Genomic DNA, 229,535 nt, shown 5'->3' on the forward strand with positions numbered 1-229,535 from the left:
CGTACCGCGCCCAATGGTGCCGCCCGGGGCGTAAAAATCACAGCTGCTCTGCGGCGGCTGATGACCGGGTTTCGTAGAAATAATCGTGAATCGCATGGCGTATTCCTGCTGGTATGATTAGCGCTCAAACGCTGCCGCTCTCGGGGCGAGAACGGCGGCGTTTGGGGGTTAACACATTCTATTCAGTCTGCGTAAGCTTAAACTGGCCTGAAGGACCTTCTTGTAAGGTGAAACGGGCAGCATAGCGAAAAGAATCGTTTTTCCCTGACACCTTCAGGGCTACATCATATTCTCCGGCTTGCCACGCTATTCCCTTCCACTGGTGACACTGTTGGGTCGTTAACGTCACCTCAGGGCTAAACGTTGACGGCGGCGATATCGCTTTCCATTCATTTCCTGCACGTTTCATTATGGTGGGCGAATGGCTGGTGACAGGCGCGTCTAACCCGGAGTTAGCGGGAATAGCAAAGCAGGGTTCGTTGTTCTTTAGCGTAACCGTAAGCGACTGATATTGTGCTGGATGCGACACACAGGCGCTGGCCATTAACGTGACTGCAAACACACCGAATAACTTTTGCATAACCATGCCCGCCAATCCTTAGGGCTCTTTAGGTTGATAAAGACCGGGGAAAACTCCCCGGCCACATACTCTATTACGCTTCTTTGTTCTCTTTGATGTTCCAGCCAGCGCTGCTTTCAGCACCTTTACCACCGGCAGTGGTCTGCTCCCAGTACTGCTGTTTCACTTTCGCAGCCTGGAATGCGTAGGTCACACCAACGGTATCGCCGTTGTCTGCACCGGTGTACTGAACGGAAGTCACCAGAACGTCTTCCAGGGTGATGCGAGTGTATTCAACCTGCTGGCCACCCGCTTTGCAGACGGACAGTTCAACTTTGGTCAGGTGCTTACCGCTTGCGCAGTGTTTCAGGACTGCTGTAGTGGATTTGTCGATCAGCGCGTTAACGTGCAGGTCGTTAAAGTTTACTTTACCGGCACCGCCGCCACCGCCAACGCTCATATTACCCGGCTGGGAAGCGCCCCAGGAGAAGGAGGTAATATCAGTCCAGCCGGTGTGGTTAGAATCTTTAGATTCGCCCGTAACACCCTCGACCTTCAGAAACATATCAATAGCCATAATATCTACTCTTCGTGGATGAACAATATTGCTTTCGAAAAAGCACTTATATGGCAAACAGGAAAGCATGGGGCTGAATAAAACCGTCCATATTTTACCTCTGCCTCACGTCAAATGACCCGTGTCATTTGACAGTCTTACATTCCCCCTGAATGAACAGAAAGAATGTGAAGTCTTTTACTACTGCGGGTTATCCTGGATCCAGCTACGGTCAGGATCGCCAACTATTACCTGAGAAACCATTTTATTCAGTTCGTCGCTATGATAAAGACGGAGACAATTTAAAGTTACGCCTTTGATTTTTTGTGAACGTTCAGAGTGAAAGCTGTTCTTTTCGTCTTTATATTTATTTATAACAGCCTCAATTTTCTCCATGCCATTTTCAACATCGAAGGGCATCCACTCCAGGAGTGCGCTTGCACTGAGCCCTGCATCAGCAGAAAACTGACCACCTTCATCTGCCACCTCAGCAAGACAGCGTGCCAAAACGTAATCTTTCATCACCTGCCTGTAAGTTTGTTGATGAAAGAATTGAAGGTCCGTGTTAGCAGAATAAGATGAGCAACTAGTCAGAAAAAGAAACAGGCAAAGTGTTTTTTTAAACATGGCGATATCTTTATTTGCGCTATGACGCTATCTCAGTTCCCAGAACCAAATCTCTTTACAGTCTGTATAACAATCGGAATTGCACTGCATCATGTTATCTCCTACCGGCTCCAATAGGTCGATGTGTCCACCGTTGTAATTAGTTATACGGTTGAAGAAAATCACACCTTTACGGTTACGGAGTTTTTGACCTGCCTCACGAATATCAGTATAGATTTCTGCCTTGCCAAACACACTCGCTTTATAGAGCTGGTCAGCTAAAAGCTTCGCACCAGGTTCAATTTTTTTACCCTTATATGGCCCACTCTTTATAGCCAAACGTCCTTCAAATTTAACATCACACTTTAAGAGAGCAAGACTCATTCGCACTGCGCAAGTATTCATATATCCTGGATTGGACTTAATGAGCACGCTTGCGTCGTAACCTATTTCATTAAAGAGATCATCCCGAGGGACATAACCCGGACGGGCTTCGTTAGAGGAGTAATGTTGTGCTTTTAACTGTGCATACAACGGTTTCATGGTTGAACTCCTTTTTTGCACGGTAAATCCTGCGCGAGAGCCTCGGTGATTAATGATGATGCAGCTTCTTTCTTACGGTTTTCAGGCAATTTTCTGAAATAGCTGTAAATGCTCTCTCGTAATGAACCGGGCAACGCGACCGTATATCCACACCAGGATTTGCCCTCCGTCGCATCCATTACCCCAAGCAGGTACATATTCGCTTTAAGCTGCTCCTGCTCGTTATCTTTTGCGAGCCATGCTAAAAGAAACTTTTCCCCGCTCATTCGTACATCATTACGGGACAGCGTATTAGGGTCGCGTAGAAGATTTGATGAGTCATTCTGGCCATTAGCAGCCCATAGTGGCGTCGCTCCCAACAGACCGGTAAACAGCAAAACATGTAGGGTAAGTAACTTCATTGTTTCTCCTGCTCCAGATTAGATTTCTCTTTCAGCATAACTAAACGTGGTCAGTGAAGGATTAACAACGCTTTTTGATTTTCTCACCGGTAGCGTATATGCACATCGCGAGAGCAATACATCCGACAAGCAAAAGTACGTGCAATATCGCTCTCAAAACACCCTGTTGCCAGTCAAATATCAACAGGTAGTAACCGCATGCGGTAAAAAACATCATTGCCGAAATCAAAAGCAATAAATAAGCGATGAAATAGATAATGAATTTTTTCACCAAGAATTTTCCTTCAAATTCATTATCTTTTTCATATTCAACGTCATAGTGCCGGCCCTTACGGGCCGGCAATTATCATTACGCGTCTTTCGTCTTCAGCGACGGCAGTTTAGAAACCAGACGCAGGGAAACGGTCAGACCCTCCAGCTGGTAGTGTGGACGCAGGAAGAACTTCGCGGCGTAGTAGCCCGGGTTGTCTTCGATTTCCTGCACCTGCACTTCCGCAGCCGCCAGCGGCTTACGGGACTTGGTTTCCTGGGAGGAGTTAGCCGGGTCACCGTCCACGTAGTTCATTACCCAGTCGTTCAGCCAGCGCTCCATCTCTTCGCGCTCGCGGAAGGAGCCGATTTTGTCGCGCACGATGCACTTCAGGTAGTGGGCAAAACGGCAGCAGGCGAACAGGTACGGTAGACGAGAGGCCAGACGCGCGTTGGCGGTGGCATCCGGGTCGTGGTATTCGGCCGGTTTTTGCAGCGACTGCGCGCCAATAAAGGCGGCAAAGTCGGAGTTTTTGCGGTGAACCAGCGGCATGAAGCCGTTTTTCGCCAGCTCGGCTTCACGACGATCGCTGATGGCGATCTCGGTCGGGCACTTCATGTCCACGCCGCCGTCATCGCTCGGGAAGGTGTGGCACGGCAGGTTCTCCACCGCCCCGCCGGACTCCACGCCGCGAATCGAGGTACACCAGCCGTACTCTTTGAAGGAGCGGTTAATGTTGGCCGCCATCGCATAGGCGGCGTTCGCCCAGGAGTAGCTGTTGTGGTTCGCGCCGTCGGTCTGCTCTTCAAAGTCAAAGCTGTCCACCGGGTTGGTGCGAATGCCGTACGGCAGACGCGACAGGAAGCGCGGCATCACCAGTCCCAGATAGCGGGCATCTTCGGATTCACGCAGTGAACGCCAGGCCGCGTATTCGGTGTTCTGGAAGATCTTGGTCAGGTCACGCGGGTTAGCCAGCTCCTGCCAGGATTCCATCTGCATCACGCCCGGTGCGGTACCGGTGATAAACGGACAGTGCGCCGCAGAGCCGATGCGCGCCATTTCACCCAGCAGCTCAACGTCCTGCGGGCTGTGGTCGAAGTAGTAGTCGCCCACGATGCAGCCAAACGGCTCGCCGCCGAACTGACCGTACTCCTGCTCGTAGATCTTCTTGAAGATCGGGCTCTGGTCCCAGCCCACGCCCTTGTAGCGCTTCAGGGTGCGTCCCAGCTCCTGCTTGGAGATGCTCATAAAGCGGATCTTCAGCATCTCGTCAGTTTCAGTGTTGTTCACCAGGTAGCTCAGGCCGCGCCAGGCGCTCTCCAGCTTCTGAAACTCGTCGTGGTGAATGATCTGGTTCACCTGCTGAGACAGCTGCTCATCGATACCGGCAATCAGGTTTTGAATGGTGCGGTAGGTGTCGTTAGAGAAGGTGACGGTATTTTCCAGCGCCTGCTGCGCCAGGGTTTTGACCGCGCTTTCTACGGCGGAGCGAGCCTGATCGGTTTTCGGGCGGAACTCTTTGTTCAGCAGCGCGCTGAACTCATCCTGGCTGAACGCCTGACCCGCCTGCTGCTCATGTTGTTGAGTCTGGTTGCTCATCGATTATTCCTCGCTACCTTTCGCGCTTTCGTCATTTTTCGGCAACTGGCTCAGAGATTTGAGCAGCGTCGGATCCTGCAGAATTTTTGCGATCAGCTCTTCTGCACCGTTTTTGCCGTCCATGTAGGTCAGCAGGTTAGAGAGCTGGGTACGCGCTTCCAGCAGCTTGTTCAGCGGCTCAACCTTGCGGGCCACCGCATCCGGCAGGAAGTCGTCCATGCTGTCGAAGGTCAGATCAACATTCAGTTTGCCTTCGCCCGTCAGGGTGTTATCCACGTTAAACGCCACGCGCGGCTTAAGCGCCTTCATGCGTTCATCAAAGTTATCGATGTCGATTTCAAGGAATTTACGCTCATCGACGGCAGGCAGGTTTTCTACCGGTTTACCGACCAGATCGGCCATGACGCCCATCACAAACGGCAGCTGAATTTTACGTTCTGCACCGTAGATCTCTACGTCGTACTCGATCTGGACGCGGGGAGCACGGTTACGTGCGATGAATTTCTGTCCACTGTTACTCATTGCCATGATGTTCTCCATCAAAGATGCGCGGTGAAGGTGAAACGACAGGCTCCATGCCTGTCGTCATAATGCCAGGACGCGTTATTCGCGGCGTCCAAAGATGTTTTCCAGTTGGTTAACGCCGTCTGGCGCCAGGTCGCGAATAATGTCCATAAAGTTAAGTTCAGACAGCCGCTGCACCCGCTCAATCATCAGCGGTGCGGGATGGCTCGGTTCGTACTGCGCAAAATACTGTTTCGCTTTTTCCAGCATCAGCTGGGCGTCGGCGCGGCTGGTGACCTGCACGCTGCGCCAGTCGGTGACCTGCTGAACGGGCTGCGTTACCGCCGATTGCTGCTCAACCTGGGGTTCAGCCTGCGCGTCACGGTTCGGCAGCAGCTTGCTGATGTCGGTCACCTGGCAGGCGCTGGCGACCAGCCCAACAGTTTTCAGCAGCTGTTCCATCTCCGGTACGCCGCTTTCACCGAGATACCCGGTGAGCAGATCGCGAATGGCCAGCAGCCGTTCGTTAATCACAATGACCGCTGCGGTGCCGGGCTGGTCGCCGCGCGCCAGCTCGTCAATCAGCCTTGGGCGGCCGCCGGGATAGTCAGGGCATTCCGTTTTACTGCCGTCGAGCAGCGCCTGCGCGTCCCGAAGCGAAATTTCATCCCCGTTAGAGCGGAGCAGCGAGGCGTTGCGTACCGCGACGGTGAGGTCAGATTTATCGCTCAGCCCTGCGAGGGCATTGATGCGGTAGAACGGATCGGTTTCGCCATACTCTTCCAGCAGCGGGTAGAGTTGCTCCCAGTAACGGGTCAGCGCTTCCTGCACCAGTAACAGCCCGTCAGCATAGCCCGCGAGTCCACGGCGACGTGTCCAGGCATGGGTTAATGCCAGCAGGACGCGAAGATCTTTGGTGCGGGTCAGCAGGCTGGTAGCGAATTTTTCTACCGTGTTCCAGTCAGCGGGCTCTGCCGGAATAATGGTGTCGCCAAACTGCTGTTCCGCTTTCCCCTGACTTGCCTGATTCATGATCTGGAAATCAGCGTCATACTCCAGGTTTTCGCCACAGGGTTTGTCGGGGCTTATCGGCGCGAGAAATTCTTCGATATTCATGAGATCCCTGCTTATTCAAACATAGGCGGATAAAGACCGTGACGCCCCGGTCGGGCGCCGCCTGCCGGATCGAACAGCAGCGTAAAGAGCTGCCCGGTAAAGTTGCCGCTGTGGACGTGCGTGTAGAGCGGGTAGCCGTCGCAGCGGTTCGTCCACCAGAAGCTGGTCTGACGCAGCGGGTCAAAACACTCTGCCGCCTGCGGCCAGCCCAGCGTGCTTTGGCCGTCATCGTCATAGCCAATCACGTCCAGAATGTCGGATCGCTTTTGTGGCTCAACGGGCTGCGGCGCCGGGATACTCATCAACATCTCGTCAAGCTGTGAGGCGGAAAAACCGTTGCGCACCGCGTGCAGGCCCAGACGACCCAGCTGTTGGTACCAGCTTTCGGCCTGACCGAGCAGGCGCGATGACCATTCGGCGGGACTAAAGCTCAGCTGAATGCAGACCGGGTAGTGGCGACCCACGCTGTCACGTCCCGGCAGCAGGCAGCCCATCTGGATCATCTGGCTGCCCAGCATGGGCGGAACGACAAAATTCCACACCGGGGCTTTCGTAAACTGGCGCTCACCGCTGCGCTGCTCTTCCTGTTGCCAGGCCAGCAGGCCGACCTGAAACCAGTGTGACCACTGGCGCTGAAGGGTGTCAGGAAAGCGACGCTGCAAAAAGTCACCGGCGCTGGGTAATTTGCCATACCAGCTGTAACGGTTCATCGCAGGGGTATTCGTCATACGGCTGTCCTTGCGGTTATGGGCATGAGAAACGGGGAAGCTGGAACGGGTTGCGAATGCTATTTGGCGCAAACTCCAGCGTGACCTGATGACCGTCGACGTTGAAGGTGGCCTGACGGCTCAGGCTACCCGCACCAGGACTGGTCCGGGCTTTATCGAAAAAGCGGTTCAGCGCCCAGGATCCGTTAGTCACCAGAGATGCCGTACTGCCGTTTGCCAGACCGAGCTGCATACGCACCTGGTTGGTGCCGCCCGGTCCCGGCCAGTTCATGATCTGCACCGCCTGAGGGCCGTGGCTGTAGCGCAACAGCTGGCCGTCAACGTCCAGCGTCAGGTTCAGAATGGTGTTATCCATCCGCACGGTGCGCACCGTGACCTTATAGGACGGCGTTGTCGCCCCGTTGGCAAAGAAGGCATCGCGGATTGACTGTGCCTGCTGGAACGGGCGCAGCAGCCCTTCGCTGCCCGGCAGGGTTTTACCGTCGATCCCCGGCATAAAGCGCCAGTTCGCCTGGGTGGTGTCGACTTTGTTGGTCAGGTTATCGCGGAAAAAGGTGTCCATCAGCCCGGTGCCCGGTGCAAACATGCGGGCGAGATCGTCAGGCGTCACTTCCGTGCTGGCGCTGCGAACCAGCGGGTAGCGACCGGCAATCGCCTGACGGCAGAAACCGCCCACTTCCACGTTAATGCGTTTACGCACGTTTTCCAGATCGCGTCGCTGGGTATCGCTGCTGGCACCCACGGCCATATTGCTGAACATGGTTTGCAGCCCGCCCGGCAGACGTCCCGCGCTGGCCTGCAGACGGCTAATTGCGTCGCCGCCCGGCGCAGGCATTCCGCTGTTGGCCGCGTCCTGAACGGCGGTCAGGTAGCGATACAGTTCGTCCACCTGCTTGAGAAAATCGTCAAACACAATGGTCTTTCCGCCTTTCTCCAGCGGCTGCGCCAGCTCAATCATCGGCGCATAGTGGTCAGTCACCAGCTGCTCCGGTGCCTGTACCGCTACCGCACCCTGCGTTGGCGCCGCATCGCTGTTACTGAACAGCGCCTGCAGCGTGCGGGTAGCACGGTTGCTCTGCGCTTCCGCTTTCCCGGCATCTTCTGGCGCAGGCGCATTGCGCGATAGCGTCAGCACCTGGCTCAGGTTCAGCACCAGACGGCGCAGCGGTGAGTTTGCCCCGGAGAGCAGGCGCGCGGTATTGATACGCTGGGAGAGATCGGCACTGCTGTTGAGCTGAATGTCGGCGAGAAAGCGATCCCAGTTGCCGATAAAGTCACGCATGTAAAGCTGGCGCACCGCGTTATCGATCTGCTGTTTATCTTCCTGGGCCGTGGTGGCACCTAATACCCAGGCGTCATCTTCATGCAGGGCGGTCGTCACGCTGTCGATCTGGCCGTTAAAGCTTTTCCAGTAGCCGTCCGGGGTATACAGACCCGGCACGCCTTCGCTGACCGGCTTGCCGCTTTTGCGGGAAAAGACCAGTTCGCTCTGCGGGCCGCCGAGATCGGAAAGCGAGACCGGCTTGAGGTTTTCGTCATGCTCCAGCAGACGCTTCAGACGACCGTATACGCGTGTCGAGAGCGGCTGCTGGTTGATGAGCGCCCTTTCCCGCGCGACCAGGGATTCATCCAGCGCATAGGGTGAAGCCTGAATTTTCGGTTCCAGCAGCTGGGTCAGATGCCATTCAAGCTGCTGAAGCTGCGCCTGAGTGACGTCCTGCGGCAGGTTGCGCTGCAGGTTGAGCATCACCCAGGAGTGCAGGAATTTGCCGTCATAGTGCTTCGGCTGATAGAGCATCTGGTAGGCTTTCAGCGCCTCATAGCTGTATTCCACGTCGCTGCCGTTGTCGTTACGCAGCCAGGTGGTGATATGCATCGTCACGGCAGGAAGCAACATCTGATCCAGCGCTTTCTGATACAGAGACTGCGACGCATCGCTGACGTCATCCCCACGGTAAAGCCCCATGCGGCGGGAGACCGGCGGGTCGTTAACGTCAAAGGCGTCGCTCTTCGGCAGGTCCACCAGCCCGTTAAGCAGCGGCAGAAGCGCAAAGAGATCGCGCTGAGGTTGATTTTGCAGCGCCTTACTCTGCTGTTCCAGCACCGGCACTTTGGCGTCAACCTCTTCCAGATACGCCTTGTTTTTGGCGTAACTGGTCAGCCACAGCCCGCCCAGAATCACCAGCAGGGCCAGCAGCGCCGCGTAACCAGACCAGATCACCGCCCGGTTGCGCAGCTCCCACCAGCGGTTTTCTCCGGCAATGCCCGCTTCCTGGAAAATGACGTTTTGCAGCAGATTCTTGATAAAGAAACTCTGGCCTTTCGCGCCCGGGATGGGGGCTTCTTTGCTGACGGAATCCCAGTTATCGCTTTCGGACCCTTCCGGCAGAGAGAGCGCACGGTTAAGCTCGCCCATCACGCGGTCAAACGGCATGCCTTCCTGGGTGCCGCTGGCAAAGTAGATGCCGCGCGGCGAGAATTCGGTTTCAAAGTTTGAACGGGCAAAGACCGTGCTCAGGTAATCCGCCAGCAGCGGGCGCAGCGCGGCGAACTCCTGCGGGAAGAGATAGGCTTCCGCACGGGTTTTACCGTCATGCTCCTTGAGCATGGTCTCCGGCAGACCGGCATCCAGGCGCTGCTGGAGCAGAGAAAACTCCTGCTGGAAGTTGCCCATCAGGTCGTAATCCGCGTGTTTGGTCTGCTCCCACGGCAGCGTAAAGCCCCAGATCTGGTCGCGCTGCGCTTTGTCGTAATCGGCAAACCAGGCGCGGAAGCCCTTGAGCAGGTCAGCCTTGGTCACCATCACGTACACCGGGAAGCGGATGCCCAGCTGTTCATGCAGCTCGGAAAGACGCTGGCGCAGGTTCACCGCCTGCTGGCGGGACGCCTCGGCGGACTGCGTGAGCAGGTCGGAAATGCTGATGGTGATGATCACACCGTTGATCGGCTGGCGACGCCGATATTTACGCAGAAGGTTGATGAACTCCAGCCATTCCCCGGCGTCCTGAACCTGTTCGCTCTCCTGCGTGGTGTAACGTCCGGCAGTATCCAGCAGGACAGCCTCGTTGGTGAACCACCAGTCGCAGTTGCGCGTTCCGCCGATGCCCCGCAGCGCGGTTTTACCGAAGCGATCCGCCAGCGGGAACTGCAGCCCGGAGTTGGCCAGCGCGGTGGTTTTCCCGGAGCCCGGCGCGCCGATGATGACGTACCACGGCAGCTGATAGAGATACTGCGTGCTGAAACGCTGCGTCCACTGCGCGCTGTGGCCCGCCTTACTGAAGTGGGCTTTTTTCAGCATCTGCGCGGCTTCGTCGAAACGACCTGCAAGGATCTGCTCCTCGTTATTCAGGCGTTTCTGCGGATCGGCCGCGTCCGCTTTAGTGGTGTTCTCGTTGAGCTTGTCCATCAGCTTGCGGTTCAGCCAGGCGTTATACAGCCGAGGCAGAATGTGGCTCTGGGCCCAGATCAGGTACACCACCGCGATACTGATAACGCGGTTCTGTTCAGATTCAAGCGGGCGGGTATCCACGATGGACAACAGCGGACCAATCATCCAGATCACCGCCGCGAGCGCCGTTACGCCGAGGAAGCTCCACAGAATGCGATTGGTCAGTATGGAAAGAAGAGTAGTCAGCATCCTTAGTTTCCTTGCGGCAATCCGTTCAGCTCAGCCTGCGTATTTTCAGGCGACACCAGCAGAGTAATTTCCACACGGCGGTTACGGGCGCGGTTTTCAGGCGTCGTGTTTGGTGCCACCGGGTTAATTTCGCCCCGCCCTTCCGCCTTCACGCGTTCAGGCTGCGAGAGGCTTCCCTGCAGCTGTTTTTGCACCGACCGGGCGCGTTCGAGAGAGAGTTCATAGTTGGAGGCAAAGCGCGCGCTGCGGATCGGCACGTTGTCGCTGTAGCCCACCACCAGAATTTTGCCGCTGACGTTATTCATCGCTTGCGCAATGCGGTTGATGACCGGCTCATAGCGGTCACGCACCACCGTCGAGGCCGAGGCGAACAGGCCGTCTCCTTTCAGGATCACCACGCTGCGATCCGCTTCATCCTTCACCGCCACCAGACCAGCATCGATTTCAGGCTTCAGGAAGCCGCGCAGGTTTAGTACCGCAGGCAGCTGGCGAGCGGGCTGCTGAATGGAGGTTTCCGGCAGCTGAGACTGATAAATCTTCGCCAGCACCGGGCTGGTGTTATCGCCCAGACGCCAGTTAAGCACGATATAAAACAGACAGGCGATAAACCCGACCAGCGCCACGCAGGCCCAGAGGGGGACCATCGGACGCCACAGCTTGCGCAGTACAGGACGATCTTCAGGGTGCACCGAGAGCGGCGGCGCGTAGCTGCCGCGCACGCTGCGGATCATCTGCCACAGTCGCTGTTTGATGGTTTCCAGCTGGGTGCGGCCATTATCCAGCACCCGATAGCGGCCCTCGAAACCGAGCAACAGGCAGTAGTTGATCATCTCCAGCAGCAGGATATGTTCACGCGGGTTCTGAGAAAGGCGCGCCAGCAGCTGGAAAAATTTTTCTCCGCCCCAGGTTTCGTTATGAAACGTGACCAGAAGGCCACTGCTGGACCAGACGCCGCTGCTGCCCCAGGGGGTGAGCGCGGCGGCTTCATCCAGCGCCGTACATAGACAGTAGCGGGCGCCGACAATCACTTCATACGGCAACCCTGCCTGCTGGCATCGCACTTCGAAACGGCGAATTTCGTCGATCAGACGCTGGCGCAACGCCACCTGATCGTCATGAGAAACCGAATGACGGATTTGTGGAATGGCGTTGAGCAGCGGGTTGGCAGCCGCCACCAGCTGATTATTGCCACTGGCTCCGGTAAACACAGCATCACTGCCGGTATCCTGTCGTTCCTGCATATTTAGTGCTCGCTTTATTATTCTGTCGGGCTACGGATGGCCCAAAACTCCATATCGAGACCCGGAAACTCCCCTGCGAGATGCAGAGCGAACGCACCGGACTTATCCATCTCGTGCCAAAGCTCACTGCCCTTCTCCAGCTCGAAATAGCTGTAGCCCGCGTGCCACGGTATTTGCGGCGGGGCGACCGGCATGGCGCGCAGCATAATGCCCGGCAGCTGTAGCTGAACCAGATCGCGGATTTTCGAGACCGGTGCCACCTTCATCTGGGCCGGGAAATGGGTTTGCAGGTGTTCGCCCGGCACGTTGGCTTTCACCGCCAGCACGAAGCCGAACTCGCGCACCATGCTGGTCTCCGGCACGGTAGCGATGTTAAGACCATGGGAACGCTCGTTGAGCGGCAGCTGGATGGCGTGATCTTCCATCACCAGCGACAGACCCTGACGCAGCATCAACATCAGCTTGCTGAAGCAGACCGCCAGATCGTCATGGTCATACACCGGGAGCACGCTCTCCGCTGTGCGTTGAGAGGTCCAGGTGGCAAGTTCCGTCGCAAACGGCAGCCAGCTGCGCCACAGCGTTTCCGGGTGGATCAGCGGCAGGGTTTTTAAATGGGATATCTCACCGAGATGACGGTTAACCAGCGAAAGCAGCGTGAACTCAATCAGTTCGGAGGTATTAAAGCGGCCGGGCTGGCGCAGACGTCCACCAATCTGCTGGCTGCGCTGGACCAGTAGCCCATGCAGATCGTTAATCATGCTGTAGATCTGCGGGCTGTTGTTGGCATTCAGCATCGGCGGAATGTAGCTGTTATCCAGCCGCACGTGGTTGTCGTTGCGTTTTTCGCTCACAAAGGCCACGCCGATAGCGGTCCACTCTGCCGTGAGATCTTTTTCCAGCATCAGGGTTAAACGCAGGCGGCCAAACTGTACCGTGGCATCGCCCACTGACATGGCATTATCGTCTTCGACGTCCTGTTCAAAAGCGAGGTAACGCGCCAGCGAGGCCTGCTCTTCACTGAAAATCACCTCTTCGCGTTCGCCGCGGCGAACCGGCAGCGCAAGCACCACCTTCTCATTGGTGAGATTGTCAGGGATCTTCAGCGGTACCGGGCCGTTGCGGCCGTTGCGCACCTGGAAAAACGTGCCGTCAGGCAGTAACCCGCTGCAGTAGCTCAGTGCAATGCAGCCCTGGCGGAGCATCGCGTCGTCCAGCTCAACGTCGAGAAAGCCCCACAGATACGATCGCTGCAGCGCACCCCATTCACGAATGTGGTTCAGCAGGTAACTTTCTGTCCGCTGAAAATGGTGTGGACGCAGGAACATGCCTTCGGTCCAGACGACCTTTTCTGCTTTCGTCATGATGATGTGTTTCCTGTTATGAAGCGCGTTACTGGCTGATGACCCGGATACCGTTCACGTCCAGGAAGACGTTGGCGATGAGTTCATCTGCGGACCCTTTCCAGAACTGGTAGAAATGGTTTTCGCCGGGAACAGGCAATGGGATTGAGACGCGCCATTTTTTCCCGTCCAGCGTCTGATATTCCGCCATCACGCCGATATAGCGTGCCTCGGGCGAGCTTTGTCCACTCAGGGTTTTCGAAAGCTGGCCCGGCATCAGGAAGAACACATCGCTGTTAAGCAGATTCGCGCCAAGCGTGGCTGACGCGTTGTTCTGCAGGGAATAGAAGTCGCTGGACATGAAATCCGCATCGGATTTCAGCAGCAGCACTCTGACCTTTAATGGCGCAGAATCATTGATTTGGGGGTGAGCCTGAAACTGCAGATTGTAGCGGGAGGGGTCGCTGTGTGAAGACGACGTACAACCACTCAACAGGGTGAAAATCACCGCAAAAAATGCTAACCCGAGCTGATGAAACGTTTTTGTATTCATAAAAAATACGCTCTTGAAACCCGTTTAGTTCAGGATCCAGGTGCCGTTTGCGCTGTCTTTGCAGGCTTTGCTGTTGCCATCGACGTCAACACAGGTTGCTTTCTTACGCGCTTTTGGACGGATCGCCTGTTTACGCACGGTGGCTTCGTACTGGTCGGCCTTGATGACGGCGCGCATTGGGACGTAACCAATCAGCTGTTCGTTCCCTTCGTCGGCAAGCGCCATCCAGAAGTGTTCAACCTGACCCAGCACCACGTAGGTTTTGCCGGTCTCGAGCGTGCGGATCACTTTTCCGCCGTAGTCCGGACGGCTCATCAGGGATGCGGGGTACATGGCGCGATAAGGCTCATTCACCTGGGTGAACTCTACCGGAGGCAGCACAACATGACGGTGAGTTAAGGTGACGCCGTTAACCTGACTGGTCACGATAGTATCGTCAGTGATCACAGGTTTCTGCGGCGCTTTACAGCCCGCCACCGCCATTACAAACAGAAGTGAAAACAGTACGCGCATTTTCATATGCTTTTCCGTAGCGATATTTCGATGATGGAGATAAGGAGATGAAGTTTGACTTAAGTGCTATTGTTAAAACAGTCAGGATATTTTCGGGGCGTTACTATTTTAAAGGCATAGCTACCGCACGAGCCCTTCAGAATAAGGCCCAGCGTCTTCCTGACATATTTTGACAAACGGTAAACAAGTTTACATGAGCTTCGCATCAATTCAATATTTACCGTTACGTAACTGTTGGTAAATGAAGCAGACGATAGATTATAGGATTAATCTTAATAAAAAATTATACATGGCCTACCCCCTTTAATTTATTCATCTCAAACCCATACAACCATTTGTTTTACATAACAAAAACACAAAAGAGAACCACTTTCATTAACGCAATGTCGCTATTATCGCCACTACCATAATTAGTAGAATTCGCGTATTGGTGATGTCAAAAGAACATATCGCCGATGAATTATTTGTTGCATTAACAGGGTATCTTTAATATTTCACGTACTTTACGCTCAGAATGGGCCTATTTCACTGATGCCGCCCGGCGTTAATTTCACGGCTCAAAATAACTTTATATTTCCCGCTATGATAATTTCCCTTTAAGGCATAAATTATATCCAATAATCATTAAGCCAGAGTTAACCTTCCTGCCATTATCGCCACCGAAAAATGCACGCGATTACCCGCCAGCTGTGAACATTGTCTATTTCTCCCGCTCAGGCGCTTCATTCGAAGTTTTACTGTTGCTACATCCTTGCCTGTTCACCACCATCTATCTCACCTACCGAGTGATAGATAAGATTTATTATTAAAATGATAAAAATTCGTTATAATTTCTTTAAATCTTTAAACATCACACCATATAAACCACTGTAATAAAAAGAATTCATAAGCAGCAATTTTCTCTACCGCATGCGCACAGCCAAACGGTCGTCATTGCTTACGCTTATTGTCCTCTGCAGTGCTTTTATGGGTCAGATGTTGTGTGACCGAACAAATCAGGAGTGGGTATGAACACGAAAAGACGCGCAGTTCCCGGTATCAGGCACTATGACGGCCCCGCCGGAGGCTGGGGCGCGTTAAAAGCGACGGCCATCGCGGTACGTACCCAAATGGATACCCTGGACGCTCCCGCGACGCTGCTGCGCACCAACCAGCCGGACGGTTTTGACTGCCCGGGCTGCGCGTGGCCTGATAAGGAACATAAATCGACGTTCCAGTTCTGCGAGAACGGCGCGAAGGCGGTGACCTGGGAAGCCACCAGCAAACGCGTTACCCCCGCGTTTCTGGCGGAAAACAGCGTCGCTTCGCTGCTGGCAAAATCGGACTTTGAGCTGGAAGGCTACGGTCGCCTGACGCATCCCCTGCGCTATGACCGGGCAAGCGATACCTTCCGCCCTGTCGACTGGGACGAGGCGTTTCAGCGTATCGGCGAAGTCTTGCGCGGGCTCGAACCGGACCAGGTCGAGTTCTATACCTCCGGGCGCGCCTCTAACGAAGCGGCATACCTGTTCCAGCTCTTTGCCCGCGAATACGGCACCAATAACTTTCCTGACTGCTCGAATATGTGCCACGAGGCCACCAGCGTCGGCTTGCCGCGATCTATCGGGATCGGGAAAGGCACCGTCTCACTGGACGACTTCGATAAGACCGAACTGGTGATCTCCATCGGCCATAACCCTGGCACCAACCATCCGCGAATGATGGGCACCCTTCATGAGCTGGCACGTCGCAACGTGCCGATTATCGTCTTTAACCCGCTGCGCGAGCGCGCCCTCGAACGTTTTGCGGACCCGCAGAGCGTGATTGAAATGGCGACCTACAGCTCCACGGATATCGCCTCGACCTATTTCCAGGTGAAAGCCGGGGGCGATGCCGCCGCGCTGAAAGGGATTGCTAAACACCTTCTGGAGATGGAGGCCGAACGCGGTGACGTGCTGGATCGCGCCTTTATTGCCGAACACACGCAGGGCATTGAGGACTTCAGCGCCGATATCGCGCAAACCCGCTGGGACGACATTGAGCGCGAGTCGGGCCTGAGCCAGGCGGCGCTTAAGAAGGTGGCCGAGGCCTATGCGAAATCAAATGCCACCATCATTACCTACGGGATGGGTATTACCCAGCACAATAAAGGCACGGCGAACGTCCGCCTGATTGCCGACGTGCTGCTGCTGCGCGGGAACATCGGCAAGCCCGGCGCGGGTATCTGCCCTCTGCGCGGCCACTCAAACGTGCAGGGTAACCGGACCGTCGGGATTAGCGAGAAACCCACACCGGCCTTCCTGAACCGTCTCAAGGACGTATTCGGCTTTGAGCCGCCGTCTCACCACGGACACGATGCGGTGCAGGCCACGCAGGCGATGATTGACGGTCGTGCGAAGGCGCTTATCTGCCTCGGCGGCAATTTTGCGGTTGCGATGCCCGATCATGAACGGGGCTTTCCGGCGATGGGTAACCTGGAGTTGAGCGTGCACGTTGGCACCAAGCTGAACCGTACCCATCTGCTGGTGGGCAAAGAGACCTTTATTTTCCCGTGTCTCGGCCGCACCGAGCTGGATATTCAGGCCACCGGCCGTCAGTCCATTACCGTTGAAGATTCCATGTCGATGGTGCACGCCTCGTCCGGCAAGCTGAAACCCGCCTCGCCGTTGCTGCGTTCGGAACCCGCTATCGTGGCGGGCCTGGCGAAAGCCACCCTGCCGGAATCCCGCGTGGACTGGCTGACGCTGGTTGAGGATTATGACCGTATCCGCGATCTGATTGAGCAGACCATTCCTGGGTTCGAGGACTATAACGCGCGGATCCGCGTTCCCGGGGGCTTCCGCATGCCGCTGCCGCCAACGCAGCGTATCTGGCCGACCGCGACGGGCAAAGCAATGTTCTCGGTATTCGAGGGGGGTCATGAGAACGCCAGCGGTGAAGGCGAGCATGTGCTGCGTCTGATTACGCTGCGCAGCCACGATCAGTACAACACGACCATTTATGCCCTGGACGACCGCTACCGTGGGGTCTTTGGCCGCCGCGACGTGCTGTTTATGAACGAAGACGATATGGCACACTCAGGGCTGGAGCATGGCGACCGCGTGGATATCGAAACCGCCCTGCCCGGCAGCGTTCAGCGCCTGGAGGACATTACCGTGGTGGCGTACAGCATCGCCCCGGGATCCGTCGGGGCCTATTACCCGGAGGCCAACGTGCTGGTGCCACTCGATTATCTCGACAAGGACAGCGGGACGCCGTCTTATAAATCCGTTCCGGTTCGCATCACCCTGCGCTCAAAAGAGATCCGCATGCTGTAAGGCTGCTCGCGCAGAGAAAACGATGGATATTAAACAGTTAAAATACTTAATCGCACTCGACGAGACCCGGCACTTTGGTAAAGCGGCCTCGCAGTGCAACGTTACCCAGCCGACCCTCTCCATGCGCATCCGCAGCCTGGAAGAGGAGCTGGGGCTGGTGCTGATTGTGCGCGGGCAGCGCTTTGAAGGGTTTACGCCAGAGGGTGAACGCATCCTCGCGTGGGCCCGCGCGCTGCTGGCCGCGCACGACGGGCTGCAGGCGGAAGCCGCGCTGTGCAAAGGCCAGGTGGTGGGTGAATTACGGCTTGGGATGGTACCGCTGGCGAGCGTGGATCCGATGATCTTTATTCGCCTGCTGACGCAAAAATACCCGGAGCTGACCTACAGCCTCTATTCCATGTCCTCAGCGCAGATTGCCGACGGGGTCAGCCGCAATCAGCTTGAGCTGGGAATTTGCTATCTCAACAGCATCGACACCAGCCTGTTTGACATTATCCAACTGCCAAAAACGAAGATGGGCCTGCTGCACGACATTCGCCATTTCCAGCCCGGCCAGGCAACGCTGACCTGGCACGACCTGACGGAATTTCCGCTGGGGTTCCTGACCAAAGGGATGCACTACCGGGCGCATATGGAGGCCAGCTTTAACGCTGCAGGCCTCGATCCGACGGCCGTTTTCGAGAGCGACTCGACGTTCCAGATCATTCAGGCGGTTCAGAGCGGCGTGTGCTGCGCCGTGATGCCGCTGAACAACGGGCTGGAGGCACTGAACAACAATTTCAGGATTGTCCCCATCGCCGAAGCGAACATTGAAGCGCCTGTCGGCCTGATTATGCGCAGGCAGAAACCCGTCTCCTCGCTGGCGCTACGCTGTTTTACCGATGCGAAGGAGATTTATCACGCGGACAATGAGGCGTAGGCCTCGCGCGTCACCACGCTAAAACCGCCGATCAGCACCGCGTCGCAACTCTCCCGATGTTCCGGTGAACTCACCAGCGCGTGGAGCGCATCGCGAATGGCATTAAGGGTTTCAGGCGAGGTGTTTTGCGAGGCGATCAGCGGCAGTCCAGGCGTCAGAGGGGTACGGTCAATGACCGCCAGCCCCGCGAGCCGTTCCGGCTCATGGCGCTGCAGCAGAGCCCAGGTTACGCAGTCGATGGCCGCAATATCCCCCACCCCGTCTTTTACATCAATCAGCGACTGGCGATGGCTGCCGCTGAAAATCACCCGTGAAAAATAGTCATTGACCGTATCAGGTGCCACTCGTCTTCGCAGCGTGTTGTAGCCGGACTGGGAATCCGGCGCATTACACACCACCCGCCGCCCACGGAAATCGTCAACGCGCAGGTGTTTATCTTCTTCCCGCACCACCAGCAGGCTGCGGTAAGCGATCCCTTCGCAGCCCGGCGCCGCATAATGAAAACAGCCGACGACCTGCACGTCCGGCAACTGTGTGACCAGCGGATAACCGCAGGTCTGGCTAAGGATGAGTCCAGGCTGCTGCCAGTGCGTCAGTAAGTTCTCTTCCGGGATGCCCGGCACAAGATCGCCCACCGGCACACCGCGTGCCAGCAGCAAAGCGTGCACAGCTCGCCACAGCGCGTCGGTATCAGCCCGATTGACGGCATACATCGGAAACGCCAGCAGGTTACTCATGCTCTTCTCGCTTTATCCCCGGATGAACCGTGACATCCACGGCCTTATCCCAAAACTGTCGCAGCCACTGGCCGTATCCCTTGACCACAAAACCGTGATTCCGCTGCTGATACACCGCGCGGTTTTGCTGGTAGAGCGCCTTCAGACCATACCAGGGCACGCCTGGCAGATCGTGATGCACTGAATGGTAGTTGAGATTCAGGAACAACACCTGCCAGAAGATCCCGGCTTCGTTAATGACCGATCGCGCGAGAGGATCGTCTGCAGCGCGGTGCTCGAGGAAAGAGCGCACTTTGGTGAGCGCCAGCGCGGGATAGCTCACCGCCAGCACAAACCAGACCGGTGAAAAACCAACATGGCGCATCCAGACAAACAGCCCTGCCAACAGCACGCCATGCACCAGCCACATCAACATCGCCCGCAGGTGCAGCTGGCGAAACACCGCCACGGCACTTCCCAGCGTCTGAACGATATCCAGCAACGGAGCCAGTAACAGCCGCCCCAGAAAAGTATTACGCACATGAATAATGCGCTTCTGCCAGGGCGTAAAACGCGCCCAGGTCTGTTCGGTAAAATAGTAGGATTCCGGATCGTCCACCGGTACCGTTAGATGATCGTTGCGGTGATGGGCCAGATGCGAGTCGCGGTACAGGCCATAGGGATACCAGACCGCCAGCGGCAGCGTACCGAAAAGCTGATTTAACCGGGGAAAGCGTGTCGGATGACCGTGGATCAGCTCATGCTGAAGCGACATATACCACGCGGTAAACCAGATCAGCAGCACCGTGGCAGGCAGTAAACCGAGCGTCTGCCAGTACGCCAGGGTGGTAAACCAGCCGGTATAGATAGCGATAATTAACAGCCAGGTGGGAAGCTCGCTTCGCCACAGAAACCGCGTGGCAAGCCAGTGAATATGTTCTCGCTGTTGCAGGTGTAAATAGTGACTCATTCCTTCCGATGCCGTTCCGCCTGTCATTCTGTGTCCTGACGATCCGGGAAAACGGCTGAAATAACAAAGAACTTAAATCGCTTTGCTTTGCCAGAAATGGCGTTTATGCGCTCTCTGCCTGTTGACTTATTTTGTAATAAAGCTACTTTTCAGGACATGAAAAAAATCCTGATTATTGTTCCCGACGGCGGCATGCTGTTTGAAGCCGCCGGTATCGCCGACATTCTGATGCAGGCCAACCGACTGCACCCGGAAGGTCTGTCTCACCCGTGTTACCGCATCATCATCGCCACCACGCAGCCCCATCAGGTAATCCACGGTCAATCCGGATTAAACCTGCTGGCAGATTATCGTCTGCCTGAACTGGATCCGCGTGAACCACTCGATACCATCATCATTACCGGCCGCGGCATGAATGACCTGGAGAGCACCGCCGTGGTGGACTGGCTGCATCTCGCTGCGCCCCATGCGCGTCGTATTGCCTCCATCTGCGGCGGCGCGATGCTGCTTGCGCAGAGCGGTTTGCTTGACGGACGGCGGGCAACCACACACTGGCGTCTGCTGGAGACGATGCAGGCCGCTTATCCGGCCATCAGGGTGGAAGGCGGCCCGATCTACGTTCAGGATGGGCCCATCTGGACCTCCGGTGGGGTCAGTTCCGGTTTCGACCTGACGCTGGCGCTGGTTGAAGACGATTACGGTTTCTCTCTCGCCCGCGACGTGGCGCAGGATATGGTGATGTACCTACGCCGTCCGGGCGGGCAGCTGCAGTTTAGCCGTTATAATTTGCAGCAGTCCGGCACCCAGGGGCCGATTAGCGAACTGCAAAGCTGGATCCTGCAAAACCTGACGGCCGATCTCTGCGTTGAGAGCCTGGCGGAAAGAGCGGCGATGAGTCCCCGTAATTTCACCCGCGTATTCACGCGGGATGCAGGGATCTCTCCGGCCCGCTACGTGACGGAAGCGCGTCTTGCCGCCGCCCGACAGCTGCTTGAGCAAACCAGCGATCCGCTGGAGCTGATTGCTGAGCAAAGCGGGTTTGGCACCAGCATCAACCTGCGTCGTGTTTTCGAGAAACAGCTTCATCTCACCCCAACGGAATATCGCCAGCGTTTCCACTGCCGCAAGATGGCGTAATGTGATCCTTTTTTGTCATTTACGCCATTCAGCCTGACGCCTACAGTGACTCCAGACAACAGAGATAAGGAGTGCATCATGGTTAAGGTCGGTATTAACGGTTTCGGCCGTATCGGACGTAATTTCCTGCGCGCGGCGCTGGGTAACCCGGATCTTCAGATTGTGGCCATTAACGATCTGACGGACAGCCAGACCCTCGCCCATTTGCTCAAATATGATTCCCTGCTCGGCACGCTGCAGGCACCCGTTGAGGCGGCTGACGGCGCGTTACAGGTGGACGGGCAGCGGCTCACCGTCTTCAGCGAACGCGATCCGGCAAACATCCCGTGGCGCGACGTCGGGGTGGACGTGGTGATTGAAGCCACCGGTTTCTTCACCGAACGCGAAAAGGCGGCGGTACATATCACCCACGGCGGCGCTAAGCGCGTCATCATCTCTGCACCGGGCAAAAACGATGACCTGACGGTGGTGATGGGTGTAAACCACGAGCTGTACGATCCGGCCCTGCACGCCGTCGTGAGTAACGGGAGTTGTACCACTAACGGACTGGCTCCGGCAGCACAGGTGCTGCATCAGCAGTTTGGTATTGAGCACGGCCTGATGAACACCACGCATGCTTATACCAACAGCCAGGCGCTGCACGACCAGCCGGAGAAAGATCTGCGCGGTGCACGTGCGGCGGCCCTGTCGATTGTGCCTTACTCCAGCGGCGCGGCGAAGGCGTTGGGGAAAGTGATCCCTTCTCTGGACGGTAAGCTGACCGGGTATTCTCTGCGTGTGCCGGTTCCGGTGGTGTCAATTGTGGATTTGACGGTAACGCTGAGCCGTAACGTGACCGCCGACGAGGTGAATGACGCGTTCCGTCAGGCCGCGGCTAGCGGACCCCTGAAAGGGATCCTGGGCTACAGCGATGAACCGCTGGTCTCCAGCGATTACCAGGGCGACCCGCGCTCCTCGATTATCGACGGGCTGTCGACGCTGGTGATTGGCGGCAACATGGTCAAAATTCTGGCGTGGTATGATAACGAGTGGGGATTCTCAAACCGCCTGGTGGATCTGGCGGTACTGATGGATAAGAAAGGGCTGTAAGCCTTACCTTGATGCCGGGTGGCGCTTGCGCTTACCCGGCAAATAATTTAATCCACTTTTACTTTCACGCCCATAAACACAATCACCATTGCCGTCACCAGCAGGAAACCGCTGCCCGCAAATACGCCGCTGGCACCGTTGAGGTCGAATACCGCCCCGCCACCCGCCGCGCCTGCGCTTATTGCCAGCTGAATAGAGGCTACCAGCAAACCGCCTGCACTTTCGGCTTCATCAGGGACGGTGGTTGCCAGCCAGGTTGACCAGCCCACCGGTACCAGGCCAAAGGCAAAGCCCCAAAGCGCAACCAGTAACCCATCCAGCATCGCCAGATGACCAAACGCGACCATCATCAGCGCCAGTACGCCCATGGCGAACGGCACCAGCGCCAGCGTCAGGCGCAGATTTCGTGCCAGCAGATGTCCGGCAATGGAGGTGCCGATAAAGTTGGCGATACCAAAGCCAAGCAGGATCAGCGAAATCGTCTCTACGCTTGCCTGACCGACGGTCTCCAGGAACGGGCGCAGATAGGTAAAGAAAGCAAAATGGCCGCTGAAAATCAGAATGGTTGCCAGCATCCCGCCGATCATCCCCGGACGACGCAGCACCCGGAACAGGGTTCCCAGGCTGCCGCTGCTCTCCGGCTTCATCGACGGCAGGACCCAGACCTGCCACAGCAGAGCCGCCACGCTCGGCACTATGCAGAGAACAAAGACGTTACGCCAGCCTATCAGGCTGCCCAGATAACTTCCCAGCGGCGCCGCGACAACTGTTGCAATGGACACGCTGGAGAAAATCACCGCCAGCGCTTTCGGCACCTTATCGGCAGGTACCAGCCGCATCGCCGTAGCGGTCGACATCGCCCAGAATCCCCCGATAGCAACGCCCAGCAGCAAGCGCCCCATCAGCAAAACGTGCAGGGTTGGCGCAAAGGCCACCAGCAGGCTGGAGATAATTTGCAGCACCGAAAAGAACATCAACACCCAGCGACGGTCGATACTTTTGGTGGCTGGCGTAATCAGCAAACCGGTGACCAGCGCCACCAGCGCCGTTGCCGTGACGGCCTGCCCGGCCATCCCCTCCGTTACGCCGAGACTGGCAGCCATTGGCGTGAGCAAACTGGCGGGCAGAAACTCCGCCGTGATCAAACCAAATACGCCCAGCCCCAGCGAATAGACCGCTCGCCAGGCGGGTTTTGCAGGCGCTATCGCCTCGCTCGCCGCGACACATGAACTCATCTGTTGATCTCCCGTTATCAAAATGTGACTAATGTCGCAAAAGCATAGAGTGTTCCCCATGGACGATCTATGACATATAATCTCCACTTATTGATTATTCGTCCGGAGTTGTGCGATGACCGTTCATTCACCCGATTTGATCAGCGAGCTTTTACGCGGCATGCGCCTTTCTGGGGTGAAATACCGGCGAATTGAAGCCAGCGCGCCATTTGGTGTGGCGTTCCATCAGGCGCCCGGTAAGGCGCAGTTCCATTTCGTCAGCCACGGCAGCGCGCTGCTGCGTATGGAGAGTGGCGCAACCTTTGAATTAAGCGGTGGCGATGCGCTCTTTATCCCGAACGGCAACGCCCATGCCTTGCTCTCTGACGCGCAGGCTCCCCTTACCCCGGTGAATGCCTTTCCCAGCGAGCCTATCTGCAGCTCGGTCTGCGCGATTGCCTGTGAGCCCTGCCCGGACGGCGAGAACACGATTATCTTTAGCGGATGCATGGATTTTGAGCTGGGCGGGATGCAGCCGCTGATCAAGGCCATGCCGGAAGTGATGATGGTGAGCAGGCTGATGTCCACCTGGCCGGAGATCCACCCGTTGCTGGCTGCCATGGAGCGAGAATCCATGACCCGTCAGGTGGGGTTTGCCGGGATCCTGGCACGTCTGGCTGACGTCGTCGCGGCGCTGATTGTGCGGGGCTGGGTCGAAGCCGGATGCGGTAAAGCCACGGGGTGGGTGCAGGTGCTGCGCGATCCCCGCCTCAGCAGAGCGATATACGCCATGCATCAGCAGCCCGGCCTGAACTGGAGCGTGGCGGATCTGGCCAAAGAAGCGGGCACCTCCCGCTCCGTGTTTGCCGAACGGTTTCTGGCCGCGACGGGGACCACCCCGGCAAAGTATCTCAGCGAGCTGAGAATGCGGCTGGCTATTCAGTACATCCGTCATGAAAACCAGCCCATCGAAACGGTCGCGCTGCGTCTGGGTTACGGGTCTCTGGCAGCATTTAGCCGGGCATTTAAGCGCATTATTGGACATGCGCCGGGCACGCTGCGGGAAGCCAGCCAGACCCCGGAAGAGGTCTGACTGACCGACCGGCTAGCATCAGAAATAGTATTTAAAGCGCACGCGGCCACCGTAGCGGTCGTCGTTTTTATTGTCACCCTCTTTTGGTGATGCGTTGACCCAGGATGCATACGCGCCCAGATAGATGTTGAAGTTTTTCATCTTCATGACGTTCGGGATCAGGTACGACGTATGGATCGTATGAATGTCGTACTCGCCCGGGTCGGTGATCCAGCAGTCGTTTTCACACTCGGCGTCAAACGTTGAGGTATTAAACTCGTCGATTTCGTTATGGGCGTAGATATAGCCCAGTTCGAAATTATGCCATAAGGCATTAATGCCTGAGGTAAAATCGGTTTCGCCCGTCGCGTCCAGGTAAGCCGTATTGAGGTTCATGACCACGCCATTTTCCGGATCGGTTTTGAGCCCGTCCCAGGTCAGAGTAAATCCGTAGCCGGTTCGGTCTGACTGATCGACCCAGCGGCCTGCGTCGTCACGATAGCCGTAAGCGTTGTTCACCAGGTTGCTCTCCATGGCCACCGCAGTTGAAAACGGTCCATTTTGCCATGAGATGACCGGACGCACGTAGGCCACATTTTTATCGTTCTCAAGCTCTGCGCCGTGATAGCGTTGGTCGACGTACAAATCGCTGCCGTCTTTGAACAGGGTATTCAGCTCAAAATACCAGTTATCCAGCGTCTTGCTCATCAGGAAGTTGCCCCCGCTGTCGGTTCGCCCGCGCCCTTCTTTTAGCATATAGATATAGCCGTAGCCGTCGCTGTAGAGATCGTCCGCGGTATTTCCTGAGTATTCCACAAAAGTATCCTGATTGAGCGGGAACATATCGTAGGCCTCGAAGCGCCCGACCTTAATTTCCCAGTCGTTCTCAGCGCCAAAGAAGAATACGGCATCATCGAGATACATTTTTCCGACAAGATCGCCGAGAGGCTGAACGGAGAAACCAGCAAAATTGCCGTTATCCATTTTACGATAACCGTCAAAGCCTAATAAAATACGTCCATTAATATCCCAACGTTCCTTATCTCCCGGAGCCCAGTCGCTATTAGCACTTTGCTTAATAGACGTCAGGCTGCCTGTTTTACTGGCGGCATCCATATTAAATTCAACGTCGCCATAAAATTTAATATCACCATATCCCGAAAGCGTCAGTTTTGGCGGTGCCGTCCCGCTCACCGGTTCTTCCGATTGTACAACCACAGCGGATGCAGCCTGCGCCGCGGTCGCCTGCTGCTGTTTAAGCTCCTGAATTTGCGCTTCTAGTTGCGCCAGTTTTTCTTCTACGCTTGTCGAGGGTTGTGCAGCGAAAAGTGCGCCAGAATAGAACGCACTCATCAGAATTACCGTTTTCTTTAATTTCATAGAATCCATCCTGATTATAGAAGTGAATACCTAAATAGTGAACCTCGCCATTTCGACCAAATACCATCGGAGGTACCATTATGTTTTTTGATAAGCTAATTATGAATTTTAACTTGTGTGATCGGCATAGAAGAAACATCTCACGATTAATAAAAGAAAGACAACCCACTTCACACTCTTATTTTATTAACCACACCTATATTTTAATGTGGAATATATATGATTATTTAAAGGTATAATTTTTTTAATTCCATTCACATAACAAATTCATTCCTATCGGACGGGCCGGACGAAGCGGTAAATCGTCTGGTTATGTGAAAAATGGGATATTCAACACGCGAAGCGGGCAATATTCGTCTAAGGTTTTCAGGTGATTGACAACAGCGGTCACGCTGTTTAGTGAAGACAGGAGACGAACTCATGATAAGACCTCGTACACTACGCCCTGCGTTCTTGCAGCTTGCGCTGGGAGGCGCGCTGCTCGGCGTAACAGCATTCGCTTATGCTGACCAGCCCCCTACAACCCAGACAACCTCACCCGATATTTTGCTGGGTCCTCTGTTTAATGATGTGCAAAGTGCCAAACTGTTTCCCGATCAAAAAACGTTTGCTGATGCCGTACCCAAAAGCGACCCGCTGATGATCCTGGCGGATTATCGGATGCAGCACGCCCAGTCCAGCTTTGACTTACGCCACTTTGTCGAGATGAACTTCACGCTCCCCGCGGAAGGTGAAAAATATGTTCCGCCTGCTGGACAAAGTTTGCGTGAGCATATTGACGATCTCTGGCCTGTACTGACCCGCACCACCGATAAAGCCAGCAACAAGTGGGATTCGCTCCTGCCGCTACCGAAACCTTACGTGGTGCCCGGCGGGCGTTTCCGCGAGGTGTATTACTGGGACAGCTATTTCACCATGCTCGGCCTGGCCGAAAGCGGCCACTGGGACAAAATCAGCGATATGGTGGACAACTTCGCCTATGAAATTGACACCTTCGGCCACATTCCTAACGGCAACCGCAGCTATTACCTGAGCCGTTCGCAGCCGCCGTTCTTCTCCCTGATGGTCGAACTGCTGGCGACGCATGATAAAGATGCGTTGAAAAAGTACCGTCCACAGATGGAAAAAGAGTATGCCTACTGGATGGAGGGCGTCGATGGCCTGCAGCCGGGCCAGGCTAACAAACGCGTGGTGAAGCTGGATGACGGGACAATCCTCAACCGCTACTGGGATGACCGCGATACCCCGCGTCCTGAATCCTGGCTCGATGATGTAAACACCGCTAAAAACAACCCTAACCGCCCGGCGACGGAAATTTACCGCGATCTGCGCTCGGCAGCCGCGTCAGGCTGGGACTTTAGCTCCCGCTGGATGGACGATCCGCAAAAGCTTGGCACCATCCGCACCACCAGCATTGTGCCGGTGGACCTGAACGCCCTGATGTTCAAGATGGAGAAGCTACTGGCACGGGCAAGCCAGGAGGATGGCGATACCGCCGGTGCGAGCAAATATGACGCGCTGGCCACTTCGCGCCAGAAGGCCATCGAGAGCCATCTGTGGAATGAAAAAGAGGGCTGGTACGCGGATTACGATCTCAAGAGTAAAAAGGTGCGTAATCAGCTCACCGCCGCAGCCCTGTTCCCGCTTTACGTGAAGGCGGCGGCACAGGACCGCGCGGATAAAGTGGCTGCAGCGACCTCTTCACGCCTGCTGAAGCCGGGCGGCATTACGACCACCACCATCAACAGCGGCCAGCAGTGGGATGCGCCAAACGGCTGGGCACCGCTGCAGTGGGTTGCAACGGAAGGATTGCAGAACTATGGACAGGACAAAGTGGCGATGGACGTGACCTGGCGCTTCCTGAAAAACGTTCAGCACACCTACGACCGCGAGAAGAAGCTGGTGGAGAAGTATGACGTCTCGTCTACCGGCACAGGCGGAGGCGGCGGTGAATATCCGTTGCAGGATGGATTTGGCTGGAGCAACGGCGTGACGCTCAAGATGCTGGACCTGGTTTGTCCGAAAGAGAAACCGTGCGACAGCGTGCCGGAGAATCAGCCTGCGGCGAATGATGACGCCGCGCCTGCGAAAAGCGCGGCGCAGTAAGGGTATTGCCGGGTGGCGGCTACGCCTTACCCGGCCTACACGTGCTCCCCCTCTCCCTCAAGGGAGAGGGGTAAAGCTCATCAGAAGCTGTAACTCGCCCCTAACTGGAACGTCCGGTCACGCCCAATCCAGCAGTTGGTTGCGTCGTAACAGGTCAGCGTCTCTTTATTGGTGATGTTCTGCGCGCTGGCTTTCACCGTCAGCCCTTCCAGAGACGGCAGGACTTCGCCCATGCGGTAAGAGGCCGCCAGATCGTACTGCGTGGTGCCCCCAAGTTTGCCCGCATCGTTACTCGGTGAAATTTCCATCGGCCCGGTATAGCGCGCGCCAGCCCCCAGCATTAACCCTTTCAGCGGCGTACTGTCGAAGGTGTAATCGCCCCACAGGTTAAAGGCATTCTCCGGCACCTGTGTTGGACGCTTGCCCTGGTATTTATCATCTTCCGTATTGATCGCGTGGGTGTAAGCGTAGTTCGCAATCAGCGTCAGGTTATCCGTCGGACGGCTGACCGCCGACAGCTCAGCCCCTTTGGATTCCACTTCCCCGGTCTGACGGTAGTTGAGGAAGCCGGGATCGGAGGTGACGACATTTTTCTGGCGAATGTTAAACACCGATGCGGTAAAGGTGGTGGCGTAGTCCGCCAGCAGGTATTTCACCCCGCCCTCAACCTGCTTGCTGGTGGTTGGCTTGACGTCTTTGGCGACGAGCGTCCCCTGTGGGGATACCGGTGCAAAGCCTTCGGAATAGCTGATGAACGGCGAAATCCCGTTGTCGAAGGCGTAAAGCGCCCCCAGACGTTTGGTGACCCGATCCTGAGAGACATACGCTTTGTCGCCGTTTTGCAGGTAATTCGTGGTCACGGAGCGGTAATCGTCATAGCGCAGGCTACCCAGCAGGTTTAATCCGCCGAACTCCACCTGATCCTGCAGGTAATAACCGTTCTGCTGATAGCTCAGACGGTTTTTCTGGGCGGTATACAGCCCCAGCGCGCCTTCATCGATCTGCGCGTGGTCAGGATTGCGCATATCAATACCAGGTGTTGAGGAGGCGTATCGGTAGTGGAAGTGCGAGTTCAGCTTCTGATAGTCAAACCCGGCCAGCAGATGATGTTTCCAATCCCCCAGCGCAACCGTTTTGGTGACCTGGTTGTCGATGTTGAAGCTCTGAAGGTCTTCATCCGTGGTGTAAGCAAAGCGATTGAGTTGATAGACCTCGCTCCCAGGCCCGGTTGAATAGACACTGCGCTGATGGGTGTCCACGTCGAAATAGCGCGCTTTCTGATTAAAGCCCCAGCCGCTATCAAACTCATGTTCAAAGCTGTAGCCCAGCATCCACTGGCGCTGTTTGAATCCGCTCCACTCGTCTCCGGCATAGTCCCGGCGATCGGCATAGCTCGAGCGCAGATAGGCGAGCGGCAGCGGGTCGGACGGCGACAGGCTCGGGGTATTTTGCGCCAGCGCATCAATGGTGAGACGCGTTTTGCTGTCCGGCTGCCAGGTCACTGACGGTGCCACGAGGTAGTTTTCGTAGCGCGTGGTGTGCGGCTGGTCGTCATTTTCCGTCGCTTTCCCCAGCAGACGGTAATTCCAGTCGCTGTCAGCGATTTGCCCGGTTGAATCGAGGTAGCCCTCTTTCAGGTTACGGGTGCCGGTGTTAAAACCCACCTCGGTACGGGACGCTTGTTGCGGCTTCTTACTTTGAATATTCACCAGCCCACCCGGCGAGCCGCCACCGTACAGCACTGAAGAGGGACCTTTCAGAATATCAACGCTCTCAATCAGCAGCGGATCGATGCGCGCTTTGGTGTTACCGGTGACGTTATACGGCAGTTGCAGACCATTATAGAATTCCTGGTCAACGGTAAACCCGCGGATTTTGTATTCGCTCATGTACGAGGTACTGCCCCTCACCTCGGTCGAGACGCCCGGGGCATAGCGCAGGATTTCATTCACGGAGTTCGCGTGACGCTTTTCTATCTCCTGCTCAGAAAGGGTATTGATCACCTGCGGCGTTTTACTTTCAGCCACCGCCGATTTGGTCGCACTGTTCGTCCATGAAGGAAGCGCGCTGCCCTGCTCTGCGCCCGTGACTACAATAGTCGATTCTTCGGCAAAAGCCTGTGCCTGCAATGCCAGCGCCACGGCTCCTGCCAACGCACATAACGCAAAACGTGAGGTATTCATAATTGTCGTCTTTGTTATAGATAGTACTGGGAACGACAATTATTATCATTTCGATTAGCAAATCAATACGCGGATAAAAAAAACGGCCCTCAGGTGAGAGCCGCTTGTGAAGATGTTATGCCCGTCGGAGTAACCGGAATATGCCCAGTACAACGATCGCGCCGACCACCGCGACCAGGAAACTGTGGAGATCGAAACCGCTGATGCTGCCGCCAAAGCCAAACATCGTTGCCAGCCAGCCGCCGACAACCGCCCCGACCACACCGAGTACACAGGTCAGAATAAAGCCGCCACCATCATTTCCCGGCATGATCAATTTGGCGATAGCGCCGGCAATAAGACCAAAGATAATCCAGGCGATGATACCCATAGCGATGCCCTCTTGCAGGTTTAACGCATGCACGGAAAACCTTCCGCGCTGGTGACTTAAGTATAGGTCATCGCCCGAAAATCATTTTCATCTCACCGACTTAAATTACGGCGGTCAGTAAAAAAAATCACCGGTTTGTATTAAGTTTCATTTCAGATTGCCGATAACGCAGAGACAGTCTGTCAAATATCAAGGAGCAATCTGGCGTGAGTAATTACAGTGAGCAGTTCCTGAAACAAAATCCGCTGGCTGTATTAGGGGTATTACGCGACCTGCAAAAAGGTGAAGTGCCGCTACGCATGCGTTGGTCAAACAATCAGTTTATCAGCAAGATCCTGGACGTGTCGTCCGACCGTCTGATCGTCGACCTGGGCAGCCAGGAGCATGAGAACCGCGCCGCACAGCGGGCGGAAAAAATCGCGGTGATGGCTGAAACCCAAGGCGCAAAGGTGGAGTTTATTCTGCCGCGACTTGAATTAAGCGAATATATGGGGCTGCCTGCTTTTACCGCGCCGCTGCCTGATAACCTCTGGTTTGTCCAGCGTCGGGAATATTTCCGCATTAGCGCCCCGCTCCATCCCGCTTATTTTTGTCGGGCAAAAATGCCGGATAAAAAAGAGATCCGCTTCCGCCTTTTTGACCTGTCGTTGGGCGGCATGGGCGCGCTGATGGATACCCCAAAACCTGACGGGCTGGTTGAAGGCATGCGATTCACGCAGATTGAGCTGGATATGGGCGGCTGGGGACGGTTTTATTTCGATGCGCAGCTGATTGCCATCAGCGAGCGTAAGGTGGTGGACAGCAAGAACGAGACCATTTCCACGCCCCGTCTGAGCTTTCGCTTTCTCAACGTGGGGCCGGGTGCAGAGCGCGAGCTTCAGCGCATCATATTCTCTCTGGAGCGAGAGGCGCGGGAACGGGCGAATAAAGTCTTGTGAGGGGCGTCGGGCAGCGAGGCCGCCCGACAACGGCGTTACATGGCGTCCATCGCTTTCTGTACTTTCCAGATATACCGAGGTGCCTGCGGTGACGGGTGGTTCTTCACAACATGTTCAAAGAACTCGTCTTTGTCCATGTCGTTTATCTCTTCAATCGCCTCTTTACGGTCGGACGAGAAGGTTCTGAGCAGCGCACCGGCACCGTTCACGTAAGAGACCACCAGCGCGTACTGCATCACTTCAGGATCTTCAATCCCCTTCAGCACGCCGTGTTCCAGAATGCTCAGGTAAGCTGTTCCCATCGAGATGTTGCGTTCCGGATTTTTCAGCTCGCTGGTCGACGGCTGACCGCGCCAGCCCATATAGCGGTAGACCTCTTTGCCTGCCGTTGATGCTTTAAGCTGCATCAGCCCCACCGCGTTGGATTTACTGACGAGCGTTGGGTTGCCGCCGGATTCCACGGCAATGATCGCCGTGACCAGTCGCGGGCTCACGCCCCAGGCCTTCCCGGCTTGTTCGCTGATAGGCATCCACTGCATGGCCCGTTTCACCGGCACTTCCGGGTTCCAGGGCGGATTTTGATAATCATGTTTTGAACTACAGCCAGCAAGCAACACAATCAAAAAAGCAAACCATCTCAATTTCACGTCATCTATCCTTATAGCCGGTCATCGCAGTGCGCCGCCTCTTGAAGCAGGCGGCGTATAAGCGGCATGATATAGACAATTAGTTTCTCATTCAGCAAGGAATTGCCATGTCTCAGTTTCATCTCATCGCGCCGTCGGGTTACTGCATCAACCAGGACGCGGCACAGCGGGGCGTTCAGCGCTTACTGGAATCCGGCCATCGGGTAGAAAATCAGACTATTATCCCCCGCCGGCTGCAGCGTTTTGCCGGAACAGAAGCGCAGAGACTGAATGATATCAACAACCTGGTGAACCTGAAGGGCGCTAACCAGATTGTGCTTGCGGTGCGCGGCGGGTATGGCGCGAGCCGATTGCTGGAGAGTATCGACTGGCAAGGTCTGGCAAAACGCCAGCAGCAGGATCCTCTGCTGATTTGTGGACACAGCGATTTCACGGCGATCCAGCTCGGCCTGCTGGCACTGCACAACGTCATTACCTTCAGCGGCCCGATGCTGGCCGGTAACTTCGGCGCGCCGGAGCTGGATGCGTTCACCCAGGAACATTTCTGGCGCGCGCTGCAAAATTCGACCTACAGCGTTGAGTGGCAGGGAAATGGGCCGCACTGGGAATGTGAAGGCCAGCTCTGGGGTGGAAACCTGGCGATGCTGGTGTCGCTGATTGGCACGCCGTGGTTGCCCCAGATTGAGGATGGCATCCTGGTGCTGGAAGATATCAACGAGCATCCGTTCCGCGTCGAGCGCATGCTGCTCCAGCTTTACCATGCGGGCATCCTCGCGCGACAGTCCGCCATTGTGCTCGGTAGCTTTAGCGGATCGGCACCGAATGACTATGATGCAGGCTACTCCCTTGAGACGATGGTTGATTTCATCCGTTCGCGGCTGGACATTCCGGTGATTACGGGGCTCGATTTTGGCCATGAGCAGCAGACCGTTACCCTGCCGCTGGGCGCTCAGGCAACGCTGACGCATAATAATTCAGGCAGTCGGCTCACTCTCAGCGGCCATCCGGTCTTAAAGGCATAAAAAAGCGCTTAAACCGCCTCAATAAAACGCTGTTCCTGTCGTTAATATGTTAGGGTTTTAATAACAGCGTTAACATTGAGGTGGGAGTACGACAACATTGGATGCCGCAGCAATAATCAGCCTTTTCATTCTGGGTTCTGTGCTTGTAACCAGCAGTATTTTATTGAGTTCATTTTCATCACGTCTCGGCATACCTATTCTTGTTATTTTCCTTGCCATCGGCATGTTGGCTGGCATTGATGGCATCGGCGGTATCCCATTCGATAACTACCCTTTCGCTTACATGGTGAGTAACCTGGCGCTGGCGGTGATCCTGCTGGACGGCGGGATGCGCACCCAGGCGAGCTCTTTCCGCGTCGCCTTAGGGCCTGCGCTGTCGCTCGCGACGGTCGGCGTGTTGATTACCTCCGGCCTCACCGGGATGATGGCCGCGTGGCTTTTCCATCTCAATCTCATGGAAGGTTTGCTGATCGGCGCGATTGTCGGTTCAACCGACGCCGCAGCGGTATTTTCCCTGCTTGGCGGTAAAGGGCTAAACGAGCGCGTCGGCTCAACGCTTGAGATTGAGTCCGGCAGTAACGATCCGATGGCGGTGTTTCTCACCATCACGCTGATTGAGATGATTCAGCAGCACGAAACCGGATTAAGCTGGATGTTCGCCTGGCATATCCTGCAGCAGTTTGGGCTGGGGATTGTTATCGGCCTGGCGGGGGGATACCTGTTACAGCAGATGATCAACCGCATCTCGCTGCCCGCGGGGCTTTACCCCCTGCTGGCGCTGAGCGGCGGGATTCTGATTTTTGCCGTCACCACCGCGCTGGACGGCAGCGGCATTCTCGCCGTCTACCTCTGCGGTTTCCTGATGGGCAACCGGCCGATTCGTAACCGCCATGCCATTTTGCAGAACTTCGACGGCCTGGCGTGGCTGGCGCAGATCGGCATGTTCCTGGTGCTGGGCCTTCTGGTCACGCCATCCGACCTGCTGCCGATCGCCGTTCCGGCGCTGCTGCTTTCTGCGTGGATGATCTTCTTCGCCCGTCCGCTCTCGGTGTTTGCGGGTCTGCTGCCGTTTCGCGGCTTCAACCTGCGCGAACGGGTGTTCATCAGCTGGGTGGGCCTGCGCGGCGCGGTGCCGATTATCCTTGCGGTGTTCCCGATGATGGCCGGTCTGGACAACGCGCGGCTGTTCTTTAACGTGGCGTTCTTCGTGGTGCTGATCTCGCTGCTGTTCCAGGGAACGTCGCTCGGGTGGGCGGCGAAAAAGGCCAAAGTGGTGGTGCCGCCCGTTGGCTGGCCGGTCTCCCGCGTGGGGCTGGATATTCACCCGGAAAACCCGTGGGAGCAGTTTGTTTACCAGCTCAGCGCCGACAAATGGTGCGTGGGAGCCTCACTGCGCGATCTGCATATGCCCGCCGAAACGCGCATTGCCGCCTTGTTCCGCGATAATGCCCTTCTGCACCCTACCGGCAGCACCCGCCTGCGCGAAGGCGATATTCTGTGCGTCATCGGCCGCGAGCGCGACCTGCCCGCGCTGGGCAAACTGTTCAGCCAGTCGCCTCCTGTCGCGCTTGACCAGCGGTTCTTCGGCGATTTTATTCTCGAAGCCAGCGCTAAGTTTGCCGATGTGGCGCTGATTTATGGGCTGGATGAGGGGCTTGAGTACCGCGACAAGCAGCAAACGCTCGGGGAAATCATTCAGCAGCTGCTGGGCGCTGCACCCGTCGTCGGTGACCAGGTGGAGTTTGCCGGGATGATCTGGACGGTTGCGGAGAAAGAAGATAACGCGGTGAGAAAAGTCGGGGTCAGGCCGATGGAAGAGGACGTGGAGTAGTTTTTTGCCGGGTGGCGCTTACGCTTACCCGGCCTACGTTCGAGGGTTTTGTAGGTCGGGTAAGGCGAAGCCGCCACCCGACACAACCATTCGTTACACCGTCACAACCGGCACTCTCGGTGCCAGCGCGCACATCAATTCATAGCCGACCGTGCCCGCAGCGGAAGCCACATCGTCGATTTTAACCTCATTACCCCACAGCTCGACCGGCGATCCGATGCCCGCCTGCGGACAGGGGGTTAAATCTATCGCCATCATATCCATTGAGATAGTCCCTACCGTGCCCGTGCGAACCCCATCGACCCACACGGGCGTGCCGGTTGGCGCCAGACGCGGATAGCCGTCCGCATAACCGCCCGCGACAATCCCGATGCGCTGCTCGCCCGCCGCACGGTAGCGGCTGCCATAGCCTACCGTGTCACCCGTCTTCAGCGTCTGCACGCCAATGATTTCACTGCGCAGGGTCATGACCGGCTTCAGGCCGCTGTTGGCGATATCCTGCCACTGCCCTGAGGGAGACGCGCCGTACAGTACGATACCCGGACGCACCCAGTTATAGTGGGCTTCAGGGTGCCAAAGCGTCGCCGCCGAGTTCGACAGCGAACGTGGGCAATCCAGCCCTTCTGCCGCCTGCTCAATGCGGACCATGGCATCGGCAATGCCGTCCGGCTTTTCAGCATCCGCAAAATGCGCCATCAACGTCATTTCACCGACATTTTTCAGGGCACGCAGCTGCTGCCAGACCGTATGGACCCGCTCAGGCTGGAAGCCCAGGCGGTTCATGCCGCTGTTCACCTTGAGATAGATATCCAGCGGCGCGTGGAGCTTCGCATCCTGAATCGCCTTAATCTGCCAGTTGCTGTGAACGCTGGTGGTCAGACGGTATTTGTCCAGCAGCGGCAGATCGTCGGCGTGGAAAAAGCCTTCCAGCAGCAGGATGGGCCCTTTCCAGCCGCGCTCGCGCAGCAGAATCGCCTCTTCCAGATTGAGTAACGCAAAACCGTCAGTTGCGCTAAGGGCGCTCCAGATGCGGTCAATGCCGTGGCCGTAGGCATTTGCCTTGACTACCGACCAGACGCGTGTACCCGGCGCAGCACGGCGAACAATTTGCAGGTTATCCTTCAGGGCCTGCAAATCCAGCTGAGCCAGAATGGGACGGGACATGACGACTCCTTAGTTATGTGCGCCGTGCAGGTGCTGCGGACGCGATGGGGTAAACCCTGATTGATAACGTGCGGCACTTAAATCGTCAAACGGAATTGCTGGCGTGCGGCCAGATATCAGGTCGCTCAGCAGCTGACCCGAGCCGCAGGCCATCGTCCAGCCGAGCGTGCCGTGCCCGGTATTGGTCCACAGGTTTTTATACGGCGTGCGGCCGACAATCGGCGTGCCGTCCGGCGTCATGGGGCGCAGACCGGTCCAGAAGGTCGCCTGTTCGACAAAGCCTCCGCGCGGGAAGAGATCGCCCACCACCATTTCCAGCGTTTCACGACGCGGCTGCAGCAGTTCGGTGTTGAAGCCCACGATCTCCGCCATGCCGCCTACGCGAATGCGGTTGTCGAAGCGGGTGATGGCGATTTTGTAGGTTTCGTCCAGAATGGTCGACACGGGCGCGCCGCTCTCTTCTTTCACCGGAATGGTCAGCGAGTAGCCTTTCAGCGGGTAGACCGGAATATCGAGGATACCTTTCAGCATGGCGGTGGAGTACGAACCAAACGCCATCACGTAGGCATCGGCTTTGATCACCTCTTCGCCACACTTCACGCCGTAAATTTTTTCCCCTTCCGACAGCAGCTTGTCGACAGAGGTGTTAAAGCGGAATTTCACCCCTGCCTGCTCGCACATTTGCGCCAGACGTTGGGTAAAGAGCTGGCAGTCGCCGGTTTCGTCATTCGGCAGGCGCAGGCCGCCCGTCAGTTTATGCGCCACTTCCGCCAGCGCAGGCTCCACCTGCCCCAGCTGGCTGGCTTCCAGCAGCTGATAGGGTACGCCCGCATCTTCCAGCACGGCGATATCGCGGGTGGCGTTTTCATACTGTTGCTCAGTGCGGAACAGCTGCAGCGTACCGCCCTGACGGCCTTCGTACTCAATGCCCGTCGAGGCGCGTAAGGCTTTCAGGCAATCACGGCTGTACTCCGCCAGACGCACCATGCGTCCTTTATTTTCCATGTAGTGGCGGGTGTCACAGTTGCGCAGCATCTGCCACATCCACTTCAGCTGGAACTGCGTGCCGTCGAGACTGATCGCCAGCGGCGCGTGACGCTGAAACATCCACTTAATCGCCTTTAACGGCACGCCGGGTGCTGCCCACGGCGCCGCATAACCCGGAGAGATTTGTCCGGCGTTCGCCGCACTGGTTTCAAGCGCCGGGCCAGATTCACGATCGATAACGGTAACCTCATGCCCCGCCTGACTTAAATACCAGGCGCTGGTTACGCCAACGACACCACTTCCCAGTATGACAACACGCATAGCCACTCCATTATGTGCAAAAGAACAATCTTCTAATTACAGATTGATAACCTAGTTGAAAATATTATTCAACATACGACTTTTTTATGGTGACTTACCTCACACATCCCTCTGTATCAGGGGATAGGGCTAATTTGGGATCTCCTGCTGCGCGTTATTTTTAGCCAGCATAAAACTCTGCGAGACCCGCTTTTTTTGCCGTATCAAAAACGCGAAATCGCAAAGAAAAAATTTCTGCTTCAGCACGCTTTTTAACACGTTGATCTATGCTTGAAAGGAGGCTCTCCAGACAGAGAGAGCTCCCAACAACGAGGGCGCGCTAATGGCTACTATTGATTCCATATCCAAGGACAACACACGTCTGAGCGATGGACCCGACTGGACCTTCGAGCTGCTTGATGTCTATCTGGCCGAGATTGACCGGGTAGCAAAACTCTATCGCCTGGATACCTATCCCCATCAAATTGAAGTCATTACGTCCGAACAGATGATGGATGCCTACTCCAGCGTCGGGATGCCGATCAACTATCCGCACTGGTCGTTTGGTAAGAAATTTATTGAAACGGAGCGGCTGTATAAACACGGTCAACAGGGGCTGGCGTATGAGATCGTCATTAACTCCAATCCGTGTATTGCCTATCTGATGGAAGAGAACACCATTACCATGCAGGCGCTGGTGATGGCGCACGCCTGCTACGGGCACAACTCTTTCTTCAAGAACAACTATCTTTTCCGCAGCTGGACGGATGCCAGCTCGATTGTCGATTACCTGATTTTCGCCCGTAAATACATTACCGAATGCGAAGAGCGCTACGGCGTGGATGAAGTGGAAAAACTGCTCGATTCCTGCCACGCGCTGATGAACTACGGCGTTGACCGCTACAAGCGTCCGCAAAAAATCTCCTTACAGGAGGAGAAGGCCCGGCAGAAAAGCCGCGAGGAGTATCTGCAAAGCCAGGTGAATATGCTGTGGCGTACCCTGCCGAAGCGTGAGGAGGAGAAAACGGTCGCCGAAGCGCGTCGTTATCCGTCTGAGCCGCAGGAAAACCTGCTCTACTTTATGGAGAAAAACGCCCCGCTGCTGGAGCCGTGGCAGCGCGAGATCCTGCGCATTGTGCGTAAGGTGAGCCAGTATTTCTACCCGCAGAAACAGACGCAGGTGATGAACGAAGGTTGGGCGACCTTCTGGCACTACACCATCCTTAACCACCTGTATGACGAAGGGAAAGTCTCCGAACGCTTTATGATGGAGTTTCTGCACAGCCACACCAACGTGGTGTTCCAGCCTGCTTATAACAGCCCATGGTACAGCGGCATCAACCCGTACGCCCTTGGCTTTGCGATGTTCCAGGACATCAAGCGCATCTGCCAGTCGCCGACGGAGGAAGACAAATACTGGTTCCCGGACATCGCCGGTTCTGACTGGCTGGAAACGCTGCATTTCGCGATGCGTGACTTTAAGGATGAGAGCTTTATCAGCCAGTTTATGTCGCCGAAGATCATGCGAGATTTCCGTTTCTTCACCGTGCTGGATGATGACCGTAACAACTACCTGGAAATTTCGGCGATACATAACGAAGAGGGATACCGCGAGATCCGCTCCCGCCTCTCTTCCCAGTACAACCTGAGCAACCTTGAGCCGAATATTCAGGTATGGAATGTGGATTTACGCGGTGACCGCTCCCTGACGCTGCGCTATATCCCGCACAACCGCGCGCCGCTGGATAAAGGGCGTAAAGAGGTGCTGAAGCACGTGCATCGGCTGTGGGGCTTTGACGTGTTGCTTGAACAGCAGAATGAAGACGGCAGCGTGGAGCTGCTGGAGCGGTGCCCGACGCGGTTGAATACGCTGTAGTTTGCCGGGTGGCGGCTACGCCTTACCCGGCCTACGGGTTTTGTAGGCCCGGTAAGCGAAGCGCCACCGGGCGAAAAAAAACCTCTCGTACGAGAGGTTTTTTCTTTTAGCGGGTCTGAATCGCTAAATCGCCTGGGAGCGTTTTCTGCATGCGGTGCCAGATTTCACCGGAATCATGCCCATAGCGACGTACCGTCTCATAAACCTGATCGTGCAGCCCTTCGGTACAGAGCTTGCTCAGCTTATGGTAGAAACCCAGCGCCAGGCTACGGGCTTCAGGGTTAGCAAAGTAGTGGCGACCGATACGGGTATAGAGCCCTTTCATCCCGTTCAGGATCAGGCCGTAAATCGGGTTACCGGAGGCAAAGGCCAGGCCGCGGAAGACGTTATAGTCAAGCGTGGCGAAAGCGTCAGCGTGGTCTTCGACCTCGTTCGCGCTGGCCAGCACCGCGAGCGCATCTTCAGGATGCTGACGGAACGCGGTACGGATAAAGATAGTCGCGATGTTGGTACGCACGGAGAGCAGATTGTCGATCAGCTGCGGCACGCTTTCGTGGTCGAGACGCGCCAGCGTTTCAAGAATGTTCAGCCCGGACGTTTCCCAGAAGTTGTTTACTTTCGTTGGCTTGCCGTGCTGAATCGTCAACCAGCCATCACGTGCCAGACGCTGCAGAACTTCACGCAACGTAGTACGGGTGACGCCAATCAGTTCAGAGAGTTCGCGTTCAGCAGGTAGAATTGATCCCGCAGGGAAACGATTATTCCAGATGCTTTCAATGATGTACTCTTCCGCGAAACCCGCCGGGCTCTGCGCCTTAATGACCATAGTGAGATTTCCATTACACAGCTTTAGCAAATTGGACTCATCATACCAGAGGCTCGCAGAGGCAGATAGCGCAGCAAAGAGAGAAAAGAGGGATCGCCGTTTCATTTTTGTGAAATTTACAATTTGACCTAATGCCCCTCTACGTCACCATTTTTGCGTATACTGATGTTTTGCCTTATTTGACGGGGAAGGACGTCTGTCGTGGAAATTTCATTTGGCCGCGCGCTGTGGCGCAACTTTTTAGGCCAGTCACCTGACTGGTACAAACTCATACTTCTGGTATTCCTGGTCGTTAACCCCATCCTGTTTTATGTCAATCCGTTTGTTGCCGGATGGCTGCTGGTGGCGGAATTTATCTTCACCCTGGCGATGGCGCTGAAATGCTATCCACTCCTTCCCGGCGGCCTGCTGGCATTTGAAGCGGTGGTGATTGGCATGACCAGCGCGGAGCATGTTAAACAGGAGCTGGCATCCAATCTTGAGGTGCTTCTGCTGCTGATGTTTATGGTGGCTGGCATCTACTTTATGAAGCAGCTACTGCTGTTTATCTTTACCCGGCTGCTGCTGAGCATTCCCTCAAAAACGATCCTGTCGGTGGCGTTTTGTCTCGCGGCAGCGTTTCTGTCGGCCTTCCTTGATGCCCTGACGGTGGTGGCCGTCGTGATTAGCGTGGCCGTCGGCTTTTACGGCATTTATCATCGCGTCGCGTCTTCTCGACCCGGTGAGGATTTGCAGGACGATAGCCATGTCGACGCGCATAACCGTGAGGTGCTGGAGCAGTTCCGCGCATTCCTGCGTAGCCTGATGATGCATGCGGGTGTGGGGACAGCGCTGGGCGGCGTGATGACGATGGTGGGGGAACCGCAAAACCTGATCATCGCCAAAGCGGCGGACTGGCATTTCGGCGAATTCTTCCTGCGCATGGCGCCAGTGAGCGTTCCGGTGCTCATCTGCGGCGTCGTCACCTGTATTCTTGTCGAGAAATTCAGCGTCTTTGGTTACGGCGCGAAGCTGCCTGAAACGGTACGACAGGAGCTGCATACATTTGACGAGCAAAGTCGCCGTCAGCGCACACGCCAGGATACGCTACGCCTGACCGCACAAGGCATCATTGGCGTCTGGCTTATCGCCGCGCTGGCTTTTCATCTTGCTGAGGTGGGGTTAATTGGCCTGTCGGTTATTATACTCGCCACCACCTTTAGCGGCGTGACCGACGAGCACGCTATCGGCAAAGCCTTTACCGAAGCCCTGCCGTTTACCGCGCTGCTGGCGGTATTCTTTGCGGTAGTGGCGGTGATTATCGATCAGCACCTGTTTGCGCCGATTATTGCCTTTGTATTACAGGCCGCGCCCGACGCCCAGCTTTCGCTGTTTTACCTGTTTAACGGTTTGCTCTCCTCCATTTCCGACAACGTTTTTGTCGGCACGGTGTATATCAACGAAGCGAAAGCAGCCATGGAGCAAGGCGTTATCAGCGCTCAACAATTTGAGCTGCTGGCGGTGGCGATCAACACCGGCACTAACCTCCCTTCCGTGGCGACACCTAACGGCCAGGCCGCATTCCTGTTCCTGCTGACCTCAGCGCTTGCGCCACTCATACGACTTTCTTATGGAAGAATGGTTTGGATGGCCCTGCCCTATACGCTGGTACTGACGATTGTGGGTTTGCTTTGCGTCAAAATTACCCTCATTCCTTATACGCACTGGCTGATACAAGCGGGTATACTTGCCGCGCATTAAGATGTGTAAATCGGGCAGTTCGCTGCCCGTTTGCCTTTTCGCATGATAAACATCCAATTACGTTTTATTTCGTCAGGTACAGGTGGCGCGGAAAACGAATTCGTTTACACTGCGCTTTCTAAGCATGTTCCAGGGAAATGATTATGTTGAGATTTTTAAACCAGTGCTCTCGCGGTCGCGGAGCGTGGTTGTTAATGGCCCTGACCGCCTTTGCGCTGGAAATGGTCGCGTTGTGGTTCCAGCATGTGATGGGGTTGAAGCCCTGCGTGCTGTGTATCTACGAACGTTGCGCATTGTTCGGCATTATGGGCGCGGGTCTGGTGGGCGCGATTGCCCCGAAATCACCGTTACGCTATGCCGGTATCGCTATCTGGCTGTACAGTGCCTGGAAGGGAATTGAACTCTCCTGGGAGCACACCATGATGCAGCTGCATCCGTCACCGTTTATGACCTGTGATTTTGCCGCCCGCTTCCCGAGCTGGCTGCCGCTGGATAAGTGGCTGCCGCAGGTGTTTGTGGCGTCCGGCGACTGTTCTGTGCGCCAGTGGGAATTCCTGACGCTGGAGATGCCGCAGTGGCTGGTGGGTATTTTTGTGGCCTACTTCGTTGTGGCCCTGCTGGTGCTGATTGCCCAGCCGTTTAAGCCGAAGAAACGCGATCTGTTCGGGCGCTAAGTTGCCCGGCGGCGCTTCGCTTGCGCGGGCCTACGGTTTTGTAGATCGGGTAAGCGCAGCGCCACCCGACACAACAGCGCATAATAAAAAACCCGCCTCGGCGGGTTTTTTATTATCACCGATTAGGGTGATTCATGATGTGGTCTTCCCAGTCCCGCACTTCAGACTCTTTCACCGCAATATGGCGCACGGAAATGCGTTCGCCGTGCATAGCCGCTTTAGAGCCGGTCAGCAGCGGATGCCATTTCGGCAGATCTTTTCCTTCCGCCAGCAGGCGATACGCGCAGGTGTGCGGTAACCACTCAAAGGTCGGCAAATTTTCACGGGTTAATTTGATGCAGTCCGGCTCGTACTCGAAGCGGCGTTCGTAGTTGCGGCACTGGCAGGTTTTGATGTTCAGTTGCTTGCAGGCGACGTTGGTGAAATAGATCTCGTCGGAGTCCTCATCCATCAGCTTGTGCAGGCAGCACTGTCCGCAGCCGTCGCACAACGACTCCCACTCCGCGTCGGTCATGTCGTCGAGCGTTTTACTTTGCCAGAAAGGGATGTCGTTCATCAGGATGTCCACACGTCAAAAGAAAGCGCACCTTATAACGAGTCTGGCACGTTGATGCAAGTTTTGCCGCCCATTTCGGGCGGCAAGGTGTTTTTACAGCACGCGTGTTTTCAGCGACAGGCCGTTGAAACTGACCTCAAGCTCATCGCCACCGTTGAGCGGGCCGACGCCCTCTGGCGTACCGGTCAGGATCACATCACCCGGTTTCAGGGTGAAGAAGCGGCTCATGTAGGCAATCAGCGGGACGATCTTGTGAATCATGTCGGCCGTGGTGCCCTGCTGGCGAACCTCGCCGTTCACCTTCAGGCTGAGCGGGGTGTCCTGCGGGTCATCAGTAAACTCGCTCACCGGAACAAAACCCGAAATGGGGCAGGAGTTATCAAAGCCTTTGGCTTTTTCCCACGGTTGCCCCGCTTTCTTCATCTTGCCCTGCACATCACGCAGGGTGAGATCCAGGGCGACACCGTAACCGGCAATCGCTTTTTGGACATGCTCTTCAGAAGCCTGGCGCAGCGTGGCGCCAATCAGCACGGCCAGCTCCACTTCGTGGTGGACAGAACCCAACCCTTGCGGTAACGCCAGCGGCTGGCGAATATCGCAGAGTGCGGTTTCGGGCTTAATAAACAGGACCGGCTCGTCTGGCGTCGCGCTGCCCATTTCCTGAATGTGTTTTGCGTAGTTGCTGCCCACGCAGACGACTTTGCTGACGGGATAATCCAGTAATGCACCTTGCCAGTTATGATGTTGATACATGGTCGACCCCTAAACGGTTGATGTGTTGTTCCCGGAAGCGTCCGGGTTTATTTCTTTCCGTTCACCTCAAGATGCTGTTTTAATAAATTCTCGGGTGGTGGCGGAAGCTGTAAATAATAGCCTTGCTCGGTTAATGCCAATTTCACTTTTTCCAGATCGGCATTCACCAGCGTCTTACGCCCGTCAAGCGGCAGCAGCATCGCCAGCTGAGGGCGGCCAAAGTTTTTCATTAATTCTTCAGGCACGCGCGAAAAATCGTCTTTCTTTTCGACATAAAGATAGGTCTGGTCACGGCTTGTACTTCTATAGATCACACAAAACATGTTTTTACTCTGAATTAATGGGTGGTTGCTTGCCTCAATATACTCCTGACTATAACATGCCTGATACTCTTCGGAATATCGCAGCGAGTTGTTGCGGTTAATAGCAAATTGAGTAAGGCCAGGATGTCAAACACGCCCATCGAGCTTAAAGGCAGTAGCTTCACCTTATCAGTGGTTCATTTGCATGATGCAAAACCCGAGGTTATTCGTCAGGCGTTAGAAGATAAAATCGCGCAGGCACCCGCCTTTCTGAAACATGCCCCCGTTGTCGTCAATGTGAGCGGTCTGGATGCCCCGGTTAACTGGAAACTTCTCCAGCAGGCGGTTTCATCCACCGGGCTGCGTATTGTCGGCATTAGCGGCTGTAAAGATGCTGAACTGAAAGCCGAGATTGACCGGGCAGGGCTACCGCTTCTGACCGAAGGCAAAGAAAAAGCCCCTCGTTCGGCCCCAGCGGCAGTGCAGACGCCCCCTCCCCCGGTTCAAAACGTTACACCTGTCACAAAAACGCGATTGATTGATGTGCCGGTTCGTTCCGGTCAGCGAATTTATGCGCCAAACTGTGATCTAATTGTTACAAGCCACGTCAGTGCTGGCGCTGAACTGATTGCGGATGGCAATATTCACGTCTACGGTATGATGCGTGGGCGTGCGCTCGCGGGCGCAAGTGGCGATCGGGAAGCACAAATATTTTGTAGTCACCTGACGGCGGAACTGGTGTCCATCGCAGGTGAATATTGGCTGAGCGACAAGATCCCAGCCGAATTTTATGGCAAAGCGGCTCGTCTGCTGCTGGCAGACGACGCGTTGACCGTTCAACCGTTGAATTGATCCCTTTTTAACAAGGAATTTCTATGGCACGCATTATTGTTGTTACTTCGGGTAAAGGAGGCGTTGGCAAGACCACCTCCAGCGCGGCCATCGCTACTGGTTTGGCCCAGAAGGGAAAGAAAACCGTCGTTATCGATTTCGATATCGGCCTGCGTAACCTGGACCTGATCATGGGTTGTGAGCGTCGCGTCGTGTATGACTTCGTCAACGTCATCCAGGGCGATGCCACGCTTAACCAGGCGCTGATTAAAGACAAGCGCACCGAGAACCTCTACATCCTCCCTGCTTCCCAGACGCGTGACAAAGACGCGCTGACCCGCGAAGGCGTGGAAAAGGTGCTCGACGATCTGAAAAAGATGGAGTTCGACTTCGTCGTCTGTGACTCCCCTGCCGGTATCGAAACCGGTGCGCTGATGGCGCTCTACTTCGCGGATGAAGCCATCATCACCACGAACCCTGAAGTCTCGTCCGTGCGTGACTCAGACCGAATTCTCGGTATCCTCGCCTCTAAATCCCGCCGTGCGGAAAATGGTCAGGAACCGATCAAAGAGCACCTGCTGCTGACCCGTTACAACCCGGGCCGCGTGAATAAAGGTGACATGCTGAGCATGGAAGACGTGCTTGAGATCCTGCGCATCAAGCTGGTTGGCGTTATCCCGGAAGATCAGTCCGTGTTACGCGCTTCTAACCAGGGTGAGCCAGTGATTCTGGATACGATGGCAGATGCAGGTAAAGCTTACGCCGATACCGTTGACCGTCTGCTGGGAGAAGAACGTCCTTTCCGCTTCATTGAAGAAGAGAAGAAAGGTTTCCTCAAACGCCTGTTCGGAGGATAAGTTATGGCATTACTGGACTTTTTTCTCTCGCGGAAAAAAAGCACCGCCAACATCGCAAAAGAACGTCTGCAAATTATCGTTGCGGAGCGTCGTCGTAGCGACGCCGAGCCTCACTACCTGCCGCAGCTGCGCAAGGACATCCTGGAAGTGATCTGTAAGTACGTGCAGATTGACCCGGAGATGGTCACCGTACAGCTGGAGCAAAAAGACGGGGATATTTCGATTCTGGAGCTAAACGTTACGTTGCCAGAAGCGGAAGAGTCGCGTCCGTAGGTTTGTGATTTCGTAGCCCCGGTAAGCGCAGCGCCACCGGGGGAATATGCCGGGTATATCGCCCGGCATATTTTTATCGCGGATAACCTTCCAGCAGCGTATTCAGGCGATCGGCCATCAATTCTCCGCGCCATCCCGCCACCATCTCCGGCAGCCCATTCTGCGGCTTCAGCTTCCAGTGCCAGTTCAGCAACTGATTAATCTGACGACGTGATGCCAGGAGCTCCGCGCTCAGCTTGCTTTCCGTTGCGACGTCCTGCACCAGCGCCTTGATATCTTTAAACGCTTTACGATAGCCCGGCATATCCATCAGATTCAGCAGCGGTTCCGGCAGGTCTTCATCCGCCGTTTGCTGTGCCTGCGCCACCAGCGCGAGCAGGGTTTTACCGTGGAAACGAATTTCGCTCCCGGAGAGACCAATGCTGTCCAGCTCGCCCATGCTGCCCGGCATGTAGCGCGCGACCGCCCAGAGATGCTCTTCGCGCACCACAAAGTTCACGGCCAGGTCGCGCTCGCGCGCTTTGCGCAAACGCCAGTCCGCTAACAGCTGCAGGCACGCCAGCTGACGCGTGCGAAGCTGCCAGGCGTTCGTGATGTCGCGCCAGGCCTCTTTCGGGTCAACCACTTCCTGACGACGCTGCTGGGTCATTCGGCACTCATCCAGCGCAGCAGACAGCCAGCCGGAGGCTTCTGCCTCCTTCATCAGCTGTCCGGCAATCGGCAGCAGGTAGAAGACGTCTGCCGCCGCATATTCCAGCTGACGCTCGGTCAGCGGACGCGCCAGCCAGTCGGTACGGGATTCGCTTTTGTCCAGCGTCAGGCCGGTGTATTCCTCAACCATGGCAGCAAAGCCCCATGAGAGCGGACGCCCGCTGAACGCCGCGAGGATCTGCGTATCAATGAGCGGCTGCGGCATGATGCCAAAGGTATTCATAAACACTTCCAGATCTTCACTGCCCGCATGCAGGAATTTGGTCACGGCCGTATCCAGCAGCAACTCGCGCATTGGTGCCCAGTCGGTAATACCGAGCGGGTCAATCAGCGAGACATGTTTGCCGTCGTACATCTGAATCAGGCCCAGCTGCGGATAATAGGTTCTCGTACGGACAAACTCGGTATCCAGGGCGATGGCGGGATAGTCGCGCGTCACTTCGCACAGCGAAGCCAGCTCGTCGTTGGTCGTGATCATCTGGTAATTCAAATCATTTTCTCTTTTGTTTGCACCCATAAAAAACGCCGGCTTAACCGGCGTCTGGGCGATTAACGTGAAGCTCAGGCCTTATTGTCTACTTTGGCACGGGCTTCGTCACGTAATTCTCGTCGTAATATCTTCCCGACGTTGGATTTTGGCAGTTCATCGCGGAATTCCACCAGCTTCGGCACCTTGTAGCCCGTCAACTGACGACGGCAGAAGGTTATCAGCTCTTCCTCATTCAGCGAAGGATCTTTCTTGACCACAAATATCTTCACCGCTTCACCGCTGCTGCCGGAAGGGACGCCCACAGCCGCCACTTCGAGCACGCCGCTGTGCTGCATGACCACATCTTCGATTTCGTTCGGGTAGACGTTAAAGCCGGAGACCAGGATCATGTCTTTCTTACGATCGACAATGCGCAGGAAACCTTCGTCGTCCATCACGGCAATATCGCCGGTATGCAGCCAGCCGTCTTTGATGATCTCGTCCGTAGCATCCGGACGTTGCCAGTAGCCCAGCATCACCTGCGGCCCTCTTACGCACAGCTCGCCTGGCTCACCATGAGGCACTTCGTTATCCTCATCATCCACCAGCTTCGCTTCGGTTGACGGAACAGGCAGGCCAATGCTGCCGCTGTGGTAGTCAATGTCGTGCGGGTTCACGCTCACCAGCGGCGCGCACTCCGTCAGACCATAGCCTTCCAGCAGATACTGACCGGTCAGCTTCACCCAGCGCTCGGCGACCGCCTGCTGAACGGGCATCCCGCCGCCTGCGGAGAGGTGCAGCGTGGAGAAATCCAGCTGCTGGAACTCTTTATTATTGAGCAGCGCATTAAACAGGGTATTCACCCCCGTCATGGCGGTGAACGGATATTTCGCCAGCTCTTTCACCAGGCCCGGGATATCGCGCGGATTGGTGATGAGGATGTTCTGACCACCCAGCTCAATAAACAGCAGGCAGTTCATGGTCAGCGCAAAGATGTGATACAGCGGAAGCGCGGTGATTACCACCTCTTTGCCCGGATGCAGCAGAGGCCCGTAAGTAGCGTTCACCTGTTCAAGGTTCGCCAGCATATTCCGGTGCGTCAACATCGCGCCTTTCGCCACGCCGGTGGTGCCACCGGTATACTGCAGGAAGGCGAGATCTTCTGATACCACTTCTGGCTTGACGTATTGCATACGGTAGCCCGCGTGCAGCGCACGGCGGAAGGAAATGGCGTCCGGCAGGTGATATTTGGGTACCAGCCGCTTCACATATTTAACGACAAAGTTAACCAGCGTGCCTTTGGCCGTGGAAAGCTGATCGCCCATGCGCGTCAAAATGACGTGTTTTACCTGGGTTCTGTCGACCACTTTTTCCAGCGTGTGGGCAAAATTCGAGACAATGACAATTGCGACCGCGCCGCTGTCGTTCAACTGATGCTCAAGTTCACGCGGGGTATACAGCGGGTTCACGTTGACGACAATCATCCCGGCTCGCAGGATGCCGAACAGCGCTACCGGGTATTGCAGCAGGTTTGGCATCATCAGCGCGACGCGGTCCCCTTTTTGCAGTCCCAGCCCTTCCTGTAAATACGCCGCAAACGCCCGGCTACGCTCTTCCAGCTTACGGAAGGTCATCACTTCGCCCATGTTCACAAACGCAGGCTGGTCAGCGTAACGCCGCACCGAGTGTTCAAATAATTCAACCAGGGATTGATAACGGTCAGGATTGATCTCCGCAGGCACATCTGCGGGATACCGGTTAAGCCAAACCTTTTTCAATGCATCACCTCTGAAATGAGTATTCGTCGTCATCACAGCCCCGATAATAAACAGTTTGTTAACATTATATTAACTCAGCGTACCAGTTTATTAATTGTTCAGATTGCAGGTTGCGAAGCGCGTCACTCTTTTTTTTCATTTTATCCGTAAAAAAACAGAGACAGCGGCTGAGCCGCTGTCTCTTTCCTAATAATAACAGTTAGTTACTCAGTTACGATCGTTTGAACCTGCGCCGGGCCCGGGTTATACCAGCCCCAGCCGGGGTAACCATAACGGTAAGGATGAGGACCCCACATCCACGGATCGATCGGCTGTGGCGGCATGACGACCTGCTGGGCAATACGCCAGCGTTTGTAGCCCGTCACCTGCATAGTCATAAATTTATACGGCGTGCTGCCGATTTTGCCCTGCACCGAACCGGTAATCGGCCCAACAACGGTCACCAGTTGCCCACGGAAATCGACCGGGTCAAGGAAACCGCTGACGTCTGCATAAATGCGCCCGCGCGAGGCCTCCCCCAGAACGGGGCGGGCACCGCTGTCCAGCGGCACCGTCGCAATTTCCAGACGGGTTTTACCCTGCTGGTTAAAGACCTCGATCACCTTGCCGCCGAAGCGCGATTCCTGCCCAACATACAGCTCAGGTGCATTCATGACGCGCACCAGATCCTGCTGTGGCGTTGGGCTACTGCCCTTAATCGCATCAGGAATGGTTACGCAACCGCTCAGTGCTGTGGCAACAACGCCTGCCATTAAAAGGCGAACAACTTTAGTTTGAACCGCCATGATGCGACTCCTTTTTCTCAGTTCCTGTTACTGAGATTCACTCGCGGCCTGGAAGTTTCTTCCACGCAACGGTGTTTCGTAAATAAACCGGCTCAGCCTGTTCAACAGCAACGGTTTTTCCTTTCGCGAACAGCTGACAGGCAATGGGAAGCATATCTTCGGCGGCAGGCAGAAGCATATTGCCGTCAACCAGCGTTACGCCGGTGTCGTTCCCCATTTCCGGCCATGCCGGCCAGCCCGTCCCTACCGTCGCCCACTCGCCTGAGAGCTGTTTCAGGCGTTCGGTGACGGCTTCAGGCGTCAACACGGCTTCCGTCTCTTCACCGTGCCAGACGCCGTTTTCATCACGGGTATATTCAGCCCAGTAAACTTCGCCCATGCGGGCATCAATGGCCGCAAGCACGCGGGTTGCGCCAGTCATACGCCAGGCCCCCTGCGCCATGGTGGCGAGGGTAGAGACGCCGATCATCGGCAGTTCAGCGCCCAGCGCCAGCCCCTGCGCAATGCCAATCCCGATACGCACGCCCGTAAAGCTGCCAGGGCCACGGCCAAAGGCCAGCGCGTCGAGGTCGGTTAAGGAGGTGTTACCCTGGGTTAACATGGCTTTTACCAGGGGCAGAATACGTTGGGTGTGTTCCCGTGGGCACTCTTCGAAATGAGCAGAAACAGCACCGTCGTTCAACAGAGCGACAGAGCAAGCCTCTGTCGCGGTATCAATAGCCAGAATTCGCATCAGTCGTCGCGCTCTCGCAAGGGTCAGTCACAAAATGGCGCGCATCTTAGCACATTCCGGGGCGAATTACTCCGCCGTTGGGTTTGCCAGGAAGCGCACCGCGCGTTTTATGTCCCGCGTCCGCGGGGCGGGCGGCAGGCTGGCGAGGAAGGTGGCACCGTAAGGGCGCATCACCAGTCGGTTATCACAGATAACCAGCACGCCGCGATCGGTGACGTCGCGGATCAAACGCCCTACCCCTTGCTTGAGGGTAATCACCGCGTCCGGCAGCTGGACCTCGTCAAACGGATCGCCTCCGCGCAGACGGCAATCTTCCATCCGCGCCTTCAGCAGCGGATCGTCCGGGGACGTAAACGGCAGTTTGTCGATGATGACCAGCGAGAGGGTATCGCCGCGCACGTCGACCCCTTCCCAGAAGCTGCTGGTCGCCACCAGCAGGGCATTACCGGCGGAAACAAACTGCTGTAACAGCTGGCCTTTGCTGGTTTCGCCCTGCAGCAGAACCGGCAGCGTCATGGTAGCGCGGAACTGCTCGGCGAGGTCGCGCATCATGGCGTGAGAGGTGCAGAGCATAAAGCAGCGGCCGTTGTTGGCCTCAATCATCGGTTTTAACATCGCCGCCAGATGGCGCGCCGCGCCCGGCTGGTTCGGCAGCGGCAGATTACGGGGAACGCAGAGCAGCGCCTGTTTTTCGTAATCGAACGGGCTGGGCAGGAGCAGCGATTCCGCCTCCTCAATGCCAAGACGTTCCGTGAAGTGATGCAGATCGTCATTCACCGACAGGGTTGCCGAGGTGAAGATCCAGCTTCCCGGTTTTTGCGCCATCACCTCTTTAAATTTATCCGCCACCGTCAGCGGCGTGAGCGCCAGCGTGAAATGCCGCGAGGTGCACTCATACCAGTAGCTGAAGCCCGGCTGGTTAATCTCTTTCAGCCGTTTGAGCCGCCCGCGATACAGCGTGGCGCGTTCAAACGCTGCATCTAACAGCGCGGAGCGTCCAAGCGAGAGTTTCGCCACGTCGTAGCAGAGTTCCAGGGCATCATCGAGCAGCAGCAGCGCGCGCTGGATATTTTTGTCCGCCAGCAGCTCTCGCAGGTTACCGCGATAGCCCGGCTCGCCGAGCTGTAAGCGGAAATCCTGCGCGCTCTGCGCAAGGCGGTCGGCGCATTTCTGCAGCTGCTGGGTATCTTTTAATTCGGTGCGATAGGCGATGGTGAAATCTTTCGCCAGGTCCTGAAGCTGGCGGCTCGAGAGCGACTGGCCGAAATACTGGCTGGCGATATCCGGGAGCTGGTGCGCTTCATCGAAGATCATCACGTCAGCCTCAGGGATCAGCTCGCCGAAACCGCTGTCTTTGACCACCATATCCGCGAGAAACAGGTGATGGTTTACCACCACGACGTCGGCGTCCATGGCAGTTTTGCGGGCTTTAACCACAAAGCAGTCTTTATACAGCGGGCAATCGCTGCCGAGGCAGTTATCGTTGGTGCTGGTCACCAGCGGCCAGGCTGGAGAGTCTTCCGGCACGCTCGCGCAGGTGCTGATGTCCCCCTCTTCGGTCTGGTTCGCCCATGACCGAAGGATAATGACGTCGCTCAGCGTCTGTACCGGCAGATCGCCACCCGCCAGCGCCTGCTGCTCGAGTCGCTCAAGGCAAAGGTAGTTAGAACGCCCTTTCAGCAGAGCCAGACGCCCTTTGTATTTCAGCGCTTTCGCCACCGTGGGCAAATCGCGGCTGTAGAGCTGATCCTGCAGCGCCTTCGATCCGGTGGAAATAATCACCTTCTTCTTCGCGCGCAGCGCCGGAGCAAGGTAAGCATAGGTTTTACCCGTGCCGGTTCCGGCTTCGACCACCAGCGGCTGAGCCTTATCGATAGCGTGCGCAACGGCGTGCGCCATCTGACGCTGAGGTTCACGGGGTTTGAAGCCGGGGATAGCCTGCGCTAATTGACCTTCAGGGGAAAAATCGTCTGCCACGGTGCTCTCTCACTGTATTTTTGCACAGGGATTATGTCAGCCCATCCTTTCATGTGCCACCCCAAATAGTGACGACAGATGCACAATATGGCAGTCTTGCCGCCTGAATACGCAAAATAACGAGGAAACGTTTATGACGATTGTGCGCATTGATGCCGAAGCCCGCTGGTCTGATGTGGTGATCCATAACCAGACGCTCTACTACACCGGCGTACCGGCTAACCTGGACGCGGATGCGTTCGAGCAGACGGCGAACACCCTGGCGCAGATTGACGCGGTGCTGGAAAAACAGGGCAGCGACAAATCGCGCATTCTGGATGCGACGATTTTCCTGGCAAACAAGGACGATTTCGCGGCGATGAACAAAGCCTGGGATGCGTGGGTGGTGGCGGGTCACGCGCCTGTACGCTGCACCGTACAGGCCACGCTGATGAAACCGGAGTACAAGGTCGAGATTAAAATTATCGCGGCAGTTTAAGCCCGATTATTCTTCATCTTCATCCTCAAAACGCGCCACGATCCGCTCGCCGGTATGGGTGGCGCGCAGTTCTTCCGCCACCTGAGCAATCGCCTGTCCGCTGCTCATCCCCTGGGACATCAGTTCCTGGATACGTTCAACCGCTTTCTGCTGCTGTTCATGGCTCAGAGAAGGTAAACCTGCAAACATCGTCAACTCCTGCTAAATTATTCGCGCTAATTATTTCACGCTGCCCGGTAGTATGCCATACATGAACATGCGCTTCCCCACTGTTATTACCCTGCCCTGGCGTGCTGACGCCGCTGAGTTCTGGTTTGCTCGCCTGAGCCACCTTCCGTTTGCGATGCTGCTGCACTCCGGCCATGCGGATCACCCCTACAGCCGGTTTGATATTGTCGTGGCCGACCCGGTCAAGACGCTGACAACCGATGACCTGCCGTTAACGGACGATCCGCTGGTGCAGCTTCAGCAAGCCATTAACGCGCTGGGCTTATCTGCCACACCGAACCCGGACCTGCCTTTTCAGGGGGGCGCGCTGGGCCTGTTTGGTTACGATCTGGGTCGCCGTTTCGAAACGCTGCCTGATCTTGCTCAGGATGATATTCCGCTGCCCGATATGGCGGTGGGGCTTTACGACTGGGCATTAATTGTTGATCACCAGAAAAAAACGGTTTCCCTGCTAAGCCATCGTGACGTGCAGGCGCGTCTGGTGTGGCTTGAGGCGCAACAGCCTGCACCTGCAGAGCCGTTCACGCTGACCTCCGACTGGCGTTCAAATATGAGCGCAGCGGAGTATGCCGAAAAATTCGCGCACGTTCAGGCGTATCTGCACAGCGGTGACTGCTACCAGGTCAACCTCGCCCAACGTTTCCAGGCGGCATACCGGGGAGATGAGTGGCAGGCGTTTAGCCGTCTTAATGCCAGCAATAAGGCGCCTTTCAGCGCGTTTGTGCGTCTGGAACAGGGAGCGGTCCTCAGCCTGTCGCCCGAGCGTTTTATTCATCTGGCCGAGGGCATGATTCAAACCCGTCCGATTAAAGGCACTTTGCCGCGTCTTGCCGATCCCGAGGCCGACCGCAAGCAGGCGGAAAAACTCGCCGCCTCCCCGAAAGACCGCGCGGAAAACCTGATGATCGTCGACCTGATGCGTAACGATATCGGCCGGGTCGCGGTGCCGGGCAGCGTCCGCGTGCCCGAACTGTTCGTCGTCGAGCCTTTCCCGGCGGTGCATCATCTTGTCAGCACCGTCACCGCACAGCTGCCCGCCTCGCGCACAGCCTGCGATCTGCTCCGCGCCGCGTTTCCGGGAGGCTCCATCACCGGCGCCCCCAAAGTGCGGGCGATGGAAATTATCGATGAACTGGAGCCGCACCGCCGCAACGCCTGGTGCGGCAGCATCGGCTATGTGAGCCTTTGCGGGACCATGGATACCAGTATCACTATCCGCACGCTAACCGCCTGCGACGGGAATCTGTACTGTTCCGCAGGGGGCGGCATTGTGGCCGACAGCCAGGTCGATGCGGAATATCAGGAAACTTTTGATAAAGTTAACCGTATCCTTCAACAGCTGGAGACCTGACGGGTGGAAAAAGAGAACCTGACGCTGGATGATTTTTTATCGCGCTTTCAGCTTTTGCGACCTGCGGTGAACCGTGAAGCGCTGAATCAACGTCAGGCGGCGGTGCTGATCCCGGTGGTGCGGCGCGAACAGCCGGGCCTGCTGCTCACCCAGCGATCGCCGCATATGCGTAAACATGCCGGTCAGGTCGCCTTTCCGGGCGGCGCAGTGGATAGCACCGATGCGTCGCTGATTGCCGCCGCGCTACGGGAAGCACAGGAAGAGGTCGCGATTCCACCGGAAGCCGTCGAGATCGTTGGCGTATTACCCCCTGTCGACAGCGTCACCGGTTTCCAGGTGACCCCGGTGGTCGGCATTATTCCCCCCGATCTTCAGTATCACGCCAGCGTCGATGAAGTCTCTGCGGTGTTTGAAATGCCGCTGGAAGAAGCCCTCCGACTGAGCCGTTATCACCCGCTGGATATTCAGCGTCGTGGACATGACCATCGGGTGTGGTTGTCCTGGTATCAGCATTATTTTGTCTGGGGCATGACGGCGGGCATCATTCGTGAGCTGGCGTTGCAGATCGGCCTGAAACCTTGACTATACTTTACATTTCACCCTTTTCTGGCAGGTTTGCGATCGCTGTCGCGCTATTAGCAAAACCATCGTTAACCATTAGTTTAATTCATGTGAATAGTTAAGCCGAGGTTGGTGTTCCCTCTTACACTATGCGCAGTTATAACATCGTTACTGGAACCCCGGTAACCCTGTCAGGAGTGTAAAAGTGATTAGTATATTCGACATGTTCAAAGTGGGGATTGGTCCGTCTTCTTCCCACACTGTAGGGCCGATGAAGGCCGGTAAACAGTTCGTCGATGATCTGGTCGAAAAAGGATTACTGGAAAGCGTTACCCGTGTTGCCGTAGACGTCTACGGTTCGCTGTCATTAACGGGTAAAGGCCACCACACCGATATCGCCATTATTATGGGTCTGGCAGGTAATATGCCGGACACCGTTGATATTGATGCCATTCCGGCATTTATCCGCGACGTGGAAGCGCGCGGTCGCCTGCTGCTGGCAAACGGCCAGCACGAAGTGGATTTCCCACAGGATGACGGCATGCGTTTTCGCAGCGACAACCTGCCGCTGCATGAAAACGGCATGACCATCCATGCGTGGAACGGCGAAAAAGAGATCTACAGCAAAACCTACTACTCCATCGGCGGCGGTTTTATCGTTGATGAAGAACATTTTGGCAAAGACAGCGTAGGCGACGTTAACGTGCCCTACCCGTTCAAATCTGCTACCGAGATGTTGGGCTACTGCAAAGAGACCGGCCTGTCGCTTTCCGGCATGGTGATGCAGAACGAACTGGCGCTGCACAGCAAGAAAGAGATTGAAGACTATTTTGCAAACGTCTGGCAAACCATGCGTGCCTGTATCGATCGCGGGATGAATACCGAAGGCGTATTGCCGGGTCCACTTCGCGTGCCGCGCCGTGCCTCCGCGCTGCGCCGTATGCTGGTGACGACAGACAAGTTCTCTAACGATCCGATGAACGTGGTCGACTGGGTGAACATGTTTGCCCTGGCCGTGAACGAAGAGAACGCCGCCGGTGGCCGCGTCGTGACGGCGCCAACCAACGGTGCATGCGGCATTGTGCCAGCGGTACTGGCCTACTATGACCACTTTATCGAACCGGTGACGGCGGATATCTACATCCGTTACTTCCTGGCGGCGGGTGCGATCGGTGCGCTGTACAAGATGAACGCCTCAATTTCTGGTGCGGAAGTAGGCTGTCAGGGTGAAGTGGGCGTAGCCTGCTCCATGGCGGCGGCTGGCCTCGCGGAACTGCTGGGTGCAAGCCCTGAGCAGGTGTGCGTGGCGGCTGAAATCGGCATGGAGCATAACCTGGGGCTGACCTGTGACCCGGTGGCAGGCCAGGTGCAGGTGCCTTGCATCGAGCGTAACGCCATTGCCTCGGTTAAAGCGATCAACGCCTCCCGTATGGCGATGCGTCGTACCAGTGAACCTCGCGTTTCACTGGATAAAGTGATCGAAACCATGTACGAAACCGGCAAGGATATGAACGCCAAATACCGTGAAACCTCACGAGGCGGTCTGGCCATTAAGGTGCAGTGCGACTAATACTTCCCTTCGCCCATCTGCAACGGATGGGCGAATTTTAACGTCACGCCTCGTCTCATTATGTAATCCCCACTACACTTTCTCTGTTGCGTCCGGCTTTTGGGGCTGGTGGCTTACAGAGCGACCGTTCATGCAAAAAGCACAAGCGATCATTAAAGATTATCGCCGAAAACGCGTTATCGTCTGTGTCACGGTTGCGCTCCTTACGCTCATCCTGACGTTGGGCATTCGGTTTATTTCGCAGCGTAACGTCAATCAGGAGCGCATCCAGAATTTTGCTGACCATACGGTACACTCCCTCGAAAAAGTGCTGCTTTCACTGGAAAACCGACGCGATGTGCTACAGGCCCAGGTTGGACAGCCCTGCAGCCAGGCCCAACTGGTATTACGCAAACAGGCGGCCATTCTGCAGACCGTCCGCTCAATTGCCCTGATTAAAGATGGACTTCTCTACTGCTCGAGCATTTTCGGTTCACGCAGCGTGCCTGCAAGCACGTTCCTGCCGATTTTTCCCGCGCAAGAACCCCGGCTGGTATTGTCGACCGACCAGTGGTTGCTGAAGGGCAGCCCGATCCTCATTCAGTGGTATCCGGCTTCAGGTGACGGCGAGGACGGGGTGATGGAGGTTGTCAATATCGACCTTCTCACCAGAATGATCCTTGAACCGCAGCGACCACTGATTACCGATGTGGGTTTATCCGTCGGTAATCATTACCTGCGCTACGGTCAGCAGGTTACGGATACCCTGACGTTTGATGATGGCGATGTGCTTCTGTCGCTGGCATCAACGCGCTACCCCTTCAGCATCACCGTGAGCGGGCCGGGTCCAGGCTCAATAGCACTCAAAAATCTGCCGACACAGTTACCGCTGGCACTGATGTTGAGCATGCTGCTGGGCTACATTGCCTGGCTGGCCACCGCGCGTCGAATGAGCTTTACATGGGAAATAAACATGGGGCTTGCGGCGCGGGAATTTGAGCTGTTTTGCCAACCTCTGGTCAATGCCCGCACCCAGGATTGCGTCGGCGTTGAGATCCTGCTGCGCTGGAATAACCCTCGTCAGGGGTGGATCTCGCCGGACGTATTTATTCCTCTGGCAGAAGAACACAACCTGATTATTCCGCTCACCCGCTATGTCATCACCGAAACGGTACGTCAGATAGGCTACTTCCCGGCCACGTCCGATTTTCATATCGGTATTAACGTGGCCGCCAGCCACTTCCGCCACGCCGCCCTGCTGCAGGATCTGAATCAATCGTGGTTCAGTGCAAACCCGGCCCAGCAGCTGGTGGTTGAGCTTACGGAGCGCGATGCCCTGAGGGACGTGGATTACCGCATAGTGCGCGAGCTGCATCGAAAAGGCGTTAAGCTCGCCATTGATGATTTTGGCACCGGCAACAGTTCACTCTCCTGGCTCGAAAAGCTCCATCCTGACGTGCTGAAAATTGATAAATCCTTCACCACCGCCATCGGGACCGATGCCGTAAACTCAACGGTGACGGATATCATTATTGCGCTGGGCCAGCGGCTGAATATTGAACTGGTGGCGGAAGGAGTAGAAACCGAGGAACAGTCACGGTATTTACGTCGCCACGGGGTGCATATTTTGCAGGGATATTTCTTTGCGCGGCCAATGCCGCTGCGGGAGTTTCCGAAATGGCTGGCGGGAAGTTCTCCCCCGCCAGCACATCACAATGGACACATCGTGCCCTTAATGCCGTTACGCTGAAAAAGTTTACTCTTCTTCGTCGTGTGCAGATTGCTCTTTAACAATACGCACCATATCAACGCGATAGTCGTTGGCTTCGACAATGGTGATATGCAACGGCGGCAGTTCAATCACATCGCCGATACGCGGGATCTGACCGTTAACCGAAATCACAAGCCCTGCCACGGTGGCAATGTCTTCTTCATCGTTAATGACATTTTCCAGCCCCAGCGTGTGCGAGAGCGCGTGCAGGTCAGTAGTACCTTTGACCAACCAACCTTCGCCGTCCGCAACGATTTCCGGCGTTTCGTCCGCATCCGGGAATTCCCCCGCAATCGCTTCCAGTACGTCCAGCGGCGTGACAAGACCCTGAACCACGCCAAATTCGTTGGTGACGATAACGAAGCTACCGCGTGCGCGACGCAGCACGCCCAGCAGGTTGATGGGATCCAGCGTTTCCGGAACGACAATCGCAGGCGACGAGGCCGCAATCGCTTCCACGTTGACGCCCTCTTCCAGCGCCACCAGCATCTCTTTGGCACGGACCACGCCGATGATTTCATCCAGTTCGCCACGGCACACCGGGAACAGGCTGTGCGGTGAAGAGAGGAGCTGCTGGCGAATCTCGTCCACGCTCAAGTTGGCATCCACCCAACTGATTTCACCGCGCGGGGTCATTATCCCACGCAAGGAACGGGAGGCCAGGGAGAGCACGCCGTTGATCATGTAGCGCTCTTCTTCAACAAATGCCCCTTCAGGGACCGGAACCGGGTTACGGCTCTCGCTATCAGACTGCACGTTCACCTGGCGACGACCGCCCATCAGGCGCAGAATCGCATCAGCGGTACGGGCGCGCAGCGGCTGGTTTGACTGCTGCTTAATGAAGTTACGGCGCGCAATCTGGTTAAACAGCTCAATGATGATTGAGAAACCAATCGCGGCGTACAGGTAGCCTTTCGGAATATGGAAGCCAAAGCCTTCTGCCACCAGGCTGAGACCAATCATCAGCAGGAAGCTCAGACACAGCACGACCACCGTTGGGTGCTGGTTCACGAAACGCGTCAGCGGTTTCGACGCCAGCAGCATCACCGCCATCGCAATGACGACAGCCGCCATCATCACCGGCAGGTGGTTCACCATACCGACCGCGGTAATAACCGCATCCAGCGAGAAGACCGCGTCAAGCACGACAATTTGCAGAACCACGACCCAGAAGCTGGCATAGCCCTTACCATGACCATCATCATGCTGCCGGTTTTCAAGCCGTTCGTGTAGCTCCGTCGTCGCTTTGAAGAGCAGGAATATCCCCCCGATCAGCATGATCAAGTCACGGCCGGAGAAGGTGTAATCCATCACGGAGAACAGTGGCTTGGTCAGCGTGACCATCCACGAAATGACGGACAGCAAGCCCAGTCGCATGATCAAGGCCAGCGACAGACCAATCAGACGTGCTTTATCACGCTGTTTTGGCGGCAGTTTGTCAGCAAGGATGGCGATGAAGACCAGGTTATCAATACCGAGAACGATCTCAAGTACGACCAGCGTGAGCAATCCTACCCAGATTGATGGGTCCATTAAGAATTCCATGGCAAGCTCCTGCTAAAGGAATGACAAAACGGTGCCCCACTCAATGTGGGCAAAACAGAGGCAAACAGAGACGAGATCTGGCGAGGATCGCCGGCGAAAAAGGCGCGGAATGGCCTGGTAGATGACTGACGTCGGTGACGGTCCATATAGCGGGCTGTAGCCCTGTACTCCTGAACAATTAAACGGAGGCTAAACATATCAGAGATAACAGGTTTTACGCAAAGATTTACGTTCTTTTGCAAAAACGCAATAAGACTAAATTTGTGTTGAGAATTTTCTCGATCGGGAAAGCTAAATTACGGATCTTCATCACATAAATTATTTTTTCACTGTCTAAAATAATTCGCGGAAGTCTTAGTTAATTTAACTCTAACCCTTATCTGAATCGATTCGGTTCGCCAATACGATTCTCAGTACGTCTGCCCGACAGGCGTATTAATGATAATAAAAGGAGGTAGCAAGTGACCATTGCTATTGTCATAGGCACACATGGTTGGGCTGCTGAGCAGCTACTCAAGACGGCAGAGATGCTGTTGGGCGAGCAGGAAAACGTCGGCTGGATCGATTTCGTTCCCGGTGAAAACGCCGAGACGCTGATAGAGAAGTACAACGCTCAACTCGCGAAGCTGGATACCAGCAAAGGCGTGCTGTTTCTCGTCGATACGTGGGGCGGCAGCCCGTTTAATGCTGCCAGCCGCATTGTCGTCGATAAAGAGCACTATGAAGTTGTCGCCGGGGTGAATATCCCGATGCTGGTGGAAACCTTCATGGCGCGCGACGACAACCCGAGCTTCGATGAGCTTGTGGCCCTGGCGGTGGAAACCGGGCGTGAAGGCGTTAAGGCGCTGAAAGCGCAACCGGTTGAAAAAACCGCCCCGGTTGCGGCGGCACCGAAAGCTGCAGCCCCAGCGAAACCGATGGGCCCGAACGATTATATGGTCATCGGGCTTGCGCGTATTGATGACCGCTTAATCCACGGCCAGGTGGCGACACGCTGGACCAAAGAGACCAACGTTCGCCGCATCATCGTCGTCAGTGACGAAGTGGCTGCGGATACCGTACGTAAAACCCTTCTGACTCAGGTTGCCCCTCCAGGCGTTACCGCGCACGTGGTGGATGTGGCCAAGATGATCCGCGTCTACAACAACCCGAAATATGCGGGCGAGCGCGTGATGCTTCTGTTCACTAACCCAACAGACGTCGAGCGCATTGTTGAAGGCGGCGTGAAAATCACCTCCGTTAACATTGGTGGTATGGCTTTCCGTCAGGGCAAAACGCAGGTCAACAACGCGATTTCGGTTGATGAAAAAGATATTGAGGCATTCAACAAGCTGAATGCACGCGGTATTGAGCTGGAAGCCCGTAAGGTTTCCACGGATCAGAAACTGAAAATGATGGATTTGATCGGCAAAGTTGGGAAATAAGCCCGCGCCGGTTTTTCACATAAAGCTTATGCAATAGGAGAAGTACAATGGAGATTACCACTCTTCAGATTGTGCTGGTGTTCGTCGTCGCATGTATTGCGGGTATGGAATCCGTACTTGATGAATTTCAGTTCCACCGTCCGCTGGTGGCCTGTACGTTGATCGGTGCCGTTCTCGGTGATATGAAAACCGGTATCATCATCGGTGGTACCCTGGAAATGATCGCCCTCGGCTGGATGAACATCGGTGCAGCGGTTGCGCCCGATGCCGCGCTGGCGTCGATTATCTCAACCGTTCTGGTTATTGCCGGTCATCAAAGCATTGGTGCCGGTATCGCCCTGGCGATCCCACTGGCTGCAGCAGGCCAGGTTCTGACCATCATCGTGCGTACCATCACCGTTGCCTTCCAGCACGCGGCGGATAAGGCGGCCGAAAACGGCAACCTGACGGCGCTATCCTGGATCCACGTGTCGTCCCTGTTCCTGCAAGCGATGCGTATTGCGATCCCGGCGGTTATCGTGGCGATCTCTGTCGGTACGAGTGAAGTCCAGAGCATGCTGAACGCCATTCCAGAAGTGGTCACCGGCGGTCTGAACATCGCAGGCGGCATGATCGTGGTTGTCGGTTACGCGATGGTCATCAACATGATGCGCGCAGGCTACCTGATGCCGTTCTTCTACCTCGGCTTCGTGACCGCCGCCTTCACCAACTTCAACCTGGTCGCTCTGGGTGTGATTGGTGCAGTGATGGCGATTCTCTACATCCAGCTCAGCCCGAAATATAACCGCGTCGCGGGTGCCCCAGCGCAGGCTGCTGGTAACAACGATCTCGATAACGAACTGGACTAGCAGGTGAGCGAAATGGTTGATATGACAAAAACTACCACTGAGAAAAAACTCACTCCGGGTGATATTCGTGGCGTGTTCATTCGTTCTAACCTGTTCCAGGGTTCATGGAACTTCGAACGTATGCAGGCGCTGGGCTTCTGCTTCTCCATGGTACCGGCAATCAAACGCCTGTATCCGGAAAACAACGAAGCACGTCGTCAGGCGATTAAGCGTCACCTGGAATTCTTCAACACCCATCCTTACGTTGCGGCCCCCGTACTGGGCGTAACGCTGGCGATGGAAGAGCAGCGTGCGAACGGCGCAGAGATTGACGATGGTGCCATCAACGGTATCAAAGTCGGCCTGATGGGCCCGCTGGCCGGTGTCGGTGACCCGATCTTCTGGGGCACCGTTCGTCCGGTCTTCGCGGCACTGGGTGCCGGTATCGCGATGAGCGGCAGCCTGCTTGGCCCACTGCTGTTCTTCATCCTCTTCAACGCAGTACGCCTGCTGACCCGTTACTACGGTGTGGCTTACGGCTACCGTAAAGGCGTGGATATCGTTAAGGACATGGGCGGCGGCTTCCTGCAGAAACTGACCGAGGGGGCGTCAATCCTCGGCCTGTTTGTGATGGGGGCACTGGTTAACAAGTGGACGCACGTAAACATCCCGCTGGTGGTATCGACCATCACCGGCCAGGATGGTCAGACGCGTGTGACTACCGTGCAGACGATTCTGGACCAGCTGATGCCGGGCCTGGTGCCGCTGCTGCTGACCTTCGCCTGTATGTGGCTGCTGCGTAAGAAAGTGAACCCGCTGTGGATCATCGTTGGCTTCTTCGTCATCGGTATCGCGGGCTACGCTGTCGGTCTGCTGGGCCTATAAGTTTCAATGCTATACGCCGGGGGCTTGCCCCCGGTCTTTTTATCTGGAGGATGAATGACTGTCACGGACATCGTACTGGTTTTGTTTATTGTTGCCCTTATGGCTTACGCGATCTATGACGAGTTCATCATGCCCCGCCGCCACGGCGAGACGCTGCTTTCTCTTCCCCTTCTGCGACGCGGGCGCGTTGATGGATTCATCTTCGCGGGCCTGATCGTCATTCTGATCTACAACAACGTGACCAGCAACGGTGCACTATTAACCACATGGTTATTATGTGCGCTGGCATTAATGGCGATTTACCTGTTCTGGATCCGCTCGCCAAAAATCATTTTTAAAAAACACGGATTCTTCTTCGCCAATGTCTGGATAGAATATAACCGCATTAAAGAGATGAATTTATCCGAAGACGGTGTGTTGGTGATGCAATTAGAACAGCGTCGTCTGCTGATTCGGGTCAAGAATATTGATGACCTTGAAAAGATCTCCAGATTACTCCTTAAAACTCAATAGGTTATTATTATAGCATCGGCTATAAAGTCCGATATTCGCGTGCAGACAATATAGCCGTTGCTATATCCCCCATCATCTTAACTTATATTTATTAACGATATTTTCACGCATAAATCTAAATGAAAATCGTTATCAGAAAAGCAGCTAAATTAAGCCTGCTTCATTGTTGTTTTATATTCTCAAAATATGTTAAGGTTGCGCCCGTCGTTGGGGAGTAGCCGATTTCCTGTTCCCAGGAAATGTACGTGTCAACATACTCGTTGAAAAACGTGGCGCGTACGGATCGCTTTCAGCACATTTCAGGTGTGTTGCGATCAGGCGAGACCATAGATACATCAACTGCTGTTTACTGGGGGCAGTGATGTGTCATATGGATATCCCCGGTCTGGACGCTGTTATGAACATCTCCGCTACGATCCTCCTTGCTTTTGGCATGTCCATGGACGCATTTGCTGCTTCCATCGGAAAAGGCGCCACGCTCCACAAACCTAAATTCTCAGAAGCCCTGCGTACCGGCCTGATTTTTGGTGCTATCGAAACGCTAACGCCGCTTATTGGCTGGGGTCTGGGGATGCTCGCCAGCCAGTTCGTGCTGGAGTGGAACCACTGGATTGCATTCGTCCTGCTGGTGTTCCTGGGGGGGAGAATGGTCATCGAAGGTTTTCGCGGTAACAGCGATGAGGATGATGAGCCACAACATCGCCACGGCTTCTGGCTGCTGGTCACCACGGCGATTGCCACCAGCCTCGATGCTATGGCGGTCGGTGTCGGTCTGGCATTCCTGCAGGTCAATATTATTGCAACTGCACTGGCCATCGGCTGCGCTACGTTGATTATGTCAACGCTGGGGATGATGGTGGGTCGGTTTATCGGCCCGCTGCTGGGCAAGCGAGCCGAAATTTTGGGCGGTATCGTGTTAATCGGTATTGGCGCTCAAATCCTCTGGGCGCATTTCGCCGGTTAAACCTCGCGCTGCCAGACGTGGATACTGAAATCAGTCTGGCAGCGAAAAACGGTCTGCTTTGATAACGTTTCCCACACCTCTGGTTTTGCCCGCCACGCGAACGGCGTCATCTGCAGCAACGCTACTGCCTCCTCCCCTTTGAGCTCCATTTCATACGCCACAGTGTGTTCCTGTTGCAGCATAAAACCCGGCAGCTGTTCAGAGTGAGGCGCGTGCAAACGCACTTCGTCGTAAATCAGCCCTTTCAATTCCATCAGATGCCGTGGTCCTGGCGTGACGGTGATCACCCAGCCACCCGGTTTCACCACGCGCGCCAGCTCTTCCGCTTTGCAGGGCGCATAAATGCGGATAATGGCGTCCATGCTGGCGTCGTCAAACGGCAGCCTGTGGCTGGATGCCACACAAAACGTTACGGCTGAATAGCGTTTTGCCGCCGCGCGAATCGCCACTTTTGCCACGTCCAGACCAAAAGTCTCTGCGCCCTTCTCGCGGGCAATCTCTGCAAACGTTGCCGTGTAGTAGCCTTCGCCACAGCCGATATCCAGCACAGCGGTAGCATTATCAGGCAGGCGATGCGCCAGCACCTGCGCAACGGTGTCCCGAAGCGGCTGGTAATGTCCTGCATCCAGAAACGCACGGCGCGCCTGCATCATCTCTGCACTATCACCCGGGTCGCGGGAGCGCTTGTGCTGCACAGGGAGAAGATTCACGTACCCTTCCCTGGCCATATCAAACTGATGTCCCTGCGGACAGGTAAAGCTTTTCTCTGAGCGCAGCAGATGCGCATGGCAAAGGGGACAACTGAAGGACATGACAACTCCGGGGGCATAAACTAAAGGGCGAAGTGTACCGCTATTCGCCCGTCTTATAAACGCCAGGGTTAACGCATGACGATAAGGTGGTCAGAATCCGCCGGTAGGCCATCCGGTCTCACATTCTCCAGACGCAGCACGTTGCCCATAATTTCGCTGAACACCGGCGCGGAGACGGCACCACCGTAGTAGGCGCCGTTTTGAGGATCGTTGATGACCACCACCAGCGCAAAGCGCGGATCGCTGGCAGGCGCAACGCCAGCGGTATAGGCGACATATTTATCGACATATTTCCCGCTGTCATCAATCTTCTTCGCCGTCCCGGTTTTCACCGCCACGCGATAATCACGTACTGCGGCCTTAACACCGCCGCCACCCGGCAGCGCAACGCTTTCCATCATATGTTCGACTTCATGCGCAATCGCCTCTGACATCACCCGGTGGCCCATAACGGGAGGATCAATGCGGGTAATAGAGAGTGGACGCTCAAGACCAAAGCTACCGATAGTGGCGTAAACATGCGCCAGTTGAAGCGGCGTCACCATCAGGCCATAGCCGAATGCAAACGTCGCCCTGTCGAGCTGGCTCCAGAATTTACGCTGTGGTAATAGCCCCGCACTTTCCCCCGTTAAGCCAAGGCCAGTGTTTGTGCCGAAACCAAAGTTTCTGTAGGTATCAATAAGATGCTGGACCGGCATCGCAAGAGAGAGGCGTGACACGCCCGTATCGCTCGATTTTTGCAGAATGCCGGTCATCGTCAGTTCCGGGTAGTAACCCACATCGCGGATACGGTGCCCGTCAAGCATGTACGGGTGGGTGTCAATCACGCTGTCCGGCTGTACCAGCCCCTGCTGCAGCGCCGTCATCAGCACCAGCGGTTTGACGGTCGAACCCGGTTCGAAGGTATCGCTTATCGCACGATTACGGAAATCGTTTAACGTCGCCCCTTCGCGATTATTGGGGTTAAAATCCGGATAGCTTGCCATCGCAAGAATTTCGCCCGTCTGGATATTGATTAATACCGACGCCCCCGACTCGGCTTTATTCCACGCCACCGCATTATCGAGCGCATCTTCAGTGATAGTTTGCAGACGCTCATCAATACTCAGTTGAATGTTATGGGCAGGCACGGGTGCCACTTCCGTCAGATTTTCAACAACGTGCCCATAGCGGTCTTCCCTCACCTGTCGGACGCCAGGCTTGCCCATCAACTGGGTATTGAAACTTTTCTCGACACCTTCAATTCCTTGTCCATCGATATTGGTAAAGCCAATAAGATTGGCCGCCACATGTCCCGCAGGGTAAAAGCGGCGGGATTCATCGCGTAAATTAATGCCCGGCAGGTTGAGTTTGTCTATCCACTGCGCCTGCGAAGGATCGACCTGACGGGCCAGGTAAATAAACCGTCCCTGCGGACTGCTGTTTATTCGCGACGACAGCGTGCTCAAAGAGAGATGCAGCGCATTGGCCAGCGCCTGCCAGCGGTCGTCAAACCCTACACCACCTTTTGCCAGTACCGTTTTAGGATCGGCCCATACCGCACGGACAGGCACACTCACCGCCAACGGCCTTCCCTCGCGGTCCACGATCATTCCGCGCGGAGCATCAATGGCGACCTCACGCAGCGAGCGCATGTCCTCCTGCTTAACCAGGTTGTCAGGTTTAACGATTTGCAGCCAAGCCACCCGCCCCAGCAAAAAAGCCAGACTGCAAAAAATAGCAAAACAAAGCAGAGCAAAACGCGCCGGAGTAAAGTTTCCGGTGGTCATTATGGTTTTCTTTTTCACCTGAGCCTCAGGGCTGTTGATCAACGCCCTGATTTAACGGGAAAAACCGATCTGAAGGAGAGGAAACTATGCTAATAACCTCGTAGCTTTGCAACAAGTTACTAACAAGAAGAGGAATGGTAATATTTTGAAAGATAATGGAATAAAAAAGCCCCGCGATACGCGAGGCTTTATATCTGAGATTGAAGCGCCAGGCACTTCAGTCAGCAGTGGTTCGATCAGATAGCAGTTACGTTAACTGCAGCTGGGCCTTTCTGGCCATCCTGAATTTCGAACTCAACGTTCTGGCCTTCAGCCAGAGTTTTGAAGCCATTACCCTGGATTGCAGAGAAGTGTACGAACACATCTTTGCTGCCGTCAGCAGGAGTAATGAAACCAAAACCTTTAGACTCGTTGAACCACTTAACTTGACCTTTAATCTTTGCCATTTGCAAAATTCCTTAGAGTGTTTTCTTAGCCCGCAGGCTTGACTGAGATAAAACTGAGACATTACTGCATGAGGCACTAATATAAGGTTCGGCAGAGAAGCGGTATTCAACGACAACGTGTTTACTCAGGACTTCTTTACTGAAAATGCCACACATAAACAGAACTGTACCTCGTTTGACCCAAAACGTGTTATCACACACAACGATTAATATGGCAAGCCATTTTTAAACGTGTCTCGATCCGCCGCACAAATTCAAACACTGCCCTGGTATGATCTGCACACTTATGCGCAACGATCATGGACAACGTGTGTTCTTTACACCGCCACTGCGCTATTACCGCAAGCGCTGTTATCTAAGACTTTTTTACCATAGACCATACTGTTCTTGCCGTCCAGATTCAGGGGTAACTTTCTTTAGAACCTTGATTGCGTTAGAACATTTTGTGAAAACTTATGCTCAAAACATTCCAACGCATTGGGAATAGGACAATGCACATTTGGTGTTAATAAACATACTGACACTGCATTAAAAATCACCAGTGAATAAAGACTATGATGCACCAAAATAATGAAATTTTTATGACTCTGCCTCAAAACAAGGCAAGCAAAACGTTTCGATAAAAATAAAACAATCCTGAAGGACTATAAATACAAAATATATGCAACTATTGCGCGCATTGTTTAAAAGGATAAATATTCGCCAATTTTCAGTATCCTGAAGGAATTATTAACCGGTGCTACATTATTCAGTGCCTGAGTTAACGCAAGGACGGGTTCATCAAGGGATTCATCTGCCAGTTCAAACACGCCCCAATGGATGGGAAAGGCCAGGGGTTGGCCGAGCTGCTGCCATAGCGCCACGGCAGATTGCGGGTCCATGTGATGGACCGCCATGAACCATTCTGGTGCATAGGCGCCAATCGGCAACGCGGCGGCGTCAATTTTGCCCAGACGTTCGGGTATCGTTAACAGATCCGGCGAATAGCCCGTATCACCGCTGAACCAAAAGCGGTGCTTTCGTCCCTCAAAGACCCAACCACACCATAATGAACGATTCCGGTTCCAGGGGGTACGCATACTCCAGTGCTGCGCCGGAACGGCTGTCAGGGTGATTCCCTGCCAGGTTATGCTCTGCCACCAGTCGAGTTGTACGATGTGCCTGGCTCCGCGACGGCGAAACCAGTCTGCCAGACCTAAGGGAACAAACAGCATTACGTCTGGAAAACGTTTCAGGATACGGCGAATGGTTGCATCGTCGAGATGATCGTAGTGATTATGCGAAATAACCACTGCATCAAGCTGCACAAGTTGTTCAACAGACAGTGCAGGAGGTGTTTTGCGCACCGGTCCTGCAAAAGGAAGCGGAGAAGCGCGTCGCGAAAAGACCGGGTCGGTCAGAATGGTGTTGCCATCTATCTGCACCAGCAGACTCGCGTGTCCAAGCCACCAGACCCCGTCGCCTTGTGGCTGTTTCAGCTCAACAGGCTGCCACCACTGGCGTATGAAAACGTCATATCCCAGCGCAGGCGGTTTAGGTAAACCTGCCGCTTTCCGCGCCTTACGCCAGCGCTCAACATCGCCGGGCTGATGTCCTACAGGTGCAGTATTGCGAAAGCCATTCGGCGTGTGATGGATCCGGGAGGGGTCATACCAGGGATTTTTCCAGACCACGGCCACCTCCCGCGAGCAACAGGTTATCGTTCGGCCACCAGACGGATAAAGTCGTCTTCGTCTTCTTTGTCTGCGACGACCGCTTCTTTAGGGGCTTCTTTCTCTTCTGGTTCGTTTGCTTCGCACAGACGGCGCAGCAGCGCGTTTTGGCGCTTTTGCTGATCGAGCAGCGCTTCAAGCAATTCGATTTGCTCGTTCGTGCGCGAGCTGGCACGGTTGACGAAAAACCAAATGACCAGTCCAGCGACCAGAATAACCAACGAGACCATCAGGGATGCCAGATTTAGCAGCCCTGAATTCATTAACTCACCCATTTCACCACCTCAATAAAAACGCCCATTTTACCACTGGCGCGAAGGAAGGAAATGACCTTAGGAAAAAATGCGTCTTACCACGGAATAAACTTGTTGATTGCGCAAACGCCGCTAAAAAACTGTACATCCTGATCGCACATCACGTTGATAGTCTGTGTCCACAGCACCACACATGCCACCAACACGATAACCAGAATTACCCAGCGTATTTTTTTCACTCCACTCTCCGTTTTATGACCCGAGGCAGCCAGGTTATCACGGCTATCTTAAACAGCGTCTAACTGTACCCTCATCAAACTCTTTTCGGAATCGTGCACTTGTTTCACTGAGTAAACAGGTTAGGCTAAATGCATGACAACAACGATAAAGAGGCAATGATGCATTTAATCATTCGAACTATTATTGCACTGGCCGTTCTCTGGATTGGTCTTCTGTTAACCGGATATGGCGTGCTTGTGGGGAGCACCGAAAACGCCGCAGGTTTAGGTATCAAGTGTAAATATCTGACAGCCCAGGGCATGAGTACTGCGCAGTACATCCACTCGGACAGTGGGATCATCGGTTTGACCAACTGCCCCGTCCTGCGTAAATCGTCCGTTGTAATTGATAACGGCTAAATATCGCTGAACCGCATCCATGAAAAACGCCGCAAATGCGGCGTTTTTTTTATCCCTGCCGGGGTTAAAACGGATAATCGTTATAGCCCATCTGCTCAGAAATTTTACGCGCGGCAGTATGAAGAATAGCCACGTACTCATGCAGGCGTTCTTCGGAGAAGCGCAGCGTCGGGAACGAGATACTCAGGCCAGCAATAACAACACCGAAGCGGTCGAACACAGGAACGCCAATGCAGCGCAGCCCTTCTTCCTGTTCTTCGTTATCTTCACCGTAACCCTGCTCACGCACTTTATCCAACACCGCTAATAGCTCATCGGTGGTGGTAATGGTACGCTCCGTGCTGCGTTTGTATTCCACGCCAGAGAGGATCTGTTCCACCTCTTCACGGTCGCGCCATGCCAGCAGTACTTTACCAATAGCGGTACTGTAGAGCGGGTTCCGGCGACCAATGCGCGAATACATGCGCAGGTTATACATGGAATCAATTTTGTGGATGTAAACAATGCTGTCCTCATCCAGTGCGCCAAGGTGGACCGTTTCTTTTGTCAGACGAGAAAGTTCACGCATCTGAATATCCGCACTGCGGATCAGATCAACGTTTTGCAGGGCACGGGCACCCAGTTCGAACAGCTTCAGCGTCAGCGAGTATTTTTCAGATTCGCCTTCCTGCGCAACATAGCCCAGTGACTTCATGGTTTGCAAAAAGCGATAAACGGTGCTTTTCGACATCATCACACGCTGCGACAACTCTGTAATACCAATTTCACGCTCTTCTCCGAGCGCCTGTAAGATGCCAAACACCTTCAGCACGGAAGAAACAGAATCTGGCTGCTTATCCAAATCTGCAATTGCCATTTATCACCTCATAGAGAGTGTTTTATAAAAATCAGAACCGGTTTTTATTATAAATTCCCGTCATGCTAGCTGCAATCAATCCTCGTTTACTTCGTTACAAATCTGCGACATAAAACGGAATTAACAGTGCTAAAATAGTTACCCTGAGAATAATTTCCTACCGAGCTATTCACTCAAAATGCAAAAAATCCTTTCCGATGGTCTGCCTTTGCCCCAGCGTTACGGCGCTATTGCGACGATTATCATCGGCATTTCCATGGCCGTTCTCGACGGTGCCATTGCTAACGTTGCCCTGCCAACGATTGCCAGCGATCTGCAGGCTTCCCCCGCCAGTTCTATCTGGATCGTCAACGCTTATCAGATAGCCATTGTGGTTTCGCTGCTCTCATTCTCTTTTCTGGGCGACATGTTCGGCTATCGCCGGGTTTATCAGTGCGGGCTGGTGGTTTTTACCCTGACGTCACTTTTCTGCGCCCTTTCAGATACGCTGCATACCCTGACGATAGCCCGTATTGCCCAGGGTTTTGGCGGCGCGGCGCTGATGAGCGTCAACACCGCGCTGATCCGCTTAATCTACCCTCAGCGCCATTTAGGACGCGGTATGGGGATCAACTCATTTATTGTCGCGGTCTCTTCTGCCGCCGGACCGACTATTGCGGCGGCCATTCTTTCAGTCGCCTCCTGGCAATGGCTTTTCGCCATCAACGTGCCGCTCGGCATCATCGCGATCGTCTTTGCCCTGCGCTATCTCCCTGGTAATGGCCCGAAAAGCACCATGCCCCGCTTTGATCTGCCCAGTGCGGTAATGAATGCCCTGACCTTTGGCCTGCTGATTACTGCTCTGAGCGGGTTTGCTCAGGGTCAGTCGTTAGCGCTTACCGGCGCTGAACTTGCCGCTCTGCTGGTTGTAGGCTTTTTCTTTGTGCGTCGCCAGCTTGCACTGCCGGTACCCTTGTTGCCGGTAGACCTGCTGCGTATTCCCCTTTTTTCACTGTCTATTTGCACCTCGATCTGCTCGTTCTGTGCCCAGATGCTGGCGCTGGTTTCCCTGCCCTTCTTCCTGCAGAGTGTGGTCGGTCGTTCTGAGGTTGAAACCGGGCTGCTGTTAACGCCATGGCCGCTGGCGACGATGGTGATGGCGCCGCTGGCCGGGTATTTGATCGAACGCGTGCATGCCGGACTGCTGGGTGCAATCGGGCTGGCGGTGATGGCAACCGGCTTGTTTGCCCTGGCGCTGCTTCCCCCATCGCCTACGGATCTGGATATCATCTGGCGCATGATCCTGTGCGGTGCGGGTTTTGGTCTGTTCCAGTCGCCGAACAACCACACCATTATCACTTCCGCACCGCGTCATCGCAGCGGGGGAGCCAGCGGCATGCTCGGCACGGCACGTCTGCTGGGTCAAAGTACCGGTGCAGCACTGGTTGCGCTGATGTTTAACCTTGCCGGGCAGAACGGTAACCACGTTGCGCTCCTGACCGCAGGGTTCCTTGCAACCCTCGCGGCCATAATCAGCGGACTTCGGGTCACCCAGCCCGGCGTGAAGGCATAAAAAAAGCCGGGCGGAGTACTCTCCAGCCCGGCTTTTTTCGGTGTCTTCGCGTTACTTCAAGTATTCGCCACTGCGCAGCGCTTCAATACGTTTATCGAGCGGCGGGTGAGACATAAACAGCTCACTGAGTGATTTCGATTTACCGTTAATGCAGAAGGCCATCATGCTGTTCGCTTCCTGCGGCTCGTAGCTGGTCTTCAGACGCTGCAGCGCAGCAATCATCTTCTCACGCCCTACCAGTTTTGCAGAGCCTGCATCCGCGTGGAATTCACGGTGACGTGAGAACCACATGGTAATGATGCTTGCCAGAATACCGAACACCAGCTCAAGTACCATCGAAACAGCGAAATAGATCAGCGGGTTTCCGTTGCTCTCTTCACCTTCGTCGCGGTTGCCCCCCATAAAGCCTGCCGCGATTTGCGCCAGGATACGAGAGATGAAGATCACGAAGGTGTTCACCACGCCCTGAATCAGGGTCATGGTCACCATATCACCGTTCGCGATATGGCTGATTTCGTGAGCGATAACCGCTTCGGCTTCGTCACGGCTCATGTTCTGCAGCAGACCGGTGCTGACGGCAACCAGAGACGCATCACGACGTGCCCCCGTTGCGAAGGCGTTAATGTCCGGTGCATGGTAAATTGCAACCTGAGGCATCGCGATGCCTGCCTGCTTTGACTGCTGAGCCACCGTGTTCATCAGCCACTGTTCCATATCGTTACGTGGCTGCTCGATAACTTCACCACCGACTGATTTCAGCGCCATCCACTTCGACATCAGCAGTGAGATGAATGAGCCACCAAAACCAAACAGCAGCGCCATAATCAACAGACCCTGAACGCTGCTCGACTGAATTCCTGTCAGGCTTAGCACCAGCCCGAATACCACCATAACCGCCAGGTTGGTGAGCAGGAAGAGCGCGATTCGCATCATAATTTTCTTTTAACCTCTGTTTAACAAAACGCACTATGCGATTACCCACATCGTATGGGTATTGTGGCTATTTTCAAGGATTCGAGGGGTGTAAGTCACCAGAAAGACACAACTTTACACAATTGAAGAGCAGCTTGACGAGAGGAAGCAGAACTAAAAAAAACAGGCACAATGTCTTGTGCCTGTTGAGGGATTATTTTGCAGGTGCCGGTTGCACTGCGGGTTTCTCTTTTTGCAGATTCGCCAGGTCGAGGGCGATATGCACCGTCTCGTCCAGATACGGATCCGGCTCCTGGTAATCTTTTGGCAGATCGTCCAGTTTTTTGAGCAGAGGCTTACCTTCACGTTTGAAGCGATCGTTGATACGCGCCAGACGCGTTGCGTCATCCTCATTGTTCTCTTTTTCACGCTGAGCGTAATTGAGAGAAACAATGTTCCGTTTCGCCTTCAGGGCATTGAAACGCGCAATGTCCTTCAGGATATACTGGAATTCAGGATCTTTCACGATGCGTTCGTTATGGTCTTTCAACAACGCAGGACCAAACTGAGTCATGTCGCCAGATTTCACGAACGTCGCAGCATTGATGCTGTCCCACGGCAACGCGTTATCTTCAAACTTCTCGCCCGTCTCGGTCTCTTCGGTGCCCGTTGGCATCATGATATCCGGCGTCACGCCTTTACGCTGCGTACTGCCACCGTTCACGCGGTAAAACTTTTGAATGGTGTACTGAACGGAGCCCAGCGCAGGCCATTCCGGGCGCAGCATCTGATCGTAAATACGGTTCAGAGAGCGGTACTGCTGAACGGTGCCTTTACCAAAGGTCGGCTCACCGACGATAAGCGCACGGCCATAGTCCTGCATTGCCGCGGCAAAGATCTCAGAAGCAGACGCACTGAAGCGATCGACTAACACCACCAGCGGGCCTTTGTAATAGACCACACCATCGGTATCGGCATCTTCACGCACTTTACCGTTGTTATCACGAACCTGAACAACCGGGCCAGACGGAATAAACAGACCCGACAGGGAAACCGCTTCGGTCAGCGCCCCACCGCCGTTGCTGCGCAGATCGATGATCACGCTGCTAACGTTCTGTTTTTCCAGCTTCTGCAGCTGCACTTTCACGTCGTCGGTCAGACCAACGTAGAAGCCAGGGATATCCAGAACACCGACTTTCTCTTTACCGACAGTTTTCACCGACATTTTGACGGCACGGTCTTCAAGACGAATGCGTTCGCGTGTCAGGGTGACGATACGGGTTTTTGTCCCTTTCCCTGCAGGCAGAATTTCCAGGCGAACTTTGCTACCTTTCGGCCCTTTGATCAGCGCAACCACATCGTCCAGACGCCAGCCGATCACATCGACCATGTTCTGTCCGGTTTGACCAACACCGACAATGCGATCGCCTACGCTAATCGCTTTGCTTTTGGAGGCCGGGCCACCAGCCACCATGGAGTTGATCAGGGTATAGTCATCGTCCATCTGCAGCACCGCGCCGATACCTTCCAGAGACAGGCTCATTTCGGTATTAAACTGCTCAGTGTTACGTGGGGAAAGATAGTTGGTATGTGGATCGATTTCGTGGGCGAACGCCGTCATTGCCAGGGAGAAAACATCTTCACTGTTGGTCTGCGCCAGGCGACGGATGGCAAATTTGTAGCGACGGTTTAAGGTCTCACGAATTTCTTTCTCGTCTTTGCCGGTGAGCTTGAGGCTCAGTTCGTCATATTTAACTTTTCCGTCCCACAGCGCATTCAGCTCGGCTTCGTCTTTAGGCCATGGCGCTTTGCTGCGATCCAGATTAAAGGTGTCGTTGCCGGTAAAGTCCATTGGACGTTCCAGCACTTTCAGCGCGTATTGATAACGTTCAAAACGACGCTTTTGCGATAAATTATACAGATCGTAGAACAGATCCAGCTTACCGGAGCGCAGTTCGTCACCCACGTCGGATTTACGTTTAGCGAACTGTTCGACGTCGCTGGCCAGCAATACGTTATGGCTGTAATCCAGCAAGTTCAGATAACGGTCGAAGATTTTGGCCGAAAAGGCCTGATCGAGATCGAACTGACGATAGTGCGAACGAGTAAAGCGCGACGTCACGCGCTCACTCACCGTCGCGTGCTGTGTCTCTTCCTTCAATACCGGAATTTGATCAGCACGCGTAATATCGTCCACAGCGAAGGCGTGACCTGTTATAGCAAACAGGCCCGCCAGCGCGGTGAGCTTAAAAAAAGTGTTCATGCCAGGCTTGGCCTCCGTTTCAGAACAACAAGTGTTCTGCGCGTACTATCATTGACATACCAGAAGTCAGCTGCACACGAACGCCGTCTTTGGTGATTTCCAGTACGGTGGCGTCCATCGCATTGTTACCCGCTTTGACCTTCAGAGCCTGACCGACGCTCAGTGCGTTAATGTCAGAAACTGGGGTATGGCGCTGCTCTTCACGAGGCGCGCGTGGGGTTTTAGCTGCTGGCTTGTCTGCACGCGGTTTGCGATCGTTATTCTCATTACGACGCGGTGCTGGACGCGGTTTACGCTCGCGACGAGGCGCATCTTCCTGACCATTTGCCGCAGCGGCTTCGCGTTTTTTCGCTTGCTGTTCGGCACGCTGTGCCTGAACGCGTGCTTTGGCTTCTTCCAGCTGCTTGCGCGCATGTTCAACGTGCTGCTCATCCAGTTCGCCGCAAGGGTTGCCGTCGAGATCAACACGGGTTGCACCCGGTTTGATACCGTACAGGTAACGCCAGCTAGACGTATAAAGACGTAAGGCAGAGCGAAGCTGCGTTTTGCTGAGATTCATCTCACCTTCAACGCGCGCGACCAGATCCTGAAAGATACCGACTTTCAGAGGACGAGCCTCACCTTCAGCGCTGAAGCACTGAGGAAAACGCTCGGCCAGAAATGCGATAACTTCTTTACTGCTATTCAACTTAGGTTGATTTTCCATGAAATTTCCTGATTACAACGGACGTTGCCAACTCGCGCAGGCATGAACAGGCGACATTATAATGACGCTATCAGTAATTGCTACGTTATCCGTTGATTATCCTGCGACGCTCGCAAAGAATTTTTGATAATCGGTTGCTGCCAGAACGTTTTCGAGATTCGCCGCCAGCTCGCGCAGGCCCTGCTCGTCTTCAGACGTAAAGCGACTGAAAGCCGTACTGTCGATGTCCAGAACGCCAATAATCTGATTTTTTACCACCAGCGGCAGTACGATTTCAGAATTACTTGCCGCATCACAGGCAATGTGGCCGTCGAAAGCGTGAACATCCTCCACGCGCTGAACCTGGTTGGTGGCCACCGCGGTACCGCATACGCCGCGTCCGACCGGAATACGCACACAGGCCAGTTTTCCCTGGAAAGGCCCCAGCACCAGTGTTTCACCTTCCAGAAGGTAAAAACCGGCCCAGTTAACCTCGGTCAACCGTTCAAACAATAATGCACTTGTATTTGCCAGAGTGGCTAAGAAGCTGGTTTCACCTGCCATCAATGCCTTAAAATCGCGGTTGAGATCCGCGTAGAATTCTGTTTTGCTCATTCTTCAATCACTTAGTTGTCTTACAAAATTACCGCATAGCCTATTAAAATAAGCATTAAATGCGCTCATGCTCAAGATGAATCAATTCATGAGTTAATATAACTTTCAACAATACACTTTTGTGCGCAGCTGATGGCCTTAAAAACAACCAAAATTACGCCGACAAAGAAGATCACTATCCATACGGTAAGTGAGGCCCTGCCTCGTGCACATTATCAGCGTTGCCCGCAGTGCGATACGCTTTTTATGTTGCCGAAGATGAAATCGCACCAAAGTGCGTTTTGTCCCTGCTGTGACGCCAAAATCCGCGACGGGCGGGACTGGTCGTTGACCCGTCTGGCAGCCATGGCCGTGACGATGCTCTTGCTTATGCCCTTTGCCTGGAGCGAGCCGCTGCTGAAACTTTATCTGCTCGGCGTGCGTATTGATGCCAACGTGCTGCAAGGGATCTGGCAGATGACGCGCCAGGGCGATCCCCTGACCGCCGCAATGGTGCTGTTTTGTACCGTCGGTGCGCCACTGGTTCTGGTCGCCGCCATCGCCTATCTGTGGCTTGGTAACATTCTTGGGATGAATCTGCGCCCCGTGTTGCTGATGCTCGATAAGCTGAAAGAGTGGGTCATGCTGGACATCTACCTGGTCGGGGTCGGTGTGGCGTCAATTAAAGTGCAGGACTACGCATTTTTGCAGCCCGGCGTTGGACTGTTCGCCTTCATCTGCCTGGTATTGCTCAGTATTCTGACGCTGATCCATCTGAACGTAGAGCAGCTTTGGGAGCGTTTTTATCCCCAGCGCCCGGCCTCGCGTCCGGATGAAAACCTGCGCGTCTGTTTAGGTTGCCACTATACCGGCTTGCCGGATACACGGGGACGCTGCCCGCGATGCCATATTCCGCTAAGGCTGAGGCGCAACAACAGCCTGCAAAAATGCTGGGCCGCGTTGATTGCTTCCATGGTATTCCTAATCCCGGCTAACATGCTGCCGATTTCAATCATTTACGTGAATGGCGCGCGCCAGGAAGACACCATCCTTTCAGGGATTATCTCCCTCGCCCACAGCAACGTGGGCGTGGCGGCCATTGTGTTTATCGCCAGTATCCTGGTGCCGTTCACCAAAGTGGTGGTGATGTTTACGTTACTTATCAGCATCCATTTTAAATGCGAACAGGGCCTGCGCACACGCATCCTGCTTCTGCGGTTTGTTACCTGGATTGGTCGCTGGTCGATGTTGGATCTGTTCGTGATTTCGTTGATGATGTCGCTCATCAATCGCGATCAGCTGCTTGCTTTTACAATGGGACCCGCAGCTTTTTATTTCGGCTCTGCGGTGATATTGACTATTCTTGCTGTGGAATGGCTGGATAGCCGCTTACTTTGGGATGCACATGAGTCAGGAAACGCCCGCTTCGCCGACTGAAGCGAGAATTAAAACAAAACGCCGCATTTCGCCATTCTGGTTGCTGCCCGTCATCGCCCTGATGATCGCGGGCTGGCTTATCTGGACGAGCTATGAAGATCGCGGAAGTACTGTCACCATTGACTTCCAGACCGCCGACGGTATCGTCGCCGGGCGCACCCCTGTTCGCTTCCAGGGGGTGGAAGTCGGTACAGTCCAGGACATCACGCTGGGAAAAGGGCTGAACAAAATTCAGGTGCGAGTCAGTATCAAATCTGACATGCAGGATGCTCTGCGCAGCGAAACGCAGTTCTGGCTGGTGACGCCGAAAGCCTCTCTCGCCGGTGTGTCGGGGCTGGATGCCCTGGTTGGCGGTAACTATATCGGCATGATGCCGGGTAAAGGCGAGCCGCAGGATCACTTTGTGGCGCTCGATACGCAGCCGAAGTACCGACTCAATAACGGCGACCTGATGATCCACCTGCAGGCACCTGACCTGGGTTCACTGAACAGCGGTTCGCTGGTTTACTTCCGCAAAATTCCGGTGGGTCGCGTTTACGATTACGCCATCAACCCGAACAAACAGGGTGTGACCATTGACGTGCTGATCGATCGCCGCTTCACTAACCTGGTGAAAAAAGGCAGCCGCTTCTGGAATGTGTCCGGCGTGGATGCGGACGTCAGCCTGAGCGGTGCAAAAGTGAAGCTGGAAAGCCTGGCGGCGCTGGTGAACGGCGCTATCGCCTTCGATTCCCCGGAAGGGTCCAGCCCTGCCAAAGCCGATGACACCTTTGGACTGTACGCCGATCTGGCCCACAGCCAGCGCGGTGTGATCGTGAAACTTGCCCTGCCCGACGCCAAAGGGCTGAAAGCCGGTTCGACTCCGCTGATGTATCAAGGGCTTGAGGTCGGACAGCTGACGAAAATGACGCTCAATCCCGGCGGTTCGGTAACCGGTGAGATGACCGTTGATCCGAGCGTGGTCGATCTCCTGCGAGAGAAAACGCGTATTGAGATGCGCAGTCCAAAACTGTCGCTGAGTGATGCCAGCATCAGCAGCCTGCTCACGGGCGCTACCTTTGAACTTATCCCCGGAGAGGGGCAGCCCAGCAACAGTTTTGTTATTGCCCCGGCGGACAAAGCGCTGCTGCAAAAACCCGGCGTTGTGACCGTCACGCTTAACGCCCCGGAAAGTTACGGCATTGAAGCCGGTCAGCCGCTGATCTTACATGGCGTGCAGGTGGGCCAGGTGCTGGAGCGCACCCTGTCGGAAAAAGGGGTCACCTTCTCGGCCGCTATCGATCCGCAGTACAGCGATTTGGTGCATGGTGACAGTAAGTTTGTAGTGAACAGCCGCGTCGATGTGAAAGTCGGTCTGGACGGCGTTGAGTTTCTCGGCGCCAGCGCCAGCGAATGGGTCAACGGTGGGATCCGCATTCTGCCGGGCAATAAAGGCCCCGTGCGGGAGAGTTATCCCCTGTATGCCAATCTGGACAAGGCGATAGAAAACAGCCTGAGCGATCTGCCAACCACCACGCTGACGCTGAGCGCCGAGACGCTGCCAGACGTGCAGGCCGGTTCGGTTGTGCTTTATCGCAAGTTTGAGGTCGGGGAAGTGATCACCGTACGTCCGCGCGCGGACGCCTTTGATATCGAACTGCATATCAAGCCGGAATACCGCAAGCTTCTCACCGCAAATAGCGTGTTCTGGGCGGAAGGCGGTGCGAAGGTCCAGCTTAACGGCAGCGGATTAACCGTGCAGGCCTCTCCTCTTTCCCGCGCACTGCGCGGTGCGATTAGCTTCGATAATCTGCCCGGTGCGGGCGGCGATATGCGCAAGGGGGATAAGCGTATCCTCTTCCCGTCTGAGACCGCGGCGCGTGCCGTAGGCGGACAGATTACCCTCCATGCCTTCGATGCGGGGAAACTGGCTGAGGGAATGCCTATTCGCTATCTGGGCATTGATATCGGGCAGATCCAGAAGCTAACGCTGATCACATCGCGCAATGAAGTGCAGGCCACCGCCGTGCTCTATCCGGAGTATGTGCAGACCTTCGCCCGCGCGGGCTCACGTTTCTCCGTTGTCACGCCGCAGATTTCTGCCGCAGGCGTTGAGCATCTCGACACGATTTTGCAGCCCTACATCAACGTTGAAGCCGGTCGAGGGAAAGCCCGTCGTGACTTTGAACTGCAGGAAGCAACGATTACCGACTCGCGCTACCTTGATGGCCTGAGCATTGTGGTCGAAGTCCCGGAAGCCGGTGGACTGTCCATCGGTACACCGGTGCTGTTCCGCGGTATTGAAGTCGGTACCGTGACGGGCCTGACGCTGGGTACCCTTTCGGACCGCGTGATGGTCGCGCTGCGCATTAGCGATCGTTACCAGCACCTGGTACGCAACAACTCCGTATTCTGGCTGGCCTCCGGATATTCACTGGACTTTGGCCTGACGGGTGGCGTGGTGAAAACCGGTACCTTTAACCAGTTCATACGCGGCGGTATCGCCTTCGCAACGCCACCGGGTACACCGCTGGCACCGAAAGCCCAGCCGGGTAAACACTTCCTGCTCCTTGAAAGTGAACCTAAAGAGTGGCGCGAATGGGGAACCGCCCTGCCGCGTTAATCTGAAAGGCTCCGGTGTCAACGCGCCGGAGCCTTTATGTTACACTGCGCGCCTGAATGTTTCCCTGTGGTGTGCCCGTGGCTCAAAACTCCGTATTTCTTCCTGAACAATTCCTGGCGCAGATGCGCGAGGCGCTTCCTTCTCATCTTTCCTTCGATGATTTTATCGCCGCGTGCCAGCGCCCGTTGCGTCGTAGCATCCGCATCAATACGCTCAAAATCAGCGTGGCCGATTTTCTGACGCTGGTGTCGCCGTATGGCTGGCAACTTACGCCGGTGCCATGGTGTGAAGAGGGTTTCTGGATCGAGCGCGACGACGAGGACGCTTTACCGCTGGGCAGCACCGCTGAACATCTGAGCGGACTGTTTTATATTCAGGAAGCGAGTTCGATGCTGCCGGTTGCCGCCCTGTTCGCTGAGGGTAACGCGCCCGAACGCGTGATGGATGTCGCCGCCGCACCCGGCTCAAAAACCACGCAGATTGCCGCACGCATGGGCAACCGCGGGGCGATTCTCGCCAACGAGTTTTCCGCCAGCCGCGTGAAGGTGCTCCACGCCAATATCAGCCGCTGCGGTATCCATAACGTGGCCCTGACGCATTTTGACGGCCGCGTATTCGGTGCCGCCTTGCCGGAGGCATTCGATGCCATTCTGTTGGATGCTCCCTGCTCCGGCGAGGGCGTGGTGCGCAAAGATCCTGATGCACTCAAAAACTGGTCGGTGGAAAGCAACCTGGATATCGCTGCCACGCAGCGCGAGCTGATTGAGAGTGCGTTTCACGCGTTGCGTCCCGGCGGCACGCTGGTCTACTCAACGTGCACCTTAAACCGCGATGAGAACGAAGAGGTTTGTCTGTGGTTGAAAGCGCAATACCCGGATGCGCTCGAGTTCTTGCCCCTTAATGACTTATTCCCCACGGCACATGAGGCGGCCACGCCCGACGGTTTTCTCCACGTGTTCCCACAAATTTACGACTGTGAAGGGTTCTTTGTCGCACGTCTGCGTAAAACGCAGGCGGTGGCTCCCCTGCCAATACCAAAATTCAAAGTCGGCAATTTCCCGTTTGCGCCGCTTAAAGGTCGCGATGCCGCGCAGCTTGAAGCCGCCGCCAACAGGGTTGGGCTGGTCTGGGACGAGAGTTTGCACCTCTGGATACGTGATAAAGAGATATGGCTGTTCCCGGCACACATTGAGCCGCTTATCGGCAAAGTCCGCTTTTCCCGTATCGGTATCCGCCTGGCGGAAGTACACAACAAGGGGTACCGCTGGCAGCACGAGGCGGTTATTGCGCTGGCGGGTAGCGACAACACCTTTGAGTTGACGCATCAGGAAGCCGAAGAGTGGTATCGCGGCCGTGATGTTTATCCTGAAAGCCCCCCGTCCCAGGATGAGGTCATTGTCACCTATCAGGGGTTCCCGCTGGGGCAGGCGAAAAAGATCGGGTCACGGCTGAAAAATAATTATCCGCGCGAGCTGGTTCGCGATGGTCGCTTGTTTACGGGTAACACTCGCACCGACTAAAAAAGCGCATTTTTTTACTGGCGATTTTGCTCTCCTTGTCTAGGCTAAAAAATGGATGCCCGTACTGGTCATACCAGATTTTTGCAACGAACCCGGAGAGCACTATGACGAAAACCAGCGTGCGTATTGGCGCTTTTGAAATCGACGACGCAGAATTGCGCGGCGAAGCACAAGGCGATCGAACGTTAAGTATTCCCTGCAAATCCGACCCGGATTTGTGCATGCAGCTGGATGCCTGGGATGCCGACACCAGCGTCCCGGCGATCCTTGATGGAGAACACTCAGTCCTTTACCGCGAGCATTACGACCGTAACACCGATGCCTGGGTCTTGCGTCTTGCCTGACCTAAAGTGAACCCGCCCGAAGGCGGGTTATTTATTACTGCAGCTGAACCAGCGTAAGGAAGCCATCGAACACCGCACCGGTGTCGATATAGTGCAGATTGTTAAAGTCATAGCGTTTATCCAGCGGCGTATGACCGAACCAGAAATGATCCGCCCCCTGGATCCCCTGCCCTTTACCCACCATAAACCCCATTAAACGGTCACGATCCCACAGCACCCGCTGCGCGCTGACCGGTTTATTCCAGACATACTCCGCTGCCGGATAATCCGCATGAGCAATAACATTCAGACCGTTTGCGCAGGTTATTTCAATAATATGCGGTAAGTCCCGACACGCGTTGAGTAGCCTCAGAGCGCTCCGTTTGTCTTCGAGCGCTGAAAACCATATGCCGCCATTTGACATCCAAAGCGCAAAATCATTATTTTCTATTGCATCCAGCGCCATTTGTTCATGATTGCCTCGCACCGCCCGAAACCATTTTTCGTCCATAAGCTGTAAACATTTCACGCAATCGGGGCCGCGATCGATAATATCGCCAACGGAAATCAAAAGATCCTCGTAAGGATTGAAATGTCGACGCTTCAGTGCGTCCATAAGACATTGATAGCAGCCATGTATATCGCTGACGACCCAGACGTGACGCCAGCGGTCACCTTCTATTTTCTGATACATAATGCCTCCTTTAAAGAGTATAGCTGCAGCAGAAAATATCCTGTCCCGACATCGTTTTTTACCAACCCAAACAAACCTTCAACCAAACGGAAATAAAGATCGTCGGGCTATTAATCCCTTATTCCCGCCCCTCTAAAATAGAGCGAAATAGAATGAGAGGTCTTAACGTGTCTAACATACACCTGCAAAACGATGTGCTGTATCCCTGTCGCACAAATATCATCTCCGAGTTGGTGAAAGGAAAACGCGTTCCGGGCCCAATCTGGCAGAAACGCGACTACCGGCTGAAATTTCTTCTGCGCTCACTGTTATTCCGCGCTTCCACCCATCGCATGCTGGACGCGCTATCAGGACGCGATGATTTTGACAGGCTGCTGACATCGCAAATCACGTTACCGAGTAAAACCCACCGCCAGTACCTGATGCGCGGCCTGCGTCCTGGCGATCGCGCCGACGCTGTTGTCAGTCACTATCACTGGATCGATAGCCTGAAGAACAGCGATCTTGGCCACGCCCTGACGAGCCCGCACGAGCAGTGCATTGTGCAATTTCAGGCAAAAAACGACGTGACCTATACCGTCAATGCTTCCTCCGCCGGCAAAGCCGAGCGTGAAGGCGAGAGTACGCTGTGGCTCCATGACAGCGATAACACCTTGCTCGCCAGCCTGACGTTTTGCGTCGCGCGCAGCCACGGTCGGCCAGTGCTGGTCATTGGCGGACTTCAGGGACCGCGCCGCAACGTATCGCGGGAGGCAATCAAGCAGGCCACCCGAGCCTGCCACGGCCTGTTCCCTAAGCGCGTCCTGATGGAAGTGATTTTCCAGCTGGCCGCACAGGCGAATATTCACGCCATTTTCGCCGTCAGCGATGAGGGACACGTGTTCCGCGCGTTGCGCTATCGCCTGAGCAAAGGTCGACATTTCCACGCCAGCTATGACGAATTCTGGGAAACGCTTAGCGGCCGCAAGCTCTCGCCTTTCTGCTGGCAGCTCCCCCTGCAGGTGGAACGAAAATCGCTGGAAGAGATTGCCAGTAAAAAGCGGGCTGAATATCGTCGCCGCTTCGAGCTGCTGGATGATATCGCGGGATCGATGAGTTCTCGCTTCCAGACTACTGAGGGCTTTCGCCAACTACGCACAAGAATTTAACAAAACAGTCAAAAAGGGCTGGACTTTGGCCTGCCGTGTTGTGGTATGTTTGAACCAGGCGCACAGGAAATGTGCTCGCTGCAGAGGTCGATAATCGGATTTTATCGTTTACTTTCATGCAGATAAAAAGAGACCGAATACGATTCCTGTATTCGGTCCAGGGAAATGGCTCTTGGGAGAGAGCCGTGCGCTAAAAGTTGGCATTAATGCAGGCTAAGTCGCCTTGCCTTTTAAGAATAGATGACGACGCCAGGTTTTCCAGTCCACAGCTAAAGTGGCCTGAAAAAAAGCGTCGGAGCATCATTAAACGTAAAAAACCGCAGTGCTTTCGCTAGCATCTGCGGTTTTTTATTGGAAACATTGGCGTTAGCAAAGTTTATCCGCGCGCTCGATAAACGGTGCCAGGCTCATCTTCTGGCCAGGTTTAGCGGGATCGTCAATCTGGATAATGCTAATCGGTTGTCCGTTACTCTTACCGCTGGCAACCTGCTGCTCTGCGGTATCGTTTAGCGGGTATTGCACCAGCGTGCTTGGGTTGATCGCGTACAGGGCGTGGCCAGGACGGCAGGTCAGCATCACCTCTTCACGATTGAAGGCCCATTTTTCCTTGCCCACCTCGAAACGGCTGACGGTGATCACCTGCGGCGCTGCCAGCGCACTGCCGGTGCAGGCCAGCAGTAAAAGAGAAAGTAGTGTCTTTTTCATATGTCTTTAAACCTTGTCAAAAGGGTTCCCAGGTCGCAAACAGACTGATCGTGGCCAGTACCAACGCGCCCAGCACCACTTCTGCCTGTGTCATCCTGATAAAAAGGGTTTGCTCCCACCCGGCATCCGGACGAAAGCGTGGCACCAGAAAATACCGATTCGCCAGCGCAATTACCACCATCAACGCCACCAGCGCACATTTGAACAACAACATTTTTACGTAGCCCGTCTGCCAGGGCACATTGATGCCGGTAATAAACAGCGCGTTAATGATACCCGTGAATATCACGCCAGCCACGGCATAGTGCCCCACGCGGGAAAAACGCATCATGGTATAGACCGCCGCCGTCTGCCAGCGTCCGCTCGAGAGACGCATACAAAACAGCAGCGGCAGCAGTCCGCCAAGCCAGGTTGCCGCGCAGAGGAGATGGATCGCATGATTAAGGCGGTGCAGTGCTCCAGGCGCTCCGTCATCCATTGCCGCATGCCCGACGCCCGCCAGCAGGACAAACTGCCCCATCGCAAGCAGCAACAGACGCGAACCTTTTTGGGGTGCCAGCCACGCCGCACCGGCGGTGATGATGGCCAGAATGATTTGCCACAGCCAGACGCCGCCAAACTGCGTCCCCAGCACGCTCCGCCAGATATCCGTACTCAGCACATCGGGCCATCCGTTGCCCATCATTCCGCCCTGCACCGCAAACATCAGGAGTGCGGTCGCCAGGCTGATTAACGCGGCCATTTTCTGCTGCGCCTGAAAGCGTCGCAGCATCAGGCGTTGCAGTGACGACGGCGCAAACCAGACGCTGTAGAGCGCATTGCCAAAAATCAGCATCAACGCGCCGAAATGGATGAAGCGTAACGCCACATAGACCAGCGCCAGCATATTACTTCACGCTAAAGTGATAGCTGCCTTTGGTTTTGTGGCCATCAACTGAGACCACATGCCAGTCCACCTGATAGGTGCCCGCCGCCAGCGGTTGTTCCAGTGGCACAACCAGCCGGGCGTTGTCTTTTTCATCCCGCTTAGCGGTACCGGTTTTCATCACCTGCTGTTGCGCGTCGGTCACCACAACGCCGCTAAATGCCGGTTCAATACCTTCGGAGAAGTTCAGCGTAAGGGTCTGCGGGGCCGCTACCTGAGTATTGGCCGCCGGGGATTGCTGTTTAAGATGCGCGTGTGCCAGAACGGCGGGCGTCGCTGCCGACGCGATCAATAAAGTGAGCGCGCGCACCGCGCGGGAAGAGGAGAAATCCATCACAATCATTCCTTTTTGTTATGCCTGTAAGGTAAAGAATAACGCTGTATAATAAACGAGTCGAGGATCATCCTCCCTTCGCTTGTCATCGTCATCCAATCGCGGTAACGTTGCCGCCGCATAAAAAGGAGAAGGTAATGAACATTAATCTGGCTGCCCTTCCTCAGGACGAGATGGACAAAGTCAATGTCGATCTCGCTGCCGCTGGCGTGGCATTTAAAGAACGCTACAACATGCCCATCGTGGCTGAAGTTGTCGAGCGTGAACAACCCGCGCACCTGCGCGACTGGTTTCGAGAACGCCTGATTGCGCATCGCCTGGCCTCGGTTAATCTCTCGCGACTGCCGTACGAACCTAAAGTTAAATAAGCTTAACGACGCATTACACTTCCTTACGCGGATTATGGCAGGATAAGAAAACCCTTATAAAATTAGGTGTATTCTTAAATCCCGGCGACTCAGTGTATAAGGAAGTCACGATGTCTCGATGGAATATTGCAGCAGCTCAATATGCCGCACAGCACCCCAGTGTGGATAGCCATGTAAAACACCACCTCCGTTTCATTGACGAAGCGGCGCGACAGCAGTGTCAGTTACTGGTGTTTCCTGAACTCTCATTAACAGGCCCCGGCGAGGCTGACCTGCCCGCGCCGCCCGACGATCTGCAGCTTGCCCCACTCCTTCACGCCGCGCAGTCACACAATATAACGGTTATTGCAGGGCTGACGCTCGTTCATCAGGGCCAGCGTCAGAAAGGGCTCGCCCTCTTTACGCCCCATCTCGATACTGTCCTCCGTTATCCTCAGGGAAGCGGGGCAAGTCTGATCCCGGGGGATAAACAGCTCACCATTATCGATACCCAGTCAGACACCCCTAACCTCGATCCGCAAGCCACGTTATTTACCAGCTGCCAGGCGGTGGGCGATAACCGCTGGCGGCAGTCCATCAGCACATTGCAGCGCTTCGCGCATAAGTATGCTATTGCGGTATTGATGGCCAACGCCCGCAGCGGCAGTGCATTATGGGATGAAAAAGGTCAGTTGATCGTTCGCGCCGACAAAGGCGAACTGCTCTTAACCGGATCTCTTGGCAGACAGGGTTGGCAAGGCGATATCATTCCTTTAGGCTAAGCGTTTTAGGGTCAGGAGCGATCAATGCTGCGCGTCATCGATACCGAAACCTGCGATCTGCAGGGCGGAATAGTAGAAGTGGCTTCAGTCGATGTGGTTGACGGAAAGATAGTCAACCCGATGAGCCACCTGGTGCGTCCCGACCGTCCGATAAGTCCGCAGGCGATGGCAATCCATCGCATTACGGAGTCGATGGTGGCGGACAAGCCATGGATTGAAGAGATCATACCGCATTATTACGGCAGCCCATGGTATGTCGCACATAACGCCAGCTTTGATCGTCGCGTTCTTCCGGAAATGCCGGGCGAATGGATTTGCACCATGAAGCTGGCTCGTCGACTGTGGCCGGGGATTAAATACAGCAATATGGCGCTGTATAAATCCCGCAAGCTCAGCGTCAGGACGCCCGAGGGGCTGCACCATCACCGCGCCCTCTATGACTGCTATATCACCGCCGCGTTGCTGATTGATATTATGAATATCTCTGGCTGGACGCCGGATGATATGGCAACCATCACCGGACGCCCTGCGTTACTGACCACCTTTACCTTTGGGAAATATCGCGGCAAACCGGTGTCGGAAGTGGCGGATAAAGATCCGGGTTATCTGCGCTGGCTGTATAACAACCTCGACAGAATGAGCCCGGAGCTTCGCCTGACGCTGAAGCACTATCTGGGCGACGCCTAACGTTCTGCGCGGCCTGGCAGCGTATCCTGCGCCAGGCCAATCAGGAACGCGTACTCCAGCGCGACGCCTTCATAGGATTTAAATCGCCCTGATTTACCCCCGTGCCCGGAGTCCATGTCGGTACAGAGCAGCAGCAGATTATCGTCGGTTTTCAGTTCCCGCAGTTTCGCCACCCATTTCGCGGGTTCCCAGTATTGCACCTGTGAATCATGCAGGCCGGTGGTGACCAGCAGATGCGGATACGCTTTCGCCTCCACGTTATCGTAGGGGCTGTACTCTTTCATGTAGCGATAATAGATTTCGTCCTGAGGATTCCCCCACTCTTCAAATTCTCCCGTGGTTAACGGGATGGACTCATCCAGCATGGTGGTCACCACATCGACAAACGGAACTTGCGCGATGATGCCCTTAAAGCGCTCAGGGCGCTGATTAATCACGGCCCCCATCAGCATGCCGCCCGCGCTTCCCCCCATCCCAAAGCAGAGCGTCGGGTCGCCATAGCCTTGTTCGATGAGGGCATCACAGACGTCGAGATAGTCGTTGAAGGTGTTTTTCTTCTTCAGGAATTTCCCCTCTTCATACCAGTGCTGGCCCAGTTCACCGCCACCGCGCACGTGGGCAATAGCATAGACAAAGCCGCGGTCGAGAAGGCTCAAACGGCTACCGCTGAAATCCGCATCCATACTGGAGCCGTAGGAGCCGTAGCCGTAAACCAGAAGAGGGTTTTTGCCCTTGTTAAAATGCGCCTTGTGATACACCAGGGAGACCGGCACCTCAACGCCATCGCGGGCGGTCACCCACAGGTGTTCGCTGCGGTAGTTATCCGACTCAAATCCTTTTACCTCAGCCTGTTTAATCACCTGGCGCTGCCCGGTGTCCATATCCAGTTCAAACAGGGTGTCCGGCGTCGTCATTGAAGAGTAGCCATAACGCAGGCGCGACGATTCTGGTTCAGGGTTGAAGCCAATCCACGTGACATAGGCCGGATCGTCGAAGGCAATTCCCACGACTTCCCGCGTTTTCCTGTTGATTTGGCGGATACTGGTCAACCCTCGCTGACGCTCTTCCACCACCAGCCAGTCGGTAAACAGCGTAAAGCCTTCCAGCATCACCTGCTCCCGCGCGGGGATCAGCACCTCCCACTTGCGCTCATCACGCACTTTGGTTTTGTAGAGGCCGAAGTTTTTACCCTCGCGATTCGATCGCAGGTAAAAACTGTGCTGAAAATGATCAAGACTATATTCATGATCTTTTCGGCGCGGCAGGAAGCAGAGCGGCTGCGCATCAGGCAGTTCGGCATCCAGCAGCAGGACTTCCGAGGTGGTGGCGCTGGCCAGGTAAATAATCACATAGTGACGCGATGAGGTTTTGTGCAGGCTGACGTAAAACGTCTCGTCTTTCTCTTCGTACACCAGTTCATCATCGGCAGAATCCGTCCCTACGGTGTGCCGCCAGACCTGATAAGGCAGCAGCGTGGACGCATGTTTTTTGACGTAGTAGACCGTTTCAGAATCATTCGCCCAGACAAAATCCGGGGAGATATTCTCCAGCATTTCCGGATACCAGTTCCCCGACTCGAGATTGCGGAAGCGCAGTCCGTACTGTCGGCGAGAAAGATAGTCTTCTGCGAGCGCCATAATGGCGTTATCTGGCGACACCGACATACCGCCCAGCGTATAGAATTCACTGTGAGCGGCACGTTGGTTGGCGTCCAGCAGGATTTCCCATTCGTCCCATTCGGCACATAGCACCGACTGGCGCTGATAGATGGGGTATTCATTGCCGGGCTCATAGATATGACGGTAGCGATAACCGTTTTTGGTCCAGGGGGCAGACACATCGCGCTGGGGGATACGCTGCACCATTTCATTCAGCAGCTGATCCTGCAGCGCCTGCTGGCTGGACATGACCTTGCGGCCATAGTCGTTTTCCTGGTGCAGATAGTCGAGCACGTCTGGCTGGGAACGCGAGTCATCCCGCAGCCAGTAATAGTGGTCTATGCGCGTATCACCATGCGTGGTGATCGCATAAGGAGTACGTCGGGCTTTCGGTGGCATGTCATGATTCTTTTGAGTTTTACACCCTATAAGGTTGGCAAAACACGCGCATGATGCAAGCGAAACATGACCACATCAGATGATTACCCGGCCTGTAACGTCTGTTTTTGCTGCTGAATATCCTGCTCAATGCCCTCACGAACATCCTGAGGGATCTTCAGCGCATCGCCGAGCGCATTCAGGTAGCTGCGCTCCATAAAGTGATCGACATCGATAGCCGCGCAGCTCAGAAAATAGAGTTCCAGCGCCTCTTCTTCGTTCTTCACGCTTTGCGCCAGACGCTGGGGATCGAGAGGCTGTTCGATGGCCTGTGCAACCAGCGCTCTCCCCTGCTCTTCCACACCGGCCTCACGCATCTGCTGCTCTATCGCCGCACGCTCTTTGCTATCAATATGCCCGTCGCTTTTGGCCGCAAATACCAGCGCCAGGATAAGCCGCTCCGTTCGGATGTCCAGCGGGGAGACGTGCTCGCCGTAGTGCGGTTCACCCTGATGCGCGGTGCGCACTTTGTCCTTGTATTTGTTCCACAGGACGGTACCCGCGATGGCTCCTCCCCCCGCCAGGAGCGCACCAGTGCCATATTTTGCCAGCAGCTTACGCGATGACTTATTGGCGACCAACAGCCCCGCCAGTCCTCCCAGCGCGCCCGGTACCAGGAGCTTGCTGAGCCCTTGCTCACCCGACGACACGCCTTTCTGACCCAACATGGATTGCAATTGATTTAACCAGCCTGACATGATTTCCCTCACTTAACCGTGCATATTGCTCTCAGCCTAAGCGAGTGGGTGTCAGGAAATGTCTGCCTGCGCTAAAGAAGCGCAAATTGTTGTGCGATGAAAGACCCCGCGCGCAAGACAGACGCAAACGTTTTCGTTTATACTGCCCGCAACTTTTTCAGGGGGATTTTTATGACTCGTTTAGGAACCGCGCTGCGACCTGCGGCGACACGTGTGATGCTTTTGGGCTCGGGTGAACTGGGTAAAGAGGTCGCTATTGAATGCCAGCGTTTGGGCATTGAAGTCATTGCCGTAGACCGTTATGCCGACGCCCCCGCGATGCACGTTGCCCATCGTTCTTATGTCATTAACATGCTGGATGGCGATGCCCTTCGCGAGCTGATTACGCGCGAGAAACCCGATTTTGTCGTGCCGGAAATTGAAGCCATTGCCACCGACACGCTCATTGTTCTTGAGCAGGAAGGCCAGCGCGTGGTGCCCTGCGCCAACGCCGCGAAGCTCACCATGAACCGCGAGGGCATTCGCCGCCTGGCCGCAGAAGAGCTGGAGTTGCCCACGTCGAGCTACCGTTTTGCTGGCGATAAAGCCGCATTCCTGCAGGCCGTAGAGGAGATTGGCTACCCGTGCATCATTAAGCCGGTGATGAGCTCCTCCGGTAAAGGACAGAGCTTTATTCGGGACAGCAGCACGCTGGATAACGCGTGGGATTACGCCCAGCAGGGCGGTCGTGCCGGAGCCGGTCGCGTGATCGTTGAGGGCGTCGTGAAGTTTGATTTCGAAATCACTCTGCTCACCGTTAGCGCCGTTGATGGCGTCCATTTCTGCGACCCGATTGGCCACCGTCAGGAAGACGGCGATTACCGTGAATCCTGGCAGCCGCAGCAGATGAGCGCTCTGGCGCTGGAGCGCGCGCAGGAGATCGCCCGCAGGGCCGTCCTGGCGCTCGGCGGCTATGGTCTCTTCGGCGTAGAGCTGTTTGTTTGCGGCGACGAGGTGATTTTCAGCGAAGTCTCCCCTCGCCCGCATGATACCGGCATGGTGACGCTTATTTCGCAGGATCTCTCCGAGTTCGCCCTGCACGTGCGCGCTTTCCTCGGCCTGCCTGTTGGCGGCATTCGCCAGTACGGTCCTGCGGCATCGGCAGTGATCCTGCCCGAGTTGACCAGCCGGAACGTGACGTTTGATAACGTCGACGGAGCGGTAGGTGCAGGATTGCAGATCCGTTTGTTCGGTAAGCCGGAAATCGACGGAACCCGTCGTTTGGGCGTAGCGTTAGCCACCGGGGATAACGTGGACGACGCCGTGGCGAGAGCGAAAGCGGCCGCTGCGAACGTCAAGGTAGAGGGATAAAAAAACGGGCCGAAAGGCCCGTTTTTCATGCTGCGATTAACTTACTGTTTCGCACCTTCAACCGCTTCGCGAGCCAGTTTGGTGATGCGATCCCAGTCACCGGCTTCCAGCGCATCCGCTGGCACCAGCCATGAACCGCCGATACACAGTACGCTTTTCAGCGCCAGGTAGTCACGGTAGTTGGCAGGAGAGATACCGCCGGTCGGGCAGAAACGCACCTGAGAGAATGGACCCGCAATCGCCTGCAGCGCTTTGGTGCCGCCGTTGGCTTCAGCCGGGAAGAATTTAAACTCTTTCAGACCGTAATCCATGCCCAGCATCAGTTCAGACACGGTGCTGATACCAGGGATCAGAGGAATAGAACCTTGGGTTGCCGCTTTCAGCAGAGGCTCAGTCAGTCCCGGGCTGATCGCGAACTGAGCACCGGCTTCGGTCACTTCAGCCAGCTGCTGCGCATTCAGAACGGTACCCGCACCGATGATGGCATCCGGCACTTCTTTGGCGATAGCGCGGATAGCGTCCATCGCACACGCGGTGCGCAGGGTCACTTCCAGGACGCGAACGCCGCCCGCAACCAGCGCTTTCGCCATTGGGACAGCGTGCTCCAGTTTGTTCACCACGATGACCGGCACGACAGGGCCAGTGGTCAGGATTGCTTCTGCACTTGTTTTCCAGTTTTTCATCAGAGTTTTCTCTCGCCAGATCGTTAAAAACACGTCGTCTTAAAACGTAATACAGGTTGCGCCCTGCTCTGCGCCGGACAGCTTCTCGCGCAGCGCGCCAAACATTTCGCGTCCGGTACCCACGCGCGATGCGCTCAGGTCAGGAATATGAGGCTGACGTGCAGCCAGCTCTGCATCATCGACCAGCAGGGTTAACTCACCTGTCTGGCCGTTCACGCGGATCATGTCACCGTCACGCACTTTCGCCAGCAAACCACCGTCGTAGGCTTCCGGGGTCACATGGATGGCAGAAGGCACTTTACCCGATGCGCCAGAGAGGCGTCCATCGGTCACCAGCGCGATTTTGAAACGGCGGTCCAATAATACACCAAGTGGTGGCATAAGTTTATGTAATTCTGGCATCCCGTTGGCTTTTGGCCCCTGATGACGCACTACCACCACGCAGTCTTTATCAAGCAGGCCCGCGTCAAAGGCAGGCAGCACGTCGTGCTGGCTTTCGAACACCACCGCAGGCGCTTCGATAATCTGGTTCTCTTCCGGGACTGCGGAGGTCTTCATGACTGCACGACCGAGGTTACCGCTCAGCACTTTGGTGCCACCGTGACGCGAGAACGGCTGTTCGAAGGTCGCGATTACCTGAGGATCGAGAGAGTCACTCGCTCCTTCGCGCCAGTCCAGCTCGCCGTTGTTCAGCCACGGCTCGAGGGTATAACGCTGCAGGCCAAAGCCCGCCACCGTGTTCACGTCTTCATGCAGCAGACCGCCTCTCAGCAGCTCGCGCATCAGGACAGGAACGCCGCCTGCCGCCTGGAAGTGGTTGATGTCTGCCGGACCATTCGGGTACAGGCGCGCCATCAGCGGCACCACGGAGGAGATGTCGGAGAAGTCATCCCAGTTGATCAGGATGCCCGCCGCGCGCGCCATCGCGACCAGGTGCATGGTGTGGTTGGTTGAACCACCGGTTGCCAGCAGCGCAACAATCCCGTTGACGATGACTTTCTCATCAACCATTTTGCCCATCGGCATCCAGTCGTTGCCGTTCCCAGTCAGACGCGTCACCTGACGCGCCGCGGCTTCAGTCAGCGCCTTGCGCAGCGGCGCATCCGGCTGGATAAAGGACGAGCCAGGAAGCTGCATCCCCATGAACTCCACCACCATCTGGTTGGTGTTGGCCGTACCGTAGAAGGTACAGGTGCCCGGCGCATGGTAGGAGGCGGCTTCCGCTTCCAGCAGCGCCTGACGATCGGCTTTGCCTTCCGCGTAGAGCTGGCGGATACGCACTTTTTCTTTATTTGGCAGACCGCTCGCCATCGGGCCGGACGGCACGAAAATCGCGGGCAGATGACCAAACGACAGCGCTGCCATCACCAGGCCAGGGACGATTTTGTCGCATACGCCGAGATAGAGCGCGCCATCGAACATATTGTGAGACAGGCCCACCGCCGCAGACATCGCAATCACTTCGCGGCTCAGCAGCGACAGCTCCATCCCGTCCTGTCCCTGCGTCACGCCGTCGCACATAGCGGGCACACCGCCTGCCACCTGACCCACGGCATTTACGCTGTGCAGCGCGTTACGAATGATAGTGGGATAGACCTCATACGGCTGGTGTGCGGAGAGCATATCGTTGTAGGAGGTGATAATGGCGATATTGTTACGCAGCATGCTTTTCAGCGAATCTTTATCACCCGGCTGGCAGGCGGCGAAACCGTGCGCGAGATTACCGCAGGCCAACTGCGAACGGTGGACGGTCTCACTCTTTGCTTGTTCAATACGGGCGAGGTAGGCGGAACGGGTCTCTTTCGAGCGTTCAATGATGCGTTGTGTTACGCGTAACAATGTCGGATTCATAAAAGCTCCTCTAATTTATTTGTCTGGGCTCGGGAGTTTACAAAGTCGCTGGCAGTTGTTAACAACGCTGAAACGCTTGCTGTCCGGAGCTCAAGGGCAAAATCGCTTCCGGCAGTGTAATAAAAAAAGCTCCGCGGGTGAATCCACGCGGAGCTTAAAAGTTTAAAAAATGTGCCACTAGCTGTGTTAGATCATGTTACCGGTAAAATAACACCTTTGGGCTAGAGGTGACTGTTACTCAAACTCGTTCCAGGAGCGACCGTCACGGGTGATCATCGCAACCGAGGCGACCGGTCCCCATGTTCCTGCCTGATACGGTTTTGGCGCATCCTGATCGGCTGCCCAGGCTTCGGTGATGGAGTCGACCCATTTCCACGCCTCTTCCACTTCGTCGCGACGCACGAACAGCGCCTGGATACCGCGCATAGTTTCCAGCAGCAGACGCTCGTAAGCATCAGCCAGGTGCGTCTGGTTGAAGGTTTCGGAGTAGCTCAGATCCAGCTTGGTGGTCTGCAGGTTATGTTTGTGATCCAGACCCGGCACTTTGTTCAGGATCTGGATATCCACACCCTCGTCCGGCTGCAGACGGATGGTCAGTTTGTTCTGCGGCAGCTCCTGCCAGGACTCTTTGAACAGGTTCAGCTCTGGGTTTTTGAAGTAAACCACCACTTCGGAACATTTAGCAGGCAGACGTTTCCCGGTACGCAGGTAGAACGGAACCCCCGCCCAGCGCCAGTCGTCGATATCCACGCGGATCGCCACGAAGGTCTCGGTGTTGCTGGACTTGTTCGCGCCCTCTTCTTCCAGATAGCCAGGCACTTTTTTACCCTGAGCAAACCCGGCGGTGTACTGGCCGCGGACGGTCTTCTCACGCACGTTAGAGCGGTCGATGCGGCGCAGTGATTTCAGCACTTTCACTTTAGCGTCACGAATGCTGTCGGCCGTCAGGTCAGACGGTGGAGACATGGCAATCATGCACAGAATTTGCAGCAGGTGGTTCTGGATCATGTCGCGCATCTGACCGGCCTGGTCAAAGTAACCCCAGCGACCTTCAATCCCCACCTCTTCCGCCACGGTGATCTCCACGTGGTCGATGGTGCGGTTGTCCCAGTTATTCACAAACAGGGAGTTCGCAAAACGCAGCGCCAGCAGGTTGAGTACCGTCTCTTTTCCGAGATAGTGGTCGATACGGTAGACCTGGCACTCTTCAAAGAACTCGCCCACCTGGTCGTTGATTTCCCGCGACGTTGCCAGCGAGGTACCCAGCGGTTTTTCCATCACGACGCGTGCCGGTTTAGCGTTCAGCTTCGCTTCGCCCAGACCTTTGCAGATCGCGCCGAAGGTGCTTGGCGGCATCGCAAAATAGTTAATGGTGACGCGATTTTTTTGATCCAGCATCTCGCCCAGACGGGTAAAAGCGCTTACGTCGTTTACGTCCAGATTGCAGAAATCAAGGCGTCCGCTCAGCGTATCCCACAAACTTTCATCAATTTTCTCTTTCATGAACGTTTCGAGCGCTTCGCGCACCACTTTTGTATAAGCGTCCTTGTCCCAGTCGGCGCGCCCAACACCCAGGATACGGGTATCCGGATGAATTTGACCCGCTTTCTCCAGTTGATACAGGGAAGGCAGCAATTTTCGGCGTGCTAAATCGCCTTTCGCGCCGAAAATGACCAGGTCACATGCCTGGGCTGTTTGCGTTACCGCCATGTCATTCTCCTCAGTTAGATCACCTGGTGCTTCTGCCAGGTATCGTTGTAATTTTATTACAATGCACTGTACTGCTTTTACGTCATTCCTGAAACCATTAGCGCTTAACGTCGCGTGCGATACCGCGATTTTCCGCCCTTCAGACGTTAGCGATGGCGCAATGACGCAACAAACGTCGATTCTTTGCGCAACAGGGTCCCAGCAAAATCCGACATCGATCAAGTAATGAAAAAAAACAACAACATTTCTTGTCGACTGTTACCCTTTAGTAAAACACAGGGGTAATATCGGCTAAATCGAATCTCGATTTCATCTATTAATGAAATCGTTTCCACCCCCACGAGCGCCCTGTTAACAATGAACATGCTGGAAAAAATCCAGTTTCAACTGGAACACCTTAGCAAATCCGAGCGAAAAGTGGCCGAAGTTATTCTTGCCTCTCCCGCTCAGGCGATTCATTCAAGCATCGCCGCTCTGGCGCAGGAGTCGGGCGTCAGCGAACCGACGGTTAATCGATTCTGCCGCAGCCTGGAAACGCGCGGCTTTCCTGATTTTAAACTGCATCTTGCGCAAAGTCTGGCAAACGGCACCCCGTATGTTAATCGCAATGTGGATGAAGACGACAGCGTTGATGCATACACAGCGAAAATATTTGAATCCGCCATGGCGACGCTGGACCACGTACGTCAGTCGCTGGACATGGGCTCGGTCAATCGCGCGGTCGATTTACTGACGCAGGCCAAACGCATTGCCTTCTTTGGTCTTGGCTCGTCGGCTGCCGTGGCGCATGATGCCATGAACAAGTTCTTCCGCTTTAACGTACCGGTAATTTATACCGATGACATTGTGCTGCAACGCATGAGCTGTATGAATTGTAGCGAAGATGATGTCGTGGTACTGATCTCGCACACCGGGCGCACCAAGAGCCAGGTTGAGCTGGCTCAACTGGCACGTGAAAACGATGCCATGGTGATTGCCCTGACGACCGCAGGCACGCCACTGGCGCGGGAAGCGACGCTCGCCATCACTCTGGACGTACCGGAAGACACCGACATGTATATGCCTATGGTGTCACGTCTGGCGCAGCTAACGGTGATTGACGTGCTGGCGACCGGTTTTACCTTGCGCAGGGGTGCAAAATTCAGAGATAACTTGAAGCGTGTCAAGGAAGCGCTCAAGGAATCGCGTTTTGATAAAGAATTGCTTATAAAGAGCGATGTTCCCTAATAACTAAGATGTACGACTTACGGCATTCGGTCCCCTCTTTGCTGCCTTGCGGCAGATGAAGGCCGATTTAATGTTCACGCAACACCAAAGTTGTTTCAGTCAACGGAGTATTACATGTCCAGAAGGCTTCGCAGAACCAAGATCGTAACTACATTAGGCCCGGCTACCGATCGCGATAATAATCTCGAAAAGATTATCGCCGCGGGTGCCAACGTGGTGCGTATGAACTTCTCTCACGGTACGCCAGAAGACCATAAATTACGTGCCGATAAAGTACGTGAAATCGCGGCTAAACTGGGCCGCCATGTTGCCATTCTCGGTGACCTGCAGGGTCCAAAAATCCGCGTATCGACCTTTAAAGAAGGCAAAGTCTTCCTCAATATCGGCGATAAATTCCTGCTGGATGCCAACCTGAGCAAAGGCGAAGGCGACAAAGAGAAAGTGGGTATCGACTATAAAGGTCTGCCTGCTGACGTTGTGCCTGGCGACATCCTGCTGCTCGATGACGGACGCGTACAGCTGAAAGTCCTCGAAGTTCAGGGCATGAAAGTGTTCACCGAAGTGACCGTCGGTGGCCCGCTCTCGAACAATAAAGGTATCAACAAACTCGGCGGCGGCCTGTCTGCGGAAGCGCTGACCGACAAAGACAAAGCGGATATCGTGACTGCGGCGCAAATTGGCGTTGATTATCTGGCCGTCTCCTTCCCGCGCTGCGGCGAAGACCTGAACTATGCCCGTCGTCTGGCGCGTGATGCAGGCTGCGACGCGAAGATCGTTGCCAAAGTAGAGCGTGCTGAAGCCGTGTGCGATCAGGACGCGATGGACGACGTGATTCTGGCGTCCGACGTGGTGATGGTTGCCCGTGGCGATCTGGGTGTAGAAATTGGCGACCCGGAACTGGTCGGCATCCAGAAAGCGCTGATTCGTCGCGCACGCCAGCTGAACCGCGCGGTGATCACCGCCACCCAGATGATGGAATCCATGATCACTAACCCAATGCCAACCCGTGCAGAAGTGATGGACGTGGCTAACGCCGTGCTGGACGGTACCGATGCGGTAATGCTGTCTGCGGAAACCGCTGCGGGCCAGTATCCGGCAGAAACCGTGGCCGCCATGGCGCGCGTGTGCCTGGGTGCAGAGAAGATCCCAAGCATTAACGTCTCTAAACACCGTCTGGACATTCAGTTCGACAACGTGGAAGAAGCGATTGCGATGTCTGCGATGTACGCAGCCAACCACCTGAAAGGGGTGACTGCCATCATCACCATGACCGAATCTGGCCGCACCGCGCTGATGACCTCGCGTATCAGCTCCGGCCTGCCGATCTTCGCCATGTCCCGTCACGAGCGTACCCTGAACCTGACGGCGCTGTACCGCGGCGTGACGCCGGTTCACTTCGACAGCACCAATGACGGCGTCGCTGCCGCGCACGATGCGGTGAACCTGCTGCGCGACAAAGGCTATCTGGTGTCCGGTGATATCGTCATTGTGACCCAGGGTGACGTGATGAGCACCATCGGCTCAACCAACACCACGCGCGTTATGACCGTCGAGTAATAACGTCTGTGTTAAAAAGCCCTCTCCATCTGGAGAGGGCTTTTTTTATTTCCGCGGATAAAGCTCTTTGCGTTTATAGGGCTCTGTTTCACCCGGTTTGCGCGTTTTTAGCAGCTTCAAAATCCACGTGTACTGTTCGGCATGCGGACCCACCAGTATCTCCACCTCTTCGTTCATTCGACGCGCGATGGTGTGGTCGTCCGCGGTGAGCAGATCGTCCATCGGCGGACGGACCTCAATACTCAGACGATGCGTTTTACCATCATAGACCGGGAACAGCGGGATCACGCGCGCACGGCAAACCTTCATCAGGCGACCAATCGCAGGCAGCGTGGCTTTGTACGTTGCAAAGAAATCGACAAACTCGCTGTGCTCCGGGCCGTGGTCCTGATCCGGCAGATAGTATCCCCAGTAGCCCTGACGAACAGACTGAATAAACGGCTTGATGCCATCGTTTCGCGCATGCAAACGTCCACCAAAGCGACGACGCACTGTGTTCCAGACAAAATCATAGATCTTGTTACCCTGGTTATGGAACATCGCCGCCATTTTCTGGCCCTGAGAAGCCATCAGCATCGCCGGAATATCAACGCCCCAGCCGTGAGGCACGAGGAAAATAACCTTTTCGTCGTTGCGACGCATTTCGTCGATGATTTCCAGCCCTTTCCAGTCAACGCGGTCGACGATCTTCTCCGGCCCTTTCAGCGCCAGTTCGGCCATCATCGCCATTGCCTGCGGCGCGGTGGTGTACATCTCATCGATGATAGCTTCGCGCTCGGCCTCGCTTTTTTCAGGAAAACAGTAGTAAAGATTGATCTGCGCGCGGCGGCGGGCGCTCTTGCCTAAACGTCCGGCCAGACGGCCAATTTTACCCAGAACGGGATCGCGCACCGAAGCAGGCAGCATCGCTATGCCAGCAAAGGCATAAACCCCAAGCCAGGCACCCCAGTTGCGCGGATGGCGAAAAGATTTTTCAAACTCAGGAATGTATTCAATATTGTTTTTTTTGGTTTCCATGCTGGTTCCAGGGTCTGGTGACGCAAAAATATATTCAGATAGTGTAGCGAGGCAGTCGCTTGCGTACAAAAGAAAAAGCCGGCGCATACATACGCCGGCTTCATTAACAAACAGAGGGCTTAATCAAAGCGCAGCTGTGGCATCACCTCTTTGACCTGTGCCAGGTAATCGGTACGATCTTTACCCGTCAGACCTTCGGTACGCGGCAATTTCGCCGTCAGCGGATTCACGGCCTGCTGGTTGATCCACACTTCATAGTGGAGATGCGGGCCGGTTGAACGTCCGGTGTTACCCGAGAGCGCAATGCGGTCGCCACGCTTCACTTTCTGGCCAGGTTTAACCAGCAGCTTACGCAGGTGCATATAGCGAGTGGTATAAGTACGACCGTGACGGATAGCCACGTAATACCCTGCCGCGCCGCTGCGTTTTGCCATGACCACTTCGCCATCGCCAACCGACAGCACTGGCGTACCTTGTGGCATCGCGAAGTCTACACCACGGTGCGGCGCAACGCGTCCGGTGACAGGGTTAAGACGGCGCGGGTTGAAGTTAGAGGAAACACGGAACTGTTTAGCCGTTGGGAAGCGCAGGAAGCCCTTCGCAAGCCCCGTACCGCTACGGTCGTAGAACTTACCGTCTTCGGCACGGATAGCGTAATAATCTTTGCCATCAGAACGTAAACGAACGCCCACCAGCTGGCTCTGCTCACGCTTGCCGTCCAGCATTTCGCGGGACATCAGCACGGAGAATTCGTCGCCTTTTTTCAGCTTGCGGAAATCCATCTGCCACTGCATGGCTTTGATCACCGAACTGATTTCAGCGCTGGTCAGCCCGGCATCGCGCGCGCTGGAAACAAAGCTCGCCCCGACGGTACCGTTCATCACGCTGTTAACCCAGTCGCCCTGCTGCATTTCGCTGGTCATTTTGAAACCGTTTGCAGTGCGATCGTAGGTGCGGGTTTCGCGGCGGGACATCTCCCAGGTCAGACGTTGTAAATCGCCATCTGCGGTTAAGGTCCAGGAGAGCTGTTGACCAATTTTCAGATTACGAAGATCTTTGTCTGAGGCCGCGAGCTGGCTGATATTCCCCATGTCGATACCGTACTGGTTGAGCACGCTGCTTAGCGTATCACCGGTTGACACGACATATTCATGAATACCCGCCTCATTGGAGATTTTATCGTCCAGTTCATCCTGCGGGATAGCTTCATCTTCCTGAGCAGCCTGGTCGATAGGTTCACTGGCCTCAGGCAACAGCGAACGGATCTCACTTTTCTCAAGCTCGATGGTTTTAATGATAGGGGCAGAACTCGGGTGGTAAACATAGGGCCGCCAGACGGCGACCGCTAAGGTGAGAACTGTAAGCGACCCCAGCATAACGCGGTGGGGTCGAGGCAGATTGTTAAATGCCAGGGCGACAGAGCGGGCTATCTGTTGCACGTATTCACTTCCTCGTTAATCTCCTTTCAGGCAGCTCGCATACTGATTCCCCAGTTGGCTGAGGAACTGCGAATAGCTCGCTTTGCTCAACTGGATGTTCGTACCTAGCGGGTCAAGGGTTCCCATGCGCACGGATGTTCCCCTGGCCACGGCTTCTACGACCGCTGGCCTGAACTGTGGCTCAGCAAAAACGCACGTCGCTTTTTGCTCAACCAACTGTGTTCTGATCTCATGTAAACGCTGCGCACCAGGCTGAATTTCAGGGTTAACGGTAAAGTGCCCCAGTGGGGTCAGGCCGTAGTGTTTTTCGTAATAGCCATAGGCGTCATGAAAAACGAAATACCCTTTTCCTTTTAGCGGTGCGAGCTCGGTACCCACCTGCTTGTCGGTTGCGGCTAATTGAGCTTCAAACGCTTTCAGGTTGGCGTCGAGTTTGACTCGACTTTGCGGCATAAGTTCCACTAATTTGCCATGGATTGCAACCGCCGAGAGCCGCGCTATCTCTGGGGAGAGCCAGAGATGCATATTGTACTCGCCGTGATGGTGATGCTCGTCACCTTTTTCGTCGTGAGCATGATCGTGGTCGTGTTCGTCACCGTCGTCATCTGCCCCTTTCATGAGCAACGGCGTTACGCCAGAAAGTTCAGCAATAGTGACCTGTTTTGCATCGGGTACCTGTTTCGCCGACTTCTGCATGAACGCTTCCATTTCTGGTCCAATCCAGACAACTAAGTCCGCGTTTTGTAAGCGCTTTACATCAGACGGACGCAGAGCATAATCATGCTCGGATGCACCATCCGGGAGCAGAACCTCGGTCTCAGTCACCCCATCAGCAATGGCGGCGGCAATGAATCCAAGCGGTTTAAGCGAAGCGACAACGGCGGCGTTAACATCTTGTGCTGTTGTCCCCCAAAGCGCAGCGGATAATGCTGCGAAAAGAAGCGTATTTTTATGTAACATAATGCGACTAATCATCGTAATGAATGCGTGGAATGTGATATTATAACATTCGTTGACTTCTGCAAGCTTAAATTGACATGACGACTTTGGTTTCTCTTGAAAATGTGTCGGTATCATTCGGTCAGCGCCGCGTCCTTTCTGACGTGTCGCTGGTTCTCAAACCCGGCAAAATTCTGACGCTGCTTGGCCCTAATGGCGCAGGCAAATCTACGCTCGTGCGCGTGGTACTGGGTTTGGTAGTCCCCGATGAAGGTGTTATCAAACGTGAAGATAAACTGCGTATCGGCTATGTACCGCAAAAATTACACCTGGACGCCACGCTGCCGCTGACGGTCAGTCGCTTTCTGCGTCTGCGCCCGGGTACCCGCAAGGCCGATATCCTCCCCGCACTGAAACGCGTGCAGGCAGGTCATCTTGTCGACGCCCCGTTACAAAAGCTTTCTGGCGGTGAAACCCAGCGCGTCTTGCTTGCCCGTGCACTGCTGAGCAGCCCGCAGCTGCTGGTGCTGGATGAACCCACCCAGGGCGTGGACGTGAACGGTCAGGTTGCGCTTTATGATTTGATCGACCAGCTACGTCGTGAGCTTGATTGCGCGGTGTTGATGGTTTCTCACGATCTGCATCTGGTGATGGCGAAAACTGACGAAGTGCTGTGTCTGAATCATCACATCTGCTGCTCCGGCACGCCGGAAGTGGTCTCGATGCACCCGGAGTTCATCTCAATGTTCGGCCCGCGTGGTGCAGAACAGCTGGGAATTTACCGCCATCATCATAACCACCGCCATGATTTACAGGGACGAATTGTCCTGCGCCGGGGAAACGGACACTCATGATTGAACTGTTACTGCCCGGCTGGCTGGCCGGGATTATGCTTGCCTGTGCCGCGGGCCCGCTGGGCTCGTTTGTGGTGTGGCGCAGAATGTCCTATTTTGGCGATACGCTGGCCCATGCTTCTCTGTTAGGGGTGGCTTTTGGCCTGCTACTGGACGTAAATCCCTTCTACGCGGTGATTGTGGTGACGCTGCTGCTGGCGGCCGGTCTGGTCTGGCTGGAGAAACGCCCTCATCTTGCGATAGACACGTTGCTTGGCATTATGGCGCATAGCGCCCTCTCTCTCGGCCTGGTGGTCGTCAGTCTGATGTCGAATATCCGCGTTGACCTGATGGCATACCTGTTTGGCGACCTGCTGGCCGTGACGCCGGAAGACCTCATCTCTATCGCCATCGGCGTGGTGGTGGTGCTCGCTATTCTGCTCTGGCAGTGGCGTAATTTGCTGGCGATGACCGTCAGCCCGGACCTGGCGTTTGTCGACGGTGTGAAGCTGCAACGCGTGAAGCTGCTGCTGATGCTGGTGACGGCATTAACCATCGGCGTGGCGATGAAGTTCGTCGGTGCGCTGATTATCACGTCACTGCTGATCATCCCTGCGGCAACCGCGCGTCGTTTCGCCCGTACGCCTGAGCAGATGGCCGGTGTGGCCGTCATTATCGGGATGATTGCGGTAACGGGTGGGCTAACCTTCTCGGCGTTCTATGACACGCCAGCGGGGCCGTCAGTGGTGCTGTGTGCGGCGGCGCTGTTTATTTTCAGTATGATGAAGAAAGCCGCGGTTTGATATTTTGCCCGGTGGCGCTTCGCTTACCGGGCCTACAAAACCGTTGCGTAGGCCGGGTAAGGCGTAGCCGCCACCCGGCATTTTTTATGGCATTGCGGGCGGAGTGATTCCAAAATGATTCCACGCCCGCACCGTTGCCATGCGTCCACGCGGCGTGCGCTGCAGGAAGCCCTGCTGGATCAGATACGGCTCCAGCACATCCTCAATCGTCTCTCGCTCTTCTCCGATTGCCGCCGCCAGGTTATCCAGCCCGACCGGGCCGCCAAAGAACTTATCCAGTACCGCCAGCAGTAGCTTACGGTCCATGTAATCGAAGCCTTCCGCATCGACGTTCAGCATATCCAGCGCCTGGGCGGCGATCTCTGCCGAAATCGTGCCATCATGCTTTACTTCGGCAAAGTCACGCACGCGGCGCAGCAGGCGGTTTGCGATACGCGGCGTACCGCGGGAACGCTTCGCCACTTCAAACGCGCCCTCTTCGCTCATCTCCAGCCCCATATAGCGGGCACTACGGCCAACAATATGCTGGAGATCGGGCACCTGGTAAAACTCCAGGCGCTGCACGATGCCGAAACGGTCGCGCAGCGGAGAAGTTAACGACCCGGCGCGCGTCGTGGCGCCAATCAGGGTAAACGGCGGCAGATCGATTTTAATGGAGCGCGCGGCTGGACCTTCGCCGATCATGATATCCAGCTGGTAATCTTCCATCGCCGGATAGAGCACTTCCTCCACCACCGGCGACAGACGGTGGATTTCATCGATAAACAGCACGTCGTGCGGCTCAAGGTTGGTGAGCATTGCCGCCAGATCGCCCGCTTTCTCCAGCACCGGACCGGAGGTGGTGCGCAGATTCACGCCCATTTCATTGGCGACGATATTCGCCAGGGTCGTTTTCCCCAAACCCGGAGGGCCAAAAATCAGCAGGTGATCGAGCGCATCGCCGCGAAGTTTTGCCGCCTGGATGAAGATCTCCATCTGGGAACGAACCTGCGGCTGGCCGATATACTCATCAAGCAGTTTTGGGCGGATCGCGCGATCCACCACGTCATCTGCCTGAATTGTGCCTGCCGATACCAGGCGGTCTGCTTCAATCATCCTTTACCTCACAATGCAGCGCGCAGCGCTTCACGAATCAGGGTTTCACTGCTGGCATCCGGTTTGGCAATTTTACTCACCATACGGCTGGCCTCCTGAGGTTTATAGCCCAGCGCCACCAGCGCAGCAACCGCTTCCTGTTCCGCATCGTCATCCGACGCAGGCGCGCCCGGGGACGTCAGCACCAGGTCAGCCGCCGGGGTAAACAGATCGCCGTGCAGACCTTTAAAGCGGTCTTTCATTTCGACAATCAGACGCTCGGCGGTTTTCTTGCCGATACCCGGCAGTTTAATCAACGCAGCAGGATCTTCGCGCTCAACGGCATTCACAAACTGTGGAGCGGACATGCCGGATAAAATCGCCAGCGCCAGCTTCGGCCCGACGCCGTTGGTTTTAATCAGCTCGCGGAACAGGGTGCGTTCCTGCTTGTTGTTGAAGCCGTACAGCAGCTGGGCATCTTCACGCACCACGAACTGGGTAAAGACAATCGCCTCTTTTCCCGCGTCCGGCAGCTCGTAGAAGCAGGTCATCGGCATATGGACTTCATAGCCCACGCCACCCACTTCCAGCAGCACTAACGGGGGTTGTTTTTCAATGATGATGCCTCTGAGTCTGCCTATCACGTGACGCTCCTGCGTTCTGGAAAAATGTTGACTGGCGACATAATAAAAAAAGGCTGGATGTTTATCCAGCCTGATTTCTTATTATCGTAACCTGCCTCGTGCCAGATTAAGCCGCGACTCGCTCATCTGCATCGCGTTCTGGCTGACGTGACAGTGGGTAATCGCAATCGCCAGCGCATCGGCGGCGTCGGCCTGCGGGTTCGCGGGAAGCTTCAGCAAGGTACGCACCATATGCTGCACCTGGCTTTTCTCCGCGCTACCGATGCCCACCACCGTCTGCTTAACCTGTCTTGCCGCGTATTCAAATACCGGCAAATCCTGGTTCACGGCAGCGACGATGGCAACGCCGCGCGCCTGACCGAGCTTTAGCGCCGAATCGGCGTTTTTCGCCATAAAGACCTGCTCAATGGCGAAATAGTCAGGCTGAAACTGGGTGATGATCTCCGACACGCCCGCATAAATGAGCTTCAGGCGCGACGGCAAATCGTCGACTTTGGTGCGAATACAGCCACTGCCCAGGTAGGTTAGCTGGCGTCCAACCTGACGGATAACGCCATAACCGGTGACGCGTGAGCCTGGGTCAATCCCGAGAATAATCGACATCACGCGTCTCCTGTAACGGATTTATACGCTCTCATTAGAGAGTCGCTGCAACCTCATCAGAGATTTCACCGTTGTGATACACTTCCTGCACGTCGTCGCAGTCTTCGAGCATGTCGATAAGACGCAGCAGTTTTGGCGCAGTCTCTGCATCCATATCCGCTTTGGTGGACGGGATCATGGAGACTTCAGCATTGTCCGCTTTCAGGCCAGCCGCTTCCAGCGCGTCGCGCACCGCACCCATCTCTTCCCACGCGGTGTAAACGTCGATAGCACCATCATCGAAAGTCACAACGTCTTCCGCACCGGCTTCCAGCGCCGCTTCCATGATCGCATCTTCGTCGCCTTTCTCGAAGGAAATGACGCCTTTTTTGCTGAACAGGTAAGCCACGGAACCGTCAGTGCCCAGGTTACCACCGGTTTTGGTGAACGCATGACGCACTTCCGCTACGGTACGGTTACGGTTGTCGGACAGACATTCAACCATTACCGCTGTACCGCCAGGACCGTAACCTTCATAAATGATGGTTTCCATGTTCGCGTCTTCATCGCCGCCCACGCCACGTGCGATAGCACGGTTCAGGGTGTCACGCGTCATGTTGTTCGACAGCGCTTTATCGATAGCCGCGCGCAGACGTGGGTTAGAACCCGCATCGCCGCCGCCCAGACGCGCTGCAGTCACCAGCTCGCGAATGATTTTGGTAAAGATCTTACCGCGCTTGGCATCCTGTGCCGCTTTGCGGTGTTTGGTGTTGGCCCACTTACTATGACCTGCCATAAAAAGTTCTCCAAAAATCGCGCCTTCTCAGGCTGCGTTAATTACAAATTCTTCAATCGCCTGCCGGTTGCTCCACGACTTGGTGAGTGCGGCGGCATCCGCCGCATTCACCCAGCGGTAGGTCAGGTGTTCAGTGAACACGATCTCCCGTTCGTGGGGAAGCGCAAGACAGAACCACGATTCCGTATTGCGTTCGATACCCGGCGCATAGCGATGACGTAAATGGCTAAAAATTTCAAACTCCACCGTGCGCTGACAGTCCTTCAGGGTCAGTTGCTCGCGAGCAACATCAATGGCGACCTCTTCCTTTACTTCACGCGCGGCGGCCTGCGGCGCGGTCTCCCCCTCTTCCAGACTGCCGGTAACCGACTGCCAGAAATCAGGATCGTCGCGCCGCTGCAACATCAGCACCCGCTTCGTGTCTTCTGCATAAATGACCACCAGGACAGAAACGGGAAGCTTATATGCCATATCAGTTTTTCTCTTCCTTCTTCACCACTTCAATGCCCAGCTCAGCCAGAGAGGCCGGGTTGGCAAAGCTTGGCGCTTCGGTCATCAGACACGCGGCAGCAGTGGTTTTCGGGAAGGCAATAACATCACGGATGTTATCGGTGCCGGTCAGCAGCATGGTCAGACGGTCAAGACCAAATGCCAGACCCGCGTGTGGAGGCGTGCCGTATTTCAGGGCGTCCAGCAGGAAGCCGAATTTCTCGCGCTGCTCTTGCTCGTTAATGCCGAGAATGCCAAACACGGTCTGCTGCATTTCACCGCTGTGAATACGCACGGAACCGCCGCCTACTTCGTAGCCGTTGATAACCATATCGTAAGCGTTCGCGACCGCGTCTTCCGGCGCCGCTTTCAGCTCTGCCGCACTCATGTCTTTTGGCGAGGTGAACGGGTGGTGCATTGCGGTCAGACCGCCTTCACCGTCGTCTTCAAACATTGGGAAGTCGATAACCCACAGTGGCGCCCATTTGTTCTCGTCGGTCAGGTTCAGGTCTTTGCCGAGCTTCAGACGCAGCGCGCCCATCGCATCCGCCACGACTTTCTTGTTGTCTGCGCCGAAGAAGATCATGTCACCGTCCTGCGCGCCTGTGCGCTCAAGGATCGCTTCCACGATGTCTGCGTTCAGGAATTTCGCTACCGGGCTGGTGATACCTTCCAGACCTTTTGCACGTTCGGTCACTTTAATATAGGCCAGACCTTTCGCACCGTAGATCTTAATGAAGTTACCGTAGTCGTCGATCTGCTTACGGCTCAGGGCCGCACCGCCCGGAACGCGCAGGGCCGCGACGCGACCTTTCGGATCGTTAGCCGAGCCAGCAAATACCGCAAACTCAACGGCTTTCACCAGGTCTGCCACGTCCACCAGCTCCATCGGGTTACGCAGGTCTGGTTTATCAGAACCGTAACGGCGCTCGGCTTCGGCGAAGGTCATGATTGGAAAGTCACCCAGCTCAACGCCTTTCACGTCGTTCCACAGGCCGCGCACCAGCGCTTCCATCACTTCACGCACCTGCTCGGCGGTCATGAAGGACGTTTCGACGTCGATCTGGGTAAATTCTGGCTGACGGTCAGCGCGCAGGTCTTCGTCGCGGAAGCATTTTACGATCTGATAGTAACGGTCGAAGCCGGACATCATCAGCAGCTGTTTGAACAGCTGAGGAGACTGGGGCAGCGCGTAGAATTTGCCTTTATGAACGCGGGACGGAACCAGATAATCGCGCGCGCCTTCCGGCGTGGCTTTGGTCAGCATCGGGGTTTCGATATCGAGGAAACCGTGGTCATCCATAAAACGACGCACCAGGCTGGTTATTTTCGCACGGGTTTTCAAGCGCTGAGCCATCTCCGGGCGACGCAGATCCAGGTAACGATACTTAAGACGCGCTTCTTCAGTGTTGACGTGGTTGGAGTCCAGCGGCAGCGCTTCAGCACGGTTGATGATAACGAGGTCAGACGCCAGGACTTCAATCGCACCGGTCGCCATGTCTGCGTTAACGTTTTTCTCGTCACGCGCACGCACGGTGCCGGTGACCTGAATGCAGAACTCATTACGCAGTTCAGAAGCCAGCTTCAACGCCTCTGCACGATCCGGATCGAAGAACACCTGAACGATACCTTCGCGGTCGCGCATATCGATGAAGATAAGGCTACCAAGATCACGACGACGGTTGACCCAACCACACAGGGTAACCTGCTGCCCGACGTGGGACTGACGCAGCTGCCCGCAATATTCTGTACGCATGAGATATCCCTTAATTAGCCGCAGGCTGATTGTCGCCTGTCTTGCAGGCCACGATGTCGCAGCTTTCTGTATGTCACAACTGGATGAAAAAAGGCGGCTATTATACTGGAAATTCTGCCAGACGATAAGAGAGAAGCGCGGCCTGACGCTCGTTTGCTGCACTCTTATTGCGTATTCTCACAAAAATTAACAAAATTATCCGACCGATAACAGGCAATCACGTCGTAAGGTGTATCCGAAGCTATTCATTTAACTGGAGTTACTATGTTGACACTCGATGCCACCAAAACTGCACTTGTGGTGATTGATTTACAGGAAGGGATCCTCCCCTTTGCCGGTGGCCCACATACCGCTGACGATGTGGTCAGCCGTGCGGCCCGTCTCGCGGAAAAATGCCGTGCCAGCGGTGCGCCTGTTATCATGGTGCGCGTCGGCTGGTCAGCGGATTTCGCCGAAGCGTTGAAACAGCCGGTCGATGCACAGGCTGCCGCGCACGCATTGCCGGACAACTGGTGGACATATCCTCTTTCGCTCGGCAAACGCGACAGCGATATCGAAGTCACCAAACGTCAGTGGGGCGCGTTCTACGGCACCGATCTCGAGCTGCAGCTCCGCCGTCGCGGGATCGAAACCATTATCCTGTGCGGGATCTCCACCAACATCGGCGTGGAGTCAACGGCCCGCAACGCCTGGGAGCTGGGTTTTAATCTGGTGATCGCCGAAGATGCCTGCAGCGCGGCATCTGCGGAGCAGCATCAGGGCAGCATGACCCACATCTTCCCGCGCATCGGTCGCGTACGCAGCACAAGCGAGATTTTAAGCGCCTTATGATATACGTGGGCCTGCCCCAGTGGTCGCACCCGAAATGGGTGCGTCTGGGCATCACCAGCCTTGAAGAGTATGCCCGCCACTTCAACTGTGTCGAGGGTAATACCACGCTGTACGCGCTCCCCAAAGCAGAGATTGTTGAGCGCTGGCGGGAACAAACCACGGACGCGTTTCGCTTCTGCTTTAAATTTCCGGCGACTATCTCCCACAACGCCGCGCTGCGTAACTGCGGTGACTTAACCGAAGAGTTCTTTACGCGCATGTCCCCGCTGGCCAACCGAATCGGCCAATACTGGCTCCAGCTTCCCGCCACCTTTGGCCCACGCGATTTGCCTGCGCTGTGGCAGTTTCTGGATGTTCTGCCCCGTGAATTCACCTACGGCGTTGAAGTCCGTCACCAGGACTTCTTTGCGAAAGGTGAGGCCGAACGCGCGCTCAATCGCGGTCTTCTTGAACGTTCCATTAACCGGGTGATCCTCGATAGCCGCCCGGTACACAGCGCAATTCCTCATAATGAGGCGATTGTGGATGCCCAGCGCAAGAAGCCAAAAGTTCCGGTGCATGCCATCGTGACCGCGCAAAATCCAATGGTCAGGTTCATCGGCAGCGATAACATGCAGCAAAATCAGGATATGTTCGCCGTCTGGCTGCAAACGTTAGCGAAATGGGAGCAAACGACCACGCCCTATCTTTTCCTGCACACCCCCGACATTGCCCAAGCTCCCGAACTGGTCGATGCTCTCTGGCAGGCCTTGCAGGCCGCGGTACCGTCCGTCGGCAGCGCCCCTTCTATTCCACAACAATCTTCTCTTTTTTGAGGAAGGCACTTATCATAGAGAGGTGCCATCTGCCAAATAACAGGGAGTTTGTATGGTCAGCGCGCTGTATGCGGTGTTAGGTGCATTACTGCTGATTAAGTTTTCATTTGATGTTGTGCGCCTGAGAATGCAATACCGCGTCTCCTACGGTGACGGTGGTTTTTCCGAACTGCAGAGCGCCATTCGCATTCACGGTAACGCGGTTGAATACATTCCCGTCGCACTGATCCTGCTGCTGTTTATGGAAATGAACGGGGCAGAAACCTGGATGGTGCACGTCTGCGGCCTGCTCCTGATTGCGGGTCGGTTAATGCATTATTATGGCTACCACCATCGCGTGTTTCGCTGGCGTCGTTCCGGCATGAGCGCGACCTGGTGTTCGCTTGTGCTGATGGTGCTGGCTAACCTTTGGTATATGCCGTGGGAGTTGGTTTTCTCCTTCCGTTAGCGCACAATACGCCCCTTTATTTTTCCCGGATTTTTACGTTATGTCAGATCGCGACACGCTTTTTTCCGCGCCTATCGCCAGCCTGGGCGACTGGACCTTTGATGAACGGGTAGCCGAAGTCTTCCCGGATATGATCCAGCGCTCTGTTCCCGGTTACTCCAATATTATTTCTATGATCGGCATGCTGGCTGAACGTTTCGTTCAACCCGGCACGCAGGTCTATGATCTGGGCTGTTCGCTCGGCGCGGCAACGCTGTCGATCCGTCGTAACGTACGTCAGGATGACTGCAAAATCATTGCCGTCGATAACTCTCCAGCCATGGTCGAACGCTGTCGACGCCACATTGACGCCTATAAAGCGCCCACCCCTGTCGAGGTGGTGGAAGGCGATATTCGTGATATCGAGATCAAAAACGCGTCGATGGTGGTACTGAATTTTACCCTGCAGTTCCTGGTGCCTGAAGACCGCCAGCTGCTGCTGGACAAAATTTATAAAGGTCTGAATCCCGGCGGCGCGCTGGTGCTCTCAGAGAAGTTTAGCTTTGAAGACGCTAACGTAGGCGAACTGCTGTTCAACATGCACCACGATTTCAAGCGTGCGAACGGCTACAGCGAGCTGGAGATCAGCCAGAAGCGCAGCATGCTCGAAAACGTGATGCTGACGGACTCCGTAGAAACCCACAAGGCGCGCCTGCGCAAAGCGGGATTTGAGCACAGTGAACTGTGGTTCCAGTGCTTTAACTTTGGCTCTCTGGTGGCGCTGAAAGCTGAGGATGCAGCATGATTGAGTTCGGCAACTTCTATCAGCTGATTGCAAAAAATCACCTCTCCCACTGGCTGGAAACCCTGCCTGCGCAAATCGCCACCTGGCAGCGCGATCAGCAGCATGGGCTGCTTAAGCAGTGGTCCAACGCGGTGGAGTTTCTGCCGGAACTGACGCCGCACCGCCTGGATCTGCTGCACAGCGTGACGGCGGAAAGTAAAGAGCCGCTCCCTGCCGGGCAGATAAACCGCATCGAGACCCTGATGCGTAACCTGATGCCGTGGCGCAAAGGGCCGTTCTCGCTGTACGGTGTGGACATTAATACCGAATGGCGCTCAGACTGGAAATGGGATCGCGTTCTGCCACATCTTTCAGACCTGAGCGGGCGCACCATTCTGGACGTGGGCTGCGGCAGCGGTTACCACATGTGGCGCATGATTGGCGCAGGTGCCCATTTGGCCGTCGGTATCGACCCGATGCAGCTGTTCCTGTGCCAGTTTGAAGCGGTGCGTAAACTGCTGGGCAATGACCAGCGCGCGCACCTGCTGCCGCTGGGCATTGAGCAACTCCCTGCCCTGAAAGCCTTTGATACCGTCTTCTCCATGGGCGTGCTGTACCACCGTCGTTCCCCGCTTGAACATCTCTGGCAACTGAAAGATCAGCTGGTCAGCGGCGGCGAACTGGTGCTGGAAACGCTGGTGATTGAAGGCGATGAACATGCCGTTCTGGTGCCGGGCGATCGCTACGCGCAGATGCGCAACGTCTATTTCATCCCTTCCGCGCTGGCGCTGAAGAACTGGCTGGAAAAATGCGGGTTTGTGGATGTGCGGATTGCGGATGTCAGCGTGACCTCTCTCGAAGAACAGCGCCGCACCGACTGGATGATCACCGAATCGCTGGAGCAGTTCCTCGACCCGGCCGACCACAGCAAGACCATTGAAGGCTACCCGGCCCCGATGCGTGCAGTGTTGATTGCGACCAAGCCGTAACCCTTTAGCCGGGTGGCGGCTACGCCTTACCCGGCCTACTCCCGATTTTGTAGGCCCGGTAAGCGAAGCGCCACCGGGCGCAGGAGAAAAAAAGGCCCCTGTTGAAATTGCAGGGGCCTGGTACAAGCAAGCATCATATTGGGCGACATGATGCGCGGTAAAAATCGGTACGTTGCTACACGTGATGACGTTCAATCAACGATTTCATTACCGCAACCGACTCTCCATCTACACCGTAGCGTGAGTACTCATCCGCTTCAGCATCCGTCGACATAGACAACCCTGTATTGCGATAACGCATGGGTGACGGTATCCATTGACCTGCCGAGCTGTGAAGCTCTTCTACCCCTGCGTCTAAAAACAGTTTCAGATTGCTGGCGCGTACTCCTGCGCCCGCCATGATTATTGGAACACCGGAATGTGCTTTTAGTTCCGTAATTAATTGCAGTCCTTTTTCAGCTGACGACTGCTGACCCGATGTCAGAATGCGCGCCACGCCAAGTTCTCCAAGCGTTTCAAAGGCCTGAAGCGGATATTTACACATATCAAATGCACGATGAAAAGTGACGGCCAGCCCCTGCGCGGCGCTCATGACCTGACGCATGCGCGGTATATCAATATTGCCGTCTTCATCCAGCAGACCGGTAACCAGCCCTGGGAACCCCAGTTCCCGAACGAGCGCGATATCATCAAGCATGGCACTGAACTCGCCCGCCGTGTAACAAAAATCACCGCCGCGCGGACGAATAATCGGGTGTACGGGAATCGTGACGGCCTGACGGGCAGACTTCAACACGCCGCAGGAGGGCGTCAGCCCGCCCTCTTTCGGTGCCGCGCACAGTTCAATGCGATCCGCACCCTGCTCCTGCGCGGTCACGGCACACTCCACGCTGTAACAACAAATCTCCAGCAGCGCCATTTAATCCTCCTTAATTTCCACTCAACGAACCATCATGCCACGCCATCCCTTTTCGGTCCCGGCCTGAACTCACAACTCTTAGGCTTCACTGGCAACGATCTGTTCGATCGTCCACGGATGAAACTTCACCGTGACCTGTCCGTCAGTAACGGCAAGCGTGGGATTGGGTAAACGCTCGCGCTCACCTTTTGGTGAACTCGTTTTCACATAGATACCCGGCTGGCTTAAGCCCTCGTCGGATAACAGCGCCAGCGCGCGGGCGTTCAGCGTTTCCGGCTCACCCGGCAGGACAATTTCGATGTGCTCCCAGCCTTCATGCGGATAGCGTTTTTCGCCCGGCCACGGCAGTTCGATAACGGTGAATTGCCAGTGCGCGACGCACACCGGTTCATGCAATTTGAACAGGCAGATTGGGCGACCGTTAATGATATTCTCAGAAAGCAGTTCACCGCACTGCTCGAAACCGCGACGCCAGCGCTCGGCTGTCGCATTCTGATGACAGCGCAGAGAGATGTGATCGGCCTCAAGCGGTGCGATATCCAGACCCAGGCGGGTGGCAAGTTCTGTGAACGCCTGAGTGAAGCGCGGTAAATCTGCGGAAATATCATGCAGTTCGTCAATGGTTTGCCAGTTCGCCATACGTCAGTCTCTTATCATGTCGCAAAGCCGCTAATTTACTCTGTTCCCCTCTTTCGACCAACCGCAGAATAGGGGTTTTTACGACTGCATGATTATGCACACCTTCTTAGCCTGGATTCTGTACTATCTTCAGCCCCCGCAATGCTGACGCCAGAGGGCATTTGCAGTATACTCCCGCCCTAAATTCTTTAACGGGCGCGGGTCGTTGTTCCCCCGCACCAAAAACGTAAGGTATCCAGGTGAATATTCAGGCTCTTCTCTCAGAAAAAGTCAGTCAGGCACTGATTGCCGCAGGTGCGCCTGCGGATTGCGAACCGCAGGTTCGTCAGTCAGCAAAAGTACAGTTTGGCGACTATCAGGCTAATGGCGTGATGGCAGTGGCTAAAAAACTGGGCATGCCGCCGCGACAGCTCGCTGAGCAGGTACTGACGCATCTGGATCTCACCGGGATTGCCAGTAAGACTGAAATCGCCGGTCCGGGCTTTATCAACATCTTCCTGGATCCTGCGTTCCTGGCAAGCCACGTTGACGCGGCGCTGAAATCAGACCGTCTGGGCGTTTCCCAGCCGAAGGCGCAGACGATTGTGATCGACTACTCCGCGCCAAACGTGGCAAAAGAGATGCACGTTGGTCACCTGCGTTCCACCATTATCGGCGATGCCTCCGTGCGTACCAATGAATTCCTCGGTCATAAAGTGATCCGCGCGAACCACGTGGGCGACTGGGGAACCCAGTTCGGTATGCTGATTGCTTACCTGGAAAAACAGCAGCAGGAAAACGCAGGCGAGATGGCGCTGGCGGACCTGGAAGGCTTCTACCGCGAAGCGAAAAAGCACTACGACGAAGACGAAGCCTTTGCCGAGCGCGCACGCAGCTACGTAGTAAAACTGCAGGGTGGCGACACGTACTTCCTCGAGATGTGGCGCAAGCTGGTTGACATCACCATGTCCCAGAACCAGCTGACCTATAACCGCCTGAACGTCACCCTGACCCGCGACGACGTGATGGGTGAAAGCCTCTACAACCCAATGCTGCCTGGCATTGTGGCAGACCTGAAAGCCAAAGGTCTGGCGGTAGAGAGCGAAGGGGCAACTGTGGTGTTCCTTGATGAGTACAAAAACAAGGAAGGCGAACCGATGGGCGTCATCATCCAGAAAAAGGATGGCGGCTATCTCTACACCACCACCGATATCGCCTGTGCGAAATACCGTTACGAAACCCTGCATGCAGACCGCGTGCTGTATTACATCGACTCCCGCCAGCACCAGCACCTGATGCAGGCATGGACCATCGTGCGTAAAGCCGGTTACGTGCCGGATTCCGTACCGCTGGAACACCACATGTTCGGCATGATGCTGGGTAAAGACGGTAAGCCGTTCAAAACCCGCGCGGGCGGCACCGTTAAGCTCTCCGACCTGCTGGACGAAGCGCTGGAACGCGCCCGTCGCCTGGTCGCGGAGAAAAACCCGGACATGCCTGCCGACGAGCTGGAAAAACTGGCTAACGCTGTCGGTATCGGCGCGGTGAAATACGCGGATCTGTCCAAGAACCGCACCACCGACTATATCTTCGACTGGGATAACATGCTGGCATTTGAGGGCAACACGGCACCGTACATGCAGTATGCCTACACCCGCGTGCTCTCCGTGTTCCGTAAAGCCAATATCGACGAAAGCGTGCTGGCGAACGCCACGGTGAATATTACCGAAGATCGCGAAGCGCAGCTGGCAGCGCGTCTGCTGCAGTTTGAAGAGACGTTGACGGTTGTGGCGCGTGACGGTACGCCGCACGTGATGTGTGCTTACCTGTACGATCTGGCGGGTCTGTTCTCCGGCTTCTACGAGCACTGCCCTATCCTGTCGGCAGAAAGCGAAGCGGTTCGCAACAGCCGCCTGAAGCTGGCGCAGCTGACGGCGAAGACCCTGAAGCTGGGTCTGGATACCCTAGGTATCGAAACCGTAGAACGTATGTAAAAACAAAACCCGGCGCAAGCCGGGTTTTGTTTTGTAGCCCCGGTAAGCGCAGCGCCACCGGGGATATCCACAGGTTCAGAAGTATTTCCGCAAATACTCCGTCAGACACAGTATCGCCATCGCCTGTCCGTACGGCATCGACGTCAGCGGGATCTGGCGATAAAACTCAAGATCGCTTCCCATCCCCGTACCGAACGACGTTTGCAGCAGTTCCCCTTCCGGCGAGATATTCTTCACGATACCGCGAATGGCTTTTTCTGCCACTTCGGCATACTCCGTGCCAACGTAGCGCTTGCGCACCGCCTTCAGAATGCCGTAAGCAAACCCGGCGGTAGCCGATGCTTCAAGATACGAATTCGGATCGTCGAGCAGCGTATGCCACAGCCCACTCTCATCCTGACATTTCGCCAGCGCCACAACCTGCGCGTTCAGCACCTGCACCAGATAGCGGCGCACGGCGTTGTTTTCCGGCAGATCCACCAGCTCGAGGAAGTCCGGGATCACGATAGTGAGCCAGCTGTTGCCGCGTGCCCAGCGGGCATTGGCGAAGTTATGGTTGCCGTCGTAGCTCCAGCCGTGGAACCACAGGCCGGTCTCCCGATCCATCAGGTTTTGCACGTGCAGCAGGAACTGATAGATCGCCTCTTCAACGTACTCCGGCTTATTGAGCAGCTTGCCGATTTTCGCCAGCGGCAGGACCGTCATCATCAGCGTGTCGTCCCACATCTGCTGATGGTTCTCTTCCGCGAGGGTGATGTGCTGCATGCCACCGTGTTCGGTGCGCGGCATCTCATTCATCGCCCATTCTGCCCAGCTTTCCAGCCACGGCAGCCAGGCCGGGTTTTTCGTCTCTTCGTAGCGATAGGCCAGCGTCAGGAACGGCGACATGGTATTGACGTTTTTGGTGGTTGCGCCTTCCGCAAAACGGTCGGCAAACCAGCCGTCGATAATCTCGCGCATAACCTCGTCGCCGGTCTGGCAGTAGTACTGCCAGATCCCATACAGGCCGACGCCGTGCGTCCATTCCCATCCGGCCCAGCCTTTGGTGTCGATTACGCGCCCGTCGTCCAGCCGCAGCAAAAATTGCCCCGTTTTGTCGTGGATATTGACCAGGTTATGCGTCACCTTTTGAATCAGCGACTTCAGCTCGTCCCGGGCGATAAAGCGCTCGGGTTGACGCAGTAACGGGCTATGTTTGACAGGCCAAACTTTCATCATCTTAACCTCTGTTGTATGTCGAATTCAGTACCGCGCGATCCTTCAGCGAAGGTGCCGCCGGTTTATTACGATTCAGATAACCAATGTTGTTATTACCCCACAGTGACTCGTAAGGTATGCCGGCCAGCATTTCCACTGTCTCGCGGGCCTGCGGCGTAGCGGCTTCTGGCATCGCCCGACCGGACTCGCGCATTTTGGCGGTCTCTTCGCGCAGCGTGCTATGGGTCTGCAAATTGAGCTTGAAGCGCAGGGAAACGAGGAAGCCGCAGAACAGCACCAGAATGGTGCCCACGCTCAGGATCATCAGAATAGTGTGGCTCACTTCCGCAGGCTGCACTTTCTGACCGCTGACAAAGCCGGACATCTGCATCACGATGCCCACCAGCATCACCGCACCGGCCTGTGATGCCTTACGGGTCAGGGTCATGATGCCCGCGAAGATCCCCTCGCGGCGCTGGCCGGTGATCACTTCATCCACATCGGCAATATAGGTGTAGGTGTTCCACGGTACGTAGTTGATACCGCCGCGACCGAGGCCCGCCACCGCAGAGATCAGCAACAGCAGAGAGTAAACGTCGCTCAGACCCGCGTAGTAGAGCACGGCGTAAGAAATGGATGCCAGACCAAACAGCACCACCACCATGCGGTAAGACGGCGCAGGCCCGAAGCGAATGCACAGCGGGATCATCCCGATTACGGCCAGGAACTGGAAGATGGCCATCGTGCCCAGCAGGTTGGACGCCATAGAGGCTTCCTGCATCAGTACGAACACCACGTAGTAGGTGAACACCGCGTTAAAGACGTCCTGCGCGATGTACCCACCGAGGTACATACCCAGATGCTGGCGGAAAATCTTGATACGCAGCGTCGAGCTTAACTCCACAAATAGACGGTTCAGGCTCTGCCCCAGCGTCAGCTTCTTCTTCTCCTCTTCGGCACGCAGCGCCGCTTCAGACCACTCCTCACGCGGGCGCTCCCAGGTAAAGAACCAAACGAAGGTCAGCATCAGCGCGCAGAGCACGGAGAAAACCAGGCTTGCGTAGAAGAAGGAAACCGCGTTGTCTTTCCCGAAATGGGTCAGCAGGATCCCCGGCAGGAAGGAGGCCAGAATGGCGGACATCTGCGCCATAGAGATACGCGCCCCGGAGAACTTAGTTTTCTGTTTAAAGTCATCGGTCATTTCCGGTACCAGCGTTTCGTACGGCACCAGAATCATGGTGTAGACAATATCAAACACCAGATAGGTCAGTAGGTAGTACCAGAAGCTCATGTCCCCTACCCACATCAGCGAGTAGCTGAACACGCACGGAATACCCAGCAGGATAAAGAACTTACGGCGACCAAAGCGCTTACCGAGCCAGGTCGTACCAAAGTTATCGGTCAAAAAGCCCATCAGCGGGCTGACAACGGCATCCAGCACCCTTGCAGCGGCAAAGATGAACGTTGCTTCAATCGGTGTGAGTCCACAGAAGGTGGTATAAAAATACAAAAGCCAGGCCGCCGTCAGCGCAGTGGTACCCGCGCCGAGGAAATCGCCTGACCCGTAAGCAAGATAATTTGCGAGTCCAATTTTACGTGTTTTCATTGCCGTCAACCCTAATCAGTTTTGGGAGACTCCCTGTAAGCAAACCTCGTCCGGGAGTTTTTACACGGCTACAGTAAAAGTATCGACTTGTTGATACCTTTCTGTTTCTGCCATCGCACAGGGGTGAATGGCAAAAATGCAAAGAGTGTCGTCACGCGTGTCACTGATTTATAAAACAGCGTTTCTATTGCATCAAAAGGCGAGGTCAATTTTGCGAGCCAGCCATCAGATTTGCCTGAAGGCTGGCGAAAAGGCAGGCAGTTAACGGTAGTTGACGATGACGGAATTGCGCTGAACCTTCAGCGCCGGGATCAGGCGACCGCCACCCGGCACCTCCCAGATAAAGCGTAAAGGCTCGGCGGCGGGCACACCGTTGAACGCCTGGGTCGTTCCGCTTTCACCGTCTATTTCGGTACAGCGCGTCTGAGAGCAGAGACGCACCCGCAGCCCGGCGGGCGTTGGGCCAATCAGCGTATAGTTCCAGACCACCAGCGTCATGAGGCCAGAAGCCGGTTCCGGCGGCGACAGCGGACGCGAAGACATTGCCACCCCGCGATTGCTTAGCGTGACGCCCATGCTGCTGGCCTGCCACGTTCCCTCACCTGCGGCCTGCGCCGCCAGCGGGAAAAAGAGTATCCATAGCCACTTCCGCATTATTTTCCTCCAATGGTCGCCGTCATACGAATGTGGCGATTGTCCGACAGCTCCATATTCGACAGCACCACCAGCTGGTTCAGGCTACGGCGCAGGAAGCGTGAAAGCAGCGGCCTCAGTGCATGATTCACCAGCAGAACCGGCGGCGCACCCAGCATCTCCTGACGCGCCAGCGCCTCCTGCGTCTGCGCCAGCAAGCGGTCGGCCAGACCTGGCTCAAGGCCACCACCACCCTGCAACGCCTGCAGCAGCAGACGCTCAAGCGGCGTATCGAGTCCAATCACCTGCACTTCTCCGGTGCCAGGGAACCACTGCTGGGTGATCGCACGACCCAGCGCCACGCGCACCACCGCCGTCAGCTCGTGCGGATCGCTTTGCAGCGGCGCGTGCTCGGCCAGTGTTTCCAGGATGGTGCGCATATCGCGGATCGGCACCTTCTCATCAAGCAGGTTTTGCAGCACCTTATGCAGCGTGGTCAACGTCAGCACGCCCGGAACCAGATCTTCCGTCAGCTTCGGCATCTCCTGCGTCACGCGGTCAAGCAGCTGCTGCGCTTCCTGACGCCCAAACAGCTCGGCGGAGAACTGCCCAATCAGGTGGTTGAGGTGGGTCGCCACCACGGTACTGGCTTCAACGACGGTATAGCCCTGAATCTGCGCCTGCTCTTTCAGGGCGCTCTCAATCCAGATAGCCGCCAGGCCAAAGGCCGGATCGATGGTTTGCTCGCCCGGCAGCGTGCCCGCGGCGGTGCCGGGGTTAATCGCCAGCCAGCGGCCCGGATAGGCATCACCGCTGCCAATTTCGACACCTTTCATCAGAATGCGGTAGCGCGCGGGCGGCAGATCCATATTGTCGCGAATGTGAACAACCGGCGGCAGGAAACCCATATCCTGGGCGAATTTTTTACGGATGCTGCGGATACGCCCCAGCAGTTCGCCATCCTGCTGGAAGTCCACCATCGGGATCAGGCGATAGCCCACTTCCATCCCCAGTGAATCTTCCAGCTGCACGTCGTTCCAGGTGGCCTCCACGGCCTGGGTATTTTCCGGCATTTTCACCGGCGCGGGCTCTGCCGCCGGTTTCATTTCACGTCCGCGCATCCACCAGGCCAGGCCCAGCAGACCCGCGGTGAACAGCAGGAACACCAGATTTGGCATCCCCGGCACCATGCCGAGCAGGCCCAACACCGCCGCCGACAGCAGCATCACGCGGGGGTTGCTGAACAGCTGCCCCACCATCTGCTCACCCACGTCCTGATCGGTACTCACGCGGGTGACGATAACGCCTGCTGCGGTCGAGATAACCAGCGCCGGGATCTGGGCGACCAGACCGTCACCGATGGTCAGCAGCGTATAGCTTTCCGCCGCGTGGCCCATGTCCATCCCGTGCTGAAGGACGCCGACCAGCAACCCCCCGACCACGTTGATGACCATGATCAGGATGCCCGCGATGGCATCACCGCGCACAAACTTACTCGCACCGTCCATCGAACCGTAGAAGTCCGCTTCCTGCGTCACCTCCGCGCGGCGCTTTTTCGCTTCATCTTCTGCGATAAGCCCGGCGTTCAGGTCGGCGTCGATCGCCATCTGCTTGCCCGGCATCCCGTCCAGCACGAAGCGCGCGCCGACTTCCGCGATACGCCCCGCACCTTTGGTGATAACCATAAAGTTGATGATCACGAGGATGACAAACACCACGATACCGATGGCAAAGTTACCGCCCACGAGGAAGTGGCCAAACGCCTCAACCACTTTACCCGCCGCCGCCGCGCCGGTATGGCCTTCCATCAGAATGATACGGGTAGACGCCACGTTCAGCGCCAGTCGCAGGAGCGTGGTAAACAGCAGAATGGTCGGGAACGCCGCAAATTCCAGGGTGCGCTGGGTGAACATTGCCACCAGCAGCACCATGATGGACAACGCAATGTTGAATGTGAAAAGCAGATCGAGAATGAATGCCGGGAGCGGCAGTACCATCATCGACAGAATTAGCAGGATGAGAATCGGCCCGGCAAGGATCTGCCATTGGGTCGATTTCAGGTTGCCGGGCAGGCGCAACATTGCCACCAGATTAGCCATCAGTGTCCTTCTCGTTCAAAAAATCCAGCGCGTCAGGCACCGGAAGGTTTTCAGGTTTCACAGGTCGTTGACCGCCAGCCAGACGCCAGCGTTTTAATTGCCATACCCAGGCCAGCACTTCCGCCACGGCGGCATAAAGTTGACCTGGGATCTGCTGCCCAATTTCCGCATGGCGATATAAGGCACGCGCCAGCGGTGGCGCTTCAAGAATGGGGACGCGGTTCTCCGTCGCGATTTCACGGATACGCAGCGCGATAAGCCCAGCCCCCTTTGCCACCACTTTTGGCGCACTCATTTTGTTTTCGTCATACTGCAGCGCAACGGAATAGTGGGTCGGGTTGGTGACGATCACATCGGCTTTAGGCACGTCTTCCATCATGCGTCGACGAGCAGCCGCACGCTGCATCTGGCGGATACGCCCTTTCACGTGCGGGTCACCCTCCATCTGCTTATATTCGTCACGAATATCCTGACGCGACATGCGCAGCTTCTTGAAGTGGCTGTAGAGCTGGAAGATGACGTCGAAGCCCACCATCGGGATGATGCTCAGCACCACCAGCAGCGAGCAAAGCCCGATGAGGTTCATGGCGTTGCGCATAGCGCTGAGCGGCGATTCGCTGATCAGGCGCATCATGTCAGGCCAGTTATGCCACAGATAAAACCCGGCAGCGCTGCCCATCAGGGTCGATTTGAGGATGGCTTTAACCAGCTCAGCCCCGGTCTGGGCCGAAAACATACGTGCTATACCGGGAAACGGGTTGAGTTTAGAGAACTTGGGCTGCAGTGATTTGCCACTGAACACCAGACCACCCAGCATGATCGGCGACACTATCGCCACCAGCACCACGCCGGTAATCAGCGGCAGTAAGGCGATCATTGCGCCTTTAATCAGAATAATGATTTGACCCAGAATGAGATTGGGATCGTTGACCATGCTGTGGTCAAAACGTAACCCAGAAGAGAGCATCCCCGCCAGTTTACGGGCGAGCGACTCCCCACCCAGCCAGATAATGCACACGCCTACGATAAGGATCAGCAGGGATGTCAGTTCTCGGGATCGGGGGATCTGCCCTTCCTCACGTGCTTTTTCAAGTCGGTGGGGTGTGGGGGCTTCCGTTTTGTCGTCGTTCTCTTCTGCCACAGTGCATGCTCAGCCCATTACGTCACGGGTATCATGCCAGCACCGCCTTTCATCAATGGGCTGAAAAAACCCTATAACCGGGTCTTTTTATCCAGTTTACGCTCACGCCCTGCCCTTCACCCGAGCGTGGATAGCGCAAATAATAAACGAACAAACAAAGTCCAGTTTTTTTTGATGTGTTTTATATTACAAAATGAATTAAGCACAGCTTTAATGAACGTCGATGACAAAAAAATATCGAGAGGAAAATTAACATATACCGCCATTCTCACCGTTTGGTTTTGCATGAATGATATAAATATGTGAATTCGATAATTAATAGTAATTGAACCCCTACCTCTTATTATTCTACAAACCACCCGCACTGCATTAGACTATATAATATTAATCCTGAAACACCCTTACCTGAGAGAAATTAAACGCTATAATTTCGCGCGGCATGATTTGACGTCGCGAAGACGTAAAGGGCATGCCAAATATAGCGTTCACTTTAAGGAAAATGTTAGATGGACTTAAAAAATAATATTTTTGCGGGCATAGTGCTCGCCGCCGTATCGATGAATAGTTTCGCCGCAGAAATGAATGCGGGCACCATTCACTTCACGGGTGAGATTATTGAACCAAGCTGTACGATCGAGGGTGACAATGGCACGGACAGCACTATTCCACTGGGCACCTATCCTAAATCAGTATTTACCGAGGTTGGGAAAGAAACCACGTATATGCCGTTCACCATTACGCTGGCAAACTGTCCGTTAAAAAGCGACGGCCTCCCGGCAGTGCAGCTAACCTTCAACGGCCCAACGACGTTGACCGGGACCAATACGCTGCTCGACGTCAGTAAAATCACCACCACGGGCGACACCGCAGCAACCGGGATCGGCGTTGCCGTTAGCCCGGCGGGTAAAGATGACCAACTGATTACCATGGACGGTGCGGAAGGTCAGGTTTATATCGAGCTGGCAACAAAATCGTCAGACACCATTCTGGCTAATTTTAATGCCCGCTATAAATCCTTTGCTGCCGAGGTCACCCCCGGTCCGGCAGACGCGGATATGACGGTAAATATTCTTTACCGCTAATAATCGTCTTTTTGACATTCAGAGGATATATATATTTCTCAGCGTCATGACGTTTAAGGAGTCATGCTCTGATAATAGTCTGGGTCCGGATTCGGACTATTATCACTTTTCTCAACCTCCTTTATTAAAGGTTTCACCATGCGCATTTCCCTCAAGCTCTTATTATGCATTCCTGTTATTGCGAGTACCCTTTGCCACGCAGCAGGCGTTCAGATAGGTCGCACACGCATAATTTACGATGCCGCAAAAAAGGAAGTTGCCCTGCCTTTACAAAATAACGATCGCGAACTGCCCTGGCTTATACAGTCCTGGACGGACACAGGTGATGGAAAAACGCACGGGCCTTTTATTGTAACACCACCCCTCTTTCGCCTCGATCCGCAAAAAGAGCAAAGCCTGCGCATTACCTGGAACGGCATGTCCTTACCGGGCGATAAAGAGTCGCTGTTCTATCTGAACGTGCGAACCGTCCCCGCCACGGCGGCGGATGAGGAAGACAAAAACGTCCTGCGTCTCATCTATAAAACGCGCCTGAAAGTGTTCTGGCGTCCGGTCGGACTGAGCGGCACCCCCTCCGAATCCTGTAAAAACCTGCGTTTTGTTCGTCACGGACAGCAGCTCACTGCCATCAACGACGGGGCGTTCTATAGCGTCTTTGATTCACTTGCGCTGGGCGCACAAAAAGTCGAGAAAGCCGACATGGTTGGCCCTAAATCCAGCGTTGCCATTCCGCTTCCAAACGGCGCGCAGAGTACGAGCGTCACCTGGCGCTGCATCACCGATTACGGCAACGCTTCCGAAAAATACACTTCCACCCTGGCGCAGGATTAAAAGACCGCAATGATTACAGGACGTAATTATTTGTCACACGGGCGGATCTTTAAACTGAATCCGCTTCTGCGCTGCCTTGGCGGCGTCTTGCTTATGGTGAGCTGCTCGGGGCAGGCCCGTGAGTATCGCTTCTCTCCTTCATCGCTTGAAGGGGATATGCTGTCCCAACAGGATATCGACCTGTCACTTTTTTCAAAGTCGAACGCTCAGCTTCCCGGCACCTGGTCTTCAAGCATTCAGGTGAACGACCGCCGCCTGAGGGACGCCACTGTCACCTACGTCAGCTCTCCGCAAGGGGCACTGATCCCACAGCTCACGCCGGATATGCTGCGCGCCTGGGGGATCGCTGTCGATCGTTATCCCGCGTTGCTGGCGCTGCCAGCCAATGAGCCCCTGCCCAACACGCTCGGCAGCTACATCCCCCTGGCGTCCGCGCAGCTTGATTTCTCGACCATGACATTAGCGCTGAGCATTCCTCAGGCCGCGTTAAACGGGTCCGGTCATGATTACATCGATCCCTCGCGCTGGGACGACGGGGTGCCCGTCATGTTCAGTGACTATGCGTTCTCAGGGTCAACAAATAAGGACAGCGAGAACAACAGCACCACCAATCAGTACCTGAATTTGCGTACCGGCGCCAATCTGGGCGGCTGGCGAGTGCGCAACTACTCGACGTGGAGCCATTCGGACAGTGAAAACCAGTGGGAGACCATCAATACCTTCCTTCAGCATGACATCGATGCCCTCAAGGCGCAGTTCACCGCCGGAGAGAGCAACACGCGGGGCGAGGTTTTCGATAGCTTACAGTTCCGCGGCGTCAACCTTGCGTCGGATGAAGAGATGCTGCCCTACAGCCAGCGAGGGTACGCCCCCGTCATACGCGGCATCGCCAGCTCGAACGCGGAAGTCTCGGTGCATCAGAATGGCTATCTTATCTACCAGCAAAATGTCGCGCCGGGGGCGTTCGAGATCAATGACCTCTATTCCACCACCAACAGCGGCGATCTGGACGTCACGGTGAAAGAGGCCGACGGCACCGAGCACCACTTCACGCAGCCCTACTCCAGCATCGCGGTCATGCTGCGCCCGGGACGGATGAAGTACGAACTGACGGCGGGCCGTTACCGCGCTGACAGCGGGAGCGATCAAAAGGAGCCCGACTTTCTCCAGGGAAGCATGATTTACGGTGTAAACAACCTGCTCACCGGGTTTGGGGGGCTGACGCTATCGCAAGACTATAGCGCCGCCAATGCTGGCGTCGGCCTGGCGCTTGGGCAACTGGGCTCGCTGTCGGCTGACGTCACCGTGGCCGATACCCGGCTCGACGATGACAGTCAGCATACGGGCCAGTCATGGCGTCTGCTTTATACCGGCAAACTGGATTCCACCAATACCAACTTCAGCCTGGGCAGCTATCGCTACTCCAGCCGCGGATACTACAGTTTTGCCGATGCTAACCAAAAGCTTGACGGCCACGAAGACGATCTGCTGTTTCGTTACAATAAGCGCAACCGCATTCAGGCCAGCGTCAGCCAGACCCTGGCAGGACTCAGCCTTTATCTTAACGGCTATCAGCAGGATTATTGGGGCACCTCAAATAAGGAGCGCAGTCTGTCTGTTGGCATGAATACCGTTATTGCCGGGACGAGTTACCATCTGGCCTATACCTACAGCAAAACCAACGGCGAAGAGTCCGACAGAATGATCTCTTTCGGGTTCAGCATTCCTCTCACCAGATGGCTGCCCCGCGCCTGGAGCAGCTATAACATCAGCAACACCAAAGACGGCTATACGCGGCAAAACCTTGGCTTCAGCGGCACGCTGCTGGATGACGAGCGCCTGAGCTACTCGCTGCAGCAGAGCCATTCCAACCACGACGGAGAAGATACCAGCAGTGCATACGGCAGCTACCGTTCGCAATACGCCAACCTGACCGCCGGGTATTACGCTTCCAGTGATGACTCTCAGCAGCTTAACTACGGTATTAGCGGCGGTATTGTTGCCCATCCTCAGGGCATCACGCTGGCCCAGCCTTTAGGCAGCCAGTTTGCCATCGTGAGCGCTAACGACGCCTCTGGCGTCCGCTTCCAGAACCAGCGAGGCATACAGACCGACTGGCAGGGTAACGCAGTCATTCCGTCGCTTACCCCGTACCAGGAAAACACTATTCGTATTGATACCTCGAGCCTGCCGGAAAACGTGGACAGCAGTGATACATCTGTCACCGTCATTCCCTCTCGTAACGCTGCTGTAATGGCTAACTTTGATGCTCATGTGGGTTACCGGTTGTTAATCACCCTGACGCGACCTAACGGTCAACACGTCCCGTTTGGTGCCATTGCTACCAGCGCATCACCTGTATTAAGCGGGATCGTGGATGATACGGGCACCGTGTATCTTGCGGGCATCGGGGAAACCGCGCAGCTCACTGTGAAATGGGGTAACAGCAAGGACCAGCAGTGTCAAACCAGCATTTCACAACAGACAGATCAGCCTAACGAAAGCCCTAACGGTATTCGATCCGTTAGCGCACTTTGTCAGCAGGAACAACCGCATGAAAAATAAACTGAAGAGACTCGCCGCTGGGATTTCAGTAGCGATTGCACTGTGTCTGGAATCTGCCAGCCCGTGTTGGGGGTCCAGCATGGTGCTCAAAAACTGTTTCGGAGCACCGCAGACATATACCATCTCGTTCAATCACGAGTTTGCCTCCAGCGAAAACATTGCCAATCACGATTACGATATACCCGAACATCTTGTCGGAGCTGGGGCTGAACTGGAGGCCAATTGCAACTGCCCGGCAAATCTGTATTCATCGACTACCATCTATGAAAAAACATTTGCTGGCAGCCCACTCCCTCCAGGAACAAACGGTTACGGCTATCTGACCGATAAGATCGATGCCGATGTTACGGGCTACGTCGATGCCATCAATTCCCCAGACGGAAATTCTTTGACCCCGGTGCCTATTAATGAATACCCAACGTCCCGGGGAAATATGAACAGTGTTATGGAAAACTCGACTGCCAAAAAGGAGGGAGACGCCAGCGTCTGCAGTAACGATACCCGCCCCACAGACTCTGCTGCGACAAAGCGGAAATTCCGCTGGAATGTCGTTGCCGTGATGCTTCACATTAAAAAACCTATTCTTGGGGAAGAGGCGATCCCGCAGACAATCATTGTTCAGAACTATGCCTGCCTCTATACGGCAGGAGCAAACTGTGATGCAGGAGAGGCAGAACATGTCTCAGATATCTGGTTTAGCGGCACGCTAACGGCGCCGCTAAGCTGCACCATCAACGCGGGGAGCACCATTGAGGTTGAATTCGGCAGCGTTGTCAGCAAGCAATTCATCAGTAAGGGGCAGCCCCCTAAAGGCTATGCCCTCAAAAAAGTCGAGATCGCTTACCACTGCGACGATAACGCCGTCGGGAATACGGACCGGATAAAGCTCACGCTCTCAGCAGACCAGGGCGTGGCAGATAGCAGTACGCCGTACATTGCGAAGCTTCTGGAAAGAGACGATCTCGGCGTGCGGGTGTACGATGAAAACAGCGAGAACGTCGCGCTGGATGGCACCTATGAGTTTCCGGTGACGATGGACGAGCAGGGAAACGGCGTGGTCAACATTCAGGCGGCGCCAGTGAGCACCACAAATGCCGAGCCTGAACCGGGCCGCTTTGAGGGTAACGTGACGGTGAAGATGGATCTTCGCTAGCAGAATAACCCTCAGGTTGAAACAGCACCTGAGGGTTATCCGTTCAATCAGAAGCCGAGGCTGTCCAGCAGGTCGTCCACCTGGTCCTGGCTTGCCACAACGCCCGCTTTGGTGGCGTCGAGCTGTGGGCCATTGAGCAGGCTTTCGTTCTCGCGTTTCGGACGGGCAGCCGGTTCCGGGATGTTCTCCAGCAGCACCATCAGCAGCTGACGTTCAATCTCCTGAATCACATCCATCATGCGCTTGATAACCTGACCGGTGAGGTCCTGGAAATCCTGCGCCATCATGATGTCCAGCAGCTGTGCGTTGGTGAAACTGGTGTGGCCCGGCACATCGCCCAGGAACTGGCGGGTATCGGTCACCAGCTCGCGCGCGTCAGCCAGCTCGATAGGGTTTTCAAACCACTCGTCCCAGCGTTGGGTGAGCGCTTTCGCGCCCTTCTCCATCGCGTCCTGATGCGGCTGTGACGCTTCAACGCTGTTCAGCGCACGTTCAGCGGCCTGCGCGGTCATCTGCACAACGTAGTCCAGACGGTCACGTGCATCAGGAATCGCTTCTGCTGCTTCGGCGATAGCCTGATCCAGTCCCAGTTCACGCAGGCTGTCGCGCAGCATGCGCGTCAGGCTACCAATGCGGGCGATAATGTCGCTCGGTGAATGTTCTTCAACGGGTTTCATAGCAGGTTGCAACATATCCATCACCTCACATGCCGAGTTTCTCGAAGATCTTGCCGAGCTTCTCTTCCAGGGTTGCTGCAGTGAATGGCTTCACTACATAGCCGCTTGCGCCCGCCTGGGCTGCTGCAATGATGTTCTCTTTTTTCGCTTCTGCGGTCACCATCAGCACCGGCAGTGACGCCATACCGGCATCGGCACGAATGGTTTTCAACAGTTCCAGACCATCCATGTTCGGCATGTTCCAGTCGGAAATCACAAAACCAAAGCCGCCCGCCTGCAGTTTGTTCAGCGCATCAACGCCGTCTTCTGCTTCTTCAACGTTGTTGAAGCCCAGCTCTTTCAGCAGGTTACGCACGATGCGACGCATGGTGGAAAAGTCATCCACAACCAAAAATCTGAGCTCTTTGTCCGCCATAAAACTACACTCCTCTTTAAATACGTATTGCCTGTCCGGCACTGATTTTCGCCAGCATCTGCTGGCTTACCTGGCTAAGATCGACCACTTCGCTCACGCCACCCATATTGATGGCCTCGCGCGGCATGCCGAACACCACACAACTTGCTTCATTCTGCGCAATAGTCCAGGCGCCAGCCTGGTGCATCGCAAGCATTCCGGCGGCACCGTCGTTGCCCATCCCCGTCAGGATCACCCCCACGGCGTTGCGCCCCGCATGTTTCGCCACCGAATGAAACAGCACATCCACCGACGGACGGTGCCGGTTAACCGGCGGTCCGTCATGAATTTTGATTTGATAGTTCGCGCCGCTGCGCGACAGCTCCATATGCTTATCGCCCGGCGCGATGTACGCGTGTCCCGGAAGCACGCGCTCGCCGTCTTCCGCCTCTTTCACGCTGATCTGACACAGTTTGTTCAGACGTTCAGCGAACGAGCGGGTAAATCCCGGCGGCATATGCTGCGTAATGAGAATACCCGGACTTGAAAGCGGCAATGGCTGGAGTACATGACGAATTGCCTCTGTTCCTCCGGTTGACGCCCCAATCACCAGCAGTTTTTCCGAGCTGAGTAACGGACCGGCCTTCAACGTTGCCGGTGCCGACATCGGTTTGTGCGCCGCAAGCTTCGCCCGGGACGCGGTGCGGATCTTCTCGGCAATCATCTCGCTGTAGGCCAGCATCCCTTCGCGGATGCCGAGCTGAGGCTTGGTGACAAAGTCAACCGCCCCCAGCTCGAGCGCGCGCAGGGTGATTTCCGAGCCCTTCCCGGTCAGGGAGGAGACCATCACCACCGGCATCGGGCGCAGGCGCATTAATTTTTCAAGGAAATCGATGCCATCCATGCGCGGCATTTCGACATCCAGCGTCAGTACGTCGGGGTTATATTTTTTAATTAAATCCCGCGCTACCAGAGGATCGGGGGCGGTCGCCACCATCTCCATATCGCTGTGGCTATTGATGATTTCAGTCATGATCTGGCGCATCAGCGCCGAATCATCGACAGACAATACCCTGATTTTACTCATGCTTTTTCCTTACTCAGCGCATATACCGTTTGCCCACGCAGGCTAAACTCACGCACGAGGTTGCTGAAGTTTTCCGAGTGCCCGGCAAACAGTAAACCGTCAGGCTTGAGCAACGGAACAAAGCGACGCAAAATGTCCTGCTGCGTCGTTTTATCAAAATAGATCATGACGTTACGGCAAAAAATGGCGTCGAACGGACCCGGCACGTTGTACTGCTTATCCAGCAGGTTAACGGGCGCGAATTCGACGCAGTTCGCCAGCTCCTGGCGTACGCGTACCAGGCCTTCATGCGGGCCAGTGCCGCGCATGAAGTAACGCTGCAGCTGCTGAGGCGACAGCGTTTTCAGTTCATCCTGGCGATAAACACCGTTACGCGCCTTCTCCAGCACCTCGGTGTCGATATCGCTGGCGTAGACTTTCCAGCGTCCGGGCGCCATGCCCAGCGTGTCTGCAAGGGTGATCGCCAGCGAGTACGGCTCTTCACCCGTCGAGGCGGCCGCACTCCAGACGCGATACTCGCCGCTGCGTCGACGCGCGTGGTCCGCCAGCACCGGGAAGTGGTGAGCTTCACGGAAAAACGCCGTCAGGTTGGTGGTTAATGAGTTAATAAAAGCCTGCCATTCGGCGCTGTTCTGGTTCGCTTCAAGCATGCTCAAATAGCGACCAAAATCATCCAGCCCAAGCGTGCGCAAGCGCCGCACCAGCCGGTTGTAGACCATGTCTCGCTTATGATCCGCAAGCACGATCCCCGCACGCTGGTAGATTAACTGACATATCCGACGAAAATGCGCGTCGGACAGCGCGAGGCGCTGTGTCATCTGTAACAATAATGACGTTTGCCCTGAGGGCGTGGGTGATGTCATAGCGCCTTCTTAATCACATTCAGGATACAACTGGCACGGCCTGCGACCGCCCGACTTCTGTTACTGCTTCAACGTGCTCTTTGACATTAAACACCGCGACCAGCCCGGTAAGATGGTCGGCCTGGTTTGCCAGCTGATCGGTCGCGGCTGCCGCCTCTTCCACTAACGACGCGTTCTGCTGCGTGACCTGATCCATCTGGCTGACGGCCTGGGCCACCTGCTCGATCCCACGGCGTTGCTCATCCGACGCCGAGGCGATTTCACCCATAATGTCGTTAACCCGGGTGACGGAAGTGACAATTTCGGTCATGGTTTTCGCCGCCGTATCGACCAGGGCAGAACCCTGCTGCACACGGGAGACCGACTCTTCTATCAGCCCTTTAATCTCTTTCGCCGCGTTGGCGCTGCGGCTCGCCAGGTTGCGCACTTCGCCCGCAACGACCGCAAACCCGCGCCCCTGCTCGCCCGCACGCGCCGCTTCAACGGCGGCGTTGAGCGCCAGAATATTGGTCTGGAACGCGATACCGTCAATCACGCTGATGATGTCGCCAATTTTCTGCGAACTGGCGGCGATATCCTGCATGGTGCTGGCCACGTGAGAGGCCTGGTCGCCCCCTCGCTTCGCCGTCATCGCCGCCTGTTTTGACAGATCCGACGCCTGACGCGCGTTGTCGGCGTTCTGGCTTACCGTCGCGGTCAGCTGTTCCATACTGGCCGCCGTCTGCGCCAGCGAGGCCGCCTGCTGTTCGGTGCGGGATGAGAGATCGTTATTGCCAGCTGCAATCTCTGAGATCCCGGTGTGCATGGCATAACTGCCCTGCCGCACGTCGCTCACCGTTTCCCGCAGCGATCCCTGCATCGCCTTCAGGCTGGCAAAGATGGCCGAAATTTCGTTCTTCCCGTACACCGCCACCGGACGCGCAAGGTTGCCTTTTGCAATGCTGTCGAAGTGGCTGCTGATAATCGCCAGCGGTTGCACAATCATCTTGCGTGCCCAGAACAACGCGCCGCCGGTCAGCAACCCCGCCAGAATCACGACCACGGCAAAGATGACGCCCGACATGTGATAGCTGGTACGGCTCGCTTCACCGGCTCGCTGAACAGACTGGTTAATATCCTGCTGCCACGCGTTAAAGCTGCCGTCAAACGCCGCCTGAGACGCCTGTACCGGCGCGGTCATGAAATCCGAAAGCTGGTTGTTTTCAAGCCAGGTCGCCTGGTGGTCCAGATCGCTGTACCACTGTTCAAAATTCTTTTTCATGGCCGCTTTCAGCGCTTTCTCTTTCTCGCTGTCGGTGGCCTGCGCCGTGAAGGCTTTAAACTGTGCGTCAGCCTGCTTCAGGCTGTCGCGCGCGGTCGCCATCAGCGCCTTGATGTCATCCGGCGGATAGCTCAGCGCGGTCAAGGTTCCCGCCTTGTTCAGCGCAGTGCTTGCCTGCAACAGCACGGCACGGGTTTGTGCCAGCGAGGAGCGCTGCTGATTACTCGTCTCGACTTCCTGCAAATTCTGATAACCATCGCGAAACGCCCAAAAAGACAACCCGTTACTGCCAACCTGCAACACACCGCAAAGGATCAGAATCAAAAACAGTGTGGTCGAGATACGAATACGATTTAACATCCACGCTCCCATCAAGCGGCAAGCAGCCGCGGTTTAATTGTCAGTCAAAATGTTTCCCAGTTTTCTTCTTGTCCGGTCGTCGCGGTACGCGTAGGTGTTGCTGCCGTTGCTGCGGCGGGCGCACGATACATCGTATGTGAATCGACCGTTTTTGCTGCGAGTGAAGCGAGACGAAATGCCGAGACGGCCATCTTCAGACGGCTCGCCTGGTCTTCCAGCGCAGCGGCCGCCGCAGCGGACTCCTGCACCAGCGCGGCGTTTTGTTGTGTCACGCGATCCATTTCCGATACCGCCAGGGCGACCTGGTCGATACCACGACTCTGCTCATCAGACGCAGAGGCGATTTCACCCATGATGTCCGTTACGCGGGTAACGGCATTCACGATGTCATTCATGGTCTCCCCTGCGCTTTCTACCAGCACGGAGCCGGTATCCACGCGGGAGACGGAATCTTCAATCAGGGCTTTGATCTCTTTCGCCGCATTGGCGCTGCGGCTGGCGAGGTTACGCACTTCCCCGGCCACCACCGCAAAACCGCGGCCCTGCTCACCGGCACGCGCTGCCTCAACGGCGGCGTTCAGCGCCAGGATGTTGGTCTGGAAGGCAATGCCGTCGATGACGCTGATGATGTCAGCGATTTTCTTCGAGCTGTCGGCGATTTCGTGCATGGTTTTCACCACGCCATCCACCACGCGACCGCCGCGCTGCGCCGTCTCAGAGGCGCTTTCTGCCAGCTGAGACGCCTGACGGGCGTTATCGGCGTTCTGCTTCACGGTGGCCGTCAGTTCTTCCATGCTGGCTGCGGTCTCTTCCAGCGCAGACGCCTGCTGTTCCGTACGGGAAGAGAGATCGTTATTCCCCATCGCAATTTCGCTGGTGCCGGTATAGATAGCCTCGGAGCCGTTACGCACGTTGGTGACGGTCTCCACCAGCGAGCGCTGCATATGGTCAACGCTGTTTGCCAGTTCGGTGATCTCGTTGCGCCCGGACACGGTCAGCGTTTTGGTCAGATCGCCTGAGGCGATGTCGCGAATATGCGCAATCACGCGGCCCAGCGGGTTGAGTAGGATGTGACGAATGCCGTACCAGACGGCCACCAGCACGATGACCAGCGCCAGCGCCAGCACGGCCATCTGCCATTTAGCGAAACGGTAATCGTTCTGGCTTTCAGTAAATGCGGAGTGGTACAAGTCGCTGCTGGCTTTGGCATATTCACCCAGCGCCGCACCGAGTGCGTTTTGCATCCCCTGCGTCGGCTGAGCGAAATAGGCATCCATGTTGCCGCTCTCCAGGAACTGGATCAGCTCCGTCAGCCCGGCAAAGTAGGCGTTGTATTTCTCATCAATATTGGCGCTCGCCTGCTCCATCGCAGGCTGCGGGGCAATCTTTTTGAAGGCGTCGTAATGTTTTGCCGCGTCGGAAAGCGTCGCACGCGCGTTTTTCAACAGGTCCGTTTTCGCGCTGCTCTGCTGATTGTTGGGATCCATCATCATGCGCGCGGACGAACGGCTCAGGTTGATACGCGTTTGCAGCATCAGATCCCACGTCGTGGTCAGTTCACTCTGCTGCAGCCGCAGATCGTTCGAGGCCACGAAGCTGTCCTGGTTCTGTTTTAAGGACGAGAAAAAGAGGCTCCCGGAAATAAGCTGAAGAAGTGCGAAAATGACCAGCACCATCATGAGCATTGTGACAACGCGGATACGGTTCAACATACAACACCTTCTCATAGATTTATTAACGGTGTTATCGGCACAGGCCACAGGAACTTTACATTTGCGAAAGGGAAAAGCGCGGGGTTAAAACGCCACGTCGACAATCAGCGTGTCGGTGTAGGTTCCGGCGGGAGGCGTGGCCTGGCTGGTCAGAACTTTTGCGGTGTAGTTATAGGTACGCAGTAAACCGTCGGTGCTGACCTGCGACGATGTCGCGCTGGTCCAGCGCTCGCTACCGCTGCTGCCCCAGCGGTTACCGGAGGCTTCCTTATAGATGTCGTAGCTCATGGTGTTGCTGCCGCTGACCATCCGGCGGACATTATTGAGGGCGTTGGCACCATTATTAATGCCGATAGTGTAGGTGCTGCCTTTGGTGCAGGTGACGGCAATGGCCTGCGAGACGGTAGGGAAACTTTGTACCAGCGGTGCGCTGTTGAAGTTCACGTCCGGCGTGGTCATGGCGCTGCAGTCGTTGGTGACGGTCATGTTAAGCAGAATGGTGGTCGTTGCGGTTCCCGTCTGGGGGGACGTACACAGGCTTCCAATACCTAAGGCACAGACGTTGTAGTTGATGCTGAAGGTCAGCAGCACCTGGTAAGGCCCGGCAGTCACGTTTTGTCCGGGGACGGTGCGAAAATAGAGTGGTATGTTGTACCGTTTTGACCCGAGCAGCCCCAGCAGAGTGTTCCCGCTCCAGGTATACGAATTATTTATCTGCACCTCGCTGCTGCTCGCGCAACCGGATAATCCGCACAGCCGGGTGGGGATCACGTCCGTAATAGCCGCATTATCCGTGCGCTTCATGGTGGCGCGGCTGTTACCCGAAACCGAGGCCGAGGTGAAGTTCAGCGTCACCGAGTCGTTGGTCAGGACGTTGAGCACGGCGTCACACGCCACCACCAGCGTGCCGGTGGTTTCCACCTCCCCGTTTCCGCTGAGCGCGAACGAGGTGACGCTGCCAAACGATGCATTGACCGTACTGACGGTGCACGCCGCCCAGCCGCCGCCGGAAAACAGCAGCAGCATCCACAGCAGCAGGCGCGTCATGGCCCCTCCCGGCACACCAGTGGACCGTAGGTTTGCAGCTTGTGCTCCGGGTTAGCTCCCACGGTCAGCGTGGCCTTGCAGCGTTTTCCGTCTGGTGCGATCACCTCGAGCGGATTCACATCGCTGAGATTTTCCAGCCAGGCGATGCCGTCATACCCCACCACCGCGTTGCTGCGCGAGACGCGTCGGACCTGGCTTCCCACGGGCAACGCCTGCCCGTGCGCATCATGCAGAATAACGCTGGCTACCCGCTCCTGCTCCATCGGGAAGTCCACCAGATAGCCGCTGTGACGGCGAATGGCGAGCCGCCGCTCCGTCTCTTTCAGCCGGGTATCCGCGGGCAGATTCAGGGTATCAATCCGGTAGCTTGCCGGGTAATACGCCGACACCCCGCTCACCAGCAGGTAACCGTTGTTATTGGTTTTACCAACAGGCTGGTTTTCATAGCTGACGGGCACATCCGGGTGGCCGTCGGTACTGATCACCACAAACGCATCGTTGATTTTGTTCGCCGCAAACAGCTCGCCGTCCATCAGCACAACGGAACCCATCGCCTCGCCCCACCAGGTCATCATGTCCCGTTCGCCATAGGCGCCGCCCTGCAGTTCAACGTTGTTGTTGCGCCAGCCCAGCGTGCCCTGTTGATAATCACTGGCTCTTGACTGGTTGGCCCAGGCCATATTCCAGCTGAACCCACCGTCAGAAGGCATGGCGTGGTTGTAGTTAATGCGCTGAGTACTGCCTGCGTCCGGGGTGTTCTCAACGGTGACGGCAGCGCTGTCGCGCTCCCCTAGCGGCACCTGTAGCGACAGCGCAACGGTCCAGTCTCCGCGCTGTTGATCCCGGCTGCCGGCGAGGTAAATACTGCTCGCGCCCCACAGGTTGCGGCTCCAGGAGAGATTAAGCAGCTCGGTTTTTTGACCGTCAAAACTCTCCACGCCGATCCAGGCCGCGCCGATGTTGCCATATTGTCCCAGATTGAAGGTGAGAGAATACTGGTCCGTATTGCGGCTGAAGCTGGCGATGGGCTTATCGTTTTCGTCATAGACCGTCGGCTGGTCATAAAGGGCGAGGTTGCCAAAGCCGCGGTCGCGACGCGTGTGCTGGGTGGCGACGCTAAACTCGCTGGTGCTGTACTGGTAACCCCAGTTGATTTGCCCGCCCTCGTCACCGCGCATGCGGCTTTGCGAGTAAGAGGTATTCACCACGCCAAACTGGCCGAGTTTTATCACCGTCCCCGCCCCGCCCAGCGCCAGCTCCTGCGCCCCTTCCGCGTGCCCCTCCAGCGTCAGCCAGTCCGTCATCCCGTAGCGATACGAGCCGCTGCCTGCTGCCGAACCGTAGTCAAAATTCTTGATACCGTAATTACGCCGCAGGCTGCCCAGGGTCACGGCACCGTCGCTCAGCCCTTGTTTAAGCAAGTCGCTGGTGACGTAGAACGGGAGCGTGGTGCTCACCTGTCGCCCCAGCGCATCCGTCGTGACCAGCACCGCATCCCCGGCGCCGTTGATATAGGGCAGATTGGTCAGGGTGAAGGGGCCAGGCTGAAGCTGGGTTGAGCCGGAGCGATAGCCGTTGATAAAGAGATCGACCGAGGTGGGTACTGCGGCTTCCCCCGCGAACTCGGGCAGCGGCCATGTCACCAGATCGGGGCGCAGGGAGAAATCCCGCCCGACGCTTACCCCCCCCATCCGCACGCTGGAGCTCCAGCTCAGGGCATCGCTGATCACATCCCCGACGCTCCAGCTCATCGCGTCATCTTCATTCGTGAACAGCAGGGTCGTGTCATAGCGAACATACCCTTCCTGCTGGCCGTCGTTACCGGTGAAGTTTTCCCGGGCGTAGCCGGTGGAGGAAAAGGAGCCGTTCTCGTTGAAGTAGCGGAACTCATGCCAGAGCGACGCCTGGCCGCCAATATGTTCCGTGTGGTTGGTGTAGAGATCGTAATTCAGCAGCGCCCCGCGCCCGTAGTGCGGTTTGGCCTGCGCCGTTTGCGCGCTGAAAGGGGTCACGCGGGCCGTCACCCAGTCGCGGGGAACGGTCAGCAGCAGGCGCTGCGCAGCGCTGTCGTACGCCACCCGAACCTGATCAAGCGAGGAGAGATTCACCTCTCCGGCAGGAACATGCGCCGGGGGCAGCCCCGCGCGCAGCAGGTCGGCGCTGGAAATAAAGAACGCGCCTTTACGCTGCGTCACCGGCACAACCAGACCGGTATCGTAGTGGTTGAGCACGAGGGCGAGCTGGAAGACCGCTTCATCATTTATCGCCTGTGCCTGAGGAGGTGGCGGCAAACTGTCGTCGCCGGGCTCGGCCAGGGTCGCGGAACTGACGCAAAGCAGTATCATCATCGCTGGCTTCAGTTTACGGGCGTCGACTGCCATTGTTCGTCCCTGGCATTAATCTGCGCGCTCATCCGCTCCGGCTGACGAACGCTAGCGGGTACTGGCCAGCTGCGGGTGCTGCCCGGGAGGACGTAACCCAGTAACCCCTCCGCGACCGTGCGTTTCTGCCCTCCCTGCTCCAGCGCCACCTGGCTCAGTCTGACATGAACATCACCCCGGTTTCGAACCTCCAGCGCAGGCTGTCCACCCGCCTGCGTCACCCGCCAGCTCAGATTTTGGGTCTCCGCCAGCGCGTGGTGCGCGCCCTCTTTTACAGTCGGAACCCCTTGGCCATAGACAAACAGAGGGATGGAGTAGCGCATCTGCAATTTGAGGCCGATGGCGGGTTCGGCTTTGGCATCTGGCTGGGGAATTTCATCCACGATGATGCGGTAAGCCTGTTCGATACCTGCGGGAACGGAAGCCTGTTTGATAAGGCGAATAAGCTGCTTGCTGCCTGTACCAATCGTGACGATGGGTGGGCTGGCGACCACATCCTGCTGCGTGGTATAACGCTCGTGTCCATCCTCCTGTTTCCAGCGCACGATGCGGACCTGCATCGTCGTGGCGCTGTTTCCCTGGTTCTGGATCCACAGCTCCGTGGCGTTGGCGTCCGCAGCCAGCCACGGATCGATCGGCCACAGCAGGATGGTGGCCGCCGCCTGCGCCTGCCCGGTTGCCACCGTCATGCTCAACGCGCCCGCCAGACAAACAGGTCTGAAAAATGGCTTCATCAATACTCTCCCTTTATTACCATGACAAGGTCACGGTGAGCTGATCGGTATAGGTTCCTGCCGGGCTAAACCCGGTCAGTAGCGCCACGCCGAAAAGCGGCAGCGCGATGTTGTTGCTGTTGGTATAGGTCACCGGTATCGCCTGGTTAACACCAATTTCGCTGTTGGCGGCCAGCGAGCTGCTGCTGTAGAGCCGGTATGGCACCAGTTCTGTTCCACCGGACCGCTTCATCCGACGAACGGATGAATAATTTTGACCGCCGTTAATGCTCATGCTCAGCGCCACGCCCGGCGTACAGGCGATGGACAACGCCCCGTTTGGCACAAAGCTGGTGCTGACCGGCGCGCTCTCGACGCCGTTATGACTGCCAAAGTCCAGCGTGCCGAAAAGCCCGCCGCTACCGGTAGCCACCGCACATCCGGGTACAATCGTGGCGCTGACCTTAAAGGACTGAGACGTCACCGCATCCGCCGTCGGCATCATGAGCAATACAACCATCAGCGTGAAAAAAGGGTGCACGCGTCCCTCTGCGCGTTTGCGCAGACTTCTCAACGTTGCCTTCATGGCGGTAGAGGACTAGTAGGTGACGCTGACGTTTATCGTGTCGGTGTAGGTCCCCGGTACGACCGTCACGCTGTTGCCGCCGCCGGTAATACGCCCGTAGAGGGTGTAACTGTCTACCCCTCCGGCCGTAGAGGCGATCGGCAACGCGGCGTTATTGGCAATCACGGTATTAAACCCGCTGTCGCTGTACAGGCTGTAAGCCACGCCCTGTGCCGTATTGGCGGTGTTAACCAGATAGCGCGCAGGTGTACCTGGCGTGCCGACAACGGTGCCGGGTGCCGTGGAGTTGGTGTTGCCGACGATCGCCACCGTATAGCTGGCGGTCGTGCACTGAATGGTGAAGGTGTTTCCGCCGCTGGCACCGGAGAGCTGCGTGGTCAGGGTAGAAAACGTGGCGGGATGGGTCCCGAAATCGAGCGTACCGAAGTTAATGCCACTTTGCGCGGGCGATCCGTTTATCAGACACCCGTTTGTCAGCGTCAGCGTCGCGCCGATGGTGCCGCTGCTGGTCACGGCCAAAGCCTGAGGGGCCATTGTCGCAGCCAGTAACGAGCCTGCGCAGATCAAAAGGCGTTTTCTTTTCATTTACCACTCTCCAGAAGACGTCGCCGTTCCCTTGCCACATTTTATTTTTGCTGTTCAAGATGTTAGCCCCGCTTAAGGTTCCTCTGAGGGGGGTTATTGAGAATTTAGTTTACGGATATCGCTTCGACCACCTTCCCCATTACACATAAGCGATATGTCTTATTGACTCCCTATCTTTATAAATAACAGAGAGTTAAATTTTTTCAGGCGGCTATTTTGTTTTATCAGGAGAGAATATATCCATTGAAGTGTGATCTTAATCACAATATATCGTCAGCACATTCACAACAAATTTAATAAAACTTAAAAAGGAGTTGTATCCCCCTACGCTTTGCGTCAATTTATGGGCCGAATAATTTCCCGCTTCGTAATAAAAAATTTATATGTATCGACGCGGGCTACATCTGAAGCGCATAGAGGGTCTTTTTTCGTGGCAAGTGCAAACAAACTCACACTCTTCATCGTGATATTCATGCTGGCGGGTATTCTTTCAGGGGCAGCAATTCATGAATATGCATCTGCGGATGCCATCAAAGCCTGGTCGGATAATATTACCCTTCTGACCGATATTTTCCTCCGTCTGATCAAAATGGTGATTGCGCCCCTGGTCTTCAGCACGCTGACCGTTGGCATTATGAAGCTGGGCGAAACCTCCACCATTGGCCGCGTAGGCGGCAAAGCGATGGTGTGGTTTATCAGCTCATCCGTGCTCTCTATTCTGGTGGGGCTGTTTATCGTCACCCTCGAGCATCCAGGAAGCGGTCTGAACCTGACGGTGCCGACAGAAGCTGTGGATACCGGCCTGGCCGTCAGCGGCATGACGCTGAAAGCCTTCCTGTCGCACACCATTCCGACCAGTATCGCAGGGGCGATGTCGAACAATGAGATCCTGCAGATTGTGGTGTTCTCAATGTTCTTCGGCATTGCTGGCGCATCGCTGGGGCAGAAATTCAACGCGCCGCTGGTGGCCGCGCTGGATGTGGTTTCCCATATCATGCTGAAGGTCACGGGTTACGTGATGTACGTTGCGCCGCTGGCCATTTTCGCGGCGATCTCCTCCGTCATCGCCACGCAGGGTCTGGGCATTCTGCTGAACTACGCCTCCTTTATCGGCGGCTACTATGTGGCGATCCTGCTGACCTGCATGGTGCTGCTGGCCGTGGGTTACATGGTGCTGAAAAAAGAGGTGTTTCGCCTGGTCAGCATGCTTAAAGATCCGGTCCTGGTGGCCTTTACCACCAGCAGCTCTGAAGCCGCCTACCCTAAAACGCTGGAACAGCTGGAGCGTTTTGGCTGCTCGCGCAGTATTGCCTCTTTCGTCCTGCCGATTGGTTACTCCTTTAACCTGGTGGGCTCGATGGTTTACTGCTCTTTCGCCTCGATGTTTATCGCCCAGGCATACAACATTCACCTGAGCTTCTCGGAAGTGACGGTTCTGATGCTGACTCTGATGCTGGCGTCAAAAGGCATTGCGGGCGTACCGCGCTCGTCGCTGGTGGTGCTGGCAGCAACCATTCCGAGCTTTAATATTCCGGTGGCGGGTATTCTGCTGCTGATGGGCATCGACCACTTCCTGGATATGGGCCGTTCCGCAATTAACGTTCTGGGGAATGGTATTGCGACCGCGATGCTGTCGCAGAATGAAGGTGCGCGGGAAGCGGAAGCAGATCTGGTGGAGCAGGAAGCGTAAGGATCTAAAAAGGGTGAGGCCTGATGCCCTCACCCCAGCCCTCTCCCACAGGGAGAGGGAGCAAACACAAAAAACGGCAACCTGGGTTGCCGTTTTGCATTTACCTACGCCACATGACTCGCGGCGATATCCAGCAGCGCCATCTCGTCGCTGTTCAGCAGCTTCTCAATGTTCACCAGAATCAGCATACGCTCGCCGAGCGCGCCCAGGCCGGTGAGGTATTCGGTCGACAGCGTGACCGCAAATTCCGGCGCAGGACGGATTTGGTCAGAGGTCAGGGAGAGTACGTCAGATACGCCATCCACCACGATACCCACCACGCGTTGTCCCAGGTTGAGGACGATCACCACGGTGTTGTCGTTATACTCCACGTCGCCCTGGCTGAACTTCACGCGCAGATCGACGATAGGCACGATCACGCCGCGCAGGTTGGTCACGCCTTTGATAAACGCAGGCGTGTTAGCGATGCGGGTAACCTGATCGTAACCACGAATTTCCTGCACTTTCAGGATATCGATGCCGTACTCCTCATCGCCCAAAGTGAATACCAGGAATTCCTGCCCTGATGGCTCGCCCGCCAGCTTCGTTACATTACTCATACCGGTCATGTTTTTACCTTCTACTTAATCAGGCGGCTGTGTACGCCACACGTTGTTCACGATTTAATCCCTGAAGCGCCGACACATCGACGATCAGCGCCACGCTGCCATCGCCCAGAATGGTCGCAGCAGAAATCCCCGGCACTTTGCGGTAGTTGCTTTCGAGGTTCTTCACCACCACCTGGTGCTGACCAATCAGCTGATCGACCAGCAGCGCGTAGCGGCGACCGGCACTTTGCAGGATCACCACGATGCCCTGCGTGGCTTCGGTTTTCGCGCCGTCCACTTCGAACACTTTCCACAGTTCAACCAGCGGGAGATACTCGCCGCGCACTTCCAGCACGCGCTCGCCGCCCGCCAGCGGATGCAGATCTTCCTCACGCGGCTGGAGGGATTCCATCACTGCGTTCAGCGGCAGAATGAAGACTTCGTCCGCCACTTTGACCGACATGCCGTCAAGGATCGCCAGCGTCAACGGCAGCAGAATGCGAATGGTTGTGCCAGAGCCCTGTTTAGACTGGATCTCAACGTGGCCGCCCATCTCCTGGATGTTACGTTTCACCACGTCCATGCCCACGCCGCGCCCGGACACGTCGGTCACCTGCTCGGCGGTTGAGAAGCCCGGCGCGAAGATCAGCATGCCCACTTCTTCGTCGGTCATGTTTTCGTTAACCGCCATCCCCTGCGAAATCGCCTTCGCCAGAATGCGCTCGCGGTTCAGGCCCGCGCCGTCATCGGTCACTTCGATGCAGATGTTCCCGCCCTGATGTTCCGCGGAAAGAATCAGGTTTCCGACAGGGGATTTCCCCGCCGCCACGCGGTTTTCCGGCAACTCAATGCCGTGGTCGAGGCTGTTACGCACCAGGTGCGTTAACGGGTCAATGATGCGTTCAATCAGGCTTTTGTCCAGCTCGGTGGAGCTGCCCATCAGCGTCAGTTCAATCTGCTTATTGAGCTTGCTGGCAAGGTCGCGCACCAGGCGCGGGAAGCGGCTGAAGACATATTCCATCGGCATCATACGGATGGACATCACCGATTCCTGCAGATCGCGGGCGTTACGTTGTAACTGCCCCATGCTGGTGATGAGATCGCCGTGGGTCACCGGGTCCAGTTCGTTAGAACGCTGTGCCAGCATCGACTGGGTGATCACCAGTTCACCGACGAGGTTAATCAGCTGATCCACCTTCTCAACCGCCACGCGGATGCTGGTGGACTCGCTGGAGCGCGCGGCCGGTTTTTCACCGCGGGCAGGTGCAGCCGTATCTTTCGGCACGGCTTTTAATGCTGGCGTGGCCGGTACGACGGCAGGCGCAGCCGCTTGTGCGACCTCTTCCACTGCGACAGGGGCATCGACTGCCGCGGCTTCAGTTTCAAAGGCAATTTGGTCGGCTTCGATAACAAAGCACAGCACCGCCACAATATCGTCCTGACTGATACCGTCATCCAGCGTCGCGGCAAGGCTGTCTTTACCTTTCACCACGTTGCTCAATGTCGCCAGGTTGCCCAGTTCTTCTTCGAGAAGGTTGACTTCGCTCTCTTTAAGACGGGATAACACCACGCGCAGTTTCGCCGGGCGGTCGGCAACGGGCGCCGCGTCCTGTGCGGCCATGGCATCAACAACGCTCAGCTTCGCCGCCGGTACGGCAGCGACCACGTCACCTTTTGCTTCCAGCGCCAGCTGGCGCAGCGCGTTGCAGATATATTCAAAGCTGGCGGCATCAGGCTCTGCCGAACTTTTATAGGCGTCGAGCTGTTCCTGCATAATATCTTTGGTTTCCAAAAACAGGTTGATAATGTCGGTATTGAGCTGCATCTCACCGCGTCGTGCTTCATCCAGCAGGTTTTCCATTAAATGGGTCGTTTCCTGCAAAATGGTAAATCCAAAGGTCCCTGCACCGCCTTTAATAGAATGCGCTGCACGGAAAATGGCATTGAGCTGCTCTGAATCCGGTGCTTCAGGCACCAGGTCCAGCAGGTGTTGCTCCATATCGGCCAACAGTTCATCGGCTTCATCAAAAAATGTCTGGTAAAAATCGCTAATATCCATGCTCACGCTATCACCTCGGATTGGCTGGTGGCGATGTTGGAACGGCAGCCGAAGGAACGGCCCCAGGCTGTTTTAAATCGTCCAGTGACTCATTCTGACTTTCGGCGTTTTCATGCAGGATGGCCTGCTCCGCCTGCTGGTTCAGCACTAAAAGACTGATACGACGGTTGATGGCGTCGTCCGGCCCGCGGTCGGTGACGCGCATGGTTGCTGCCATGCCGACCACGCGCAGAACCTTGCCATCATCAAGCCCACCCGCCACCAGCTCGCGACGCGAGGCGTTGGCACGATCGGCAGAAAGCTCCCAGTTGCTGTATCCCTTCTCACCGCTGGCGTACGGGAAATCATCCGTGTGGCCTGACAGGCTGATTCGGTTAGGAATGCCGTTCAGGACCGGGGCAATGGCGCGTAAAATATCGCGCATATACGGCTCAACGTCCGCACTGCCGGTTTTAAACATTGGGCGGTTCTGGCTGTCGATAATCTGGATACGCAGACCTTCCTGCACCAGATCGATCTTCAGGTGCGGGCGCAGCGCGCGCAGTTTCGGGTCCGCTTCAATCAGCTGATCGAGATCGCCACGCAGTTTCTTCAGGCGCGCCTGTTCCATTCGTCTTTTCAGATCGTCGATGTTTGGCTCTTTTTTCACTTCACCCTTCTGCTGGGTGTAATCGTCGCCACCGCCAGGAATGGGGCTCTCGCTGTTCGAAATGCGCGGCCCACCGGTCACCGCCGTTGCCAGCGGCGTTCTGAAATATTCCGCAATCTGGATCAGCTCTTTCGGGCTGGAGATGGAGATCAGCCACATCACCAGAAAGAACGCCATCATGGCAGTCATAAAGTCGGCGTAAGCAATTTTCCACGAGCCGTGGGAACCGTGTCCGTGCCCCTTATGCTTGCGCTTTTTTACGATGACGATCGGATGGGACTGGTTTTTCATGCGTCCTCAGTTGTCGTCTGTTGGTTTGGGTTTTTCACCGCACGCACGTGTTCTTCAAGCTCGATAAACGACGGACGCTCGCTGGAGTACAGCGTTTTACGGCCAAATTCTACGGCGATCGGTGGTGCGTAACCGTTGAGGTTGGAGAGCAGCGTGATCTTCACGCACTGCATCATTTTGGTGGTTTCCGCGCTCTTTTGACGCAGAACGCTCGCCAGCGGGGAGATAAAACCGTACGCCAGCAAGATACCGAGGAAAGTCCCGACCATCGCGTGGGCAATCAGCGCACCTAACTCTGCCGCCGGACGATCCGCCGAGGCCAGCGCGTGAACCACCCCCATCACCGCCGCAACGATACCAAACGCCGGAAGCGAGTCGCCCACCAGCGCCAGGCTGTTGGCTGGCACTTCAGATTCACTTTCGTGGGTTTCGATCTCTTCGTCCATCAGCGCTTCAATTTCGAAGGTGTTCATGTTGCCGCTGATGATCAGGCGCAGGTAATCGACGATAAAATCCAGCATCATCGCGTCAGCCAGGATACGTGGATAGCTGGCGAAGATTTCGCTCTCTTTCGGGTTTTCGATATCACGCTCCAGCGAGAACATGCCCTGCTGACGTGACTTCGCCATCAGGCGATAGAGCAGCGCCAGCAGATCCATATACATGCTTTTGGTGTATTTCGAGCGACGGAACAGCAACGGAATCGCTTTCAGCGTGCCCTTGATCGATTTACCGTTGTTACCAACGATAAAAGCCCCTACCCCTGCACCGCCGATGATAATAAGTTCAGCCGGTTGATAGAGTGCTCCAAGGTGCCCGCCGGTCATCATGTAACCGCCGAAAACTGTACCGAGAACTACCAGGTAACCTAATAAGATAAGCACGACATCATCCTTCCGCTAGTGACTAAGGCAGGACGTTCATTTCGACAGCGTTACCGGAATGCGGGGTAAAAAAAAGCAGCGGTAATTGCTTACCGCTGCTGGAATCTTGCCCACACGTTCGGGTTAAACAGCTTGTTCGATCTGTTCATCCAGCAGTTGTGGAATAATATCGGCAGCATCCCGGGAAAGTTTACGTCTTTTTACGGCGCGGGATGGAGGCTGGCATAAACTACAGGCGAAGCTGCCAGCAGGCTGATGAGCATGGGTAATAAAATTGCCATCGCAGCAGTTGCAGCGAGACAGTTCAAGCATTCCGCTTTCAACAAAACGCACCAGCGTCCATGCGCGGGTCAGTGCCAGCAGGGGTCCATCTTCCTGCTGAGGGCATTGTTCAAGGTAAAGTTTATACGCTTTGATCACGGCATCGACGCCGCTACACAAACCGGTTTTCAGAAGGTACTGCCAGGCGTTACAGAACATCGATGCATGGATATTCTGTTCCCAGGTCATAAACCAGTCCGTTGAGAACGGCAGCATTCCTTTAGGCGGTGGACTACCACGTAATTCTTTATACAGTTTGATGAGACGACCACGGCTCAGCTGAGTCTCGCTTTCCAGCATTTGTAAACGAGCACCCAGCGTAATCAGCTCCATTGCCAGCTGTATATCACGCGCTTCCTGAACAATGCTTTTCTCGCTCATTTTTATGCCCTTTTCTTACGGGCAACGTCATCAGGCTGGCTGATTTCGCTGAGCAATCGTGTAGAGAGAAGAATACCGGTATGGACCTGTTGAAGATCGTCAACGCGGGATTCCTGGGTCAGACGCGTGATTGTCTGCGGATTATCAAAGCGGAATTGGCAAACGAGTTGATTCGTTTCTGCCAGCTTGACCATTTGCGGGAGTGTTAATCCCCCCAACATGGTTGCCATCTCTTCGTTAATACCCAGACGAAACATCGCGGACGCTTTGTCCTGACTAATCAAACGCTGCGCGAGCAGTAAATATGACAAATTGATGTCATAGATATGTTTTAGCAACTCGGATGTATGCATTGTTCCCATCCCGAATAACCAACTATTATTTTTATGCGGAAAGACCGCACCCCGTGATGTCGCCGGGAAATCACCCGGTATAAAAAAGAAAAGGCTAAATGCATAGTTGAATTTAGGTTTGTATTCAGCAAAACGTACAACAGCTGAAACGCAGCTGCGCCTCATATCGTTTTATCATTTCTTACAAATAACTAAGATTTTTCCTAATTCGACGCAAACTCTACTCGTCAGTTTTGACACATACAATGCAGCCATCCTCAAATTTAAAAAAAATGTGATCTGCATCACACAATTTAAGTGAATATTCTCCATAAATCCATCAGTATGACTTGTAATTTGGTCAAAATTTCACCAAACGAGACTGTTTTATATTCTTGAAGAGCGAATACTCATGCATGCGTATGAACAGATACGGCATAGCAATTGCTTTTTCTGCTTATATTGACTACGCCAATCATTCACATCGCGTACATCTGGCAGTCACACTTCCATTACTTAGTAAAAACATATAGTTATGAAAAAAGCGCATAAAATTTATTTCACTGCGTGATCATTCAAATTGTGTTTATAACAGGTTAAAACGATTTAACGCGACTGACTAAAAAAAGTGTGATTTACGTTAAGTTGTTAATTTTTTTCATTTAGACACACTTTGCAATTATTCTTCTTATAAGAATAATTAATGAATAATTATGATAAGCTTCACACTAATGCCCTATTCCCCCCTTGCGGAAGTCTTGAAATCGCGGTAAAGCTGAAGAAACCTTGTTGTTCAGACATCAAAGGAGTGCGTGATGAGTTACACCCATCTTCTTGTTTCTGTTGCGGTTTCGCCGGAAAGTCATCAACTCGTCGCCCGTGCCGTTTCTATCGCCAGACCCACCAATGCTCGCATCAGCCTGATCACACTGACAGCCGAACCCGAAATGTACAATCAACTGGCGGCCCCCATGCTGGAGGATATTCGTGAGGTTTTGCAGGAAGAAACACAGCAGTTTCTGCGAGAACTGGTCGAAAAGGCGCAATATCCGGTTCACCAGACCATTATTGCTACCGGGGAATTAAACGAACATATTCTTAGCTTGTGCCAAAAACAGAATATTGATTTGGTGATCTGCGGTAATCATAACCAAAGCTTTTTTTCGCGCGCGGCATGTTCTGCGAAATCGATTGTCGCCTCAAGCCAGGTCGATGTGTTGTTAGTCCCTCTCGGGGGCTCATAAAGCCCCCGAGGAATATCACGCCAGTTTAGGGAAAGTCGCGATCTTTTTTTGCAGCTGTCCCTCATGGCTCTGCGGTTCAATTTCACGCAGATCGTCTATAAAACGAGCCTGCCAGTGGTTAATGTCATTTTTACGGATGGTCTCCATCATCTCCGCATGGCGAGATATACGCTCCGCCAGCGGCATGGTTAAGGCGCGGTGTAGGGCGTTCGCGACGTCATCGCGATCGTAAGGGTTAACGATGAGTGCTGAAGTAAGCTCATTCGCCGCACCGGCAAATTGAGACAGCACCAGTACCCCAGGGTCCGCAGGATCTTGTGCTGCGACATACTCCTTTGCCACCAGATTCATCCCGTCACGCAGGGGCGTCACCAGCCCGACGTCCGCATAGCGAAAGACCTTCATCAGGATCTTGCGCTCAAAGTGTTGATTCAGATAGAAAAGGGGTGTCCAGCCTAGCTGTCCGTAGCGGCCGTTGATGCGCCCTGCTTCGGTCTCCAGCTGGTGACGAATATCCTGATAAGCCTGCACCTCGCCGCGCGACGTCGGCGCTATCTGCGTATAGCGAATTTTGCCGTGATGCTGCGGATATTTCTCCAGTAACGTTTCATACGCCAGGAAGCGCTCCGGTAAGCCTTTGGAGTAATCGAGGCGCTCTACTGAAAAGATATTCTTAACGTTTTTAAGCTCATTTTTCAGCTGTGCCAGTTTTGGCGGCAACGGGCCAGACGCTTGTTCGGCAATTTCTTCCGGCTCGATGCCGATAGGATAAACCTCCGTATGGAAGGTTTTACCCCAGGCCGCGTGCGATTTACCGCCATGCGTAACCAGCCGCGTTTTACCCGACACGCTGTCGAGGAAAGCCAGCCTGTCATTTTCAGTCTGGAAACCCAGGAGATCGTAATCGGACAGTGCTTCCAGGATCTCGTCGTGCTGCGGAAGCGCCGTGAAGATCTCCGGCGTCGGGAAGGGAATATGCAGGAAGAAGCCGATACGGTTGTTGACGCCGCGTCTTCTCAACTCTCGGGCAAAGGGCAGAAGATGATAATCGTGGATCCATAAAATATCGTCTTCTTTAATTAATGGCAGCAGTTTATCGGCCAGCAGAGCATTGACGCGCATATAGCCTTCATAAGACTCGCGCTGGAATTTGACCAGATCCAGGCGGTAGTGGAAGGCAGGCCACAGTACGGCATTAGAGAACTCGGAATAATATTCGTTATAGTCCTGTTCGTTCAGGGCGAAAGAGGCCCACGTAATGTTGCCGCGCGAGACTTTCTTAAGCGGCTTCTCTTCGTTACTGATTTCCCCACTCCAGCCAAACCAGAGTCCTCCGGCGGCTTTTAGGGCACCTAATACCCCCACCGCCAGGCCACCCGCGCTGGCTTTTTTATCATCCGGCGGTGCAATGCGATTAGAGACGACGATTAAGCGACCCATATAGATTTCTCCCGTTGTGTTGCGCTATTTGTTGTTGTTGCTGGTTAGCGACGTCAGATATCCACTGCCAGACGCTGGCGACGCTTTCCAGCCGCCATCCGGCACATGTTTCTCCAGGCCCGACTTTGACAGACATCCCGCCGGCCTTATTGACCACCATAAACCCGGCCTCATCGGTCAGGTCATCCCCCAAAAATACCGGCTTACGCCCCTGAAAAGGTGGCTCGGCCATAAACGCCGCAATAGCAGCGCCTTTGTTGATCCCTTCAGGTTTAATCTCAATGACGCACTTCCCCGGCTGTAACGCGAGCTCCGGGTGCGCATCGGCCACGCCGCGGGCGATGGCAAAGACTGCCGCTTCATGATGCGGTGCCTGACGATAGTGCAGAGCAAAGGCCATACCTTTGGCTTCCAGCTCGGTACCCGGCAGCGCCTCCAGAGCAGAAGAGAGATGAGTATGCAGCGACTGAATTAAGGCATCGGGGAGTGAGACAATATGCTGTTGATCATGGATATCGCGGCGCTCCGCTCCGTGTACACCGGCCAGCGGAAAGTGATATGGACTGGCGAGCATGTCCAGCTCGGCCATTGAGCGCCCTGAAATCAATGCCAGTGCCCCCTCGTTCATCCGCGAGAGCTGCTGCAAATCCTCTAACACCGTATCCGGTACGACGACCTCATCTGGATGCGGCTTTATCCCGGCGAGTGTTCCGTCGAGGTCAAAAAAGAAAGCAAATTTTCCGGGCAGTACAGGCGGTGCGGTTAACAAGTCAGCCACCCTTTTCCTCCTTACAGTGAGTAAACAGCCATGTAAGTATAGACAGTGTGACGGTGCTCGCCATTTGACAACCGCCCCGTCAGTAAAACTGGCGGGGCGGTTAAGGGGTCAACTATGGTTATTAGTTGAGCAATAAAAAGCGCGGAAAGGCGTTAAACGGTACGCTTCGCTTTTTGCTTGTAACGGTCGAAAATCACGGCTGCGAGCAGGATCAGACCCCGCACCACGTACTGCGAGAATGGCGAAATATTCAACAGGTTCATGGCGTTCTCCACCGTCCCCAAAATCAGGATACCGGCTACCACATATGAGATTTTTCCGATGCCGCCTTTCAGGGAAACTCCCCCCAAAACGCAGGCTGAGATGACGATCAGCTCATAACCAATGGAGGTCATCGGCTGGCCGCTGGTCATGCGCGATGCCAGAATGATCCCGGCTGCTGCGGAGACCAGCCCGGAGAGCACAAAGATAATGATCTTGGTGCGCACCACCGGAACACCCGCCAGGCGCGCCGCCTCTTCATTCCCGCCAATCGCCAGCGTGTTACGGCCAAACGTGGTGCGGTTAAGCAGGAAGCCAAACAGGATCAGGCAGGCGACCGTCAGCCAGATTGGCGCAGGCAGACCCAGCCAGTTGGCATAGCCCAGGGTAAAGAAGCGCTCGTCTTCGATCCCCACGGCTTTCCCGTCGGAGATGATATAGGCCAGACCACGCACAATTTGCATGGTCGCAAGCGTCGTGATCAGGGCGTTAATCTTCAGGCGGGCAATCACAAACCCGTTCACCAGGCCGCTCAGCACGCCGAGCATCAACCCTGCAAAGACGCCAATCCACAGGCTCTCGGTCATGTTGATAACGACTGCCGTGGTCACGCCTGCGCAGGCGATTACCGAGGCCACCGACAGGTCAAAATCGCCCGACGCCAGGCAGAACAGCATGCCGCAGGCCACCATGCCGGACATGGAGATTGCCAGCCCCAGCCCCTTCATATTGATGAAGGTGGCAAAGTTCGGCACAAAAATCGCGCAGGCGAGGAACAGCGCGGCAAAGACCACCAGCATACCGTACTGGTCCCAGATGCGGCCAAAACTGAAAGCCGACTTCGGCGCTCCGGATGTAGTTACAGAGGACATCATTGACTCCTTACTCAGGCGACAGCCTGGCTAACTTTAGGCATGGCGAGACTCAACGCCTGTTGTTCATTCGCCTGTTCATGCAGCAACTCACCGGCAATTTCACCTTCACGCATCACGACGATGCGGTCGGCAACGCCAAGCACCTCAGGCAGATCGCTGGAGGCGAACAGCACCGCCACGCCGCGTTTTGCCAGTTCATAAATCACGTTATAGATTTCGTGTTTTGCCCCCACGTCGATACCGCGCGTCGGCTCATCCAGCAAAATGACCTTCATATCTTCCGACAGCCAGCGGCCCAGAATCGCTTTTTGCTGATTACCGCCGGAGAGGTTCATGATCAGCTGCTCCGCACCCGGCGTTTTGATGTTCAGCGAGCGGATATGGTGGTCGGCGTTGCTCGCTTCCCAGCCGTCATTGATCAGGCACCCCGCGCGGATGTATTTGCGTCTTGCAGAGATATTGATGTTGTCGCGCACCGAGTGGACCGGAATGATCCCCTCCGCTTTGCGATCTTCCGGGCAGAGCATCATGCCCGCATTGATCGCATGAGCGGGCTTCTGGATATCGATTTTTTGACCGTCAATCGAGACCTGCCCCTGTGTGATCCGCGTGCCGCCAAACAACCCTTTCATCAGTTCGCTGCGCCCTGCCCCGACAAGGCCAAACAGTCCGACGATTTCACCGCTGCGCACCGAAAGAGAAATCGGCGTGCGTACGCCGGGCGCTTTAACGTTATCCAGACGCAGACGCTCCGGGCCGTACTCGCGCGGCTGCCAGTGGTAAATATCGCCCAGCTCGCGTCCGACCATCGCCTGAACCAGCTGGTCATGGTTAACCTGTGCCATGTCCGTGAACGTCCGCACGTAGCGACCGTCCTTAAACACGGTGATGGCATCGCTTAGGGCAAAGATCTCCTCCATACGGTGCGAAACGTACAGAATGATGCGGCCTTCTTTGCGCAGCTCGCGGATAACCCGGAACAGATTTTCAATTTCACGGGCGGAGAGCGAACTGGTCGGTTCATCAAAGGCGATAATCTTGGCGTTACGCGCCAGCGCCTTGGCAATTTCAACCATCTGCCACTGGCCGATGGAGAGATATTTCAGGGGCGTTTGCGGATCAACATCCAGCCCAAGGTGTTTAAGCTGCAGCCCCGCTTCGTAATTGAGTAGCGAACGATTTACCACGCCGCTTTTGTGCGGAAGCTGACCTAAATAGATGTTCTCTGCCACGGTCATTTCAGGAATGAGGTGCAGTTCCTGATAGATGATGGCGACCCCGGCATTGAGAGCCGCCGTCGTATCGGCAAACGCCACCTCTTCGCCGCGTATCGCCAACGTGCCGGTTGTGGGGGTGTAGTTACCGCTGAGAATTTTCAACAGCGTGGATTTTCCCGCGCCGTTCTCCCCCATCAGCGCGTGGACCTGACCGGCATAGCAGTCGAAGCTGATATCGGTCAGCGCGTTAACACCGGGGAAGGTTTTCCCGATGCCGCGAAAAGAGAGATAGGGATCAGACTGTTGCATAACGACTCCGTGATTCCTGTAGTGTGTACGTCTGGCCCCTCAGAAAAATGAGGGGCACAATCACAACGTATTACTTACCGCCCAGTCCTTTTTTCGCCAGCTCCTCTTTGAAGTTGTCGCGGGTGATCAGCACCACGTCGGTCACTTCGGTGAATTTCGGCGGTTCAGCCCCTTTGGTCACCCAGTTGTAGAGCATTTCGCTGGATTTGTAGCCGTGAACATCCGGGCTTGGCAGCAGCGAGCCGTAGAAGCCGGTCGCCTGCGCTTTGGACAGTTCGCTGACCGCGTCCACGCCGTTGATGCCGATGCCGATAACGTCAGGCGCCTTGAAGCCCTGGCCTTCGGTTGCGCGCACGCCGCCCAGCACGGTGTTGTCGTTCATGCCGACCACCAGCCAGTGTTTGACTTCCGGATGCTGGACCAGCATAGAGTTAGCCGCGTCGAACGCGCCCGGGATGTCGTTAGATTTGGTTGGAACTTTGTAGATCTGCTTTTCCGGGAAACCGGCCGCTTTCAGGGCGTCCATGGAACCGGTAGTACGACGACGCGCCGTGTCCAGCTCGTCAGCGGTAATCGCCATCACGCCGGTTTCTTTTACATCCCAGCCGCGTTTTTGCATCTCTTTATAGAGTTCCTGGCCCTGACGTTCGCCGATTTTGGTCGCCGCCATCATCACCAGCGGGACGCTGTCCATCGGCTTACCTTTGGCGTTCACGAACTGGTCATCAACCGCAATGACCTTCATGTCATAGCCACGTGCTTTGGCGGCAATCGCTGAACCCAGTTTCGGATCAGGGGTACAGATAACAAACCCTTTCGCACCGCTGGCCGCCAGGCTGTCGATGGCGTTCAGGGTTTTTTCACCGTCCGGCACGGCGATTTTAATCACTTCAAAACCTAAATCTTTTCCGGCTTTATCGGCGAATTTCCACTCGGTCTGGAACCAGGGTTCTTCAGGTTGTTTAACCAAAAAACCGAGTTTTAAATTTTCAGCGATAGCGGATTGTGACATAACGGCAGCCAGGCCGATGGCCGCCAGCGCTTTAGTAAATTTGTGCATGGTAAACTCCAGCTTTAGCAATCTTTTCTGTAGGGAATATTTGCGTGCTTCTTATTTAATCGGACTTAAAACAAGACATTAGCGCTTACCTCGTCATAAGCGTTAGTGCTGGTGATAGTTTTAGCGGGAAATTAATCATCCATAAGAGAGCGGCATCACACCGCAGAATTACAGTAATTGCGTACATAAATTCAGCGGAAAATGACATAAAAACGGCAGGAATTGTCAGACAATTAAAATGGGGTTAAGCAGAATAATCCATAAGATTAGCCAAGAAGTCCCTGACAGCCGGACGCCATCACGTCCGGCAGGGAAACTACCAGGCGTAATAGATGTGATCCGCGTGATCGCGGACAGGCGCTTCGTCACCCAACAGGCGAGCAGAAAGGGTCAGCGCAAAGTCAAACGCGTGGCCCAGACCTTTACCGCTGATCAGGTTTTTATCCTCAACGACCGGTGCATCCACGTATTCACCGTCCGTTACGGTTTCCCATAAATCTCCCGAGCAGACGTAACGGCGTCCTTTGAGTAACCCGTTACCGCCCAGCACGCGCGCTGCGGCAGAACAGAGGGGACAAATCAATTTTCCACTTTCATCATGTGTGGACACAAAACGGATGACCTCCCGGCTAGCGGCCAGATTGACGCTTCCCTGCGGCCCTCCGGGTAACACCACCGCATCGTAAAGCGTGTTCAGACGTTCGGATAACGTACAGTCTGCCACCATCGGGATGTTATGGTAGCTCATTACCGCCCGAGATTCTGCGCAAGCCAGGGTTTCCACCTCGATATTCAACCGACGCAGAATATCAATCGTAATAATTGCTTCTGCTTCCTCAAAACCAGGTGCCAGCAGCACCGCAACGTTGGCCATGTTAACCTCAGTGAATGGAATACATTAAAACACTGTTTCATTTTCACAGAGTCATCAGGAACAATCCTGCACGGCGATCACATTACCGTCATTTTTGCAAAAATTGATTTAGCGCAACTTTACGCCCATAGAATATATTTTGAATTAATCATGCATATTTGTTCTATTCACAGAATATTCTGTTACCAGACTATTTAACGCTGTGTTCCCAGAGCAATAAATATATTAACACCTATTAAAATCAATCACTTATTGATGTATTAATTTATATCTATCTGTTTGAGATTCTGTACTATATTAAAATTTGTAATCTATGGTAAATACGGACGGATTAAGAGTTTTCTTAATCCGGAGACAAGGGTATGCTTATTTATATCGAACACAGGATGTGAATATTCGGTCAACTTCCGTCAATGCAGAATTGCCTTCTGCCATGTGATTTTATGTACCTGCCGGGTCAGGTTTAGCTGCGGACATCACGTCCCACAGTCAATAAGGATATGAGTATGACTACCCAAACGATGATGCAAAAACTGAATGCCCAAATGAACCTGGAGTTCTACGCCTCCAATTTGCACCTGCATTTGAGCGCGTGGTGCTCCGAAAACAGTCTTACTGGTTCAGCCACGTTCTTTCGTACTCAGGCGCAAAGTAACGTCACGCATATGATGCGCGTCTTTAACTTTCTGAAAGCTGCAGGGGCGAACCCTATCGTAAAAGCCCTGGACACGATCGACGATAACTACTCTTCGCTGGAAGAATTGTTCCAGAAAACGCTTGAAGAGTATGAACAGCGCTGCAGCACACTCAGCAAACTGGCTGATGAAGCCAAAGCACAGCACGACAGCATTACCCTGAAATTCCTGCGCGATATGGACAAAGAGCAGCAGCAGGACGGTACGCTGCTCAAAACGCTTGCGGACGAACTCCGCAATGCGAAGCATGCTGGTTTATGCCCGGAGCAGACTGACCGTCATCTGCTCGACATTGTTACCGTTCAGCGTCACTGAGCGCGACTGACCTGCTCCTGACCGGGGCAGGTTCCTCCCACAACCTCCTGCTTTGTCTGAGATTTAACAAATCAGATCTTGCTCCCAATGAATAACCCTACATCGTGTAATGATTTATTTAATTACATAATGTTTGACGAGGGAGCATCATGATCACCATTGAGTTTATTGTTGTTATTGCCTGTCTGCTGGTCGGGACCCGCTTTGGCGGGATGGGACTGGGGCTAATCAGCGGTATTGGCCTGTTTATTCTGAGTTTCATTTTTGGGCTTCAACCCGGCAAACCGCCGGTTGACGTGATGCTGACCATTCTCGCGGTGATTGGCTGTGCGGCCACCCTGCAGACTGCCGGTGGTCTGAACGTGATGATGCAGTTCGCCGAGCGTCTGTTGCGCAAACATCCGCAGCACATCACGCTCCTCGCCCCCTTCACCACCTGGATGCTGACCTTTCTGTGCGGCACGGGCCACGTGGTGTACACCATGTTCCCCATCATTGCCGATATTGCGCTGAAAAAAGGGATCCGCCCGGAACGCCCCATGGCGGTAGCCTCCGTGGCTTCGCAAATGGCCATCACCGCCTCGCCTGTATCGGTCGCGGTTGTGTCGCTGGTGTCGATTCTCGGCGCACAGCACGGGATTGGTCACGCGTGGGGGATCCTGGAGATCCTCGCCGTATCCGTACCTGCCTCGCTGTTTGGGGTGGCGATTGCGGCCCTGTGGAGTTTACGTCGCGGCAAAGATTTAGCGGATGACGTAGAGTTTCAGGAAAAGCTGAAAGATCCGAAACAGCGGGAATTTATCTATGGCGGCACGGAAACGCTCATGAATCAGCGCTTCCCGAAACAGGCCTACTGGTCCACCTGGATCTTCTTCACCGGGATTGCCATCGTGGTTCTGCTCGGTGCCCTGCCTGAATTGCGCCCTGCTTTTGAGGTAAAAGGCAAAATGGCGGCGCTTTCGATGAACCTGGTCATTCAGATGATGATGCTGATTGCCGGTGCTGTCATGCTAATGGCCTGCAAGGTGAATGCCTCTGCCATCTCGAACGGTGCGGTGTTTAAAGCGGGAATGGTTGCGATCTTCTCGGTGTTTGGCGTGGCGTGGATGAGCGATACCTTTTTCCAGGCGCATCTGGATGAACTGAAAATGGCGCTGGAAGGGGTCGTGAAAAGCCACCCATGGACCTATGCCATTGTACTGTTTCTGGTTTCTAAACTGGTGAACAGCCAGGCGGCGGCGTTAACTGCGGTTGCCCCGATGGGGTTAATGCTGGGCATCGATCCGAAAATGCTGATCGCCTTCTTCCCGGCCTCCTACGGCTACTTTGTCTTACCGACCTACCCCAGCGATCTGGCCTGCATCGGCTTTGACCGTTCAGGCACCACCCGCATCGGCAAATTTATCATCAACCACAGCTTCATCCTGCCGGGGCTGATCGGCGTGAGCTGCGCCTGTGCGGCGAGCTACCTGCTGGTCCAGACCTTCTTCTGACAGTATCTCGGGCGACTGACAGGGTCGCCCGTTTCACGGCTTAGTGAGACTCGCCCTGCGGGGTGAATCGCAGCTCAATCAGTGCGATGGCTTTCTGAATAGCGCGAAGCGTAACCGGATCGGCTGCCGCCGGATGGCTGGTAAAATCGATGTTTTTCAGCTGGGTCGACATTTTTTCACGCACTTCGACAGGCGCGATAACGTCAATCACATCAAGGATTTGCTTAATAACCAGCTGACAGGCAACGACGTCAGAGACCAGTTCCTGATCGGCGCTCAGGTTTTGTGACATGGGGTTTCTCCTTAGTTAAAGGCCGCCATAGTAGCAAACCGCGCGCCCTTTCATCTCTTTCTCGTCGCCTCCAGGCATAAAAAAACCTGCCGAAGCAGGTTTTTTATCAGAACATCGCACCCGGTGGGACGTCTTTGAAAGTCGTGCAGTAGTTAGCCCACATGCTTTTCAGGATTTTGCGCAGTTTCATTATGTTGCTCCAGTAACGTGTTATGCAGGTGTTATTGTCAATGCGCTTATAATATGACCACCATCACAAAAATCAATCATTTTGTGACGAACATCACACCAACAAATCCACCAGTGCTACAACAATGTTACGAAAAAAGCCGCAAAATCCACAGGTTACGCCCATATAAATTCCAGTAAATTTTTATAAAAAATTTTGATACGCCAGGAAAATTATGGGTGCAATCACACGCTGTTAGCCAACAATCCCCCGCACGAAGGCTTCGATCTCTTTATCCTGGCAGTTTTCAAAGAAACACTGCTGGAAGCGTTGACCGGATACGGCGGTTTTCACCAGTTCGGGATCGATGGCGCGCAGGGTATCGAGGTAATTTTCTTTTACCACCGCCGCTTTCACCTGATTCAGGATCCCCGCGTTACGCACCTGAGGCTCTTTACGCTCTGGCGGATACCCCTCGCCGTTACGGCCCGTGAAGGCTTTCTCAAAGATGAAGCGCACGTTCAATTCAGCGCCCCAGCCAAAGCCTTTGGCAAATGGCAGGGACAGCGCGTTACCGTTGTTGATCTGCGCAAACAGGAAGGCGTCAGCAGGATCGATGCAATAGCCGCAAATCACGCCCGGATGGATATTCAGCGACATCAGCGCCCCCTGGCCGGTGCCGCAGCCGGTCACGACAAAATCCACGGCTCTGGAATTCAGCAGAATGCTCGCCATAATGCCCAGATGGATATAGGTAAGATGGTGGTCGTTCTCGCCGCTCATTCCGACGTTATAGACCGGGAAGCCTTTTTCATCGGCAACGGCTTCTAGCTCATTAAGGATGATGGGATTTTTAGCTGCCTGGCTGTTTTCCATCATCAGCGCAATTTTCATCGTGTCTCTCCTGAATGTGTGGCGGACAAGCCCGCTGTGGATACCTTATCCCCTTAACCTTACTATCAAACAAACACTCTTTCAAATTAAGTGAAAATGCGTTTTAAAAAACGCAATTGCGCTCACAGTTTCGTGACCTGTTGCTGTTCGTTGCGAAGAGAAAGGGTTGATCTTCGGGCTATTCGAGGCATTGACTGGAACGGTGGACGCTAAAATAGCGTATTTCCCTCTTCACGCAGAGTGAACCATGAAAAGAGTAATCATCGCCGGAACGATCCTGCTTCTCGCGGGATGCAATGTTAACCGTCAGGCGGAGGTCAGTCACCTTGACGCCCCCAACGGGGTTGTCCGCCTCGACTACGGCCAGGCCATGCTGCAAAACGCCCATTCCGATGCGTATGTAAATAACGGCACCGCAGTGAAAGCCTGTCAGGGCATGGGATATGCCACCGCCTCCGCCTATGGTCAGCCTGTCAAAACCTGTACCCTGATTAGCGGATCGCTGTGCCTGAACGAGAGCGTGACCATTCAGTATAAATGCATGGGTTACGCCGTGAATCCTAACGTCACGAATCCATGGTATTAATGTCGTCTGCCAGCAGCGCTGGCAGTCTTTTTAATTAAGAACACAAACAATTCTCATTAATAAATATAAAACGTGCCAATGCGTGTTATTCCCATTCGTATTTTTAAATAAACAAATATTTATTTTACGTTTTGCAAATAATTAAATAACAAATTATAGTGTCGCTCATTGTGAACCAGAAATAATAAACCGGAGCGCCACCATGCTGAAAACTGAAATGATCGACAAGCTCAATGCTCAAATGAACCTTGAGCTTTATTCATCCCTTCTTTACCAGCAGATGAGCGCCTGGTGCAGCTATCACAGCTTTGAAGGTGCCGCCGCGTTTCTGCGTCGTCACGCACAGGAAGAGATGACGCACATGCAGCGTCTCTTTGATTATCTGACGGATACGGGCAGCCTGCCGCGCATTGATACGGTTGCCTCTCCGGTTGCGGAATACGGTTCTCTTGATGAACTGTTCCGCGCCACATACGAGCACGAACAGCTGATCACCCAGAAAATTAATGAACTGGTTCACGCTGCAATGACCAGCCAGGATTATCCGACCTTTAATTTCCTGCAATGGTACGTTGCTGAGCAACACGAAGAAGAAAAACTGTTTAAATCCGTGCTGGATAAATTGTCTCTGGCCGGTAAATCAGGTGAAGGTCTTTACTTTATTGATAAAGAACTGGCGACACTCGATACGCAGAATTAATTCCCACACGGTGCTGAACCCTCAGCACCGTTTTAATGCCCCTCTACTTATTACCTCTCCCCTTCGCCTCACCGTTCAACAGATGCTTGCCCCTCGCCAAAGCGTAAACTTAAAATTACACGGGTTGTAACGGTGATTTGACGAGTTCACGCTTTTCCCTTACTCTGCGCCGCAGATTAGGTCGCGATTAAGAATCGTTGTAGAGGAAAGCGTGAAAAACAGAGCTCTGGGAAGTATTTTCATCGTCGCAGGAACGACGATTGGCGCAGGAATGCTGGCCATGCCGTTGGCGGCCGCAGGCGTCGGATTTGGCGTAACGTTATTGCTTCTCGCCACACTCTGGGCATTGATGTGTTACACCGCTCTGCTGTTACTGGAGGTTTATCAGCACGTCCCTGCAGACACGGGTTTAGGTTCGTTGGCTGCACGCTACCTGGGACGTTATGGCCAGTGGGTTACAGGCTTTAGCATGATGTTCCTGATGTACGCCCTGACGGCTGCCTACATTAGCGGAGCCGGAGAGCTGATCGCGTCCAGCGTCAATGACGGGTTTGGTACACACATTACGCCAGGCACAGGCGCGGTCTTCTTCGCGCTCATCGGCGGCGGCGTGGTGTGTATTGGCACATCGCTTGTCGATCTGTTTAACCGCTTTCTGTTCAGCGCCAAGATTATTTTCCTGGTTGTGATGCTGGTTCTGCTTGCGCCGCACGTTCACAAGATTAACCTGCTGACGCTGCCGCTGGAAAAAGGGCTGGCGCTTTCCGCGATCCCGGTGATTTTCACCTCGTTCGGTTTTCACGGCAGCGTGCCGAGTATCGTCAGCTATATGAATGGCGATACCCGCAAGCTGCGCCGCATTTTTATCATCGGCAGCGCGATTCCGCTGGTCGCCTACATCTTCTGGCAACTGGTCACGCTGGGCAGCATTGACTCCTCAACCTTTATCGGTTTAATGGCTGCGCATTCCGGCCTGAATGGTTTCCTGATGGCGCTGCGTGAGGTGGTGACCTCTCCACACGTCGAACTGGCGGTACATTTGTTCGCTGACCTGGCGCTGGCGACGTCGTTTTTGGGCGTGGCGCTCGGCCTGTTTGATTATCTGGCCGATCTGTTCCAGCGCCGCAATACCGTTGCCGGACGCCTGCAAACGGGTGCAATTACCTTCCTGCCGCCACTGGCCTTTGCGCTGTTTTACCCGCGTGGCTTTGTAATGGCGCTGGGCTATGCGGGTGTGGCGTTATCCGTCCTCGCGCTGCTGTTGCCTTCCCTGCTGGCATGGAAGAGCCGTCAGCAGCATCCTCAGCAAGGTTATCGCGTGGCGGGGGGTAAACCGCTGCTGTGCATCGTCTCTGCCTGTGGCGTGGTGATTATTCTGGTGCAATTCCTCATAGCAGCGGGAATGCTGCCGGAAGTGGGGTAATAAAAAAGGGGCGACGATTAGCCCCTTTCTTTATTAATGCAAACAACAACTCTTGAACTTCTTCCCGCTGCCGCACGGACAAGGATCGTTACGCCCGACCTTCGTGCCGTTAATAATCGGTTTTTGTGTTTCCTGCTGCTGCGGGTTAGCAACCCAGTAGTTGTATAAACGCAGCGCCGCGGGCTGGATGCTCTCGACGCTGGCGGTATACTCTTCTTCGGTCAGTTCATCCAGCTTTTCGCTGCCCTCTTCCGTCCCGTGCAGAGCAATCACATCCAGATCGGCTTTCAGTTCGTCAGGCAGTGACGACCAGTCGGTCAGCGCCACGCCGCGCATGTAGCCATAGCACCACTCTTCAACCACGGTGTAGCTTTGTCCATCAACGTCGTTAAAACCAAACATGGGCTCGAACTGATCAGGATACTCGCTCAGGCGCTCAGCAATGTCGTTCATATGCTTAAAGCAGAGATCGATAAAACGGTTCATTTCACGATCGTTTTTCCAGCGCGGAATGTACTTCTCGCCGCCCCAGACCGCTACCAGCCAGGCATCGGGTTCAACCACCCTTGGGCCGGAAAGCACTGCGGTAAGCATGCCGTCCAGTTCGGATACGTCAATCACGGACGCATCGTCATGACCGTAAGACATTAACGTCTCTTCCAGCCACTCCATTTCGCTTTCATTTAATGGGCCTTCAGTCATTGCTGACACTCCTGATAAAAAAGGAAACGATCCTAACACATATCGTACGCCTTTCCTGGCTGAAGTTGAGGTCTTTATTGCTGCAAAAACGTGCAAATCGTGACCCTTGCACAACTTATGGGCTTTGTTGTTAACGAGATGTGATCTCCGCTGTAATTTCAGTGCGTCCCGCAAGGCAGCGTAAATCGGCGCTCTATACTCAACTATGTCGCAACCCGGTCAATGGGTTAACCATTCTGGCAACGATTTTGCTTAATGTTCTGCGCGCAAATAGCGCATGGAAACCTCGCCGTATTAAGCAGGATGTGGCCTGGATTTTGTTCGTTTAGTGCATGTTGTTCTCGATCTTATTTATAGATTGGCTGCGCCGTAGGGCGTTTGGGTTGACGCCGTGGTGCAAAAACCTCTTTGCTAAGGAACACAATAATGTCGCTGAAATTTATCAGAAGTCCCCTTTCTCTTGTGTTAGCCGGTTGTCTGGTGACGGCATTTTCCGCCCAGGCCGATATTGTGATTGGCGTGGCCGGGCCGTTTACAGGCCCAAATGCCACCTATGGCGATCAGTACTGGCATGGCGCAACGCAGGCCGCAGAAGACATTAACGCCGCGGGAGGGATCAACGGTGAGAAAATTAAGCTGGTTCAGGGAGATGATGCCTGCGAGCCTAAACAGGCTGTTGCCGTCGCTAACCGTTTAGTCGACCAGGACAAAGTCAATGCGGTTGTCGGCCATTTCTGCTCCTCTTCCACCATGCCCGCCTCAGAGGTGTATAGCGATGCAGGCATTATTGCCATCACCCCAGGCTCAACTAACCCCCTCATTACCGAGCGCGGCATGAGCGATATGTTCCGCATGTGCGGGCGGGACGATCAGCAGGGGCAAGTCGCCAGCGACTTCATCATCGATAAGCTGAAGGCCAAACGCGTGGTGATCATTCACGATAAAGACACCTACGGTCAGGGGTTAGCGGACGCCACCAAAGCGGCGCTTGTCAAACGCGGCGTGAAGGATGTGATGTATGAAGGCTTATCACGTGGGGAAAAAGACTTTAACGCGCTGGTAACGAAAATTGGCGCGCAAAAACCGGACGTGGTGTTCTTCGGGGGCTGCCACCCTGAAGCGGGTCCGCTGGTGCGCCAGATGCGTGAACAGGGCGTACAGGCGAAATTCTTCTCAGGGGACTGTATCGTCAATGAAGAGATGGTCACCGCCGCGGGTGGCCCGCAGTACACCAACGGTATCTACATGACCTTTGGTAAAGATCCGCGACTGATCCCGGACGGTAAAGCGGTGATTGAGAAATTCCGCGCCGGTAAATTCGAACCAGAAGGGTACACCCTTTACTCCTATGCCTCCATCCAGGCCATTGCCGCCGCCTTCAAAGCCACCGGAGGCAAAGACTCCGCCAAAGCCAGCGAGTGGCTGAAAGCGAACGCCGTCGACACGGTGATGGGCAAAAAAGCCTGGGACAGCAAGGGCGATCTGAAAGTGTCTGACTACGTGGTTTATCAGTGGGACGACAAGGGAAAATATAAGGAAGTGCAGTAACGGGACGGAGTCACGCTCAACGTCGGCAGGTTCGCCTGCCGACGCGGAATACACATCGGGCTGCACGCGTCGTGCGGCCTATAAAAAGAGCGCGCGATGATGAGTACATTCTTCCTGCAACAGTTAATCAACGGATTAACGCTGGGCTCCGTCTACGGCTTAATCGCCATCGGCTACACCATGGTGTACGGCATCATTGGCATGATCAACTTCGCCCATGGCGAAGTGTATATGATCTCGGCCTATCTCTGCGCCATCGGACTGGCCCTGCTGTCATTCTTCGGTCTTGAGTCGTTTCCCCTGCTGATTCTGGGCACGCTGGCGTTCACCATCGTGGTGACGGGCGTGTATGGCTGGACTATTGAGCGTATCGCCTATAAACCCCTGCGAAACTCCACCCGACTGGCACCGCTGATCTCCGCCATCGGGATGTCGCTGATTTTGCAAAACTACGCCCAGCTGAGCCAGGGCCCCCGCCAGCAAGGCGTGCCAACCATGCTGGACGGCGTACTTCGCGTGCATCTGGGAGAAGGTTTCGTCCAGATCACCTACACCAAAATCTTTATTCTGATCGCCTCGTTCGCGGGCATGCTGCTGCTCACCTGGATAATCAGCCATACCCGGCTGGGGCGGATGTGTCGTGCGGTGCAGCAGGATCGCAAAATGGCCTCCATTCTGGGGATCAATACCGACAGGATCATTTCGCTGGTCTTTGTGATCGGCGCGGCGATGGCCGGGCTGGCGGGGGTATTGATTACCATGAACTATGGCACCTTTGATTTCTACGTGGGCTTTGTCATCGGCATAAAAGCCTTTACGGCGGCGGTGCTGGGCGGCATCGGCTCTCTGCCGGGCGCCATGCTCGGCGGGTTGATTCTGGGAGTGGCGGAAGCGCAATTCTCCGGGATGGTGAACTCGGATTATAAAGACGTGTTCTCGTTTGGGCTGCTGGTATTGATCCTGATTTTCCGTCCTCAGGGTCTGCTGGGCCGCCCTGTCGTGGCGAAGGTGTGAGGGTGAAGACGATGACATCTGCCGGTTTCTCCCTTAAACGCTGCATTCTGGATGCCGTATTTTCCGGGCTGGTTGCTTTGATTATCTTTGGCCCTATCGCTGGCGTAGTTCTCGACGGTTACAGCTTTAACTTTGCCGGACAACGGCTGGCGTGGATGATTGCCATCGTCATGCTGGGCCGTTTTTTGCTGAGCATCTTCCTGCAGACCGCCCCCGGTGCGCGTTTCCAGGCGAGGTTTGAAGCGGACAGCGCGGGGGTGTATGTCCGCCCTCCCGGATACAAGAGCCGCATGCGTTGGATTATTCCGCTGGTTATTACGCTTGCGATCTGCTTTCCGTTTGTGGCGACCAAATACGTGCTGACCGTTGCCATTCTGGGGCTGATCTATGTTCTGCTCGGCCTCGGGCTGAATATTGTGGTCGGCCTTGCGGGGCTGTTGGATCTGGGGTATGTCGCCTTTTACGCGATTGGCGCGTATGGCCTCGCCCTGGGGTATCAGTATCTGGGGCTAGGGTTCTGGAGCATGCTGCCGCTGGCGGCGCTGATGGCCGCCGCCGCCGGTGCGCTGCTTGGCTTCCCGGTGCTTCGCATGCATGGGGATTATCTGGCAATCGTGACGCTCGGGTTTGGCGAGATTATCCGCCTGGTGCTCAATAACTGGCTGACCTTCACTGGCGGCCCAAATGGCGTTTCAGCCCCTGCCCCCACCTTTTTTGGTCTGGAGTTTGGCCGACGCGCCAAAGAAGGCGGCGTGCCCTTCCACGATTTTTTCCATCTGACCTATAACCCAAACATGAAGTTTATCTTTATTTACGCCGTGCTGTTTTTGGTGGTGCTGATGGTGCTCTACATCAAGCACCGCCTGACGCGAATGCCGATTGGTCGGGCGTGGGAGGCATTACGAGAAGATGAAATTGCCTGCCGCTCAATGGGTCTTAATCACGTGCTGGTGAAGCTTTCTGCTTTTACGCTAGGCGCGTCAACGGCCGGGATTGCAGGGGTTTTCTTCGCCACCTACCAGGGGTTCGTTAATCCCACCTCCTTTACCTTTTTTGAATCCGCACTGATTCTGGCCATCGTGGTGCTGGGCGGGATGGGTTCAACGCTGGGCGTTGTGCTGGCCGCCTTTGTCCTGACCGTCACGCCGGAACTGCTGCGCAGCTTTGCCGAGTATCGCGTGCTGCTGTTTGGCGTGCTGATGGTGGTCATGATGATCTGGCGTCCGCGCGGTTTGATCCGCATTAACCGCAGCGGCTATGCCGTGCGTAAGGGGGTCGCGCCATGAACGGAACCATATTACGCGTTGAGCACCTGATGATGCACTTTGGCGGGATTAAAGCGTTAAATGACGTCAACCTTGATGTACAACGCGGGTCGATTACCGCCCTCATCGGGCCTAACGGCGCGGGGAAAACAACCGTGTTTAACTGTCTGACGGGCTTCTACAGGGCGTCCGGCGGAAATATCTTATTCAACACCCGCAGTAATACCACCAATGTGATTCAGGTTCTCGGTCAAAAATTCCAGCCCGGTGACTGGATTAACCCAGCCCGGTTAGGGTCGCGTCTTTTCTACAAAATGTTCGGTGGAACACACCTGGTAAACCGCGCGGGGCTTGCGCGCACGTTCCAGAATATCCGCCTGTTTCGCGAGATGTCGGTCGTCGAAAACCTGCTGGTTGCACAGCATATGCGTGTAAATCGCAATCTCCTCGCCGGTGTGCTCAACACCCCCGCCTATCGTCGGGCGGAAAGTGATGCCCTCGATCGTGCATTTTACTGGCTGGAAGTGGTGGACCTGGTGGACTGCGCCAACCGCCTCGCGGGGGAAATGTCTTACGGTCAACAGCGACGCCTCGAAATCGCCCGGGCAATGTGTACTGGTCCGGAGATGATCTGCCTAGATGAACCTGCCGCAGGCCTGAACCCGGTGGAAACGCACAAGCTCAGCAGCATTATCCGTTTTCTGCGCGACCACCACGACATCACGGTATTACTGATTGAGCATGATATGGGGATGGTGATGGAGATTTCGGACGACATTATCGTGCTCGACCACGGAGACGTCATTGCGCGGGGGAAACCAGAGCAGATCCAGCACGATGAGAAAGTGATTGCCGCCTACCTGGGCACCGACGAGAGCGAGGTTAACCTGTGAGCGAAATGATGCTGGAATTTCGGGAGGTGGACGTTTTCTACGGCGTGATCCAGGCACTGAAACAGGTTTCCCTTGAGGTTAACAAAGGCGAAACCGTGGCGTTGATTGGCGCTAACGGTGCAGGAAAATCGACATTATTGATGTCTATCTTTGGTCAACCCCGGGTCCGGGGTGGGCAGATCCTGTTTTGCGGAGAGGATATCAGCCATAAATCCACCCACTACGTCGCGTCCGGCGGTATCGCCCAGGCGCCCGAAGGACGGCGTATCTTCCCGGATATGACGGTGGAAGAGAACCTGCTGATGGGCACCATCCCGATTGGAAACCAGTTTGCATCTGAAGATATGCAAAGCATGTTCGACCTTTTCCCCCGCCTCAAGGAGCGGCGTAAACAGCGTGCGATGACCATGTCCGGCGGAGAACAGCAGATGCTGGCGATTGCGCGGGCCTTAATGAGCCGTCCTAAGCTACTGCTGCTGGATGAACCCAGCCTGGGCCTGGCCCCTATCGTGGTGAAACAGATTTTCCAGACGCTGCGCGAGCTGGCACGCAACGGCATGACCATTTTTCTGGTTGAGCAGAATGCGCACCACGCGCTGAAGCTGTCCGATCGCGGGTATGTGATGGTTAACGGACAGATCCGCTTGAGCGGCAGCGGCGAGGAGCTGCTGGGAAATCAGGACGTGAGAAAGGCGTATCTGGGTGGAGTTTGAGCGTAAATTGCAGGCACAAAAAAACCACCTTTCGGTGGTTTCACGACACTGCTTATTGCTTTGATTATTCTTTGCTTTCCCATGGTAGCCGGAGTGGGACTTGAACCCACACAGCGCGAACGCCGAGGGATTTTAAATTGGTTGTTAAAACTCATAAAATCAATGCGTTGTGGATTTTTTCCGAACATAGAGCAAAACTACAACACTTTAAATACATGAACTTACAACCTATTCGCAATCAATCTTCGGAATGGTTAGTGAATAGATATTCGCTAGTCAGTAGCCCTGTACCACGCCTGCCAGCGATAGATGTTTGTCCGCAGCTCGCGCACACAGTCAGTCGTCTGAGTATCCGCCTGCAGGTCTTCGTCGCTATCCCGCCCGGCGTTACTTGCCTTGCACGGCGGGCTCATCAAATCCTGGGATATTGTTGGCCGCGTCGATTGCTCGCTGCCGCAGCTGCACAGCGTGATCGTCAAAATCGCACTTAGTATGATTCGGGTCGTTAACATATTTCACCACGTCTCGGTAAATGGTCCGGTAAATCACCTTCCCTTCTGCGCTGGCCGCTGCCGCTTTCTGCTCACTAGTGGCGACGACTTTCTCAGCCTTTTTGTTTTTCGCTGCATGCTCACTGTTTACCTTTTCGCTATGGGCGTACCAGCCTTTCAGATAATCCGCGTAAAAGGCAACAACGAAAAGCGCCAGCAGAACGGCCAGCACTAACAGCTTTGCTTTAACGGTCACTGGTCTATCCCCCAGCACGTCAATGCGCTTTCCTGCTCCCGGCGATCGACCTGACCATAGCAACCGTTCTTCTGGCCTTTGGTCAGGCGGCAGTCGCGGCCACCGTCTTTAATCCACCAGCGGATCGCTTCACATGCACCTTTGCGGTCACCGGAATTGATGCGCTTGTAGAACGTCGAGGGAAAACATTTACCGGGCCCGATATTGTACGGGCAGAACGAAGCAATACCCGCTTTCTGCGGTTCGGTCAGCGGTACCTTGATATTGCGCTCTACCCACGCCAGAGCCTTATCCCGTTCGATGGCGTTCACCTGGTCGCATTTCGCCTGCGTCAGCTTCAAACCCTGCACTACCGGTCTACCATCAACCATCGTGGCACCGCGGCAAATTGTCCAGATACCACCGCCGTCTTTGTACGCTGTTAGGCTGTTTCCCTCTTTCTCATTCAGGAACTGGTCGAGGATTACGGATGCAGGTGCACCGGCAAGTACTAAGCCCAGAACGGCGGCGCTGAGTTTAGTCTTGCTGGTAGCCATTATCACGGGCCTCTTTTCGACGATCGTCTTTGATTTTGAAATACAGGTTGGTCAGATATGTCAGTAAACCAAATAGAATACTGGCAAGGACGCCAATTGCAGCCCACTGGCTAGGGCTCACTTTATCGAGTAGTTGCAGCAGCCAGTAGCCAAAGCTGCCAATAGATGTGCCGTACGACAGCCCCGCCGCTACGTCTGAAAGGTTGTTCATCCTCATGCCTCACCCCCTGTGGGGAAAATCTTTATGTGAGTTGAGGGTAAACGCGGAAACTGGTCGGAATCCCGACCATCGGCAGTGTACAGTCAGTGACATGTCAGTCTAAAATAGTTAAATTACAAAAAATTTAATTTGGGGTTAGTTAAAAGTGAATACTCTGACGTCTGAGCAAAGTTTATCTATAAGCTATATGAAAGCGATAGGCATCATTGTTGTAGTGATTGGTCATTACACAAGCGGTTTTTTCAATGTGATGCAGCCTTATTTGTACCATATGCCTTTATTCTTTTTTGTTGGTGGATTAACATTAAAAAATGAGATAGTTACTTTCAATGCATTAAGAAAGCTATCAAAAAAAATAATCCCGTATATTTTTGTGACTTATATTCTCACAGGTATCTTGGCGATAGCATTAAGTAAATTCACAGGATTGTATTTCGGCGATCCATTCACTACCAATCCACTGGAAAAAAATTTTCACAATAATCCATTATTTCTTGTTTGTTGGTTTTTGCTTGCTTATTATTTATCCTCAATAGTTTCACGACTTATAATTTCAGTAACTACTGAGTCTAAATTCCAAAGTATCACCTTAATTATCATTGCAGTACTTGTTGGTTTTGTCGCTCTTCATCTCTGCGCCGTAAAATTTAAGGAGACTGGTTATCAATTTTATAATGTTTCTGCTCAGTCACTTTATGGCGCAATGTTCATGCTGCTCGGTTATTCGTTGAAAAAACAATCACTATCTATGTATAACCCAATAGTCGCTATGATTATGATAACCGCAACAGGAACAATCATATCATTTGGACTAACAAAACAAAGTGCTATGGCATGGTCGACATATCCATCAGGGTTTATTATGACGTCAGTGACATCAATGATCTGTATATTTGTCGTGGTGATATTTTCTAACATTCTATCATCTAGAGAAAATTACCTCTTGAAAATTATAGGTGATAATTCAAAATCTATAATGTCATGGCATTTATCTGTATTTGCAATATTGAATTTATTTTTCCTGCTCATTGGATTTGAAAACAATGCAAATGGCAAATTGAGCAATATCTACAATCAATATTCATTTGCATTATATGTAATTCTCGGCATTATAGTGCCACTACTCCCCATGTTAATAAAAACAAAATTACAACACAATAAGTTAGTTGCAGAGCGCCACTAAGGCGCTCTTTTTTTAGAATGCTACGTTATCTGCCAGTACTGCCCCTGTACCTGTTGAGTTTACTCCAGATGCTACCGCATTCCAGCGAGTACCTGTAACTGTATTGTTTACTCCTGTCTCTCTGACCGCTCCACCTGTTGCTGAACTTCCTGTGATATGTGTGTTACGCAAAGTAACGCCACGGCAATTCACATCAATGTAAACTCCATATGTACCGGTATTACTTACATCGTGACCAGAAATATTATTACCAATCGCATTTACAGAATAGCAATTTTCAAAACGCAGCCCTTCCTGCCTAGCATATCTAATAATGTTATTACTAACTAAACCATTTGAAAGACCTGTTACTAGTATAGCCTGTGCTAAAGTCGTTACTGTTCGACTGCCAGCATTATCAACTACATTATTGGATATATTAAATCCGCTAAATGTATCAGTCGGCTCTGTCCTGTAAACGTAAATCCCATATAGCGTACTATCATGTATGCTATTACCTGTAATAACCAGGTCTGCCATTACTTGGTTTTTGAAATCAGTTTCTGATGCAGCAGCGAGACCATAAACGCGAATTCCCCTTGCACAGCCAGTAATCACGTTATTTGATACGACATGCCCCCTAAAGTTCAAATCTCCAAGGAATATACCATCATCTCCGGAGTTGATCCTGTTGTTCACTATACGACTAAAATCACACCTTTGGTTGTCGATAGCGTTCCCAAGGAAGCCTTCTATAGCGTTACCAGATGCTTCAAAGTGCCTCTGACTTTGTGTGCTAATGCACTGGTTGTAAGGGTATCCAGTTTTCGCCGAAAAATAGTTACCTACAACTCTATTATATAGGCAGTAAGTTTCAGTAAGGCCGGGGTATGTATAAGGCTTTCTAAAAATAACCCCCCAATTACAATTTGTTGCCCTGTTATTTGAAATTGCGCACTGGAATGCACCATCCATAACAATGGTATTCTTATCGTAATTTACTCCTGAGTTACCACAGTTGTTAAATAAATTCCTATCGATGGTAATATCGCTGCAAAAGATGTTATTGGTGTAATCACCACTTACACCTATCCCAGGCATTTTAAGATTAAGGAACTGGCATCCTGATACTTTAGACGTAGAACTACCAGAAGCAAAAATAATACCTCTACTCGTTAATCCTGTAGTTCCGTCAAAAATTATGTCGGTAATAGTTTTCCCGGAGCCTGACACTCTCATCATTGTACTGTTGTTGACAGCTGGCTCAGTTATCTTACCACCGTAAACAGAACAAGGATTGGAGTTATACACTTCAATTGCGCCACCAGATATAAGATAGGTTCTGCCAAGAAGATCCGTCTTAGACGCGCTTGCAATAGCCCTGTTAATAGCAACCACATCGTTTGTAACGCCATCACCAAGCGCGCCGAACATAAGCGGGTTTGTAACATCAGCATTGATACGTAACCAAACAGCTCCACCCGCAGTCTTGATTATCGTACCGTTGTTATCTGTATAGGTAGAACCAGAAAGAACAGCACGGAACTGACCACCACCCAGCCTGGTACCTACCGTATGCTCGCGAAGAGTAATTCGCTGCTTATCATACGTAGGTTCTATTGTGCGCAGAACAGCAATTGTCGGGCATTCACCAATGTATTTTTCACCATCATTGGAAGCCAGCTGAATCATCACATCTGAAGCTGAACCTGATGCAGGCAGTACTACAATAGGCCTACCTGAGTTGTCAAAAGCCAGTAATTTATTTGCTCGAAGAGGCGCGGCAGGAAGTTGTTCAACATAAGCCTCTGGCACCCTTAGCGTGCGAACAAGTGTATTATTTTCTAAATATTTTTTAGTTACTGCATCCTGACTATCCACAGGGTCGCCCAGGTTGGCAATACGGTAACCTTCCGCGTTAAATGACCCACCAAGCAAAGGCCTGCGTAAGGCCAGTCCAAGGTAAATAAACGAACGCTGTATTGCCATCCACAAGCGATCAAAATCCTTATTGACTGTATCGGCCAGAAGGTCACCATTATCCTGGTAATCTGTAAGCCGGTATGTTGGTACCACTCGCTCCAGCATTACAACAGAGCCGCTTGCAGGAGGAGTGATAAAGGTGACATCGCCGCCACCGACGTTTCCCGTCCCTGAAACGCTATACCCGCTGGTAACCGTTGTACCGTTGATCGATACCTGTAGATCTGCAGCGTTGATAATGTAAAACTCGAAGGGAAAAACGGTCGTCAGACCGTTGGCGTTATAAATAATATATGGCGTCTGGTTAGGTACCGACATGATGCGAAACCTCTGGCGGGTTAATAATCGACGTTGACCAGATGATCTCCGTCACTTAACTGCCAATCTTCGCGCGCATGTCCGGTCGGAATCCCGACCACTTTCCCGATACGTACCGGGGTCTGACTTATTGCACCAGCGCCGGAATCAATAAAATCGTCTGGCTGGTTGGTCAGCGCCGGATTAAAGTCACGCATCTGGTCATAGACAGGGCCGTCGAGCACGTCGGTATGAGCCCACAGGAACCGCGACGACAGCGGCGCTTCGAACGCATCGAGGATGCGTTTCTGCTTGTTGGTGATGCTGAATTCTTCACGTACGCCGCAGCCGGTACCCTTAAGCGCCTGACGAAGTAATTTGCCCGCGAAACTGCCTGGTCCGTTCACCTCAACGCACACAACCGGAATCTGGTATTTGAGCACCAGCTCTTTTATCTGTGCGACCTGCCCGCCGGTGATTTTGTCGTTGTCGTCAAATTCAGCCAGCTCCCCCGTAAGCTCCTGGCAGATGTGCCAGTACAAATGCCCTCGGGCATCAGTCAGCATCAGCGAGAACGCCGAAGCATCAGCCTTAACTTTACCTGTGGCCACATCCCACCAGGCGACAGCCCCAACAATTTGCACGTTACCAAGCCAGAGCGAGGCCGTACGGTTCGCATAGCGGATCTGCGGGTGGATGTTGTACTCACGGATGCGGTCAGGATCGAGACGAACGTCGCCAACGGGCTTACTGTGCAGCTGATACTGGCTATCCCACTCGTTAATGGTGCGAGTTTCTTTGCGACGATTCTCCATTTCCTCCCGGGTGAATCGTTCAGGCCAGGCGCAGTCCGCATAAAAATCGATAACTGTGTCCGGTGCAGATGCAAACTCAACGCCGTCGGCGGTCAGCTTATAATCCACATTTTCGACCAGCAGCCGCGCCGCCTTGTGGATGCCCGCAAAAACATACTCCGGTCGAAAAGGCACTGCATAGCGCAGTTCCGTGGCGTCTTTAGCCTCAATACGCTTTTCTTTCTCAAACAACCGGATGGTCAGGCAGTCGGCGCCCATAGACTCAACCTCATCGTAAAGGCTGTCATGCGTGTGCGGCGTACCGATGTAGAGTTTGCGGCCGCCAGGGATAAGAATATGAGTCTGCTCGCCCAGGCGATAGCGCAGTTTTTCGCGCGCCTCGGGCGTCTGTATATTACGCGGTACCTCTACGTCATCATTCTGGCATTCGTTGGCACGCGCCGAGGTAACGTTAGACAGGATGCCTTTGGCGTACATGCTGCCGTTACGTAAATCCAGCGCGCCGTTGACCCACCACTGCTCAACTGTCCCCTGCCCGTCCGGTAACATGCCTTTGGTCAACGGATGGTTGCGCAGAACGTTCTGCGTGTCGCGGCTGGTTTTATACGCGGTACCGTCGGATTCAGACTGGTGCAAAATGCGATACTGCCGATCGCAGTAATACCGCCAGGCATTATAGACAGCAAGGATCGTTGATTTACCGAACCCACGGAAACAGCGGAGCACCGCGAGGTTTCCGCGATGCTCCAGCCAGTGGCAGGCCTGATAGTGGCAGTCCGGAACGTCCCAGTTCATTCGCTCCGCCCACATTAAAAAGAAGGCGAGGAACGAAATCATTTTTTCCCTTCCTGCAGGCGCTCAATAATCGCGGCCGCCTCCCGCTCAGCTTTTGAAACCTGCTGGCCCAGCGCAAAGGCTTCGTCATCCTCTCCGGGATTATCCGACGGTGTACCGCCTCGCGTCTGCATGCCGATAAGTGAATGCACCTTAATCAAGAGCGTCAGCGATGCAGCTGCATTCTTCTTATCCCAGTAGCGGTCGCCGCGTTCGTCTTTGGTCAGTTCGCTCGGTTTCTTCCCCGCCCCCGGCCAGTTTCCCGGATCGGCTTCTTCGAGCACCACATCGGTAAGTTTATCGCTCAGCGCGGTAAGGCGTGTTTTGTAATCCTGATGCATAAAAAAGCCCCGTAGTGAATACAGGGCTATGATGGCGCGGGTTTAAGGTCGGAATCCTGACTAATCTGGCTGTTTGAGCTTATCGACTTCTTGCTTAATATTTTCTGCGACCGCTAATAGCTTTATTGCCTCTAACCTATTCATTTTCAAATGCAGCTCATAGTCTGCATCACATCGCTTGTGATGCGCAGCTCTAAGCTTTAAACCAATTTTCTCAAGTTGAGCCGCGTCAAAATTATAGTCTGTCGCTGCATCACCATTGCATAGGTATTCTGATAGCCTTTTATGCTCACCAAAGGGAAAGGGATTTCCGCTTTTATCATTCTTTGGAATTGGCTTATTAATTACATCACGGACTGCATGGAACATGTAATAATAGGCTCTACTGATTGCATTGCGAGTCCAAGTTTCACCACTCTTATCAAGCGAGTCTTTAGCTACGTTTAGAAAACAATCAAATTGCACCGCCATTAATTATCATCCCCTAATTTAGGTTCAAAAAAAGCGATACAATTTTTGGACTTAATCCCAGCAGAAACAATTCGATCAAATAATAAATCATCCAATCGAATCAAATAATCTACATCATCAGTGTCAATTGCATAAACACATGCATACTCACCTTCATGACAAGAGATACGTCGTTTAAGGCGTGGTAATCTTTCTTCCTCAGCTATCTGACGAACAACTGCGCCTAAGGCGCGCAAATCAGATGCAACGGCAGGACCTGCATCACGCAACAATTGTCTCGTTACCATACCGCTTCCAAATAGATCTAACTGGACTTTATTGAATCTTTTAGGCATTTCCATGGATTCAATAATTTCTGTCGTATGATTCAACAGTTCAATATCTACCCAATAAGAAGCAAGAGTATGTGCATATGATAAGGTCAATAACCCCTTATACTCTACACTACGGTTGACAACCTCCCACTCTTTACTGAGCAGATGTCGGTACCTCAAAGCCGAGGCATAGTTACACCATGACTGTGAAACGTTTGGGTCATAAGCGACAGCCTGTTCACAAAGTGCAATGCCCTCCTCATCATTTTCATTGAGGAAAGCCAACAGCCCCTGAATGCACCACCGATGATGTGGTACATCGATTTTATCGGCTTCACGCGCCAACAGTCTAAGCTCAAAAGGACTCAACAAGAGTTCTCCAGAGACTAAAGACGGTTTGATTTTTCCAACAAGTTCATTGGTTTTCGGCAGCGCAAGAGGCATTTTAAGTATTCATCGAAGTAAAATTAGGTTAACTATACCTGCTCAGAGTGCCGTACGCCAATACAAGGAATAGCGCACAACTAAAAAATTCTGGCCTACTGGACTTGAAATGAGCGTTTAGTTCAGAGCCCCAAACCTGCACAACTAACGCATACCAGGATCAATCTGGTTTATCAACGGTGCTATCCAGAACAGATTGTTTCCCGGCAGTAGCGTACGCACGTTATGCATTACCCGATCACCGGCATCGCCGTTGAGCACGCCAGCGGTCACATCAGTAATGGTATCGAGCAGGCCAAACGTTGGGCCAAGCGCAGAGCCAATAAAGCCGCGACTGGCGTAACGTGACTGAGTTCCGGTACCTAGCAAAGCCCCCAGCCCGACCATGCCTCCGGAGGCCTTTTCCGCCATATTGTTATACTCCATCAGCGGGCCGAGAATACCGGAACGGTCAATACCTTCAATGACCAGTTTCTGAGGTGACCAGTCAAACTCTTTGCCGTTTGCAGACTGCTTAAGCGCGTACGTCAGTGCACCTAGTCCAATCTGAAAAGCGGTACCATAGTAAAACTGACCGGTTCCCTCCTGCAGACCGCCCAGCGTGGCGCGGTTATAGGATGCTGTGGCGAACGATTTAAACTGGAAGATGGTTTTACCCAGCGGTGTGCTCGCCCACAGCGGTGTATCACCGATCCCCGGGGTTATAACGGTATTGTTCACATCTTTCAGCACCGCCGACTGAAAAACGCCAGCAACGTGCTGATCGTCCCATTTTTCAAAATTGCCGATATGCCAGCCGTTGATTACCTCACCGTGTTTTTCGAACTCGCTGCGAATACGCGCGGCCATATTGTCGTTAATTCCGAGCTTAGCCAGGCGGCGGCCAGCGAACGCGCCGGAAAGAATACCGTCGGACGTGATCATACCGTTTACCGATTTGTTCATATCGTCGAAGTGACCCATCAGGGTGAGCTTACCGAACGCATCGGTGACGCGTTCCATACCCGCTTCTACCGCCGTGGTTCGTGCGGAGCTATCCACCAGGTCACCCATCGTACGCGCACGGGTGTGCAGGATGGTTTCCAGGCCAACGGCCATTTTTAACTGTTCTGCGCGGCTTGCCTTGAATGCCGGTGAGCGGGTGATCAACGCAGAGTAACCGCGCATGGTGTTGCCAAATCCGTTAACCATCACGCCGCGCGCAAGGTCAGGAATAGCGGAAACGGCCATACCGCCCAGCTTGGTGACAAAGTTAGCACTGCGCAGAAACGCACCAGCTCGTACGAAAAATGATGAGGGATCGTCCGGCATGCCGTAGGTGCCCGCCAGGCGATCGCGTAGCGCGGTAATATCGCGGATATCGTTATCGCGGGCTTTCGCCAGCTTCGCCTGGTCTTTAGGATTCTGACGCATCAGCGCATCGTATTCGTCCTGAATATCCTTGAGCTGCTTTTCCAGCGATTTGTTACCAAATGCGCGCGTCAGCTCAACCTCTGCCGACGCCTCGCGAATGTGGCGCTGTAGCACGTAGTTGGCGTCGCTCTCCAGATAGTCTTTCATCAGGCGATCGGGAACGCTGAGCGTACGTGCCCAGGTGCTGGCGGCCGCTTTTACCATAAAGACGTTTGCGAAATCCTGCGGGATTTTTGCGCCGACGATTTTATTGATCGTGGCATCAGCAGTAATTTCCGCCTCTTCGCGGGACATGGTTTTCTCACCGCGCGACCACCAGTCAACCAGCATGACGCGAAATTTATCGCGCTCGTTAACGATCTTGCCGACTTTGTACACGCGCGGGAAATAACTCTCCTGCCCGATGACTTTTAGCTCCTCGTCAGGTGGCAGCAGACCAAGCTTTTGCTGGGCCACTTTCACCCGGTTAACAACGGTGCGCATTGCCTGCGCCGCTTCCTGCACCACCGGGTTAGCATGTACATCGCCGCTGCGCATGGCGTTACCAACTTCCTCGCGGAACTGGGAAAAACTCAGGTCACCGCCTGAGGCTTTGTACTGGCTGTAGGCCTGCTTGTTCGTCACCACGACGGCGGCCTCTTCACGACGCCACCCACGAACGCGGGTTTCTGCCGCGATGGGTGTCTCAATGCCGCGGGCATTGCCCTGCAGTGTGTAGTTATTCTCAGCCAGCTCCAGCGCCGTACGGCGGGAGGTTTTCGACGGTGACTCCATCAGGCGAGTAAACGGTGTCAGATAGCTGCCCGCCTTACGTGCCAGCTTACCAACCGGTCCGCCAGCTGCCGGGGTGAGATCCTCGAGCGTGGCCTCACTGATCCGCGCCGCGCCGACGCTGCCACCTTCGGGAAGCGAGGCAGCAGCCGTGTCCGTCGCTGACGTGATACTCATATTATCGAGCGCGTCAGCCACTTCGCGCGTGGCCGCTGTGCGAACAGAGGGTGACAGCGCTGCACCCGCCGCCGCAAATACGCCGCTCATCAACGCACCGGCTGCGACGTGGGAAGCGCTCTCCCCCCACGTGCGGGTAATCTGCTGGTTATTCAGCGCAACCTCGCTCGCTGCTGTTGCAGCTGCACCGATTGCAGCCTGTGATGCAATACGGGCCACAGAGCCCCCCTGAGCGCCGGGGATAAACATCGAAGCCACTGTAACCGGGTCGACAACCCCGGCGGCAATGCTGGCGATAGCCCCCTCCCCGCCAGCCTCGGAAAGTACCCGACGGTCCTCGTTTTCGTCGTCGATCTGCTGTTTCAGCCAGGCAGTTTCTTCCGGCGAACGGGAGTCAGCAAAGGCGGATCCCCATTGTTCGTACCCGTGCAGCTCGTTTTTATCAGCATACGGGTTATATGCAGCCCCTGCCAGCGTTTCGGAGCCGTATTTATCGTACAACTGATTCGCGTAATCGCTCGCCAGCAGGGCGTTTTGCTCCTCGTCTGCCGGGTTATATTCAACACCGCGCTTTGCCGCCAGCTCTTTGCCCGTGTCCGGCATAAGCTGGTATTTACCCTGCGCACCGGCTGGAGAGGTTATAACGCTGCCGTCGGGGCTGAAATGCTTACCGCCGGATTCGACGATACCGATAGCACGCATATCCATAGCGCCGGTATCTTTCACCGGAAAATCGCCATTTAACCAGCCCTGAGGGTTGGTAACGGCATAGTTTTGGGCTCGCTGGTCCATCGCCCGCAAATTGGCCTCAGAAACAGCCTGGTCGATTTGTTCCTGCGACCAGCCTTGTGCCTGGCCATACAACGAAATGGAGTGCTGTCGTGCTCCTCGAATCAGCGCAGCAGCCTGCGGATCGTCAAACGCCCCCGCTTCCTGCTCAACGGAGGATTTCACCGTCGCATCGAGCTGCTGGCGCTGGGCCTGTTCGGTTTGAGTACGCTCAAAGCTGTTATAGGTGCTGGTGCGGCGGATCTGACCTGCTTTTCATTGCGCGTCAAAATACTGCTGCTGGCTCTGCGGTACGCGTTTACGGGCTTCCTCATAATCGGAGGAATCCAGTTTATCCATATCCAGACCGACGCCAGAAGATTTGAACCCCTGCCGGGTTACCAGCGCGCCGGTCTCCGGATTTTCCCAGCGGTCACTGGATTTCGCATCGAGATCGGTTAGTATCGCCTGGGTAGCGGCTACGTCAGCTTTATCCTGCGTACGCTGCAAATCATCCACAGTCTGCCCCAGCGCAGCTCCCAGCCCTGCCACCGCATTACCTATCTGGCCGACATTACTGACACCGACCCGGGTTGGATTCGCCTGCGGCGTAACGTTGCCAAAATTACCCGTTGGAATTCTCACGGTTATTTACTCCCTGCTTTTTTCCAGCCGTTATACGCTGTGCCGCCAGCGCTCAGCAGTGAGCTGCCCGCGCTGATGTAGCCAGATGTTGAAGCATTACGGCCGCTGATGCGGTCGGCAGACGCCTGCGCGTTGAGCCGCGCGCTCTGGTTCGCGCCGTTCAGAATGGTCTGGTACGCGTCCTGCTCTGCATCACCCACGATGCCGGACTGAATACGCAACGCAGTACCTTCTCCAGTATCCACACCTGACGCAGCCAGTGCAGCATTTGCCTGTGCAGCCTGTGCCCTGCCCGCCTTACGGATGCGATCAGCTTCTACGCGTGCAGCTGCCTGCGCGGCTTCTGCATCAGCTTCCGCCTGCGACGCCTGATAGTTGGACATTTTCTTTTGCTGCTGCCCGCTATAGACCGCACCACCCGCTGCAAGAACAGACGCGCCAATTGCAGCCACCTCTAACCCGGTACACATCATTACACCTCTTTTGAATAAAGGAGACCGGTACGGGACAGGCCGAGACGCGAATACAAATCACCAGTGCGCTCTTCATGCACGCCCGTGGTGATACCCATATTTATGATGGCGGCGCCGTGGTCTTCCGCCCAGGTGATAAACGCTTTAGCGAGACGCGGGCCAGCCGTGCCGCCGCGATGCTCCTGAGCGATAAACAGCCCATACTCAAACGCCATCAACTGGCGGCTGAACCACTGCTCAGCAATCCCCCGGCCAGCCAGCCGATTACAGCACCGTCTTTTTCTGCCACAAGCAGACAGCCGGCAGGAGATGAAATAAGGTTGCGGGCGGGCTCTGCGCACTTTTCTTCATCAAAAGGTGAATTCTGCGAATAGCGGGACTCGATATACATCCGCGCCCCGAGTTCGATCAGCGCCGGGATATCCCCTGCCGTTGCGTTACGTACCATGTCAGCTCCCGTTACTGGTGAACGTGAAAATAATTGCGAGAAGGTGGAATGGCAGCGGCTGGCGCTGCTGGATAAGCAGGGTGTCTTCCCCGCGCTCCCAGCCGAGTTTTCCCCAGTAGTGATCGCCGGTGAAAAGTGGTGCTGGCTGGTTGAGGATTTTTGGACCGAACCGGCGGAACGGAATGACCTGGCCGTTGCACTCTGCACCAGTGGTTTCGAGAAAACGCATTGTCACTTCGCTGGTGCGCTTCTTCGCGTTCTGCGTTGTACCCTCAGTGGTCTGAACCTCTGGCGAAAGCGTTTCGATCGTGCTTTCGAAGTGCAGGCCGATTTCCACGCTTTTCGCCGGACGTGACAGGGTTATTTGACCAGATGAAACTGTGTACTGTGGCATAGCCATGGTGACAGCAACGCCATCCGCCCTGACCATCCAGATAAACGCATCCGGCTGTTGCTGGTATGCCATGTCCAGCACGCCACCAGAAGTGATGTGCTCGGCCAGTACGGTCATGTCATTGGCGGAATAGGAAACAAAGCTGTCGGGGTCGTACGCTACGGCGTAAAGCTTACGGCCAGCGCGCTGGACGAACATGATTTCGGTACCGACGCGCACCGGGCGGATCCCATTGCAGCCGTATGGGCTCGGATTTTTCACCGAGATATTGGTCGGTGTTATGGCAGCATCATTACCGGAGGTGATCGTAAACTCGCCGCCATAGGTCAGCGCAATAAGGGTATTCATTTGCGCCAGATGCACAATCGGGTTGAGCTGGTCAGAAGACAGCGTGAAGCTGATCGCGTCATCATCTTCGGTGCCAATCTCAAAGGACAGATAAACGCCCGTTTCACTCCACCAGATTGTTTGCGGGTACTTTGGTGAACCAGCAAGAACAAGCCGCTGCTGGTACAGCGTAACCGCCCCAGGATAGCCAAACTCATCTGTCCAGACCGTGTCCTCTCGCGTCCACGAACCGGGCGACGCTGCCTGCGTGGCGCTTAAATCGCTGCGGATGGTCCCGACGGCAACCTGCGAACTGGTAATGCTCTTTATCAGCACCAGTCCTTCATTAATCCGCACGTATGAGCCCACATCCTGAGCAACCCAGCCCGCGCCAGTAAATGGCGGCGAGGTGTTATCACCCGGGTCCGCATCGCTCAGAGTCAGCGTGATTTCAGACCCAACAAACTCTTTGACGGACGGTTTGCACCATTTCTGCGGGGTATCTCGCACCTCGTCGAACGGCTCAACAATGAACGGAGCAGGCTCAAGCACCCAGTCGGTTTGACCGCGGCGCTGGAGGCGGTGAGGTTTCACAGACTGATGCACCAGAAACATGGTGTCAGCGCCCTGGACATAATTCACGGCGGACAGCATGTCAGAGGTATAGGGGCTGACAATTTCATACGGCGTGTTGTCTTCGTTGACCAGCTGCTTACCGTTCTGAAAAATACGCATGTAACCGTCGCCAAACTCCAGCATGTAAGCCTGAGAGCGGTTGAACACGTAGGGAATGAGACGGGATTTTTTATTGCCGTATTTGGTCGACGCTGCAAAGCGGGTGCCCGGTCTGCGGACCACGCCGCCCTGCACGACCACTACAGCGTTTTCAATAATCTTCGCGCCATTGGCGTAGCGGGCAATATCAACACGCCCCATCAGGCGCGGGGACACTTCACCAGCGGTGAAATTGGTTTTTATGAGGTTCGCGCGCATGTCAGAACCTCGACTCATAAGTTGGATAACCGCCCAGTTCTTCTGGTGGTTCTTCCTGACCATCGATGGCTTTGGCCTGCTTGAGCAGGAATGAAGCCTCCTGAGCAAGGCTATCACGCAGACTGGTGGAGCCCGTTACCGCATATGCCAGCTTGGACTGCATCATCATTTCGGCAACATCCACCAGCGCCGAGTCCCAGGTGGACTCATCCTCATTACGAAAGATATAGCGCAGGCGAATCACATCGACATTAGCCAGCAGTCGGCTGCCTTCAATCCGATAATCAATATCGTCCCGCGGTTCGCCGACGGACAGAACGCGGATCAGATCACCGGGCAGAGGAAACTGATAACCGTACCCAAAAACAGGCGCGGCGCTGACAGGGGAAAGCACAAGTCGTTTTATCGCGCAGTTCCACGGGTGAGCACGGAGTAATTTATTTCGAACGGTCGGGTAAAGGTTGGCGCAAAGACGGGCATGATCCGTGTCTTCGTCGAAATCATTTATCGGGTGTGCACCCAGCGCCAGTAGTGCATTTGAGCAGATTGATACACTCGAAGTCATGACAGAACCTCAGATGAAAAAAGGCCGGGGGTGTACCCCGGCAAACACACCAGCGGCTTAAACAACAAAATCGATGGCGACGACTTTTTTCTCGTTGGCGCGGCCAGCACCGTAAGACGCATCAACAGAGATCTGAATGGTGTTGTTTTTATCGCGACGTGGACCGATATCGACGTTGTACTCAGCGCCAGTACCGAAATGCACAGCGGATTTACACCACGCAGCGGCGGTTTTGGTGGTCACGGCCGGATCGCCTGCGGTCGCAGAATCCAGTTTTTCGTATGCCAGCCACTTAAAGCCGAGCCAGTTGCCGGACACAGCACCTTCCTGCAGCATTTTCACCGCCATGAAGTCGGCAGAAGTCAGCGTGGTATCGCTGAGGATCTGCGTCAGCATGTCGGCGTTGTAGGTGATGTACAGCTCTTCACCGTTCTGTTCGTCACACTCGTTACGGCGGAACATCGCTTTCGCGGCGATCAGCTTGGCTTTGGTCATACCTGTACCGCCAGCAACGATTTTTTGCGACGCAGGCAACGCCACTGGCGCATACGCCCCGCCGCTGGACGTTTTACGCAGCACGGTATCGAGCAGCGCACGATATACAACATCGTCTTTTTTGCGGTTGGCGGCCGCCAGGGTGAGCTGCAGATATGGCCCCTGCGGGTCTGCAAGCAGTTTACGCAGGTCACGTTTTTCAACCGGAACGAATACACCGTAATCCGCCATCAACGCATTACGGGTATGCGTTCGCGGAAAAATCATCTTCGGACGCATCTTCGGAAAAGCAAATTTCAGGCATAAAAAAACCACCTTTCGGTGGTTTATACGACACTGCTTATCATTGATTTTATTCTACTTTTCCCATGGTAGCCGGAGTGGGACTTGAACCCACACAGCGCGAACGCCGAGGGATTTTAAATCCCTTGTGTCTACCGATTCCACCATCCGGCCAGGGAAGAAAGTGGAGGCGCGTTCCGGAGTCGAACCGGACTAGACGGATTTGCAATCCGCTACATAACCGCTTTGCTAACGCGCCGTAAAACTTTTCAAACTGACACCCGCTGTTGCGCATGTCTTTAATCTGGAGCGGGAAACGAGACTCGAACTCGCGACCCCGACCTTGGCAAGGTCGTGCTCTACCAACTGAGCTATTCCCGCATGTCATCAAGTTGTTTCTAACCACTTGATTTCATTATCGTCCGGCTAGCTGTGCCGCCGTTCGATGCGTTGCATTCTACTGATATGTCGTTTTGAGTCAACGTTATTTTTTGCATCCCCGGATCGTTTGCTGAAAATTACGTCGAAACGATCACTGTTCAAGCAAATCTCCGCGCGCCGCGTTCAAATACTGCAGCATTGACCACAACGTCAGTACCGCGGCAACCCACAGCAGACCAATTCCCGCCCACTCAACCCAGGCGTTTGGACGCCACAGCATCCAGACCAGCGCCGCCATCTGCGCCGTTGTTTTGACCTTACCAATCCAGGATACCGCCACGCTGCTGCGTTTACCCAACTCCGCCATCCACTCCCGCAGCGCAGAGATGATAATTTCGCGGCCAATCATCGTTGCCGCGGGCAGCGTGACCCACCAGGTGTGGTAATGTTCAGCCACCAGCACCATCGCGATCGCCACCATGACTTTATCGGCCACCGGGTCGAGGAACGCGCCAAAGCGAGTGCTTTGATTCCAGCGACGCGCCAGATAACCGTCGAACCAGTCGGTTACCGCAGCGACCAGGAAAATAAGTGCGCAGGCAAAAGGCGCCCAGACGACCGGCAGGTAAAACGCCAGTACAAAGAACGGGATAAGCACGACGCGAAAAAGAGTGAGCAACGTAGGGATATTAAATCGCATAATGACGGTAACTGTCTGTTGTCAGTAAAATTTAGCTCTATGTTGCTACAGAGCCCTCAATGTTTCAACGAGTAGTAGATCTTTTCTGCCAGCCCTTGCGAAATACCCGGCACTTTTGCAATTTCCTCCATGCTGGCATTGAGTAATCCTTGCAATCCGCCCATATACTTCAGCAGCATTTGACGACGTTTTGGTCCAACGCCTTCGATGGTCTCCAGCGTGCTGGTGTTTTTGACCTTCGCCCGTTTTTTACGGTGGCCGCTGATCGCGTGATCGTGAGATTCATCGCGGATATGCTGGATCACATGCAGCGCGGGCGAATCCGGCGGCAGGCTAAAGCCCTCACCTTCCGGCTCAAAGAAAAGCGTTTCCAGACCCGCTTTACGATCCGCCCCTTTCGCCACGCCCAACAGCAGCGGATGGTTTTTATCCCACTCGACGTCGAGTGATTCAAACACCGCCTTCGCCTGCCCGAGCTGCCCTTTCCCGCCGTCGATAAGGATCACGTCCGGGATCTTGCTCTCTTCGATGGCTTTACCATAGCGTCGACGCAGCACCTGGTTCATCGCGGCGTAATCATCCCCCGGCGTGATCCCGGTGATGTTATAGCGGCGATACTCCGCCCGCAGCGGACCGTTGGCATCAAACACCACGCAGGAGGCCACGGTCTGCTCACCCATCGTATGGCTGATATCAAAACACTCCATACGTTTCACCTCCGGCAGCTTCAGAAGCGTAGCAAGCGCGGTTAAACGCTGGCTAACCGTCGACTGCTGGGACAGTTTCGTCGTCAGCGCCGTCGCCGCGTTGGTGCGCGCCAGCTTCAAATAGCGTGCACGGTCCCCGCGCGGTTTCGTCTGGACATTCACCCGACGCCCGGCCAGTTCAGAGAGGGAATCCGCCAGCAGGGTTTTATCGTCGAGATTGAAATCAAGCAGGATCTCGGAGGGCAACGTGCGCATCTGGCTGCCCTGAAGATAGAACTGTCCAACAAATGTCTCGACAACTTCACCCAGCTCCGTGCCGCCCGGTACTTTCGGGAAGTAGCTGCGGCTGCCGAGCACTTTACCCTGGCGAATGAACAGAACGTGAACGCAGGCCAGCCCGTTGTCAAAGGCCACGCCAATCACGTCCAGATCGTCACCGGTATTGGAGACAAACTGCTTTTCGGTAACGCGGCGTACGGCCTGAATTTGGTCACGAATGCGCGCAGCCTCTTCAAACTCCAGCGCCGCGCTGGCTTTCTCCATCCGCGCGATAAGCTGGGTGAGAACCTGATCGTCTTTCCCCGCGAGGAACAGGCGAACATAGTCCACCTGCTGGGCATACTCTTCTTCGCTGACCAGACCCGCTACGCACGGCCCCAGACAGCGACCAATCTGGTACTGCAGGCACGGACGCGAGCGGTTACGGTAAACGCTGTTTTCACACTGGCGGATCGGGAAGATTTTTTGCAGCAGCGCCAGCGTTTCTCGCACGGCATAACCGTTCGGGAACGGGCCGAAATATTCACCCTTCGCATGCTTCGCACCCCTGTGCATCGCCAGACGCGGATGGGTATCCCCGCTCAGGAAAATAAAGGGATAGGATTTATCATCGCGCAGCAACACGTTGTAGCGGGGCTGATACAGTTTGATGTAGTTATGTTCAAGCAGCAGCGCTTCCGTCTCGGTGTGCGTGACGGTGACATCAATATTCTGAATGAGTGCGACCAGCGCTTCGGTTTTGCGTGAGGCAAGATTGCTGCGGAAATAGCTGGAAAGGCGTTTTTTGAGATCTTTCGCCTTACCCACATAGATAACCGTACCGCCAGCGTCATACATGCGATACACGCCTGGCTGGCTGGTGACGGTTTTTAGAAATGCTTTTGAATCGAACGCTTCATTCACTGACTTATTAACGACTCCGCATTACACAGACCATGACGAATGGCCAGGTGAGTCAACTCGACATCACCGTGAATGTTCAGTTTACTGAACATCCGATAGCGGTAGCTGTTCACCGTTTTCGGGCTGAGATTCAGCTGTTCAGAGATCTCATTCACTTTCTGACCTTTGGTGATCATCAGCATAATCTGCAACTCGCGCTCAGACAAACTGGCAAACGGCGATTCCGTTTTTTCAGGTTCAATCTGGCTCAATGCCATCTGTTGTGCAATGTCAGAGGCGATGTAACGCTGCCCGGCAAACACGGAGCGAATCGCATTCACAACTTCCTGTGGTGCGGCGCCTTTACTCAGATACCCGGCGGCCCCCGCCTGCATAACTTTCGCGGGCAGCGGGTTTTCGGTATGTACGGTCAGCATGATGACTTTGGTATCAACAAAGGTACGGGCGATTTTACGTGTTGCTTCAAGCCCACCAATGCCGGGCATGTTCATATCCATCAACACCACGTCGGCCGAGTTTGTGCGACACCATTTCACGGCATCTTCACCACAGCAGGCCTCACCGGCAACTTTAATACCCTTTATATCTTCAAGAATGCGTCGTATCCCTGCGCGCACCAGTTCGTGGTCATCAACAAGAAGGACGTTGATCAAAGGAAATGTCTCCAGAATAGGGATAACGCTACTGACTACTTATTGCGTTTATATTAACGGTTTTCCTCGCAAGATTAAAACGTTAAAAAACGTGCTATACGATTACGCTCTCGTTTTTGGAAATTAGCCTGTACAGCAAGTGGAAAGAAAACCCATGCTGCATGGGCTTTTGCGTCTATTTTTAAGCATCTGTATTCAAAAAGTTACAAAAAACAGGCACGCAACATCGGCTTAAAAACAGTTCTAAACTTTTTGTAACAACAATTAACGGCAAACGAACCGGCGATGACAATAAATGGTGAATATCGCAGAGGAGACATTACCTGTGGGTATTGTTTACGTAAATAAACAAAATGCGGAAAAGTACGAAAAACAACCACTGCTTTTTTTGTCACGGCTTGTGGTATACTCCGCGGCCTTGACTTTCATCGTCGCGCTCGAGCGCTGTTTTATATTGAGGAAAATAAATGAGCTCACCTGATTTCGCCACTGCGGAAAATAACCAAGAACTGGCACAGGAAGTAAACTGTCTGAAAGCGCTGCTGACGCTCATGTTACAGGCAATGGGTCAGGCTGATGCGGGCCGTGTGATCCTTAAGATGGAAAAACAAATCGCGCAGATGGAAGACCAGGCTGAATCAGCCGTATTCGCCAACACCGTTAAGCAGATTAAACAAGCTTACCGTCAGTAAAAAAAACGGCTGGATGCGGTGCATTCAGCCGTTATCTCGTCTGTCACGCAGAACGTGTTGTCTCTTCAGATCAGTCCTGTCGCCGCCGCATAACAGGCAATCTGCGTCTTGTTTGGCGCGTTAAATTTCTTCTGCATATTCTTTTGATGGAAATTAACCGTATTCTCAGATATCGAGAGAATAATCGCTATTTCTGCAGACGTCTTTCCTTCCGCAGTCCACTTCAGAATTTCCCGCTCGCGCTTGCTGAATTTCATTTCAGGCGGCATGACCATCTCATGTTCAAAACGCAGCAGAGACGTTAAGGCCATTTGAACCAGCATTTGCAGGCGCAACTCTATTTCTTCGCCGCTTAACCTGTCAGCCTGTGCGCTAGTACGCGATACAGACAGGAAACCGAGCGCGTGATTAGGCAGCATCAAACACTGTGTAATTCCCGTACGCAAACCGTGGTCCCGCGCGCCGTCCCAGAGTGCCTGAGCATCAGCGAATAATTCATCCGTCCAGGGTAAATGCCCCTGAATGAAATTCTCTGGTTTCAGCACCGGATCGATGGCGAAAAAATTCTCTGACTTATATTGCGCCATCCATTCCTGCGGATAACTGGTTTGGACCGAAATCCGGGGGCGCGTAAAGGGGACAGGATGACGAACGCACAATGAGAAATAATCAAATTCGAGTGCCTGCGTTTGTCGCTGAAGTTCTTGATATACCTCGTCGGCACAGGACATTTCCTGAAACCGGAGGAAGCAATCCCGTCGCCAGTTGAAAAAGTCTGAATCCCTCATACTTACCGAATGAAGCCTCTGATAAAGATAATCATTATTATGGTGAATATAACCTACCACATAAATCTTATTTATTTATACAAAATATCGTCCAATGCTCCTGAATTTTTAGATTTAATACGGTTAATCCGAACATGCGTGGAATAAAAGAACTACGAACATGCGTTTACAGGCGAATAATTTGCCCCAGACGAAAAATCTGGAGCAAATTACGGCAAAAATGCTACTGCATGAGGAATTTTTCGAGGAACTGGCGGGTGCGGGGCTGCTGGGGGTTAGCAAACAAGCTTTTCGCTGGCCCCTGCTCAACAATGCGACCCTGATCCATAAAAATAGCCCGGTCTGCAACATCACGCGCAAAGTTCATTTCGTGAGTCACAATCACCATCGTCCGTTTTTCCTGCGCCAGTTGGCGAATGGTGTTAAGCACCTCCCCTACCAGCTCGGGATCGAGCGCGGAGGTGGGCTCATCGAACAGGATCACATCCGGACGCATCGCCAGCGCGCGCGCAATGGCCACACGCTGCTGCTGTCCACCCGAAAGACGGCGCGGGTAGCTGGTTTCCTTACCTGCCAGCCCAACCTTCGCCAGCAGCTCCCGTGCGCGGGTGGTGGCCTCTTCTTTTGGCTCCCCCTTCACGATGACCGGCCCTTCAATAATATTTTCCAGCACCGTACGGTGCGGGAAAAGGTTGAAGTTCTGGAAAACAAAACCGACATGCTGACGTAGACGGCGAATTAAGCCTTTCTGCTGGCTAATAGATTTCCCGGTATCAATTGTGATATCCCCTACGCGAATCGTTCCGCCTTCAGGCTGTTCAAGGAGATTAATACTGCGCAGCAGCGTGGTTTTCCCCGAGCCACTCGGTCCGATGATCGCTACCACTTCGCCCTGCTCCACTTCCAGATCGATACCGTGGAGCACCGTTTGTCCGTGGAATTTTTTCACCAGGTTTTTAACGTCAATTGCACTCATTTCGGATCACGCTCCTGGCGGTTAAGCTGGTTTTCAAAATAGTTCTGCAGGGCGGAAAGCACCGTCGCCATCACCCAGTAAATCAGCGAGGCCGCCAGATACATCGTGAGCACTTCCAGCGTCCGCGAGGTGATCAGCTGCGCCTGACGGAACAGCTCCGGCACCTGAATGGTGGCCGCCAGCGACGTATCTTTTACCAGGCTGATAAAGCTGTTGCTCAACGGCGGTAACGCTACGCGCGCGGCCTGGGGCAATATCGCCCGACGCAGGGTTTGCCACGGCGTCATCCCGATACTGGCTGCCGCCTCCCACTGCCCTTTATCAATGGAGGAGATGGCCGCTCGCAGGGTTTCGGAGGTGTAGGCAGCGGTATTTAACGACAGACCGATCATCGCCGCCGGGATGGGATCAAGCTCAATACCGAACTGCGGCAAACCGTAGTAAATCATAAAGAGCTGGGCGATAAGGGGCGTGCCGCGGAATACAGAGATGTAAAAACGCGCCAGCCAGCGTACCGGCAAGACGGGCGACATGCGCATTAACGCCAGCACAAACCCAAGCACCAGGCCGAAGAACATCCCTCCGATACTGAGCTGAAGCGTAAACACCGCCCCCTTAAGCAGGAACGGCAGTGAATCAATAACCAGCTGAATACTTTCGTGCATTATTATTTTTCGACCTGATTTTTAGACATGAGGATGATAGGCAAACAGCGCAGGCGCCCCGCCAGTGTGAACAAACAATATCGGTCCTTCATCCTTAAAGCGCTTCTGTGCAATGCCGTCTATCAGCCCCGCCATCGCCTTACCGGTATAGACCGGATCGAGCAGAATGCCTTCGAGGCGTGCCAGCAATTTCACCGCTTCCATCCCCTCTTCATTTTGCGTGCCGTAGCCCGGCGCAAAATAGTCATCCCAGAGCAGAATGTCAGCCCTGGCTTTCAGCTCCAGTTGTTCTGCCACCGCCTGCTGTAACGTAACCACTTTCGGCTTCTGTTCCGCAACGCTGCGGGAGACCGTCACGCCAATCAGCTCGACATCCGGCAGCAGTTGCTCCAGCCCCACCGCCAGCCCGGCATGGGTTCCGGCGCTACCGGAGGCAACAACGACAGAAGAGAGATTCACCGCGCCCTCGCATTGCTGAGCAATTTCCAGCGCGCTTTCTACATAGCCCAGTGCGCCCAGCGCGTTCGACCCGCCGACAGGAATAACGTACGGACGAAAACCTTGCGCTTCAAGACGCGTGGCCAGTTCGTCGAGCTGCGCGGTCGGGTCGGTCAGGGCGTCGACCATCTCGACCTGCACGTTAAACAGATCCAGCAGGAGACGGTTACCGTTAGTGAGATAGTTTTCTGCGTGCGTTCCGATCGGGTTTTCCAGCAGCGCAACGCAGTGTAGGCCAAGTTTTGCCGCCACCGCCGCCGTCTGGCGCACGTGGTTAGACTGAATCGCCCCTGCGGTGATCAGCGTGTCCGCCCCTTCGCGCAGCGCGTCTGCCGCCAGAAACTCCAGCTTGCGCAGCTTATTGCCGCCCATCGCCATCGGCGTCACGTCATCGCGCTTGATGAAAATGTCGCGCCCTAAATAATCAGAAAATCGGGGTAAATACTCCAGCGGCGTGGGCGCGCCGATAAACTCCAGGCGGGGAAAGCGCGTTAAATTCTGCAGTGACATGGTTCCTCCGGTAACGCTAATTCATCTGATATTTTTCATTATGCACGCAGACGCGTAAGAAATAAAAAAGGCGCTTTTAAAAGCGCCTTTTTTTATGGGTCAAAGACTTATTTGGTGACGTCAGCGCCGAACCATTTCTCGGAAAGCGCTTTCAGGCTACCGTCTTTCTGCATGTCAGCAATAGCGGAATCGATCGCTTTCACCAGATCTTCGTTACCTTTACGGATGGCGATACCGGCTTCCTGACGAGAGAACGCATCACCCGCAACGGCCAGGGTATTGTTGGTTTTCTTCACCAGATCCAGCGCGGCCAGGCGGTCAACCAGAATGGCGTCGATACGGCCCACGCGCAGATCCTGGTATTTGGTCGGGTCATCATCATAGGTGCGAATATCCACACCCTGCACGTTCTGGCGCAGCCACTCTTCGTAGTTGGTACCCAGCCCGACGCCGACTTTCTTCCCTTTCAGGTCCGCAGCCGTTTTAATCCCGCCTTCGTTACCTTTCTTCACCAGCGCCTGAATACCGGACACGGTGTACGGCGTGGAGAAGTCATACTTCTTCTTACGCTCGTCAGAAATGGTCACCTGGTTGATCACCACATCAATACGTTTTGAATCCAGCGACGCCAGCATACCGTCCCATTTGGTCGGTTTCAGGGACGCTTTCACGCCAAGGTGTTTCGCCAGTTCTTCCGCAAATTCCACTTCGAAACCGGTCAATTTACCGTCGTCGCCCTGGTAGCTGAACGGAGGATAGGTTCCTTCCAGCCCCACCAGCAGCGTGCCACGCTCTTTTACTTTATTCAGCAGGTTTTCTGCGGCGAACGTTTTTACGCTCATGCCCGCAACCAGCGCAACGGCCATAACACCCATCAGCGCCTGACGACCCAGAAGTGCAAATTTCATAAATACCCCGATACAGTGGAATTTTTACGTAGTGTAGAGAAATCTCCTGCAACGTCAAAGGCGACTGCGCTACATCTTATTCTTTTTTAATATATATCAGAAGTTGTTCCGACGTGGGCTTTCTGCTTCACGACACCCGGCATTTGTACCTTGTATTGAGCATACTTGCGCAGCGCAATCCGGTAGTTGTTGGTGCTGGTCGCAGGCAGCCACGGTTCCAGATTTTCATCCAGATAACCGGTTTTCAGCAGGTCGCGAGAAATATTGTTGACGGTCAGATGTTGCCCAAGGCGACGCAGGCGAACCACATATTCGCGAACGGTGCCGTGGCTCATCTCCGTTTGTTCAAACAGGAATTGCTTAAAGCCGATAATATCGAAGAAGTCGCTTTGCTCTTTGCAGTGGAGATCGCCACAGAAACGGCAAAGCGCCACCCACTCTTTTTGCTCTTCGAGCCAGGCGGCCTCATCCATCAACGTGTCGAGGCGGGATATCGCGATTTTGTTCACGATTTCGCCACGACGAACCAGCGTGATACGGTCGAGTAATTTATTACAGTGGGCGCAATGCGTCTGGCTGTGTTTAAAGTCTTTCAGGTAGCGGCTTAAAGGCCGTCTTTTAGATTGCTGCACCGTCATGATAACTCCTGGTTGTCAATACGTTGTGCGGCATTTCCCAGGTGAATCACTCACCTATAACTTACCCAGTTTCGTGCGTAAGCGCTTGATGGCCTGGCTGTGCAGCTGGCTAACCCGAGACTCCCCCACCTCCAGTACCGCGCCAATCTCCTTGAGATTGAGCTCTTCCTGGTAATAGAGGGTCAACACCAGCTGTTCGCGCTCTGGTAAAGCTTCAATCGCTTCCATCACGCGCTGGCGTAAATTCCCTTCCATTAAATGGTGTAACGGGTTTTCTTGCTGATGCTCATCCGTCACCAGCTCGATGCTATCGCCATGCTCTTCGCGCCACTCATCGTAAGAGAAGAGTTGGCTATTATTGGTATCGAGCAACATCTGACGATACTCTTCAACAGCGATCCCAAGACGCTCCGCCACTTCGGTTTCCGTCGCGTTGCGTCCCAGTTCCTGTTCCAGCTGCCCCATCGCATGCGCCACTTCGCGCGCGTTGCGGCGAACACTGCGCGGCACCCAGTCTCGGCTGCGCAGTTCGTCCAGCATCGCCCCACGAATACGCTGAACTGCGTAAGTCGTAAATGCCGTTCCTTGCAGAGCGTCGTATCGGTCAACTGCATTCAATAACCCGATACCGCCCGCCTGTAGCAGATCGTCCAGTTCCACGCTCGCCGGCAAACGCACCTGGAGGCGCAATGCTTCGTGACGCACCAGCGGAACATAACGCTGCCACAGCGAGTGTTTATCCATTACACCATCAGCGGTATAGAGTGAATTCACGATAAACAGCCCTGCGTTAATTGAGTTATCGGCATGATTATCCGATTCTGCAGGGGTTTCAATTGGGTGAATAGTGGGTGAAATGAGGGGTTATTTGGGGGGTTATGCAAATAGCGCTAAAGAAAAACCCCGCCGAAGCGGGGTTTACGCATTATCAGGCGATTAGCCCTGCAGCAGAGACAGAACCTGCTGAGGAACCTGGTTAGCTTTGGACAGCACGGAGTTACCGGCCTGCTGGATGATCTGCGCTTTAGACATATTTGACACTTCGGTCGCATAGTCGGCGTCCTGAATACGGGACTGCGCTTCAGACAGGTTGGTGGTGGTGTTGTTCAGGTTGGTTACAGCAGAGCTCAGACGGTTCTGTACCGCACCCAGTGAAGAACGGAATTTATCAACAGACGCGATAGCTTTGTCCAGCAGAGCCAGTGGATCTGCAGTTGACACGCCTTTGAACTCGCCCGCTGCGTTCAGGGTAACAGTCTGTGCGTTGTTCAGGGTACCGCCCGCGCCGCCATCAGCGATAGCAGCAGCAGTCAGGGAGTAGTTTTTACCCTGAACTTCAGCGTAACCTGCAGCAGCGCCAGCAGCGTCTGCGCCAACTTTAACTGCAACACCAGTCAGAGTACCGGTACCACCGTTAGCATCGGTGTAGGTGATGTCAGCGGTGTTCACTTTCACGCTGCCAGTTGCATCGTCAACAGACACAGCGTAGTTGTCAGAACCAGAAGAAACCACGTAGCTGGTAGTAGATGCGCCAGCTGGAGTCTGCACGTTGTGCAGAGTCAGGCTCTTCGCGTCCACGCCCAGAGTAGTAGCAACCGCGCTCAGGTCAACATCTTTCAGAGCACCGCTCGCGCCAACCTGAGTGATAGAATCGCTCAGTTTCAGTGCGTTGTTAGAAACGGAGAAGCCGTTCAGACCCAGAGTAGAAGAGTCGATCTGCTGCAGGTCGATGGAGATAGTCTGGCCGTCGTTTGCACCAACCTGAATCGCCATAGAACCGTTTTTAGCCAGTACGTTCACGCCGTTGAACTGAGTCTGACCAGATACGCGGTCGATTTCAGACAGACGGGATTTGATTTCGTCCTGGATTGACGTCAGGTCAGAATCAGAGTTAGTACCGGTCGTTGCCTGAACGGTCAGTTCACGAACACGCTGCAGGTTGTTGTTGATTTCAGACAGCGCGCCTTCAGTGGTCTGTGCCAGAGAGATACCGTCGTTAGCGTTACGTGCAGCCTGAGTCAGACCTTTGATGTTAGACGTGAAGCGGTTAGCGATAGCCTGGCCCGCAGCATCATCTTTAGCGCTGTTGATACGCAGACCGGAAGACAGACGCTCAATAGAAGAAGACAGAGCAGACTGGTTCTTGTTGATGTTGTTCTGAGTGATCAGCGAGAGGCTGTTGGTATTAATGACTTGTGCCATGATTTCGATTCCTGTTGTTCATCAAATCTGTTTGGTTAGATTTGGGTTTCCACCCTTCGGCTTCATCGCCGTCAAAGGTGTTATCGTCTGGTCCAAAACAACCTTTAGATTTTTTTTCAGGATCTCGATAATTTTTTTAGCCACGGAAATACTCTTCTCTATTACCGTTATTCCCGCCATTAAAAAAAAGAAATTAACCGTAAACTTTCACGCATAAAGGCCGATAACCCCACTATTCGTTCTACGTGTCGATAGATTAAGGAATAAATATGGCAAGTATTTCATCATTGGGGATTGGTTCGGGTCTTAAGTTAGCAGACATTCTGGATAGTCTCACCACGGCCGAAAAAGCGCAGCTGACGCCGATTTCCAAACAGCAGACATCCTATACCGCCAAGCTTAGCGCTTACGGCACGTTGAAGAGTTCACTGGAAGCGTTTCAAACCGCCAACACCGCGCTGAATAAAGCTGACCTGTTTACGGCCACCAGCACGGCGAGCAGTACCACGGCATTCAGTGCGACCACGACGGGCAGCGCCATTGCGGGTAAATACACCATTAGCGTCTCTCAGCTGGCGCAGGCGCAGACGCTGACCACTAAAAATACCCAGGCAGATACCAAAACTGCCATTGCCACCGCGGACAGCAAAATTACCTTTACCGCGGGCAACGGTAAAGATCCGGTGACCGTTGATATCAGCGCGGCAAACTCCTCGCTGACCGGCATTCGTGATGCCATCAACAAAGCGGATGCGGGCGTGACCGCCAGTATTATTAACGTCGGTAATGGTCAGTATCGTCTGTCTATTACCTCTACGGAAACCGGTGCAGATAACGCGGTCAGCATCAGCGTGAGCGGCGACAGCGCCCTGCAATCCTTTATGGGTTACAACGGCACCAGCACCGACGCCAGCAACGGCATGACGGAAAGCGTCACCGCGCAGAACGCCAAGCTGAAGGTTAACAATGTTGATATCGAAAACAGCAGCAACACCATTAGCGATGCGCTGGAAGATATCACCCTGAACCTGAATGACGTCACCACCGGTAACCAGACGCTGACGATCACCAAAGATACGTCCAAAGCCGAAACGGCGATGAAAGCCTGGGTAGATGCTTACAACACCCTGCAGGACAGCTTTGCTTCACTGACCAAATATACGGCGGTTGATGCAGGTACGGATGCACAGGACTCCAGCAACGGTGCCCTGCTGGGTGACAGCACGCTGCGTACGATTCAGACCCAGCTGAAAACCATGCTGAGCAACACCGTCGGCGGTACCACGTACAAAACACTGTCGTCTCTGGGTATCACGACCGATCCAAGCTCCGGCAAACTGGAGCTGGATAACACCAAGCTGAAAAAAGCGCTGACGGACAACCCGACTGCCGTGAAAGATCTGGTTGTGGGTGACGGTAAAACCACCGGCATCACCACCACTATGGCCACCCAACTGACTGACTGGCTCTCCAGCAAAGGGATTATCCAGGCGGCAAAAGATGGCGTCAGTAAAACGCTGAACAAGCTTACCGATCAGTACAACGCCGTGAGCGAGCGTATTGACGCGCGCGTGGCACAGTACAAAGCCCAGTTTACCCAGCTGGACGTACTGATGACCTCGCTGAACAACACCAGCAGCTACCTGACGCAGCAGTTTGAAAATACGTCCAGCAGCAAGTAGTAAACGCTAAACGAACCCGAGGGGGATAACATGTACGGCGCAAAAGGCACGCAAGCCTACGCAAAAATAGAGGTTGAAAGCGCGGTGATGAGCGCCAGCCAGCAACAGCTGGTTATCATGCTATTTGATGGAGCCCTCAGCGCGCTGGTTCGCGCGCGTCTGTTCCTGCAAGACGGCAATATTCCGGCAAAGGGGTTGGCACTCTCGAAAGCCATCAACATTATTGAAAACGGGCTGAAGGTTGGCCTGGTGGACAATAACGGTGATGAGCTTACGCAAAACCTGATTGCCCTTTATGCCTATATGGTACGTCGCCTCCTGCACGCCAACGTGAATAACGACGCCAGCGCCATCGAAGAGGTGGAAACATTGCTGCGCAATATCGCTGACGGGTGGAAGGAGGTTGCGGGTACGCCACAACTGATGCAGGACGCCGTCTAATGAGTAATGCACCGCAACTCTATACCCTTTATCAGCAACTCCTTGAGCAGAGCCAGTTGATGTTGCGACTGGCTCGCCAGGGTTTATGGGATGATCTCATTACTTGTGAAACCGATTATGTCAACGCGGTGCACTCGCTGGCTCGTCTTACGCAGGAAGCGGAACCCTCTGCACAAATGCAGGAGCAACTTCGACCGACTCTGCGCGTGATCCTCGACAATGAAAGCCAGGTGAAAACATTGCTGCAGTCCAGAATGAATGAACTGGCTAAAATGGTGGGTCAATCCTCCATTCAGAAAACCGTTCTTTCCACCTACAGCAACCAGGGCGGTCATGTCCTGGTCCCGCAAAGTAATAGCGATCTCAATTAGCCATGTAGCTGGCGAACGAACGTTTCCCGCTTCGTTCGCCAGGCATTTCTGCAAAACGTACTCCATACTTGAGTTTCGCGACCTCATGGAGACGGTGCATGCGCAATCCAACCTTACTGCAATGCTTTCACTGGTATTACCCCGCTGGCGGTGAATTGTGGCGAGAAGTCACGGCTTTAGCCCCCAACCTCAACGAAATCGGCATTAACATGGTGTGGCTACCTCCGGCGTACAAAGGCGCATCGGGGGGATATTCCGTAGGCTATGACTCTTACGATCTGTTCGATCTCGGTGAGTTTGACCAGAAAGGCAGCGTCGCCACCAAATACGGCGATAAAGCACAGCTGCTGGAGGCCATCGACGCGCTCAAAAGCAACCAGATCGCCGTGCTGCTGGATGTGGTGGTCAACCACAAAATGGGGGCGGACGAGAAAGAGTCGATCCGCGTGCAGCGCGTCAATGAACAAGACCGTACGCAAATCGACGATGAAATCATCGAGTGTGAAGCCTGGACGCGCTACACCTTCCCTGCCCGCGCGGGGAAATATTCGCAGTTTATCTGGGATTACAAATGCTTCAGCGGCATCGACCACATTGAAAACCCCAATGAAGATAATATCTTCAAAATCGTCAACGACTACACCGGCGAAGGCTGGAACGATCAGGTCGACGACGAGATGGGCAATTTCGACTACCTGATGGGCGAGAACATCGATTTTCGCAATCATGCCGTGACCGAGGAGATCAAATACTGGGCGCGCTGGGTGATGGAGCAAACGCAGTGTGACGGTTTTCGTCTGGATGCCGTAAAACATATTCCGGCCTGGTTTTATAAGGAGTGGATTGAGCACGTGCAGGAGGTGGCGCCGCAGCCGCTGTTTGTTGTCGCGGAATACTGGTCGCACGAGGTGGATAAACTGCAGAACTACATCAATCAGGTAGACGGCAAAACCATGCTGTTCGATGCGCCGCTGCAGATGAAGTTCCACGAGGCGTCGCGTGAGGGGCGCGACTACGACATGAGCCAGATCTTCACCGGCACGCTGGTGGAAGCCGATCCGTTCCATGCGGTCACGCTGGTTGCCAACCACGACACCCAACCCCTGCAGGCGCTGGAAGCCCCGGTGGAAGCCTGGTTTAAACCTCTCGCCTATGCGTTAATTCTGCTGCGCGAAAACGGCGTGCCGAGCGTGTTCTATCCGGACCTCTTCGGTGCCAGCTACGACGATACGGGCGGAGACGGTAACACGTACCATATTGATATGCCCGTGATTGAACAACTGCATGAGCTGATCCTCGCCCGCCAGCGTTTTGCCCACGGCATTCAGACGCTGTTTTTTGATCATCCTAACTGTATCGCGTTCAGCCGCAGCGGGACCGACGACGCGCCGGGTTGCGTGGTGGTCCTTTCCAATGGCGATGACGGGGAAAAAGTGATTTGTCTGGGAGAGAATTACGGCGATAAAACCTGGCGTGATTTTCTGGGCAATCGCGAGGAAACCGTGACCACGGCGGCGGATGGTGAAGGAACGTTCTTCTGTAACGGAGGAAGCGTCAGCGTGTGGGTAATAGAGGATGCGCTGTAGAAACAATGCCGGGTGGCGGCTTCGCCTTACCCGGCCTACAAAAGCACCGTCCCGTAGGCCGGGTAAGCGTCAGCGCCACCCGGCAAAAAACGGCTACGGTAGCTTACTCTCCAGCGGATTTTTGCTCAGGTAATTCGCACACTCTACCGTTGGACGATCCACTTTTTGCAGCTCCATACCATCATACTCAAGCGTTGCACCATCACGCTCCAGCGGATAGATATCCAGCTTGCGGGTCACGTTATAGTAATCATCCGAACGCAGCATAATCTTGCCCGGCACCGCCACCACGCGCTGCCATTGACGGCAATCCAGCGTATCGCCCTCTTCCGTCACCACCAGCGTGGCAATCGCCTCCGGGCTCACCATCTTGCTTTGCGGCCCTTTTGACTGCCAGTACCCTGCCAGATGCGACGGCACAGGGTGCTTGATGACTTCCTGATAATTATCAACCTGAACACAGCCGGTTAACGCCAGAAGCGCACCCACAATTGCTATTTTTTTCATCATCTTTCCTGCGTGGGAAGAAAAAAATATTGTGGCATTAAAGCGGTATGGGTGCCAGCGTAAGATCGGCAGGTTTTACACCTGCATCGACATCACGTCCTGATAGGCCGATACCAGCTTATTACGCACCTGGAGGCCCATCTGCAGAGACACCGACGCTTTTTGCAGATCGGCCATCACATCATTGAGCGCCACGCCCGGCTCACCGAGCGTAAATTTTTCCGCCTGCGTCCGGGCAGCGTTCTGCTTGTCGCTGATACGGTCAAGCGCGGCGTGCAGTTGCCCCGCAAAGCTGATGGTTGAAGGTTCGTCCATCACGTTCTGATTACGTGCCGTCATTGCCGTTGCCTGCAGCTGACTGATTACCCCTTCAATGCCCTGTATAGCCATGACTTTCCCCTGGATGGATTTTTACGCGGTCAAGACTAACAGCTTGTCAATCAGATAATGGCGGTAAATAGCGTTAAAAAACCAGGTTATTTGACGCATAGAAAATCACGAATCATCAAATAATGGCAGGGCCATCAATATGGAACTTTTGTCGTGTTTGCCGACCCGGGAGTCAGTTTTGTTTCTCTACACGAATAACGTAAACCACCAGGATTTAAGAGGTGCGCAATGAGTGCAACAGCATCGACAGCGCCACAGAATAAATCACTCGAGTGGATGAACCGCCTTCGCGCGAACCCTAAAATCCCGTTGATCGTGGCAGGCGCTGCCGCCATTGCGATCCTTGTTGCGATGGTCCTGTGGGCGAAAAGCCCTGATTACCGCACGCTTTACAGTAACCTTTCCGATCAGGATGGCGGTGCCATCGTCACCCAGCTTACCCAGATGAACATCCCTTATCGCTTTGCCGATAACGGCGGCGCGCTTGAAGTGCCAGCGGACAAGGTGCACGAGCTTCGCCTGCGCCTGGCGCAGCAGGGTCTGCCGAAAGGCGGCGCGGTCGGTTTCGAACTGCTAGATCAGGAAAAATTCGGTATCAGCCAGTTCAGCGAGCAGGTGAACTACCAGCGCGCGCTGGAAGGTGAACTGGCCCGTACCATTGAAACCTTAGGCCCGGTGAAGAGTGCGCGTGTGCACCTTGCCATGCCTAAGCCCTCTTTATTTGTTCGTGAACAGAAATCCCCTTCTGCCTCCGTAACCGTCAACCTTGAGCCTGGCCGCGCGCTGGACGAAGGGCAAATCAGCGCGGTCACGCATCTGGTCTCCAGCGCGGTTGCAGGCTTACCGCCGGGCAACGTGACGCTGGTGGATCAGGGCGGTCATCTGCTGACGCAAAACAACAGCGCCGGTCGCGATCTGAACGACGCGCAGCTGAAATACGCGGCCGATGTGGAAGGTCGTCTTCAGCGCCGTATCGAAGCGATCCTGGGCCCGGTCGTCGGTAACAGCAACGTGCATGCTCAGGTTACCGCGCAGATCGATTTTGCGAATAAAGAACAAACGGAAGAGCAATACAGCCCGAACGGCGATCCGTCTCAGGCGGTGATGCGTTCTCGTCAGATTAACTCGAACGAGCAGGTGGGCGGCCCCTACCCTGGCGGCGTGCCGGGCGCGCTGTCTAACCAGCCTGCTCCGGCTAACGCGGCACCGATTTCAACGCCTCCGGCCAACCAGCAGAATGCCCAGCAGACAACCTCAACGGCAACTAACGCAGGACCGCGTACCAGCAGCCGTAACGAAACCACGAACTTCGAAGTGGACCGTACTATCCGCCACACCAAACTGAACGTGGGGGATATTCAGCGTCTGTCTGTTGCCGTGGTGGTGAACTACAAAACCCTGCCGGACGGCAAGCCTCTGCCACTGACGGCCGAGCAGATGAAGCAGATTGAAGATCTGACCCGTGAAGCGATGGGCTACTCCGAAAAACGTGGCGATACGCTGAACGTGGTGAACTCACCGTTCAACTCGGTTGATGAAAGCGGTGGCGAACTCCCGTTCTGGCAACAGCAGTCGTTTATCGATCAGCTGATGTCCGCTGGCCGCTGGTTACTGGTGCTGATTGTTGCCTGGCTGCTGTGGCGTAAGGGCGTACGTCCTCAGCTCCAGCGCCGTGCTGAAGCCGAGAAAGCTGCTCTGGAACAGATGAATAATCGCCAGGAAGTGGAAGAAGCAGTTGAAGTGCGCCTCAGCAAAGACGAGCAGGTGCAGCAGCGCCGCGCTAACCAGCGCATGGGCGCTGAGGTCATGAGCCAGCGCATTCGCGAAATGTCAGACAACGATCCGCGCGTCGTCGCGCTGGTCATCCGCAGCTGGATGGGTAACGAACATGAGTAATACGCTTACAGGTACCGATAAAAGCGTCATCCTGCTGATGACCATTGGCGAAGACCGCGCGGCAGAGGTGTTCAAACACCTCTCGCAAAGAGAGGTGCAAATCCTCTCTGCGGCCATGGCCAACGTGCGGCAGATCTCCAACAAGCAGCTGACCGAAGTGCTGGCGGAATTTGAGCAGGAAGCCGAACAGTTTGCCGCGCTCAACGTCAACGCCAACGAATACCTGCGCTCCGTGCTGGTCAAGGCGCTGGGCGAAGAGCGTGCCGCCAGCCTGCTGGAAGATATTCTGGAAACCCGCGATACCGCCAGCGGTATCGAAACGCTCAACTTTATGGAGCCGCAGAGCGCCGCCGATCTTATTCGCGACGAGCACCCGCAGATTATCGCGACCATTCTGGTTCACCTCAAACGGGGCCAGGCAGCCGATATTCTGGCGCTGTTCGAAGAGCGTCTGCGTCACGATGTGATGCTGCGTATCGCCACGTTTGGCGGTGTCCAGCCAGCCGCGCTGGCGGAGCTGACCGAAGTGTTGAACAACCTGCTCGACGGCCAGAACCTCAAGCGCAGCAAAATGGGCGGCGTGAGAACGGCGGCCGAGATCATCAACCTGATGAAAACGCAGCAGGAAGAAGCGGTCATCACCGCGGTGCGCGAGTTCGACGGCGAGCTGGCGCAGAAAATTATCGACGAGATGTTCCTGTTCGAAAACCTGGTCGAAGTGGACGATCGCAGCATCCAGCGCCTGCTTCAGGAAGTGGATTCCGAATCGCTGCTTATCGCCCTCAAAGGTGCCGAACAGCCGCTGCGCGAGAAGTTCCTGCGCAACATGTCCCAGCGTGCAGCCGATATCCTGCGCGACGACCTGGCCAACCGTGGTCCGGTGCGTCTGTCTCAGGTGGAAAACGAACAGAAAGCGATCCTGCTTATCGTTCGTCGACTGGCCGAAACCGGCGAGATGGTGATTGGCAGCGGAGACGACACCTATGTCTAATGAGCTGCCGTGGACGCGCTGGACACCCGACGATCTGGCGCCTCCCCTCTCCGAGTTTATCCCGGCCGCACTCCCGTCCGATGAGGGCGATATCGATGCCGCGGTGCCCGAGCTGAGCGAAGAAGAGCAGCGTGCGCAGATGCTGGCGCAGATGCAAATGCAGGCGCACGAACAGGGCTTCAACGCCGGTCTGCACGAAGGACGACAGAAAGGTCAGGAGCAGGGTTATCAGGAAGGGCTGGCAAAAGGGCTGGAGCAAGGCATCGAACAGGCGCGTCAGCAGCAGGCGCCCCTCAATGCCCGTATGCAGCAGCTGGTTAGCGAATTCCAGCATACGCTGGACGCGCTTGACAGCGTGATTGCGTCGCGCCTGATGCAGATGGCGCTGGAAGCCGCGCGTCAGGTGATTGGCCAGACGCCAACCGTCGATAACTCGGCGCTGATTAAACAGATTCAGGGTCTGCTCCAGCAGGAGCCGCTGTTCAGCGGAAAGCCGCAGCTGCGCGTGCACCCGGACGATCTCCAGCGCGTGGAAGAGAGTCTTGGCGCAACGCTCAGCCTGCACGGCTGGCGGCTGCGGGGCGATCCCTCGTTACACCACGGCGGGTGCAAAGTCTCTGCGGATGAGGGCGATCTGGATGCCAGCGTCGCCACCCGCTGGCAAGAACTGTGCCGCCTGGCAGCACCGGGAGTTGTCTGATGACCGCACGCCTTACCCGCTGGCTCAACACGCTCGATAACTTCGAAACGAAGTTGGCACAACTGCCATCTGTTCGTCGTTATGGCCGTCTGACCCGCGCCACCGGCCTGGTGCTGGAAGCGACGGGCCTGCAGCTTCCGCTGGGTGCCACCTGCGTTATTGAGCGTCAGGACGGACTGGAAATGCGTGAGGTCGAAAGTGAGGTGGTCGGATTTAACGGCCAGCGCCTGTTCCTGATGCCGCTCGAAGAAGTTGAAGGCATTCTGCCCGGCGCGCGCGTCTATGCGAAAAACAGTTCAGGCGACGGTCTGCAAAGCGGCAAGCAGTTACCGCTTGGGCCAGCGCTCCTTGGGCGCGTGCTGGACGGCAGCGGCAAACCGCTCGACGGCCTGCCCTCGCCGGACACCACCGAAACGGGGGCGCTGATCACCCAGCCGTTCAACCCGCTGCAGCGTACCCCTATCGAGCACGTGCTGGATACCGGCGTGCGCCCGATTAACGCCCTGCTGACCGTGGGACGTGGACAGCGTATGGGCCTGTTCGCCGGGTCCGGCGTGGGGAAATCCGTCCTGCTCGGCATGATGGCGCGCTATACCCAGGCCGATGTGATCGTCGTGGGGCTGATTGGCGAGCGTGGACGCGAAGTCAAAGACTTCATCGAAAACATTCTGGGTGCGGAAGGCCGCGCCCGCTCGGTGGTCATTGCCGCCCCGGCGGATGTATCACCCTTACTGCGTATGCAGGGTGCCGCCTACGCGACCCGCATCGCCGAAGATTTTCGCGACCGCGGCCAGCACGTCCTGCTGATCATGGACTCCCTGACCCGTTACGCGATGGCGCAGCGTGAAATCGCGCTCGCCATCGGTGAGCCTCCGGCCACCAAAGGGTATCCGCCTTCGGTATTTGCCAAGCTCCCGGCGCTGGTCGAACGCGCGGGGAACGGCATCAGCGGCGGCGGCTCGATCACCGCATTCTATACGGTGCTGACCGAGGGCGATGACCAGCAGGATCCGATTGCCGACTCCGCGCGTGCGATCCTCGACGGTCACATTGTGCTGTCGCGCCGTCTGGCCGAAGCCGGGCATTACCCGGCGATTGATATTGAAGCATCCATCAGCCGCGCAATGACGGCGCTGATAACCGAGAAGCACTACGCCCGCGTGCGTAACTTCAAACAACTGCTCTCCAGCTTCCAGCGCAACCGCGATCTGGTGAGCGTTGGGGCGTATGCCAAAGGCAGCGACCCGATGCTCGACAAAGCGATTGCGCTCTGGCCGCAGCTGGAGGCGTTTTTGCAACAAGGTATTTTTGAACGCGCCGACTGGGAAGACTCAATCCAGGCTCTGGATCTGATTTTCCCGCAGGTGTAACACAGGTGGAGGGCGAAGGTCATGGCGCAAAACAGCGCGTTATCAACGCTAAAAGATCTGGCTGAAAAAGAAGTTGATGATGCCGCACTGCAGCTTGGCGCAATGCGACGCGGGTGCCAGCAGGCTGAAGAGCAGTTGAAGATGTTAATCGACTATCAGCATGAATATCGCACCAACCTGAATACCGATATGACGCAGGGCATTGGCAGCCAGCGCTGGATCAACTATCAGCAGTTTATCCAGACGCTGGAAAAGGCGATTGAGCAACACCGCCTGCAGCTTAACCAGTGGACCGAAAAAGTGGATACCGCGCTCAACTTCTGGCGCGAGAAAAAACAGCGGCTGCAGGCCTGGCAAACGCTACAGGACCGACAGGTCGCGGCGTCAACCCTGGCGGAAAACCGCCTGGATCAGAAAAAAATGGATGAGTTTGCCCAGCGCGCATCAATGAGGAAACCGGAATGATCACACTGCAACAACTGCTGATGACCGACAGCGACCTGTCAGGCGGCACGCAAACGGGGAAAGGCGCCGAGGGTGCGCAAGACTTTCTTTCTCTGCTGGCGGGCGCGTTGACCGATGCGACCGGTCAGGGCAAAGATGCGCCGCTGACCCTGGCTGATTTGAAAGCCGCTGGCAGCAAGCTGTCCAGGGTGGCGCAACAGGACGCAGGCGAGACTACCCTGCAGGCGAAAATTGCCGACCTGCTCTCACGCCAGGAGACGCTGACCGCCGACGATGACGTGGCGAAAACCACTGCGCTGCAAACGCTGGTGTCCGGGCTGATGCCGACGACCCACGGTGATGCGTTAAAGACGCTGACGCACGCGTCCGCAAAAGATGACAGCAAAACTGACCTCAGCGAAGACGAACTCGCGGGGCTCAGCGCGCTAATGGCGATGCTGCCGCACCAGCAGACGGCAACACCGGTGACGACGCAGGCAACCCACGTCGACGGCGTTACCGCTCAGACGTCCCTCACCTCCTCTCTTCCGCAAACGCTGAAAAACGCGCTGCCGGGCAAAGAGAATAACCAGCCTCAGGCGGCGTCTCAGCCTGTGGCACAAACGGCTGACGCAGCCCTGCCAGCCAGCGTACCCGTGACGCCTGCGGTTGCGGCGGCGGCTGAGAAACAGGACATCGCGAGCAGCGCGACGACAACCTCGCCCACCGCAACCCTGGCACCGATCCTCAGCAGCCACGCGACCTCACAGCCTGCTGCAACCGTTGCCACCGCGCCGGTATTGAGCCAGCCGCTCGGCACCAGCGAATGGCAGCAGACGCTGAGCCAGCACATCACGCTGTTCACGAAGCAAGGCCAGCAGACCGCTGAACTGCGTCTGCACCCGGAAGACCTGGGCCAGGTGCAAATCTCGCTTAAACTGGATGATAACCAGGCGCAGCTGCAGATGGTGTCTCCGCACAGCCACGTGCGCGCGGCGCTGGAGGCTGCTCTGCCGGTCTTACGCACCTCTCTGGCGGAAAGCGGCATTCAGCTTTCGCAGAGCAGCGTCAGCAGCGAGAGCTTCGCCGGACAGCAGCAATCCTCATCACAGCAGCAACAGCAGGCTTCCCGCTCGGGCCAGCACGGCGCGTTCAATGAAGAGAGTGATGAGTTATTGCCGACCCCTGCCGCCCTGCAATCCGCCGCGCGGGGAAATGGCGCAGTGGATATCTTCGCCTAAACGCCAGAGGTAGCGTGATTATTCCCGTCTTTTCCACGCTTTGAGATAAGGCGGACACGGGATAATCACCCTATTAAGCTGTACCGAAACAGGAAGCTCGTATCAGATGACTGACTCCGCTATCACCAAAAAAAGTAAGCGCTCCATCTGGATCCCGCTGCTGGTGTTGATCACGCTCGCCGCCTGCGCTACCGCGGGCTATAGTTACTGGCGTATGCAGCAGGAACCGACTGCCGCTGCAGCCAAAGCTGAAGCGCCACCGCCTCCGGCTCCCGTGTTCTTCCCGCTGGACACCTTCACCGTTAACCTGGGTGATGCGGATCGTGTGCTTTATGTTGGCATTACGCTGCGCCTGAAAGACGAAGCTACCCGTTCTCGTCTGAACGATTATCTTCCTGAAGTGCGTAGCCGTCTGCTGCTGCTGTTCTCTCGTCAGGACGCTTCGACGCTCGCTACCGATGACGGTAAGCAAAAACTGGTCGACGCCATCAAACAGACGCTGTCGACCCCGCTGGTAAACGGCCAACCGAAGCAGGAAGTCACCGACGTTCTGTATACAGCCTTCATTCTGCGGTAACGACATGGGCGACAGTATTCTTTCTCAGGCAGAAATCGATGCGCTGCTCAACGGCGACAGCGATAAGAGTGATGATCCGCAACCGGGTTTGAGCGGCGACGACAATATTCGCCCCTATGACCCGAATACCCAGCGTCGCGTGGTACGTGAACGTTTGCAGGCGCTGGAGATCATCAACGAACGTTTTGCGCGTCAGTTCCGTATGGGGCTGTTTAACCTGCTGCGTCGTAGCCCGGATATCACCGTCGGCGCGATCCGCATTCAGCCGTATCATGAGTTTGCCCGCAACCTGCCGGTGCCAACCAACCTTAACCTGATCCATCTGAAGCCGCTGCGCGGCACCGGTCTGGTGGTGTTTTCGCCAAGCCTGGTGTTCATAGCGGTGGATAACCTGTTCGGCGGCGACGGGCGTTTCCCGACCAAAGTAGAAGGCCGTGAGTTCACCCACACCGAGCAGCGCGTCATTAACCGCATGCTGAAGCTGGCGCTGGAGTCTTACAGCGACGCGTGGAAAGCGATTAACCCGCTGGAAGTGGAGTACGTCCGTTCCGAGATGCAGGTGAAGTTCACCAATATCACCACCTCGCCGAACGATATCGTCGTTAACACGCCGTTCCACGTTGAAATCGGCAACCTGACCGGTGAGTTCAACATCTGCCTGCCGTTCAGCATGATTGAACCGCTGCGCGAGCTGCTGGTGAACCCGCCGCTGGAGAACTCGCGCCACGAAGATCAGAACTGGCGTGAAAACCTGGTTCGCCAGGTTCAGCATTCGCAGCTGGAGCTGGTAGCGAGCTTTGCCGATATTCCGCTGCGGTTATCTCAGATCCTGAAATTACAACCCGGCGACGTTTTGCCGATAGAAAAACCCGACCGCATTATTGCCCATGTGGATGGTGTCCCCGTGCTGACCAGTCAGTACGGCACAATTAACGGCCAGTATGCGTTACGCGTTGAGCACTTGATCAACCCGATATTGAATTCGCTGAATGAGGAACAGCCCAAATGAGTGACATGAACAATCCGTCCGATGAGAACAGCGGAGCACTGGACGATCTGTGGGCTGACGCGTTAAACGAGCAAAAGACGACCCCGACGAAAAGCGCGGCGGACGCGGTATTCCAGCAGCTGGGCGGCGGCGACGTCAGCGGCACGCTGCAGGATATCGACCTGATCATGGATATCCCGGTTAAGCTGACGGTTGAGCTGGGCCGCACCCGCATGACCATTAAAGAGCTGCTGCGCCTGACGCAGGGTTCCGTGGTCGCCCTTGACGGCCTGGCCGGTGAACCGCTGGATATTCTGATCAACGGTTATCTGATTGCTCAGGGTGAAGTGGTGGTGGTTGCTGATAAGTACGGCGTGCGCATCACCGACATCATTACGCCATCCGAACGTATGCGTCGTCTGAGCCGTTAAGCATGAAAACCCAGGCAACAATGTCCCAACCCTCCGCGGTACCTGGCTCACCGCTGCTCCAGGTGAGCGGTGCCCTGTTCGGTATTATTGCCTTCATTCTTATTGCGGCCTGGCTGGCAAAGCGTTTTGGTCTGGCGGGTAAAACCGCCGGAACGCGCGGCCTGAAGGTCAGCGCCAGTACCACGCTGGGACCACGCGAGCGCGTGGTCATCGTCGACGTGGAAGATGCGCGTCTGGTACTGGGGATCACCGCCTCAAACATCAATGTATTGCATAAACTGCCGCCCGCCCCCGTCACGGGTGACGAGCGCGCAGAAGCCCCAGCGGATTTCCAGTCCGTTATGAAGAGTTTGCTTAAGCGTTCCGGGAGATCCTGATGCGCCGTTTGTTATCCCTTACGCTTGCGGGTGTTGGCCTGTTTGCTCCCGCGGTCTATGCGCAACTGCCCGGTCTGGTCTCGACCCCGCTTGCCGGAGGCGGTCAAAGCTGGTCGCTTTCGGTTCAGACGCTGGTGTTCATCACCTCGCTGACCTTTATTCCGGCCATTCTGCTGATGATGACCAGCTTTACCCGCATCATCATTGTTTTTGGCCTGCTGCGAAACGCCCTGGGAACCCCTTCCGCGCCGCCCAACCAGGTGCTGCTGGGTCTGGCCCTGTTTTTGACTTTTTTCATTATGTCGCCGGTGATCGACAAGATTTACACCGACGCCTACCAGCCGTTTAGCGAAGATAAAATCTCGATGGAAGTTGCGCTGGAGAAAGGCGCGCAGCCGCTGCGTGAATTTATGCTGCGCCAGACGCGTGAAGCGGATTTAGCGCTCTTTGCCCGCCTCTCCAACACCGGCGAGCTTCAGGGACCGGAAGCGGTGCCGATGCGCATTTTGCTGCCAGCCTATGTCACCAGCGAGCTAAAAACCGCGTTCCAGATTGGCTTCACTATTTTCATTCCGTTCCTGATTATCGACCTGGTGATCGCCAGCGTCCTGATGGCGCTCGGGATGATGATGGTACCGCCTGCGACCATCGCTCTGCCCTTTAAGATCATGCTCTTTGTGCTGGTCGATGGCTGGCAGCTGCTGGTCAGTTCGCTGGCGCAGAGTTTCTACAGTTGAGGAGCGCGCAATGACGCCAGAATCGGTCATGATGATGGGCACGGAAGCGATGAAAGTCGCGATTGCCGTTGCCGCCCCGCTGCTGCTTGTTGCCCTCGTGACCGGTCTGATCATCAGTATCCTGCAGGCCGCCACGCAGATTAACGAAATGACGCTGTCGTTTATCCCGAAAATCATTGCCGTGTTCGTGGCGATTATCGTCGCCGGGCCGTGGATGCTGAACCTGCTGCTGGACTATATGCGCAACCTGTTCACCAATCTGCCGTACATCATCGGCTGATATCACGATGCTGCACTTCACCAGCGATCAATACGTCCAGTGGCTGGGCGTCTACTTCTGGCCGATGCTGCGCATTATGGCGCTCATCTCAACCGCCCCTATTCTCAGCGAGAAATCGATACCCAAGCGCATCAAAGTGGGGCTGGGGATCGTCATCACGATTATTGTCGCCCCGTCCCTGCCGCCGGTTGATATCCCTGTATTTTCCGCTAACGCCGTATGGGTGGCGCTTCAGCAGGTGATGATCGGCGTCGCCGTTGGGTTTACCATGCAGCTCGCCTTTGCGGCAGTGCGTACTGCGGGTGAGCTGATCGGCCTGCAAATGGGGTTATCCTTCGCCACCTTCGTCGACCCCGGCAGCCACCTCAACATGCCGGTGCTGGCGCGTATCATCGATCTGCTGGCGATGCTGCTGTTCCTGTCGTTTAACGGCCACTTATGGCTTATCTCAATGCTGGTGGACACCTTCCACACGCTACCGATTGGCGAAAATCCGGTTAACAGCAACGCGTTTCTGGCGCTGGTGCGTGCCGCCGGGCTGATTTTTCTCAACGGGCTGATGCTGGCGCTGCCGATCATCACCCTGCTGCTAACCGTTAACCTGGCATTAGGCCTGCTGAACAGAATGGCGCCGCAGCTTTCCGTGTTTGTCATTGGTTTTCCCGTGACGTTGACGGTCGGTCTTTTATTAATGTCATTGCTAATGCCACTTATCGCCCCCTTCTGTGAACATTTATTCAGCGAGATATTCAACCTGTTAGCGGATATTGTCAGCGAACTGCCCCGCAAATAATAGTCCTCACACTCCATATTGTCTTTCTGAGGATATTCCTAAAATAAAACGCGAAAAACATCTTCCAGGATATATCTGACGCGGTTTAAATGTTTCTAACCATCTCACAATACTTAATATTTACTTTACTTTAAGAAGATTCCTGGCAAATTATAAGTAACTTTACGGGATAGTGAGTTCGCCTGAAAGTCTTTGTCATGCTCACAGGTTTTATTTGGTTTTTTCCATCCCGTATGGCTGTTTATGAGCTCTCAGGCAGATGGTGAATTATCGTTACGCATTGAGTGAGGGTATGCCATGTCAACGATCATTATGGATTTATGCAGCTACACCCGGCTAGGGTTAACCGGGTATCTGGCAAGCAGAGGGGTAAGAAAGAGAGACATCAACGATGCACACACCGTTGACGAACTCGAAGCCGCTTGTGAAGCACACAAGCCCGGCGTGGTGTTTATTAATGAGGACTGTTTCATTCACGATCCAGCCAACAGTCAGCACATTAAGCAAATCATTAATCAGCATCCTAAAACGTTGTTTATTGTTTTTATGGCGATCGCCAATATTCATTTTGACGAATACTTGTTGGTCCGTAAAAATTTATTGATCAGTTCTAAATCGATTAAACCCGAGTCGCTGGATGACATTTTGGGTGATTATTTGAATAAAGAAGTTAAGAATGTAGGAGCGGTTAACTTACCCACCCTATCATTAAGCAGAACTGAATCAAGTATGCTCAGAATGTGGATGGCTGGACAAGGGACAATTCAGATCTCGGACCAGATGAATATCAAGGCAAAAACGGTTTCGTCACACAAAGGAAATATTAAAAGGAAAATTAAAACGCATAATAAGCAAGTGATCTACCACGTCGTTCGCCTGACCGATAATGTCACAAACGGAATTTTCGTTAATATGCGCTGATCCGCGTAAGACCTTCTGTACCCTACCTGCGATCTCTGGCCTGGCCAGAGATTTTTGCATTTAGAGCCGCATGGGCCGGGGACGGGAACGCCGCCCGACACCACGCTATTCTGCTGCTTCCACAAAAATACCATCCTCATGTCCCAGTTCGTTAAAGAACCAGATACCGAGCGGGTAGTCTTCCAGAGAAACCAGGTACATTACACCTTCGCTAAACTCTTCTATTGCCAGCACCACACCCGGGCGGCGCGGTCCACCGTCCGTTTTAACGGTTACCCGATCGTTGACCTTCATACATTCCTCCTGTGGTTTTGAGCCAGTGTAGAACAAAACGCATTAACTGGCACCGACCCCCGGCGCGAATGGTGTTTTTGTGTGCGGTCTATACTTATGGATGGACACGGTTGCATGAGGACCCCGTAATGAAGACCGATAAAGAGTACAGCGACACCATCAAGCGTGAGGTGGAGGTGGATGTCGATGCCCTGCTGGCCGCTATCAATGAGATCAGTGAGTCCGAAGTTCGCCGCTCAGACGATGAGTCAGACAAAGTGATTGTAAACGGAAGGGACTATCACACTTACCGCGAGCTGGCCGAAGCCTTCGAGCTTGATATTCATGACTTCAGCGTGTCTGAAGCGAATCGGTAAGATAAAAAAATCCCGGTCATGGGGATGGCCGGGATCAAACTTGCTTATGCAAGAAGCACTTGAAAATTCGTTACACCAGGAAATCTGATGTAGAAACAACACTATCCCCAACGGATTTGTCTGACAAGCATATATTCTCCTGGTGAATATAATATTTTATACATGTGAATTTTAGTTATGAGCAGCAACATGCGCCGCGTGTGGGTTACGCAGGAACGATTCCGTCAAACCGCTCTCCCGGCACGGTCTTTTTTTAGGAATAATCTTAGATAGGCGCGCGTCAGCCATCAGGAGCCGTTATGCCTTCGCTTCAGAATCCACTGCTGATTTTCACCGATCTGGATGGGACACTGCTGGATATTCATACCTATGACTGGCAGCCTGCCGCCGCATGGCTGGAGCGGCTACAGGATAAACAGGTCCCCGTTATCCTTTGCAGCAGCAAGACGGCGGCTGAGATGCTCGACATCCAGCAGGAGTTAGGCCTGGAAGGGCTGCCGTTCATTGCGGAAAATGGGGCGGTCATTCAGCCTGATGTTCGCTGGGATCCCCCTGCCCGGCGCATCACGGGGATATCGCACCCTACGATTCGTCAAATCATCGAGCAGATCAGACTGCAAACGCACGTTAAATTCACCACCTTTGATGACGTGAATGAACGGGTAATCGGTGAATGGACGGGACTGACGCCTTCCCGTTCGCTGCTTGCGCGCAGGCATGAAGCGTCCCTGACGTTAATCTGGCGCGACAGCGATGCGCAAATGACGCGCTTTGAAGAGGCGCTGGAACCGCATGGCCTGCAGTTTGTACAGGGGGCGAGATTCTGGCACGTCCTGGACGTGCGCTGCGGCAAGGATGTGGCGGTAAAATGGCTGACTGAACAGTATTCTCTGCAGGAGCGTGTTGCGTGGACATCCCTTGGGCTGGGCGATGGTCCCAACGACGCTCCGCTGTTAGACAGCGTCGACTTTGCGGTGGTGGTCAAAGGCATTAACCGCCAGGGCATTTCGCTGCAGAACGATAGCCCGGAACGGGTTTATCACACGCAGCGTCCCGGCCCCGCGGGCTGGCGCGAAGGGCTCGATCACTTCTTGTTGTGATCGCGCCAGACGACGCAGTTGCGTCCCCCCTGCTTTGCTTCATACAACCGCGCATCGGCAATGGACTGCAGCTGCTCAAAATTATAGTTACCCTTCTCCTGCGCGCTGCTGACGCCCAGTGAGGCACTGATGCGCAAAGTGACGCTCTTCTTAACCAGAATCTCTTTGCTGTCGATCCGTGCGCGGATCCGCTCAGCAACATTTGCTGCTTCCTCAAGCGTCAGGCCAGGGAGCACGACACAGAACTCCTCGCCACCCACACGACCGCCCACGTCATTGGCGCGCAGCGCACTCGCAATCAATCCTCCGGCGTGCGACAACACTTTATCCCCTGCCTGATGCCCGAAGCGGTCATTGATACCCTTGAAATGGTCCAGATCGATCTGGATGACAGACAACGGCAGGGACTGCTGCTGGCATTGCTTCGCAAGGGCATTCGCCCGTTCAAACAGCGCCCCGCGATTATTCAGGCGGGTCAGCGGATCGTGCCAGGCCTGCCACTGAAGCGAGTGTTGAAGCGTATACATATTGCTGACCATGCGCCGGATCACGAGCCAGGAGATCAGCAGCATGGCGGTGAAGAGCGCCCAGAGTAGCGCCAGCACAATACTGATGCTGCCGAAGTCCCCGCGAACCCCTTCATGCAGCGTATGCACGCGCAGGACAACGCCCTCAAAATGATCGAGCCGTTCCCAACTGATAAAGCGGCTACCCAGACGAATCCCCCCCTCCGTGTCTGACTCGATAGCGTGAGCTATCTGCGCCAGCTCGCTTGCATCGAAGTGGTTAACCTCGCTTTCAGGTGATTCTGAGGTCGCAATCATATTGAGGCGCGTGTCGTAGAGCTGGTATTCGCCTTCTGAATGGTTGTCCATGGCCTCCACCAGCAGCTGTTTCATCGTGTCAACGCTGATATCCATCGCCACCACTCCATACCAGAAATGGTCGTAATAGATCGGCACGCTGGCGGTAATAAGCCGCTTGTTCCCGATAAATGGCGACGGAGGCGAAATAAACCAGCGAACGGCACGTGCGCGGTTTTCACGCTCAGACTGCTGTGAAAACCAGGGCTGCGTGACCAGCTGATAATAGCGGGGAGAAATATCTCTCGGTTGTGCAGGCGTATCGGTCGCGATAAAGAACCCTGCGCGGGAAACATACAGCACCCGCTCCACGTTACTGCTGTGCGATGACGCCAGACGCAGGAGGTACCCGACTTCGAGGGCAGCAGAGAGTTCGTTTGCCAGGCGATCGTTATCACGGTTGAGCAGCGTGGTTTTTTCAACAAACGCATCGGACACCCCGTTGATGGGTAACGTGCGATTTTCGTCCACCGCGATTTGCCAGTTTGTGGTGTTCCGCAGGGTATTAAATCGCGTCACCGCATTGTGCAGCACACCGAATGCCAGCGGAGTTTGCAGCGCATCGCGCATGCTGTGACGGAAGAAAAGCAGTTTATCGACGTTGTACTGCAACTGCCTGTCCAGGCCATTTGCGACCGTTTCCAGATGGTTACGCTGGCTGGAGATATAGGCATCTTCCAGTACCACCACTTCACGCCAGGTGAGGAGCGTGGAAAAGACCAGGACAATAATAAAACAGAGATTAACAATCAGGCCGGGATTGCTACGCTGATGCAGCCATTGCTGAAGAGATCGTTTTACAACATAGGTATCGCGCTGCACACACACTCCCTGAATGTCACATAAAAACGCCCGGCGAACCGGGCGTTAGAGTGATTAAGCCTTCTCGCGATGTTGCCGTCCGTCCCCCGGCTGAAGCTCGTCTTCACGAAACGCTTCCCGCTTGATGCCATAACCATCATGCCACCGGCACTCCACCATACCACTGGAATAACCTGTGACAATCATACGCGGACCACCGTTCTTCGGCTTAACTTCATCACTGACCAAAAAGACCATACCCGCCTCCTGTATCAGGGTGAAACTTTTTCAATTTAGATGAGGAATGGCCTTTTTGCATCCCTGTTCGGGTAGCAATTAGTGCGAGGCTCCACGCATTTTTTCGACTGCTTTTACGGCAGCGACCACTATAGCGCCAATGATAAAGCCCAGCACCAGATTCAACAGCGTCGGCAAAATAGCGGCGACAACCGCCCCCTGCGCCGAGGCAAAATGCTCAATCGCATGGTGCAGCGGCGCAATACCGTGCACGACAATCCCGCCGCCGACGAGGAACATGGCCAGCGTACCCACGACCGACAAACTTTTCATCAGCCAGGGGGCCAGCGTCAGCAGGCTTTTACCGATACCGCGTGCTACCGCGCTCGATTTCTCCTCCAGCCAGTAGCCGATATCATCCAGCTTGACGATAAGCCCCACCAGGCCGTAAACGCCCACGGTCACCAGAATCGCAATGCCGGAAAGCACCATAACCTGATTGACCAGCGGTGCTTCTGACACAATCCCCAGCGTAATCGCCACGATTTCGGCCGAGAGAATAAAGTCAGTGCGGACGGCCCCTTTCACCTTATCTCGTTCGAACGCCAAAGGATCCTGAGCGGCCAGGGCTTCCAGTCGCTGCTGGCGCACCTCTGGCGTGTCGCTCTCCTTACGCGAGGCAAAAGAGTGCAGGACTTTCTCGACCCCCTCGAAGCACAAAAACGCGCCGCCAATCATCAGCAGCGGCGTGATGGCCCAGGGGATAAAGGCGCTGATCAGCAACGCGAGCGGAACGAGGATCACCTTATTGATAAAGGACCCCTTCGCCACGCTCCATACCACCGGCAACTCCCGGTTAGCCTTTACGCCGGTGACCTGCTGCGCGTTCAGCGATAAATCATCCCCCAGTACACCGGCGGTCTTTTTGGCCGCCAGTTTTCCCATGACCGAAATGTCATCCAGCAAGGTGGCAATGTCGTCCAGTAATGTTAATAAGCTACTTCCTGCCAAAATCTCTATCCTTCTTTTTTTGCTAATTAAGTGAATAGTATGGAACAAAACCGGACACCCGGAAACAGGCACCTGACGTCAACAAAAAATTCACATCCAGACCACAATTAAAGCACTCGCCAGGCCGATAGTTTTGGCGTTTACTATGAGCGAACTTTTTATTTCGACGTGAGGGACTATGCGTTTCCGGCAACTATTACCGCTCATTGGAGCACTTTTTTCGCTGTATATCATCTGGGGATCCACCTATTTTGTCATTCGAATCGGTGTGGAAAGCTGGCCCCCGTTGATGATGGCAGGGATCCGCTTCTTCTCTGCGGGCGTATTGTTGATAACGTTTCTGCTGCTGCGCGGCCATAAGCTTCCCCCACTCCGCCCGCTGCTCAACGCGGCACTGATTGGCTTTCTGTTGCTGGCCGTTGGGAATGGTGCCGTGACCGTGGCGGAGCACCAGAATGTACCGTCCGGGATCGCCGCCGTGGTGGTCGCCACCGTCCCGCTGTTTACCCTCTGCTTTAGCCGCCTGTTCGGTATCCGCACCCGCAAGCTGGAATGGCTGGGGATCGGCATCGGTCTTGCGGGGATCATCCTGCTCAACAGCGGTGGCAATCTGAGCGGAAACCCATGGGGTGCGCTGCTGATCATGGTCGGCTCCATGAGCTGGGCGTTTGGCTCCGTCTACGGCTCAAGGATTGAGCTGCCTTCCGGCATGATGGCTGGCGCGATTGAGATGCTCGCAGCGGGTATCGTACTGCTGATTGCCTCGACGCTGATGGGTGAGAAGCTGACAACGATGCCGGACCTGTCTGGCTTCCTGGCCGTGGGGTATCTGGCGCTCTTTGGCTCCATTATTGCCATTAACGCCTATATGTTCCTGATCCGCAATGTCTCCCCGGCCGTCGCCACCAGCTACGCCTACGTGAACCCGGTGGTCGCCGTCCTGCTCGGTACCGGTTTTGCGGGAGAAGTATTATCGACGGTTGAATGGCTGGCGCTGGGTGTGATTGTTTTTGCGGTGGTGCTGGTAACATTGGGCAAATATTTGCTGCCTGCGAAACCGGTCGTCACGCCGTGCGAGGTGGAGAAACCTTAATCCCCTGCGTATCGATCTGCGCGGCCTCCGCGCCGCCGCAGATCCACTCTTCCAGCCGCTCTGTCAGGTCCAGGTCGCTCAATTTTAGCCTGCCGCGCAGGGCGCACTCCCACACGACTAATACCCGCCAGCCCTGAGAAAGCAGCGTCGCAATATCGCGTTTATCCCGCTCTACATTCTTGCCGATCTTCTCCAGCCAGAAATCGGTTCGCGTTGCGGGAACCTTGAACAGGTAACAGTTGTGATGGTGCCAGAAACAGCCGTGGGTAAAGATAATGCACTGATACGCGTCGAGGATAAAATCGGGACGCCCGGCGAGCGAGGCATCCTGGACGCGAAAATCAAAACCGGCCTGCGTCAGTAATTCCGCCAGCCGTTTTTCGATGGCGGTATCCCGCGTACCGATGGCACGCATGTTTTTACTGCGCGTCGCTTTATTGTGTACGTCCGTCATTGACGGCCTCGCTCTGACGCAGCGCCACAGCCTGTTTAATGCGTGAGGCCAGCAGTTTCGCCACCGCCGCAAACGCGGGCACGACCACCGAGTTACCAAACTGACGGTAAGCCTGGGTGTCTGACACCGGAATACGGAAACTGTAGCCCTGCGGCGACTCAAACCCCATCAGCCGCGCACACTCACGCGGGGTTAAGCGACGTGGGCGATGGCGCTGGTTCTGCGGATCGTCAAAGTCTTTTTCACCCAGCGCTTTATCCCAGCCTCTGTCGATGAGGATCTCTGCGCCATCCTTGTAATAACGCGCCGACAAGGTGCGGGTCACGCTGTCTGGATTTGTTGGGTTCACCATGCCAAAACCGAACCCATTGCCTTTGGCCTGGTGCTTTTTGGCATAGCGGTAGAGGTATTTCCACAGTACCGGCGTCAGGATAAATTTGGCGTCAACGGCGGGCTCCAGCAGATCGGCCACGCTCGGTCGGCGCACCGGATACAGCGACGGGATATCCCGCAGGGTGAAATCGCCTTTCAGATTGAGATCCCGGCGGAAACCTACCAGCACGATACGTTCGCGATGCTGCGGCAGGAAATATTTACCGTCGATGATTTTCGGATCGTCTGCGCCCATGTCCTGCGCATCGGCCACGTCGTAGCCCAGTTCATCCAGCGTTTGCATAATGATGCGGAAGGTTTTCCCGCGATCATGGCTTTTCAGGTTTTTAACGTTTTCCAGCACAAATATGGCCGGTCGGCGGGCATCGATAATGCGGACTACGTCAAAAAACAGCGTGCCCTGCGTATCACAGGCAAACCCGTGGGCGCGTCCCAGGGCATTTTTTTTCGACACCCCGGCGAGCGAAAAAGGCTGGCACGGGAAGCCCGCCAGCAGCACGTCGTGCTCAGGAACGGTTTGCCGAATATGCTCTGCGGCCTCTTCGTCGCTGACGCCGCTTTTGTGGCTCAGGGTCACATCGCGGATGTCAGCGTTGAAATGGTGTTCATCAGGATCGCAATACCAGTTGGCCTTATAGGTACGCACCGCGTGTTTATTCCACTCGCTGGTAAACACGCACTGCCCGCCAATGGCTTCAAAACCGTGGCGGATGCCGCCAATACCGGCAAACAGATCGATAAAGCGGAACGCATAGTCTGGATGCGCGGCGGGAGGACGCGGCAGCAGATTTTGCAGATAACGGAACTCGCCGTCGCTCATGCGCTGCCCGGCCCTGTCGCTTATCAGCAGTCTTTTGAGTATTGCCGGGCTCCAGTGACTCTCTCCATGGGCCACCAGCTGGTTGGCAAGGGTCTTAACATCATAGATATCCAGCAGCTGCCGCAGTAATGCCTGCACGGCTGCCGTTGATTTCTCAGCCTGCGCTGGCGCGGGCTCAATCACTGATCGTATTTCCTGCATTCTCTTAACCGGGCAATAAAGACTGGGGACAGATTACCACAGTTTACCGGCTCACACTCCGACGGAAGCGGCTCAATACCTGACCATCCAGCCCCAGGCAGTCGCCCTGCAGTTCAGCGCTCAGTTTCGCCATAAACTGGATCAGAAAATCGGCGTTATGTCGGGCAAGCTCACGCCCCACGTCGGTTTGCATCGTCTCAGGCAGGCGCAGCAGCTTGGTCTGGAAGTGATCGAGGGCGAAGGCTTTGTCGTCTACATCACGGGAATCCGCAAACGGATCGCGCGCATCAAACAGTGCGACACCCAGCGCACCGGATACGGCAAAAACGCGCGCCAGACCGATAGCGCCTAAGGCTTCCAGCCGGTCGGCATCCTGGACTATTTTGGCCTCGGGACTTTGTGGCGCAATCCCGGCGCTGAAGCTGTGCGCTTCAATGGCGTGTTCAACCGCGGCATACCTGTCTGGCGGAAAATCCGGGAAATCGCGCTGCAAAATATCACGCGTTTTACGCGCCGCCAGCCGTGAGGACTGGCTGCGTTCGGGATGATTTTTCGGCAGGCTGACAATGTCGTGAAAGTAGCAGGCCGTCATTACCACCAGCGGGTCTGCGTTGTGATGAGGCATGATTTTCTGCGCCGTCATCCAGACGCGACGAAAGTGCGAAATATCATGCGCGGCGTCGTCGCAAGCGTGATGTTGATCAAGCCAGGATTCGAAGCGCTGTTGCCACTGAGTGAGTTCCATCATTCTTTCCTGTTATCAAATTAAAGGTGAATTATAACATAGCCAAATTTAACCAATTGAAAAATAGATATGAGAAATACTTAATAATAATTACCCGCTATATTTTCAATAAATTAATTCACATGAAAAATAAAGAGATTAATAGAAATATTTTGCAATATTTTTACTAATTTAATTACATTTATTTTTGAACCAAATTATCTGGCCATAGAATAGTATCAAACACGTAATTACGGAGGGTGATTACATATATTCATATAAATTATCTTTAAAGGGAATATATAATGAAAAGAAAAGTTCTGGCAATTCTTGTACCCGCATTATTAATGGCTGGCGCAGCAAACGCAGCTGAGATGTACAACAAAGACGGCAACAAAGTCGACCTGTACGGTAAAGTCGATGCACGTCATACCTTCTCAGATAACGCTGGCGACGACGGCGATGAAACCTATGTGCAGATTGGTTTCAAAGGCGAATCACAGATTACCAACGACCTGACGGGTTATGGTCAGTGGGAATATAAAACCTACGCTAACGATACCGAAGGCGCTGGTGATAAATCATTTAACCGTCTGGCTTACGCTGGCCTGAAATACGCTGAATTCGGTTCATTTGATTACGGCCGTAATTACGGCGTCGTGTATGACGTTGAAGCCTGGACCGATATGCTGCCAGTATTCGGTGGCGACTCTTACACCTGGACCGATAACTTTATGAATGGCCGTGCTAACGGTCTTGCAACCTACCGTAATTCAGGTTTCTTCGGCCTGGTTGATGGTCTGAATTTTGCGCTGCAGTATCAGGGCGCGAATGAAAGTCAGGACGCTTCAGAAGACCAGGAAGGCACTAAAAACCGCAAGGAGAAAGATGTTCGTTTCGAGAACGGCGACGGCTTCGGTATGTCCACCTCCTATGACTTCTCCGGCGATCTGTCCGGCCTGAGCCTGGGTGCAGCATACTCCTCTTCTGACCGTTCGAATAAGCAAGAAGGTTATGGTGAGAAATACAGCGCACGTTTCGCTGGCGGCAAAACGGCTGAAGCCTGGACTCTTGGCGCGAAATACGATGCCAATAACGTTTATCTGGCAATGATGTACGCTGAAACCCGTAACATGACACCATACGGTGATTACGGCATCGCGGATCAGACTCAGAACTTCGAAGCGGTTGCACAATACCAGTTCGACTTCGGCCTGCGTCCATCCCTGGCATGGGTATATTCCAAGGGCAAGGACATGACTTACCCGGGTAACGCATCAAACCCACAGGGTCAGCATGGCGACATGGATCTGGTTAACTACATCGACCTGGGCATGACCTATACGTTCAACAAAAACTTCTCCACCTATGTTGATTATAAAATCAACCTGCTGGACGAAGATGACGCGTTCTACAACGACAACGGCATCGCGACCGACGACATCGTTGGCGTAGGCATGACCTACCAGTTCTAATCCCCAGAAATACTCAAGCCCGCATTCGCGGGCTTTTTTTATGCAACGGTGAAATGTTATGGCGCTTCCTGCAACGCCACGCGAATAAACCCGTTATTCTGCGCCAGCAGTTCATGCGCCTTCCAGGCATCCAGCCCCGTCAGTACCATCAACACCGCCGTTTTGCAGTTGTGGTTACAGCTCTCCAGCGCGGCCTTCGCTTCAGCCCGGGTGCATCCGCCCGCTTCCATCACTATCGCGATTTGCCGCTCAGACCATTTGGTGCTGGTTGCCTCCAGATCCACGCGCAGGTTGCTGTAGACGCGCCCGGACCTCACCGCCAGCCCTGTGGTCACCATATTGAGGATCATTTTTTGCGCAATCCCCGCTTTGGCATTGGCGTATCCCGCCACCACGTCAGGCCCCAGTTCAGGCGCAATCACCATACTCGCTAACTGTGCCGCCTCGCTTTGCGCATCACCTGTCATCACCGCGACCGGTGATCCCAGCGACCATGCATGTCGCATGGCCCCCCATACCCACGGCGTTTTTCCGCTGACGGTTACCGCCAGCATCATGTCGTGCTCGCCAAAGTTAAGCGCCTGCAGGTCGGCAACGCCGCGCTCGTAGCTTGCCGCTTCAGCGTCCGTCGTAATGGCGATAACGGGATGTTTACCCGGCGCGTACTCATCAGCTGCCTGCCTTGCTATACGTCCTGAAGGCCCCGCGCCGACGAGCACCAGACGCCCGCCATGACTGAGCGTCGCCGCAGCGTTATCCACCACGTGCGCAATCGTTGTTAAGAAAGGGGTAATAGCAGAAGAGATTTGTGCATCATCCTGGTGAATGACGTTCAGCATATCCAGCGTGGACAATCTGTCGATATTCATCGTGCTGGCGTGCCGTCTTTCCTTGACCGAACCGGTAAGCATAATGCTCATAAACAGCCTCCTTATTATGAGTACCCACACACTATAAAGTGTTTTATATAGGTCACATGAGAGGAGGGTCACGAAAAGAGGACCAAACACATGCTTTTACATGGCTTTAAGAAAAGCGCGTCATCAGCGATAATTACCTCTTTATAATCATCGCGGAGTGTTGATGAGCGATTTGCAGCCCTTCCCCCTGACGCGCAAGCGCCCTATGAAACTGAACACCCTCGTCACGTTGATGGTGTGCGCGATTATCGGTTCCGTGCTGCTGCTGGTCTTTGCGCTCTATTCTGTGCAAATCACCCGTGCGACCCGCGATGATGTCAAAGACACCGCGCTCGGCATTGCCCGCACCCTTGCGGACAGCCCTGAAGTCAAACGCGGCCTGATGCAGGCGCCCCAGGCGGATATTATTCAGCCCCTCGCCCAGGCGGTGACAAAACGTAACGATCTGCTGTTTACCGTGGTCACTGACATGCGCGGGATCCGCTACTCTCACCCGAACGAAGCGCTGCTGGGGCTGCATTTTATCGGTGACGATTTAACACCCGCGCTGGAAGGTAAAGAGAATGTCTCCGTCAACCGGGGCGCGCTCGCCGAAGCGCTGCGCGTCTTTACGCCCGTCTATGACGCGCAGCAAGAGCAGATCGGCGTGGTGGTGGTCGGCATCTCCCTTAAAAAAGTTGAAGAGCAAATCACCCGCGGGCGGCTTAACGCCCTCTGGACCGTGTTATTCAGCATCTTAATGAGCTCGCTGGCGATCTGGGGCCTTGTCCGCGTGCTCAAACGCATCCTGTTTGGGCTGGAGCCGTACGAGATCTCCGCGCTGTTTGAACAACGTCAGGCGATGCTGCAGTCGCTCCGGGAAGGGGTTCTGGCGGTCGACATTCACGGCCGCGTGACGATGATTAACCACGCTGCCAGAGAGATTTTGCTCCTGCCGTCGGGCAAACAGACCGAAAACGCCAGCGAACCGCTGCTGGCCAGCCTGCGCGACGTGTCGAAAACCGGGGTGGCGCGTCAGGATCAGGAGATCAGCTGCAACGGGCGGTTGTTGCTCTGTAATATGGTGCCCGTTAAAAGTCAGAATCGGGTGATTGGGGCGATCAGCACCTTCCGCGATAAAACGGAAATCAGCCAGCTGATGCAGCGCATCGATGGGATGGTCAACTACGTCGATGCCCTGCGCGCCCACACCCATGAATTTATGAATAAACTGCACGTGATCCTGGGCCTGCTGAATATTAAGCGCTATGACAAACTGGAGGAGTACATCCTCCAGACGGCGCATAATTACCAGACGGACATTGGCACCATCCAGAGCAAAGTCAAATCACCGGTTATCGCAGGCTTTTTGCTGGGTAAAATTCACCGTGCCAAAGAAGCGGGCATCACGCTCACGCTGGCAGACGAGTGCCAGATACCGGATACCGCCAATGAAGAGCAGGTTGCGGTGCTGGTCACCGTGCTCGGTAACTTAATTGAAAACGCACTGGACGCAATGGAAGGCCAGCCGGAAGGCGAAATCACTCTGCTGTTACACTATCAAAATGGCTGGCTCAGCTGTGAAGTCAGCGACGATGGCCCCGGTATCGATCCGGTTCAGCTGGAGGCTATTTTTACGAAGGGCTTCTCAACAAAAGGTGAAAACCGGGGCGTTGGGCTGTTCCTTGCGCGTCAGCAAATCCAGAATCTGGGCGGCGATATCACCGTCGAATCTGAGCCTGGCGTATTTACCCAATTTTTTGTTCACATCCCCTGGGATAGCGAGAGGAATATCGCGTGATAAATGTATTAATTGTCGATGATGACGCCATGGTAGCCGACCTCAACCGTCTGTACGTTAACCGTGTTGAAGGCTTTAGCTGCTGCGGCGTCGCCTCCACGCTCAACCAGGCCGAGGCCATTATCAATAACCCGAACCAGCCCGTCGATCTGGTGCTGCTGGATGTCTACATGCAGCAGGATAACGGGCTCGATCTCCTGCCGATCATCCGTGCGTCAGGCCGTCCGATTGATGTGATTATGATCTCGTCAGCGTCCGATGCGACCACTATCCAGACCTCCATGCATTACGGGGTTGTGGATTACCTGATCAAACCGTTCCAGTTCCCGCGTTTTGAAGAGGCGCTGAACGGCTGGAAGGCAAAGCACAGCCTGATGGGATCCCACCAGTATTATGAGCAGGCGGACGTGGACAGACTGATCCACGGCGGGGCGCCGGAACTCGCCGACAGCAAGAAATTGCCGAAAGGGTTAACGCCGCAAACGCTGCGCACGATCTGTCAGTGGATCGACGCGCACCCGGAGATGGAGTTTTCCACCGATGACCTGGCGAACGCGGTCAATATTTCGCGGGTGTCTTGCCGTAAGTATTTAATCTGGCTGGCGCAAATCAACATTCTGTTCACCAGCATTCACTACGGCGCGACCGGGCGTCCGGTGTATCGCTACCGGCTGCAGCCGGAGCAAACGGGGTTACTCAAACAGTATTGTCAGTAACGCGATAGCCGTTATCCATCAGCGTGAAGCGGAAGTGGTGCATCGAGGAGATCACCACTTCTTTTGTTTTGGTCACAAAAATCGCTTCAATATCAGGACGAGCGCGCAGCGCAGCGCAGCCCTTTTCAACGCCCATGCCGTACATCAGCGTGGTCCAGATATCGCCGTCGATGGAATCTTTCGACACGATGGTGACGCTGTCCAGCTCGTTGTCCAGCGGATACCCGGTACGCGGGTCGAGAATATGGTGATAGCGCCTGCCGTTTTGTTCGAAGTAGCGCTCGTACGTTCCCGAGGTCACGACGGATCGGTTCTCGACCGCCATCGCGCCAATCAGCGCATCACCGGCGAACGGTTTTTTCAACCCGACGCTCCAGCCCCCTTCCGGTGAGCCTAACGTCTGGATGTTTCCGCCGAGGTTGATCAGCCCCAGCCCGGCGCCCTCTTTGTGCAGATAATCCCGTACCCTGTCGGCGATATAGCCTTTCGCAATGGCCCCCAGGTCGATCTCCATTCCCGCTTTCAGCAGAAAGACGCTGCTGTCCGGTTCATTCAGCACCACGTCCGCAGGATCGGTTATGCCCAGCAGTGCCGAAATTTCATCGGCAGGCGGAACGCTATCGCCCTGAAAGCCAATTTTCCAGCGTTTCACCAGCGGGCCGATGGCCAGGTTAAACGCGCTGTCTTTAAGCACGCTTGCCGCTTTCGCGCAGCGAATCAGCTCAAACACCGGACGGCTGACGGCAACCGGATGCTGACCGGCCGCATGGTTGATATCCATCACCTGCGAATGCGCACGGTTAACGGTAAGCAGGTCTTCGTACTGTTTGATCAGGCGAAATACGCGGGACGCGAGGGCTTCGTCATGGGAAAAGAGTTTGAGGAGGATGGGCGATCCCATCAGGACGGCGGAATAACTGTAAACGCGATGGTCATCAGGCATAGCATGAGTCCTCAGATGTAGCCCCGGCAAGCACGGCGCCGCCGGGGAAAATGCCGGATAACGCTGCGCGTATCCGGCATACAACACAGGGGTCTTACTGCTTTTTCGAACGCATAGCCGCCTGATGTCCTGCAAGCGTACCAAAAATAATGATATCTGCCACTGCGTTACCGCCGATACGGTTACCGCCGTGGATCCCGCCGACCACTTCACCGGCCGCAAACGCCCCTGGCAGCACGTTGTGGTTGCTGTCCAGTACGCAGGTTTCGGTGTTAATGGTCACGCCGCCCATGGTGTGGTGCACGCCCGGCGCAATCTGAATGGCGTAGAACGGCCCTTCATTGATTGGCGCACGCAGCGCGGTGGTACGGCCAAAATCATCATCGTGCTGTTTTTCAACGAAACCGTTGTAACGTTCCAGGGTCGCCAGGAAAGCGTGGTGATCCATGCCCAGCGCCTCGGCCAGGGCTTTTGGCGAGCTGGCGCTGGTCACGAAACCTTTCGCGATGTACTCATCCGCCGCTTTATTTTTCGTGCGGACATGCTCATCAAAGACGATGTAGGCATATTTCTCCGGCAGGGCGATGATTGACGCCGAGACTTTATCGCGGGTCGACATTTCGTTGTAGAAGCGCTCCCCTTTCTGGTTCACCAGAATCGCCCCGCCGCCGCGGATAGATTCTGAAATCAGGTACGACGTTTTCTGCTCAACGGTTGGGTGGATCTGAATTTCGCCCATATCTACGGTGCCTGCACCGATACGTTCCAGCAGCGCGATGCCGCCACCCGTTGCCCCTTTATGGTTGGTGGTGACGAATCCTTCCAGGTCCGGACGGTATTTGACCACCATCTGGCTGTTGGCGCTGAAGCCGCCCGTCGCCACAATCACGCTTTTGGTGGCTACGGTGAGCGTTTCGTTCTCTTCGGTAGTCAGGCGCACGCCGGTCACTTCACCGTTCTCGAAGATAATGTCGCTGACGGAGGTATCCAGCATCACGTCGATGTTGCGTTTGTTGACGTTACGCACCAGGCCGCTGATCAGGTAACCCCCGACCGCAGAGCCGTCTTTTGGACGGTGCGTACGGTCGATGCTCATCCCGCCGGTGGTGGTGATGTCGTTAAGCATAATGCCTCGCGTTGCCAGCCACTCGATGGCTTCTGGCGCATTTTCCACAAAGCGATGCAGCAATTCCGGGTTGTTCTTGTTACCGCCGCCTTTCAGGCTTTCCTGGTAGAACAGCTCTTTGCTGTCCTGAATGCCTTTCACGCGCTGGAAGCGGGTTTCAGCGGCGTTCATCCCGGCAGAGGCTTTGATGGTGTTCCCGCCGATGGTGGGCATTTTCTCGACGATCAGCACGCTTGCGCCTTCGTCGTGAGCCTGAATCGCTGCCGCCAGACCTGCGCCGCCGCTACCGATCACCACCACGTCCACACATTTGCTTTCGTTCGGGTCAACGCCCTCTTCTGCCGCCAGCGCCTTGCTGGATTTCAGCATCGCTTTGGATACGGCTTTCTTCACCGCTTCGCTCTGGCTGGTTGCGCCGGTGATGGCATCCACGTGCGGGGTGTTAGCGTCAAGAATGCGGGTACGGATCTCTTCAAAGCTGGTCACAAACTCAACGTCTTCACTCGGGCCAGACGCGAGCT

Annotated in this window: 223 protein-coding genes, 3 tRNA genes, 2 pseudogenes and 1 riboswitch (2 of these 229 cut by a window edge); of the genes and pseudogenes, 88 read left to right on the forward strand and 140 right to left on the reverse strand. The window is 54.9% G+C overall.

What is annotated here, in order from left to right; all coding sequences use genetic code 11:
• From tagH to HV355_RS01935, 15 genes are all read right to left on the reverse strand, one after another.
• A protein-coding gene (gene tagH, locus HV355_RS01865; RefSeq protein WP_182400753.1) for a type VI secretion system-associated FHA domain protein TagH crosses the window boundary here: on the reverse strand, positions 1-96 show its start. Its footprint begins 1,668 nt before the window's first position; only the first 96 of its 1,764 coding nucleotides appear in the window; its start codon is at positions 94-96; the stop codon falls past the left edge of the window.
• 82 nt (positions 97-178) lie between these two features.
• A complete protein-coding gene (locus HV355_RS01870) occupies positions 179-586 on the reverse strand; it encodes a putative T6SS immunity periplasmic lipoprotein (RefSeq protein ID WP_148399881.1) in 408 nt (135 codons plus the stop codon).
• A gap of 67 nt (positions 587-653) precedes the next feature.
• The gene (locus HV355_RS01875) at positions 654-1,136 is read right to left on the reverse strand and encodes a type VI secretion system tube protein Hcp (protein ID WP_010432842.1); all 483 of its coding nucleotides are present in this window, start codon (positions 1,134-1,136) and stop codon (positions 654-656) included.
• Between the two features lie 180 nt (positions 1,137-1,316).
• On the reverse strand, positions 1,317-1,742 hold the full coding sequence (locus tag HV355_RS01880; protein WP_108417629.1) for a T6SS amidase immunity protein Tai4 family protein: 426 nt from the start codon (positions 1,740-1,742) through the stop codon (positions 1,317-1,319).
• 27 nt (positions 1,743-1,769) lie between these two features.
• Positions 1,770-2,264: a T6SS effector amidase Tae4 family protein gene (locus HV355_RS01885; protein WP_108417628.1), complete on the reverse strand. Its 495-nt coding sequence runs from the start codon at positions 2,262-2,264 to the stop codon at positions 1,770-1,772.
• Positions 2,261-2,665 carry a Rap1a/Tai family immunity protein gene (locus tag HV355_RS01890; RefSeq protein WP_226347761.1) on the reverse strand — a complete coding sequence of 135 codons (405 nt, stop codon included), beginning with the start codon at positions 2,663-2,665 and terminating at the stop codon, positions 2,261-2,263. The genes HV355_RS01885 and HV355_RS01890 overlap by 4 nt, the downstream gene beginning before the upstream one ends.
• 349 nt (positions 2,666-3,014) lie before the next feature.
• The gene (tssC, locus tag HV355_RS01895; RefSeq protein ID WP_028018712.1) at positions 3,015-4,514 is read right to left on the reverse strand and encodes a type VI secretion system contractile sheath large subunit; all 1,500 of its coding nucleotides are present in this window, start codon (positions 4,512-4,514) and stop codon (positions 3,015-3,017) included.
• Positions 4,515-4,517: 3 nt separating this feature from the next.
• Positions 4,518-5,042 carry a type VI secretion system contractile sheath small subunit gene (tssB, locus tag HV355_RS01900; protein WP_010432827.1) on the reverse strand — a complete coding sequence of 175 codons (525 nt, stop codon included), beginning with the start codon at positions 5,040-5,042 and terminating at the stop codon, positions 4,518-4,520.
• 75 nt (positions 5,043-5,117) lie between these two features.
• Positions 5,118-6,134, reverse strand: coding sequence for a type VI secretion system protein TssA (gene tssA / locus HV355_RS01905; RefSeq protein ID WP_182400754.1), 1,017 nt, complete (start codon positions 6,132-6,134; stop codon positions 5,118-5,120).
• 11 nt (positions 6,135-6,145) lie between these two features.
• Positions 6,146-6,862, reverse strand: a complete 717-nt coding sequence (tagF, locus tag HV355_RS01910) for a type VI secretion system-associated protein TagF (RefSeq protein WP_010432823.1) — start codon at positions 6,860-6,862, stop codon at positions 6,146-6,148.
• Positions 6,863-6,878: 16 nt separating this feature from the next.
• Positions 6,879-10,499, reverse strand: coding sequence for a type VI secretion system membrane subunit TssM (gene tssM, locus HV355_RS01915; RefSeq protein ID WP_182400755.1), 3,621 nt, complete (start codon positions 10,497-10,499; stop codon positions 6,879-6,881).
• Between the two features lie 2 nt (positions 10,500-10,501).
• Entirely contained in the window at positions 10,502-11,740 is a 1,239-nt protein-coding gene (locus HV355_RS01920; RefSeq protein WP_089601490.1) for a DotU family type VI secretion system protein, read from the reverse strand.
• Between the two features lie 17 nt (positions 11,741-11,757).
• Positions 11,758-13,101 (reverse strand): type VI secretion system baseplate subunit TssK, encoded by a 1,344-nt coding sequence (tssK, locus tag HV355_RS01925; RefSeq protein ID WP_010432817.1) that lies wholly within the window; start codon positions 13,099-13,101, stop codon positions 11,758-11,760.
• A gap of 28 nt (positions 13,102-13,129) precedes the next feature.
• Entirely contained in the window at positions 13,130-13,633 is a 504-nt protein-coding gene (gene tssJ, locus HV355_RS01930; RefSeq protein WP_108417624.1) for a type VI secretion system lipoprotein TssJ, read from the reverse strand.
• Positions 13,634-13,657: 24 nt separating this feature from the next.
• Complete coding sequence (locus HV355_RS01935; RefSeq protein WP_120158019.1) at positions 13,658-14,152, reverse strand: SH3 domain-containing protein; 495 nt, start codon at positions 14,150-14,152, stop codon at positions 13,658-13,660.
• Between the two features lie 1,001 nt (positions 14,153-15,153).
• On the opposite strand from HV355_RS01935, the gene HV355_RS01940 reads away from it, so the two are divergent.
• Both HV355_RS01940 and HV355_RS01945 read left to right on the forward strand, forming a co-directional pair.
• Entirely contained in the window at positions 15,154-17,442 is a 2,289-nt protein-coding gene (locus HV355_RS01940) for an FdhF/YdeP family oxidoreductase (RefSeq protein WP_182400756.1), read from the forward strand.
• Positions 17,443-17,464: 22 nt separating this feature from the next.
• The gene (locus HV355_RS01945; protein ID WP_182400757.1) at positions 17,465-18,361 is read left to right on the forward strand and encodes a LysR family transcriptional regulator; all 897 of its coding nucleotides are present in this window, start codon (positions 17,465-17,467) and stop codon (positions 18,359-18,361) included.
• On the opposite strand, the gene HV355_RS01950 is transcribed toward HV355_RS01945, so the two are convergent.
• Together HV355_RS01950 and HV355_RS01955 are read right to left on the reverse strand one after the other, a co-directional pair.
• On the reverse strand, positions 18,340-19,098 hold the full coding sequence (locus HV355_RS01950; protein WP_182400758.1) for a PhnD/SsuA/transferrin family substrate-binding protein: 759 nt from the start codon (positions 19,096-19,098) through the stop codon (positions 18,340-18,342). The two genes, HV355_RS01945 and HV355_RS01950, sit on opposite strands and share 22 nt — an antisense overlap.
• Positions 19,091-20,047 (reverse strand): fatty acid desaturase, encoded by a 957-nt coding sequence (locus HV355_RS01955; protein WP_182400759.1) that lies wholly within the window; start codon positions 20,045-20,047, stop codon positions 19,091-19,093. The genes HV355_RS01950 and HV355_RS01955 overlap by 8 nt, the downstream gene beginning before the upstream one ends.
• 156 nt (positions 20,048-20,203) lie before the next feature.
• Here HV355_RS01955 and HV355_RS01960 point away from each other — a divergent pair, with 156 nt between their 5' ends.
• Both HV355_RS01960 and gap read left to right on the forward strand, forming a co-directional pair.
• Complete coding sequence (locus HV355_RS01960) at positions 20,204-21,184, forward strand: helix-turn-helix domain-containing protein (protein WP_182400760.1); 981 nt, start codon at positions 20,204-20,206, stop codon at positions 21,182-21,184.
• Between the two features lie 78 nt (positions 21,185-21,262).
• Positions 21,263-22,273 carry a type I glyceraldehyde-3-phosphate dehydrogenase gene (gene gap, locus HV355_RS01965; RefSeq protein ID WP_148399891.1) on the forward strand — a complete coding sequence of 337 codons (1,011 nt, stop codon included), beginning with the start codon at positions 21,263-21,265 and terminating at the stop codon, positions 22,271-22,273.
• A gap of 47 nt (positions 22,274-22,320) precedes the next feature.
• On the opposite strand, the gene HV355_RS01970 is transcribed toward gap, so the two are convergent.
• On the reverse strand, positions 22,321-23,508 hold the full coding sequence (locus HV355_RS01970; RefSeq protein ID WP_182400761.1) for an MFS transporter: 1,188 nt from the start codon (positions 23,506-23,508) through the stop codon (positions 22,321-22,323).
• 115 nt (positions 23,509-23,623) lie between these two features.
• Between HV355_RS01970 and HV355_RS01975 the strand changes: the two genes are divergently transcribed.
• Complete coding sequence (locus tag HV355_RS01975; RefSeq protein WP_182400762.1) at positions 23,624-24,580, forward strand: AraC family transcriptional regulator; 957 nt, start codon at positions 23,624-23,626, stop codon at positions 24,578-24,580.
• A gap of 18 nt (positions 24,581-24,598) precedes the next feature.
• Here HV355_RS01975 and HV355_RS01980 read toward each other — a convergent pair whose 3' ends face one another.
• Positions 24,599-25,939: a carbohydrate porin gene (locus tag HV355_RS01980; RefSeq protein WP_182400763.1), complete on the reverse strand. Its 1,341-nt coding sequence runs from the start codon at positions 25,937-25,939 to the stop codon at positions 24,599-24,601.
• Positions 25,940-26,359: 420 nt separating this feature from the next.
• Between HV355_RS01980 and HV355_RS01985 the strand changes: the two genes are divergently transcribed.
• Positions 26,360-28,045, forward strand: coding sequence for an alpha,alpha-trehalase (locus HV355_RS01985; RefSeq protein WP_182400764.1), 1,686 nt, complete (start codon positions 26,360-26,362; stop codon positions 28,043-28,045).
• Between the two features lie 80 nt (positions 28,046-28,125).
• Here HV355_RS01985 and HV355_RS01990 read toward each other — a convergent pair whose 3' ends face one another.
• Positions 28,126-30,228, reverse strand: coding sequence for a TonB-dependent siderophore receptor (locus HV355_RS01990; protein ID WP_182400765.1), 2,103 nt, complete (start codon positions 30,226-30,228; stop codon positions 28,126-28,128).
• A gap of 115 nt (positions 30,229-30,343) precedes the next feature.
• Entirely contained in the window at positions 30,344-30,598 is a 255-nt protein-coding gene (locus HV355_RS01995) for a GlsB/YeaQ/YmgE family stress response membrane protein (RefSeq protein WP_010432765.1), read from the reverse strand.
• A 206-nt stretch (positions 30,599-30,804) separates the two neighbouring features.
• Here HV355_RS01995 and HV355_RS02000 point away from each other — a divergent pair, with 206 nt between their 5' ends.
• Complete coding sequence (locus HV355_RS02000; protein ID WP_182400766.1) at positions 30,805-31,536, forward strand: flagellar brake protein; 732 nt, start codon at positions 30,805-30,807, stop codon at positions 31,534-31,536.
• 35 nt (positions 31,537-31,571) lie between these two features.
• Here the strand turns inward: HV355_RS02000 and emtA are convergent, their stop codons facing one another.
• A complete protein-coding gene (gene emtA, locus HV355_RS02005; protein ID WP_010432759.1) occupies positions 31,572-32,183 on the reverse strand; it encodes a membrane-bound lytic murein transglycosylase EmtA in 612 nt (203 codons plus the stop codon).
• A 107-nt stretch (positions 32,184-32,290) separates the two neighbouring features.
• Here emtA and ldcA point away from each other — a divergent pair, with 107 nt between their 5' ends.
• Both ldcA and HV355_RS02015 read left to right on the forward strand, forming a co-directional pair.
• The gene (gene ldcA, locus HV355_RS02010) at positions 32,291-33,205 is read left to right on the forward strand and encodes a muramoyltetrapeptide carboxypeptidase (RefSeq protein WP_182400767.1); all 915 of its coding nucleotides are present in this window, start codon (positions 32,291-32,293) and stop codon (positions 33,203-33,205) included.
• A gap of 97 nt (positions 33,206-33,302) precedes the next feature.
• Complete coding sequence (locus tag HV355_RS02015) at positions 33,303-35,036, forward strand: potassium/proton antiporter (RefSeq protein WP_182400768.1); 1,734 nt, start codon at positions 33,303-33,305, stop codon at positions 35,034-35,036.
• Between the two features lie 93 nt (positions 35,037-35,129).
• On the opposite strand, the gene dadX is transcribed toward HV355_RS02015, so the two are convergent.
• Both dadX and HV355_RS02025 read right to left on the reverse strand, forming a co-directional pair.
• On the reverse strand, positions 35,130-36,200 hold the full coding sequence (gene dadX / locus HV355_RS02020; RefSeq protein ID WP_182400769.1) for a catabolic alanine racemase DadX: 1,071 nt from the start codon (positions 36,198-36,200) through the stop codon (positions 35,130-35,132).
• Positions 36,201-36,209: 9 nt separating this feature from the next.
• On the reverse strand, positions 36,210-37,508 hold the full coding sequence (locus HV355_RS02025; RefSeq protein ID WP_010432747.1) for a D-amino acid dehydrogenase: 1,299 nt from the start codon (positions 37,506-37,508) through the stop codon (positions 36,210-36,212).
• 322 nt (positions 37,509-37,830) lie between these two features.
• Between HV355_RS02025 and HV355_RS02030 the strand changes: the two genes are divergently transcribed.
• Complete coding sequence (locus HV355_RS02030; protein WP_182400770.1) at positions 37,831-39,363, forward strand: SpoVR family protein; 1,533 nt, start codon at positions 37,831-37,833, stop codon at positions 39,361-39,363.
• Between the two features lie 106 nt (positions 39,364-39,469).
• On the opposite strand, the gene fadR is transcribed toward HV355_RS02030, so the two are convergent.
• On the reverse strand, positions 39,470-40,189 hold the full coding sequence (gene fadR, locus HV355_RS02035) for a fatty acid metabolism transcriptional regulator FadR (protein ID WP_010432738.1): 720 nt from the start codon (positions 40,187-40,189) through the stop codon (positions 39,470-39,472).
• Positions 40,190-40,390: 201 nt separating this feature from the next.
• On the opposite strand from fadR, the gene nhaB reads away from it, so the two are divergent.
• On the forward strand, positions 40,391-41,929 hold the full coding sequence (gene nhaB, locus HV355_RS02040) for a Na(+)/H(+) antiporter NhaB (protein WP_182400771.1): 1,539 nt from the start codon (positions 40,391-40,393) through the stop codon (positions 41,927-41,929).
• Between the two features lie 143 nt (positions 41,930-42,072).
• Positions 42,073-42,603: a disulfide bond formation protein DsbB gene (dsbB, locus tag HV355_RS02045; RefSeq protein ID WP_089598221.1), complete on the forward strand. Its 531-nt coding sequence runs from the start codon at positions 42,073-42,075 to the stop codon at positions 42,601-42,603.
• Between the two features lie 115 nt (positions 42,604-42,718).
• Here the strand turns inward: dsbB and HV355_RS02050 are convergent, their stop codons facing one another.
• The 3 genes from HV355_RS02050 to HV355_RS02060 form a co-directional block, all read right to left on the reverse strand.
• Positions 42,719-43,159 (reverse strand): YcgN family cysteine cluster protein, encoded by a 441-nt coding sequence (locus HV355_RS02050; RefSeq protein WP_023336059.1) that lies wholly within the window; start codon positions 43,157-43,159, stop codon positions 42,719-42,721.
• A 93-nt stretch (positions 43,160-43,252) separates the two neighbouring features.
• On the reverse strand, positions 43,253-43,912 hold the full coding sequence (locus HV355_RS02055; protein ID WP_174339729.1) for a fumarylacetoacetate hydrolase family protein: 660 nt from the start codon (positions 43,910-43,912) through the stop codon (positions 43,253-43,255).
• A gap of 47 nt (positions 43,913-43,959) precedes the next feature.
• Complete coding sequence (locus tag HV355_RS02060) at positions 43,960-44,235, reverse strand: YcgL domain-containing protein (protein ID WP_089598219.1); 276 nt, start codon at positions 44,233-44,235, stop codon at positions 43,960-43,962.
• 123 nt (positions 44,236-44,358) lie between these two features.
• On the opposite strand from HV355_RS02060, the gene minC reads away from it, so the two are divergent.
• From minC to minE, 3 genes are read left to right on the forward strand one after another with little or no spacing between them, the layout of a single operon-like run.
• Entirely contained in the window at positions 44,359-45,066 is a 708-nt protein-coding gene (minC, locus tag HV355_RS02065; RefSeq protein WP_010432720.1) for a septum site-determining protein MinC, read from the forward strand.
• 23 nt (positions 45,067-45,089) lie between these two features.
• Positions 45,090-45,902, forward strand: coding sequence for a septum site-determining protein MinD (minD, locus tag HV355_RS02070; protein WP_089598218.1), 813 nt, complete (start codon positions 45,090-45,092; stop codon positions 45,900-45,902).
• Between the two features lie 3 nt (positions 45,903-45,905).
• Positions 45,906-46,175 carry a cell division topological specificity factor MinE gene (gene minE, locus HV355_RS02075; RefSeq protein WP_010432714.1) on the forward strand — a complete coding sequence of 90 codons (270 nt, stop codon included), beginning with the start codon at positions 45,906-45,908 and terminating at the stop codon, positions 46,173-46,175.
• Positions 46,176-46,248: 73 nt separating this feature from the next.
• Here the strand turns inward: minE and rnd are convergent, their stop codons facing one another.
• The 5 genes from rnd to HV355_RS02100 all read right to left on the reverse strand — a co-directional run bounded on the left by rnd (position 46,249) and on the right by HV355_RS02100 (position 52,628).
• Entirely contained in the window at positions 46,249-47,364 is a 1,116-nt protein-coding gene (gene rnd, locus HV355_RS02080) for a ribonuclease D (RefSeq protein ID WP_159077896.1), read from the reverse strand.
• 83 nt (positions 47,365-47,447) lie between these two features.
• Positions 47,448-49,133 carry a long-chain-fatty-acid--CoA ligase FadD gene (gene fadD / locus HV355_RS02085; protein WP_126816329.1) on the reverse strand — a complete coding sequence of 562 codons (1,686 nt, stop codon included), beginning with the start codon at positions 49,131-49,133 and terminating at the stop codon, positions 47,448-47,450.
• Between the two features lie 203 nt (positions 49,134-49,336).
• On the reverse strand, positions 49,337-49,918 hold the full coding sequence (locus HV355_RS02090) for a Slp family lipoprotein (RefSeq protein WP_182400772.1): 582 nt from the start codon (positions 49,916-49,918) through the stop codon (positions 49,337-49,339).
• 37 nt (positions 49,919-49,955) lie between these two features.
• A complete protein-coding gene (tsaB, locus tag HV355_RS02095; RefSeq protein WP_182400773.1) occupies positions 49,956-50,651 on the reverse strand; it encodes a tRNA (adenosine(37)-N6)-threonylcarbamoyltransferase complex dimerization subunit type 1 TsaB in 696 nt (231 codons plus the stop codon).
• Positions 50,652-50,717: 66 nt separating this feature from the next.
• Positions 50,718-52,628, reverse strand: coding sequence for an ATP-dependent DNA helicase (locus tag HV355_RS02100; RefSeq protein WP_100166045.1), 1,911 nt, complete (start codon positions 52,626-52,628; stop codon positions 50,718-50,720).
• Positions 52,629-52,761: 133 nt separating this feature from the next.
• On the opposite strand from HV355_RS02100, the gene HV355_RS02105 reads away from it, so the two are divergent.
• Positions 52,762-53,106, forward strand: coding sequence for a RidA family protein (locus HV355_RS02105; protein ID WP_008500498.1), 345 nt, complete (start codon positions 52,762-52,764; stop codon positions 53,104-53,106).
• A 6-nt stretch (positions 53,107-53,112) separates the two neighbouring features.
• Here HV355_RS02105 and HV355_RS02110 read toward each other — a convergent pair whose 3' ends face one another.
• On the reverse strand, positions 53,113-53,295 hold the full coding sequence (locus HV355_RS02110; RefSeq protein ID WP_010432696.1) for a YoaH family protein: 183 nt from the start codon (positions 53,293-53,295) through the stop codon (positions 53,113-53,115).
• 61 nt (positions 53,296-53,356) lie between these two features.
• Here HV355_RS02110 and pabB point away from each other — a divergent pair, with 61 nt between their 5' ends.
• The 4 genes from pabB (at position 53,357) to HV355_RS02130 (ending at position 58,545) form a co-directional block, all read left to right on the forward strand.
• The gene (gene pabB, locus HV355_RS02115) at positions 53,357-54,685 is read left to right on the forward strand and encodes an aminodeoxychorismate synthase component 1 (protein WP_182401215.1); all 1,329 of its coding nucleotides are present in this window, start codon (positions 53,357-53,359) and stop codon (positions 54,683-54,685) included.
• A gap of 3 nt (positions 54,686-54,688) precedes the next feature.
• The gene (locus tag HV355_RS02120) at positions 54,689-55,267 is read left to right on the forward strand and encodes a CoA pyrophosphatase (protein ID WP_108417604.1); all 579 of its coding nucleotides are present in this window, start codon (positions 54,689-54,691) and stop codon (positions 55,265-55,267) included.
• A gap of 184 nt (positions 55,268-55,451) precedes the next feature.
• Complete coding sequence (gene sdaA / locus HV355_RS02125; RefSeq protein WP_010432687.1) at positions 55,452-56,816, forward strand: L-serine ammonia-lyase; 1,365 nt, start codon at positions 55,452-55,454, stop codon at positions 56,814-56,816.
• A gap of 130 nt (positions 56,817-56,946) precedes the next feature.
• Complete coding sequence (locus HV355_RS02130) at positions 56,947-58,545, forward strand: cyclic diguanylate phosphodiesterase (RefSeq protein WP_108417602.1); 1,599 nt, start codon at positions 56,947-56,949, stop codon at positions 58,543-58,545.
• A gap of 6 nt (positions 58,546-58,551) precedes the next feature.
• On the opposite strand, the gene yoaE is transcribed toward HV355_RS02130, so the two are convergent.
• On the reverse strand, positions 58,552-60,111 hold the full coding sequence (gene yoaE / locus HV355_RS02135; RefSeq protein ID WP_108417601.1) for a CNNM family cation transport protein YoaE: 1,560 nt from the start codon (positions 60,109-60,111) through the stop codon (positions 58,552-58,554).
• 461 nt (positions 60,112-60,572) lie between these two features.
• Here yoaE and manX point away from each other — a divergent pair, with 461 nt between their 5' ends.
• The 5 genes from manX to mntP all read left to right on the forward strand — a co-directional run bounded on the left by manX (position 60,573) and on the right by mntP (position 64,724).
• Positions 60,573-61,535, forward strand: coding sequence for a PTS mannose transporter subunit IIAB (gene manX, locus HV355_RS02140; RefSeq protein WP_182400774.1), 963 nt, complete (start codon positions 60,573-60,575; stop codon positions 61,533-61,535).
• Positions 61,536-61,582: 47 nt separating this feature from the next.
• Positions 61,583-62,383, forward strand: a complete 801-nt coding sequence (gene manY / locus HV355_RS02145) for a PTS mannose transporter subunit IIC (protein WP_008500490.1) — start codon at positions 61,583-61,585, stop codon at positions 62,381-62,383.
• 12 nt (positions 62,384-62,395) lie between these two features.
• Entirely contained in the window at positions 62,396-63,247 is an 852-nt protein-coding gene (locus HV355_RS02150) for a PTS mannose transporter subunit IID (protein ID WP_006810994.1), read from the forward strand.
• 54 nt (positions 63,248-63,301) lie between these two features.
• A complete protein-coding gene (locus HV355_RS02155; RefSeq protein WP_089598210.1) occupies positions 63,302-63,760 on the forward strand; it encodes a DUF986 family protein in 459 nt (152 codons plus the stop codon).
• A 197-nt stretch (positions 63,761-63,957) separates the two neighbouring features.
• Positions 63,958-64,147, forward strand: a riboswitch (yybP-ykoY riboswitch).
• 10 nt (positions 64,148-64,157) lie between these two features.
• Positions 64,158-64,724 carry a manganese efflux pump MntP gene (gene mntP / locus HV355_RS02160; protein ID WP_010432671.1) on the forward strand — a complete coding sequence of 189 codons (567 nt, stop codon included), beginning with the start codon at positions 64,158-64,160 and terminating at the stop codon, positions 64,722-64,724.
• On the opposite strand, the gene rlmA is transcribed toward mntP, so the two are convergent.
• From rlmA to mgrB, 7 genes are all read right to left on the reverse strand, one after another.
• Positions 64,721-65,536, reverse strand: a complete 816-nt coding sequence (gene rlmA / locus HV355_RS02165) for a 23S rRNA (guanine(745)-N(1))-methyltransferase (RefSeq protein ID WP_120158002.1) — start codon at positions 65,534-65,536, stop codon at positions 64,721-64,723. The genes mntP and rlmA overlap by 4 nt on opposite strands.
• Before the next feature lie 68 nt (positions 65,537-65,604).
• Positions 65,605-67,323: a peptidoglycan glycosyltransferase FtsI gene (ftsI, locus tag HV355_RS02170; protein ID WP_182400775.1), complete on the reverse strand. Its 1,719-nt coding sequence runs from the start codon at positions 67,321-67,323 to the stop codon at positions 65,605-65,607.
• A gap of 218 nt (positions 67,324-67,541) precedes the next feature.
• Positions 67,542-67,751 carry a transcription antiterminator/RNA stability regulator CspE gene (cspE, locus tag HV355_RS02175; RefSeq protein WP_001062678.1) on the reverse strand — a complete coding sequence of 70 codons (210 nt, stop codon included), beginning with the start codon at positions 67,749-67,751 and terminating at the stop codon, positions 67,542-67,544.
• Between the two features lie 12 nt (positions 67,752-67,763).
• Complete coding sequence (locus HV355_RS02180; protein WP_052302290.1) at positions 67,764-67,907, reverse strand: DUF2627 domain-containing protein; 144 nt, start codon at positions 67,905-67,907, stop codon at positions 67,764-67,766.
• 527 nt (positions 67,908-68,434) lie between these two features.
• Complete coding sequence (locus HV355_RS02185) at positions 68,435-69,424, reverse strand: MBL fold metallo-hydrolase (protein ID WP_182400776.1); 990 nt, start codon at positions 69,422-69,424, stop codon at positions 68,435-68,437.
• Between the two features lie 23 nt (positions 69,425-69,447).
• Positions 69,448-69,738 (reverse strand): YebO family protein, encoded by a 291-nt coding sequence (locus tag HV355_RS02190; RefSeq protein ID WP_010432660.1) that lies wholly within the window; start codon positions 69,736-69,738, stop codon positions 69,448-69,450.
• A gap of 74 nt (positions 69,739-69,812) precedes the next feature.
• The gene (mgrB, locus tag HV355_RS02195; RefSeq protein ID WP_089598207.1) at positions 69,813-69,956 is read right to left on the reverse strand and encodes a PhoP/PhoQ regulator MgrB; all 144 of its coding nucleotides are present in this window, start codon (positions 69,954-69,956) and stop codon (positions 69,813-69,815) included.
• A 159-nt stretch (positions 69,957-70,115) separates the two neighbouring features.
• Here mgrB and HV355_RS02200 point away from each other — a divergent pair, with 159 nt between their 5' ends.
• Entirely contained in the window at positions 70,116-70,355 is a 240-nt protein-coding gene (locus HV355_RS02200) for a YobH family protein (protein ID WP_182401216.1), read from the forward strand.
• A gap of 64 nt (positions 70,356-70,419) precedes the next feature.
• On the opposite strand, the gene kdgR is transcribed toward HV355_RS02200, so the two are convergent.
• On the reverse strand, positions 70,420-71,211 hold the full coding sequence (kdgR, locus tag HV355_RS02205; protein ID WP_010432655.1) for a DNA-binding transcriptional regulator KdgR: 792 nt from the start codon (positions 71,209-71,211) through the stop codon (positions 70,420-70,422).
• A 178-nt stretch (positions 71,212-71,389) separates the two neighbouring features.
• On the opposite strand from kdgR, the gene HV355_RS02210 reads away from it, so the two are divergent.
• Positions 71,390-72,763, forward strand: a complete 1,374-nt coding sequence (locus HV355_RS02210) for an MFS transporter (protein ID WP_182400777.1) — start codon at positions 71,390-71,392, stop codon at positions 72,761-72,763.
• 51 nt (positions 72,764-72,814) lie between these two features.
• On the opposite strand, the gene htpX is transcribed toward HV355_RS02210, so the two are convergent.
• The 4 genes from htpX to HV355_RS02230 form a co-directional block, all read right to left on the reverse strand.
• Positions 72,815-73,696 (reverse strand): protease HtpX, encoded by an 882-nt coding sequence (htpX, locus tag HV355_RS02215; protein WP_010432647.1) that lies wholly within the window; start codon positions 73,694-73,696, stop codon positions 72,815-72,817.
• 193 nt (positions 73,697-73,889) lie between these two features.
• Entirely contained in the window at positions 73,890-75,938 is a 2,049-nt protein-coding gene (gene prc / locus HV355_RS02220; protein ID WP_182400778.1) for a carboxy terminal-processing peptidase, read from the reverse strand.
• Between the two features lie 19 nt (positions 75,939-75,957).
• Positions 75,958-76,644, reverse strand: a complete 687-nt coding sequence (gene proQ, locus HV355_RS02225) for an RNA chaperone ProQ (RefSeq protein WP_182400779.1) — start codon at positions 76,642-76,644, stop codon at positions 75,958-75,960.
• 96 nt (positions 76,645-76,740) lie between these two features.
• The gene (locus HV355_RS02230) at positions 76,741-77,238 is read right to left on the reverse strand and encodes a GAF domain-containing protein (RefSeq protein WP_010432639.1); all 498 of its coding nucleotides are present in this window, start codon (positions 77,236-77,238) and stop codon (positions 76,741-76,743) included.
• Between the two features lie 132 nt (positions 77,239-77,370).
• Here HV355_RS02230 and yebS point away from each other — a divergent pair, with 132 nt between their 5' ends.
• From yebS to HV355_RS02250, 4 genes are all read left to right on the forward strand, one after another.
• Positions 77,371-78,654, forward strand: coding sequence for a membrane integrity lipid transport subunit YebS (gene yebS, locus HV355_RS02235; RefSeq protein ID WP_108417594.1), 1,284 nt, complete (start codon positions 77,371-77,373; stop codon positions 78,652-78,654).
• The gene (locus tag HV355_RS02240; RefSeq protein WP_159077893.1) at positions 78,623-81,256 is read left to right on the forward strand and encodes a PqiB family protein; all 2,634 of its coding nucleotides are present in this window, start codon (positions 78,623-78,625) and stop codon (positions 81,254-81,256) included. Before yebS ends, HV355_RS02240 begins: the two co-directional genes overlap by 32 nt.
• Before the next feature lie 77 nt (positions 81,257-81,333).
• Complete coding sequence (rsmF, locus tag HV355_RS02245; protein WP_346010217.1) at positions 81,334-82,776, forward strand: 16S rRNA (cytosine(1407)-C(5))-methyltransferase RsmF; 1,443 nt, start codon at positions 81,334-81,336, stop codon at positions 82,774-82,776.
• A 104-nt stretch (positions 82,777-82,880) separates the two neighbouring features.
• The gene (locus tag HV355_RS02250; protein ID WP_042717979.1) at positions 82,881-83,120 is read left to right on the forward strand and encodes a YebV family protein; all 240 of its coding nucleotides are present in this window, start codon (positions 82,881-82,883) and stop codon (positions 83,118-83,120) included.
• A 34-nt stretch (positions 83,121-83,154) separates the two neighbouring features.
• Here the strand turns inward: HV355_RS02250 and pphA are convergent, their stop codons facing one another.
• On the reverse strand, positions 83,155-83,793 hold the full coding sequence (pphA, locus tag HV355_RS02255) for a protein-serine/threonine phosphatase (protein WP_182400781.1): 639 nt from the start codon (positions 83,791-83,793) through the stop codon (positions 83,155-83,157).
• Between the two features lie 167 nt (positions 83,794-83,960).
• Between pphA and HV355_RS02260 the strand changes: the two genes are divergently transcribed.
• Positions 83,961-84,941: a VirK/YbjX family protein gene (locus HV355_RS02260; protein WP_120157995.1), complete on the forward strand. Its 981-nt coding sequence runs from the start codon at positions 83,961-83,963 to the stop codon at positions 84,939-84,941.
• Positions 84,942-85,307: 366 nt separating this feature from the next.
• Here HV355_RS02260 and HV355_RS02265 read toward each other — a convergent pair whose 3' ends face one another.
• Genes HV355_RS02265 through yobA form a run of 3 tightly spaced genes read right to left on the reverse strand, consistent with a single transcriptional unit; the run spans position 85,308 to position 86,905 of the window.
• A complete protein-coding gene (locus HV355_RS02265; protein WP_010432621.1) occupies positions 85,308-85,646 on the reverse strand; it encodes a YebY family protein in 339 nt (112 codons plus the stop codon).
• Between the two features lie 16 nt (positions 85,647-85,662).
• The gene (gene copD / locus HV355_RS02270) at positions 85,663-86,532 is read right to left on the reverse strand and encodes a copper homeostasis membrane protein CopD (RefSeq protein WP_182400782.1); all 870 of its coding nucleotides are present in this window, start codon (positions 86,530-86,532) and stop codon (positions 85,663-85,665) included.
• 1 nt (position 86,533) lies between these two features.
• Positions 86,534-86,905 (reverse strand): CopC domain-containing protein YobA, encoded by a 372-nt coding sequence (gene yobA, locus HV355_RS02275; protein WP_182401218.1) that lies wholly within the window; start codon positions 86,903-86,905, stop codon positions 86,534-86,536.
• Positions 86,906-87,042: 137 nt separating this feature from the next.
• On the opposite strand from yobA, the gene HV355_RS02280 reads away from it, so the two are divergent.
• The 3 genes from HV355_RS02280 (at position 87,043) to exoX (ending at position 88,721) form a co-directional block, all read left to right on the forward strand.
• Complete coding sequence (locus tag HV355_RS02280; protein ID WP_010432616.1) at positions 87,043-87,273, forward strand: DNA polymerase III subunit theta; 231 nt, start codon at positions 87,043-87,045, stop codon at positions 87,271-87,273.
• A 110-nt stretch (positions 87,274-87,383) separates the two neighbouring features.
• Positions 87,384-88,034, forward strand: coding sequence for a carbon-nitrogen hydrolase family protein (locus HV355_RS02285; RefSeq protein WP_010432614.1), 651 nt, complete (start codon positions 87,384-87,386; stop codon positions 88,032-88,034).
• 24 nt (positions 88,035-88,058) lie between these two features.
• On the forward strand, positions 88,059-88,721 hold the full coding sequence (gene exoX, locus HV355_RS02290; protein ID WP_010432611.1) for an exodeoxyribonuclease X: 663 nt from the start codon (positions 88,059-88,061) through the stop codon (positions 88,719-88,721).
• Here exoX and ptrB read toward each other — a convergent pair.
• Both ptrB and HV355_RS02300 read right to left on the reverse strand, forming a co-directional pair.
• Complete coding sequence (ptrB, locus tag HV355_RS02295; protein WP_100166028.1) at positions 88,718-90,778, reverse strand: oligopeptidase B; 2,061 nt, start codon at positions 90,776-90,778, stop codon at positions 88,718-88,720. The genes exoX and ptrB overlap by 4 nt on opposite strands.
• A gap of 83 nt (positions 90,779-90,861) precedes the next feature.
• Positions 90,862-91,515, reverse strand: a complete 654-nt coding sequence (locus HV355_RS02300) for a tellurite resistance TerB family protein (protein ID WP_108417588.1) — start codon at positions 91,513-91,515, stop codon at positions 90,862-90,864.
• A 171-nt stretch (positions 91,516-91,686) separates the two neighbouring features.
• Here HV355_RS02300 and purT point away from each other — a divergent pair, with 171 nt between their 5' ends.
• Positions 91,687-92,865 (forward strand): formate-dependent phosphoribosylglycinamide formyltransferase, encoded by a 1,179-nt coding sequence (gene purT, locus HV355_RS02305; RefSeq protein WP_182400783.1) that lies wholly within the window; start codon positions 91,687-91,689, stop codon positions 92,863-92,865.
• Positions 92,866-92,906: 41 nt separating this feature from the next.
• On the opposite strand, the gene kdgA is transcribed toward purT, so the two are convergent.
• From kdgA to zwf, 3 genes are all read right to left on the reverse strand, one after another.
• Entirely contained in the window at positions 92,907-93,548 is a 642-nt protein-coding gene (gene kdgA, locus HV355_RS02310; RefSeq protein WP_182400784.1) for a bifunctional 4-hydroxy-2-oxoglutarate aldolase/2-dehydro-3-deoxy-phosphogluconate aldolase, read from the reverse strand.
• 39 nt (positions 93,549-93,587) lie between these two features.
• Complete coding sequence (gene edd / locus HV355_RS02315) at positions 93,588-95,399, reverse strand: phosphogluconate dehydratase (RefSeq protein ID WP_182400785.1); 1,812 nt, start codon at positions 95,397-95,399, stop codon at positions 93,588-93,590.
• 234 nt (positions 95,400-95,633) lie between these two features.
• Positions 95,634-97,109 carry a glucose-6-phosphate dehydrogenase gene (zwf, locus tag HV355_RS02320; protein ID WP_089598193.1) on the reverse strand — a complete coding sequence of 492 codons (1,476 nt, stop codon included), beginning with the start codon at positions 97,107-97,109 and terminating at the stop codon, positions 95,634-95,636.
• 357 nt (positions 97,110-97,466) lie between these two features.
• On the opposite strand from zwf, the gene HV355_RS02325 reads away from it, so the two are divergent.
• Both HV355_RS02325 and pyk read left to right on the forward strand, forming a co-directional pair.
• Positions 97,467-98,336, forward strand: coding sequence for a MurR/RpiR family transcriptional regulator (locus HV355_RS02325; protein WP_010432597.1), 870 nt, complete (start codon positions 97,467-97,469; stop codon positions 98,334-98,336).
• A 114-nt stretch (positions 98,337-98,450) separates the two neighbouring features.
• Positions 98,451-99,893: a pyruvate kinase gene (gene pyk / locus HV355_RS02330; protein WP_108417585.1), complete on the forward strand. Its 1,443-nt coding sequence runs from the start codon at positions 98,451-98,453 to the stop codon at positions 99,891-99,893.
• A 45-nt stretch (positions 99,894-99,938) separates the two neighbouring features.
• Here the strand turns inward: pyk and lpxM are convergent, their stop codons facing one another.
• The 3 genes from lpxM to znuA all read right to left on the reverse strand — a co-directional run bounded on the left by lpxM (position 99,939) and on the right by znuA (position 103,309).
• Positions 99,939-100,910 carry a lauroyl-Kdo(2)-lipid IV(A) myristoyltransferase gene (gene lpxM / locus HV355_RS02335; RefSeq protein WP_108417584.1) on the reverse strand — a complete coding sequence of 324 codons (972 nt, stop codon included), beginning with the start codon at positions 100,908-100,910 and terminating at the stop codon, positions 99,939-99,941.
• A 119-nt stretch (positions 100,911-101,029) separates the two neighbouring features.
• The gene (mepM, locus tag HV355_RS02340) at positions 101,030-102,349 is read right to left on the reverse strand and encodes a murein DD-endopeptidase MepM (protein WP_010432589.1); all 1,320 of its coding nucleotides are present in this window, start codon (positions 102,347-102,349) and stop codon (positions 101,030-101,032) included.
• A gap of 15 nt (positions 102,350-102,364) precedes the next feature.
• Positions 102,365-103,309 (reverse strand): zinc ABC transporter substrate-binding protein ZnuA, encoded by a 945-nt coding sequence (znuA, locus tag HV355_RS02345; protein ID WP_182400786.1) that lies wholly within the window; start codon positions 103,307-103,309, stop codon positions 102,365-102,367.
• Between the two features lie 77 nt (positions 103,310-103,386).
• Between znuA and znuC the strand changes: the two genes are divergently transcribed.
• Both znuC and znuB read left to right on the forward strand, forming a co-directional pair.
• Positions 103,387-104,142, forward strand: coding sequence for a zinc ABC transporter ATP-binding protein ZnuC (znuC, locus tag HV355_RS02350; RefSeq protein WP_182400787.1), 756 nt, complete (start codon positions 103,387-103,389; stop codon positions 104,140-104,142).
• A complete protein-coding gene (gene znuB / locus HV355_RS02355; RefSeq protein ID WP_108417582.1) occupies positions 104,139-104,924 on the forward strand; it encodes a zinc ABC transporter permease subunit ZnuB in 786 nt (261 codons plus the stop codon). Before znuC ends, znuB begins: the two co-directional genes overlap by 4 nt.
• An 84-nt stretch (positions 104,925-105,008) precedes the next feature.
• On the opposite strand, the gene ruvB is transcribed toward znuB, so the two are convergent.
• The 6 genes from ruvB to aspS form a co-directional block, all read right to left on the reverse strand.
• On the reverse strand, positions 105,009-106,019 hold the full coding sequence (gene ruvB / locus HV355_RS02360) for a Holliday junction branch migration DNA helicase RuvB (RefSeq protein WP_010432579.1): 1,011 nt from the start codon (positions 106,017-106,019) through the stop codon (positions 105,009-105,011).
• Positions 106,020-106,027: 8 nt separating this feature from the next.
• Complete coding sequence (gene ruvA / locus HV355_RS02365; RefSeq protein ID WP_010432577.1) at positions 106,028-106,642, reverse strand: Holliday junction branch migration protein RuvA; 615 nt, start codon at positions 106,640-106,642, stop codon at positions 106,028-106,030.
• Positions 106,643-106,723: 81 nt separating this feature from the next.
• The gene (gene ruvC, locus HV355_RS02370; protein ID WP_003859749.1) at positions 106,724-107,245 is read right to left on the reverse strand and encodes a crossover junction endodeoxyribonuclease RuvC; all 522 of its coding nucleotides are present in this window, start codon (positions 107,243-107,245) and stop codon (positions 106,724-106,726) included.
• A gap of 34 nt (positions 107,246-107,279) precedes the next feature.
• Positions 107,280-108,020, reverse strand: a complete 741-nt coding sequence (locus tag HV355_RS02375; protein ID WP_010432574.1) for a YebC/PmpR family DNA-binding transcriptional regulator — start codon at positions 108,018-108,020, stop codon at positions 107,280-107,282.
• A 27-nt stretch (positions 108,021-108,047) separates the two neighbouring features.
• Positions 108,048-108,491: a dihydroneopterin triphosphate diphosphatase gene (nudB, locus tag HV355_RS02380; RefSeq protein WP_010432572.1), complete on the reverse strand. Its 444-nt coding sequence runs from the start codon at positions 108,489-108,491 to the stop codon at positions 108,048-108,050.
• Position 108,492: 1 nt separating this feature from the next.
• Entirely contained in the window at positions 108,493-110,265 is a 1,773-nt protein-coding gene (gene aspS, locus HV355_RS02385) for an aspartate--tRNA ligase (RefSeq protein WP_182400788.1), read from the reverse strand.
• 264 nt (positions 110,266-110,529) lie between these two features.
• Between aspS and HV355_RS02390 the strand changes: the two genes are divergently transcribed.
• From HV355_RS02390 to cmoB, 5 genes are read left to right on the forward strand one after another with little or no spacing between them, the layout of a single operon-like run.
• Complete coding sequence (locus tag HV355_RS02390) at positions 110,530-111,096, forward strand: hydrolase (protein WP_182400789.1); 567 nt, start codon at positions 110,530-110,532, stop codon at positions 111,094-111,096.
• Positions 111,093-111,911, forward strand: coding sequence for a DUF72 domain-containing protein (locus HV355_RS02395; RefSeq protein WP_089598187.1), 819 nt, complete (start codon positions 111,093-111,095; stop codon positions 111,909-111,911). The genes HV355_RS02390 and HV355_RS02395 overlap by 4 nt, the downstream gene beginning before the upstream one ends.
• Positions 111,912-111,963: 52 nt before the next feature.
• Positions 111,964-112,359 carry an MAPEG family protein gene (locus HV355_RS02400; protein ID WP_010432562.1) on the forward strand — a complete coding sequence of 132 codons (396 nt, stop codon included), beginning with the start codon at positions 111,964-111,966 and terminating at the stop codon, positions 112,357-112,359.
• A gap of 40 nt (positions 112,360-112,399) precedes the next feature.
• Entirely contained in the window at positions 112,400-113,143 is a 744-nt protein-coding gene (cmoA, locus tag HV355_RS02405; RefSeq protein WP_010432559.1) for a carboxy-S-adenosyl-L-methionine synthase CmoA, read from the forward strand.
• Positions 113,140-114,111 (forward strand): tRNA 5-methoxyuridine(34)/uridine 5-oxyacetic acid(34) synthase CmoB, encoded by a 972-nt coding sequence (cmoB, locus tag HV355_RS02410; RefSeq protein ID WP_108417580.1) that lies wholly within the window; start codon positions 113,140-113,142, stop codon positions 114,109-114,111. Before cmoA ends, cmoB begins: the two co-directional genes overlap by 4 nt.
• Positions 114,112-114,286: 175 nt before the next feature.
• Here cmoB and cutC read toward each other — a convergent pair whose 3' ends face one another.
• Positions 114,287-115,030, reverse strand: coding sequence for a copper homeostasis protein CutC (cutC, locus tag HV355_RS02415; protein ID WP_182400790.1), 744 nt, complete (start codon positions 115,028-115,030; stop codon positions 114,287-114,289).
• Between the two features lie 78 nt (positions 115,031-115,108).
• Complete coding sequence (locus HV355_RS02420) at positions 115,109-115,669, reverse strand: VOC family protein (protein ID WP_182400791.1); 561 nt, start codon at positions 115,667-115,669, stop codon at positions 115,109-115,111.
• Positions 115,670-115,908: 239 nt separating this feature from the next.
• Here HV355_RS02420 and argS point away from each other — a divergent pair, with 239 nt between their 5' ends.
• Positions 115,909-117,642, forward strand: a complete 1,734-nt coding sequence (argS, locus tag HV355_RS02425; RefSeq protein WP_182400792.1) for an arginine--tRNA ligase — start codon at positions 115,909-115,911, stop codon at positions 117,640-117,642.
• A gap of 75 nt (positions 117,643-117,717) precedes the next feature.
• Here the strand turns inward: argS and HV355_RS02430 are convergent, their stop codons facing one another.
• The 5 genes from HV355_RS02430 to flhB form a co-directional block, all read right to left on the reverse strand.
• Positions 117,718-118,857, reverse strand: a complete 1,140-nt coding sequence (locus HV355_RS02430; protein ID WP_182401220.1) for a glycoside hydrolase family 105 protein — start codon at positions 118,855-118,857, stop codon at positions 117,718-117,720.
• Between the two features lie 4 nt (positions 118,858-118,861).
• Positions 118,862-120,445, reverse strand: a complete 1,584-nt coding sequence (locus tag HV355_RS02435; protein WP_089598184.1) for an MFS transporter — start codon at positions 120,443-120,445, stop codon at positions 118,862-118,864.
• A 261-nt stretch (positions 120,446-120,706) separates the two neighbouring features.
• Entirely contained in the window at positions 120,707-121,102 is a 396-nt protein-coding gene (locus HV355_RS02440) for a flagellar protein FlhE (protein ID WP_182401222.1), read from the reverse strand.
• Positions 121,099-123,177 carry a flagellar biosynthesis protein FlhA gene (flhA, locus tag HV355_RS02445; RefSeq protein WP_089598182.1) on the reverse strand — a complete coding sequence of 693 codons (2,079 nt, stop codon included), beginning with the start codon at positions 123,175-123,177 and terminating at the stop codon, positions 121,099-121,101. Before flhA ends, HV355_RS02440 begins: the two co-directional genes overlap by 4 nt.
• Positions 123,170-124,318: a flagellar biosynthesis protein FlhB gene (gene flhB / locus HV355_RS02450; RefSeq protein WP_010432535.1), complete on the reverse strand. Its 1,149-nt coding sequence runs from the start codon at positions 124,316-124,318 to the stop codon at positions 123,170-123,172. Before flhB ends, flhA begins: the two co-directional genes overlap by 8 nt.
• A 506-nt stretch (positions 124,319-124,824) precedes the next feature.
• Here flhB and HV355_RS02455 point away from each other — a divergent pair.
• The 4 genes from HV355_RS02455 (at position 124,825) to HV355_RS02470 (ending at position 129,949) form a co-directional block, all read left to right on the forward strand.
• Entirely contained in the window at positions 124,825-125,400 is a 576-nt protein-coding gene (locus HV355_RS02455) for a fimbrial protein (RefSeq protein WP_182400793.1), read from the forward strand.
• Between the two features lie 138 nt (positions 125,401-125,538).
• Positions 125,539-126,231, forward strand: coding sequence for a molecular chaperone (locus HV355_RS02460; RefSeq protein WP_182400794.1), 693 nt, complete (start codon positions 125,539-125,541; stop codon positions 126,229-126,231).
• 9 nt (positions 126,232-126,240) lie between these two features.
• Positions 126,241-128,796, forward strand: coding sequence for a fimbria/pilus outer membrane usher protein (locus HV355_RS02465; RefSeq protein WP_182400795.1), 2,556 nt, complete (start codon positions 126,241-126,243; stop codon positions 128,794-128,796).
• A complete protein-coding gene (locus tag HV355_RS02470; RefSeq protein ID WP_182400796.1) occupies positions 128,786-129,949 on the forward strand; it encodes a fimbrial protein in 1,164 nt (387 codons plus the stop codon). Before HV355_RS02465 ends, HV355_RS02470 begins: the two co-directional genes overlap by 11 nt.
• A gap of 47 nt (positions 129,950-129,996) precedes the next feature.
• Here the strand turns inward: HV355_RS02470 and cheZ are convergent, their stop codons facing one another.
• The 11 genes from cheZ to HV355_RS02525 form a co-directional block, all read right to left on the reverse strand.
• Positions 129,997-130,641: a protein phosphatase CheZ gene (cheZ, locus tag HV355_RS02475; RefSeq protein ID WP_029485121.1), complete on the reverse strand. Its 645-nt coding sequence runs from the start codon at positions 130,639-130,641 to the stop codon at positions 129,997-129,999.
• Between the two features lie 10 nt (positions 130,642-130,651).
• Positions 130,652-131,041: a chemotaxis response regulator CheY gene (cheY, locus tag HV355_RS02480; protein ID WP_010432528.1), complete on the reverse strand. Its 390-nt coding sequence runs from the start codon at positions 131,039-131,041 to the stop codon at positions 130,652-130,654.
• A gap of 16 nt (positions 131,042-131,057) precedes the next feature.
• The gene (locus HV355_RS02485) at positions 131,058-132,107 is read right to left on the reverse strand and encodes a chemotaxis response regulator protein-glutamate methylesterase (protein WP_010432526.1); all 1,050 of its coding nucleotides are present in this window, start codon (positions 132,105-132,107) and stop codon (positions 131,058-131,060) included.
• Entirely contained in the window at positions 132,104-132,970 is an 867-nt protein-coding gene (gene cheR, locus HV355_RS02490) for a protein-glutamate O-methyltransferase CheR (protein ID WP_100166014.1), read from the reverse strand. The genes HV355_RS02485 and cheR overlap by 4 nt, the downstream gene beginning before the upstream one ends.
• Before the next feature lie 19 nt (positions 132,971-132,989).
• Positions 132,990-134,591 (reverse strand): methyl-accepting chemotaxis protein IV, encoded by a 1,602-nt coding sequence (tap, locus tag HV355_RS02495; protein WP_010432521.1) that lies wholly within the window; start codon positions 134,589-134,591, stop codon positions 132,990-132,992.
• 44 nt (positions 134,592-134,635) lie between these two features.
• On the reverse strand, positions 134,636-136,303 hold the full coding sequence (gene tar, locus HV355_RS02500; RefSeq protein WP_182400797.1) for a methyl-accepting chemotaxis protein II: 1,668 nt from the start codon (positions 136,301-136,303) through the stop codon (positions 134,636-134,638).
• Between the two features lie 84 nt (positions 136,304-136,387).
• The gene (locus HV355_RS02505) at positions 136,388-137,350 is read right to left on the reverse strand and encodes a spore coat U domain-containing protein (protein ID WP_182400798.1); all 963 of its coding nucleotides are present in this window, start codon (positions 137,348-137,350) and stop codon (positions 136,388-136,390) included.
• A complete protein-coding gene (locus HV355_RS02510) occupies positions 137,347-139,731 on the reverse strand; it encodes a fimbria/pilus outer membrane usher protein (protein ID WP_182400799.1) in 2,385 nt (794 codons plus the stop codon). Before HV355_RS02510 ends, HV355_RS02505 begins: the two co-directional genes overlap by 4 nt.
• Complete coding sequence (locus tag HV355_RS02515; protein WP_182400800.1) at positions 139,707-140,465, reverse strand: molecular chaperone; 759 nt, start codon at positions 140,463-140,465, stop codon at positions 139,707-139,709. The genes HV355_RS02510 and HV355_RS02515 overlap by 25 nt, the downstream gene beginning before the upstream one ends.
• 16 nt (positions 140,466-140,481) lie before the next feature.
• Positions 140,482-141,030 (reverse strand): spore coat U domain-containing protein, encoded by a 549-nt coding sequence (locus tag HV355_RS02520; RefSeq protein ID WP_182400801.1) that lies wholly within the window; start codon positions 141,028-141,030, stop codon positions 140,482-140,484.
• A 12-nt stretch (positions 141,031-141,042) separates the two neighbouring features.
• Positions 141,043-141,615 (reverse strand): spore coat protein U domain-containing protein, encoded by a 573-nt coding sequence (locus tag HV355_RS02525; RefSeq protein WP_108417567.1) that lies wholly within the window; start codon positions 141,613-141,615, stop codon positions 141,043-141,045.
• 430 nt (positions 141,616-142,045) lie between these two features.
• Here HV355_RS02525 and HV355_RS02530 point away from each other — a divergent pair, with 430 nt between their 5' ends.
• On the forward strand, positions 142,046-143,305 hold the full coding sequence (locus HV355_RS02530; protein ID WP_182400802.1) for a dicarboxylate/amino acid:cation symporter: 1,260 nt from the start codon (positions 142,046-142,048) through the stop codon (positions 143,303-143,305).
• A 104-nt stretch (positions 143,306-143,409) separates the two neighbouring features.
• Here the strand turns inward: HV355_RS02530 and cheW are convergent, their stop codons facing one another.
• The 6 genes from cheW to flhD form a co-directional block, all read right to left on the reverse strand.
• Positions 143,410-143,913, reverse strand: a complete 504-nt coding sequence (cheW, locus tag HV355_RS02535; protein ID WP_010432502.1) for a chemotaxis protein CheW — start codon at positions 143,911-143,913, stop codon at positions 143,410-143,412.
• A 19-nt stretch (positions 143,914-143,932) separates the two neighbouring features.
• A complete protein-coding gene (gene cheA / locus HV355_RS02540) occupies positions 143,933-145,957 on the reverse strand; it encodes a chemotaxis protein CheA (RefSeq protein WP_126816295.1) in 2,025 nt (674 codons plus the stop codon).
• 4 nt (positions 145,958-145,961) lie between these two features.
• Entirely contained in the window at positions 145,962-146,891 is a 930-nt protein-coding gene (gene motB / locus HV355_RS02545) for a flagellar motor protein MotB (protein WP_010432487.1), read from the reverse strand.
• Complete coding sequence (gene motA / locus HV355_RS02550; RefSeq protein WP_008500417.1) at positions 146,888-147,775, reverse strand: flagellar motor stator protein MotA; 888 nt, start codon at positions 147,773-147,775, stop codon at positions 146,888-146,890. Before motA ends, motB begins: the two co-directional genes overlap by 4 nt.
• A gap of 123 nt (positions 147,776-147,898) precedes the next feature.
• Positions 147,899-148,483 carry a flagellar transcriptional regulator FlhC gene (gene flhC / locus HV355_RS02555; RefSeq protein ID WP_172411157.1) on the reverse strand — a complete coding sequence of 195 codons (585 nt, stop codon included), beginning with the start codon at positions 148,481-148,483 and terminating at the stop codon, positions 147,899-147,901.
• The gene (flhD, locus tag HV355_RS02560) at positions 148,480-148,830 is read right to left on the reverse strand and encodes a flagellar transcriptional regulator FlhD (protein ID WP_010432485.1); all 351 of its coding nucleotides are present in this window, start codon (positions 148,828-148,830) and stop codon (positions 148,480-148,482) included. The genes flhC and flhD overlap by 4 nt, the downstream gene beginning before the upstream one ends.
• Before the next feature lie 794 nt (positions 148,831-149,624).
• Between flhD and uspC the strand changes: the two genes are divergently transcribed.
• Entirely contained in the window at positions 149,625-150,053 is a 429-nt protein-coding gene (gene uspC, locus HV355_RS02565) for a universal stress protein UspC (RefSeq protein ID WP_010432484.1), read from the forward strand.
• Between the two features lie 15 nt (positions 150,054-150,068).
• Here uspC and otsA read toward each other — a convergent pair whose 3' ends face one another.
• From otsA to HV355_RS02595, 6 genes are all read right to left on the reverse strand, one after another.
• Positions 150,069-151,493, reverse strand: coding sequence for an alpha,alpha-trehalose-phosphate synthase (gene otsA / locus HV355_RS02570; protein ID WP_089601066.1), 1,425 nt, complete (start codon positions 151,491-151,493; stop codon positions 150,069-150,071).
• Positions 151,468-152,271 (reverse strand): trehalose-phosphatase, encoded by an 804-nt coding sequence (otsB, locus tag HV355_RS02575; RefSeq protein ID WP_182400803.1) that lies wholly within the window; start codon positions 152,269-152,271, stop codon positions 151,468-151,470. The genes otsA and otsB overlap by 26 nt, the downstream gene beginning before the upstream one ends.
• Before the next feature lie 152 nt (positions 152,272-152,423).
• A complete protein-coding gene (gene araH / locus HV355_RS02580; protein ID WP_010432481.1) occupies positions 152,424-153,404 on the reverse strand; it encodes an arabinose ABC transporter permease AraH in 981 nt (326 codons plus the stop codon).
• Positions 153,405-153,418: 14 nt separating this feature from the next.
• Entirely contained in the window at positions 153,419-154,933 is a 1,515-nt protein-coding gene (gene araG, locus HV355_RS02585; RefSeq protein ID WP_182400804.1) for an L-arabinose ABC transporter ATP-binding protein AraG, read from the reverse strand.
• A 70-nt stretch (positions 154,934-155,003) separates the two neighbouring features.
• Complete coding sequence (gene araF, locus HV355_RS02590) at positions 155,004-155,993, reverse strand: arabinose ABC transporter substrate-binding protein AraF (protein ID WP_049006600.1); 990 nt, start codon at positions 155,991-155,993, stop codon at positions 155,004-155,006.
• A 316-nt stretch (positions 155,994-156,309) separates the two neighbouring features.
• Positions 156,310-156,867 carry a DJ-1 family glyoxalase III gene (locus HV355_RS02595; RefSeq protein ID WP_182400805.1) on the reverse strand — a complete coding sequence of 186 codons (558 nt, stop codon included), beginning with the start codon at positions 156,865-156,867 and terminating at the stop codon, positions 156,310-156,312.
• A gap of 506 nt (positions 156,868-157,373) precedes the next feature.
• Between HV355_RS02595 and HV355_RS02600 the strand changes: the two genes are divergently transcribed.
• Together HV355_RS02600 and HV355_RS02605 are read left to right on the forward strand one after the other, a co-directional pair.
• Positions 157,374-157,877 (forward strand): non-heme ferritin-like protein, encoded by a 504-nt coding sequence (locus HV355_RS02600; protein ID WP_108417562.1) that lies wholly within the window; start codon positions 157,374-157,376, stop codon positions 157,875-157,877.
• Between the two features lie 149 nt (positions 157,878-158,026).
• A complete protein-coding gene (locus HV355_RS02605; protein WP_010432467.1) occupies positions 158,027-159,370 on the forward strand; it encodes an anaerobic C4-dicarboxylate transporter in 1,344 nt (447 codons plus the stop codon).
• 40 nt (positions 159,371-159,410) lie between these two features.
• Here HV355_RS02605 and HV355_RS02610 read toward each other — a convergent pair whose 3' ends face one another.
• From HV355_RS02610 to HV355_RS02620, 3 genes are all read right to left on the reverse strand, one after another.
• Positions 159,411-159,662: a DUF2766 family protein gene (locus HV355_RS02610; RefSeq protein ID WP_006176098.1), complete on the reverse strand. Its 252-nt coding sequence runs from the start codon at positions 159,660-159,662 to the stop codon at positions 159,411-159,413.
• A gap of 106 nt (positions 159,663-159,768) precedes the next feature.
• On the reverse strand, positions 159,769-159,852 hold the full coding sequence (gene azuC, locus HV355_RS02615; protein ID WP_003859682.1) for a stress response protein AzuC: 84 nt from the start codon (positions 159,850-159,852) through the stop codon (positions 159,769-159,771).
• A 234-nt stretch (positions 159,853-160,086) separates the two neighbouring features.
• Positions 160,087-160,725, reverse strand: a complete 639-nt coding sequence (locus tag HV355_RS02620) for an RpiB/LacA/LacB family sugar-phosphate isomerase (RefSeq protein ID WP_182400806.1) — start codon at positions 160,723-160,725, stop codon at positions 160,087-160,089.
• 247 nt (positions 160,726-160,972) lie between these two features.
• Here HV355_RS02620 and yecR point away from each other — a divergent pair, with 247 nt between their 5' ends.
• From yecR to tyrP, 3 genes are all read left to right on the forward strand, one after another.
• On the forward strand, positions 160,973-161,311 hold the full coding sequence (yecR, locus tag HV355_RS02625) for a YecR family lipoprotein (protein ID WP_010432455.1): 339 nt from the start codon (positions 160,973-160,975) through the stop codon (positions 161,309-161,311).
• 202 nt (positions 161,312-161,513) lie between these two features.
• Positions 161,514-162,011 carry a non-heme ferritin gene (gene ftnA, locus HV355_RS02630; protein WP_010432452.1) on the forward strand — a complete coding sequence of 166 codons (498 nt, stop codon included), beginning with the start codon at positions 161,514-161,516 and terminating at the stop codon, positions 162,009-162,011.
• Between the two features lie 211 nt (positions 162,012-162,222).
• Positions 162,223-163,434 carry a tyrosine transporter TyrP gene (gene tyrP / locus HV355_RS02635; RefSeq protein ID WP_182400807.1) on the forward strand — a complete coding sequence of 404 codons (1,212 nt, stop codon included), beginning with the start codon at positions 162,223-162,225 and terminating at the stop codon, positions 163,432-163,434.
• A 33-nt stretch (positions 163,435-163,467) separates the two neighbouring features.
• On the opposite strand, the gene HV355_RS02640 is transcribed toward tyrP, so the two are convergent.
• Entirely contained in the window at positions 163,468-164,136 is a 669-nt protein-coding gene (locus HV355_RS02640) for a YecA family protein (RefSeq protein ID WP_174339756.1), read from the reverse strand.
• Between the two features lie 426 nt (positions 164,137-164,562).
• On the opposite strand from HV355_RS02640, the gene HV355_RS02645 reads away from it, so the two are divergent.
• The 5 genes from HV355_RS02645 (at position 164,563) to HV355_RS02665 (ending at position 169,569) form a co-directional block, all read left to right on the forward strand.
• A complete protein-coding gene (locus HV355_RS02645; protein ID WP_182400808.1) occupies positions 164,563-165,684 on the forward strand; it encodes a branched-chain amino acid ABC transporter substrate-binding protein in 1,122 nt (373 codons plus the stop codon).
• 99 nt (positions 165,685-165,783) lie between these two features.
• The gene (locus HV355_RS02650) at positions 165,784-166,698 is read left to right on the forward strand and encodes a branched-chain amino acid ABC transporter permease LivH (protein ID WP_089598431.1); all 915 of its coding nucleotides are present in this window, start codon (positions 165,784-165,786) and stop codon (positions 166,696-166,698) included.
• Between the two features lie 11 nt (positions 166,699-166,709).
• On the forward strand, positions 166,710-167,984 hold the full coding sequence (livM, locus tag HV355_RS02655; protein ID WP_182401224.1) for a high-affinity branched-chain amino acid ABC transporter permease LivM: 1,275 nt from the start codon (positions 166,710-166,712) through the stop codon (positions 167,982-167,984).
• Positions 167,981-168,856, forward strand: coding sequence for an ATP-binding cassette domain-containing protein (locus tag HV355_RS02660; protein WP_120157972.1), 876 nt, complete (start codon positions 167,981-167,983; stop codon positions 168,854-168,856). The genes livM and HV355_RS02660 overlap by 4 nt, the downstream gene beginning before the upstream one ends.
• Positions 168,853-169,569: an ABC transporter ATP-binding protein gene (locus HV355_RS02665; protein WP_174339757.1), complete on the forward strand. Its 717-nt coding sequence runs from the start codon at positions 168,853-168,855 to the stop codon at positions 169,567-169,569. Before HV355_RS02660 ends, HV355_RS02665 begins: the two co-directional genes overlap by 4 nt.
• A gap of 387 nt (positions 169,570-169,956) precedes the next feature.
• On the opposite strand, the gene HV355_RS02670 is transcribed toward HV355_RS02665, so the two are convergent.
• The 3 genes from HV355_RS02670 to HV355_RS02680 are packed head-to-tail and all read right to left on the reverse strand — an operon-like array spanning position 169,957 to position 171,063.
• The gene (locus tag HV355_RS02670) at positions 169,957-170,316 is read right to left on the reverse strand and encodes a hypothetical protein (protein WP_182400809.1); all 360 of its coding nucleotides are present in this window, start codon (positions 170,314-170,316) and stop codon (positions 169,957-169,959) included.
• Entirely contained in the window at positions 170,313-170,852 is a 540-nt protein-coding gene (locus HV355_RS02675) for a lysozyme (RefSeq protein WP_182400810.1), read from the reverse strand. The genes HV355_RS02670 and HV355_RS02675 overlap by 4 nt, the downstream gene beginning before the upstream one ends.
• The gene (locus HV355_RS02680) at positions 170,833-171,063 is read right to left on the reverse strand and encodes a class II holin family protein (RefSeq protein WP_015571338.1); all 231 of its coding nucleotides are present in this window, start codon (positions 171,061-171,063) and stop codon (positions 170,833-170,835) included. Before HV355_RS02680 ends, HV355_RS02675 begins: the two co-directional genes overlap by 20 nt.
• Before the next feature lie 154 nt (positions 171,064-171,217).
• Between HV355_RS02680 and HV355_RS02685 the strand changes: the two genes are divergently transcribed.
• Positions 171,218-172,255, forward strand: a complete 1,038-nt coding sequence (locus HV355_RS02685) for an acyltransferase family protein (RefSeq protein ID WP_182400811.1) — start codon at positions 171,218-171,220, stop codon at positions 172,253-172,255.
• Between the two features lie 12 nt (positions 172,256-172,267).
• On the opposite strand, the gene HV355_RS02690 is transcribed toward HV355_RS02685, so the two are convergent.
• The 18 genes and pseudogenes from HV355_RS02690 to uvrY all read right to left on the reverse strand — a co-directional run bounded on the left by HV355_RS02690 (position 172,268) and on the right by uvrY (position 189,107).
• On the reverse strand, positions 172,268-174,535 hold the full coding sequence (locus HV355_RS02690; protein ID WP_182400812.1) for a phage tail fiber protein: 2,268 nt from the start codon (positions 174,533-174,535) through the stop codon (positions 172,268-172,270).
• 20 nt (positions 174,536-174,555) lie between these two features.
• The gene (gene terL, locus HV355_RS02695) at positions 174,556-176,166 is read right to left on the reverse strand and encodes a phage terminase large subunit (protein WP_182400813.1); all 1,611 of its coding nucleotides are present in this window, start codon (positions 176,164-176,166) and stop codon (positions 174,556-174,558) included.
• Positions 176,163-176,504, reverse strand: coding sequence for a hypothetical protein (locus HV355_RS02700; RefSeq protein ID WP_182400814.1), 342 nt, complete (start codon positions 176,502-176,504; stop codon positions 176,163-176,165). Before HV355_RS02700 ends, terL begins: the two co-directional genes overlap by 4 nt.
• Before the next feature lie 60 nt (positions 176,505-176,564).
• Positions 176,565-176,975, reverse strand: a complete 411-nt coding sequence (locus tag HV355_RS02705; protein ID WP_182400815.1) for a hypothetical protein — start codon at positions 176,973-176,975, stop codon at positions 176,565-176,567.
• The gene (locus HV355_RS02710; protein WP_032609563.1) at positions 176,975-177,733 is read right to left on the reverse strand and encodes a hypothetical protein; all 759 of its coding nucleotides are present in this window, start codon (positions 177,731-177,733) and stop codon (positions 176,975-176,977) included. The genes HV355_RS02705 and HV355_RS02710 overlap by 1 nt, the downstream gene beginning before the upstream one ends.
• Positions 177,734-177,877: 144 nt before the next feature.
• On the reverse strand, positions 177,878-181,048 hold the full coding sequence (locus tag HV355_RS02715) for a transglycosylase SLT domain-containing protein (protein ID WP_346010218.1): 3,171 nt from the start codon (positions 181,046-181,048) through the stop codon (positions 177,878-177,880).
• A gap of 90 nt (positions 181,049-181,138) precedes the next feature.
• Positions 181,139-181,507: a hypothetical protein gene (locus HV355_RS24095; protein WP_249420813.1), complete on the reverse strand. Its 369-nt coding sequence runs from the start codon at positions 181,505-181,507 to the stop codon at positions 181,139-181,141.
• A gap of 2 nt (positions 181,508-181,509) precedes the next feature.
• A complete protein-coding gene (locus HV355_RS02725; protein ID WP_182401226.1) occupies positions 181,510-181,977 on the reverse strand; it encodes a hypothetical protein in 468 nt (155 codons plus the stop codon).
• Positions 181,978-181,979: 2 nt separating this feature from the next.
• A pseudogene (locus tag HV355_RS02730) lies at positions 181,980-182,428 on the reverse strand (GNAT family N-acetyltransferase).
• 1 nt (position 182,429) lies between these two features.
• On the reverse strand, positions 182,430-184,142 hold the full coding sequence (locus tag HV355_RS02735) for a hypothetical protein (RefSeq protein WP_182400816.1): 1,713 nt from the start codon (positions 184,140-184,142) through the stop codon (positions 182,430-182,432).
• 1 nt (position 184,143) lies between these two features.
• A complete protein-coding gene (locus HV355_RS02740; protein WP_182400817.1) occupies positions 184,144-184,707 on the reverse strand; it encodes a hypothetical protein in 564 nt (187 codons plus the stop codon).
• Between the two features lie 57 nt (positions 184,708-184,764).
• Entirely contained in the window at positions 184,765-185,469 is a 705-nt protein-coding gene (locus tag HV355_RS02745; RefSeq protein WP_249420815.1) for a phage capsid protein, read from the reverse strand.
• A gap of 102 nt (positions 185,470-185,571) precedes the next feature.
• Positions 185,572-185,658 (reverse strand) — tRNA-Leu (locus HV355_RS02750).
• 11 nt (positions 185,659-185,669) lie between these two features.
• Positions 185,670-185,743 (reverse strand) — tRNA-Cys (locus HV355_RS02755).
• A gap of 46 nt (positions 185,744-185,789) precedes the next feature.
• A tRNA-Gly gene (locus HV355_RS02760) sits at positions 185,790-185,865 on the reverse strand.
• A gap of 151 nt (positions 185,866-186,016) precedes the next feature.
• Positions 186,017-186,565, reverse strand: a complete 549-nt coding sequence (gene pgsA / locus HV355_RS02765) for a CDP-diacylglycerol--glycerol-3-phosphate 3-phosphatidyltransferase (protein ID WP_006176115.1) — start codon at positions 186,563-186,565, stop codon at positions 186,017-186,019.
• A gap of 56 nt (positions 186,566-186,621) precedes the next feature.
• Complete coding sequence (gene uvrC, locus HV355_RS02770) at positions 186,622-188,454, reverse strand: excinuclease ABC subunit UvrC (RefSeq protein WP_010432427.1); 1,833 nt, start codon at positions 188,452-188,454, stop codon at positions 186,622-186,624.
• Positions 188,451-189,107, reverse strand: a complete 657-nt coding sequence (gene uvrY / locus HV355_RS02775; protein ID WP_042714108.1) for a UvrY/SirA/GacA family response regulator transcription factor — start codon at positions 189,105-189,107, stop codon at positions 188,451-188,453. The genes uvrC and uvrY overlap by 4 nt, the downstream gene beginning before the upstream one ends.
• 467 nt (positions 189,108-189,574) lie before the next feature.
• Here uvrY and HV355_RS02780 point away from each other — a divergent pair, with 467 nt between their 5' ends.
• The gene (locus tag HV355_RS02780; protein WP_010432421.1) at positions 189,575-189,799 is read left to right on the forward strand and encodes a DUF2594 family protein; all 225 of its coding nucleotides are present in this window, start codon (positions 189,575-189,577) and stop codon (positions 189,797-189,799) included.
• Between the two features lie 65 nt (positions 189,800-189,864).
• On the opposite strand, the gene sdiA is transcribed toward HV355_RS02780, so the two are convergent.
• The 8 genes from sdiA to HV355_RS02820 form a co-directional block, all read right to left on the reverse strand.
• The gene (gene sdiA, locus HV355_RS02785) at positions 189,865-190,587 is read right to left on the reverse strand and encodes a transcriptional regulator SdiA (RefSeq protein ID WP_108417555.1); all 723 of its coding nucleotides are present in this window, start codon (positions 190,585-190,587) and stop codon (positions 189,865-189,867) included.
• Between the two features lie 223 nt (positions 190,588-190,810).
• Positions 190,811-191,563: an L-cystine ABC transporter ATP-binding protein TcyN gene (gene tcyN, locus HV355_RS02790; RefSeq protein ID WP_182400818.1), complete on the reverse strand. Its 753-nt coding sequence runs from the start codon at positions 191,561-191,563 to the stop codon at positions 190,811-190,813.
• Positions 191,560-192,228 carry a cystine ABC transporter permease gene (tcyL, locus tag HV355_RS02795; protein ID WP_182400819.1) on the reverse strand — a complete coding sequence of 223 codons (669 nt, stop codon included), beginning with the start codon at positions 192,226-192,228 and terminating at the stop codon, positions 191,560-191,562. Before tcyL ends, tcyN begins: the two co-directional genes overlap by 4 nt.
• Before the next feature lie 21 nt (positions 192,229-192,249).
• Positions 192,250-193,236: a D-cysteine desulfhydrase gene (gene dcyD / locus HV355_RS02800; protein WP_148399931.1), complete on the reverse strand. Its 987-nt coding sequence runs from the start codon at positions 193,234-193,236 to the stop codon at positions 192,250-192,252.
• A gap of 107 nt (positions 193,237-193,343) precedes the next feature.
• Entirely contained in the window at positions 193,344-194,144 is an 801-nt protein-coding gene (tcyJ, locus tag HV355_RS02805) for a cystine ABC transporter substrate-binding protein (protein WP_010432408.1), read from the reverse strand.
• Between the two features lie 86 nt (positions 194,145-194,230).
• A complete protein-coding gene (gene fliZ, locus HV355_RS02810) occupies positions 194,231-194,782 on the reverse strand; it encodes a flagella biosynthesis regulatory protein FliZ (RefSeq protein WP_126816932.1) in 552 nt (183 codons plus the stop codon).
• 54 nt (positions 194,783-194,836) lie between these two features.
• A complete protein-coding gene (locus HV355_RS02815; protein WP_042714098.1) occupies positions 194,837-195,556 on the reverse strand; it encodes an RNA polymerase sigma factor FliA in 720 nt (239 codons plus the stop codon).
• A 162-nt stretch (positions 195,557-195,718) separates the two neighbouring features.
• Complete coding sequence (locus HV355_RS02820; RefSeq protein WP_089599450.1) at positions 195,719-196,984, reverse strand: FliC/FljB family flagellin; 1,266 nt, start codon at positions 196,982-196,984, stop codon at positions 195,719-195,721.
• A gap of 269 nt (positions 196,985-197,253) precedes the next feature.
• Here HV355_RS02820 and fliD point away from each other — a divergent pair, with 269 nt between their 5' ends.
• The 4 genes from fliD to amyA all read left to right on the forward strand — a co-directional run bounded on the left by fliD (position 197,254) and on the right by amyA (position 201,064).
• Entirely contained in the window at positions 197,254-198,666 is a 1,413-nt protein-coding gene (gene fliD, locus HV355_RS02825) for a flagellar filament capping protein FliD (protein ID WP_182400820.1), read from the forward strand.
• A 30-nt stretch (positions 198,667-198,696) separates the two neighbouring features.
• Positions 198,697-199,107, forward strand: coding sequence for a flagellar export chaperone FliS (fliS, locus tag HV355_RS02830; protein WP_010432394.1), 411 nt, complete (start codon positions 198,697-198,699; stop codon positions 199,105-199,107).
• Entirely contained in the window at positions 199,107-199,478 is a 372-nt protein-coding gene (fliT, locus tag HV355_RS02835) for a flagella biosynthesis regulatory protein FliT (RefSeq protein WP_042717934.1), read from the forward strand. Before fliS ends, fliT begins: the two co-directional genes overlap by 1 nt.
• A gap of 98 nt (positions 199,479-199,576) precedes the next feature.
• Positions 199,577-201,064, forward strand: coding sequence for an alpha-amylase (amyA, locus tag HV355_RS02840; protein WP_182400821.1), 1,488 nt, complete (start codon positions 199,577-199,579; stop codon positions 201,062-201,064).
• A gap of 93 nt (positions 201,065-201,157) precedes the next feature.
• Here amyA and yedD read toward each other — a convergent pair whose 3' ends face one another.
• Positions 201,158-201,571 (reverse strand): lipoprotein YedD, encoded by a 414-nt coding sequence (yedD, locus tag HV355_RS02845; protein ID WP_010432387.1) that lies wholly within the window; start codon positions 201,569-201,571, stop codon positions 201,158-201,160.
• 75 nt (positions 201,572-201,646) lie between these two features.
• Positions 201,647-201,961 carry a flagellar hook-basal body complex protein FliE gene (fliE, locus tag HV355_RS02850; RefSeq protein WP_010432385.1) on the reverse strand — a complete coding sequence of 105 codons (315 nt, stop codon included), beginning with the start codon at positions 201,959-201,961 and terminating at the stop codon, positions 201,647-201,649.
• Between the two features lie 228 nt (positions 201,962-202,189).
• Here fliE and fliF point away from each other — a divergent pair, with 228 nt between their 5' ends.
• The 14 genes and pseudogenes from fliF (at position 202,190) to rcsA (ending at position 213,707) form a co-directional block, all read left to right on the forward strand.
• Positions 202,190-203,857 (forward strand): flagellar basal-body MS-ring/collar protein FliF, encoded by a 1,668-nt coding sequence (fliF, locus tag HV355_RS02855; protein WP_089599453.1) that lies wholly within the window; start codon positions 202,190-202,192, stop codon positions 203,855-203,857.
• Positions 203,850-204,848, forward strand: a complete 999-nt coding sequence (gene fliG, locus HV355_RS02860) for a flagellar motor switch protein FliG (protein ID WP_089599455.1) — start codon at positions 203,850-203,852, stop codon at positions 204,846-204,848. The genes fliF and fliG overlap by 8 nt, the downstream gene beginning before the upstream one ends.
• Entirely contained in the window at positions 204,841-205,548 is a 708-nt protein-coding gene (gene fliH / locus HV355_RS02865; protein ID WP_108417549.1) for a flagellar assembly protein FliH, read from the forward strand. The genes fliG and fliH overlap by 8 nt, the downstream gene beginning before the upstream one ends.
• Positions 205,548-206,918 (forward strand): flagellar protein export ATPase FliI, encoded by a 1,371-nt coding sequence (gene fliI / locus HV355_RS02870; protein ID WP_182400823.1) that lies wholly within the window; start codon positions 205,548-205,550, stop codon positions 206,916-206,918. Before fliH ends, fliI begins: the two co-directional genes overlap by 1 nt.
• 21 nt (positions 206,919-206,939) lie before the next feature.
• Entirely contained in the window at positions 206,940-207,383 is a 444-nt protein-coding gene (gene fliJ, locus HV355_RS02875) for a flagellar export protein FliJ (RefSeq protein ID WP_010432373.1), read from the forward strand.
• Complete coding sequence (gene fliK, locus HV355_RS02880; RefSeq protein WP_182400825.1) at positions 207,380-208,603, forward strand: flagellar hook length control protein FliK; 1,224 nt, start codon at positions 207,380-207,382, stop codon at positions 208,601-208,603. Before fliJ ends, fliK begins: the two co-directional genes overlap by 4 nt.
• A 106-nt stretch (positions 208,604-208,709) precedes the next feature.
• Positions 208,710-209,180 (forward strand): flagellar basal body-associated protein FliL, encoded by a 471-nt coding sequence (gene fliL / locus HV355_RS02885; protein ID WP_010432366.1) that lies wholly within the window; start codon positions 208,710-208,712, stop codon positions 209,178-209,180.
• Between the two features lie 4 nt (positions 209,181-209,184).
• The gene (fliM, locus tag HV355_RS02890) at positions 209,185-210,189 is read left to right on the forward strand and encodes a flagellar motor switch protein FliM (RefSeq protein WP_010432363.1); all 1,005 of its coding nucleotides are present in this window, start codon (positions 209,185-209,187) and stop codon (positions 210,187-210,189) included.
• The gene (gene fliN / locus HV355_RS02895; RefSeq protein ID WP_003859592.1) at positions 210,186-210,599 is read left to right on the forward strand and encodes a flagellar motor switch protein FliN; all 414 of its coding nucleotides are present in this window, start codon (positions 210,186-210,188) and stop codon (positions 210,597-210,599) included. Before fliM ends, fliN begins: the two co-directional genes overlap by 4 nt.
• Positions 210,600-210,601: 2 nt before the next feature.
• Complete coding sequence (gene fliO, locus HV355_RS02900) at positions 210,602-210,976, forward strand: flagellar biosynthetic protein FliO (protein WP_029485119.1); 375 nt, start codon at positions 210,602-210,604, stop codon at positions 210,974-210,976.
• Entirely contained in the window at positions 210,976-211,713 is a 738-nt protein-coding gene (gene fliP / locus HV355_RS02905; RefSeq protein WP_042716760.1) for a flagellar type III secretion system pore protein FliP, read from the forward strand. Before fliO ends, fliP begins: the two co-directional genes overlap by 1 nt.
• A gap of 10 nt (positions 211,714-211,723) precedes the next feature.
• Positions 211,724-211,993, forward strand: coding sequence for a flagellar biosynthesis protein FliQ (gene fliQ / locus HV355_RS02910; RefSeq protein ID WP_003859587.1), 270 nt, complete (start codon positions 211,724-211,726; stop codon positions 211,991-211,993).
• A 7-nt stretch (positions 211,994-212,000) separates the two neighbouring features.
• Positions 212,001-212,793: pseudogene (gene fliR, locus HV355_RS02915) on the forward strand (flagellar biosynthetic protein FliR); the annotation flags it as partial.
• A 290-nt stretch (positions 212,794-213,083) separates the two neighbouring features.
• Positions 213,084-213,707 (forward strand): transcriptional regulator RcsA, encoded by a 624-nt coding sequence (rcsA, locus tag HV355_RS02920; RefSeq protein ID WP_010432341.1) that lies wholly within the window; start codon positions 213,084-213,086, stop codon positions 213,705-213,707.
• A 105-nt stretch (positions 213,708-213,812) separates the two neighbouring features.
• Here rcsA and dsrB read toward each other — a convergent pair whose 3' ends face one another.
• Positions 213,813-214,001 carry a protein DsrB gene (gene dsrB, locus HV355_RS02925; RefSeq protein ID WP_010432339.1) on the reverse strand — a complete coding sequence of 63 codons (189 nt, stop codon included), beginning with the start codon at positions 213,999-214,001 and terminating at the stop codon, positions 213,813-213,815.
• A gap of 128 nt (positions 214,002-214,129) precedes the next feature.
• Here dsrB and yodD point away from each other — a divergent pair, with 128 nt between their 5' ends.
• A complete protein-coding gene (gene yodD, locus HV355_RS02930) occupies positions 214,130-214,357 on the forward strand; it encodes a YodD family peroxide/acid resistance protein (RefSeq protein WP_120157917.1) in 228 nt (75 codons plus the stop codon).
• A gap of 299 nt (positions 214,358-214,656) precedes the next feature.
• Positions 214,657-215,457: a mannosyl-3-phosphoglycerate phosphatase-related protein gene (locus tag HV355_RS02935; RefSeq protein ID WP_182400827.1), complete on the forward strand. Its 801-nt coding sequence runs from the start codon at positions 214,657-214,659 to the stop codon at positions 215,455-215,457.
• Here the strand turns inward: HV355_RS02935 and dgcQ are convergent.
• The 3 genes from dgcQ to HV355_RS02950 form a co-directional block, all read right to left on the reverse strand.
• Positions 215,442-217,142, reverse strand: a complete 1,701-nt coding sequence (gene dgcQ, locus HV355_RS02940; RefSeq protein WP_182400829.1) for a cellulose biosynthesis regulator diguanylate cyclase DgcQ — start codon at positions 217,140-217,142, stop codon at positions 215,442-215,444. The two genes, HV355_RS02935 and dgcQ, sit on opposite strands and share 16 nt — an antisense overlap.
• A 54-nt stretch (positions 217,143-217,196) precedes the next feature.
• Positions 217,197-217,379, reverse strand: a complete 183-nt coding sequence (locus HV355_RS02945; RefSeq protein ID WP_010432330.1) for a DUF2158 domain-containing protein — start codon at positions 217,377-217,379, stop codon at positions 217,197-217,199.
• Positions 217,380-217,457: 78 nt separating this feature from the next.
• Complete coding sequence (locus tag HV355_RS02950; RefSeq protein ID WP_010432327.1) at positions 217,458-218,369, reverse strand: DUF808 domain-containing protein; 912 nt, start codon at positions 218,367-218,369, stop codon at positions 217,458-217,460.
• A gap of 178 nt (positions 218,370-218,547) precedes the next feature.
• Between HV355_RS02950 and yedA the strand changes: the two genes are divergently transcribed.
• A complete protein-coding gene (gene yedA / locus HV355_RS02955; protein ID WP_108417542.1) occupies positions 218,548-219,462 on the forward strand; it encodes a drug/metabolite exporter YedA in 915 nt (304 codons plus the stop codon).
• Here the strand turns inward: yedA and HV355_RS02960 are convergent.
• From HV355_RS02960 to HV355_RS02970, 3 genes are all read right to left on the reverse strand, one after another.
• A complete protein-coding gene (locus HV355_RS02960) occupies positions 219,434-219,916 on the reverse strand; it encodes a very short patch repair endonuclease (RefSeq protein WP_100165983.1) in 483 nt (160 codons plus the stop codon). The genes yedA and HV355_RS02960 overlap by 29 nt on opposite strands.
• Positions 219,897-221,312: a DNA cytosine methyltransferase gene (locus tag HV355_RS02965; RefSeq protein ID WP_341494319.1), complete on the reverse strand. Its 1,416-nt coding sequence runs from the start codon at positions 221,310-221,312 to the stop codon at positions 219,897-219,899. The genes HV355_RS02960 and HV355_RS02965 overlap by 20 nt, the downstream gene beginning before the upstream one ends.
• A 61-nt stretch (positions 221,313-221,373) precedes the next feature.
• Complete coding sequence (locus HV355_RS02970) at positions 221,374-222,075, reverse strand: phosphohydrolase (protein ID WP_108417539.1); 702 nt, start codon at positions 222,073-222,075, stop codon at positions 221,374-221,376.
• A 284-nt stretch (positions 222,076-222,359) separates the two neighbouring features.
• Between HV355_RS02970 and ompC the strand changes: the two genes are divergently transcribed.
• Complete coding sequence (gene ompC / locus HV355_RS02975) at positions 222,360-223,529, forward strand: porin OmpC (RefSeq protein WP_182400833.1); 1,170 nt, start codon at positions 222,360-222,362, stop codon at positions 223,527-223,529.
• 56 nt (positions 223,530-223,585) lie between these two features.
• Here the strand turns inward: ompC and HV355_RS02980 are convergent, their stop codons facing one another.
• Entirely contained in the window at positions 223,586-224,449 is an 864-nt protein-coding gene (locus HV355_RS02980; RefSeq protein ID WP_182400835.1) for an N-acetylmuramic acid 6-phosphate etherase, read from the reverse strand.
• A 163-nt stretch (positions 224,450-224,612) separates the two neighbouring features.
• Here HV355_RS02980 and HV355_RS02985 point away from each other — a divergent pair, with 163 nt between their 5' ends.
• Positions 224,613-226,229: a sensor histidine kinase gene (locus HV355_RS02985; RefSeq protein ID WP_010432306.1), complete on the forward strand. Its 1,617-nt coding sequence runs from the start codon at positions 224,613-224,615 to the stop codon at positions 226,227-226,229.
• Positions 226,226-226,945: a two-component system response regulator DcuR gene (dcuR, locus tag HV355_RS02990; RefSeq protein ID WP_010432304.1), complete on the forward strand. Its 720-nt coding sequence runs from the start codon at positions 226,226-226,228 to the stop codon at positions 226,943-226,945. The genes HV355_RS02985 and dcuR overlap by 4 nt, the downstream gene beginning before the upstream one ends.
• On the opposite strand, the gene HV355_RS02995 is transcribed toward dcuR, so the two are convergent.
• The gene (locus HV355_RS02995) at positions 226,926-227,888 is read right to left on the reverse strand and encodes an FAD:protein FMN transferase (RefSeq protein WP_182400837.1); all 963 of its coding nucleotides are present in this window, start codon (positions 227,886-227,888) and stop codon (positions 226,926-226,928) included. The two genes, dcuR and HV355_RS02995, sit on opposite strands and share 20 nt — an antisense overlap.
• 94 nt (positions 227,889-227,982) lie before the next feature.
• Positions 227,983-229,535, reverse strand: the 3' portion of a protein-coding gene (locus HV355_RS03000; protein ID WP_120157906.1) for a flavocytochrome c. 1,228 nt of this gene lie beyond the right edge of the window; only the last 1,553 of its 2,781 coding nucleotides appear in the window; its start codon lies off the right edge, out of view; it ends in the stop codon at positions 227,983-227,985.

The organism is Enterobacter sp. RHBSTW-01064 (assembly GCF_014103035.1).
Taxonomy (GTDB): domain Bacteria; phylum Pseudomonadota; class Gammaproteobacteria; order Enterobacterales; family Enterobacteriaceae; genus Enterobacter; species Enterobacter mori.

Bases quoted from the DNA above. Each gene is read 5' to 3' on its own strand.
- HV355_RS01870 (WP_148399881.1), bottom strand. From the start codon at position 586: ATGGTTATGCAAAAGTTATTCGGTGTGTTTGCAGTCACGTTAATGGCC.
- HV355_RS01875 (WP_010432842.1), bottom strand. From the start codon at position 1,136: ATGGCTATTGATATGTTTCTGAAGGTCGAGGGTGTTACGGGCGAATCT.
- HV355_RS01880 (WP_108417629.1), bottom strand. From the start codon at position 1,742: ATGTTTAAAAAAACACTTTGCCTGTTTCTTTTTCTGACTAGTTGCTCA.
- HV355_RS01885 (WP_108417628.1), bottom strand. From the start codon at position 2,264: ATGAAACCGTTGTATGCACAGTTAAAAGCACAACATTACTCCTCTAAC.
- HV355_RS01890 (WP_226347761.1), bottom strand. From the start codon at position 2,665: ATGAAGTTACTTACCCTACATGTTTTGCTGTTTACCGGTCTGTTGGGA.
- tssC (WP_028018712.1), bottom strand. From the start codon at position 4,514: ATGAGCAACCAGACTCAACAACATGAGCAGCAGGCGGGTCAGGCGTTC.
- tssB (WP_010432827.1), bottom strand. From the start codon at position 5,042: ATGGCAATGAGTAACAGTGGACAGAAATTCATCGCACGTAACCGTGCT.
- tssA (WP_182400754.1), bottom strand. From the start codon at position 6,134: ATGAATATCGAAGAATTTCTCGCGCCGATAAGCCCCGACAAACCCTGT.
- tagF (WP_010432823.1), bottom strand. From the start codon at position 6,862: ATGACGAATACCCCTGCGATGAACCGTTACAGCTGGTATGGCAAATTA.
- tssM (WP_182400755.1), bottom strand. From the start codon at position 10,499: ATGCTGACTACTCTTCTTTCCATACTGACCAATCGCATTCTGTGGAGC.
- HV355_RS01920 (WP_089601490.1), bottom strand. From the start codon at position 11,740: ATGCAGGAACGACAGGATACCGGCAGTGATGCTGTGTTTACCGGAGCC.
- tssK (WP_010432817.1), bottom strand. From the start codon at position 13,101: ATGACGAAAGCAGAAAAGGTCGTCTGGACCGAAGGCATGTTCCTGCGT.
- tssJ (WP_108417624.1), bottom strand. From the start codon at position 13,633: ATGAATACAAAAACGTTTCATCAGCTCGGGTTAGCATTTTTTGCGGTG.
- HV355_RS01935 (WP_120158019.1), bottom strand. From the start codon at position 14,152: ATGAAAATGCGCGTACTGTTTTCACTTCTGTTTGTAATGGCGGTGGCG.
- HV355_RS01940 (WP_182400756.1), top strand. From the start codon at position 15,154: ATGAACACGAAAAGACGCGCAGTTCCCGGTATCAGGCACTATGACGGC.
- HV355_RS01945 (WP_182400757.1), top strand. From the start codon at position 17,465: ATGGATATTAAACAGTTAAAATACTTAATCGCACTCGACGAGACCCGG.
- HV355_RS01950 (WP_182400758.1), bottom strand. From the start codon at position 19,098: ATGAGTAACCTGCTGGCGTTTCCGATGTATGCCGTCAATCGGGCTGAT.
- HV355_RS01955 (WP_182400759.1), bottom strand. From the start codon at position 20,047: ATGAGTCACTATTTACACCTGCAACAGCGAGAACATATTCACTGGCTT.
- HV355_RS01960 (WP_182400760.1), top strand. From the start codon at position 20,204: ATGAAAAAAATCCTGATTATTGTTCCCGACGGCGGCATGCTGTTTGAA.
- gap (WP_148399891.1), top strand. From the start codon at position 21,263: ATGGTTAAGGTCGGTATTAACGGTTTCGGCCGTATCGGACGTAATTTC.
- HV355_RS01970 (WP_182400761.1), bottom strand. From the start codon at position 23,508: ATGAGTTCATGTGTCGCGGCGAGCGAGGCGATAGCGCCTGCAAAACCC.
- HV355_RS01975 (WP_182400762.1), top strand. From the start codon at position 23,624: ATGACCGTTCATTCACCCGATTTGATCAGCGAGCTTTTACGCGGCATG.
- HV355_RS01980 (WP_182400763.1), bottom strand. From the start codon at position 25,939: ATGAAATTAAAGAAAACGGTAATTCTGATGAGTGCGTTCTATTCTGGC.
- HV355_RS01985 (WP_182400764.1), top strand. From the start codon at position 26,360: ATGATAAGACCTCGTACACTACGCCCTGCGTTCTTGCAGCTTGCGCTG.
- HV355_RS01990 (WP_182400765.1), bottom strand. From the start codon at position 30,228: ATGAATACCTCACGTTTTGCGTTATGTGCGTTGGCAGGAGCCGTGGCG.
- HV355_RS01995 (WP_010432765.1), bottom strand. From the start codon at position 30,598: ATGGGTATCATCGCCTGGATTATCTTTGGTCTTATTGCCGGCGCTATC.
- ldcA (WP_182400767.1), top strand. From the start codon at position 32,291: ATGTCTCAGTTTCATCTCATCGCGCCGTCGGGTTACTGCATCAACCAG.
- dadX (WP_182400769.1), bottom strand. From the start codon at position 36,200: ATGTCCCGTCCCATTCTGGCTCAGCTGGATTTGCAGGCCCTGAAGGAT.
- HV355_RS02025 (WP_010432747.1), bottom strand. From the start codon at position 37,508: ATGCGTGTTGTCATACTGGGAAGTGGTGTCGTTGGCGTAACCAGCGCC.
- HV355_RS02030 (WP_182400770.1), top strand. From the start codon at position 37,831: ATGGCTACTATTGATTCCATATCCAAGGACAACACACGTCTGAGCGAT.
- fadR (WP_010432738.1), bottom strand. From the start codon at position 40,189: ATGGTCATTAAGGCGCAGAGCCCGGCGGGTTTCGCGGAAGAGTACATC.
- dsbB (WP_089598221.1), top strand. From the start codon at position 42,073: ATGTTGAGATTTTTAAACCAGTGCTCTCGCGGTCGCGGAGCGTGGTTG.
- HV355_RS02050 (WP_023336059.1), bottom strand. From the start codon at position 43,159: ATGAACGACATCCCTTTCTGGCAAAGTAAAACGCTCGACGACATGACC.
- HV355_RS02055 (WP_174339729.1), bottom strand. From the start codon at position 43,912: ATGTATCAACATCATAACTGGCAAGGTGCATTACTGGATTATCCCGTC.
- HV355_RS02060 (WP_089598219.1), bottom strand. From the start codon at position 44,235: ATGTTTTGTGTGATCTATAGAAGTACAAGCCGTGACCAGACCTATCTT.
- minC (WP_010432720.1), top strand. From the start codon at position 44,359: ATGTCAAACACGCCCATCGAGCTTAAAGGCAGTAGCTTCACCTTATCA.
- minD (WP_089598218.1), top strand. From the start codon at position 45,090: ATGGCACGCATTATTGTTGTTACTTCGGGTAAAGGAGGCGTTGGCAAG.
- minE (WP_010432714.1), top strand. From the start codon at position 45,906: ATGGCATTACTGGACTTTTTTCTCTCGCGGAAAAAAAGCACCGCCAAC.
- rnd (WP_159077896.1), bottom strand. From the start codon at position 47,364: ATGATCACGACCAACGACGAGCTGGCTTCGCTGTGCGAAGTGACGCGC.
- HV355_RS02090 (WP_182400772.1), bottom strand. From the start codon at position 49,918: ATGGCGGTTCAAACTAAAGTTGTTCGCCTTTTAATGGCAGGCGTTGTT.
- tsaB (WP_182400773.1), bottom strand. From the start codon at position 50,651: ATGCGAATTCTGGCTATTGATACCGCGACAGAGGCTTGCTCTGTCGCT.
- HV355_RS02105 (WP_008500498.1), top strand. From the start codon at position 52,762: ATGACGATTGTGCGCATTGATGCCGAAGCCCGCTGGTCTGATGTGGTG.
- HV355_RS02110 (WP_010432696.1), bottom strand. From the start codon at position 53,295: ATGTTTGCAGGTTTACCTTCTCTGAGCCATGAACAGCAGCAGAAAGCG.
- pabB (WP_182401215.1), top strand. From the start codon at position 53,357: ATGAACATGCGCTTCCCCACTGTTATTACCCTGCCCTGGCGTGCTGAC.
- HV355_RS02130 (WP_108417602.1), top strand. From the start codon at position 56,947: ATGCAAAAAGCACAAGCGATCATTAAAGATTATCGCCGAAAACGCGTT.
- yoaE (WP_108417601.1), bottom strand. From the start codon at position 60,111: ATGGAATTCTTAATGGACCCATCAATCTGGGTAGGATTGCTCACGCTG.
- manY (WP_008500490.1), top strand. From the start codon at position 61,583: ATGGAGATTACCACTCTTCAGATTGTGCTGGTGTTCGTCGTCGCATGT.
- HV355_RS02150 (WP_006810994.1), top strand. From the start codon at position 62,396: ATGGTTGATATGACAAAAACTACCACTGAGAAAAAACTCACTCCGGGT.
- HV355_RS02155 (WP_089598210.1), top strand. From the start codon at position 63,302: ATGACTGTCACGGACATCGTACTGGTTTTGTTTATTGTTGCCCTTATG.
- mntP (WP_010432671.1), top strand. From the start codon at position 64,158: ATGAACATCTCCGCTACGATCCTCCTTGCTTTTGGCATGTCCATGGAC.
- rlmA (WP_120158002.1), bottom strand. From the start codon at position 65,536: ATGTCCTTCAGTTGTCCCCTTTGCCATGCGCATCTGCTGCGCTCAGAG.
- cspE (WP_001062678.1), bottom strand. From the start codon at position 67,751: ATGGCAAAGATTAAAGGTCAAGTTAAGTGGTTCAACGAGTCTAAAGGT.
- HV355_RS02180 (WP_052302290.1), bottom strand. From the start codon at position 67,907: ATGTGTGGCATTTTCAGTAAAGAAGTCCTGAGTAAACACGTTGTCGTT.
- HV355_RS02190 (WP_010432660.1), bottom strand. From the start codon at position 69,738: ATGGGTGAGTTAATGAATTCAGGGCTGCTAAATCTGGCATCCCTGATG.
- HV355_RS02200 (WP_182401216.1), top strand. From the start codon at position 70,116: ATGCATTTAATCATTCGAACTATTATTGCACTGGCCGTTCTCTGGATT.
- kdgR (WP_010432655.1), bottom strand. From the start codon at position 71,211: ATGGCAATTGCAGATTTGGATAAGCAGCCAGATTCTGTTTCTTCCGTG.
- HV355_RS02210 (WP_182400777.1), top strand. From the start codon at position 71,390: ATGCAAAAAATCCTTTCCGATGGTCTGCCTTTGCCCCAGCGTTACGGC.
- htpX (WP_010432647.1), bottom strand. From the start codon at position 73,696: ATGATGCGAATCGCGCTCTTCCTGCTCACCAACCTGGCGGTTATGGTG.
- prc (WP_182400778.1), bottom strand. From the start codon at position 75,938: ATGAACACTTTTTTTAAGCTCACCGCGCTGGCGGGCCTGTTTGCTATA.
- proQ (WP_182400779.1), bottom strand. From the start codon at position 76,644: ATGGAAAATCAACCTAAGTTGAATAGCAGTAAAGAAGTTATCGCATTT.
- HV355_RS02230 (WP_010432639.1), bottom strand. From the start codon at position 77,238: ATGAGCAAAACAGAATTCTACGCGGATCTCAACCGCGATTTTAAGGCA.
- yebS (WP_108417594.1), top strand. From the start codon at position 77,371: ATGGCCTTAAAAACAACCAAAATTACGCCGACAAAGAAGATCACTATC.
- HV355_RS02240 (WP_159077893.1), top strand. From the start codon at position 78,623: ATGAGTCAGGAAACGCCCGCTTCGCCGACTGAAGCGAGAATTAAAACA.
- HV355_RS02250 (WP_042717979.1), top strand. From the start codon at position 82,881: ATGACGAAAACCAGCGTGCGTATTGGCGCTTTTGAAATCGACGACGCA.
- pphA (WP_182400781.1), bottom strand. From the start codon at position 83,793: ATGTATCAGAAAATAGAAGGTGACCGCTGGCGTCACGTCTGGGTCGTC.
- HV355_RS02265 (WP_010432621.1), bottom strand. From the start codon at position 85,646: ATGAAAAAGACACTACTTTCTCTTTTACTGCTGGCCTGCACCGGCAGT.
- copD (WP_182400782.1), bottom strand. From the start codon at position 86,532: ATGCTGGCGCTGGTCTATGTGGCGTTACGCTTCATCCATTTCGGCGCG.
- yobA (WP_182401218.1), bottom strand. From the start codon at position 86,905: ATGGATTTCTCCTCTTCCCGCGCGGTGCGCGCGCTCACTTTATTGATC.
- HV355_RS02280 (WP_010432616.1), top strand. From the start codon at position 87,043: ATGAACATTAATCTGGCTGCCCTTCCTCAGGACGAGATGGACAAAGTC.
- HV355_RS02285 (WP_010432614.1), top strand. From the start codon at position 87,384: ATGTCTCGATGGAATATTGCAGCAGCTCAATATGCCGCACAGCACCCC.
- exoX (WP_010432611.1), top strand. From the start codon at position 88,059: ATGCTGCGCGTCATCGATACCGAAACCTGCGATCTGCAGGGCGGAATA.
- ptrB (WP_100166028.1), bottom strand. From the start codon at position 90,778: ATGCCACCGAAAGCCCGACGTACTCCTTATGCGATCACCACGCATGGT.
- HV355_RS02300 (WP_108417588.1), bottom strand. From the start codon at position 91,515: ATGTCAGGCTGGTTAAATCAATTGCAATCCATGTTGGGTCAGAAAGGC.
- purT (WP_182400783.1), top strand. From the start codon at position 91,687: ATGACTCGTTTAGGAACCGCGCTGCGACCTGCGGCGACACGTGTGATG.
- kdgA (WP_182400784.1), bottom strand. From the start codon at position 93,548: ATGAAAAACTGGAAAACAAGTGCAGAAGCAATCCTGACCACTGGCCCT.
- edd (WP_182400785.1), bottom strand. From the start codon at position 95,399: ATGAATCCGACATTGTTACGCGTAACACAACGCATCATTGAACGCTCG.
- zwf (WP_089598193.1), bottom strand. From the start codon at position 97,109: ATGGCGGTAACGCAAACAGCCCAGGCATGTGACCTGGTCATTTTCGGC.
- HV355_RS02325 (WP_010432597.1), top strand. From the start codon at position 97,467: ATGAACATGCTGGAAAAAATCCAGTTTCAACTGGAACACCTTAGCAAA.
- pyk (WP_108417585.1), top strand. From the start codon at position 98,451: ATGTCCAGAAGGCTTCGCAGAACCAAGATCGTAACTACATTAGGCCCG.
- lpxM (WP_108417584.1), bottom strand. From the start codon at position 100,910: ATGGAAACCAAAAAAAACAATATTGAATACATTCCTGAGTTTGAAAAA.
- znuA (WP_182400786.1), bottom strand. From the start codon at position 103,309: ATGTTACATAAAAATACGCTTCTTTTCGCAGCATTATCCGCTGCGCTT.
- znuC (WP_182400787.1), top strand. From the start codon at position 103,387: ATGACGACTTTGGTTTCTCTTGAAAATGTGTCGGTATCATTCGGTCAG.
- znuB (WP_108417582.1), top strand. From the start codon at position 104,139: ATGATTGAACTGTTACTGCCCGGCTGGCTGGCCGGGATTATGCTTGCC.
- ruvB (WP_010432579.1), bottom strand. From the start codon at position 106,019: ATGATTGAAGCAGACCGCCTGGTATCGGCAGGCACAATTCAGGCAGAT.
- ruvC (WP_003859749.1), bottom strand. From the start codon at position 107,245: ATGTCGATTATTCTCGGGATTGACCCAGGCTCACGCGTCACCGGTTAT.
- HV355_RS02375 (WP_010432574.1), bottom strand. From the start codon at position 108,020: ATGGCAGGTCATAGTAAGTGGGCCAACACCAAACACCGCAAAGCGGCA.
- nudB (WP_010432572.1), bottom strand. From the start codon at position 108,491: ATGGCATATAAGCTTCCCGTTTCTGTCCTGGTGGTCATTTATGCAGAA.
- aspS (WP_182400788.1), bottom strand. From the start codon at position 110,265: ATGCGTACAGAATATTGCGGGCAGCTGCGTCAGTCCCACGTCGGGCAG.
- HV355_RS02390 (WP_182400789.1), top strand. From the start codon at position 110,530: ATGTTGACACTCGATGCCACCAAAACTGCACTTGTGGTGATTGATTTA.
- HV355_RS02395 (WP_089598187.1), top strand. From the start codon at position 111,093: ATGATATACGTGGGCCTGCCCCAGTGGTCGCACCCGAAATGGGTGCGT.
- HV355_RS02400 (WP_010432562.1), top strand. From the start codon at position 111,964: ATGGTCAGCGCGCTGTATGCGGTGTTAGGTGCATTACTGCTGATTAAG.
- cmoA (WP_010432559.1), top strand. From the start codon at position 112,400: ATGTCAGATCGCGACACGCTTTTTTCCGCGCCTATCGCCAGCCTGGGC.
- cmoB (WP_108417580.1), top strand. From the start codon at position 113,140: ATGATTGAGTTCGGCAACTTCTATCAGCTGATTGCAAAAAATCACCTC.
- cutC (WP_182400790.1), bottom strand. From the start codon at position 115,030: ATGGCGCTGCTGGAGATTTGTTGTTACAGCGTGGAGTGTGCCGTGACC.
- HV355_RS02420 (WP_182400791.1), bottom strand. From the start codon at position 115,669: ATGGCGAACTGGCAAACCATTGACGAACTGCATGATATTTCCGCAGAT.
- HV355_RS02430 (WP_182401220.1), bottom strand. From the start codon at position 118,857: ATGAAAGTTTGGCCTGTCAAACATAGCCCGTTACTGCGTCAACCCGAG.
- HV355_RS02435 (WP_089598184.1), bottom strand. From the start codon at position 120,445: ATGAAAACACGTAAAATTGGACTCGCAAATTATCTTGCTTACGGGTCA.
- flhA (WP_089598182.1), bottom strand. From the start codon at position 123,177: ATGGCTAATCTGGTGGCAATGTTGCGCCTGCCCGGCAACCTGAAATCG.
- HV355_RS02455 (WP_182400793.1), top strand. From the start codon at position 124,825: ATGGACTTAAAAAATAATATTTTTGCGGGCATAGTGCTCGCCGCCGTA.
- HV355_RS02460 (WP_182400794.1), top strand. From the start codon at position 125,539: ATGCGCATTTCCCTCAAGCTCTTATTATGCATTCCTGTTATTGCGAGT.
- HV355_RS02465 (WP_182400795.1), top strand. From the start codon at position 126,241: ATGATTACAGGACGTAATTATTTGTCACACGGGCGGATCTTTAAACTG.
- HV355_RS02470 (WP_182400796.1), top strand. From the start codon at position 128,786: ATGAAAAATAAACTGAAGAGACTCGCCGCTGGGATTTCAGTAGCGATT.
- cheZ (WP_029485121.1), bottom strand. From the start codon at position 130,641: ATGTTGCAACCTGCTATGAAACCCGTTGAAGAACATTCACCGAGCGAC.
- cheY (WP_010432528.1), bottom strand. From the start codon at position 131,041: ATGGCGGACAAAGAGCTCAGATTTTTGGTTGTGGATGACTTTTCCACC.
- HV355_RS02485 (WP_010432526.1), bottom strand. From the start codon at position 132,107: ATGAGTAAAATCAGGGTATTGTCTGTCGATGATTCGGCGCTGATGCGC.
- cheR (WP_100166014.1), bottom strand. From the start codon at position 132,970: ATGACATCACCCACGCCCTCAGGGCAAACGTCATTATTGTTACAGATG.
- tap (WP_010432521.1), bottom strand. From the start codon at position 134,591: ATGTTAAATCGTATTCGTATCTCGACCACACTGTTTTTGATTCTGATC.
- tar (WP_182400797.1), bottom strand. From the start codon at position 136,303: ATGTTGAACCGTATCCGCGTTGTCACAATGCTCATGATGGTGCTGGTC.
- HV355_RS02505 (WP_182400798.1), bottom strand. From the start codon at position 137,350: ATGACGCGCCTGCTGCTGTGGATGCTGCTGCTGTTTTCCGGCGGCGGC.
- HV355_RS02510 (WP_182400799.1), bottom strand. From the start codon at position 139,731: ATGGCAGTCGACGCCCGTAAACTGAAGCCAGCGATGATGATACTGCTT.
- HV355_RS02515 (WP_182400800.1), bottom strand. From the start codon at position 140,465: ATGAAGCCATTTTTCAGACCTGTTTGTCTGGCGGGCGCGTTGAGCATG.
- HV355_RS02520 (WP_182400801.1), bottom strand. From the start codon at position 141,030: ATGAAGGCAACGTTGAGAAGTCTGCGCAAACGCGCAGAGGGACGCGTG.
- HV355_RS02525 (WP_108417567.1), bottom strand. From the start codon at position 141,615: ATGAAAAGAAAACGCCTTTTGATCTGCGCAGGCTCGTTACTGGCTGCG.
- cheW (WP_010432502.1), bottom strand. From the start codon at position 143,913: ATGACCGGTATGAGTAATGTAACGAAGCTGGCGGGCGAGCCATCAGGG.
- motB (WP_010432487.1), bottom strand. From the start codon at position 146,891: ATGAAAAACCAGTCCCATCCGATCGTCATCGTAAAAAAGCGCAAGCAT.
- flhD (WP_010432485.1), bottom strand. From the start codon at position 148,830: ATGCATACATCCGAGTTGCTAAAACATATCTATGACATCAATTTGTCA.
- uspC (WP_010432484.1), top strand. From the start codon at position 149,625: ATGAGTTACACCCATCTTCTTGTTTCTGTTGCGGTTTCGCCGGAAAGT.
- otsA (WP_089601066.1), bottom strand. From the start codon at position 151,493: ATGGGTCGCTTAATCGTCGTCTCTAATCGCATTGCACCGCCGGATGAT.
- araH (WP_010432481.1), bottom strand. From the start codon at position 153,404: ATGTCCTCTGTAACTACATCCGGAGCGCCGAAGTCGGCTTTCAGTTTT.
- araG (WP_182400804.1), bottom strand. From the start codon at position 154,933: ATGCAACAGTCTGATCCCTATCTCTCTTTTCGCGGCATCGGGAAAACC.
- araF (WP_049006600.1), bottom strand. From the start codon at position 155,993: ATGCACAAATTTACTAAAGCGCTGGCGGCCATCGGCCTGGCTGCCGTT.
- HV355_RS02595 (WP_182400805.1), bottom strand. From the start codon at position 156,867: ATGGCCAACGTTGCGGTGCTGCTGGCACCTGGTTTTGAGGAAGCAGAA.
- HV355_RS02600 (WP_108417562.1), top strand. From the start codon at position 157,374: ATGACTACCCAAACGATGATGCAAAAACTGAATGCCCAAATGAACCTG.
- HV355_RS02605 (WP_010432467.1), top strand. From the start codon at position 158,027: ATGATCACCATTGAGTTTATTGTTGTTATTGCCTGTCTGCTGGTCGGG.
- HV355_RS02610 (WP_006176098.1), bottom strand. From the start codon at position 159,662: ATGTCACAAAACCTGAGCGCCGATCAGGAACTGGTCTCTGACGTCGTT.
- azuC (WP_003859682.1), bottom strand. From the start codon at position 159,852: ATGAAACTGCGCAAAATCCTGAAAAGCATGTGGGCTAACTACTGCACG.
- HV355_RS02620 (WP_182400806.1), bottom strand. From the start codon at position 160,725: ATGAAAATTGCGCTGATGATGGAAAACAGCCAGGCAGCTAAAAATCCC.
- yecR (WP_010432455.1), top strand. From the start codon at position 160,973: ATGAAAAGAGTAATCATCGCCGGAACGATCCTGCTTCTCGCGGGATGC.
- ftnA (WP_010432452.1), top strand. From the start codon at position 161,514: ATGCTGAAAACTGAAATGATCGACAAGCTCAATGCTCAAATGAACCTT.
- HV355_RS02640 (WP_174339756.1), bottom strand. From the start codon at position 164,136: ATGACTGAAGGCCCATTAAATGAAAGCGAAATGGAGTGGCTGGAAGAG.
- HV355_RS02645 (WP_182400808.1), top strand. From the start codon at position 164,563: ATGTCGCTGAAATTTATCAGAAGTCCCCTTTCTCTTGTGTTAGCCGGT.
- HV355_RS02650 (WP_089598431.1), top strand. From the start codon at position 165,784: ATGAGTACATTCTTCCTGCAACAGTTAATCAACGGATTAACGCTGGGC.
- livM (WP_182401224.1), top strand. From the start codon at position 166,710: ATGACATCTGCCGGTTTCTCCCTTAAACGCTGCATTCTGGATGCCGTA.
- HV355_RS02660 (WP_120157972.1), top strand. From the start codon at position 167,981: ATGAACGGAACCATATTACGCGTTGAGCACCTGATGATGCACTTTGGC.
- HV355_RS02675 (WP_182400810.1), bottom strand. From the start codon at position 170,852: ATGGCTACCAGCAAGACTAAACTCAGCGCCGCCGTTCTGGGCTTAGTA.
- HV355_RS02680 (WP_015571338.1), bottom strand. From the start codon at position 171,063: ATGAACAACCTTTCAGACGTAGCGGCGGGGCTGTCGTACGGCACATCT.
- HV355_RS02690 (WP_182400812.1), bottom strand. From the start codon at position 174,535: ATGTCGGTACCTAACCAGACGCCATATATTATTTATAACGCCAACGGT.
- terL (WP_182400813.1), bottom strand. From the start codon at position 176,166: ATGATTTCGTTCCTCGCCTTCTTTTTAATGTGGGCGGAGCGAATGAAC.
- HV355_RS02700 (WP_182400814.1), bottom strand. From the start codon at position 176,504: ATGCATCAGGATTACAAAACACGCCTTACCGCGCTGAGCGATAAACTT.
- HV355_RS02705 (WP_182400815.1), bottom strand. From the start codon at position 176,975: ATGGCGGTGCAATTTGATTGTTTTCTAAACGTAGCTAAAGACTCGCTT.
- HV355_RS02710 (WP_032609563.1), bottom strand. From the start codon at position 177,733: ATGCCTCTTGCGCTGCCGAAAACCAATGAACTTGTTGGAAAAATCAAA.
- HV355_RS02725 (WP_182401226.1), bottom strand. From the start codon at position 181,977: ATGTGTACCGGGTTAGAGGTGGCTGCAATTGGCGCGTCTGTTCTTGCA.
- HV355_RS02735 (WP_182400816.1), bottom strand. From the start codon at position 184,142: ATGCGCGCGAACCTCATAAAAACCAATTTCACCGCTGGTGAAGTGTCC.
- HV355_RS02740 (WP_182400817.1), bottom strand. From the start codon at position 184,707: ATGACTTCGAGTGTATCAATCTGCTCAAATGCACTACTGGCGCTGGGT.
- HV355_RS02745 (WP_249420815.1), bottom strand. From the start codon at position 185,469: ATGATTTTTCCGCGAACGCATACCCGTAATGCGTTGATGGCGGATTAC.
- pgsA (WP_006176115.1), bottom strand. From the start codon at position 186,565: ATGCGATTTAATATCCCTACGTTGCTCACTCTTTTTCGCGTCGTGCTT.
- HV355_RS02780 (WP_010432421.1), top strand. From the start codon at position 189,575: ATGAGCTCACCTGATTTCGCCACTGCGGAAAATAACCAAGAACTGGCA.
- sdiA (WP_108417555.1), bottom strand. From the start codon at position 190,587: ATGAGGGATTCAGACTTTTTCAACTGGCGACGGGATTGCTTCCTCCGG.
- tcyN (WP_182400818.1), bottom strand. From the start codon at position 191,563: ATGAGTGCAATTGACGTTAAAAACCTGGTGAAAAAATTCCACGGACAA.
- tcyL (WP_182400819.1), bottom strand. From the start codon at position 192,228: ATGCACGAAAGTATTCAGCTGGTTATTGATTCACTGCCGTTCCTGCTT.
- dcyD (WP_148399931.1), bottom strand. From the start codon at position 193,236: ATGTCACTGCAGAATTTAACGCGCTTTCCCCGCCTGGAGTTTATCGGC.
- tcyJ (WP_010432408.1), bottom strand. From the start codon at position 194,144: ATGAAATTTGCACTTCTGGGTCGTCAGGCGCTGATGGGTGTTATGGCC.
- fliZ (WP_126816932.1), bottom strand. From the start codon at position 194,782: ATGACGGTGCAGCAATCTAAAAGACGGCCTTTAAGCCGCTACCTGAAA.
- HV355_RS02820 (WP_089599450.1), bottom strand. From the start codon at position 196,984: ATGGCACAAGTCATTAATACCAACAGCCTCTCGCTGATCACTCAGAAC.
- fliD (WP_182400820.1), top strand. From the start codon at position 197,254: ATGGCAAGTATTTCATCATTGGGGATTGGTTCGGGTCTTAAGTTAGCA.
- fliS (WP_010432394.1), top strand. From the start codon at position 198,697: ATGTACGGCGCAAAAGGCACGCAAGCCTACGCAAAAATAGAGGTTGAA.
- fliT (WP_042717934.1), top strand. From the start codon at position 199,107: ATGAGTAATGCACCGCAACTCTATACCCTTTATCAGCAACTCCTTGAG.
- amyA (WP_182400821.1), top strand. From the start codon at position 199,577: ATGCGCAATCCAACCTTACTGCAATGCTTTCACTGGTATTACCCCGCT.
- yedD (WP_010432387.1), bottom strand. From the start codon at position 201,571: ATGAAAAAAATAGCAATTGTGGGTGCGCTTCTGGCGTTAACCGGCTGT.
- fliE (WP_010432385.1), bottom strand. From the start codon at position 201,961: ATGGCTATACAGGGCATTGAAGGGGTAATCAGTCAGCTGCAGGCAACG.
- fliF (WP_089599453.1), top strand. From the start codon at position 202,190: ATGAGTGCAACAGCATCGACAGCGCCACAGAATAAATCACTCGAGTGG.
- fliG (WP_089599455.1), top strand. From the start codon at position 203,850: ATGAGTAATACGCTTACAGGTACCGATAAAAGCGTCATCCTGCTGATG.
- fliH (WP_108417549.1), top strand. From the start codon at position 204,841: ATGTCTAATGAGCTGCCGTGGACGCGCTGGACACCCGACGATCTGGCG.
- fliI (WP_182400823.1), top strand. From the start codon at position 205,548: ATGACCGCACGCCTTACCCGCTGGCTCAACACGCTCGATAACTTCGAA.
- fliJ (WP_010432373.1), top strand. From the start codon at position 206,940: ATGGCGCAAAACAGCGCGTTATCAACGCTAAAAGATCTGGCTGAAAAA.
- fliK (WP_182400825.1), top strand. From the start codon at position 207,380: ATGATCACACTGCAACAACTGCTGATGACCGACAGCGACCTGTCAGGC.
- fliL (WP_010432366.1), top strand. From the start codon at position 208,710: ATGACTGACTCCGCTATCACCAAAAAAAGTAAGCGCTCCATCTGGATC.
- fliM (WP_010432363.1), top strand. From the start codon at position 209,185: ATGGGCGACAGTATTCTTTCTCAGGCAGAAATCGATGCGCTGCTCAAC.
- fliN (WP_003859592.1), top strand. From the start codon at position 210,186: ATGAGTGACATGAACAATCCGTCCGATGAGAACAGCGGAGCACTGGAC.
- fliO (WP_029485119.1), top strand. From the start codon at position 210,602: ATGAAAACCCAGGCAACAATGTCCCAACCCTCCGCGGTACCTGGCTCA.
- fliP (WP_042716760.1), top strand. From the start codon at position 210,976: ATGCGCCGTTTGTTATCCCTTACGCTTGCGGGTGTTGGCCTGTTTGCT.
- fliQ (WP_003859587.1), top strand. From the start codon at position 211,724: ATGACGCCAGAATCGGTCATGATGATGGGCACGGAAGCGATGAAAGTC.
- rcsA (WP_010432341.1), top strand. From the start codon at position 213,084: ATGTCAACGATCATTATGGATTTATGCAGCTACACCCGGCTAGGGTTA.
- dsrB (WP_010432339.1), bottom strand. From the start codon at position 214,001: ATGAAGGTCAACGATCGGGTAACCGTTAAAACGGACGGTGGACCGCGC.
- yodD (WP_120157917.1), top strand. From the start codon at position 214,130: ATGAAGACCGATAAAGAGTACAGCGACACCATCAAGCGTGAGGTGGAG.
- HV355_RS02935 (WP_182400827.1), top strand. From the start codon at position 214,657: ATGCCTTCGCTTCAGAATCCACTGCTGATTTTCACCGATCTGGATGGG.
- HV355_RS02945 (WP_010432330.1), bottom strand. From the start codon at position 217,379: ATGGTCTTTTTGGTCAGTGATGAAGTTAAGCCGAAGAACGGTGGTCCG.
- yedA (WP_108417542.1), top strand. From the start codon at position 218,548: ATGCGTTTCCGGCAACTATTACCGCTCATTGGAGCACTTTTTTCGCTG.
- HV355_RS02960 (WP_100165983.1), bottom strand. From the start codon at position 219,916: ATGACGGACGTACACAATAAAGCGACGCGCAGTAAAAACATGCGTGCC.
- HV355_RS02970 (WP_108417539.1), bottom strand. From the start codon at position 222,075: ATGGAACTCACTCAGTGGCAACAGCGCTTCGAATCCTGGCTTGATCAA.
- ompC (WP_182400833.1), top strand. From the start codon at position 222,360: ATGAAAAGAAAAGTTCTGGCAATTCTTGTACCCGCATTATTAATGGCT.
- HV355_RS02980 (WP_182400835.1), bottom strand. From the start codon at position 224,449: ATGAGCATTATGCTTACCGGTTCGGTCAAGGAAAGACGGCACGCCAGC.
- HV355_RS02985 (WP_010432306.1), top strand. From the start codon at position 224,613: ATGAGCGATTTGCAGCCCTTCCCCCTGACGCGCAAGCGCCCTATGAAA.
- HV355_RS02995 (WP_182400837.1), bottom strand. From the start codon at position 227,888: ATGCCTGATGACCATCGCGTTTACAGTTATTCCGCCGTCCTGATGGGA.